190 protein-coding genes, 21 pseudogenes and 1 CRISPR repeat array (1 of these 212 cut by a window edge) are annotated in these 230,686 nt (G+C 54.9%); of the genes and pseudogenes, 92 read left to right on the forward strand and 119 right to left on the reverse strand.

Features of this window, described 5'->3' with window-relative positions; genetic code table 11:
- Window positions 1–86 precede the first annotated feature (86 nt).
- Together MW046_RS15225 and MW046_RS15230 are read left to right on the forward strand one after the other, a co-directional pair.
- Window positions 87–923, forward strand: a complete 837-nt coding sequence (locus MW046_RS15225; protein ID WP_247995405.1) for a ParA family protein — start codon at window positions 87–89, stop codon at window positions 921–923.
- Window positions 920–1,360, forward strand: a complete 441-nt coding sequence (locus MW046_RS15230) for a DUF8115 family protein (protein ID WP_247995406.1) — start codon at window positions 920–922, stop codon at window positions 1,358–1,360. Before MW046_RS15225 ends, MW046_RS15230 begins: the two co-directional genes overlap by 4 nt.
- 667 nt (window positions 1,361–2,027) lie before the next feature.
- Here the strand turns inward: MW046_RS15230 and MW046_RS19755 are convergent.
- The 8 genes and pseudogenes from MW046_RS19755 to MW046_RS15260 form a co-directional block, all read right to left on the reverse strand.
- Complete coding sequence (locus MW046_RS19755) at window positions 2,028–2,747, reverse strand: DUF2264 C-terminal domain-containing protein (protein ID WP_438268215.1); 720 nt, start codon at window positions 2,745–2,747, stop codon at window positions 2,028–2,030.
- Window positions 2,748–2,825: 78 nt separating this feature from the next.
- Window positions 2,826–3,691 (reverse strand): annotated as a pseudogene (locus tag MW046_RS19760) (DUF2264 domain-containing protein); the annotation flags it as partial.
- 356 nt (window positions 3,692–4,047) lie between these two features.
- A complete protein-coding gene (locus MW046_RS15240) occupies window positions 4,048–4,371 on the reverse strand; it encodes a hypothetical protein (protein WP_247995408.1) in 324 nt (107 codons plus the stop codon).
- A gap of 397 nt (window positions 4,372–4,768) precedes the next feature.
- On the reverse strand, window positions 4,769–5,188 hold the full coding sequence (locus tag MW046_RS15245; RefSeq protein WP_247995409.1) for a pyridoxamine 5'-phosphate oxidase family protein: 420 nt from the start codon (window positions 5,186–5,188) through the stop codon (window positions 4,769–4,771).
- Between the two features lie 118 nt (window positions 5,189–5,306).
- The gene (locus tag MW046_RS19840; RefSeq protein ID WP_497007309.1) at window positions 5,307–5,456 is read right to left on the reverse strand and encodes a DUF8143 family protein; all 150 of its coding nucleotides are present in this window, start codon (window positions 5,454–5,456) and stop codon (window positions 5,307–5,309) included.
- Window positions 5,456–5,674, reverse strand: coding sequence for a zinc ribbon domain-containing protein (locus tag MW046_RS15250; protein ID WP_247995410.1), 219 nt, complete (start codon window positions 5,672–5,674; stop codon window positions 5,456–5,458). The genes MW046_RS19840 and MW046_RS15250 overlap by 1 nt, the downstream gene beginning before the upstream one ends.
- Window positions 5,675–5,803: 129 nt before the next feature.
- Window positions 5,804–6,271, reverse strand: coding sequence for a DUF5518 domain-containing protein (locus MW046_RS15255; RefSeq protein WP_247995411.1), 468 nt, complete (start codon window positions 6,269–6,271; stop codon window positions 5,804–5,806).
- A 635-nt stretch (window positions 6,272–6,906) separates the two neighbouring features.
- The gene (locus MW046_RS15260; protein ID WP_247995412.1) at window positions 6,907–7,206 is read right to left on the reverse strand and encodes a DUF3784 domain-containing protein; all 300 of its coding nucleotides are present in this window, start codon (window positions 7,204–7,206) and stop codon (window positions 6,907–6,909) included.
- Between the two features lie 132 nt (window positions 7,207–7,338).
- On the opposite strand from MW046_RS15260, the gene MW046_RS15265 reads away from it, so the two are divergent.
- The 3 genes from MW046_RS15265 to MW046_RS15275 all read left to right on the forward strand — a co-directional run bounded on the left by MW046_RS15265 (window position 7,339) and on the right by MW046_RS15275 (window position 12,340).
- Complete coding sequence (locus MW046_RS15265) at window positions 7,339–7,872, forward strand: hypothetical protein (protein WP_247995413.1); 534 nt, start codon at window positions 7,339–7,341, stop codon at window positions 7,870–7,872.
- Window positions 7,873–7,890: 18 nt separating this feature from the next.
- Window positions 7,891–8,940, forward strand: coding sequence for a radical SAM protein (locus MW046_RS15270; RefSeq protein WP_247995414.1), 1,050 nt, complete (start codon window positions 7,891–7,893; stop codon window positions 8,938–8,940).
- 151 nt (window positions 8,941–9,091) lie between these two features.
- Entirely contained in the window at window positions 9,092–12,340 is a 3,249-nt protein-coding gene (locus tag MW046_RS15275; protein ID WP_247995415.1) for a tetratricopeptide repeat protein, read from the forward strand.
- A gap of 406 nt (window positions 12,341–12,746) precedes the next feature.
- Here MW046_RS15275 and MW046_RS15280 read toward each other — a convergent pair whose 3' ends face one another.
- Together MW046_RS15280 and MW046_RS15285 are read right to left on the reverse strand one after the other, a co-directional pair.
- Complete coding sequence (locus MW046_RS15280) at window positions 12,747–13,574, reverse strand: hypothetical protein (RefSeq protein WP_247995416.1); 828 nt, start codon at window positions 13,572–13,574, stop codon at window positions 12,747–12,749.
- 706 nt (window positions 13,575–14,280) lie between these two features.
- Window positions 14,281–15,507, reverse strand: coding sequence for an orc1/cdc6 family replication initiation protein (locus MW046_RS15285; protein WP_247995417.1), 1,227 nt, complete (start codon window positions 15,505–15,507; stop codon window positions 14,281–14,283).
- Between the two features lie 1,167 nt (window positions 15,508–16,674).
- Between MW046_RS15285 and MW046_RS15290 the strand changes: the two genes are divergently transcribed.
- A complete protein-coding gene (locus MW046_RS15290) occupies window positions 16,675–17,928 on the forward strand; it encodes a Cdc6/Cdc18 family protein (RefSeq protein WP_247995418.1) in 1,254 nt (417 codons plus the stop codon).
- 734 nt (window positions 17,929–18,662) lie between these two features.
- Here MW046_RS15290 and MW046_RS15295 read toward each other — a convergent pair.
- Window positions 18,663–19,994, reverse strand: coding sequence for a serine hydrolase domain-containing protein (locus tag MW046_RS15295; RefSeq protein WP_247995419.1), 1,332 nt, complete (start codon window positions 19,992–19,994; stop codon window positions 18,663–18,665).
- Window positions 19,995–20,232: 238 nt separating this feature from the next.
- Window positions 20,233–20,580, reverse strand: a pseudogene (locus tag MW046_RS15300) (Lrp/AsnC family transcriptional regulator); the annotation flags it as partial.
- Between the two features lie 127 nt (window positions 20,581–20,707).
- On the opposite strand from MW046_RS15300, the gene MW046_RS15305 reads away from it, so the two are divergent.
- The 6 genes from MW046_RS15305 (at window position 20,708) to MW046_RS15330 (ending at window position 30,985) form a co-directional block, all read left to right on the forward strand.
- Window positions 20,708–22,078: a glutamine synthetase family protein gene (locus tag MW046_RS15305; protein ID WP_247995420.1), complete on the forward strand. Its 1,371-nt coding sequence runs from the start codon at window positions 20,708–20,710 to the stop codon at window positions 22,076–22,078.
- 837 nt (window positions 22,079–22,915) lie between these two features.
- A complete protein-coding gene (nasA, locus tag MW046_RS15310) occupies window positions 22,916–24,958 on the forward strand; it encodes an assimilatory nitrate reductase NasA (RefSeq protein ID WP_282190245.1) in 2,043 nt (680 codons plus the stop codon).
- Window positions 24,959–25,324: 366 nt separating this feature from the next.
- Entirely contained in the window at window positions 25,325–26,653 is a 1,329-nt protein-coding gene (locus tag MW046_RS15315; protein WP_247995421.1) for an MFS transporter, read from the forward strand.
- A gap of 551 nt (window positions 26,654–27,204) precedes the next feature.
- Window positions 27,205–28,971: a nitrite/sulfite reductase gene (locus MW046_RS15320; protein WP_247995422.1), complete on the forward strand. Its 1,767-nt coding sequence runs from the start codon at window positions 27,205–27,207 to the stop codon at window positions 28,969–28,971.
- Between the two features lie 447 nt (window positions 28,972–29,418).
- On the forward strand, window positions 29,419–30,606 hold the full coding sequence (locus tag MW046_RS15325; protein ID WP_247995423.1) for an ABC transporter substrate-binding protein: 1,188 nt from the start codon (window positions 29,419–29,421) through the stop codon (window positions 30,604–30,606).
- 142 nt (window positions 30,607–30,748) lie between these two features.
- The gene (locus tag MW046_RS15330; protein ID WP_247995424.1) at window positions 30,749–30,985 is read left to right on the forward strand and encodes a hypothetical protein; all 237 of its coding nucleotides are present in this window, start codon (window positions 30,749–30,751) and stop codon (window positions 30,983–30,985) included.
- A 66-nt stretch (window positions 30,986–31,051) separates the two neighbouring features.
- Here MW046_RS15330 and MW046_RS15335 read toward each other — a convergent pair whose 3' ends face one another.
- The 11 genes from MW046_RS15335 to MW046_RS15385 form a co-directional block, all read right to left on the reverse strand.
- Window positions 31,052–31,414: a DoxX family protein gene (locus tag MW046_RS15335; protein WP_247995425.1), complete on the reverse strand. Its 363-nt coding sequence runs from the start codon at window positions 31,412–31,414 to the stop codon at window positions 31,052–31,054.
- Between the two features lie 4 nt (window positions 31,415–31,418).
- Window positions 31,419–32,015, reverse strand: coding sequence for a carboxymuconolactone decarboxylase family protein (locus MW046_RS15340; protein ID WP_247995426.1), 597 nt, complete (start codon window positions 32,013–32,015; stop codon window positions 31,419–31,421).
- A 113-nt stretch (window positions 32,016–32,128) separates the two neighbouring features.
- Complete coding sequence (locus MW046_RS15345; protein WP_247995427.1) at window positions 32,129–32,752, reverse strand: helix-turn-helix domain-containing protein; 624 nt, start codon at window positions 32,750–32,752, stop codon at window positions 32,129–32,131.
- A gap of 866 nt (window positions 32,753–33,618) precedes the next feature.
- Window positions 33,619–34,626: a M48 family metalloprotease gene (locus MW046_RS15350; RefSeq protein ID WP_247995428.1), complete on the reverse strand. Its 1,008-nt coding sequence runs from the start codon at window positions 34,624–34,626 to the stop codon at window positions 33,619–33,621.
- A gap of 557 nt (window positions 34,627–35,183) precedes the next feature.
- Complete coding sequence (locus tag MW046_RS15355; RefSeq protein ID WP_247995429.1) at window positions 35,184–35,423, reverse strand: hypothetical protein; 240 nt, start codon at window positions 35,421–35,423, stop codon at window positions 35,184–35,186.
- A 108-nt stretch (window positions 35,424–35,531) separates the two neighbouring features.
- Entirely contained in the window at window positions 35,532–35,738 is a 207-nt protein-coding gene (locus tag MW046_RS15360) for a hypothetical protein (RefSeq protein WP_247995430.1), read from the reverse strand.
- A 310-nt stretch (window positions 35,739–36,048) separates the two neighbouring features.
- A complete protein-coding gene (locus tag MW046_RS15365; RefSeq protein WP_247995431.1) occupies window positions 36,049–37,587 on the reverse strand; it encodes an ABC transporter permease in 1,539 nt (512 codons plus the stop codon).
- Between the two features lie 299 nt (window positions 37,588–37,886).
- Window positions 37,887–38,855: an aldo/keto reductase gene (locus tag MW046_RS15370; RefSeq protein ID WP_247995432.1), complete on the reverse strand. Its 969-nt coding sequence runs from the start codon at window positions 38,853–38,855 to the stop codon at window positions 37,887–37,889.
- 578 nt (window positions 38,856–39,433) lie between these two features.
- Complete coding sequence (locus tag MW046_RS15375) at window positions 39,434–39,937, reverse strand: hypothetical protein (RefSeq protein WP_247995433.1); 504 nt, start codon at window positions 39,935–39,937, stop codon at window positions 39,434–39,436.
- Window positions 39,934–40,713, reverse strand: a complete 780-nt coding sequence (locus tag MW046_RS15380; protein WP_247995434.1) for an ABC transporter permease subunit — start codon at window positions 40,711–40,713, stop codon at window positions 39,934–39,936. The genes MW046_RS15375 and MW046_RS15380 overlap by 4 nt, the downstream gene beginning before the upstream one ends.
- Window positions 40,710–41,663, reverse strand: a complete 954-nt coding sequence (locus MW046_RS15385; RefSeq protein ID WP_247995435.1) for an ABC transporter ATP-binding protein — start codon at window positions 41,661–41,663, stop codon at window positions 40,710–40,712. The genes MW046_RS15380 and MW046_RS15385 overlap by 4 nt, the downstream gene beginning before the upstream one ends.
- A gap of 278 nt (window positions 41,664–41,941) precedes the next feature.
- Between MW046_RS15385 and MW046_RS15390 the strand changes: the two genes are divergently transcribed.
- Window positions 41,942–42,670: a hypothetical protein gene (locus MW046_RS15390; RefSeq protein ID WP_247995436.1), complete on the forward strand. Its 729-nt coding sequence runs from the start codon at window positions 41,942–41,944 to the stop codon at window positions 42,668–42,670.
- A gap of 146 nt (window positions 42,671–42,816) precedes the next feature.
- Here the strand turns inward: MW046_RS15390 and MW046_RS15395 are convergent, their stop codons facing one another.
- The 3 genes from MW046_RS15395 to MW046_RS15405 all read right to left on the reverse strand — a co-directional run bounded on the left by MW046_RS15395 (window position 42,817) and on the right by MW046_RS15405 (window position 44,501).
- A complete protein-coding gene (locus MW046_RS15395) occupies window positions 42,817–43,152 on the reverse strand; it encodes a hypothetical protein (protein ID WP_247995437.1) in 336 nt (111 codons plus the stop codon).
- A 143-nt stretch (window positions 43,153–43,295) separates the two neighbouring features.
- On the reverse strand, window positions 43,296–43,511 hold the full coding sequence (locus tag MW046_RS15400; RefSeq protein ID WP_247995438.1) for a hypothetical protein: 216 nt from the start codon (window positions 43,509–43,511) through the stop codon (window positions 43,296–43,298).
- 168 nt (window positions 43,512–43,679) lie between these two features.
- Entirely contained in the window at window positions 43,680–44,501 is an 822-nt protein-coding gene (locus tag MW046_RS15405; protein ID WP_247995439.1) for a twin-arginine translocation signal domain-containing protein, read from the reverse strand.
- 401 nt (window positions 44,502–44,902) lie between these two features.
- Between MW046_RS15405 and MW046_RS15410 the strand changes: the two genes are divergently transcribed.
- Genes MW046_RS15410 through MW046_RS15420 form a run of 3 tightly spaced genes read left to right on the forward strand, consistent with a single transcriptional unit; the run spans window position 44,903 to window position 46,748 of the window.
- Complete coding sequence (locus MW046_RS15410) at window positions 44,903–45,091, forward strand: hypothetical protein (protein ID WP_247995440.1); 189 nt, start codon at window positions 44,903–44,905, stop codon at window positions 45,089–45,091.
- A complete protein-coding gene (locus tag MW046_RS15415; protein ID WP_247995441.1) occupies window positions 45,088–45,513 on the forward strand; it encodes a luciferase domain-containing protein in 426 nt (141 codons plus the stop codon). The genes MW046_RS15410 and MW046_RS15415 overlap by 4 nt, the downstream gene beginning before the upstream one ends.
- The gene (locus MW046_RS15420) at window positions 45,510–46,748 is read left to right on the forward strand and encodes an MFS transporter (RefSeq protein ID WP_247995442.1); all 1,239 of its coding nucleotides are present in this window, start codon (window positions 45,510–45,512) and stop codon (window positions 46,746–46,748) included. Before MW046_RS15415 ends, MW046_RS15420 begins: the two co-directional genes overlap by 4 nt.
- 66 nt (window positions 46,749–46,814) lie before the next feature.
- On the opposite strand, the pseudogene MW046_RS15425 reads toward MW046_RS15420, so the two are convergent.
- The 3 genes and pseudogenes from MW046_RS15425 to MW046_RS15435 form a co-directional block, all read right to left on the reverse strand.
- A pseudogene (locus MW046_RS15425) lies at window positions 46,815–47,986 on the reverse strand (IS701 family transposase).
- Window positions 47,987–48,239: 253 nt separating this feature from the next.
- Window positions 48,240–48,815 carry a dihydrofolate reductase family protein gene (locus MW046_RS15430; protein ID WP_247995443.1) on the reverse strand — a complete coding sequence of 192 codons (576 nt, stop codon included), beginning with the start codon at window positions 48,813–48,815 and terminating at the stop codon, window positions 48,240–48,242.
- A gap of 14 nt (window positions 48,816–48,829) precedes the next feature.
- On the reverse strand, window positions 48,830–49,264 hold the full coding sequence (locus MW046_RS15435) for a class I SAM-dependent methyltransferase (RefSeq protein WP_247995444.1): 435 nt from the start codon (window positions 49,262–49,264) through the stop codon (window positions 48,830–48,832).
- A 282-nt stretch (window positions 49,265–49,546) separates the two neighbouring features.
- Here MW046_RS15435 and MW046_RS15440 point away from each other — a divergent pair, with 282 nt between their 5' ends.
- Window positions 49,547–49,771, forward strand: a complete 225-nt coding sequence (locus MW046_RS15440) for an alpha/beta fold hydrolase (RefSeq protein ID WP_247995445.1) — start codon at window positions 49,547–49,549, stop codon at window positions 49,769–49,771.
- Window positions 49,768–50,049, forward strand: a complete 282-nt coding sequence (locus MW046_RS15445) for an alpha/beta hydrolase (RefSeq protein WP_247995446.1) — start codon at window positions 49,768–49,770, stop codon at window positions 50,047–50,049. The genes MW046_RS15440 and MW046_RS15445 overlap by 4 nt, the downstream gene beginning before the upstream one ends.
- A 146-nt stretch (window positions 50,050–50,195) precedes the next feature.
- Here the strand turns inward: MW046_RS15445 and MW046_RS15450 are convergent.
- A pseudogene (locus tag MW046_RS15450) lies at window positions 50,196–50,828 on the reverse strand (FAD-dependent oxidoreductase); the annotation flags it as partial.
- A 119-nt stretch (window positions 50,829–50,947) separates the two neighbouring features.
- On the opposite strand from MW046_RS15450, the gene MW046_RS15455 reads away from it, so the two are divergent.
- Window positions 50,948–51,352 (forward strand): ArsR/SmtB family transcription factor, encoded by a 405-nt coding sequence (locus MW046_RS15455; protein ID WP_247995447.1) that lies wholly within the window; start codon window positions 50,948–50,950, stop codon window positions 51,350–51,352.
- Window positions 51,353–51,486: 134 nt separating this feature from the next.
- On the opposite strand, the pseudogene MW046_RS15460 reads toward MW046_RS15455, so the two are convergent.
- From MW046_RS15460 to MW046_RS15480, 5 genes and pseudogenes are all read right to left on the reverse strand, one after another.
- Window positions 51,487–51,792, reverse strand: a pseudogene (locus tag MW046_RS15460) (TrkH family potassium uptake protein); the annotation flags it as partial.
- A 60-nt stretch (window positions 51,793–51,852) separates the two neighbouring features.
- Window positions 51,853–52,539 (reverse strand): annotated as a pseudogene (locus tag MW046_RS15465) (potassium channel family protein).
- Between the two features lie 5 nt (window positions 52,540–52,544).
- Entirely contained in the window at window positions 52,545–54,821 is a 2,277-nt protein-coding gene (locus tag MW046_RS15470) for an amino acid permease (RefSeq protein ID WP_247995448.1), read from the reverse strand.
- 62 nt (window positions 54,822–54,883) lie between these two features.
- Window positions 54,884–55,303: a universal stress protein gene (locus MW046_RS15475; protein WP_247995449.1), complete on the reverse strand. Its 420-nt coding sequence runs from the start codon at window positions 55,301–55,303 to the stop codon at window positions 54,884–54,886.
- A gap of 3 nt (window positions 55,304–55,306) precedes the next feature.
- Window positions 55,307–55,762 (reverse strand): zinc ribbon domain-containing protein, encoded by a 456-nt coding sequence (locus MW046_RS15480; RefSeq protein ID WP_247995450.1) that lies wholly within the window; start codon window positions 55,760–55,762, stop codon window positions 55,307–55,309.
- Between the two features lie 419 nt (window positions 55,763–56,181).
- Between MW046_RS15480 and MW046_RS15485 the strand changes: the two genes are divergently transcribed.
- The gene (locus tag MW046_RS15485; RefSeq protein ID WP_247995451.1) at window positions 56,182–56,925 is read left to right on the forward strand and encodes an Lrp/AsnC family transcriptional regulator; all 744 of its coding nucleotides are present in this window, start codon (window positions 56,182–56,184) and stop codon (window positions 56,923–56,925) included.
- A gap of 255 nt (window positions 56,926–57,180) precedes the next feature.
- Here MW046_RS15485 and MW046_RS15490 read toward each other — a convergent pair whose 3' ends face one another.
- Entirely contained in the window at window positions 57,181–57,813 is a 633-nt protein-coding gene (locus tag MW046_RS15490) for a hydrolase (protein WP_247995452.1), read from the reverse strand.
- A gap of 715 nt (window positions 57,814–58,528) precedes the next feature.
- Between MW046_RS15490 and MW046_RS15495 the strand changes: the two genes are divergently transcribed.
- Window positions 58,529–58,927 (forward strand): hypothetical protein, encoded by a 399-nt coding sequence (locus MW046_RS15495; RefSeq protein ID WP_247995453.1) that lies wholly within the window; start codon window positions 58,529–58,531, stop codon window positions 58,925–58,927.
- Here MW046_RS15495 and MW046_RS15500 read toward each other — a convergent pair.
- Together MW046_RS15500 and MW046_RS15505 are read right to left on the reverse strand one after the other, a co-directional pair.
- Window positions 58,905–59,552: an alpha/beta hydrolase gene (locus MW046_RS15500; protein WP_247995581.1), complete on the reverse strand. Its 648-nt coding sequence runs from the start codon at window positions 59,550–59,552 to the stop codon at window positions 58,905–58,907. The genes MW046_RS15495 and MW046_RS15500 overlap by 23 nt on opposite strands.
- Window positions 59,553–59,581: 29 nt before the next feature.
- Window positions 59,582–60,196 (reverse strand): VOC family protein, encoded by a 615-nt coding sequence (locus tag MW046_RS15505; RefSeq protein WP_247995454.1) that lies wholly within the window; start codon window positions 60,194–60,196, stop codon window positions 59,582–59,584.
- A 235-nt stretch (window positions 60,197–60,431) separates the two neighbouring features.
- Between MW046_RS15505 and MW046_RS15510 the strand changes: the two genes are divergently transcribed.
- The 3 genes and pseudogenes from MW046_RS15510 to MW046_RS15520 all read left to right on the forward strand — a co-directional run bounded on the left by MW046_RS15510 (window position 60,432) and on the right by MW046_RS15520 (window position 61,731).
- Window positions 60,432–60,722, forward strand: coding sequence for an aldehyde dehydrogenase family protein (locus MW046_RS15510; protein WP_438268210.1), 291 nt, complete (start codon window positions 60,432–60,434; stop codon window positions 60,720–60,722).
- Between the two features lie 53 nt (window positions 60,723–60,775).
- Window positions 60,776–61,147, forward strand: a pseudogene (locus MW046_RS15515) (FAD-dependent oxidoreductase); the annotation flags it as partial.
- 410 nt (window positions 61,148–61,557) lie between these two features.
- A complete protein-coding gene (locus tag MW046_RS15520; RefSeq protein ID WP_247995582.1) occupies window positions 61,558–61,731 on the forward strand; it encodes an oxidoreductase dimerization domain-containing protein in 174 nt (57 codons plus the stop codon).
- Between the two features lie 376 nt (window positions 61,732–62,107).
- Here MW046_RS15520 and MW046_RS15525 read toward each other — a convergent pair whose 3' ends face one another.
- A complete protein-coding gene (locus MW046_RS15525; protein WP_247995456.1) occupies window positions 62,108–63,265 on the reverse strand; it encodes a low temperature requirement protein A in 1,158 nt (385 codons plus the stop codon).
- A 209-nt stretch (window positions 63,266–63,474) separates the two neighbouring features.
- A complete protein-coding gene (locus MW046_RS19490) occupies window positions 63,475–63,609 on the reverse strand; it encodes a hypothetical protein (protein WP_282190246.1) in 135 nt (44 codons plus the stop codon).
- A gap of 826 nt (window positions 63,610–64,435) precedes the next feature.
- Between MW046_RS19490 and MW046_RS15530 the strand changes: the two genes are divergently transcribed.
- The 5 genes from MW046_RS15530 to MW046_RS15550 all read left to right on the forward strand — a co-directional run bounded on the left by MW046_RS15530 (window position 64,436) and on the right by MW046_RS15550 (window position 68,926).
- Entirely contained in the window at window positions 64,436–66,283 is a 1,848-nt protein-coding gene (locus MW046_RS15530) for a glucosamine inositolphosphorylceramide transferase family protein (protein WP_247995457.1), read from the forward strand.
- Between the two features lie 354 nt (window positions 66,284–66,637).
- A complete protein-coding gene (locus MW046_RS15535) occupies window positions 66,638–66,871 on the forward strand; it encodes a hypothetical protein (protein ID WP_247995458.1) in 234 nt (77 codons plus the stop codon).
- Window positions 66,868–67,344: a hypothetical protein gene (locus tag MW046_RS15540; protein ID WP_247995459.1), complete on the forward strand. Its 477-nt coding sequence runs from the start codon at window positions 66,868–66,870 to the stop codon at window positions 67,342–67,344. Before MW046_RS15535 ends, MW046_RS15540 begins: the two co-directional genes overlap by 4 nt.
- 30 nt (window positions 67,345–67,374) lie before the next feature.
- The gene (locus MW046_RS15545) at window positions 67,375–67,686 is read left to right on the forward strand and encodes a hypothetical protein (RefSeq protein WP_247995460.1); all 312 of its coding nucleotides are present in this window, start codon (window positions 67,375–67,377) and stop codon (window positions 67,684–67,686) included.
- A 712-nt stretch (window positions 67,687–68,398) separates the two neighbouring features.
- Window positions 68,399–68,926 carry a hypothetical protein gene (locus MW046_RS15550; protein ID WP_247995461.1) on the forward strand — a complete coding sequence of 176 codons (528 nt, stop codon included), beginning with the start codon at window positions 68,399–68,401 and terminating at the stop codon, window positions 68,924–68,926.
- A gap of 239 nt (window positions 68,927–69,165) precedes the next feature.
- Here the strand turns inward: MW046_RS15550 and MW046_RS15555 are convergent, their stop codons facing one another.
- Entirely contained in the window at window positions 69,166–70,707 is a 1,542-nt protein-coding gene (locus tag MW046_RS15555) for a family 43 glycosylhydrolase (RefSeq protein ID WP_247995462.1), read from the reverse strand.
- Between the two features lie 149 nt (window positions 70,708–70,856).
- On the opposite strand from MW046_RS15555, the gene MW046_RS15560 reads away from it, so the two are divergent.
- The gene (locus MW046_RS15560) at window positions 70,857–71,030 is read left to right on the forward strand and encodes a hypothetical protein (RefSeq protein WP_247995585.1); all 174 of its coding nucleotides are present in this window, start codon (window positions 70,857–70,859) and stop codon (window positions 71,028–71,030) included.
- A 246-nt stretch (window positions 71,031–71,276) separates the two neighbouring features.
- Here MW046_RS15560 and MW046_RS15565 read toward each other — a convergent pair whose 3' ends face one another.
- Window positions 71,277–72,068 carry a hypothetical protein gene (locus MW046_RS15565; RefSeq protein ID WP_247995463.1) on the reverse strand — a complete coding sequence of 264 codons (792 nt, stop codon included), beginning with the start codon at window positions 72,066–72,068 and terminating at the stop codon, window positions 71,277–71,279.
- Window positions 72,065–73,276, reverse strand: coding sequence for an outer membrane protein assembly factor BamB family protein (locus MW046_RS15570; protein ID WP_247995464.1), 1,212 nt, complete (start codon window positions 73,274–73,276; stop codon window positions 72,065–72,067). The genes MW046_RS15565 and MW046_RS15570 overlap by 4 nt, the downstream gene beginning before the upstream one ends.
- A gap of 1,299 nt (window positions 73,277–74,575) precedes the next feature.
- Here MW046_RS15570 and dhaK point away from each other — a divergent pair.
- The 3 genes from dhaK to MW046_RS15585 are packed head-to-tail and all read left to right on the forward strand — an operon-like array spanning window position 74,576 to window position 76,680.
- On the forward strand, window positions 74,576–75,571 hold the full coding sequence (gene dhaK / locus MW046_RS15575; protein ID WP_247995465.1) for a dihydroxyacetone kinase subunit DhaK: 996 nt from the start codon (window positions 74,576–74,578) through the stop codon (window positions 75,569–75,571).
- A 60-nt stretch (window positions 75,572–75,631) separates the two neighbouring features.
- A complete protein-coding gene (dhaL, locus tag MW046_RS15580; protein ID WP_247995466.1) occupies window positions 75,632–76,300 on the forward strand; it encodes a dihydroxyacetone kinase subunit DhaL in 669 nt (222 codons plus the stop codon).
- Entirely contained in the window at window positions 76,300–76,680 is a 381-nt protein-coding gene (locus tag MW046_RS15585) for a PTS-dependent dihydroxyacetone kinase phosphotransferase subunit DhaM (RefSeq protein WP_247995467.1), read from the forward strand. Before dhaL ends, MW046_RS15585 begins: the two co-directional genes overlap by 1 nt.
- On the opposite strand, the gene ptsP is transcribed toward MW046_RS15585, so the two are convergent.
- From ptsP to MW046_RS15600, 3 genes and pseudogenes are all read right to left on the reverse strand, one after another.
- Window positions 76,666–78,345: a phosphoenolpyruvate--protein phosphotransferase gene (gene ptsP / locus MW046_RS15590; protein ID WP_247995468.1), complete on the reverse strand. Its 1,680-nt coding sequence runs from the start codon at window positions 78,343–78,345 to the stop codon at window positions 76,666–76,668. The two genes, MW046_RS15585 and ptsP, sit on opposite strands and share 15 nt — an antisense overlap.
- Before the next feature lies 1 nt (window position 78,346).
- Window positions 78,347–78,613 (reverse strand): phosphocarrier protein HPr, encoded by a 267-nt coding sequence (gene ptsH1 / locus MW046_RS15595; protein ID WP_247995583.1) that lies wholly within the window; start codon window positions 78,611–78,613, stop codon window positions 78,347–78,349.
- A gap of 770 nt (window positions 78,614–79,383) precedes the next feature.
- A pseudogene (locus tag MW046_RS15600) lies at window positions 79,384–80,028 on the reverse strand (MFS transporter); the annotation flags it as partial.
- A gap of 277 nt (window positions 80,029–80,305) precedes the next feature.
- Between MW046_RS15600 and MW046_RS19765 the strand changes: the two are divergent.
- Both MW046_RS19765 and MW046_RS19770 read left to right on the forward strand, forming a co-directional pair.
- Window positions 80,306–80,506 (forward strand): annotated as a pseudogene (locus MW046_RS19765) (DUF7347 domain-containing protein); the annotation flags it as partial.
- 203 nt (window positions 80,507–80,709) lie between these two features.
- Complete coding sequence (locus MW046_RS19770; protein WP_438268211.1) at window positions 80,710–81,174, forward strand: DUF7351 domain-containing protein; 465 nt, start codon at window positions 80,710–80,712, stop codon at window positions 81,172–81,174.
- Window positions 81,175–81,427: 253 nt separating this feature from the next.
- Here the strand turns inward: MW046_RS19770 and MW046_RS15605 are convergent, their stop codons facing one another.
- The 5 genes and pseudogenes from MW046_RS15605 to MW046_RS15625 form a co-directional block, all read right to left on the reverse strand.
- Entirely contained in the window at window positions 81,428–82,855 is a 1,428-nt protein-coding gene (locus MW046_RS15605; RefSeq protein WP_247995469.1) for a S8 family peptidase, read from the reverse strand.
- Between the two features lie 96 nt (window positions 82,856–82,951).
- The gene (locus MW046_RS15610; RefSeq protein WP_247995470.1) at window positions 82,952–83,146 is read right to left on the reverse strand and encodes a hypothetical protein; all 195 of its coding nucleotides are present in this window, start codon (window positions 83,144–83,146) and stop codon (window positions 82,952–82,954) included.
- A gap of 62 nt (window positions 83,147–83,208) precedes the next feature.
- A complete protein-coding gene (locus MW046_RS15615) occupies window positions 83,209–83,943 on the reverse strand; it encodes an MBL fold metallo-hydrolase (RefSeq protein WP_247995471.1) in 735 nt (244 codons plus the stop codon).
- Between the two features lie 81 nt (window positions 83,944–84,024).
- A pseudogene (locus tag MW046_RS15620) lies at window positions 84,025–84,369 on the reverse strand (helix-turn-helix domain-containing protein); the annotation flags it as partial.
- Window positions 84,370–84,836: 467 nt separating this feature from the next.
- Window positions 84,837–84,974 (reverse strand): annotated as a pseudogene (locus MW046_RS15625) (SHOCT domain-containing protein); the annotation flags it as partial.
- A gap of 1,011 nt (window positions 84,975–85,985) precedes the next feature.
- On the opposite strand from MW046_RS15625, the gene MW046_RS15630 reads away from it, so the two are divergent.
- From MW046_RS15630 to MW046_RS15645, 4 genes are all read left to right on the forward strand, one after another.
- Window positions 85,986–86,351 carry a hypothetical protein gene (locus MW046_RS15630; RefSeq protein ID WP_247995473.1) on the forward strand — a complete coding sequence of 122 codons (366 nt, stop codon included), beginning with the start codon at window positions 85,986–85,988 and terminating at the stop codon, window positions 86,349–86,351.
- The gene (locus tag MW046_RS15635; RefSeq protein ID WP_247995474.1) at window positions 86,348–87,145 is read left to right on the forward strand and encodes an ABC transporter permease; all 798 of its coding nucleotides are present in this window, start codon (window positions 86,348–86,350) and stop codon (window positions 87,143–87,145) included. Before MW046_RS15630 ends, MW046_RS15635 begins: the two co-directional genes overlap by 4 nt.
- Window positions 87,142–87,618: a hypothetical protein gene (locus tag MW046_RS15640; RefSeq protein ID WP_247995475.1), complete on the forward strand. Its 477-nt coding sequence runs from the start codon at window positions 87,142–87,144 to the stop codon at window positions 87,616–87,618. The genes MW046_RS15635 and MW046_RS15640 overlap by 4 nt, the downstream gene beginning before the upstream one ends.
- A 244-nt stretch (window positions 87,619–87,862) precedes the next feature.
- Window positions 87,863–88,237: a cupin domain-containing protein gene (locus MW046_RS15645; RefSeq protein ID WP_247995476.1), complete on the forward strand. Its 375-nt coding sequence runs from the start codon at window positions 87,863–87,865 to the stop codon at window positions 88,235–88,237.
- Window positions 88,238–88,879: 642 nt separating this feature from the next.
- Here the strand turns inward: MW046_RS15645 and MW046_RS15650 are convergent.
- Window positions 88,880–89,662 carry a hypothetical protein gene (locus tag MW046_RS15650; protein ID WP_247995477.1) on the reverse strand — a complete coding sequence of 261 codons (783 nt, stop codon included), beginning with the start codon at window positions 89,660–89,662 and terminating at the stop codon, window positions 88,880–88,882.
- 150 nt (window positions 89,663–89,812) lie between these two features.
- Here MW046_RS15650 and MW046_RS15655 point away from each other — a divergent pair, with 150 nt between their 5' ends.
- Window positions 89,813–90,073, forward strand: a complete 261-nt coding sequence (locus MW046_RS15655; RefSeq protein ID WP_247995478.1) for a hypothetical protein — start codon at window positions 89,813–89,815, stop codon at window positions 90,071–90,073.
- 444 nt (window positions 90,074–90,517) lie between these two features.
- Here MW046_RS15655 and MW046_RS15660 read toward each other — a convergent pair whose 3' ends face one another.
- The 5 genes from MW046_RS15660 to MW046_RS15680 all read right to left on the reverse strand — a co-directional run bounded on the left by MW046_RS15660 (window position 90,518) and on the right by MW046_RS15680 (window position 96,038).
- A complete protein-coding gene (locus MW046_RS15660) occupies window positions 90,518–90,760 on the reverse strand; it encodes a HalOD1 output domain-containing protein (RefSeq protein ID WP_247995479.1) in 243 nt (80 codons plus the stop codon).
- Between the two features lie 61 nt (window positions 90,761–90,821).
- Window positions 90,822–91,115, reverse strand: coding sequence for a DUF7344 domain-containing protein (locus MW046_RS15665; RefSeq protein WP_247995480.1), 294 nt, complete (start codon window positions 91,113–91,115; stop codon window positions 90,822–90,824).
- Window positions 91,116–91,332: 217 nt separating this feature from the next.
- Window positions 91,333–91,854 (reverse strand): Lrp/AsnC family transcriptional regulator, encoded by a 522-nt coding sequence (locus MW046_RS15670; RefSeq protein ID WP_247995481.1) that lies wholly within the window; start codon window positions 91,852–91,854, stop codon window positions 91,333–91,335.
- A 692-nt stretch (window positions 91,855–92,546) separates the two neighbouring features.
- Complete coding sequence (locus MW046_RS15675; RefSeq protein WP_247995482.1) at window positions 92,547–95,327, reverse strand: S8 family serine peptidase; 2,781 nt, start codon at window positions 95,325–95,327, stop codon at window positions 92,547–92,549.
- 546 nt (window positions 95,328–95,873) lie between these two features.
- Window positions 95,874–96,038 carry a hypothetical protein gene (locus MW046_RS15680; protein ID WP_247995483.1) on the reverse strand — a complete coding sequence of 55 codons (165 nt, stop codon included), beginning with the start codon at window positions 96,036–96,038 and terminating at the stop codon, window positions 95,874–95,876.
- Between the two features lie 429 nt (window positions 96,039–96,467).
- Between MW046_RS15680 and MW046_RS15685 the strand changes: the two genes are divergently transcribed.
- Window positions 96,468–97,754, forward strand: coding sequence for a beta propeller repeat protein (locus tag MW046_RS15685; RefSeq protein ID WP_247995484.1), 1,287 nt, complete (start codon window positions 96,468–96,470; stop codon window positions 97,752–97,754).
- A gap of 958 nt (window positions 97,755–98,712) precedes the next feature.
- Here the strand turns inward: MW046_RS15685 and MW046_RS15690 are convergent.
- The 4 genes from MW046_RS15690 to MW046_RS15705 form a co-directional block, all read right to left on the reverse strand.
- Window positions 98,713–99,750 carry a pre-peptidase C-terminal domain-containing protein gene (locus MW046_RS15690; RefSeq protein WP_247995485.1) on the reverse strand — a complete coding sequence of 346 codons (1,038 nt, stop codon included), beginning with the start codon at window positions 99,748–99,750 and terminating at the stop codon, window positions 98,713–98,715.
- A 385-nt stretch (window positions 99,751–100,135) separates the two neighbouring features.
- Entirely contained in the window at window positions 100,136–100,345 is a 210-nt protein-coding gene (locus tag MW046_RS15695; protein ID WP_247995486.1) for a hypothetical protein, read from the reverse strand.
- 109 nt (window positions 100,346–100,454) lie between these two features.
- The gene (locus MW046_RS15700) at window positions 100,455–100,832 is read right to left on the reverse strand and encodes a hypothetical protein (protein ID WP_247995487.1); all 378 of its coding nucleotides are present in this window, start codon (window positions 100,830–100,832) and stop codon (window positions 100,455–100,457) included.
- A gap of 526 nt (window positions 100,833–101,358) precedes the next feature.
- Entirely contained in the window at window positions 101,359–103,434 is a 2,076-nt protein-coding gene (locus MW046_RS15705; protein WP_247995488.1) for a transposase, read from the reverse strand.
- Between the two features lie 216 nt (window positions 103,435–103,650).
- Here MW046_RS15705 and MW046_RS15710 point away from each other — a divergent pair, with 216 nt between their 5' ends.
- Complete coding sequence (locus MW046_RS15710) at window positions 103,651–104,085, forward strand: winged helix-turn-helix domain-containing protein (RefSeq protein WP_247995489.1); 435 nt, start codon at window positions 103,651–103,653, stop codon at window positions 104,083–104,085.
- Between the two features lie 128 nt (window positions 104,086–104,213).
- On the opposite strand, the gene MW046_RS15715 is transcribed toward MW046_RS15710, so the two are convergent.
- The 4 genes and pseudogenes from MW046_RS15715 to MW046_RS15730 all read right to left on the reverse strand — a co-directional run bounded on the left by MW046_RS15715 (window position 104,214) and on the right by MW046_RS15730 (window position 108,344).
- Complete coding sequence (locus MW046_RS15715) at window positions 104,214–105,482, reverse strand: hydroxymethylglutaryl-CoA reductase, degradative (protein WP_247995490.1); 1,269 nt, start codon at window positions 105,480–105,482, stop codon at window positions 104,214–104,216.
- Between the two features lie 512 nt (window positions 105,483–105,994).
- Window positions 105,995–107,062, reverse strand: a complete 1,068-nt coding sequence (locus tag MW046_RS15720; protein WP_247995491.1) for a hemolysin family protein — start codon at window positions 107,060–107,062, stop codon at window positions 105,995–105,997.
- Window positions 107,063–107,131: 69 nt separating this feature from the next.
- Window positions 107,132–107,997, reverse strand: a pseudogene (locus tag MW046_RS15725) (universal stress protein).
- A 107-nt stretch (window positions 107,998–108,104) separates the two neighbouring features.
- Window positions 108,105–108,344 (reverse strand): hypothetical protein, encoded by a 240-nt coding sequence (locus tag MW046_RS15730; protein WP_247995492.1) that lies wholly within the window; start codon window positions 108,342–108,344, stop codon window positions 108,105–108,107.
- A 255-nt stretch (window positions 108,345–108,599) separates the two neighbouring features.
- Here MW046_RS15730 and MW046_RS15735 point away from each other — a divergent pair, with 255 nt between their 5' ends.
- From MW046_RS15735 to MW046_RS15750, 4 genes and pseudogenes are all read left to right on the forward strand, one after another.
- Entirely contained in the window at window positions 108,600–109,493 is an 894-nt protein-coding gene (locus tag MW046_RS15735) for a universal stress protein (RefSeq protein ID WP_247995493.1), read from the forward strand.
- 107 nt (window positions 109,494–109,600) lie between these two features.
- Window positions 109,601–109,887, forward strand: a pseudogene (locus MW046_RS15740) (DUF211 domain-containing protein).
- A gap of 634 nt (window positions 109,888–110,521) precedes the next feature.
- Window positions 110,522–111,229, forward strand: coding sequence for a hypothetical protein (locus MW046_RS15745; RefSeq protein ID WP_247995494.1), 708 nt, complete (start codon window positions 110,522–110,524; stop codon window positions 111,227–111,229).
- 258 nt (window positions 111,230–111,487) lie between these two features.
- Window positions 111,488–112,462 carry a hypothetical protein gene (locus MW046_RS15750; protein WP_247995495.1) on the forward strand — a complete coding sequence of 325 codons (975 nt, stop codon included), beginning with the start codon at window positions 111,488–111,490 and terminating at the stop codon, window positions 112,460–112,462.
- A gap of 519 nt (window positions 112,463–112,981) precedes the next feature.
- Here the strand turns inward: MW046_RS15750 and MW046_RS15755 are convergent.
- The 3 genes from MW046_RS15755 to MW046_RS15765 are packed head-to-tail and all read right to left on the reverse strand — an operon-like array spanning window position 112,982 to window position 114,635.
- Entirely contained in the window at window positions 112,982–113,377 is a 396-nt protein-coding gene (locus tag MW046_RS15755; protein WP_247995496.1) for a DUF8115 family protein, read from the reverse strand.
- Between the two features lie 2 nt (window positions 113,378–113,379).
- The gene (locus tag MW046_RS15760; protein ID WP_247995497.1) at window positions 113,380–114,234 is read right to left on the reverse strand and encodes a ParA family protein; all 855 of its coding nucleotides are present in this window, start codon (window positions 114,232–114,234) and stop codon (window positions 113,380–113,382) included.
- Window positions 114,235–114,236: 2 nt separating this feature from the next.
- Window positions 114,237–114,635 (reverse strand): hypothetical protein, encoded by a 399-nt coding sequence (locus MW046_RS15765; protein ID WP_247995498.1) that lies wholly within the window; start codon window positions 114,633–114,635, stop codon window positions 114,237–114,239.
- 358 nt (window positions 114,636–114,993) lie between these two features.
- On the opposite strand from MW046_RS15765, the gene tcmP reads away from it, so the two are divergent.
- Window positions 114,994–116,028 (forward strand): three-Cys-motif partner protein TcmP, encoded by a 1,035-nt coding sequence (gene tcmP / locus MW046_RS15770; RefSeq protein ID WP_247995499.1) that lies wholly within the window; start codon window positions 114,994–114,996, stop codon window positions 116,026–116,028.
- A 48-nt stretch (window positions 116,029–116,076) separates the two neighbouring features.
- Here tcmP and MW046_RS15775 read toward each other — a convergent pair whose 3' ends face one another.
- Together MW046_RS15775 and MW046_RS15780 are read right to left on the reverse strand one after the other, a co-directional pair.
- Window positions 116,077–117,132: an SPL family radical SAM protein gene (locus MW046_RS15775; RefSeq protein ID WP_247995500.1), complete on the reverse strand. Its 1,056-nt coding sequence runs from the start codon at window positions 117,130–117,132 to the stop codon at window positions 116,077–116,079.
- 148 nt (window positions 117,133–117,280) lie between these two features.
- Window positions 117,281–117,418, reverse strand: coding sequence for a hypothetical protein (locus MW046_RS15780; RefSeq protein ID WP_247995501.1), 138 nt, complete (start codon window positions 117,416–117,418; stop codon window positions 117,281–117,283).
- Between the two features lie 448 nt (window positions 117,419–117,866).
- Between MW046_RS15780 and MW046_RS15785 the strand changes: the two genes are divergently transcribed.
- Window positions 117,867–118,559 carry an HAD family hydrolase gene (locus tag MW046_RS15785; protein ID WP_282190247.1) on the forward strand — a complete coding sequence of 231 codons (693 nt, stop codon included), beginning with the start codon at window positions 117,867–117,869 and terminating at the stop codon, window positions 118,557–118,559.
- 123 nt (window positions 118,560–118,682) lie between these two features.
- Here the strand turns inward: MW046_RS15785 and MW046_RS15790 are convergent, their stop codons facing one another.
- A complete protein-coding gene (locus tag MW046_RS15790; protein ID WP_247995503.1) occupies window positions 118,683–119,501 on the reverse strand; it encodes an IS630 family transposase in 819 nt (272 codons plus the stop codon).
- Window positions 119,482–119,733 (reverse strand): helix-turn-helix domain-containing protein, encoded by a 252-nt coding sequence (locus MW046_RS15795; RefSeq protein WP_247995504.1) that lies wholly within the window; start codon window positions 119,731–119,733, stop codon window positions 119,482–119,484. Before MW046_RS15795 ends, MW046_RS15790 begins: the two co-directional genes overlap by 20 nt.
- A gap of 259 nt (window positions 119,734–119,992) precedes the next feature.
- Here MW046_RS15795 and MW046_RS15800 point away from each other — a divergent pair, with 259 nt between their 5' ends.
- Together MW046_RS15800 and MW046_RS15805 are read left to right on the forward strand one after the other, a co-directional pair.
- Window positions 119,993–120,190: a DUF7557 family protein gene (locus MW046_RS15800; protein ID WP_247995505.1), complete on the forward strand. Its 198-nt coding sequence runs from the start codon at window positions 119,993–119,995 to the stop codon at window positions 120,188–120,190.
- On the forward strand, window positions 120,187–120,474 hold the full coding sequence (locus MW046_RS15805) for a type II toxin-antitoxin system RelE family toxin (RefSeq protein ID WP_247995506.1): 288 nt from the start codon (window positions 120,187–120,189) through the stop codon (window positions 120,472–120,474). Before MW046_RS15800 ends, MW046_RS15805 begins: the two co-directional genes overlap by 4 nt.
- Window positions 120,475–120,540: 66 nt before the next feature.
- Here the strand turns inward: MW046_RS15805 and MW046_RS15810 are convergent, their stop codons facing one another.
- From MW046_RS15810 to MW046_RS15825, 4 genes and pseudogenes are all read right to left on the reverse strand, one after another.
- The gene (locus MW046_RS15810; RefSeq protein ID WP_247995507.1) at window positions 120,541–121,032 is read right to left on the reverse strand and encodes a hypothetical protein; all 492 of its coding nucleotides are present in this window, start codon (window positions 121,030–121,032) and stop codon (window positions 120,541–120,543) included.
- A 586-nt stretch (window positions 121,033–121,618) separates the two neighbouring features.
- Window positions 121,619–124,540: a CRISPR direct-repeat array (repeat unit 30 nt; unit sequence TCTTCAACCCCACAAGGGTCCGTCTGAAAC).
- Window positions 124,541–124,643: 103 nt separating this feature from the next.
- Window positions 124,644–124,907, reverse strand: coding sequence for a CRISPR-associated endonuclease Cas2 (cas2, locus tag MW046_RS15815; protein WP_247995571.1), 264 nt, complete (start codon window positions 124,905–124,907; stop codon window positions 124,644–124,646).
- Between the two features lie 3 nt (window positions 124,908–124,910).
- Window positions 124,911–125,657 (reverse strand): annotated as a pseudogene (gene cas1b, locus MW046_RS15820) (type I-B CRISPR-associated endonuclease Cas1b); the annotation flags it as partial.
- A gap of 8 nt (window positions 125,658–125,665) precedes the next feature.
- On the reverse strand, window positions 125,666–128,371 hold the full coding sequence (locus tag MW046_RS15825) for a CRISPR-associated endonuclease Cas3'' (RefSeq protein ID WP_247995508.1): 2,706 nt from the start codon (window positions 128,369–128,371) through the stop codon (window positions 125,666–125,668).
- A 540-nt stretch (window positions 128,372–128,911) separates the two neighbouring features.
- On the opposite strand from MW046_RS15825, the gene cas6 reads away from it, so the two are divergent.
- Genes cas6 through cas5b form a run of 4 tightly spaced genes read left to right on the forward strand, consistent with a single transcriptional unit; the run spans window position 128,912 to window position 133,834 of the window.
- The gene (gene cas6, locus MW046_RS15830; RefSeq protein WP_247995509.1) at window positions 128,912–129,688 is read left to right on the forward strand and encodes a CRISPR-associated endoribonuclease Cas6; all 777 of its coding nucleotides are present in this window, start codon (window positions 128,912–128,914) and stop codon (window positions 129,686–129,688) included.
- Window positions 129,678–131,948: a TM1802 family CRISPR-associated protein gene (locus tag MW046_RS15835; protein ID WP_247995510.1), complete on the forward strand. Its 2,271-nt coding sequence runs from the start codon at window positions 129,678–129,680 to the stop codon at window positions 131,946–131,948. The genes cas6 and MW046_RS15835 overlap by 11 nt, the downstream gene beginning before the upstream one ends.
- A gap of 30 nt (window positions 131,949–131,978) precedes the next feature.
- The gene (gene cas7b / locus MW046_RS15840; RefSeq protein WP_247995511.1) at window positions 131,979–133,019 is read left to right on the forward strand and encodes a type I-B CRISPR-associated protein Cas7/Csh2; all 1,041 of its coding nucleotides are present in this window, start codon (window positions 131,979–131,981) and stop codon (window positions 133,017–133,019) included.
- A 26-nt stretch (window positions 133,020–133,045) separates the two neighbouring features.
- Window positions 133,046–133,834 carry a type I-B CRISPR-associated protein Cas5b gene (cas5b, locus tag MW046_RS15845; protein ID WP_247995512.1) on the forward strand — a complete coding sequence of 263 codons (789 nt, stop codon included), beginning with the start codon at window positions 133,046–133,048 and terminating at the stop codon, window positions 133,832–133,834.
- A 1,168-nt stretch (window positions 133,835–135,002) separates the two neighbouring features.
- Here the strand turns inward: cas5b and MW046_RS15850 are convergent.
- Both MW046_RS15850 and MW046_RS15855 read right to left on the reverse strand, forming a co-directional pair.
- Window positions 135,003–135,197, reverse strand: coding sequence for a hypothetical protein (locus MW046_RS15850; protein WP_247995513.1), 195 nt, complete (start codon window positions 135,195–135,197; stop codon window positions 135,003–135,005).
- Window positions 135,198–135,309: 112 nt separating this feature from the next.
- Entirely contained in the window at window positions 135,310–136,899 is a 1,590-nt protein-coding gene (locus MW046_RS15855; protein WP_247995514.1) for an asparagine synthetase B family protein, read from the reverse strand.
- A 108-nt stretch (window positions 136,900–137,007) separates the two neighbouring features.
- On the opposite strand from MW046_RS15855, the gene MW046_RS15860 reads away from it, so the two are divergent.
- Window positions 137,008–138,033 carry a phosphotransferase family protein gene (locus MW046_RS15860; protein ID WP_247995515.1) on the forward strand — a complete coding sequence of 342 codons (1,026 nt, stop codon included), beginning with the start codon at window positions 137,008–137,010 and terminating at the stop codon, window positions 138,031–138,033.
- 393 nt (window positions 138,034–138,426) lie between these two features.
- Here MW046_RS15860 and MW046_RS15865 read toward each other — a convergent pair whose 3' ends face one another.
- A complete protein-coding gene (locus MW046_RS15865) occupies window positions 138,427–138,645 on the reverse strand; it encodes a hypothetical protein (protein WP_247995516.1) in 219 nt (72 codons plus the stop codon).
- Between the two features lie 444 nt (window positions 138,646–139,089).
- Here MW046_RS15865 and MW046_RS15870 point away from each other — a divergent pair, with 444 nt between their 5' ends.
- Window positions 139,090–139,752: a recombinase family protein gene (locus MW046_RS15870; RefSeq protein ID WP_247995517.1), complete on the forward strand. Its 663-nt coding sequence runs from the start codon at window positions 139,090–139,092 to the stop codon at window positions 139,750–139,752.
- A 219-nt stretch (window positions 139,753–139,971) separates the two neighbouring features.
- Here the strand turns inward: MW046_RS15870 and MW046_RS15875 are convergent, their stop codons facing one another.
- The 7 genes and pseudogenes from MW046_RS15875 to MW046_RS15900 form a co-directional block, all read right to left on the reverse strand.
- On the reverse strand, window positions 139,972–140,406 hold the full coding sequence (locus MW046_RS15875; protein WP_247995518.1) for an OsmC family protein: 435 nt from the start codon (window positions 140,404–140,406) through the stop codon (window positions 139,972–139,974).
- 142 nt (window positions 140,407–140,548) lie between these two features.
- A complete protein-coding gene (locus tag MW046_RS19495) occupies window positions 140,549–140,683 on the reverse strand; it encodes a hypothetical protein (protein ID WP_282190248.1) in 135 nt (44 codons plus the stop codon).
- A gap of 161 nt (window positions 140,684–140,844) precedes the next feature.
- Window positions 140,845–141,189, reverse strand: coding sequence for a hypothetical protein (locus tag MW046_RS15880; protein WP_247995519.1), 345 nt, complete (start codon window positions 141,187–141,189; stop codon window positions 140,845–140,847).
- Window positions 141,182–141,577, reverse strand: coding sequence for a PadR family transcriptional regulator (locus MW046_RS15885; RefSeq protein WP_247995520.1), 396 nt, complete (start codon window positions 141,575–141,577; stop codon window positions 141,182–141,184). The genes MW046_RS15880 and MW046_RS15885 overlap by 8 nt, the downstream gene beginning before the upstream one ends.
- Window positions 141,578–142,088: 511 nt before the next feature.
- Window positions 142,089–142,280 carry a hypothetical protein gene (locus MW046_RS15890; protein WP_247995521.1) on the reverse strand — a complete coding sequence of 64 codons (192 nt, stop codon included), beginning with the start codon at window positions 142,278–142,280 and terminating at the stop codon, window positions 142,089–142,091.
- Between the two features lie 580 nt (window positions 142,281–142,860).
- Window positions 142,861–144,576 carry a transposase gene (locus MW046_RS15895; RefSeq protein WP_247995522.1) on the reverse strand — a complete coding sequence of 572 codons (1,716 nt, stop codon included), beginning with the start codon at window positions 144,574–144,576 and terminating at the stop codon, window positions 142,861–142,863.
- Window positions 144,577–144,795: 219 nt separating this feature from the next.
- Window positions 144,796–144,998, reverse strand: a pseudogene (locus MW046_RS15900) (transposase); the annotation flags it as partial.
- 12 nt (window positions 144,999–145,010) lie between these two features.
- Here MW046_RS15900 and MW046_RS15905 point away from each other — a divergent pair.
- Both MW046_RS15905 and MW046_RS15910 read left to right on the forward strand, forming a co-directional pair.
- Window positions 145,011–145,239, forward strand: a pseudogene (locus tag MW046_RS15905) (DMT family transporter); the annotation flags it as partial.
- A 137-nt stretch (window positions 145,240–145,376) separates the two neighbouring features.
- Window positions 145,377–145,718, forward strand: coding sequence for a hypothetical protein (locus MW046_RS15910; protein WP_247995586.1), 342 nt, complete (start codon window positions 145,377–145,379; stop codon window positions 145,716–145,718).
- A gap of 45 nt (window positions 145,719–145,763) precedes the next feature.
- Here the strand turns inward: MW046_RS15910 and MW046_RS15920 are convergent, their stop codons facing one another.
- Entirely contained in the window at window positions 145,764–145,919 is a 156-nt protein-coding gene (locus tag MW046_RS15920) for a hypothetical protein (RefSeq protein WP_247995523.1), read from the reverse strand.
- Between the two features lie 281 nt (window positions 145,920–146,200).
- On the opposite strand from MW046_RS15920, the gene MW046_RS15925 reads away from it, so the two are divergent.
- Both MW046_RS15925 and MW046_RS15930 read left to right on the forward strand, forming a co-directional pair.
- Window positions 146,201–147,514 carry an outer membrane protein assembly factor BamB gene (locus MW046_RS15925; protein WP_247995524.1) on the forward strand — a complete coding sequence of 438 codons (1,314 nt, stop codon included), beginning with the start codon at window positions 146,201–146,203 and terminating at the stop codon, window positions 147,512–147,514.
- Window positions 147,515–148,394: 880 nt separating this feature from the next.
- A pseudogene (locus MW046_RS15930) lies at window positions 148,395–148,777 on the forward strand (class I tRNA ligase family protein); the annotation flags it as partial.
- Between the two features lie 56 nt (window positions 148,778–148,833).
- Here the strand turns inward: MW046_RS15930 and MW046_RS15935 are convergent.
- Window positions 148,834–149,328: a hypothetical protein gene (locus MW046_RS15935; RefSeq protein ID WP_247995525.1), complete on the reverse strand. Its 495-nt coding sequence runs from the start codon at window positions 149,326–149,328 to the stop codon at window positions 148,834–148,836.
- On the reverse strand, window positions 149,247–149,630 hold the full coding sequence (locus MW046_RS15940; protein WP_247995526.1) for a putative sulfate/molybdate transporter: 384 nt from the start codon (window positions 149,628–149,630) through the stop codon (window positions 149,247–149,249). The genes MW046_RS15935 and MW046_RS15940 overlap by 82 nt, the downstream gene beginning before the upstream one ends.
- A gap of 447 nt (window positions 149,631–150,077) precedes the next feature.
- On the opposite strand from MW046_RS15940, the gene MW046_RS15945 reads away from it, so the two are divergent.
- The 3 genes from MW046_RS15945 to MW046_RS15955 are packed head-to-tail and all read left to right on the forward strand — an operon-like array spanning window position 150,078 to window position 154,462.
- Window positions 150,078–152,000 (forward strand): glycoside hydrolase family 15 protein, encoded by a 1,923-nt coding sequence (locus tag MW046_RS15945; RefSeq protein ID WP_247995527.1) that lies wholly within the window; start codon window positions 150,078–150,080, stop codon window positions 151,998–152,000.
- On the forward strand, window positions 151,997–153,379 hold the full coding sequence (locus MW046_RS15950; protein WP_247995528.1) for a vitamin K epoxide reductase family protein: 1,383 nt from the start codon (window positions 151,997–151,999) through the stop codon (window positions 153,377–153,379). The genes MW046_RS15945 and MW046_RS15950 overlap by 4 nt, the downstream gene beginning before the upstream one ends.
- 18 nt (window positions 153,380–153,397) lie before the next feature.
- The gene (locus MW046_RS15955; RefSeq protein ID WP_247995529.1) at window positions 153,398–154,462 is read left to right on the forward strand and encodes an SDR family oxidoreductase; all 1,065 of its coding nucleotides are present in this window, start codon (window positions 153,398–153,400) and stop codon (window positions 154,460–154,462) included.
- On the opposite strand, the pseudogene MW046_RS19775 reads toward MW046_RS15955, so the two are convergent.
- Window positions 154,393–155,739, reverse strand: a pseudogene (locus MW046_RS19775) (transposase); the annotation flags it as partial. The gene MW046_RS15955 and the pseudogene MW046_RS19775 overlap by 70 nt on opposite strands.
- Before the next feature lie 515 nt (window positions 155,740–156,254).
- The gene (locus MW046_RS15965) at window positions 156,255–156,938 is read right to left on the reverse strand and encodes a helix-turn-helix domain-containing protein (protein WP_247995530.1); all 684 of its coding nucleotides are present in this window, start codon (window positions 156,936–156,938) and stop codon (window positions 156,255–156,257) included.
- 262 nt (window positions 156,939–157,200) lie between these two features.
- Between MW046_RS15965 and MW046_RS15970 the strand changes: the two genes are divergently transcribed.
- Genes MW046_RS15970 through MW046_RS15980 form a run of 3 tightly spaced genes read left to right on the forward strand, consistent with a single transcriptional unit; the run spans window position 157,201 to window position 160,834 of the window.
- Window positions 157,201–158,244 carry an ABC transporter ATP-binding protein gene (locus tag MW046_RS15970; RefSeq protein ID WP_247995531.1) on the forward strand — a complete coding sequence of 348 codons (1,044 nt, stop codon included), beginning with the start codon at window positions 157,201–157,203 and terminating at the stop codon, window positions 158,242–158,244.
- Window positions 158,241–159,143: an ABC transporter permease gene (locus tag MW046_RS15975; protein WP_247995532.1), complete on the forward strand. Its 903-nt coding sequence runs from the start codon at window positions 158,241–158,243 to the stop codon at window positions 159,141–159,143. The genes MW046_RS15970 and MW046_RS15975 overlap by 4 nt, the downstream gene beginning before the upstream one ends.
- A 35-nt stretch (window positions 159,144–159,178) precedes the next feature.
- Window positions 159,179–160,834, forward strand: a complete 1,656-nt coding sequence (locus MW046_RS15980) for a transposase (RefSeq protein ID WP_247995533.1) — start codon at window positions 159,179–159,181, stop codon at window positions 160,832–160,834.
- Window positions 160,835–161,591: 757 nt separating this feature from the next.
- Here the strand turns inward: MW046_RS15980 and MW046_RS15985 are convergent.
- Window positions 161,592–162,098, reverse strand: a complete 507-nt coding sequence (locus MW046_RS15985) for a hypothetical protein (RefSeq protein ID WP_247995534.1) — start codon at window positions 162,096–162,098, stop codon at window positions 161,592–161,594.
- A gap of 452 nt (window positions 162,099–162,550) precedes the next feature.
- Here MW046_RS15985 and MW046_RS15990 point away from each other — a divergent pair, with 452 nt between their 5' ends.
- The gene (locus MW046_RS15990; RefSeq protein WP_247995535.1) at window positions 162,551–163,255 is read left to right on the forward strand and encodes a VOC family protein; all 705 of its coding nucleotides are present in this window, start codon (window positions 162,551–162,553) and stop codon (window positions 163,253–163,255) included.
- Between the two features lie 304 nt (window positions 163,256–163,559).
- On the opposite strand, the gene MW046_RS15995 is transcribed toward MW046_RS15990, so the two are convergent.
- The 5 genes from MW046_RS15995 to MW046_RS16010 all read right to left on the reverse strand — a co-directional run bounded on the left by MW046_RS15995 (window position 163,560) and on the right by MW046_RS16010 (window position 167,557).
- Window positions 163,560–163,946 (reverse strand): hypothetical protein, encoded by a 387-nt coding sequence (locus MW046_RS15995; RefSeq protein ID WP_247995536.1) that lies wholly within the window; start codon window positions 163,944–163,946, stop codon window positions 163,560–163,562.
- 794 nt (window positions 163,947–164,740) lie between these two features.
- A complete protein-coding gene (locus MW046_RS16000) occupies window positions 164,741–165,295 on the reverse strand; it encodes a hypothetical protein (RefSeq protein WP_247995537.1) in 555 nt (184 codons plus the stop codon).
- Complete coding sequence (locus tag MW046_RS16005) at window positions 165,292–166,617, reverse strand: NRAMP family divalent metal transporter (protein WP_247995538.1); 1,326 nt, start codon at window positions 166,615–166,617, stop codon at window positions 165,292–165,294. Before MW046_RS16005 ends, MW046_RS16000 begins: the two co-directional genes overlap by 4 nt.
- A 253-nt stretch (window positions 166,618–166,870) precedes the next feature.
- Window positions 166,871–166,996 carry a hypothetical protein gene (locus tag MW046_RS19500; RefSeq protein ID WP_282190249.1) on the reverse strand — a complete coding sequence of 42 codons (126 nt, stop codon included), beginning with the start codon at window positions 166,994–166,996 and terminating at the stop codon, window positions 166,871–166,873.
- Between the two features lie 126 nt (window positions 166,997–167,122).
- The gene (locus MW046_RS16010) at window positions 167,123–167,557 is read right to left on the reverse strand and encodes a hypothetical protein (protein ID WP_247995539.1); all 435 of its coding nucleotides are present in this window, start codon (window positions 167,555–167,557) and stop codon (window positions 167,123–167,125) included.
- Between the two features lie 1,253 nt (window positions 167,558–168,810).
- Here MW046_RS16010 and MW046_RS16015 point away from each other — a divergent pair.
- Genes MW046_RS16015 through MW046_RS16025 form a run of 3 tightly spaced genes read left to right on the forward strand, consistent with a single transcriptional unit; the run spans window position 168,811 to window position 169,976 of the window.
- Window positions 168,811–168,957, forward strand: a complete 147-nt coding sequence (locus tag MW046_RS16015; RefSeq protein WP_247995540.1) for a hypothetical protein — start codon at window positions 168,811–168,813, stop codon at window positions 168,955–168,957.
- Window positions 168,958–169,569, forward strand: a complete 612-nt coding sequence (locus MW046_RS16020) for a hypothetical protein (protein WP_247995541.1) — start codon at window positions 168,958–168,960, stop codon at window positions 169,567–169,569.
- On the forward strand, window positions 169,569–169,976 hold the full coding sequence (locus MW046_RS16025; protein ID WP_247995542.1) for a hypothetical protein: 408 nt from the start codon (window positions 169,569–169,571) through the stop codon (window positions 169,974–169,976). Before MW046_RS16020 ends, MW046_RS16025 begins: the two co-directional genes overlap by 1 nt.
- 61 nt (window positions 169,977–170,037) lie before the next feature.
- On the opposite strand, the gene ddfA is transcribed toward MW046_RS16025, so the two are convergent.
- Together ddfA and MW046_RS16035 are read right to left on the reverse strand one after the other, a co-directional pair.
- On the reverse strand, window positions 170,038–170,358 hold the full coding sequence (ddfA, locus tag MW046_RS16030; protein WP_368411439.1) for a DdfA family disk-determining factor: 321 nt from the start codon (window positions 170,356–170,358) through the stop codon (window positions 170,038–170,040).
- A gap of 362 nt (window positions 170,359–170,720) precedes the next feature.
- Window positions 170,721–171,380, reverse strand: a complete 660-nt coding sequence (locus tag MW046_RS16035) for a helix-turn-helix domain-containing protein (RefSeq protein ID WP_247995544.1) — start codon at window positions 171,378–171,380, stop codon at window positions 170,721–170,723.
- 644 nt (window positions 171,381–172,024) lie between these two features.
- On the opposite strand from MW046_RS16035, the gene rdfA reads away from it, so the two are divergent.
- Together rdfA and MW046_RS16045 are read left to right on the forward strand one after the other, a co-directional pair.
- Complete coding sequence (gene rdfA, locus MW046_RS16040) at window positions 172,025–172,624, forward strand: rod-determining factor RdfA (RefSeq protein WP_247995545.1); 600 nt, start codon at window positions 172,025–172,027, stop codon at window positions 172,622–172,624.
- Between the two features lie 111 nt (window positions 172,625–172,735).
- The gene (locus MW046_RS16045; RefSeq protein ID WP_247995546.1) at window positions 172,736–174,661 is read left to right on the forward strand and encodes an archaea-specific SMC-related protein; all 1,926 of its coding nucleotides are present in this window, start codon (window positions 172,736–172,738) and stop codon (window positions 174,659–174,661) included.
- A gap of 135 nt (window positions 174,662–174,796) precedes the next feature.
- Here the strand turns inward: MW046_RS16045 and folP are convergent, their stop codons facing one another.
- Window positions 174,797–177,193, reverse strand: a complete 2,397-nt coding sequence (folP, locus tag MW046_RS16050; protein WP_247995547.1) for a dihydropteroate synthase — start codon at window positions 177,191–177,193, stop codon at window positions 174,797–174,799.
- Between the two features lie 100 nt (window positions 177,194–177,293).
- On the opposite strand from folP, the gene MW046_RS16055 reads away from it, so the two are divergent.
- The gene (locus MW046_RS16055) at window positions 177,294–178,499 is read left to right on the forward strand and encodes an alanyl-tRNA editing protein (protein WP_247995548.1); all 1,206 of its coding nucleotides are present in this window, start codon (window positions 177,294–177,296) and stop codon (window positions 178,497–178,499) included.
- A 332-nt stretch (window positions 178,500–178,831) separates the two neighbouring features.
- On the opposite strand, the gene MW046_RS16060 is transcribed toward MW046_RS16055, so the two are convergent.
- On the reverse strand, window positions 178,832–179,809 hold the full coding sequence (locus tag MW046_RS16060) for a formyltetrahydrofolate deformylase (protein WP_247995549.1): 978 nt from the start codon (window positions 179,807–179,809) through the stop codon (window positions 178,832–178,834).
- A 352-nt stretch (window positions 179,810–180,161) separates the two neighbouring features.
- The gene (locus MW046_RS16065) at window positions 180,162–180,542 is read right to left on the reverse strand and encodes a Rid family detoxifying hydrolase (RefSeq protein ID WP_247995550.1); all 381 of its coding nucleotides are present in this window, start codon (window positions 180,540–180,542) and stop codon (window positions 180,162–180,164) included.
- 136 nt (window positions 180,543–180,678) lie between these two features.
- Here MW046_RS16065 and glyA point away from each other — a divergent pair, with 136 nt between their 5' ends.
- Complete coding sequence (gene glyA, locus MW046_RS16070) at window positions 180,679–181,929, forward strand: serine hydroxymethyltransferase (protein WP_247995551.1); 1,251 nt, start codon at window positions 180,679–180,681, stop codon at window positions 181,927–181,929.
- Window positions 181,930–182,163: 234 nt separating this feature from the next.
- Here the strand turns inward: glyA and MW046_RS16075 are convergent, their stop codons facing one another.
- From MW046_RS16075 to MW046_RS16095, 5 genes are all read right to left on the reverse strand, one after another.
- The gene (locus MW046_RS16075; protein ID WP_247995552.1) at window positions 182,164–183,777 is read right to left on the reverse strand and encodes a BCCT family transporter; all 1,614 of its coding nucleotides are present in this window, start codon (window positions 183,775–183,777) and stop codon (window positions 182,164–182,166) included.
- Between the two features lie 292 nt (window positions 183,778–184,069).
- A complete protein-coding gene (gene ilvA / locus MW046_RS16080; RefSeq protein ID WP_247995553.1) occupies window positions 184,070–185,311 on the reverse strand; it encodes a threonine ammonia-lyase in 1,242 nt (413 codons plus the stop codon).
- 78 nt (window positions 185,312–185,389) lie between these two features.
- Complete coding sequence (locus tag MW046_RS16085) at window positions 185,390–187,942, reverse strand: GcvT family protein (RefSeq protein WP_247995554.1); 2,553 nt, start codon at window positions 187,940–187,942, stop codon at window positions 185,390–185,392.
- Window positions 187,943–188,124: 182 nt separating this feature from the next.
- On the reverse strand, window positions 188,125–189,018 hold the full coding sequence (locus tag MW046_RS16090; RefSeq protein WP_247995555.1) for a tetrahydrofolate dehydrogenase/cyclohydrolase catalytic domain-containing protein: 894 nt from the start codon (window positions 189,016–189,018) through the stop codon (window positions 188,125–188,127).
- Window positions 189,019–189,317: 299 nt separating this feature from the next.
- Window positions 189,318–191,891 carry a GcvT family protein gene (locus MW046_RS16095; RefSeq protein ID WP_247995556.1) on the reverse strand — a complete coding sequence of 858 codons (2,574 nt, stop codon included), beginning with the start codon at window positions 191,889–191,891 and terminating at the stop codon, window positions 189,318–189,320.
- Window positions 191,892–192,355: 464 nt separating this feature from the next.
- Between MW046_RS16095 and MW046_RS16100 the strand changes: the two genes are divergently transcribed.
- Window positions 192,356–192,799: a GlcG/HbpS family heme-binding protein gene (locus tag MW046_RS16100; protein WP_247995557.1), complete on the forward strand. Its 444-nt coding sequence runs from the start codon at window positions 192,356–192,358 to the stop codon at window positions 192,797–192,799.
- 295 nt (window positions 192,800–193,094) lie between these two features.
- On the opposite strand, the gene MW046_RS16105 is transcribed toward MW046_RS16100, so the two are convergent.
- The 3 genes from MW046_RS16105 to MW046_RS16115 form a co-directional block, all read right to left on the reverse strand.
- Window positions 193,095–193,832: a creatininase family protein gene (locus MW046_RS16105; RefSeq protein ID WP_247995558.1), complete on the reverse strand. Its 738-nt coding sequence runs from the start codon at window positions 193,830–193,832 to the stop codon at window positions 193,095–193,097.
- Window positions 193,833–194,006: 174 nt separating this feature from the next.
- A complete protein-coding gene (locus MW046_RS16110) occupies window positions 194,007–194,579 on the reverse strand; it encodes an anthranilate synthase component II (RefSeq protein WP_247995559.1) in 573 nt (190 codons plus the stop codon).
- Window positions 194,576–196,081 (reverse strand): anthranilate synthase component I family protein, encoded by a 1,506-nt coding sequence (locus tag MW046_RS16115; protein ID WP_247995560.1) that lies wholly within the window; start codon window positions 196,079–196,081, stop codon window positions 194,576–194,578. The genes MW046_RS16110 and MW046_RS16115 overlap by 4 nt, the downstream gene beginning before the upstream one ends.
- Before the next feature lie 437 nt (window positions 196,082–196,518).
- On the opposite strand from MW046_RS16115, the gene MW046_RS16120 reads away from it, so the two are divergent.
- The 6 genes from MW046_RS16120 to MW046_RS16145 all read left to right on the forward strand — a co-directional run bounded on the left by MW046_RS16120 (window position 196,519) and on the right by MW046_RS16145 (window position 203,149).
- Entirely contained in the window at window positions 196,519–197,745 is a 1,227-nt protein-coding gene (locus MW046_RS16120) for a DUF8073 domain-containing protein (RefSeq protein WP_247995561.1), read from the forward strand.
- A 310-nt stretch (window positions 197,746–198,055) separates the two neighbouring features.
- Complete coding sequence (locus MW046_RS16125) at window positions 198,056–199,189, forward strand: aromatic ring-hydroxylating oxygenase subunit alpha (RefSeq protein WP_247995562.1); 1,134 nt, start codon at window positions 198,056–198,058, stop codon at window positions 199,187–199,189.
- An 88-nt stretch (window positions 199,190–199,277) separates the two neighbouring features.
- Window positions 199,278–199,637: a hypothetical protein gene (locus tag MW046_RS16130; RefSeq protein WP_247995563.1), complete on the forward strand. Its 360-nt coding sequence runs from the start codon at window positions 199,278–199,280 to the stop codon at window positions 199,635–199,637.
- Between the two features lie 347 nt (window positions 199,638–199,984).
- Window positions 199,985–200,995: an aromatic ring-hydroxylating oxygenase subunit alpha gene (locus MW046_RS16135; protein WP_247995564.1), complete on the forward strand. Its 1,011-nt coding sequence runs from the start codon at window positions 199,985–199,987 to the stop codon at window positions 200,993–200,995.
- A gap of 766 nt (window positions 200,996–201,761) precedes the next feature.
- Window positions 201,762–202,919 carry a glutathione-independent formaldehyde dehydrogenase gene (locus MW046_RS16140; RefSeq protein WP_247995565.1) on the forward strand — a complete coding sequence of 386 codons (1,158 nt, stop codon included), beginning with the start codon at window positions 201,762–201,764 and terminating at the stop codon, window positions 202,917–202,919.
- 68 nt (window positions 202,920–202,987) lie between these two features.
- Entirely contained in the window at window positions 202,988–203,149 is a 162-nt protein-coding gene (locus MW046_RS16145; RefSeq protein ID WP_247995566.1) for a hypothetical protein, read from the forward strand.
- Here the strand turns inward: MW046_RS16145 and MW046_RS16150 are convergent, their stop codons facing one another.
- On the reverse strand, window positions 203,150–204,271 hold the full coding sequence (locus tag MW046_RS16150) for a CobW family GTP-binding protein (protein ID WP_247995567.1): 1,122 nt from the start codon (window positions 204,269–204,271) through the stop codon (window positions 203,150–203,152).
- Window positions 204,272–204,576: 305 nt separating this feature from the next.
- On the opposite strand from MW046_RS16150, the gene MW046_RS16155 reads away from it, so the two are divergent.
- From MW046_RS16155 to MW046_RS19845, 10 genes and pseudogenes are all read left to right on the forward strand, one after another.
- Window positions 204,577–206,076, forward strand: a complete 1,500-nt coding sequence (locus tag MW046_RS16155) for an NADH-ubiquinone oxidoreductase-F iron-sulfur binding region domain-containing protein (protein WP_247995568.1) — start codon at window positions 204,577–204,579, stop codon at window positions 206,074–206,076.
- Window positions 206,073–207,011, forward strand: coding sequence for a 2Fe-2S iron-sulfur cluster-binding protein (locus MW046_RS16160; RefSeq protein WP_247995569.1), 939 nt, complete (start codon window positions 206,073–206,075; stop codon window positions 207,009–207,011). Before MW046_RS16155 ends, MW046_RS16160 begins: the two co-directional genes overlap by 4 nt.
- A complete protein-coding gene (gene fdhF, locus MW046_RS16165; protein WP_247995570.1) occupies window positions 207,008–209,278 on the forward strand; it encodes a formate dehydrogenase subunit alpha in 2,271 nt (756 codons plus the stop codon). Before MW046_RS16160 ends, fdhF begins: the two co-directional genes overlap by 4 nt.
- Before the next feature lies 1 nt (window position 209,279).
- Window positions 209,280–210,014: a helical membrane plugin domain-containing protein gene (locus tag MW046_RS16170; RefSeq protein WP_247995242.1), complete on the forward strand. Its 735-nt coding sequence runs from the start codon at window positions 209,280–209,282 to the stop codon at window positions 210,012–210,014.
- 7 nt (window positions 210,015–210,021) lie between these two features.
- On the forward strand, window positions 210,022–211,968 hold the full coding sequence (locus MW046_RS16175) for a molybdopterin oxidoreductase family protein (protein ID WP_247995243.1): 1,947 nt from the start codon (window positions 210,022–210,024) through the stop codon (window positions 211,966–211,968).
- A 73-nt stretch (window positions 211,969–212,041) separates the two neighbouring features.
- Window positions 212,042–212,675: pseudogene (locus MW046_RS16180) on the forward strand (IS6 family transposase).
- 33 nt (window positions 212,676–212,708) lie between these two features.
- Window positions 212,709–212,834: a hypothetical protein gene (locus MW046_RS19505; RefSeq protein ID WP_282190243.1), complete on the forward strand. Its 126-nt coding sequence runs from the start codon at window positions 212,709–212,711 to the stop codon at window positions 212,832–212,834.
- A 283-nt stretch (window positions 212,835–213,117) separates the two neighbouring features.
- Window positions 213,118–213,665 (forward strand): annotated as a pseudogene (locus MW046_RS16185) (cell division control protein Cdc6); the annotation flags it as partial.
- Window positions 213,646–213,798, forward strand: coding sequence for a hypothetical protein (locus MW046_RS16190; protein WP_247995584.1), 153 nt, complete (start codon window positions 213,646–213,648; stop codon window positions 213,796–213,798). The pseudogene MW046_RS16185 and the gene MW046_RS16190, both read left to right, overlap by 20 nt.
- A gap of 296 nt (window positions 213,799–214,094) precedes the next feature.
- Window positions 214,095–214,163: pseudogene (locus tag MW046_RS19845) on the forward strand (P-type ATPase actuator domain-containing protein); the annotation flags it as partial.
- Between the two features lie 68 nt (window positions 214,164–214,231).
- Here MW046_RS19845 and MW046_RS16195 read toward each other — a convergent pair.
- From MW046_RS16195 to MW046_RS16205, 3 genes are all read right to left on the reverse strand, one after another.
- Window positions 214,232–218,392 (reverse strand): beta-galactosidase small subunit-related protein, encoded by a 4,161-nt coding sequence (locus MW046_RS16195; protein ID WP_282190244.1) that lies wholly within the window; start codon window positions 218,390–218,392, stop codon window positions 214,232–214,234.
- Window positions 218,393–218,635: 243 nt separating this feature from the next.
- Entirely contained in the window at window positions 218,636–218,776 is a 141-nt protein-coding gene (locus MW046_RS16200; protein WP_247995245.1) for a hypothetical protein, read from the reverse strand.
- A gap of 126 nt (window positions 218,777–218,902) precedes the next feature.
- A complete protein-coding gene (locus MW046_RS16205) occupies window positions 218,903–219,154 on the reverse strand; it encodes a hypothetical protein (protein WP_247995246.1) in 252 nt (83 codons plus the stop codon).
- A gap of 516 nt (window positions 219,155–219,670) precedes the next feature.
- On the opposite strand from MW046_RS16205, the gene MW046_RS16210 reads away from it, so the two are divergent.
- Window positions 219,671–220,234, forward strand: a complete 564-nt coding sequence (locus MW046_RS16210; protein ID WP_438268207.1) for an IclR family transcriptional regulator — start codon at window positions 219,671–219,673, stop codon at window positions 220,232–220,234.
- A 177-nt stretch (window positions 220,235–220,411) separates the two neighbouring features.
- Here the strand turns inward: MW046_RS16210 and MW046_RS16215 are convergent, their stop codons facing one another.
- From MW046_RS16215 to MW046_RS16235, 5 genes are all read right to left on the reverse strand, one after another.
- Window positions 220,412–220,810 (reverse strand): hypothetical protein, encoded by a 399-nt coding sequence (locus MW046_RS16215; RefSeq protein WP_247995248.1) that lies wholly within the window; start codon window positions 220,808–220,810, stop codon window positions 220,412–220,414.
- A complete protein-coding gene (locus MW046_RS16220) occupies window positions 220,807–222,693 on the reverse strand; it encodes a BNR repeat-containing protein (RefSeq protein ID WP_247995249.1) in 1,887 nt (628 codons plus the stop codon). Before MW046_RS16220 ends, MW046_RS16215 begins: the two co-directional genes overlap by 4 nt.
- Window positions 222,694–222,841: 148 nt before the next feature.
- A complete protein-coding gene (locus MW046_RS16225; protein ID WP_247995250.1) occupies window positions 222,842–228,043 on the reverse strand; it encodes a beta-galactosidase small subunit-related protein in 5,202 nt (1,733 codons plus the stop codon).
- Between the two features lie 249 nt (window positions 228,044–228,292).
- Window positions 228,293–229,981, reverse strand: coding sequence for a glycoside hydrolase family 2 protein (locus MW046_RS16230; protein ID WP_247995251.1), 1,689 nt, complete (start codon window positions 229,979–229,981; stop codon window positions 228,293–228,295).
- 2 nt (window positions 229,982–229,983) lie between these two features.
- Window positions 229,984–230,686, reverse strand: partial view of an ABC transporter ATP-binding protein gene (locus tag MW046_RS16235; protein ID WP_247995252.1) — the 3' portion only. It continues 422 nt past the right edge of the window; 703 of the gene's 1,125 nt are visible here — the last part of the coding sequence; its start codon lies beyond the right edge, outside the window — the gene reads right to left on this strand; it ends in the stop codon at window positions 229,984–229,986.

The following is a 230,686-nucleotide window of genomic DNA, read 5'->3' on the forward strand; positions in this document are numbered from 1 at the left end:
CGATTTCAGATTGCGTAATCAGTATCCGACTACAGCAATCGATCACCAAAAGCATTTAGTAGATTCGATTGCCGATTACATACGTCATGCCTGCAAAACGAGTGGCCGTCGACATAGGCAAAGGCGGCGTTGGGAAGACGACAACGATCGCCCACATTGCCGCACAGGCCGAGAACGCTATCGCGATCGATCTCTCAGCAAAGCAAAACGATCTTGCAACTCATTTCGGTGTCGACGTGTCAGACCCCGATGTGCCGCTCTCAGCAGTCTTTAGCGATAAATGGGACATCATCACAGACAGTATCGATAACGTCGTTGAACGCATGATCTACGAGACGAACGAAGGCGTCGACATTATCCCGTCGGACCCTGGTCTGTCCGGAGCGGATAACAATCTCGGGTCAGTCCCTGTCGAAGAACGGTACCTGAAGATGGATGGTTTTGTGGACAAGTACCTAGCCGAACAGTACGACGTCGTGCTGTTCGATCTCGCCGGAAAAGAAGATAATATCACGCTTAATGGTGTCGTCGCAGCAACCAATCTCATTTCCCCTGCCTGTCCTGGGCAGTTCGAAGAAAACCAACTGAAACAAGAGGTCTTGGACACCGACGAATTCAGAAACGATTACGGAAAGGTGCTTGACAAGCATTCAATTCCACATCCCCAACTCCGTATGGTCGTTCCTACAATGATCGACCAGCGAGAAAACGAGTCACAACGATTCCTCGATTATCTCAACGAGACGTTTGATGGACTCGTGACTGAACCAGTCGTAAACTCGGCCAACGTCGGAACGGCTCAAAAAATCGGCTGCACGCTTTACGCAATGGACGACGACGAGCTATACAAGACGGGAAAACGGGCCAAGGAGGCGTATCGAAATATTTCGAACGAACTTCTCTCTACAATTGAATCACGATGACTGACGATGATGAAATAGAAGCAATCCTAGAGGAAGCAAAAGAGAATAAGCGGCACACATCCCAACCGGAGAATGAAGAAGAAAATCAGGATGATTCTCCGGAGGGAAGCCAAAACGAGATTCAGGGTCCAGATCGGACGACAGCGATCAAAGATGCATTGCTCGCCATCGAACGTGGCGACCGACGCACGAATGTGACCATCCGTGACGAACAAATCAGAGCGTTTTTGGACGGAATCGAATCATCAGGGGACCTAGAAACAGCAGTTACTCGACTCGCCAACCGGCTCGACGACGATCCAGAAGAGAATCCGACACGAAGTGACATCGGTCGGCTTGCAATCCGCGTTGGGTTGCACGAGTGTCTTCCCGAAATGCTCGAAGACGCCCGTACCGCCCACAAAGAAGCCCTCCTTGAACAAGCAGACGAATTCTGAACTCGCTCTCTGTCTTTAAAAGCCAACTTCAAAATAAGATTACGAAAATCGCTTTCGAATATCGACTCCAAAATCAGAATTCGATTACTGATTTCGAAATCGGTCATCACATACCAGTATTGTACTGGTGGAAGACCATCTACTACAGGTGATTTCGAATCAGAAACCATATTCCGATGGTGTAATCAGTAGGCGAATTTCGATTTCGGAATCTACAATCGAATTTCGACATCGAAATTCGCCTACGTATGTAGAAGATGCGACTGAGAACAGTATACGATACCTAATTTCGGAAGCAAAATCCATATTCTGGTGGCATAGGCTATATTCGGATTTCAATTATGGAATCAGTAATCGAATACTGATTCCGAATGCAGAACACAGATACGCTATCATGATCACTGTATGATGCATCGACAGACGATTATTAGACGCACTATCTACAGGACTGATTCTCTGGGCTGTGTCGGCCGTCTTCCAAACGAACCCTAGTCGGGTTGAAACAAGAGCTGGATAGCTACTCGACGTTCCATTTCACGTTCTTCCGTAACATTAATACTCGATACATTAATCCAAGCAGGCAGTCCTCTCTCATCACCGACGTGGAGAGTGAGTGTGACTCTGTTTTCACGGATAATATCTAAATCGAAGGTCAGTAGAAGACAACCTACAACCGATCTTGGTGAATCTGATCACCCGTGGCGTCTGTGACAGTGAATGCAGACCCATCAATGGAAACCTCCGGGCGGGCTTGCAGCGGAATATCCGTCTGGGGGTCTGGTGTTGCAAGCACACCAGTAGTCAGCCATGTCTCGCCAGGACGGAGTTTACCAGTCAGAGTCGGAACGATCGTACGCTGATAGGCGAGATTGACATTCGAGTCCTGAAGGGCCATCGAACTGTTCCGCATTCCAGATAGATCTTCAAGGACGCTGATTCCAGCAGGGTACCGGGCAATGGCAGTCGCGTCGTCGGTCAGGTGCTCGTACGTAGAAGAGACGTTGGCTCCAGACCGGTCAAGAGCAAACCCACCTTCAGCACTGTGTAGTTCGTGAGTTGTCTCCACCCGGTGTACACGAACATGCCAGGGAAGCACCGGAACGAGCCATGTATCTACACAGACGTCGTCAAATGGCTTCCATCGGGAGTACACAGCGTCGTCAGTAACTGACTGGTCCGCTATATCCTCACGCATTCGGAAGTGCCGTCCATCCCTACAGAGTACCAACATACTGTCGTGGCCAGCCCCGAGTAACCCGGGTTGTCTGCTTGCGACACTGACCCCGAATGCTGTGGAGTAGGCGAGTTTATTGTATTTCTCTTGATCAGTACTGAATCCTTCCACAATGTTACATTGTCCAGCGACCAGACTGTAATGATGCTGCATGGATTCGTCTCGGCAGATAATCGTATTCGGAACACTCTGGACGCTGGTTGTGGGAAGGTCCGGAAGTGGTTGCCCGTCGGCCTGCCAGAAGGGGTGGTCGGAGGAAAGGGCCAGTGGCAGAGCGGCCTTCAGGGCCCAGTACGGGCTACTGGGAGAGTTGTAGATTTCGGCCATCTTGAGGTTCGGATACTGATAGCCAATGGAGAGCACGCCGCCGTCGGTGAAGATCGGTTGCGTGAGCCACCAGCGGATGTTCCGCGCCCAGAGACCCTTGATAACACCCCAAGAAAGATCTTCGGGCCGCGTATTCGAGAATGCAAGTGTTCCCCAGAAAGATGCCTGAGCGAAGCGATAGGTGAGACTACGCCCGTACGGAAGTGTGCGCCCAGTTTCGTCGAACCAATGGATGTATTCGCTGGCGAAGGTGCGAGCACGCTCTCGGAATGTGACCGTGTATTCTGCTCTTCATTGAGAACTTCGGCATACACCAGCCCGTCTACGTGTATCTCCCAAGCGATGTAATGGTCCCTGGGTCCGAGAGAGTCATCCGTTCCGTCACTGTACCAACCATCAGTCAGATAGTATGTATCGAGACGATCTAGATCTGCCCGTGCTTGCTCCCAGTCGTGATCGGCCCCAACGTATCGAAGTCCGAAGTTCGTCAGGACGCGAAAGAACAACCAGTTGCAATCGTGAAGCTCTGCCTTGTTGATCTGGGTGAGCCACGATGCGACGAGGGCGAGAGCAGTTTCGATCGCTGCCATCTCAACGTGTTTTTGGGAGTAGTCATCCGCGTCCCCCCAGTACTCATCGTGTTCAGGGGTACAGCCGTTGAAAATCGTTGCGTGTCTTGAGTGAGTTACCGACAGCGGGAGATTGCATAGTATCACCACGGAGCAACTACAAATTATCTCTTTGATAGTAATGATTGAAACCTCGATCATAACAATCACGAACCCAAACGAGAAGACGGCTCCAAGCCGCGATGATCTGATCGAAGTTCTCGTATCCAGCCAACGAGGACCATGGCCAGCGGCTCCTCACTAGACATCATATACGATCAAGTCACGATCGACATTCTCTTAGAGCAAGTTGCTCGGAAGTCGAAACCCCTCGTTGTGAACGGTAAGTGCTGACCTATTCGTTCAGTGTTTCCTCCGAACGTCTGGGGTTCGAACCGTTCAGAAAGCGTAGTGGTGCTCTATATCCGGTAGTGTAGGTTGTATAGACACCAACCGTCACTTCGGATCCCTGTAGTTTCGACCCGTGACTAGTAGGGGAGTTCACCCCCGAGAACGCATCACTTGGTAGTGTCAGCCACCACGAGGACGTTCACCTGTCCCGCGAACACATCGTCAGGGCCAGGGTGCCCCTCCTTCCAGGCAAAATCAGCGGTCGCTCTGACTGTGGCTGATTGGTGCTTCGTGTCATCGATCGACGTATCGGCCATCACTTTGTTGATAGTATATGTATCCCCTCCGTCGTAGTGGAGATCGAACCCCGCGATCGAGCTGAAAACAGCATCATGTTCGATGTAGCCATCGAATTCGACCTGTCTGGTGTCTTCATACTTCTCTTTTTTCGAATTGATGTCGAATTTTACTTCTTTTACCTCTAAGGTCATAGTGTAATGCAAGTACAGATTAGATGTATGAGTATAAAATAATTTTGGTAACTACTAGATTGTATATTATTGCAAGATATATAAAGATAATATTCATATAATTCTAAATGTATAGAAATACGACATCGAGTGACAAACACTATCGAGCCACTCCTTGGACGCGAGAGTGTACCCTACTTGTCGGATTCTCCCGATATGCAAACCGACGGCTAGTTGTGAAAATTAGGAATCCCCCCGCGCTCCGTACCGATCAGGGTGCGTCCCCCTACGTGTGTACAGAAGAAATCCTTCTACTCATCCTGTGCAAAGGACCGATTCCATGGTACACCACTCAGTCCGATCACGACCGTTCTACTCTGTTAGTAGAGGAGCGTCTACTGACGGACCAAGATGAGTCCTAGAGTTGCGTCGCAGTCGCAGATGCGATTTCGATGTCGACCAGCGATTCCGGTGGGGTATCGGTGAGCGCTTGCCGCAGGTAGTCGGGCCATGTTTCCTCATCAGGACCAAGATACTTCGGAAATATCTCCCGTGCCGCTTCGTTGACATGCGTAGCCTCATCAGACACTGTGGCCGTACCTAACAGGGTCGCCATCCACTCTGCATTGCCATCAGTGTGTTTCTCGATTGAAACAGCGACCCGCGGATTCTGCTGAATATTTGTGAGTTTCTTTCCGGTGGTGAGGACGGAGAGTACGCCATCGTCGTAGGCATACCAGACCGGAGCAACGTGTGGCCGACCGTTAACTGCGGTTGCAAGGTGGGCCATGAGCTTTGCATCCTCGATTAGTTCTTCAACAGCAGCTGGAACTCCCATACACCGACTTCAGTCGCTACCAGTAAAGCTTGATGGGAGGGGACGACTGACCGCTCCGTACCGATTACGACCGCGTTCTCCTCCATACGGACTGATTAGTACACAGGCATCGAAACTTCTATCGCTCGTGTGTGTCCTGTCGGACAGTGTATTCCGCGTCTTCGCGGCTCATCTCTTCTCGTTGCTCATGTTCTGCTTGTAGGAGGACGTAGAGGACGACTGGAATAATCAATATGACTAGAACAATGACGACGGCTTTACCTGCCATTACCCAAGAAAGATATCAACAATGTCGCTTGTCCCCGAAGAGGGGTCACGATATAGTTCGGAATACCCGCAGTTTGTACATGAGACCACCTTGAAACTGTTTGTTTGAATATCAAATAGCTTGCTCAATCCGCCTCCAGTCGTTGAGATCGTCCCAACCTCTGCTTCTGTGTGACTACATTTGGGGCATCCACGGTCAGAACCTGTATGAGGGACCATACTCAATGTTTTAGAACAAGCAATATTAATAGTTCTGAATAGACATCTTATACCCCGTCGTTTATTATTTTCTTTCTAACATATATAAACCTGAGAATTGTGAGACTCATACCACTCATTTCTGGGATGCTACCGACCGATCCCAACAATTCCCCCGAGTCCACCTGTATCGCGAACAGCCGCCCCAACCCCTCCGGCAATGGTGCTTGGAATAGCGGTGAGAAGGCAGTACATGGCGGTCAAAAGGAAATACACACCAATACCAATGAGACCGATCCTACTCCAGAGGTCACCCCCGAACAGGCTTGATATCACCACAGTGATCACAATGGTACTGATACCGATACAGAGGCCGCCAATCGTGCCCGCAAGGAGGCCGTGCCAGCCGCCGGTCTTGACACCGCCGGTGGAGAAATAGCCAGCGACGAATCCCCCGACGAGTCCGGCGACGATGGGCCAGTGCATGGAAGCGAAATGGAAGAGGAAGTAGAACCCATCAATGTTGAGTGCTGTTCCACCGAAAAAGAGGATCTTCACGATAGTGTCGATACCCAATCCAACGAGGGCGCCGATACCGACGGTTCGCCACCGTGTCATTTCTTCTATTACTATCTCCGATAGCAAATATGTATCGGCCCTGTCAGTGGACACGGATGATGGTGCTCAGCCGATGTCTGGCTCGTATCCGGTGCCGCTAGTCATAAGCATAGCCACGACTGAAGGCGACAATGTCCCAATCCTCGCGTTCTCGTCTGGGAGTGAGAGCTCATCGAATACTCATCGATCAGCAGCTCTAGGTCGTTCGGGTCGGTCGATGGAGAATGCTCTCGATGGACGCGCGTACCTGCGATGTTAGATGAAGATTTGATATTTAGAAGATACAGGTTGGATCTACCGATAAAACAAAATGATCGATCTGATCGCCACACAACACCAGTTTGATGCTGATCAACCGGCGCTTGCCACGACAGAGTTGTATTTTTATGTATCGAGCTTGTAATAGAAAGATACATATATCATTAGGTAAAAAACAACATTGACTATAAGATGGCTGAAAACAATCAACTCAAGATCAAGCGTCGAAGACTACTGAAAACGAGCGCTATCATCGGTATTGGAAGCTTTATTCCGAGAAAGACGGATAAATCGATCGACACAGAGGCATCTCCGAGTTGTTGTGAAACACCTAGCAATGATAATGGAATCCTCGTTGCCTCAATGGAGATCCCAGCCTAGTGGGTGTATTGACCCGAGTGACGAGACATCCATACAACACTACCAAATAATATAATTACATATATTATCCATATTTGTTCAAACCCATAATAATCAAAAACACCTACGCAAAAAGTGAGAGCCGCAATTGCATAAAGATTTCTTCCAATAAAATTTGCGAGTCCCACATCATCGCTAACTTCACTAGAATCGTATCCAGCAATAAGATTCATCATTCCTTTATTCTTTATCAAATATCCCAAGACAGCTATAAACACACCACTTGCCGATACGATTGCTAATCGTTCGATGGTCATGTTATAATGTCATCGTTATCTAACTTATATCTTTCTATGGTTTTCCAGAGATCACCTACTATGGTATAGTGAAAAAGATAAGTATAAGATACATTAAAATAGATTTAAATGATATAACAAGAACGTATGGATATGATGAATGCAGTCAAAGCTGCACAACAAATAGACCACAGTGCTAGTGCTGCGTACGATTCGAAGTTATCCGTAGACCACTCCCCAGAAGATGTAATGCTGGCAAATACTGCTGTTCACATGGATGGTGTACTTACTCCTAAATTGATCGATGAGATGGATCTCGACCATGTCGATGATTCCGATATTCAAGTTCTTAAAGAAGAAGTTCGTCATGGTTTGCTTACCAAAGAAAATCTTCCCTACTTGGATGAAGATCAGCTTGCGAAATTACAGGAAGCTTCTCAGCAGCACTCCCTAACTGAAAACCAGATGAAGACTCTACTTTACGTAGATTCACGAATTCGGCAAGTGCAGAATGAAACGAATACCGACCTTGTGGATACCATAAACGATGACTATCCAGGTCCAGCAGCCTGTTCTGTCGCTGCCGCTTGCGTTGCTGTCGTCGCAGTAGCAGTATATAATACTGCTGGCGCAGCCGTCAATGTTGTTGCTGCAGTAGCCGTTGAAACTTATGTTGGTGTTACATAGATATAGAGGTGATTAAATATGGAAGTGACAACACTCTCGATGTTCTTAGACTACAAGTGTAACTTCGCCTGTGATCACTGCAGTGTAGGGAGCAGTCCACAGACAGAATACGAACTCCAAGATCAATATATTAATAAAGTATTAGATCAAACTGAAGATTTAAACAGTCTGCAGCTTGTTGTCTTTACTGGCGGTGAGGTTACGCTTCGGGAAGAAAAGCTACTTAATGCGATCTCTGCGGCCAGTGAGCGTGGTTATCGGACTCGAATTGTGACAAACGCATGGTGGGCAAAAGATAAGCAGAGCGCAACGGAAATGATTAACAAACTCGTTGATGCTGGCCTTAACGAGATTAACACGAGCTATGATGACTTCCATACGGAGTATATGTCACCTGAGAATATTGCCACAATGGTGGAAGCATCTCTTGATAGCGAGATTGAACAAACATCGATCGCAATGATTATCGGTGATACCGATCCAAAGTACGACGCCGAGGCGATGATCAAGATTCTCGAAGAGCGGCTTGGAACTCACCCCAATGAATTCTCTGATCGATTGACTATCCTTGAAGACACAGTCTCACCACTAGGTCGCGGAGCACAACTTGACGTAGCTAGTCTCACTCCCCGGAACGCTATTGATTCTGGCTGTACCGATACGATATCCACCATCTCGCTTCATCCTGATGGGTCGATCAAGGCGTGCTGTGGTCATGCTCAGTGGTATGTCCCAGATCTCACTCTTGGCAACATCGAAGAAGAATCTCTTATGAGTATCGTTGAGCGGAGTCAACAAAACGTACTTTACTGGCTGATTCACAACGTTGGCCCAAAGCAACTGCTAGAACGGCTCAACGTTGATGGTAACTACAGTGGTATCTGTCATGCCTGTCATGATCTTCTCGGAAACCATCGTGAAGAGCTTCTTGAATATATTGAAGCGAATAAGGAGGAAATCGTTCAGGAGGATATCTTCCTCAGTGACAATATTGAACGCGATGCCCAACAACTCGTGGAACACAGAGAGGCTGTTCTCGATCGGATTGAATATATGATCAACGCATAGGACAGCGGTTCACAGTCTTCAGATATTCCCTCCAACTGTCCTTGCATATATTACTCAGACAACTGCTCTGCCCACATATAGAATAAAATAATAAATACCACTGTATTCATTATTTATCTATCCATCTATGGATCCAATCACAACAGGTATCTTGACTAATTTGCTCGCGTCGGGATTGTTGTACGGTCACTCAACCGCCCAGCAGAAGTGGCGGGGGATGATACGAGAGTCAGAATTCCATACGGAGCTGGACGACCTTGAGACGGAATTCTATCGCAGCCTTCGCGATGCCATTGCGGAGTGTGAGATCGAGCGAGAGACGAACGAACTCACTGACATCGTTGCTGATTGGGATGGAGTCGTCGAACGACTTGAAGCGGAGTACAGTGAGGGGGCACTTGACAACACTGACCATCTTCTCTTCAAGAATGAAGCAGACGGAATCGATCAGCTTGCTCATTCGATCGCCGACGTTCAGGGTTTCGAGTTGGAGAAGACGCCGCAACTTCAACAGGCACTCACCGAGGCGGTGGCTGAGGCATACGATAGAGCCTGTCAGCGGTTCAGTGACCGGGTAGCCGGCACTGAGATTGCAGAGGTGTTCAAGCTCGAAACAGGGATGGAGCTCCAATCGGCTGTCAATGAGCTCGATGCTCGGCTCACGGCGATTCAACGCGATCTCCGCCACGATACAGCTGCCCTGCGGGATGCAGGCTTCATCCGTCTCGATGCGCTGTATTTCGAGCGCCACGATCCCATCACTCCTGAAGTCGCCTGGCGGACAGGGTTTGATTTCGCGGAGATAGCAGCCGACTATCCCCTGCCTCGCGAGCGCCCAGCCACAACCACCGACGACCGCCGAGTGATCGCGCAAGAAGTGTACGAGCGCCTCGTTGGCGGTGAGGATCTGGTGGTGAAGGGTGAGGGAGGTACAGGCAAGAGTACGGTGTGCAAGCGGGTGGCCTACCGATGGTATGCGGCCACTGACCATGGGACGGTCCTCTATCGCGAGAGTGCCCGGACTACGGCGTTCGAGACACCAGGGACCCTCATTGAGGCGATTCGGGCCGCCGAAGAGGACCTGCTGGTAGTGGTCGAAGATGTCCCGAGTGGGGAAGCCACTGCGATCTTCGAAGTCCTCGCCGAATGCGAGGGAATGTCGGATGTGACCTTTCTGTTCGATGCGAGAGCTGGCGCGTGGGAGGACGCAACTGATGTGGGCGGCCACGCCAGCCTCGAACACCAGCGCCAGCAGCTGGGGATCGTCGAAATGCCAGCGCTTGACGAATGCGAGTGTGAGCGCGCAATCGTCCACTATGAAACATTAACAGGCGAAGAAAGTGGTCGGACGAGTGCGCAGCTCTACGAAGAGGTCCGAAGCGCCGAACTCGGTGGGCCACTCGTGCTGGCCTATCAGCTGACTGGCCCAGCGGTTGGGGCAGACCACCCAGTTTCGGCGTTGCATGCTGATGTCCACCGGGCCTACACAGCCGTCGAGGAGTGGGCAGATGACCCGGAGTTCTCACAACTCGTCGCGACGATGGTTAACGTCCTCAATGCAGCAGGGCTCCCCGTTAACGCTGCATTTGTACATGCGGTAGCCAATGAATCAGCAGAACACTCACTGGTTGAGCGGACGCTAGGCTTTCTGGAGGGCACCATGCTCGAACAGAGCGACGATGGCCTTCGGATGCCCCATCAACTGTGGTCAGCACTGTATCTTCAGCATATGCTCGATGTGGCTGGGGCGCGGCTGGCTCGGCACCGCTTCGAACAGTGTGTTGGGTCGCTCTTTCGACTCTTCGATGACGAGGAGGCTCGGTCGACTGTCCAGCATTGGATCCATCCTCTGCCCGAATCGTTTGTGGCCATCACTGAGACCCCCGAGGAGACGGCAGGCCGGTTCGTTCGCCATCTCGCCGATATCGGAACGATCCGGCCGAAACTGGGAGCGATATATGGCACGCCTAAGATGTGGTCTGTCACGCTTCCGGCCCCCTGTCCAATCGCTGCTCACAGTCAGTGGTGGATCATCCGAGGTCGAACGCACATTGAGAGAGGAGCCTTCGATGTGGCCGAGGCGGCGTTCGAGCAGGCCAATCGACTACTTGATACCGAGGAACGTGACAAGACCGAACGCCTGCAACAGCACGCTAGAGTACATTCCAATCTCGGTCTTGTTGCCTGGAAACAAGGCGAATTTGATACAGCAGAGTCGTACTTCGAGGAGTCGATAGCGCTCAAGCGTAAGCTCGGTGATCGGCACGGCGAAGCGAAAAGCCTCAACAATCTCGGACTCGTCGCTCGAAAGCGTGGGGAGATGGAGGCTGCAGAGTCATACTATAAGGAGTCGCTGGCACTCAAGCGTGAACTCGGTGATCGACACGGTGAAGCGAAAAGTCTCAACAATCTCGGACTCGTCGCTCGGAAGCGAGGTAAGTCGGAAGTGGCAGAAACGTACTATAGGGAATCGCTAGCGCTCAAGCGTGAACTCGGTGATCGACACGGTGAAGCAAAAAGTCTCAACAATCTTGGACTCGTCGCTCGGAAGCGAGGTAAGTCAGAGGTGGCAGAAACGTACTATAGGGAATCGCTAGCACTCAAGCGCGAGCTCGGTGATCGGCACGGCGAAGCGAAAAGTCTCAACAATCTCGGAGTCGTCGCCCGAAAGCATGGTGAATTGGAGGCTGCAGAGTCATACTATAGGGAATCGCTGGCACTCAAGCGTGAACTCGGCGATCGACACGGTGAAGCGAAAAGTCTCAACAATCTCGGAGTCGTCGCCCGAAAGCGTGGCGAGTTGGAGGCTGCAGAGTCGTACTTCAAGAAGTCGCTAGCGCTCAAGCGTGAGCTCGGTGATCGGCACGGCGAAGCGTACAGTCTCAACAATCTCGGAGTCGTCGCTCGAAGACGTGGTGAATTGGAGGCTGCAGAGACGTACTTCGAGGAGTCGCTGGCACTCAGGCGTGAACTCGGTGATCGGCACGGCGAAGCGTACAGTCTCAACAATCTCGGAGTCGTCGCCCGAAAGCGTGGTGAGTTGGAGGCTGCAGAGTCGTATCTGAAAAAATCACTAGTACTCTGTCGGGAAATTGATGATCGGTACGAGGAAGCGGAGTGCCTCACTAACCTCGGCGATGTGGCCGATGATCGTAACGATCTCAAGCGTGCTGAGGAATACTACGCAGGATCGCTGAGCATCCTTCGCGAACACGAGGTCATTGGTGATGCGCTCAATAGATTTGCCGACCTGATCGAGATCCGTGCTGAACGCGGGACCGACGACCAAGTGATCAAGTGGTGCGAGGAAGCGATCGACTTCGCCGAGCAAGCCGGCCAAGACACTGAGCGCGAGCAATTCCAAGACTGGTTGAGGGAACTCACCTCACCGGACGAGTGACACACCCATCCACGTAATTGCGACGAACAACGAAGCGTTGCGACGGTTCAACTGTGTGGGCTCATTGCTCGACACTCGTGGAACGTTCCGGTAGGCAAGATACTCATCGAGTGTGGTAGCATGATCTGTTAGGATGAAGATCATGGTAGTAACTATCCGTGTGACGAGGAGGGATGTGTCGATCCTTTAAGTGGCTCTGGCAATAGGGTGGAGATATAGACGAGATTCAGCGCACGTTCTCCGTCACACGTCCTGTTCGAACTAGCTGATTTGCTGCTGAGGAGCTACAGGGAGAGATAAGAGATCTTGTGCTATCCAGACGGATCGACCCACCCGATACGTGTACTCCGAACAGTAAGACACGGACGAGCCAATGTACAGGTTCACGTGTACAGGTGAGACTGCTTCATTTTTTGTGTTCCCCGCGAAGGAATCGGACGAATGCGCGAAGGTCGTCCGGTAGATTCTGTACAGTGTAGTATCCAATCATAATTAACCAAAGGACAATACCAGTATACAGCGGAAGATAATTTCCAACCCACGTCGCGACGGCGATGACCAACACAAACAAAGCGATAGCACCGTACTGTATCAACTGTTTGGCAAGCCACTGTCGATGGCCCTTAAATCCCTGATCCGTGATGAGAAGGGGGTTCTCGTTAGTTCCACGGAGTATAAACCCCCCCTCCTCGGCGTATCCCTCTCCGTAGACAGCGACAGTTGTCCCTTCAAGTAGTGGTTTCGCTTCGAGCAGAAATCGAGCGAGATTTCTACTGTCATGACACTCTACGTGTGCTTTGAATCGACCTAGCGAGCGGTGATAGCAGTGGTCTCTGAGAAAGACGTGCCACGAATCCCAGAGATCCACCGAGAACCGATCATCACTGACGGTTCGTCCGATGGATATCTCCGTGAGTGGGGTGGCATCATACGTCTCATGGAGCCACGTCGGATCGATACGAACGGACCGTCCGTCGGTGATTATACCAAAAGAGCCCCATTCGACGCCTGACTCGAACGTGTGCCATTCCTGATGCTCCCAGCCCCAGTTTTCGACTGTAATGTTGCTGTTAGTGTTGTCCGGAAAACGAGCACGCCAGACGTACATCCCGACCGGTGGATCATTCCCTTCGACCGCCGGCTCCCCGGTTGAAGCCGCTTTGTCGACGACCAGTTCACCTTCGATAGCGATCGGTTCTCCGTCGACGATGTGGGGGGTCTCATCTGGCTCCATCGACCACAATAATCGAAGTACGTGGACGGCAGTCGTGACACGATACCCATAGCAGATTGAGACGAACAAAGAGATACCAGATACAACGAGGACCCAATCGGCGACCATTCTATTTGATAATAGCTGTCGACACATATGTATGCGTAACGAATACATACGTTGCTGACCAGCCTCAACAGCCAACGAGCCATATCCACTGCCGCACTGCAACTTGAGAAGATCGGCAGTATCGTCTCGCCACCATCAAACCCCCCTTGCGGCACTCATCAAGGAGAACAGCACCGAATTAATGAACATCACCGTGTTGTGAACACTGCCCGACAGTTCCTTCGGGATAAGGGTTTTACACACGACCAAATCAATCTAATCTATATTAATTTACACTTTTTCACCAACACAACATCATACTTTTACTACCCGAATCCTCGACGTCTGATCTTTCTTCAATCCATACCCTTATATGTATTCATAAGTGAAGAGATGGGAGCTTCACATGAAACAGTGGTGTGTGACCAGAATCAATCGAACAGTTTGACGGGGCACTTGGAGAGAAAACCTCGTCAGTTACAAATACTGGGTTCTCGCAGCTAGGGGACACACCACTGTTACAAGTGAAACTGTTCAGGACACACCACCGTTGCAAGTGAAGCTACGCTGTTCACCTCGCTATCAATAGCTTCACTTGCAACGGTGGTGTGAGGAGTCATCAGGAAACATTATTCTTGACAGCGAGTCTCTGTATTCGATGAATTGCTTCATCCACTCGAAGGACATCAGCCATGGCGTCGATGGCACTGGTGAACGGCACATCTAGCTCATAGCTGTAATAGTTTCCCCGTGATCCGCTCCGATTTTCAGATGCTGAGAGGATTCCCAGCATACGTAGTTCGGAGAGATGGTTGTGCATCGATCGCTGCGCAAGCGAGTCAGTTCCTGCCCGTTCACAGAGGTCCGTGTAGTCGTCATACAGCTCACGGGACCGGCATGGTGTTTCGTCTTTTGCAGCCTTCGAGATGACCGCCAACAACGCAAGGCGACCATGGGTTGTGAGTTCTCGCATTCCTTCCTCAATGCGTTCTTGTTCTAACTTCGTCCGCGCCCGTTCGACATGGGGTTCTTCGATCTGGTCGGCGTCGTTGTTCTCAGCGATCTCTCCCGCTAGGCGTAGGAGATCCAGCGCCTGTCGAGCACTTCCACTATCCCTCGCAGCGAGTGCCGAACAATATTTCAACACTCCTTGACCAACGGCTCCCTCAGCGATAGCAATGTCAGCACGTGTTTGCAGAATACTTTCCAATTCAGTTGCGTCATAGGGTGAAAACTGGAGTTCCCGCTCACACAGGGTGTCCTGTGCCCGCGGATCTAACTGTTCTCGGAATTTGAAGTCATTGCTAATACCGATCATGCCGACCTTCGTTTGATCAAGATAGTCATTTGCTCGCGCTCGTGGGAGCTCATAGAGCAGATCATCACGGCTTCCGATCGAGTCGATTTCGTCAAGGACAATGAGGATAGTTCCGCCAAGAGTCTCAAGTTCGCGGTAGAGCTTCTTGAAAACGGTTTGTTGTGGATACCCAGTAGAACTGATCTCCCCGCCTGTCGGCCGCAGTTTATTGACAAGCTCAACGGCAACCTGATAGGAGGAATTGAGCGATTTACAGTTGAGCGAGATGACGGACAGATCAACGTCGTCGTATTCTTTGACATCCCTCTGAAGGAGGGTGAGAAGATATTCCGTGACGGCAGTTTTCCCGACCCCAGGGTGACCGTAGATGAAGATATTGTTTGGTTCCCATCCGTCAACGACGGGTTGAAGAGCGGTCATGTATTCTTCAATCTCGGCATCTCGTTCTTCGATCTGTTCAGGATGATAAGCTTCACCAAGAACATCTTTGTTTCGGAAGATATTTTGCTTCCGTGTAAAGCGGGGCATGCTTCAGTCATCATATCCATGCCTTATAAAACCGCCCATACATCTGTTTCAAGTGAATCGACAGTCACACACCACTGTTGCAAGTGAAGCAGCATCTAGGGGGCACTGGATAGAGCATATAAATATATTAGAAACAACCGCGGGAAGTGTCAATTCTTTAGTTGAAATAGTGGTGTGTTGCTCCACTAGCCTACTACACTAGCGTTCACTTGCAACAGTGGTGTGTGACTGTGGTGGACCTTTAAGCAGCACCTCTGTTTGTATACATTTACATGATAATTTTATCGTTCAAACGACTATTGTCGGGTAACTATTGACAAGTACGTGGGTACGTTAGATCGGATCCATTTACGTCGGTTGAGATACTTAGCAACTGTCCTGTTCGTGGACGAACTGAGCTGTTTATTTGATAGTTCCTCAATGTCGCTGAGTCCTTTCTTCCCCAATCGTCGATATCGTCTTCATAGTAGACCGCACGAAAGGACAGCCAACCGTCGTCTACCCGTACTTCTCCTGGCGTGGAAGCGGCCTTTTCAAAAGTTGCTGCCACCCAAGGATCGATTGGTAGCTGAAATTGACTTGAAAGGATTTGTCGTACGTAGCCACCGGTGGTAGGGGATGAGGGAAAGGAAAAGCGAAGAAGAGGAGGGAGGGGGAGGGGGGATCGGAGTGTAAATGAAAGAGAGGGGTGAATGAGAAAACCGCCACTCGGAAGAGAACATAAAAGAGGCCAAAATAGAGATTTTAGAGGATAGAGACGAAGGAGTAATTCGTCCGTTAAATACGTTTTTAGCCTGTCTTCTCCACTACTACGCTTCTTACTTACTTAACGTTAATAGAAAACATTATAATAACACGAATATCTCTACGTGACGTCCAGTGGAACCACCGCAACTGTTCTTTCAACAGATCTCTAGCGTAAGCGTAGTCTCACCCGATATTATGGTATCTACCCATCGCTGACGTGGAAGTAGGTGGGGGGTACAGCTGTGAAACATTACACTCTGATCCCCCCTCCCCCCCGGTAAACATAATCTTTTTATCTGTAATCTTATCTCTATATAATAATATGTCTGCAGTTACACTCGGTTCCCCCCTCCCGTCACTCTCTTCACTCTCTTCACTCCCATGGATTTATATGGATACGGTGTATGGAGTGGCTTACTCATGGAATCCTTCGGTGGCGAACAGGGAATTTATGAAAATGTCGATATCCTCGATCCGGAACCGGATACATACAAACCGACTGAACTTCCGGAGCGGGAAGACGAACTTTCAAGGATTCACTCGGCATTGCGACCTATTACCCTTGGTGGATCGCCGAGGAATATCCTCGTGTATGGACCAACTGGACAGGGGAAGACTGTCGGGGTGAATCTTAAAACAGAGCAACTCCTGCAGTGGGCGGCAGGCGAGGATGACATCACTCTCACAGTGTTGCGCGTCAGTTGTAAGGGAGCCGGTAAGTCATGGAATGTGCTCGCTGATCTCGTTAAAAAGGTGCGTGAAGTTCGGTACAATAAGACCGTTGAGAAGCCACGTGGTCCGACCAAAGTCGAACTATTTGAGATGCTCTCGAAGGACCTTCAGGCAATTGGGGGCATGGTGATTATAGTTCTCGACGAGATCGATGGCATTCAAGAAGACAGCTACGTTCTCTATGAACTCCCCCGAGCCTCGATCGAGAAAGTCTCAATCGGGGTGATCGGCATTACGAACGATTACCAGTTCCACGAGAATCTCGATGCTGATATTAGATCCTCACTCGGAAGTCGAGAGGTTGTGTTCAGTCCCTATGACGCGAATCAACTTCGAGATATTCTTGCTCGACGAGCTGCCCATGCTCTCCGAGATACGTATTTCGAAGACGGTATCAAGGATTCGCAGCATCTTCAGAGTGAAGTCCTCTCCGGAGATGTCATTCCCCTCTGTGCTGCCCTTGCTGGGCAAGATACGGGTGACGCCCGGCAAGCTATTCATCTCCTGTCGACGGCGTGCGATCTCGCACTGGACGATGGGCGTGAGGCTGTTGAGGAGGTCCACGTACGGAACGCTCGTGAAGAGATTCAGGAGGAGACGATCGGCAAAGGGATCCGTGGTGAAACCACGCAACGGAAGATCGCGTTGCTAACGGTTCTTGAAGCAGATCTGGCTGGAGAGACCCCCGAAGGAACAACACAACTCTACCGTCGGTACAAGCGATTAACGAAGCTAGTTGGAACAGATACGTACCAACAAGGGACGTTTCGCGAGAAGCTGAATGATTTAGTGCATGGAAACATTCTCGAAGGTGACCGTCATGGACGTGGCCGAGGACGTGGAATGACGAATCTGTATAGTCTCGCTGTTGATCCGACCCTCGTGATCGATAAGGTTGGTGAGGATGCTCGACTGAGCGAGATCACTGAACAACTCGAATAGGACGGCTACTTACACTCCGATACCCCCTCCCTACAAACCATATTTGTCAGATGTTACACTCCGATACCCCTCCCTCTCCCAGAAGTAGCGTAAGCTCGTTCCTGTACTCGGTGACCAGCCAGCAAAGCATGAATCCTTCGTACGTGACTGAGCACAATGCGGTGCTTGAATGAGTGTGACCCACTATTGTTCGTTCGATCTACTTACGATCTGGCCGATGGTTTCCGCTTCCCATTGCTGTCCATACCTCGTTTTGGCAGTGTTTGCATCACTACCTCCCTATCGGGTAGTGCATACGCCCTGGGTTGCAAGTGAACAATCGGGCGACGAGACAAGGATCATACTCTCTACAACGGAGTTGAGAGTAGAGTTTCCTCTTAGCATCGTCCAAGCTGTCGAGGCTCAGCTCGCATTCAGTCTGCTTACATGTCGTATATCATTTATGAATCGCCAAATCACCGAGGTCCTTGTCGTGGTTCTCTTTAATGAGAAAGTGTACAGCAGTCGTGATGACTTCCCGCGTCGCATCACCGAACCGGTTTCCGCTACGTCCGAAAGGGCACTGACTCACCGGGAATCGAATCGAGATCAAGCTACTCAGCAAGCTCAGGATACCGAGCAAGGCCACGGTAACTCTGTTTAGTGCTCTCCCGATACAGGAAGTGTTTGAGTATCATCCCCGTTTCGATATACGGGATCAACTGCTAGACGTCAGCTACGCTGCATCACACTATTCATGGGAACTGATCGAACAGATCTCTATCGGGCCACGTGGAGACGTTCCTCAGTGTCTCGAGCAACATCTCCTGAGCTTGAACGGTGAACGTCTGAAGCTGGCGGCCCGGGGCTCGTCTGTTGAACAGCGCCGCAATCGTGAGATCGTTGTTCCCGGAGTGCGACAGAAACCCGTAGCTTCCTGGGAGTGATCCGTCATGCCACAGGGTGGGTGCCGTGTCACCGTTCGGTATCACCCCCCACCCCATTCCATAGAACTGCTGAGCGCCGTCCCAGTTCGGGACGTTCGGCCGGGCAGTCATCTGATCCAGTGTCTCGGCGGTAAGGAGGTTCCGGGGCCCCAGTCGACGATCGACGCCGCGTACGAACCGCAGTAGATCGATCGCTGATCCGACCCATCCGCCATTAGCGTCGTGCGCCGGGAGATGGCCTGCACCGTACGGACGCGGTACCTGTCCCTCTCCGGGGAACGGCGATTCTATTGTTTCGTGACCGTAGTAGCGCACCTCGTCCTCAAGGCGGTCGTCCAACCGGGTTGCACCGATCTCCATCCGGGAGATCCCGAGGGGACTGAGAATATTCTCACGGACGTGGGACTCGTAGGCCGTGTCGGTTACTGCCTCGATGACTCGGCCGAGAGTACAGTAGCCGATATTCGCATACTTGTAGCTCGTTCCGGGATCGTATCCGAGTCGCTGATCGGTCAGAAATCGAACCGTTGTGTCGGCACTGGCAGGCGGCTCGACGCCTTCGGTCTCGGCAACCTGGATCGGTGCGAACATCGGGTCGAACCCGATCTCGGCGTTATCCCAGCCTGCGGTATGCCGAAGGTGTTGTCGAACCGTCGTCTCAGTCAGTCGGTGATCTGTGGGTCCATCATCCGGCAGGAACTGGTCAAGGATCTCGAACACCGAGTCATCGAGGGCCAACTGCCCGCGTTCGATGAGATCGAGGGTTACAACTGCTGTAACTGGTTTCGAAATGCTTCCAATCCTGAACAGTGAGTCCGGCTGGACAGGCGCCCCGCATTGTTTGTCGGCGAGCCCATATCCGCGGGTGAACACGAGTTGGCCCTCCTTTGCGACGGCAACCGACGCACCTGGAATGTTCCACTGTCGGAGGAACGCTGGGACTGCGTCTTCGAAGGCTTCGACGCCCGCTGGCGGTGGGCCTGTCGTCGATATTTCAGCCGTCGTCGTGGATGTGGCCGTTTCAGGAGTGGTGGTCTTGGGGGAGGTCGTACTGGCGGAACTGCTGGCTGAGCAGCCGACAAATCCAACTGCGGATGCACCAAGAGTAGCAAGGACCTTGCGTCTTGACGGTCGTATCACGGCTTGTTGTAGGTTCAGTATTCACTTGGTAATTTTGGAATGGTATTTTCATACAAACTTATACCACTTGCTACGATTTCACGGCCTCGCATTCATGCTCCCATGGTAATTTCGCTCTCAGTGAATTTCACGTACTGTTTTAATATTAGAATTAGTAGGGTTGTCGATAGTATACCATCAGGGCGACAACAGAAATGTCAATCCATTATATTTTTTGTTATTTAATATTTGCAATCTAATCATTTATTATATAAATACCAGTGAACTTAGCGATCACGATAACGTCGTGGTTGCCCGTCACTTCATAGACAAACCATCGGTTCGTGTCGTGAAGAGTATCGGCGACGGTGGTGATGTCGCTCCCTTCGACTGTGAGTTGGGCGATTGCTGTCACGTCGTACTAGGGTACGTCGTAATCGACTTTCGGGGTGTAGCCCCTGATCACACTCTGTTCGTCAAGGTCGATCGGATGATTTGAAACGGTCGTGACCGAAACGACGAGTTCCTCCGCGAGGGTTCGAAGCCTTGCTCGACCGTCGTCGAGAAGTGCGTTCACCAATTTCTCGTCCAAGTTTTCATACATCATTACACTCCTCCACTCGACCGACGCATTGTAACTTTACGAATATCCAATTTTCTTCTCAAAATGTCGAATTTACATGAACCAGTACGGCTTTAACCGTGAAGATAATCAGGTAGAACGTCGAGAAACAATGAGAACTGAAAGTATTGCTGCCGATGGTGGTATCGATGCCGAAGCACAGAGTGTTCTCGATGCAATCGAAGAGAACGACGTGGATTTTCTCCGTATCCAGTTCACGGACATCCTCGGGACAGTGAAGAACGTCTCCATCCCAGCGAGCCAGGCTGAGAAAGCGTTTACCGAAGGGATCTATTTCGACGGCTCATCCATCGAAGGATTCGTCCGGATCCAGGAGAGCGACATGCGGCTCAAGCCAGATCCGAACACCTTCGCGATATTGCCGTGGAAGACCCGCGAGGACGGCACTGTGAGCGCCCGGTTGATTGCCGACGTGATGGATGCGTCCGGGAGCAACTTCGCCGGTGACCCCCGTCACGTACTCAAGCGCGCGCTGAAGAAGGCAGGGAACATGGGCTATACGCTCAACGCCGGGCCGGAGCCGGAGTTTTTCCTCTTCGAAGAGGAAGACGGTCGGGCAACGACGATCACTCATGACGCTGGTGGGTATTTCGATCTCGCACCGAAAGACCTCGCAAGTGACGTGCGCCGGGATATCATCTACGGGCTCGAGCAGATGGGGTTCGAGGTCGAGGCAAGCCATCACGAGGTTGCAGAGGGCCAACACGAAATCGACTTCAAATACGATGACGGACTCACCACGGCGGATAACATCGCTACGTTCCGGGCGGTCGTGCGTGCGATCGCCGCCGAGCACGAGTTACATTCGACGTTCATGCCAAAACCTATCGCGGGCATCAACGGTAGCGGGATGCATACACACCTCTCGCTGTTCACCGAGGATGGGGAGAACGCCTTCCACGATGCGGACGACGAGTTCAACCTTTCCGAAACAGCAGACCAGTTCCTCGCCGGGATTCTGGAGCACGCACCCGCTATCACCGCGGTCTGTAATCCCACGGTGAATTCCTACAAACGGCTCGTGTCCGGCTATGAGGCTCCCGTGTACGTCGCGTGGAGTGACGTGAACCGGTCTGCACTCATCCGCAAACCCGCCGCGCGCACCCCAGCCGCCTCGCGGATCGAACTTCGCTCACCGGATCCCTCGTGTAATCCGTATCTCGCGCTCGCGGTCATGCTTCAGGCCGGGATTGACGGGATCGAACGCGGTCTCACTGCCCCAGACCCGGTCCGGGAGAATATCTACGAGTTTGACGAGACTGCTCGCGAGGAGTACGGCATCGACACCCTGCCAGCCAATCTCGGTGAAGCGATCGATGTTCTCGAAACTGACGAGGTCATCCTTGACGCACTCGGTGACCACATCGCAGAGAAGTTCATCGAAGCCAAACGCGCCGAGTTCGACGACTACCGCGCGGCGGTCTCGGAGTGGGAACTCGACCAATATCTCGAAACCTTCTAACCCCATCTAATATATGGGATTTAATAGACTTGAGGGGGATCAGTACCTCACAAGACGTCCTCAGGCAACCGATACCGACGCCTATTCTGTACCGGAGCGGTCGGACTGCTAACCGGCTCTGTGTAGTACTGATACTGTATAACTGTAGACCGGCGGAAGATACCGAGTTCGACCGAACGGTTAGGAAGTATTGGTGCACGATCGAAAGTAAAGCGACACCTCTCAAAGCTCAATCTACACTGATATTCAAGGTCCTCCGGTTTCTCGATAGAATATGGCCGACAGAAGCACGTTCTCACTTTGCGAATGGAGGAAGAGACATCGGGAGTACTAGTTAGCGTATTGGGATTACAGTAGTATAGTCGTAAAGGCCATCTATAGACTTATTATTGATCGCTATTCCTAAAGGAACTACAACGAGTTCATTATTGATAAATTAATTTTGAAAAGGTAGTAGATATTCTATTTCTACCTTAATTCGTGTACAAGTCCTACTACTGAGACTACGACTACACACTGAATGGATACAGAATGAAGATGGCACATTCACTCGCATCCATCAACTACGGCTGTATGCCTGATTCTCATGAATCGGTAACGGTATTCGTGGCATTGACTCGCTAGATATCTGCCAGAAAAAGAGATGTCGGAGCCCGCCGGTAACCGCTGAATGAGGAATGGACAGATGCGATCTAAGCAACCATAGAAATGTATTTTATAAAGAGATATCATTTTATAATTCTCATTCTTACGTATAGATATGGGAATAGTGTTTGGATATACTCGAAAAATGCTTATAAGCAAACAAATGGGCGCTCAAATTGCGCGTGGTATCGTGTGAGTGAGTGGGTTCCGACGACGTGTATGCGGTGTGCTGTCGGCTGTGGTCATATGCACCAGGGAGCTGACATCGGCTACGGCATCGATATCGTCCGGGGGGATCCTGCCCACCCGGTCAATCAAGGGTTAGCGTGTGCACGAGGCATCCGAGAGAGCAAGAATCCCAACGGTGAGTGGCTCACTCGTCCCTTAGTCCGCAGCGACGGTAAGTTGCAGCAGACAACCTGGGACGTGGCGCTTGCCCGCACAGTTGCGGGGTTGCGCGAGGCCCAGAGCCAGGGCCCAGATAGCGTTGCCGTCCTTGGCAGCGGCCAGCAGACCAATGAAGCCGCCTACATGCTCGGAAAGGTTGCCCGTGGTGGCTTTGGGACCCGCAATTACGACGCGAACACCACGCTCTGTATGGCCAGCGCGGTGACAGCATACTACCAAGCCTTCGGCAGTGATGCTCCGCCTTGTACCTATGCCGATATCGATACGGCTGAAGGACACGTTATCTGGGGAGCAAATCCCGCGGTCGCTCACCCGGTGCTGTTCCGCTGGATTCGACAGGCCGCTAGCGAGAACGGTGAACTCGTCGTTGTGGATCCGGTGCGCTCTGAAACGGCAGAGAACGCTGAACATCATGTCGCGCCCGCACCCGGTAAAGATCTCGCGTTGGCACGAGCAGTACTAGCTCACATCGTTGAGACTGATCGTGTCGACACGGCATTCGTCGAGGCAGCGACCGACGGGTTCGATGCTCTTCTCTCTGCGCTTCCTGATGCGAAGACGGCCGCTAGCGACGCCGGAGTTACGATGGCTGACGTGGACCTCCTCGCCACTACACTTGATCACCGGACACTCATCTACTGGGGGATGGGCATCAACCAGCACGTTCAAGGAACTGAGACGTCGCGGGCACTCATCGACCTGACGATGGCGACAGGGAACCTCCGGCCCGGTAGCGGGCCATTCTCGCTGACAGGACAAGCTAACTCGATGGGGACTCGAATATGCTCCTCGAAGGGAACCTGGCCCGGCCAGCGAGCGTTTGAAGCCCCGTATCACCGGCGGATTATCGCCGACTGCTGGGGAATTCCAGTCGATCGTCTCCCCGACGACTCCGGACCGGGCCCTGTCGGTATTCTCGAGACGAACCCTGACGCCATCTGGACGGTCGCGACAAATCCCGTCGCCGGAATGCCTGACACCGACGCCGCCCGTACAGCGCTTGAAGACGCGTTCGTCGTCGCGCAGGACGCGTTCCACACGGAGACGACCGCTGTCGCCGACGTAGTTCTCCCAGCGGCAACGTGGGGTGAGTCCGAGGGCACGACGACGAACATGGAGCGGACAATCTCACGGGTGCGGGCGGCTACCGACCTTCCAACTGGTGTGCGCACGGACCTTGACCTTATTGCGACGATCGGGACTCGGCTGTTTCCCGAGTTCATTAAGGATCCCTCACCGGACCCGTCGGCAGTCTTCGACGAGTTCACCGCGCTGACTGAGGGAACTGTCGCTGACTGCTCAGGGATCACCTACGAGCGTCTGGAGGAGGAGCATGCCGTCCGCTGGCCTGCTCCTGACGAAGAGAGTACCGGTGGCTACCGCTACTACGACGACGCGTCGTGGTCGTTCCCGACCGCCTCTGGCAACGCCCAATTCTCGATCGGTCAACAGGAACCACTTCCAGAACCAACTAACGACGAGTACTCGCTGGTACTGACGACGGCCCGTGAGGCTGACGGGTACAATACTGGTGTCCGTTCTCGCGGCGGTACGAGTAGCGAACTGGTCGCCCGTATCCACCCGGACACCGTCACACTCGACAACGACCGGGCCATCGTTGCCTCCCGGCGCGGATCGGTGACAGTCCGTGTCGATCGTGACGAGAGCATTCCCCGAGGAATGGTTTGGCTCCCTATCCACCACCCGGCCACCAATCGACTGACGCTCTCCGATCGAGACCCCCAATCCAACGAACCGCACTTCAAACAGTGTGCTGTCCGGCTGGCCGCACCAGAGGCAGAGGTATCGCCGGTGACAGCTGACTGACGACATCGACCACTCTTTTACATGACGTGAACGCTGAGACTCTGATGTGCGGTACGCATGTCCTCTTACAAGCTACTATCACACTAGCGTCACATTACACACGGAGTGTTCAAATGCATCCAGTTATCACTTCGCTAGCTGGACGGTCGATAATCGTGCAGAGATGACCCACGATTTGAAGATGGTCGTATATTCAGTTAGTATGGGCATCTAGTCTATTTTGTCAACAAGTATCGTTATTATGTGCCCGTACAACCGTATTACTATGGTAAAGTTATGGGAAATCTATATTAATACAGGATCAATAGACGAACGGTCGATACATACCGATTATGTGATTGATATGGATGAAATGGAGACGATCTCATGAGTCTGGTTAAGATGACCAAACACCGGACGTTAGTGCTGGCAACCGTCGGATTCAACTTCTCGTTTCTCATCTGGTTCTCGTTTGCCCCGTTTACCGGTCCGATTGCTGATGCGTTCGGACTGTCGCTGGCGGACATCGGCATTCTTTCGAGTGCGGCCATCTGGTTGGCCCCGCTTGGACGTGTTCTGACCGGGTGGCTCTCGGACAAATTTGGCGCGCCCACGGTGTTCGCCATCGTGCTGGCCTACGTCGGGCTGTTCTCGATGGCGAGCGCGTTCGCCCAGTCGTACACTGTCTTTTTCGTTGAACGGCTTATCGTGGCGACGGCCGGTATCACCTTCGTTATCGGGATTCAGCACGTCTCCGAGTGGTTCGAAGAAGAACAGCTGGGGACTGTTGAAGGAATCTACGCCGGTATCGGGAACGCCGGAGCCGCTGCGGGGGCGCTCATCCTGCCGCGTGTCTTCCCGGCGAGCTGGAGCGGGCCGTTGTTCCAGACCAACTGGCGGGCCGCTTTCTTCTATACCGGTGTCATCTCCACCATCCTCGCCGTCGCGTATTATGCGTTCGGCGAGGCCGCAAAGAGCGAGGAGAAGCGTCAGGCGACGAAAGAGAGTGCGAGCTTTGGGGGCTGGGTCTACACTGCCACACGATACGGGACCGTCGTCCTCGCGCTGGCCTATGTGATGAGTTTCGGGCTGGAGCTGTCGATGAACGGGTGGCTGGCTACCTACTACCGCGAGGGATTTAACACCAACAATCTCGTGCTGGCGAGCACCTTCGCGGCGATGTTCTCCATCGCAGCGGGACTGCTTCGTCCCCTTGGAGGCTACGTCAGCGACCATCTCGCTCGTGAGCAGAGAAATATCCTCCCGGTCTTCACCGGCCGCTATCGCGAGCAGTGGACGTTCGTCTCGCTGTGTTTTATCGTCCTAATGATGGTTGGGATGACGCTAGCAGGTCTCTCCGGTAATGTATTGCTCGCGGTAGGTGCTGGCTTTCTCGTCGGCATGGGGTGCGCTATGGCCGAGGGGTCCATCTTTGCGCAGGTACCGGCACTGTTCCCCAATAGCTCTGGTGCTGTCGCGGGCGTCGTTGGTGGCGTTGGGTCTGTCGGTGGTATCATCTATCCGCTGGTGTATTCGGCATCGATCCTTCCGAACTTACACGTGGGCTACTCCATCGTTGCTGTTTCGATGATACCCATCGTGTTGCTGACAGCGTGGGTGTTCCAGCCGACGGTCGCACGCGTCGCGACCGAAGCTGGCTTTGTCGGCGAAGGCGAGCAGCCAAAGACGGAACCAGTATCTAGCAGGAACGACTGACAGAGGCCCGGCGATTATCCTCAAGAGCGAGTGTTAGCCAGCGAGCACGACCCGGTAACGCAGAACTGAACAGCGGCGCAGTACCTACAGCAACGGATGGCGGCGACTGTTAGTAACGGTCTCTAGGGTAATGTCATTGTATATCACGGTGTTCCATTGGATCCAAACCATCATCCAACTTTGCTGTATCAACTCTTGATCATCGCTATCCTTGATCCAGTGCTAACACGGGATAGGAAACATCGACATCCCTGCACAGCGTTACGCAGTCCAGACGTGGGCAACAGAACATCTTCCCAGCGAATTGATGTCAACCGATCCCGTCTCGTCTTGTGGTTTATTTGATTGACTTCGGCTCGATTAAACACATAATACGCCTACTAGCCGGTATTATTTTGGACAGACGTGTGGCCTACCACCAGTATTGTTTATTCATTCAATGGGTAGCGTTATGATCATACAAACAGAGGATATAAACGTAGAATAGGTGGTGTTCAATCATATATGACTAAGATAAGACTACGATCGTCCGTATCTACGGTGATCTAACCATGGTACACAAGAAAGAGGACATCAAAGACGAGCTGTACGGTGACGCTGTCCGGGAGAAACTCGAGGAGTTTGCTGAGCGAGGGTGGACGTCTATTCCCGAAGACGAACGTGAAGAGTGGTTTTCCCGGTTCAAGTTCTGGGGCGTGTTTCACCACCGCGGTGGCCAGGAATCATATTTCATGCTGCGATTGACCAACTGCGGAGGGATACTGGAGCCGGGGCAACTACAAGCCATTGGTGAGGTTGCTCGCGACTACGGGCAAGGTCCAGCTGCAAACCCTGAATTCGGCAATGGATGGATCGACCTCACGACCCGGCAGTCGATCCAGCTGCACTGGATCAAGTTAGAAGACATCCCCGAGATATGGGACAAGTTGGAGGCAGTTGGTGTATCTTCCCGATCAGCGGGGGGAGACACGATGCGAAATATCTCCGGTTGTCCGGTCGCGGGGAAGGCTGACGAGTACATCGAATCTCGTCCCCTTCTCGACGCCATTCAAGAATCCATCCGCAACGATGACGAGCTCTGTAATATGCCTCGGAAGTTCAACATCTCCGTAACCGGCTGTCGGGAGGGATGTGCTCAAGACAGCATCAACGATATCGGTCTCGAACCCGCCCACAAATTCATTGGTGACGATGATACGAAAGGATTTAACGTCCGTGTTGGCGGCGGACTCGGTGGTCGTAACCCCCGTAAAGCACGCTCACTGGATCTGTTCATTCGGCCAGAACACGCTGTCGAGACAGTTCGAGCCTTCGTTGAGCTGTATCACGAGGAGGGAGACCGGCAAAACCGCTCGAAAAACCGAGCCCGCTTTTTCGTTGATGAGTGGGGCCCCGAGAAGATTCGCGACGCACTGGATGAGCGACTGGACTTCGATTTCGAGGCTGCAGGCACGGACTTCCGTGGCGAATACACGTACAATGCAGGTAGGTCCAGCGAACAGAGCGCTCACGATCACGTTGGCGTCTACGATCAGACGGATGGAAACAACTACGTTGGCCTCTCAGTCCCAGTCGGACGACTTCCGGCCAAGGGCGCAATCGAACTTGCCGGCCTCGCTGACGAATACGGCTCCGGCGAGATACGGCTGACTCGGCGGCAGAATCCGCTTATCATGGACGTTCCCGATGGGAAGCTGGACGCCCTGCTTGACGAGCCTCTCCTAGAAACGTATTCCCCGACACCGAATCCATTCACTCAGGGCGCGATGGCCTGCACCGGAACGGAGTTTTGCTCATTGGCGCTCACCGAAACCAAGGCGCGGATGGCTCGGCTGTTGCGGTGGCTTGGTGAGAACGTTGAGGTACCGGAGGATGTCGACCGCATCAAGCTCCACTTCTCGGGCTGTACGGCTGACTGTGGGCAGGCGATGACCGCCGACATCGGACTTCAGGGGATGCGTGCCCGAAAGGACGGTCAGATGGTAGAGGCGATGGATGTCGGGGTCGGCGGTGGTATCGGTAAGGATCCCAGCTTTATCGAGTGGGTCCGGCAACGCGTGCCCGCTGACGAGGTGCCAGGGATGCTCCGAAATCTCATCGAGGCGTTTGCAGCGCTCCGCACTGAAGGGCAGCCATTCCGCGAGTGGATCGACGCGACTGGGCACGAGACTATCGTCGAATTGGCCAAACCGGAGGAAGTAGAAGGATACGAGGATCCATGCCTGACCGATGGTAAGCAGTCGTGGTACCCGTTCGCCGATGGTGAAAGTCCCGCACCGACCGACGCCGACGGCCAGCCGATCTCGGCGGATGACTGATCACAATCAGTGGGATCGCGATCGAACTCCCTATCAGCTGGGTGGAATGGATACCGACTCTCGAAATTGTCAGTCACTGGGATACAGTGGTTGAGTGTCTCGACGCCACGGCTGCTCAGAACGGTACCGCTCGGCAAAAATCGGGATTCTAAATCTTCGCTACCTGTCGGATACAACAAAGTGAACGCTGCGTTAGCTTTGAGAAATCATCCGTCCAATTCGATTTCTTCGGCTGTTGTCGACATGCATTAAATAGCTCACCGAAGCGAGTGACTGGGTGTCGCGGAGTTCACGGTACCCGACAGTGAATGCCTTCTTCGTGGGATTACACTTCCCGAAGGTGACCTATCTATCCATCTATCAGGATGTTATATCTGATCACCCCGTCGGGTTTTGGCTAGCCAAAAAACCGAAACGGCTATGTTGTTTTAGGCAGACCTAATCCTCATGGAACACGAGGTCGCGGCACGCAAGGCACCGACACGGCGAGAGACGATCAAAGGCGGTGGCGCGCTCATCAGCGGAGGCCTACTCGCCGGGTGTGCTAGCGAGAGCGATCCTAGTGGTGGAACGAACGGCTCAAACAGTTCCGGTGGTGCAAACACGATGGCCAGCGATAGCGGGAACCCGTACTCGGTCACGATGGCACCGATGGGTGACGTCGAATTCGAGAACGTCCCAAAGGGATGGGTCGCGAACAACGGGAGCTGGGCGGACATGGGGATCGCGCTCGGACAGGATCCACCGAAGGGTCTCTGGCGACCCAACCGGTATCATACCCATATTTATGACGATATTTCGGGAGTCGATGTGGATTGGCGAGATCTCGATGAGTTGTGGGGAGAATCACTCAGCAAGGAACTGTTCTATGGGATCGGGGCCGATGTTCACGTGTTCGATCCAGAATTCGTCTTGAGTCGATCGAAGTGGGAACAGGCTGACATCGATGAAATTCGCGAGAATGTCGGGCCGATTTTCGGGAATAGCATTTACTCTCGCGCATTCCAGTGGCACGATCATCAGTATTACTCCCTCTATGAGGCGTTCGAGAAACTCGCACAGGTCTTCGGACAGGAGCAACGGTATCGTGCGTTCAAACGACTGCACGATGAGTTTATCGGCCGGGTGCAAGATCGACTTCCACCGAAATCTGAACGCCCATCCGTTGCAATACTCCTCGCCACCTCGAATGAGCCTGAGAAGTTCTATCCGTACCCGATTAACAAGGGAACGTCGTACAAACAATGGCGCGATCTCGGCGTCACGAGTGCTCTCAGGGAAGCTGGAATCAAGGATTATTACGTGTCCGGCGGGACGATCGACTACGAGACGATCCTCGAAATCGATCCGGATGTACTCCTCATGTGGGACGGTCGCGGTCGGTTCGAGCGCATGTCTCTCCAAAAATTCCAGAATACCCTAGTTTCGTTCATGAAGGGTCACGAGGTGGCGAGCCAGTTGACCGCTGTCAAAAACGATGATGTGTACCGTGGTGCCGGAATATATCAAGGACCGATCATCAATCTCGCGTGGACCGAACGCGGTGCATGGCAGTTGTATCCCGACGAATTCGACCGCGATGAACAGTTGTTCGACCGAAAACGTGTCGCGGATATTATCAACGGGAATGTCTAATCATGACCGACAGTGAAACGATTCGACAGCGGCTCCAACACGGAACTTGTATCAGGAGAGGCAGCGCACTCATCGACACCGGAATAGATGAACAGTTCGTCAGACAGATCGGCGACATCGGCACGATTCGGCTGAGGCTTGGATGGTTGGATGGCACGCCCGAACATCGATCAGGGCCTTGGAGGCTGCACAGACGGTTTTCGAGCACACTGACCGACAGATAGAGATACAAGGGAACGAGATCGCTCGATCCGACCGGCAACTGCCTGTCGATGACGATATCTCCCTTGGTGAGGTACCCAGCAGACCGGCGACGGGCAGCGTGACGTACCCTCGTGTCGTGCAGTCCGTCCGGAGCCATTGGTTTTGCCGGGAATAACGACTGTACCGCACTGAAGTTATTTACCCTGTGTCTACGTCACTGATGGCCTTTCCCAGTAGCGATTCACGAGACTACGTTTAACACCAATGTGACCACGGCCAGCAGAAGGTACACGTGCTGCCCACTGAATGAGTAATCGCCAGCGAGCAGGTGAACGATGGAGGCACCAACAAAGTACACAACGAGGCCGACTGCAGCGGCCGTTCCGATCGCTGGCACTGGCGCGCCGATGCCGATCAGTAGTCCGAGTGCGCCTGCCGCTTTCAGGGTACCCAGCATGGGCAGCCACGATTTCTTCACGTTTACCTCGTCCATGGATTCGAGAATGGCCTCTGGGGGGCGAAAGAAGGCTGCCGCCGAGATGCCAACGGCAATGATAGTTAGAATATTGACGTATGTGGTGGCTGTGGATATACTGAGTGACATGATTTTATTCTCGTACGTTTTGCACGGGAGTTCGTTCATCATGTTCCATCTGTGTCTCCGACTTAGCGATCGCGCACAGACCGTCAGATTCGATTTCGAGCGGAATATTAACGAGATTAGTGTAGTTTTGGAACGCATTCAGCCACGTGATTTCGACGATCTCCCGATCGTTGAAATGATTGTGGAGTTCTTCGAACGTGGCGTCGGAGACGTTCTTGTGGCGCGTGACTTCCTCTACATACGCCAGCGCCGCGCATTCCCGATCAGAGAAGAGGGGGTTCGTCTCATACTCCGCGAGCGCGTTGAATTTCTCCATCCTGAAGTTCTCGCGGATTGCCTCCGACTGCACGAGGTCCACACAAAAGCCACACCCGTTGATCTCCGAGGTAAGCATTCCCACCATGAGCTTGAGTTCAGACTCAAGCTGAATCCTCTTGTGGAATTTCTGGAGCTCGCGGTTGAGTCTTAGAGATCCCGGCATACGTGCGGTCACGACTTTCACCGGGGTCGTTACTGTGCCGAACTTCCGCCGCATCATCCAATAGCTGAACCGCATTTTGAGACTATCGGGCGTCTCGATCGGCTCTAGTCTCGCACCCATAGATCTACGTACGGAAGCGTGGGAGATGGATGTTCACTGCAACATGTTCCACCCAGCAGTTAATCACAGAAGTCCCGAGCGAACAACCCAGTGTTCCCTACACAACCGTCGATCTACTCGATCGGCTCTGCGAAGAACTTCTTGATAACCTTCCCTTCGGCATTGTGGAGAACCCTGCTCGCCGTCGATTTGCCAACATCAAGTACGGCCGCAAGATCGGTCAGCGAACACTTGCGGGGGCTGTCGTAGTAGCCGTGCTGGAGGGCCTCGATCATGAATCGCCGTTGGCGGTCGGTCAACAGATCCATCGGATCTGTCGTTTGTGTGACTAAGACGACTTCATACGTGAACCTAGCGTTCTCGAACTCGTTTTTGAGTTGTGACAGCCGCTCGTGTGAGGTCGTCAGGTCAAACGTTATCCATCCATCTCGAAGGGTGAGCGGAAATTGCACGAGGGTTCCGGAGGCCAAGACTGCGCGAAGTGGTGGTGGAATGGACGGCATCTCATACTGGATCAGAACGGACTGTTCGTCGGTATGGAGCACTTCATAGGTAATCGGAGCCTCATCGAAATCCCGAAGGACAGCCTGATGATTCTCAGTTGGTGTCTCAAACGCGACGAAGAGTCCATCATCCATGGGAAAGGCAGCGAGTATCCGGAATACCTCGTCAGGATGGTCGGTTGAAAACTCGAACGCGCCCTCCGGGAGTTTGAACTTCAATCGGGTGTGGGGCATCTACCTCCCCGTTCGATTCCCGGCCACTTCTATTTGACACAAACATGCTCTTCCTAATGCCAATGAGTACTGTCTAGCTGAGCCAGTTTGAGGAACGAGCAGATCGTTGAGTATCTTGTTTAGAGATGCTCGCAGACCTGCTCAACGAAAGCGACTTCACGAACGGATGGAGGTTACAACACGTCGTGTACCAGCTCCAACGGTGGCTACACTAACACCAATTCCGAAGGCAAATATGACGAGTATGGGTATGAAACTAAGCCCAGCGGGCTCATAACTAGGAACAAGATTAAAATAAAGCCAGATGCCAAGTGAGAGTTCCAGTCCGAGCACGGCCATAACTGGCATCAGTGCACTCACGATGAGACCATCATTGAGATAGGCACTGACTAGTGCCAACGTGCCTGCTATGATCGGAACAGAAGGCACGATCACCAAAAACGTAAACGGGAGACCTTCATACACTGGAAAGCTTGTGTACACTACGAAACTAGCGAAGAAAATCACTGCAGCAAGGATGAGATACTGTCGTGTGCGGTGCCTGTCCCGACCGAAGAGGATGGAAGAGTTCACATAACTCATGATAGACTTATTTGTATTTCATCTATAAATAATTTGGTATCGTCCGTCCAGAAGGAATTCCCTTTCCACGGTTTGGCGATCTGAGCACTTACTCAGACGATCGATTTCACACTGATGTACTGACAGACGATGTATCTGCTCCGCTCACAGCAACGCTGACAGCGCTTCGTCCTAGCACGTGCTGGACTCCTCAGAGAATACACTCCCTGTGAGCGTGCTATCGCTTGGAGGTAAGGAAGAGATCGTTATTGACGTATTATACGATAAACAATGTTTTAACCCGTCTACGTCCCGTGTTCGCGTTCGAGGGACTTGAGACGATCGATGCGCTCATCAGTCGCCGGGTGGGTGGCCCGTGTCGGGCGGAAGTATCGTTCGTTCAGCCGACGACAGACACGCCGGACCGGGAGCCGAAAGCTCCAGAAGATAGGCCAGCCGTCCTGGTAGGTGAGTTTCGGCCATGGCGTCCCCCGCTCGTCGGGAATGATCGACAACGAAGCGAGCGCCGCTTCACGAGCATCCCGGTCTGGTGCTGAGGGAACGTCACCGTCAAGCGTCTTGAGGGCGCTTGCCAGCGCCGCAGGATCACCAACCAACGCACTCGCGCCACGATCGGCGGCGAGTTCTCGCGAGCGAGACAGCGCGGCGACCAACAGGCGGCCGATTCCCCAGAAGGCATACGAGGCGAGCGCAACCGCGACCAAGGCGATGTGGACCCCGCCGCTGTGCTGGAGCGTCCGTCCGAGGGTCCGTGCACTCGCCAGGGGGAGTTCAGCGAGCGTCATCACGGTCGCATCGCGGTTTTTGATGTGTGCGAGTTCGTGAGCGAGGACAGCCTCCAACTCGTCGGCGTCAAGTACGTCGAGTAACCCCGTCGAGACGACGAGCTTGGTATCGTCGGTCGAGAGGCCAGTCGTCATCGCCAATGGGCGCTTGCGGTCGGTAACATGAACCGACGGCACCGGGAGATCGGCGGCCTGTGCGAGTCGCGTAACCGTCGCGTGGAGGTCGGGATACGTCTCTGGGCCAACGGCCGCAGCGTCGAACGTCTCTACGGCGTCCTTGTCCAGTGCCCGCCACAAAATGACGACGCTGGCGAGGAGTGTCGCCATGCCACCGAGAGCGAGCCAGAGTTCGAAGGAGCCTCCGAGGCCGAACAGTCCGCTGAGCCACTCCAACCCCCACGCCAGCACGGCAGCGACACCAGTGGCGAACGCGATAGTGAGTGCTGCGAGTGCGAACAGGGTTAGTGCCATCCGTCGACGAAGATGTCGATCAAGGGACCAGTCCATACTTTGCTTTCGTAACAGTACAATATAAAGATTCACATCATCCTCGTAGACGAGGGCATCGGGGTCGTACGGGCTCTGATATCAACGACGGTGGACCGAACATCGTGATAGCGCCACTGGCTCTTTAAGTAGTTCTGGCGATAAGGTGAAGATATAGACGGATTCCGTGGCTTTCTCAGTGACGTGTTCTGTTCGAGTTAGCTGAGTGACTGCTAGTGAGGAGACGATGCGCTATCCAGCCGGGGTGTCTCATCCAGCTCCATCCATTTCGAAGAGTGTTGCCTCAACTGGCCTATCGAGACGGGTCCGATCGTCCGTGGAACTCGTCGTTGCCCCTCGAATATGGGCGCCCCAGAGCAGACACAAGATCGACGCTCTATGACGGATCCCTCTCAGTCGAGGGCTCTCTGCTGGCGTGTCCATCGGGACCGAGTGCTCACACTGCTCGTGTCCGTTGAGAGATCTACCACCCACCAGTTTTCGTGAGAAAACAGGCCGTACAGACTGTCTCTCCGTGCAATTAAGGGGGTAGTGGGTCTGGCAGACGATCCCGACCGTTATCCTTCTCCTCCCAATTCTGCGAGTGTAAGAAGAAGGCCTGGAATAAGCAGTAAAATGAGACCCCCAACGATCAGGACGAGAGGGAGCACGAGGAGCCCCATGTCCGTTCCCAACCAGAGTCCGAACCCACCAAGGATAGCGAGAAGGCCGATAAGACGGAGGAGCCAGACGAAAACACCTTCGAGTTCCGAATCTTCGACCGTGTCCATGACATCGAGGATATCGTCCATTGACATGTATTCTTCATGGCTGTAGCCTCATATATCCCAGCGCCTGCGCTGTCGCCAACAACTGTACCTATACCGTAACGACTGGTGTATCAACGGAGCGTCTACCGGCGTGTCTCATTTTATCCCGTTCTCTCGTTGGGACGGTAACCGGTGATCTGTGAGGCCGTTCGACGTGCTGGGAGAGTAGTCGCTCGATGATGCTTGTGGTTCAGTCACGACCGTCCAACCGAAGGGCAACTGCCCGGTTCGACGCACAGCCCCCGATCCGTCAGCGAGATCGTTGACGATCTCAACGTTCCAGAGCGCACCGCCTACGTCCACACTAGAAGACGCTGCTTGAAGCTTCGGTCCCTCGGAGCAGGGACGTCACGTCCGAGGCATGTGAACCCGTCGGTCGCGTCTATGCTCGACGAGTTGATCACTAGGCTGGATCTTCTCAGAGTAGAATCTACAGCGGAATTGATTCTGGTATCCCTGGACTTGATAACACGATATTTTGTTGAATCATTGAACAGATCCGTCGAACAATGAAGATGGTTGGAAAGCGGCTAACGGCATCGGACGTAATCTGTACATCCTGATGGATGAACTATTCGGCCACACGTGGCGTCAGTCGCTTGTCGTCAGCCGATCAGTTCGAGGTCGTATTGTTTTGGATGATTTGAACGGATTCGTTGTCATGGATAGTCATGGTTCCGATGACCGTCCCATTTGGTGCAACACGCTTTACGATCATCGATGGAGAAGCGGTTGACTCAGAGGTGTTCTGTCCTCTCGTTTGGTTAGTTGGGACATCGGTGTTTTCGAGGAAGTTCGTCACTGCAGCAGTTGATTCGACCTCCTGTACGTCACTCGTTTGGGCATTGACGAACGCAATGTAGGAGAGTCCGCTGTTATCAGTCGGGACGACCCGCACCTGCCAGTAGAGTTGTTCGTCGATGACGACGGGGAGAGGTTCAGATGGCGTAAATCGGTCCCAGTCCGTCGTTCGGGCGGCTTGGCGGACATAATCGGTCGCCTTCCGTGGTCCAAACATCGATCCGTTCGGCGTATATCGATGATACTGGCCCGTGCGGGCATCGACGAGCCAAATCTCGGTGAGTCCTTGGGCATCGCCGTAGGGTTCAGCAGCCACTGCGTAGGTCGGTCCGTCGGTCGTTGACATGAGGAACGGCTGATCATTTCCATCCCCAGGGACAGGAGCGAGTTCGATCTCCTCATCATGAGAGGTGTAGGTGTTGAGGATGCCGTTGCGGTACTTTGTCGCGGTGACCCGTTCGCGAGTTAGCTCGAACGGATAGAGTTTTTGATCTTTCAGTGCTGGATGGTTACGGGCCTCCTCAGGCGAGAGATCAGTCGTCTCACCTGTCTCATCGACGAGCATCACGCCACCCCATTTGGGTGTCGTGTGCGGTAGGGGTGTCCAGTGGAACTGGGGTTTCGTATAAGGGACAGCGATGTATTGGTTGTCCTCGTGAAGGACCATGAACGGATCTGCATAATCAGCGAGGTATTGCTCGTGTTTGAGGAGTTGCCATCGATAATTGTTGTAAAAAGCCGTCCCGATGCCTTTCTTGAGATCTCCCGTGGTCGTCGATACTGCTGCGTTCTGGCTGCTCATATCGATCATGACCGTCCCGTGTTGCTGTCTCGTCAGCTGATTCCAGGTCCCATCCGGTGAAAGTGCATACGACCAGTGGGGTGTCCCGTTGTGGATGGTAATGTCTCCATCAGAGGTCTGGTATTTGGGAAAGTCCAGCGTGTTCGAAGCATAGCGATCGGCGACACTTTCGGGAAGGATACGGGGCTGGGTTGGATCCGTGTTGTGGAGTTGATCGATCGATTGGCTGTCGGCCATCGTCGCTTGCCCGAGGGTATTGGCGGCGAACGTGCCGGAAACGGTGGACAAAGCGAAGAGGCCAATGATACAGATGACAGTTATCGATGATGTCGACCCGCTTCCGACCTTGGCTCTGATGGTCACTCCGAACCCGAGACAGAGGGGGATCCCGATCCAGAGGAGGGGCGTTGTATACACCCAGTACACGATCCCATGGAGCCAGGGACGGATGAACCAGATACCTCCACTAAGGAGCAACACAAACCCCATGCCAATGAACAGTGCTATGCTAGATGCACTGCCTGAACCATCAGTTTGATCGGAAGACATCTAGGAACACCTCCTCATAGTATGTGATTGGACGACCTGTCTTTCGGTAACCGAACGAACGAATATTGTTTCCATAGTTCCGCACGTATGTGAATACCAAATGAATCGAGCGCTACATCCGTTTCGATTGATGCGTCACTCGGCTTCTCTACTAGTTCCGACGAAGACTGCTCACTCAACAAGTGAGTGCAAACGTCAAACATCACTACCGTTTTCGACAGTAATGTGTTCACTAACAGCTGTTCGATCGAACGATGATGAACCTAGCATTGCTAACAAATTATGAATTTTGTGGTGTGCTATTCGTGTCCGAGGACGGCTATCGGCTCGTACGGTTCTTCGAGGTATTCGACATCGCTGTCGGAGAGATCAATCTCGATAGCTTCGACCGCTTCCTCCAAGTGCTCGACGCTCGATGTTCCATAAATGGGCGCGGTCACACCGTCTTTGTGGAGCAGCCATGCCAGGCTGATCTGGCTCATCGTGGCATCCATTTCGTCGGCAATCTCTCGAACGCGCTCGTTGATCTCCCTGCTTTGTGGGGAGCCGTACCGATCTGAGGTCATCTCACGCATTTTATCGCTCTCTTCGTGTGGGCGGGCGAGGTAGCCACCAGCGAGCGGACTCCACGGAATGACGCCAACGTTCTCTTGCTTGCAGTACGGCAACATCTCGCGCTCTTCCTCGCGGTAGACGAGATTATAGTGGTTTTGCATTGTCACAAAGCGGCCGAGATTCATCTGACAGCTCGTGTGGAGCGCCGTTGCAAACTGGTATGTCCACATCGAACTCGCACCGAGGTAGCGGACCTGATTGCGACGAACAGCATCGTCGAGGACCCCCATTGTCGTCTCGATCGGCGTATCGTCATCCCAGCGGTGGATCTGGTAGAGATCGATGGTGTCCATGCCGAGCCGATTCAGGCTGTTCTCCAACTCCTGCTCGATAGTCTTTCGGGAGAGTCCTCCCGAATTCGGGTCATTCTCGCGCATCTGGCCCCAGACCTTCGTAGCGACCACCTGCTCGTCACGGTCGTATTCAGCGAGTGCCTCGCCAAGGATGCGTTCAGAGTCGCCGTAGGAGTAGATGTTTGCCGTATCGAAGAAGTTGATCCCGAGCTCGATCGCGCGATCGATGACTTTCGTCGATTGCTCTTTCCCGACAGTCCAATCGAACATGTCACCTCTCCCCGGACCACCAAAACTCATACAGCCGAGACATATCTTGCTTACCGTCATCCCAGTGTTACCGAGTGTTGTGTATTCCACTTGAAAAGAAAGGTCGACCAACGTAATAACTCCTTTCCTGACTTATACTCACGGACGTGGGTCCGTAAAGACATCTGGCATTTTGACGATGTTGAGCGCAGCAAGCGCAGTATCACTAGTTTCTCCCAATTTCACAGAATAAAGAGGCAGTGGGAGGGAGTAAGAGAGACATTGTAAATGAGAGAAGCGACAGCAGCTCCAGAGAAAAAAGGGGATGATACCATCCTCTAGTTCGAATGCGCTCTTCGAAGCCCGCTAGAAGTTCAATGGCAGCGCTTTCCATCGCCCTGAGCGCAGTCGCCACCCGATCGTCGCTAGTTCGACGTCGACATTGAGCGCGAGGCGGGCATCGTCCGCGAGAGTACGTGAGAGGGGCTGAGAGCTGCTGTCGAGCGTCTGTATGACCCGGCACGTACGTTCACCATTACAGATACGATTCCGGAACCAATCGATTCGGTACAGTAAGTGGGCGGAGGCCAGTGGGCTACACCGTGGTTCGGCGGGCTAGGGGGAGTGATGTGGGTATACTCTTTTGTATCGCCCGAAAACGCTGTTGTCTCTTTAGCTCGGGCTAGCCGTCAGTCTTCGGCAGTGAGGCCGAAGTATCCAGCGAGTGTCCCAAAGCCAATGGCCCCAAGGAGTGATCCCAGCCGCAGTCCGAACGCCTGCAAGGATGGCTTCGGTGTGAATCGATGAAGCTTCGTTTCATAGTAGTGCCCGTCTTTGTGGACGTAAACGGTTGTTGCGTCGCCCTTTGATCTAGTAGGAATGAGCGTGGCCCACGGCTCGGGCGCTTCGTCCAAGGGAACGGTTGGGCCGTTCTCTATCAGGATACCGTTCCAGGTGGCGTTGTAGCCACTCTCGAACAAGCGCTGGGCAGGTACCGAGAGGTTCTGGTAATGCACTGTTGGTACGTCTCCGACCTGTTTTTTCTCCGTCTCAATAGCGGACTGGTTAACAGGTTCCTGATGGACACCCATCTCTATGTGAGCGTCGTAGTTCGGGACCGGAGAGACGAGCGGGGCCCCAAACAGTGGGACAGCGATGAGTACCGCAATAACGGCGCGGTGGCGACGGTTCATGCCAGATCACCTCGCTGGAACCGGAGATATGCCACCCCGAGTGGCACAAGGAGCCAGCCAGCCAGAATCACGCCCCCAAACCATCCCTTCAGATAGAACGGGATCGTGTCAAGCGCAGTCGCGTCGATGTGAACGAACGCGAATTTCGGATTGAACCGCGTGATGAGATAGTACCAGGGTGGAAGGGTTTGAGACGTGAACAGGAACGTTTTGATCACCGCGAGCACCGAATCCCAGACGAACGCAAACAGGAATGCAAGCCACACTGCGCCCCACGTCGCCATGGTCGTAGAGCGAACCGCCGCTGAAAACGCGATCGCGACCGCAACGAAGACCACCCCGAGCACCAGTATTTTGCCGCCGAGGCGCGCATAGGCCATGACCGACGGCGACGTCTCAACCAGCACGGCGTAGTGGGCACCGACAACGGCGAACGCGATGCCCACTGTTACCGCGACGACGGCTGCTCGACCGAGTAGTTTGCCGATGACGACATCGCGGCGCGTGTGGGGCTGTGCGAGCAGGAACTGCAAACTGCCTGACTCGCGCTCACCCACGATCACATTGTACCCTAGGAGCGTTCCCACGACCGCGACGACGCTGGCTACGGCCCGGTACAGGTCAGCCACCACAGCGGGCTCGGCTGGAGTGACCATCGCAAATTTGTAATACGTATAGAAGGCCAGAAACGCCGTGAACAGGCTCGTCACGAGCAACAGCAGCCGTGATCTGATGGCGTCTTGGAACTCTTTTTTCGCGACTAGTAGCGTACTCATTGGATAGCTTCCTCGCTAGACCGATCGTGGGTGGTCGTCGATGGGGTACCGTCCTCGGTGTAGGCTATGAAGAGGTCTTCGAGTGAGGTTTTCGTCAGGTCGAAATCCTGAACCGATGCACCGGCTGCTTCGAGTTCGTTCAGGACGGTCGTTTTCGCTGCATCCACACAGTGTACCGTCACGGTCGTGCCGGTGGCACTAGCTGTCGAGACAGCATCCAGTGCACGGAGAGCCGGAAGTGCTGACTCACGCACCTGATCAACTTCGACGGTGAGAGTCGTCTCGGCTTCGACGGTCTCGCGTAAGCCGGCAATAGTGTCCTTAGCGATAAGTGCTCCATCCTGAAGGATGCCTACGCGGTCACAGACGGCCTCGACTTGTCCGAGGATGTGACTCGAAAAGAAGATTGTCGCGCCCCGGTCGGCTTCGTCCCGGACGATTTCGCGCATCGTGTGGACGCCCTCTGGATCGAGTCCCGACGACGGCTCGTCGAGAATCAACAGGTCGGGCTGACCGACGAGGGCGGTCCCCAACATGAGCCGTTGGGCCATTCCTTTCGAGTACCTACCAGCCCTTCGGTCGACCGCGTCCTGGATGCCGACGCGCTCGGCAATCGCCTCCGGATCGTCGTTCGCTCCAGTCGAGTCGATGACGAACTGGAGGTGCTGGCGACCAGTCAGGCGATCGTACACATCGAATCCCTCGGGCAGGACGCCTGTGCGCTGACAGATAGCCTGTGATTCGGTTTGGGCGTCGTAGCCGAACACAGATATCTGTCCTTCGGTGGGTCGGATATAATCGAGCAAACAATTAATGACAGTCGATTTGCCCGCGCCGTTCGGACCGAGAAAGCCGAACACGGTGCCGTCCTCAACGACGAGATCGAGATCGTCGACGGCAGTCACACCGCCGTACTGCTTCGTCACTCCTTTCAGTTCGATTGCAGTCATCCAACCGGTTGTGCCGATGGCACTGTATTAAAGGGATAAGACTGTTTCCACCATATATCGTCAATATACTGCCGTACACCACCGATTTGGCCTAATCTGCGTAGTGGGATTGGCAGTATAGCGTTGCAGACCGCTGAGTTCCGGTATACGGGCTTGTGGATCGAGAGATACGCATCGGTATAGCGCGGTATACTGCGGATGTAGAGTGGTATACCACAGTATACCGTCTTCCGACGAGTAGACAGAGGTATATATCCTATCATGAATAGAATTGCTGTATGGATGAGAGATCGGCCTCGCTGCTCACAAAAACACAGCGACAACGGCTTCAAAATGAGTTCGAGAATGTTGACACCGACGCGAAACAGCGTGATCAACGGCTGATTCGACAACGAATTCAGGCAGGGGTGTTCGATTTCCGACTGCTCGCCAGCTATCCCGACAGGCAATACGACTTGGCATTTAATGACGTCACTGAAGAGGAGTTGCGGTTGGCGTTGGCAGACACCTACTTGGCTGTCGAACGGCTTCGTGTGTTGCAGCAGTATGATCGGGACCAACTGCTACGGGAGGCACGGAACCGTGCTGAGACAGTCTCCGCACAAACAGATGATGTGCGGTCCCTCGACCGACTCGCTCTGCAGACGGAGTCCGAAATACGCCAGCAAACTGAGGAACGACTCGGCGTGAGTCGCTGGGTGCGACGGGCGAGAACCGGCATCATCCTTGGCGGCTGCGGGCTGTTCGTTTCTGCCGTATCATATACTCTTCTCGGTGGGTTCGTCGGAAGACTCTCAGCAGTTCCCGGGCTTATGTTTGGTGGAGGCGCAGTGGTGGCTGGATTGCTCGTTGGTCTCAGCGCGATGATGATTGTTGGTCACGAGTTGCTCGCGATTCTCACTGCTGGCAAGGCGCTTGTAAACCAAATCCGGGCGTGGTGGCAGACGATCCAGCAGCGGGTGCGAACGGTTCGGATCTGGCTTGTGAACGACGATCGGTCGGCGTGAGAAGCGTTGGGGATCCATTGAGGAGCGACGGCAGCCTGCACGGACGACACGGCTTCCCTGCCACTCGATAAATCGAAAAATCGCATCGACACTTCGGCTCGCAGTAGGGCCGGAGCTACCGCTATAGTTGCTCGTATTATCAGACATCATAATGGACTGTCATCATCTCTCTGGAAGATCGCTAGTTTCGACGTCGACATCGAGCGCGAGGCGGGCATCGTCCGCGAGAGTACGTGAGAGGTTCCGAGAGTTGATGCCAGCAGTCCAGACAACGCTGTACAGACATCGATGAACTCGGCGGCGACCGTCGTTCGGCGAGCCAACCGAGAGAGTTCTCGCTCATACATGTAATCGTACTGCCGTCTTTCACGGCTGCAAGCAACGCTTGGCAGTCTTCCCGATCCCATCGGAGCCTGAGCCGAACTCAGAGTAGACATCGAGATCGTCCACACCTGCGTCTTCGAGGCGTTCCCGACAGTCATACCACTGGTGAGAGACGGATCTTAGAGCGCGTCCGCTTGTCTTCCCATACTAGTTCAGTCACAGTGAGCTCATCGGACGAAGTGGACATGCCGTACACTGTGGATCGGTAATCGTATTGAGAACAGTGATGTAAACTGTATTATCAATCTGGTATTCCCGCGAAGTAAAAGACAAGCGCGACCCCAGTCGCACTCCCTGCAGCGGTCAGTGCTGCGTTGAGGAAGGTGTTTCTCGGGAGCACGAGGCCGATGAGAACGCCAGCGCTGAATGCAATGACCCACGCCAAAAGCGCGTACTGAAGCGATGAGAGTTTCCGAACCCAGTTATCAATTCTGTTGTAGATTGGTTTGATCTGCATAATGCCTAGTAACTGTTGTGAGGTTCACTCGAATATATAGTCGTGATATCTATCAGTTGTTTCTCCTGCCGCATTCGCTGGAAATGAACCCGTTCGAAAACTTCTGGTGGCAGCAGAGAGATGATCGGCTTTTTATTACCCTATCGAATCTTCCTATCTGGATTAAGTTCACCAGAAACAATTATAACACATACCGCATGACCCGATGCCAAGATTGGTGAAAAAGGCACACGCAATACAGCCACCTAATCCAACGCCGGTCATCGCTGCTGCACATGTCGAAACACAAAATCCTTTACTCACAACGGCTCCGGCACAGCTCGTACACGTATACACACAAGATCCCTCAGTTGATGCCACCGGTTCAACAGAGGCTGCTGAAAGGTCGCCACCAGTTGCATCAACATGGTATCGTTGGACATTGGCCGTGTCCTCGTTCACCGTTCCGGCAGCTACTTTGAATCCGCTACTGTTATGCGTATAAACCGCGGAGATGACGTCCTCTTCGACAGCGTGTTCTAACTGCTCTAGTTCGGTATCGGTTGCCATTCGAGCAATCGTAATCGACGATTCATCACTAACAAGAAACGTGGTGCTTTCAGCTGGAATAGGTCTGAATTCGGCTGGAAGCTTCTGTCGGAGTTCCGGTGTCTGTGCGAGATTCAGTTCGAGTTTCGCTTCAACAGAATTCCCGATTTCGGTATTGGTCAGTGTCCCGAGGTTAGTCTGGAACTCGGTGTGGGTGATCGTTCTTCCATCAAGTTCTCGTTGTTTCACGACAGCCTCCTCGACCGACAATGTGCCGACCACATCCTCAATTTGTTGGATATGTGTCTTATCGAGGATTTTCTCGATGTGAACATCGGATGGGTTCGGCTCCGCTGATACGCCTGCCGGAAGTCCAACCGCACCGACAACCCCTGCAGCACCGAGTTTCTTGAGCACGTTTCGTCTGTTTACAGTTCTATTATTATGTTCTGCACTCCTCATACATCAATATAAAAATTATTTTCTTATTAATGTATCGGTTTTAAATACATTATTATTGATGATTAATGGTCGGCTGCTGTAGCGGCTCTCGCGATCTAACCTGCGGCAAGGAGTTGTCCCAGACGGTGTAATCGTCGATGAGACTGTCAAGCTCGACAATCTACCGCTTCAGCTTCTTTGAACTACCGCCTGAATTCAACACCGCTAGTGATTCACTAGGATTCATCAATTCGTTATGGCTCAACAGTATCGGAGGTGAATATATTCACGCGAATTTCCACGGTGCATTCTCCCCTTTGCTCGCTCATGGTGCGATCAATCCACAGGCGAACCAGCGGCTCCCACGAACAGACGGAGAGCCACCAGTATGGAACGTTGATGCAAAGCGGAGCTGAACGCCGATGAACGCTCCCTCGCTGAACGTTCTCATCGTACAAGTGACGATCTGGGAGGGACGGAGTTCGATCCACCCTGCCCGGTATGTCATCGAACGATTCAACGAGAATGGCACCCTCATCGACGGCACGTACGAGGACTGGCTCGAGCAGTTCGTTCCGTCTGCTGTCGGTACTCCGGAGGCTGGCGTATGAATCCGATCGAATCTACCGTCAGCGCGTGGTCCGGGGTGGAAGTCGACTCGCACGACCGTGGCGTCGGGCGCGAGTTTACCCTCGATGGACGGCAGATCAGCCACGTCCACCATGGCAAACTCCTCGACATTCCATTCGACAAATGTGTCCGTGACGTCTTCATTGAGGAGAAACGAGCTGAAAAACATCACGTCACGCCCGATTTCTCCGATTCTTGGTGGATGTCCTATCGCACCCAATCGGACGAAGACGTTGGGGGAGTATTCTGGCTTCTCCGTGTCGCGTGTCTCTATCATGTGATCACGATGCAAAAACGTGAGGAACACTCTCCGGGAGACAGAGTCGATATCGATGCCGCACTCGCTGAGTCGGATATGAGCGACACGTTAGAAGACGTGTTCAACGAGGTGAGTGCCGCATGAGCGGCGAGATCACACTCTCACGCCCGAGACTTGCACAGGGAACGCTGCTGCTTGCAAGCATGCTCACCATCATGGCGGGTGCGACGATCTCTCCGGCGCTGCCCGCAATTCAGAGAGCGTTTGTGAATGCGCCGAACGCGGGAGTCCTCGTCGGGCTCGTTCTCACAATGCACGGGTTGTTCATCGCAGTTGGTTCACCCGTCATTGGCGCGCTCGCTGACCGGTACGGCCGCCGACGGTTGCTGCTTGGCTCGACAGTCGTCTACGCGCTCGCGGGTGGTTCAGGATTCGTGCTCGATTCACTGGTGGCAATTCTCGTCGGTCGAGCGGTGCTAGGGCTGGCCGTTGCGGGCGTGATGGTGACTGTGACTGCGCTGATTACCGACTACTACGAGGAGAACCACCGGGATACGATCCTCGGGCGACAGGGTGCCTTCATGTCCATTGGCGGCGTCGTCCTGTTGCCGCTCGCAGGCGTGCTCGCAGATATCGGCTGGCGGGTTCCGTTCCTCGTCTATACAGTGGCGCTGGTGCTCCTGCCGGCGATGGCGTTCGGATTGCCAGAGCCGAGCCGCCGTGAACCCACCGGGGACCGTCCAACGAGTATCAGCGACCTCCGCCAAACGCTCGCTCAGTTCCCGCTCGGAACGCTCGGTCTTATCGCTGCACTCGGGTTAGTCGGTCAGATCATCTTCTACATGACTCCTGTCCAGATTCCGTTCTATCTCGAAACGCGGACTGGGGCAAGTGGCACGGTGATCGGTGCTGCGCTGGCGGCGTCGACAGGAGCCGGTGGAGTCGCCTCGCTGCTGTATGGCCGCGTCCGTCGATCCTTGAGTGTAATCGATATCGTTGCACTCACATTTGGATTCATGAGTATCGGGTATGCCGTGATCGGCGTGAGTGGGACGGTTCCCGGTGTTGTCATTGGTCTGGCGGTCGCGGGTGCTGGCAGTGGGTTCCTCCTGACGAACCTCAACGCGTGGATTGCAGCGGTCACGCCGGAGTCCGTTCGTGGACGGGCGCTCAGTGCCCTGACGAGTGCGTTTTTCCTCGGGCAGTTTCTCTCACCGCTCGTGACCCAGCCAGTAAGCGATACTCTGGGCCTTGGAACGACGTTTGTCGGAGTCGGGGTATTGTTGGCGGGCGGAGCGATCGCGTTCGCGCTCGCAAGCGTCTCTGTCACGCCCCTTCCAACTCAGAACCCGAACCCGCCACGCAGCAACAGTCGGTAACTGACCAGCTCGACTTCTGATAGCACCATCGATCACAATCTGAGGTTTCTACTCGGCTCTGCACGTTCATAAACTCCCCTCAGAATGGGAGAAGAGGTGGTCGATCTCCTCCATCAGTCCGTCGAGATCATGGTCTGTCTGGTCGCGCACCCACGAAAACATGTTGTAGATCGTCTCTTTGAGGCCGTGTTAGAGCTGCGCTCGATTCGGGACCAAGGCGAAGGAGGCTGTAGGTCAGCATCTGACGGTGCCAGTGGCGACTGGCACCGTCAGAATCACGCACCTCGAAGCCTCCAAGGCCGAGATCCTGCTTTGAGTCCTCGAAGAACGTCTCGATTCGCCACCTGTACGAATAGCTCCGAATGAGATGGCCAGAGGGAGCGTCGATCTTGTTCGTTGCGAGGTACTTGACCGGGTTGTCTTCGTCCTCGTCAGTGACTTTCTCGGCGATTACCAGTCGTACCTCACCTAACTTCGAGATCGGTAGCGTCTTCGTCCAAATCTTGTACGTTTCTTCGTTGATCTCTCGCTCTACTTTGTCGATGCGCTGGAAGAGCGCATCGACGCGCATCTCCTCGTTATCGAAGGTCACCTGCCGGTTGCTCCGTAGTGTCCGATCCAATCCTTGCCGTAGGATTCGACGTGCTTGATCAGGTCCGAGTCGTGGGCGAACCACGAGTCGAAGAGGTAGGTGTACCTGCGGACACCTACCTCTTCTTCCAGTTCTGTGACGATCTCTCGGGAGAGATCGTACTTCGTCTCCTCGTCGTCCAGGTCTTCGTCGTCAGCTTTCTCGTACTGGCGAAATGTGAGTGGATAGGAGGTTTTGTCGTCGGTGTAGAATGCGTAGACGAGGTCCTGTCCCCAGACGGGTTCTCCTTCGGTGTGATCGTAGAACTCTCCAGCACCGGGAAGTTCCTCCCGGTTTGCTGGAACACCGAGTCGTCGATGACGATGTAACCGTCCTGTGACCAGCGTGTCTCGCCGTGTTTTTGCAACTCCTCTAATCGTTCGTGGTTGAGTTGATCTTTGTCCCAGTCGTACTCAGTGAGGAACTTGTTGAATGCTCGGTCGCCTTGGGCCGGAAGGACTTCACGTGCGATCCCGGTCACGGTCTTGCTGCTGGCCGCAGCAAGACCTATCACGTACGTTTTGGCGTGATGAGTCTGGTGATACGACAGCGAGTCGAACTCGTCCAGTGGATCGGTGCAGGACAGGAAATCCGTAATCGGAAGCATCGGCCGTCATTGCCGTCTACATCGCGTTCCGACTTAAACGTGCAGAGCCGAGTACTCATACAAATTGCTGCGTGAACACTAGGCGAAAATAAAATCTTCTTTTGAGAACATGACAAGATCGCTATACAGTGGACGATCCGACCGACCGATATAGCAATATCTGATGATGGCTAGGTAATATTGTTCATTCACTGTTTGGCGCGAAATTTGGGCCGTTGGGATAAATTTCGCGGGTGACTATGCATGACGAGACCTACCCATCCGACTTCAAATTCTCTTGAAGCGGCACTTCATAGGTCAGCACAGCAAAGACATCGCTATGCTGTTGTACATCGATCAGCTTTAGAGGTGATGATGTAATTTCGCGCGGGAAGAGCTGCGCACCCGAATCGAGCATGACGGGAGCAACGCTGAGGATAATCTCATCGAGCAGCCCCTGATCGTGGAACTGCCCGGCCAGATCGCCGCCGCCGACGAGCCAGACGTTCTTGTCACCTGCGGCTTCCGCCATTTCAGCGTGAACGGGTGCGACGTCTCCCTGCACGAAGCGAATATCTGCCCTCTTCACAACCGATAGTTCTCGGCTACTGAACACCCAGGTCGGTGTCTCATACGGCCACTTTTCGGGCTCCTCCAGCAGATTTTCGTGTTCGATGATCCACTCGTAGGTCGTCGAGCCCATGGCTATAGCGCCGACCTGCTTGATGAATCGGGGGTAATCGTCCTCCATACTCTCGATCTCTCCGAACTGGAAGAGCCAGTCGAGTGAGTTATCCTCATCGGCGAGATACCCGTTGATGCTCGTTGCCGTGTAGTATTGGGTCTTCATATTCCTAGTACAGTTCAACGATAAGACTCAAGCGAGATTTCCCGTAATGGATCTCCACCGTCTATGAACAACTGCCCATTCGGGGTCAACGCCTTTGCGATCCGTGGCAATGCACGCTCACCATCCAGCGCACCAACTCGTACAGCGAATGCGATGTCGTAACGTTGTTCGCCCGGCTCCAATTCGAGGTCTTCAGCTGAAACTTGACGCATACTCAAATGGCCAGATGCGATTTGGTCTTGTGACACATCTCTCGCCTTTCTTATCGCTTTAGGTGATAGATCAATGGCGAGCACGTGTCCATCACCAATATGACTAACAACCGCACGCGCTGCTGCGCCCGATCCACAGCCAATTTCCAGCACGCGAAGTCCCAGACGTAATGGGAGCGATTCGACGATAGCTTCAAGTCGGGGTGAGAATTTGCTTTTCTTGTTCGTGTTTGGCATGATTTTCACCTGCTATAGTATTGATAAGCTGTAAACAGTTTTATAACTGCGCCAAGTTCGGTGAAAGTGAATAGCGCCATTCTCGGTTACCTTTCCTCACTTACTAATCTCGGCAGTCTAAATTTCGGATGGAACTATGCATGACAAATCAACCTAGCCGACCTCTGCTATACTGAGTTTGTAATTTCCTGCTCGTCACGTTCTCACCGGATTCTGTATCACCTATCGTTGTAGGTAGCAACAGTTTGTGGTTAGAACCAGTATCTCCAACGGAGGTGACTGATGATGGAATACAAGGAGTGGACCGCGGCACAGGATTCGACGACCGTCTCAGTCGACGGCCACGATCTTGCGGTCGCGTACTACGACGAAGGATCGGGACACCCCGTCGTATTTCTCCATGGGATTTCGACAAACTCGTTTCTGTGGCGGGACGTGATCCCACCGATTGCAAAACATCGGCGGGTCATCGTTCCTGATATGCTCGGGTATGGATTTCGACGTTGAGTGTCGAAACAGCTTCATTTGTCGGTCATGACCTCGGGGGAGGTGTTTTCCTACGGTACGCCACTCACAATCCGAATTCAGCCGAGCAACTGGTGTTGTCGAATTCCATCGCGTACGACTCGTGGCCGATCCAGCTCATCACTGACCTCGGACTTCCAGAGATGGCTCGAGAAACCAGTGTCGAGGAACTACAGGGGACGCTCGACGACCTTTTCCGTGAGACGCTTTATGAAGACACTCCCAACGAGGCGTTTCTGACAGGGATGAAGTCACCATAGGAATCAGAGGAAGGTGTTACGTCGATCGTCCGCAACGCCGCCGCAACCAACACGAATCATACGACGGAGATCGATCCCGAGGCGGTCACTGCGGAGACACTCCTGTTATGGGGCGCCGAGGACGAATTCCAGCCGATCGGGTGGGCCGAACGCTGGAGGATCGTTACGTCGACCCCCATCCGATGAAGGATCTGGCCCCATTCGAGAGAGATATAGCCACCACCGATGATGAGAACACTCTCGGGGAGCGCACGACGCTCCAGGATCGTCTCGCTCGTCTCATAAGGGACCTCTTCAAAACCGTCAATCGGTGCGATCGATGGCGAACTCCCTGTCGCGATGAGAACGTTCCGGCCAGTGAGACACGTGCCCTCGGCTGCACCAGCAACGACTTCGAGGGTTGTCGCATCAACGAACTGCCCGTAGCCCTCGTAGACATCTGTCCCAAAATGATCGGCCACATCGACGTAATTCTCCTGTCGGAGCTGATCCACAAGACGATCTTTCTCATCGAGGGCAGCGGCCCAATCAATCGTCGGCTCATCCTCACTGTACTGGACCGCATCGAACTCCGTTCGGGTCGGTTCGAACGCAGCGTGTCCGACTGCAAGGAGGTGTTTACTCGGGACACAGCCGACGTTGACACAGGTCCCACCGAGCGGCAGCCCGGTGTTCACGATCGCCGTCGAGAGGCCGCGCTGACTCGCCCCAGTCAGTGCAGCGAAGGCGGCTGCCCCGCCGCCCAGAATCACGAGATCGTACTCCATTGTAGCAGTTATTTCAATATCTGTTTTGATATTAGAACATATGTCCCTTCCGGCTCGTTAGAGATCCGAAAGAATAGCATGAAGGGACCAAAACTCCTTTACAAAATACTACAATAGATGTTGTAATAAGTATGCGCCTCCTCCAATCAAATGAAGATGTCAACGACGCACGCGCAACCATCTTTCGTGCACTCGGTGATCCAAACCGTTTGCGTATCTTCCAGACGCTCGCTGAGGCAGACGAGCCGTTGAATGTGACCGCGATCTGTGATCGGACGGACCTCGAAGCGAATCTCGTTTCCCATCACCTCCAATGTTTGAAAAACTGCCAGCCCGTCGATTCCGAACGCGACGGTCGCCAGAAATTCTACGAAGTGAGCCGGTCTGAGGCCGTTGAGATGGTCGCACTCGCCGATGAGTGTATCCGGCAGAACATCGAAAGCATCCTCGGCTGTGATATCGTGACGCAGACCGACGACAGAGTCGAACAACGTTCGACAAGCAGCCGGATGCAGTCCGGCGACGATGACGACTAACACTGACGAGCACGAACGGACATCGCTGTTAACTGCCGCCGGGGCTGGCGGCGCAGGTCGCCTGTTGTCTGGCACTCGAACGCCTCGGCGGTGCCGCAGTACTTGGTGGATTCACAGCCACGATCTGTGAACCCCGGCAGGCCAAGTTGGACACTCCACGCAATCAGCAGGAACGGGAGTGAGCCGAAGAATCCGACCGAAAACCACCCGGACGCGGCGATGATCATCCCGTGGAACCGACCCGGGGCTTCGGCGTCCTTGAATCGTCGATGGAGCAGCCAGCCAATTCCCAACGGAATGACTGCAGAGACCAGTAGTGCCGGAAGCGCATAGTACTCACCCCAGACGATCGGCACGGCAATCGAGACCAGCATTAGTCCGCCAAGCGCCTCTAGGATGCGACCGATGTCTCGGCCGACTGTTGCAACGGATCCGTTCATACGCTCTCTGTGTTGTCAATTAAAGCTACCACGATTGTCACGAAATTCAACGTTATCATCTCATTCAACTCGATCTTCATAATGCCCAAAGATATCAGTAATTTCCGGGTCTGCACCGACACCAGAGTACACTGTCAGTAGATCACCTTTCTTGATGGTTGTATTACCGCGCGGAGTGATTGGATGATCGTGTCCGTCACGTTCGGTTGCAACAACGAGCATCTCATCAGTGATTAGTCCCGCCTGTGTGGCTTGTTGGAGCGTTTTCCCTACGATAGGTGCCTCTTCGGTGACTGTGATCTCGAAGACCTCCGCGTCCTTACCAATACACATATAGTCTACAATCGCTGGCCGTGTCATGGCCCGAGACAGATACTCGGCGATCAGCTGTTGTGGGTTCTCTATCGTGTTGACACCGATCTGCTCGAAAAGCCCCATGTGCTCTGGGTTGTGGACGACCGAAAGAATCGCAGGAATCTCGAATTCCTTCGCAAGCAGGCACGTCATCACGTTCGTTGCGTCCTGATCCGTTGTCGAGATGAGCGCATGGGCCTGTTCGGCATCGGCATCCTCTAACGTGTCTTTCGTTGTAGCGTCGACGTTCAACATCGGACAGTAAACCGGTCAGCGGCCCGATTCGCGCGTTTTTTTGTCACGCTCAATGACGACGACCTCATTGCCTGACTGCGTCGCAATATCGATAAGCGGTGTTCCGATATCGCTTGCGCCGATAGTGATAATGTACATAGTGATCATACCTCCAGTCTCTGCATGAGCGCTTCACGAACTGACATAGGCGATTCCTCCGGACCGCGTGCCATTACAACAGTTTGAGGGACTTCTGCGCCGATTTTCTCAGGGAGCGACCCAAAGACAGCCTGTGAAATCGTCCCTGACCGTGTTGCACCGACACACACCGTGTCGTATTCCTGAACTGCCTCGATAATCGCCTGTTCAGTATCCGCAGCGACCGCCACCTTAGCATCGTACGACATGTATTCGATTTCAGCACGTTCGACTAACTCGGCAATCACTGCTTCACCACGCTCGGTGGGTGAGAGCCCCTCGTCACTCTCGGACTCTGATGACTGAACGTTGAGAAGCATCAACGACGCTTCGTCGGATGCGGCAACGAACTCAGCAGCACGCCGGGCCGCAACCGGCGCGTGTGGCCCTTCACCAGCAAGCACCATAACGTCCCCTTCACCGCGTCCGCCTTCGGGCCCGAGTTTCACTAGCGTCGCGTCACACGGTGCACGCCCAATCACGGGATCGATCGTTGACCCGAGAACGTGTTCACGTCTACTCCGGGTACCTTGCCAACCAAGCAGGACGTGCTCTGCGTTTTCCTCTTCAATCACGTCCAAGATGACAGATCCAGCATCACGACCGACAATCGCGCGTGTCTGGAGGCCGATATCGAGGTCGGTGGCAATATCACGGGCGGATTCCAACAGTTCTTGCTGTCGTTCGACGCGCTCCTCTTCGAAGGTGAGATCCTGTGAGAGCGATGTCTGGCGGGGAACTTCGATGACGTTGACCGCGATTACCTCAGCGTGTTGGTCCTCGTGAGCGTATGCGCTGGCCGCAGCCATCCGGAGGAGATCCCGTTCAGTCTCCGGATTCGCAACCGGGACGACGACGCGATAGCGCCCTTCACCATCTGCCATCGCAGTGGGCTCGGGCGCGATTGCTTCACCGACGAGGCTAGTACTAGGTGCTCGATCACGGGCGAACCAAAAGTACCAGAGCACACCGAAGACAACGATACCGGTGCCGATGACCTGAACGAGGACGTTCATCTGCACGAGAATCGCCAGACAGGCCGCGAATCCCACGATCGGCACGAGAGGATACAGACCCGTCGGGATTTTGAAAGATGGATCATATGCGTCTGGATTTGCTCGACGCAACACGACAACAGCGACGTGAACGAGAGCGTACGTCACGAGATACATAAAGCTCGCCACCTCGGCGAGCGTCCCAACTCCAACGCCGACCGCGATCAGGACGAGAGTGATAATCCCCGTGACTGTGATCGCTCGATACGGCGTCCGGAACCGTTCATGGACCTCGTTGAGCCAGTTGACGAGGATCCGGTCACGACCCATCGCGAAGTTGACCCGAGCGGCCGAAAGGATGCTCGCGTTTGCACTCGATACCGTCGCAAGGACTGCACCGGCGATCATTACCAGTCCTCCGATCGCTCCCATGAATTCAGTAGCAACGTCGGCAACTGGAATCTGGGATGCTGAGAGGGCATCAATCGACAGCGTTCCCGTCGAGACGAACATCACGCCGACGTACATCAGCGTCGGCGTCACCACAGCCGCAATCATCGCGAGCGGGAGATTCCGACTCGGATTTTTGATCTCCTCAGCACTGGTCGCAATAACCTCGAACCCGATGAACGAGACGTAGACGGTCCCGATTGTCGCTGCAACCGCTGGCCACCCATTCGGGTTGAATTCTCCGAGAGCCGGCCCGCCGAAGATACCCAGAGCGAGAAACGCGAGAATAAGCCCGACGAGCGATAGGACAATGACGTTCTGGAGCGCGCCGGTTTCCTTGACTCCATAGTAGTTGACTGCCGTCAACACCGCAGCCATTACGAGTGCGGCGGCGGTGATCCCGATCTGGCCCCAACCAGCAAGAAAGCTGATGTACTGGCCGAGTCCCGGAAGGAGATACTGACCGAAGCCGATCATGTAGAACGCCGAGGCGAACGTCAGTCCGGCCCACATTCCCCAGCCGACGATACTGCCGAAGAACGGCCCGAGTGCTCGATTGACGTAGTAGTAACTACCGCCAGCCTTCGGCATTCCGGTTGCTAACTCCGAAAGGGAAAGCGCTGCTAACAACGAAACGAGACCCCCACCGAAAAACGAGATCATACTTGCGGGACCAGCTTGCTCGGCAGCGATGCTCGGTAGGACGAAAATCCCTGCTCCGATCATCGTTCCGAGACCGATCGTGTAAGCCTCAAGGAAGCCGAGATCGCGGGCAAGCTCTTGTTCGGTCTCACTCATGCGATGCTATCGTTCCGTCATGTACATTGCTATGTGTATGCATACTCGAATCAACTCAACTATCATTCGTTTTCGGCCTCTTCTGGGAGGGTGATAACCGGACGATCCACGTTCGTGATCAATTTCAGCGTCTTATCACCCGATATAAATTTGATGAAGCGATTCCCGCCTCGGGGATGGAACGCGATAGCGCTGGCATCTACGTCTACCGCGACTTCTATAATAGCAGCAACAACATCTCTTCGGTAGACAGTTGCTGTCTCTATCTCTGGAATGAATCCACGGAACGCACCGAATGCATCCGAAGCCCGTTGTTCAGCCTGTTCGAGCGGGAGCTTATCTGGCACTCCTTCCCCCTTTTCGATTACATGAACGACGGTTATTTGACCGTACTCATAGCAATCCAGCACCTGTGCCGTTTCACGAGCATCCTCTTCGTTCGCAACCGGGACAACGAGATGTTTTGTAAGCAATCTAGACATATCTTACCCCTCCGTCTCAGACTGGCTGACATTCTCACTGCCACAATGTGGACAGACAGATGCGTTTTTATCAAGATGACATCCGCAAGAATTACAGCGAATTTGTTCCGAGTTATGGACGTCTCCGAGATACGCCCAGTGCAGTGATTCTGTTCCATCCAGCTGCGGTTCCCGACGGACGTGATACAGTGAAACGATCTCTGTATTAGCACCAGGACCATCTGAGTCCGGCGGATGCTTTCGCACGAGCGCGTACGCGCCGTGGTTCTCGATCTGGAGGACGTCCCCAGCTGCGGTTGCTTCAATCTCCTCTTCGATCGGAGTACGAAGCGCCTCAATACGGCGCTCGACGTACGAAAGAATGGCTTTCAACTCAGGTAGCTGTAGCGAGTCGATACGCTGAATCAACGCATCCGAAAGGGTATCCGGTGGCTCCGGCTCCTTATTCGAGTTACTCATATCTCATTCTTCCTGCGAAAGGACCACGCTCATCCAGTTTCCGAAAAGAACCACGTGGGAACCGCCACACAGAGAGCTCAGTTGCGTCTAAGACGAGCGAACCAAATGGGCGGACGATAGTGTTCCCTGTACTGATCAGTTGAACTGCACTAGTTGACGAGGAAACGAGGGTGTACAGTGGGCCCATATACGAAGTTATACTATGGAACGGTAAAAATATACCGGATTCACAAACGATACCGAAATAAATAATAGAAATATTTTTTATTCGTTTATGCTGGTCGTCAAGGAGTCTACTGCTGGATTAGACGCAGTTCCAGGTAGTTTGAATGCGTTGGGTTTGGATAATAGACCAATTCCCAATCAGATGCCTAACGATAACTTAAAAGTCTTTGAGGAATCAATATGGAAGTATAAGTATGTCCTTTCAAATCGATACGGTCGATGAACAGATCTTATATTATCTCTCTCAAGAGGCCCGTCACACGTCTGCGCCCGATATCGCAGAGAAAGTCGACGTCTCAGCACCGACCGTTCGGAATCGAATCCGTCGACTCGAAGAAGCGGGTGTAATCCGAGGATATCATGTTGATATTAATTATCAGGAGGTAGACGGACGGCTCACGAACTACTACGTGTGCAGTACTGGCTCTCGTGACCGGGAAGAGATGGCCCAACGAGTCCTTGATATTTCGGGCGTGATAAACGTTCGAGAGATCATGTCCGGCAAAGGGGATCTCCGGATTACGGTCGTTGGGACGGACACCGACGATCTTACGCGAATCGCTCAGGGGATTACATCGCTTGGCATCGAAATCGACGACGAGGACCTGATTCATCGGGAGTATTTCCGCCCCTACGCGCCATTTGGTCCCCGTGATGAAGAGTTGGCCTCACCAGTCACCGGTGTCGCTGGACTCGCTGGCGATGCTGATGTCGTTGAAGTGATTGTCAGAGAGGACGCGCCAATCGCGGGGAAAACGCTTCAGGAAGCAAACGAGAAAGGACTTGTTCCCTCCGACGTGCTTGTCGTCCGAATTAATCGCGACGAAGGGACGATTACACCAACAGGAAAGACGCTGATCAAGGAGGATGATTTTGTTACCATCCACTCCCGATCTGGCGTTACTGAGGAGACGCTCCGAGTGTTTACCGGAAGTTAAATTCTACCTGATTCCGTTGTCGAGTTGAATACCCTTGCTCATTGATCGGCACGTCCTATCCTAGTTTTCCAGCGCTAGTGGTAGGTGCCAACGCACATACGCGGTGGTGATTGATGTCGGCATAAAGTCAGCTCCTTTCGAACGGATTTAGGCTTATAAGTGATTGTTGATATTGGAACAAATGACTTAAAGTATAAACGCTCTCAGAATCCCCGATCGAAGGTCCACTACGATACCCGATAGTGCTGATATGCGTTACTCCTCCAAGAAGTCCCCGTATTGAACAGCCATTCCGAAGTCGCCAGCGTGGTCGATGGAGATCTGGTGAGCCTCTCTGGCCCCGTCGTCAGCCCAATCACGCTGAATTTCATAGAGGACTTGGGCCCAGGTGACCGGCGTCGCGCCCGCGTTCACCATCCGCTCAAGCGCATGTTCATGATCGGCGGCCGTCCGACCCCCACAGGCGTCGGCTACCACATACACATCGTAACCTGCATCGAGCGCCGAGAGCGCGGCGAAGCAAACGCATACCTCCGTCCAGAGACCAGCCATGACTAACCTGTCACGTCCCGTCGCTTCGACGGCCTCGACGTACGCCTCATTCTCCCACGAGTTCATCGACGTGCGGTCGATCACCGTTTCGTCTGAGAGTACGTCGCGAATTTCCTCAAAAAGTGGCCCATTGTGTTCCCTGCCGATGGTCGAAAGCACGACCGGAATATCGTACACATCTGCCGTCTTTGCAAGACCACCGACGTTGTTTTGGAGTGCTCCTGTCTCGATCGTATTGACGCCAAGTACCATCTCTGGTTGGTGGTCGATGAATGTGATCGCGCAGTTCTCCCGTGTGAGTAACCGTTCGCTCGGCGTTGCTGTTGCGTTTGTCATAGATGCCCTCCATCTCGCCACTGTCGTACTCACCGGTTGTCTAGTCTACCAATTCCGCTCGCACGATCCCCCGAGAGTACGGCATTAGCGGGTATTCACGGTTCTCTGGCATGGAATATAAACATTAGGCTACCGCAACTCCCCGACGCCCTTTGTCAGTATCCCGGGATATAATTATCCGAATGCCCGATGATCATCGAAGTCGACACCGAGTGCACGGCATGGACAGTTACCAACGGCCAGGAAATCCAGTGGCCGAGGCTGCTCGGCAGCCAACAAAATACAAGCGGAGACACCCTGAGCGCTACGGACCGTGGTCCAGATACCTCGGCCATGGCGTCGCGGTGAGTGTCGCTGACTGCCTGAGACCGTCGACATTGAGTTACATATATGACAAGAGATGATAGTATGGCCACGACGTGATTGAAATCGTTCGCAAGCGGAGTCTTGTACATGCTGCTGGATTACTGTGAGTCAATGCAGACGCATTACATCCATACGTCTGTAATTGGCAGCGCCTCCTTTACCTTTGCCACCACTTCGGTGGGATCATACTGTCCTACAATTTTCGGGGCGGCCTCTAGATTGCGTCTAGGATGAAGACACGTCCGGTTCCACAACCACTCCGACCAATTGATATCCTTCCTGCGCTAAACAGTAGCCGAATCAAACCCGTTTCGCTGGGTGCTATCTTTTCTTGTTCCGAGACGTACTGGTGAGCGGGATTTCGATGAGCGAAGCGACCAGCGTACTATACGTGACAGTAGTGGGAAGCACCGGGAAAATCCTACACGACGACCGTGCCTCATCGGGATTCGTGTTTCACGTGGACGACGAGTCGCGGGGTGTGCTCGACACCGACGGCAGGATGGCAGTGCGACTCGGCGAAGCCGATATCGTCTGCAACGATCGACAGCGCACTGTTCTCGCACCTCCACGCCGATCATACGGGCGTCGAACCAACACGATGGAGGAACAGACGCCTACGAGTGGTTGTATCGACGGACGATTCCGTCAGTCGTTTCGATGTACGTTCCCGGAACCACCTCCGATGTACGTCGATACGATTTATACTAGTCGTCTTACGAACCTTACTCCGATCCATCTTTTGTGAGGCGATTGAGGAGATCGGTCACGACTCGAAGCTCGTCCTCGTTGACGGTATGACCCATGCCCTCGTAGATGCGTTCGGTTACGTCGCCCCCAAGATCTTTAAAAACATCTGTTGACTCGTGGACGCGCTCTTGTGGGACGTGTGGATCGTCATCACTACAGCCGAGAAAAACCGGCGTATCGGAAAGCGATCCCTCGTAGTCGCGCGACGTGTCCTCGGGACCGATCAATCCTCCCGAAAGAACGGCGACGCCACCATAGCGCTGAGTGTTGCGGGCAACGAACTCCGCGGTGAGACAGCCCCCCTGTGAAAACCCGAGTAGTAGCGTATGTTCGGGCCCGATGCCAGCATCCGCTATCTCGTCGAGGACGTCATTGATGGCCTGTAGTCCTGAAGAGAGTCCCGGTTCGTTCTGCTCGATCGGCGCAAGGAACGAGTTCGGGTACCACGTGTTTCGGGCAGCCTGCGGCGCTAGATAGACCACGCTGTCCGTGAACCTCTCAGCGAACTGTAACATGCTCTGTGCTGTCGCTCCTCGGCCGTGGAGAAGGAGTACTGCCGCTTTGGCATCCTCTGGTGTGGCACCAGCCGTTGCAAGTGGCTGGTGCTGGTGTGGTCCATCCATCATTTCGTTTGCCTCTGTATCTGCTGTCATCAGGAAGTGGGGAAGTCGTGACGTTCGACCGGCAGGCCGAGGTCTTCGATGGCTGCTTCGAGATGTTCTTCCTTGGCGTACTCCGCCCCCGCCTCGACGCGCTTTTGCTGGGCGAGCGCGAGCGCTTCGCCGCGCTGGTCGTCGGGAATCTCGAACTTATCGGCAGCGAGTTCGATGGTGAGTCCGTTATGGTCGTACGTGTATATCGACCGGAAGATACCACGATCGACCTCGCTGTATCGGTGATCGTGCGCTTCGAGTGCCTCACTGATCTCAGCGAGGCGTTCGGGCTCGTACCGGAATGCGAGGTGATGAACCGCACCGACGCCCGGTCGCTGTGGGCCTTGATGTGACTGACGGTCTTCTTCAACGAAAAATGTGAGAATGCGGCCATCGCCTGTATCGAAGAACAGGTGGGTCACGTCGGGCGCGTCAAGGTTCGGCTGGCGCAGCACCAGCGGCATTCCGAGAACGTCCCGATAAAATTCGACTGTGTCCTCGATATTGCTTCCGATAAGAGTGATGTGGTCTACCCCGGCGAGCTGAGTCGCACTATCGGGATGCTCAGCTGTTACAGGCACTTCGTCATTGGTCGTCGATTGATCATCCGTCATAGTGGTACTCCGGTAGTAGATTCGTTTCCGAACCGCTAAAACGCTTGGAGACACCACAGTTATCAGGTAACACCGATGTTAGTACCAGACTGCACGCAAGAACGTGACGATCAACATGTCCTACCACGTGTCTCATGGTCGCTGCATTCGAGCAACTCGGCTCTGGCGACTAACCGTCCGCGACGATCTCTAGGACAGTGAGAACAGTTTAACAAACAACAACGCTTGACGAGGCTTGCCCCGAGGTCCAGCGGGCGATCAATATCTTTTATTACCATGCGGAGAAGGCTCGCGACTACGGGGCACGCGGAAACCGGCGAGCAGCCGCGATATGCGGCTGTCCACTGTCGAAGAACCGTCCGGTGTGGCTGCGCCCATCACGCTGTGGAACTGCTCGATTGCGATCCCCCCGTGGAAGATGGCTGCCACGCTCGCATCCGGGAACACCGTTGTGTTCAAACCTGCTGCGTCAGACCGAACATCGCCCGTAAATTCGTCATCTGTCTCGATGACGCTGGATTACTGAATGGCGTCGTCAACTACGTGACCGGCCCCAGTAGCGAAGTCGGTGACGAGGTCATGCGCCACGGCGATGGCGACATCGAAGCATTAGATGATCTCGTCTCAGTCACACCTACGGAGTTCATCAACGAACGTGACATCGATCCCCGTCTTGAACACGAGGTCACCACTACCGATCTTGAAGCCCGAACTGTTAGCGTCGTCGGTCCTGATGGCGAGCAGTTTGAGCAAGCATACGACTCCCTCCTGATCGCGACCGGCGCGCACGCGTCTCGTCCTGATATGCTGGGCACCGATATCGACGGCGTGTTTACGCTCCATAGTATAACTGCCGGCCGAGACATTCGTGAGTACGTCACTCGTGCTCGGAACGAGCACACGCCAAGATTTCACGACGGCTCCAACACGGCAGCACAGCAGTATCTCGACGCACAGCCACCAGAGACGGTTGCACTCGTCAGTGGCGGCTACATCGGTATCGAACTTGGCCTGACCGGCGCGGTCGCTACTGACGAGTATGGACGAACGAGCGTCTCGAACGTCTTTGCCGCGGGTGACTGCGCCGAAGTGGATAGCGTCGTAAGCGAGGAACCGATCTATGCCCCGCTCGCACTAACTGCCAACCGGTACGGAAGGGCCATCGGACAAACGGTTGCGGGCAATCCGACGCCGGTCGGACCAGCCACAGGAACGGCCGCGGTCAAAGCGTTCGACCTCGAAGCAGCGACTACCGGGATCGTCGATCACGACGACGCGGAAGAATTGGGATTCGACCCGATCACGAACACTATCGAGGTCGGTTCGCGCGGGCTACTATCACTGGCGGCTCGCCGATCACGATCAGCCTTACCGCCGATCGTGAGTCTGGTCAGTTGCTGGGAGCCAGCATGGTCGGAAAGGAAGGTGTCGCCCATCGCATTGATTCAATCGTGACAGCACTTCATGCAGGCATGACGACTACTGACGTCGAGTATCTCGATCTCGCGTATGCGCCGCCGTTCAGTCCGACATAGGATCCGGTTCTCGTGGCCGCAAAAGTACTGAATGGACGATCTGATAACGAACCTATCGTCGAACCCGATACGGATGACATATTCGATTCGGCCGTGAACGAGTGAGGTATACGCGTCGTACTCCAGGTGAACTGCGTGATGTAGGCGATTGGGTGCAACTGATCGTCGGATTGCGCGTTGAGCCGCAATGCGGAGTACCCCGCACAGAATGCGATGACGTCCGACGCGACGAACACGAGCCACGCGGCGGGACCAGCTTCGACGGCCACGACCCTGAGCACCGCAAAAATCCCCCCACCGACCATTCCACCGATGGCCATCGCGAGTGCCTCCGTGAGCTCCTTCCGAGACTGGATCTCTTACAGTGACTCATCGTTCAGCCTGCACGGAGTCTGTTTCGATGTTCGGATCGCACCGTTTCGTAGGCCGCAAGCCCAACGAACAGCGCTGTGAGAACTGCGAGAGCGGCGATAGCGGGAACCCGAACCGCTAGGGGGGTCAACACGAGGGCGGCGGCGGCCACAACGAGCCGCAGGACGCTGATGTTACCGTGGTCGCGGTATCGGAAGGCGTTGTGTCCGATCAGATAGACTGCACCGCCACCGAACAGAGCGACGGCAGCGATTATCCCGAGCGGCTCGCCGGTGTGTGCGAGGGTTTGCTCGATACCGAGCGCGACGAAGATGATGCTCCCGACCATCAGGAGGTGGATATAGCTGTACGAATCACGCGCCATCTGTGTTTGTTCGTGGCCGCTGGCCGCAGCAAGGGTTTGTTCTGCGGCAAGTACGACGTAGTCGAAGTAGAGCCACCACAGTGCGATGACGAGTACAATCCCGAGGAGGGCAGCGAGGACGACACTGAAACCGAGTTCCAATCCCTCCGCCCCGACGCCGATCGCCACGAGCGATTCACCTAGCGCGATGATGAGAACGAGTCGGTGGCGTTCGACGAAGTGCTCAACATTGACGTGAAATCCCTTGACGCCGCGTACGAACACGATACCGTAATCGAGTGCGAGTGCCACAATCCAGAGTACCCCTTCGAACAGCCCATCGAAGAATCCGGCGATGACAATCAGTGCTGGTCCGCCAAAGAATCCCGGCGCGGCTCGGAGGACTGCATTGCGCGTTTCGGGCGGAGTGGCAACTGCATAAAGAAGGACATGCAGGACCCGAACGACGAAGTAGGCGACGCCGAAGAGCACCCCATCATCGCCGAACGCGCCGGGCACAGAAAGCGCGACGATAAGCATGGCCACCATCGCGGTGAGGATCACAGAGCGCGCAGGTAACATCTCCTCGGCGGGCACAGCACCAGTGAGCCACGAGTAAGTGACCCACGCCCACCACAGCATCGCGAACAGCGCCGCACCGCGCGCCATACCGGTCCACGTGAGGTTCTCGACGAGGAACCCGGTAACCTGAGTGAACGCGAAGACGAATACCAGATCGAAAAACAGCTCTAAGGGAGTGACATCCTGTTCTTGTTCGACGCCGTCTTGTTCTGCAACGACCGATCCGTTCGTGCTCATCAGTGTCTTCATGGAGCAACAGCGACTTCAAAATTTACGCCTCCGGGGAAGTTCGCCGTCCACCATGAAGATGTCTGACCATCGTGAAGTGGATGGGCCTGTATGAATCGCGCGCTAGTACCGTCTGTTCGTGGTCACTCTCGCTGACGAGACCCTGCTCTGCTCGATGACTGTTTATCTCGTTGTCAGTCCAACAATCGAACGTCGAGTCATTCCCCGCGGATCAAGTGGCGCAACTCGGAATATATCGTCTCGAAGATCGCGAGGCCGACGAACAGGACCACGAGCGCGGCAACGATCGCAGTAACGAGTCGAGGCGCGCTGACGCTGCCGATATCACGCAACTGTCAGGCTGTATCCCCGAATAGATAGAGCGCGCCGCCGCCACACGTTGTACATCCTTCGTCTGATGACACATATATGATGCTACCCGTATGAGCGCGATCTCCATGCTCGTGTGGCACGTTCCGTACGACACCTGCGACGGTGACAGATTCCTGTTCCAGTTTCTCGATGTCCTCGGTTTCGTCCGCGTACTTTCGCTTCGGGATCGAGTCCCATCTCGTCGTACGCAGTCTGTACCGTCCGGCGCTCATCCATACCTATCTTAGTGATCAATTCCACTTTAATTCATATAGAGAATATCTATATAATACACGACAGCGACACCGTGATGCTCGTCGGAGGCGTCTAGTATTTGCCGAAGATGTTCCTGAGGAGCCCCCGGTTCAATGGACCGCTGTAATCGGCTCGGTTGAATCACTAAATAGCAGGGGGATAGATCGCTACATCAGAGGAACTGAAGCGGGTGACTGTGAGTGTCCACAATACAAATCCTGCTCATTGGGACGTTGTGTCTGTTGCTCAAAGCGTTACTGGCGATTCACCACGACTCTCACTTGGGCGTGTGATCACACTCTCTCAGCCTTCCTCCTTCGCCATCAAGCCTATCGAGGATCAAAGAAATATGCACTCATAACCACTTGTACCTTTAATCGATAACGATATACAGCGTAGATGGGCTAAAAACGGCAGTTTAATATAATGTTACTACGAATACCAATTCTAAGAATGAAATTGGGTTATCATGATAAACGGTGTTTTGGTAGCTTTCAACGAGGGGTATGGTCGAATAGCAAATTATTGATATCTGAATATTGATTTAATATAATGACTAATCGATTCACCCAATCATCTGTTGGAAGACGATCCATCCTCAAAACCATCGGGACGACGGGAATACTGGCTGGAGTCGGTGGAGTTGAGGCAAGTACCAATGCTGCTAGCACCCAGCGCACCGACTCGTTGAGTGCAGTCAATGCTTCGGCACGGCCGCTCACGGTCGATGATCCGTGGCAGACCTATGAATTCGCAGGCCAGTACGATTCGCCGGTCGTCATCGCTATGCCGCCATCGTATACCGGTCCAGATCCATGTCATATTCGGCTACAGAACGTTTCCAGTGAACGCTTCGACGCTCGTATCGAAGAGTGGCGGTATCTAAACGGCGTTCATTACGAAGAAACTGCTGGCAGTTTAGTAATGGAGCCCGGAGAGTATGATCTCGACGGCGGGAGCGCTGTCGAGGTGGGGCGCACTGTCGCCGATCACACCTGGTCGACGGTGTCGTTCGATCAGACGTTTGAGACGCCACCACTCGTGTTCTGTCAGGCCGAAACAGTCCAAGGGCCTCAGCCAATGATCACCCGCATCTCTGACGTTTCGACCGATGGGTTTGCCGTGAGAGTGCAGGAAGAAGAAGCAATCGGGGGCTATCACCGCACCGAATCGCTCGGCTACGTCGCTATCGAACCCGGTAGTGGCACTCTCAACGGGATGACGTTCGAGGCAGGACGGATGGATCTCGAAGATCAGTGGAGCCGACTGTCCTTCGACAATACGTACACGAACCCTGTCTTCCTCGCCGGGATGCAGTCGTTCAATGGCTCGAATACTGCCAGTCTCCGCCACCGAAATCTCTCGACAACCAGTGTCGAGGTGATGGTGCAGGAAGAACAGAGTCAGGACGATGAGATGAGCCACGTGATCGAGCAGGTGGGCTATCTGGTGCTTGAAGCGAACCTCGATGAGGAGTCACCGCACCGGGGTGAGACGATCCCGAACGTTCCACACGCGCCGAGCGGAGTGACTCCTCCGACGGGAAGCAACTTCCGGCCGTCGGCTGCAACGCCCGTGTTGCGTGGAAGCGACGTGACCGACTACGGTGCGGTGGACTACGTGGCTGATCCGTTCCTGTTCGTTGAGGACGGCACGTGGCACATGTTCTTCGAAATCCTCAACGCGAGTCGGGATGATGACGCGCCGATCGGCCACGCCACCAGCCAGAACGGGCTGGACTGGACGTACGATCAGGTAGTGATGGCAAACCGGTACCACCAGTCGTTCCCGCTGACGTGGAAACACCGCGGGAGCTACTACATGACGATCTCGTATGGCAAGCGCGTAGAGCTGTACAAGTCTCGTCAATTCCCGACCAGTTGGCGCTACATCGGCAACGCGATCGACGTTGGGTACTACTGTCACGATCCGACGTTCATTCGGTACGATGGGCGGTGGTGGTTGTTTACCGACCGTGGCAGTCGAAACGTAATGGTGTATCACTCCACAGATCTCGAACGCGAGGGGTGGACGCCACACGAGCAGAATCCTGTCGTTACTGATCGATTACAGGCAGGCCGACAGGGTGGCCGACCGATCGTCGTTGACGGTCAGTTGTTCCTGTACTTCCAGGACTGCGTCGAAAACTACGGCGACGCCATCCGGTGTTATGAGGTAACCGAGCTGTCTCCGTCTACGTACGCCGACCAGGAGGTGGCCGGATCACCTGTGCTCCACGAATTCGGTACCGGGTGGGCGAACAACGGGATGCACACGTTCGATCCATGGTGGCGCGGCCCAGAGAAGGGCTGGCGTTGTGCGGTCGATGGCGTCCGTGCACAGGAATCGACCGAGGATCTGTGGACAATCGGTATCGTCGATATCCCTCCTACTGGATAGTCTCATAGAGTAGCTCGGGACGCCATACGCGGGGATCATTCGTGTACTGGTGACCACATCGATATCTTCCGCTTCGATGGACCGAAGTATCGCTTTCGTGGAGACAGTGGACGTAGCAGACGTCTCTATCTAGCGCAGTGAGTGAAAACGCTGCTGGAGATTGAAATCGGGGTCATTCAATACGTGATGTCCTAACTGCTGATGATGGGCATGCATGATTCCCGATGCACGGTTTATCTCGAAATCCACCTGACAACCAAATTTTATATCTATTTATCATAAGCATTTTTATATCACTAATATGGTACAATTATTGATAAAAGTATGAACTGTTCGAACAGGATCATCTGTCCTGTGACTGGTAATCTTCGCTGTCACATATCAGAGGGATTTCGCAGCGATACGATCGACGGCAGCGAGGTGACTGGCTCGGTGGTGAGCGGGCGCGACAGCTATGTTTACACTGGTGAAATCCAAGCCAGCGACATCCCGTCCAGCATTCAGGTGCTCAAAAACGGGACGGAGGCCACCCCCGGCTCGTTGCTGCCCGAGGCGCAGTTCAATCCGGAAACCCTCCTAACAAGATGACGATCAGCATCGATCGACAAGAGCGGGTGGATTATGGATTTAGTGTCACTGGCAATCTCGAAGTTGGCCCGCTGGGCAATTCGAGCAGTGGCGATCGGGCTGCTAACGGGTATGGGCGCGGTTACGGTGCCAACACCGGTGCGGACGAGTATCTGTACTGTGGTGGACTGGAGAGTCTCAGTGACTTCACCTGTATCCAACTGGATGTCGACTATGACTACCAGCAGCTCATCGTCCGTGATCTTACTGACAGCGCTGATCCACCGTATGGCTATGAAATCACCGTGAGTGGATCGCTTTCGAAAGCAGACGCGAACAATGACGCAACGATCAATGGAAACACGGTCTCCGGCAAGGTCACTGGCAAGACGGATGTCTTCGATTTTACCGGCGATCTCCTCGAAGTGATCTTCCCAACCTCGATCAAGGTCACATTCGAGACGCCGTATCCTCGGCTGACCGACGAGAACTAACACCCCGATACATCCGTGGAAAAGCTCGCCATGGAATCGCTCGTGGATCCAAACAACGACCGCATCGTGTTCACCTCGACCGCCGTCGAGGATCGGTTCGAACTGTACCTCGCCCACGGCGTCACTGCTGTCGATGAGGTGCCATCGGTGATCCAACGTATCAGCGAAGAGATCGTGGTCGGCGTCAGCAATCTCGCGTGGGCTGAGCCCAACGTGCTCCAGTTCTGGCGGGACGGCTATGACTGTACTCAGGAAATGAATCTCAACAACCTCATCTACAAACCAGTCGTATCGGCAGAAACACCATATCCAGATTCAGCATCGAATGGAGGTGGAGCATAATGGGAGGAATAAAATATGACTATTGTAAAGATATTTCTCCTTTCGTTTCCCACTTCTGGTTTGGGACACCATGGGTGGATGCGCTTGGTGGGGGGGAGCCGGGACGATTTGTTCGATTGTAAGAACTGGAAAAACCCATGGTGTATGGACGGAAGGCAGAAAACAGTGCAATGGCTATAAAACACCGGAGCTAAAATGGCTTCCATTTAAGGTCACCACGAAGGGTCTAAACCATCTTTCTTACTCGGATCTATGGAAACGGGAAGGTCCATCAGACAATCCATACTATGCTTTAGATGTGTGGATTGGTATTGAGGAGAGAAATAGCGGCAAGAAATGTGTTTGGTTTGGTGTTGATGCAGGCCCAGGCGTCGATTGAGGGCCTGATGTAGGCTATGCGCTCAAGAACCTCACTGCGAGCAAGGTGGGATCAGGTACGGCGACATCTACACCATAGTAGAAGAAGTCCTAGAAGCGATTGCTGGTGCAGTAGATAGGGACTCTGCGATTGATCTCATTATCAAAGCGGCAAAGTTCATCATCGTGGCTGCTATTGCTGTCGTAATAGCTTTTATAATAGTCAAATTAAGCCCAGTGGTTCTTCTGGGGCATTAGCAGCAGGGGCAATAGTAGGGACAACTGGATAATATCGTTTTAATTATAAACACCACTTTTCTATTTTACGATCAATAAGTATATAATCGGCAGAAATGTGGTAGATAAAGAGAGACAAATGAGATCTGTCAAAGTCGGCGTTGGACAGGTGACTATCACAGATGAAACTATACAGATCGACCAGGGGCCAATTAGGGTTTTGAAACGGCTTTATGAACAAAGCAAGCTACTCATTGCTTTTATAATTATCGGTTCTTTGTGTACAATTATTATGGCTATTTTTGAGTCCTCACCACTTCGCGAATTTGCACAAATCACAATTATATTTGTTATTATTGGTATTCCTCTTGCAACTCTATACCCAAAGATTAGGAATAATATTGAGAATGCTTCAGAAATCTGCCGTGTAGATATCCGTCATATCAAGTATACGACCGGGTCACGACTGTCTGCTCCGAAGCTCCGCATCATCGTTGATGACGGCGTGGCAACTGGAGTCCGTACCGTCCCGTTGTCTCATCGACGACTGGGTGGCGACCAACAGTTAGAGGCAGCGATTCAAGCGTTTGAAGACGCTGGCATCGAGATTGTTCCGACCGATGAAACACCTGACGAAGACGGGTGATCTCATCCACGGCGAATCGAGCTATCAAATTCTCAAAAGCACACGACACCGAGCCAGCCCGGACGAAACCCCAAGCGACCGTTTCACCGGGAGTTCTCGATCACTTCGTTTCAGCGACGACCGTGTCACCGAGCAGACCGACGCGACGATGGCGACGGTACAGATACCCGAGCTCAACGACGGTTTTCGGCCCGAGATACGACAGAAGAATATTCATATAGTAAATTATTTCATTGTCTCTACGAGATAAATCGCCAGCGCTGATGATCTCCAGCGTTCCACGTCCATTGCTGAACGTTTGCGGCGTCCGACGTCGACTGGCTCGCGACGTCAGCGGCCTTGCCGCTATTTGCGTTCACTAGTTGGTAGGTGCCGTCGCCATTGTCCACGATGTCCCACTCCTGGCACGAGTGGCCCGTGTCCGTATACTGCCGGACGTTCGCGCCGTCTTCGGTAGACGCATTCGCCACTTCGAGGAACTGCCCGCTGTTGACGTTCGTGATGTCGTACGTCCCGCTGCTGTTCTGGGTAACGTTCCACTGCTGGCACGTACACCCTGTATCCGAGTACTGCCGGACGTTCGCGCCCGCGCTCGTCGATCCGTTTGCAACCTCCAGATGCAACCCGCTGTTGGCGTTCGTGATGTAATAAGTACCATCGGCGACCGGACCGCCGCCCTCGCAGTAGCCGCCTAGGCCGGGATTGGTCATCTGTGCGGATGGCGTCCCATCGCAGCCGATCACCGGCCAGCCATTCTCCCACTGGATCGGATCCAGGAAAAACTGTCGCGCGGGTGGCCAGCCGTTGTTTCCTGCGTACTCCGGGCCCTCGGTGTCGTAGGCATGATAGACGAACCACCAGGAGCCGTCGTCGGCGACCGTTACGTCGCCGTGGCCCGGTCCTACGAACCGAGCGTTGTCTCCGAGGTGGGTTGGACCTGCGTTCCACTCGTCGCGGTCGAGCATCGCGGTCCCGTTCATGTCGTAGTACGGTCCGAGGAAGTTCTCCGACCGCCCGACTTCGATCTCGTACGTACTGTCGAATCCGGCACAGCAGTCGCCGGTCGAGCCGAAGAAGTACCAGTAGCCGTCCCGTTGAAAGATGGTCGCACCCTCGTAGGCGCTCCCGACAATCTGGTCGAACGTCCCAGACCGGACGTCCTGAAGGTCGGCAGTGAGTTCTACCACGTACACGCCGGCGAAGTTGCCCCAGAAGAGGTACGGCGTCCCATTGTGGGAGACGAAGTACGGGTCGATGGTGTTGCCGGGGTAAGGATGATCCGGGTTGGAGAGGATCTCCCCGTGGTCTGTGAAGGGACCGTCGGGCGTGTCGGAGGTGGCGAGGCCGATGCCGGGCACGAGACTGTCGTCGTCCTCCCGTGGCCAGAGCGAGTAGAACAGTACCCACTGGCCGTTGTGGTAATGAATGTCCGGCGCCCAGACCGAGCCGTACAGCCAGCCGGGTCGCGAGTCGAACGCCTCGCCCTCGTACGTCCAGTTGACGAGATCCGGCGAGGAGAGGATCGGCACCAACATCTCGTCGGCGTCGTTGTTGTAGCTCATGTTCGAGGCGTACGTCCACCAGGTTCCATCGTCGGCGCGATGAATCGTCGGATCCGCGAAGTCCGGGCCGTACAGCGGGTTGTGATAGTGTGTAGCGCTAGGATCTGCCGTCACCGAACCGCTCGAGACGGCCATCCCCGCTGCTCCGAGTGCCCCCGTGCCGAGTATTTTCAAAATACTACGTCGATCTATTCCACAGTTGTCATGACTGTCTGTCATGCAATTCTAAATAAGATAGTAGTTTATAAATAATTTACCTTGGTAATTAACAATCTTTTATGAAAAATAAAATGGAACTACGCGTAGAAGGTGCTAGGTTGCGCTAAAGGATACCTCTGGTCTCAGTAGACCCACTGTTGGACGTTCGTGTGGTCGCTCCTGTCGGCGTTGGCGAGTTACATCACGAGGCCGCTGTTGACATTCTCGATGAAATAGCGACCCTGCGCGGTGGGGGCTTACACGCTGTAGGCAAGACTACCCAGCGGGTGGTTGCCAGCGATATCGAGGTCAGAGAGACGGCCGAAACCCAAGGAAGCGACTGAATTTATCGAACTCCATTGTCTCATGGTTGACGAGGATGCTCGTATCTCCGATGATGGGTCCCCTCCACCGTTTGGACTAAAGTGGTAGGTAGACACCACTCACCATCTCCTATTGATCGAAGGACATCAACTCCCGTTTTATATGAATCATTGGCGATCACCATCCAGCATACAAAGAGTTTCAGTTCGAGCTGTTGAGGGTACTCATTGATCTATGGCATGTGTGATGGAGTTAGAGCCGGGCCCTCAACGTTCGAGTGATCGGGGAGTAAGGAAGACGGCGATCGTTCCAGCGTGGAGACCGGCAACGAGCGCGGAGCCCAAGGGACCAACCAGTGGCACACTCATCCCGAGATGAGACAGCAGCCCTAAGAGTCCAATCACGGCGACCAGCGTCCAGCCGTGGCCGGTGGTACGCTGCCAGCTGTGCTGGCAGGCAGTGCGAACCGACGCCCCGGTAATCAGGAGACCTGGAAGCGCAAACAGGCGAACGAGTACGAATACCCAGATGACGAAGACCGGGAGTGCTACCAGGAGTCCAGCGCCCTCGATGTGGACATCTGGGCCGAATTGAAAGAGACCGACGAGTGCTGCGTAGCGCACGACGGCGGCCGTCGTAAGCGGCGTTCGGAGCAGTTGAGCGAGAGCGTAGGCACCTGCACTCACAACAACGACGAAGTTCAGTAACTCCAACCCGATCGCCCACACCAACCACTGCGGTTTCAGGTCCACGAACGCTGAGAGTGGAACACTGGCGCGGGAGAAGACCGTGACAGGGAGACTGAGCAACACAGCCACACGCCCATCTTGGATCCCAGCGTATCCGGTTGTCGGGATCAAATCGTGGAGCCGGAGCCAATCGATGCCTGCTACAACGAGTCCAGCGAAGACCATGACAAGGACGACACGGGGGGTCGTACGAAGGCGACGATACGCCCCGGTCACAAGAGCAACGGTCGAGAGCGACGCGTTACTCTCTCGTACATCCTCCGACTCGTGGCCGGTCGCATCGGACTCCCCCTGATCGGCGGCCGTCATCGTTCCTCCAGGGCATAGAGTGTTCCATTTCCGAGGACGTAGATCGTCTTCCCAGCAAGCGCTACCGGTGACCACGTCGTGTGTTCGGATTCCAGTGTAAATCGCCATCGAACATGGCCATCTGTGATATCAACAGCAGCAAGCCCACGGCGATTTGCAGGTACATAAATACAACCATCCGCGACCGCCAATGAAGACGACCGTGAGGACGCCATCTGGACCGCTTCACTCCGCCAGAGTTCGGTTCCATCTGTCGCATTGATTGCGAGGAGTCCGTCGCTGGAGCAGATGTATGCGACACCGTCAGCGACGGCGAGCGCTCTCGTCGTGATGGACCACTTCTCAGGAGTGTGTGCCCAGCGGACTGTTCCGTCGTAGTTCAAACCGTACAAACTGCCACTCCAGATACCAATAAGGCCATCGGTGGTGGCAGTCACTGAGACCGCTCCTGCCTTTCCGATTGAACGCGTATGTTCACCGGTGGTGGTGTCATACTCGATGATCCCCTTTTGATAGTCAGCAACGTATACGGTCCCCTCATGGATCACCGGCCGATTCGAGTTATTAGCAGTTTGCCAGCGGATTCGACCACTGCTCCCGTCGATTGCACGGAGGTAACCACCGCCTGTAACGAACACTGTTCCATCAACCGCAATGGGAATCTTCCGATTTTCTCCGGTAAAGATTGGAGTGTCGCCGCTACCACGAGTCTGCCATCGAGTGCGGCCAATCCGGTTGCCACCAATGGCGATCCCGCCTCGTGGGTGGAGTCCAACAGCGCCTGACACGGTACTGAACACGAGTGTCGGTGACTGGTACGCACGGGCGTGGGTGATCGCTGGTGGGGAGTTGAATTCTCGATCGATCCGGAAGACGACATCCCCGCTCGCAGCGTCGACACAAACTAGTTCTCTGCCGGTACAGTACACCAGTCCGTTGGCGACGATCGGCGATGGAAAGAAGGAGAGCGACCGCTGTATCTGATGCTTCCACCGGACGCGGACCCCATCTTTCGGCGGACGAGCGTCAGGAGCGTAACCGGTGCCTCCCGGATCGTGCTGTTCCATCGGCCAATCTGATGCATCGTTACTCTTATGTGAGGCAGTGATCTTGATCGCTCCATCGATGACGTTCTGACTTATAGGGATCGAGCCCACAAGCGCACCACAACCCGCAAGCACACGTCGTCGTGAGAGTTGCGAAACCACATGTCACAAGTATGTCCTCCTTATCCAAATAGATTCTAATTGGTTATCGGGAATGAATCCTATCACAGTCCCCCGATTCGTGATGTCGATAAAGGCCGCGAAAAGTCAGCATCCGCTGTTTACTGATCAAAGGAGCCAAGTCTCTGAGAGAAATTGAGCTGGGGGTTCTGGATCGAGTCACATACCGAACCAAGCCTTCTATCGACGCTACACGGTGAATTCCGGGTTATCTCTTGTGAGAAAAGTCCATTTATAGAGCCCCACCCCAAAATAGGGATATCACGTTTTCGGGATATAGAGTGTCTACAAACGAATATCGACAGAATCAAACGCAATCTGAAGAATCGTCGAGGACGATCTCTGCATCAATCACTGACTGATGGGAAAGGACGGCTCGATTGGAGGACAGCAGTCGAACGCACGCACAGAATGGGAGTCCTGCGGCTTGCCGCAGGCGAGCGTGAGTCAGGGCACTCGCTACAGGTGTACTCGAACTCTGCGCGGACGTGTTGGCGACAGAACTGTGGGTCACCGCCTTCGTCGAAACTCGTTACCTCGTTCCAGTCGCCCAACTGATCTTCGAATTGAATATGCACTGACGTGACGTACTGTCGACGTACGCTACTCGGCACGAAGACCACTATACGGAATTGCTCGTGCAGTCTTTGAGTGCACAGAGCGGGAAGATCTCCTCGGGGAGGCGGGACCGATAAAGCAGGAGTTCATCGACTAATTGGAGTCCGGGAGCGTTGAGCGGGATTTCAGAGAACTGTTTTGGTCAGTCGCGGAGTTCTACGACCGACTGACCGACCTCTCGGACGTGGTTACTTCGCTCAAGGCCGAGTTCCTCGGCGAGGGAATCCACTGTCTCTTCGAGGCTCATACGTGAAGGAAACCCTCCAAGCAGTAAGGCCCTCACTGGAATAGCTGATATATAGAAAATGAACATCTATCGGTCAGCTATTCCCAATCGAGTTCAGCAGGAATCTTACTGAATCCGGACCCAAAATATCGATATGCAGTCCACGCAGCGTTTTTAGCACCACTAATATCTGCGTCTGCATCTCCTATCATCGCATAAGCCTCGGCTGGAAGCCGTTGTTCGGTTTACCGGTGTGGCTGCCGCCGGACTAGTGACCATCATGATCGGAGCGACGGGCAAACCGCGATACGAAACGCCACCATTAGGCAATTCAATCACGGTCGACCGATAGTCTCGCTCGGAGCACACTATCGATACCTCGGCTCGGGGAACGTTAAATAGTAGCATGAGGTACCACATACCAGGGCTACAATTCCATGAAGAAGTTACTCAACGATCCGTCCGAAATGGTCGACGAGATGGTCGACGGCATCGTCGCCGCGTATCCGGACCATACCCGACGGTTGGACGATACGAACGTGATTGTACGAAACGATGCACCGGTCAGTGGAAAGGTCGGCGTCGTGAGTGGTGGTGGAAGCGGTCACGAGCCGACCCACGCAGGCTTCGTCGGCGAGGGAATGCTCGACGGTGCGGCTGCGGGTGAGGTGTTCACCTCTCCGACCGCCGACGAGCTGAGTGAGATGATTCAGGCCTGTGATGGTGGTGCGGGCGTGCTGTGCGTCGTGAAAAACTACGAAGGTGACGTGATGAACTTCGATACGGCCGCCGAAATGGCCGAGTTGTCGGGCGTCGACACGGTCGAGCAGGTCGTCGTCAACGACGATGTTGCGGTCGAAGATTCGACGTACACCTCGGGCCGTCGAGGCGTCCAGGGCACCATTTTCGTCCACAAATGTGCCGGTGCACTAGCAGAGCGTGGTGCGGACATCGAGGAGGTGGTCCGCGTTGCGGAGAAGGTCATCGACAACGTGGGATCGATGGGGATGGCACTCACCTCCTGTGTGACCCCGGAGAAGGGTGAACCGACGTTCGACATCGACGACGACGAGATCGAAATCGGCATCGGTATCCATGGAGAGCCAGGCGTCGAACGCACTGAACTCGTAGAAGCCGACGCGATCGCCGAGCGTCTCACCAACGAGGTACTCGATGATGTCCAGCCGTCTGGCGAGGTTGCGGTCATGGTCAACGGGATGGGCGGGACACCCCAATCCGAGCTGTTCGTCGTCAATCGCACCGTTCAGGAGCTACTCGTGGACAACGGACTCGCCCCCTGGAACACGTGGGTGGGCAACTACATGACCTCGCTCGATATGGCTGGGTGTTCGGTTACGATACTCGATTTGGACGAAGAACTGATGGAGTTGCTCGATTCACCAACCACCGCGCCCGCGTTCAAAACAAAATGATACCCGATCAGATGACGATTACAAGACACTACCACAGAGAGCTACGAGTTGGAGGACACCATGGATCGAGCTGATCGACAACATGATGCGGTGTTGGCAGCGATACGGAACGTCGCGGCCCGGCTGGCCGAAGAGAAGGACTACCTGACCGAACTCGATTCGGCGATCGGCGATGCGGATCACGGTACGAATATGAATCGTGGATTCGAGGCAGTCCTCGAGAACATCGAGACGAAACAGGACGACGACGTCGCCGACATCGTCAAGGATGTCGGTATGACGCTCATTTCCGAGGTCGGCGGGGCTGCGGGGCCTCTGTATGGGGGGTCGATGCTGCACGCGAGTGAACAACTAGAGGACGGCTTGACTCGAGAGTCGACGGTCGCGTTCGGAGAGGCGTACCTCGAAAAACTCAGAGACCGTGGTGGAGCGAGCCTCGGCGACAAGACCATGGTTGATGCTGTGACGCCCGCCGTCCACACGTATAAGAAATCGATCGAGGAGGACGACCTGCCGCCCCAAGAGGCACTAGCGAAAGCGGTCGACGCTGCCCGACGGGGGGTAGAGTTCACAGTTCCGATTCGGGCGAACAAAGGGCGTGCCTCCTACCTCGGCTGGCGATCGGTCGGACACCGGGATCCCGGAGCAACGAGTACGTTGTTTATGCTCGAAGCCCTCCTCGAGACGGCGGAGCATCATCTCGATGAGGAAGTCATGGAGGAGTCGTGATGGTCGGTATTCTCGTCGTCTCACACAGTTGGGATGCGGCCGTGGGGATCTGCGATATTGCTGCGGAGATGGGCAGTGAGGACACTGCTATCGTTCCGGTTGGAGGGGGACCGGATGATCGCATCGGGACCGTAGTCGATGACATCACGGCGGCACTCGGGACGATCGAGGACATGGAGGTCGTCGTCCTCGTTGACCTCGGCAGCGCGGTCATGAACGCCGAAGCCGCCATAGAGTCGTTCCAAGGGAAAGCAGTCATTGCCGATGCACCGCTTCTTGAGGGCGCACTCAACGCTACGGTCGAGGCCGCAAGCCCAAAGGCCACGCTCGATTCTGTCGTCAACGCAGCGGAAGAAGCGCGAGAGCTATCCAAGCTGTAGACGATCGCGGATGGCCGCTCGCGTCTCGGCGGTCAACACCGCTCTGGCGAGTGCTCGTGCCGCCTCCGAATCGATCCCAGCGACCGCCGCTTTCACCGACGGAATCGTCACAGCGCTCATGCTGAGTTCGTCGACACCGAGTCCAACGAGCAGTGTCATCAGCTCCGGCTCACCGGCCATCTCGCCACAGACGCCCACCCATGCATCGCTCCGGTGACCTTCACGAACCGTCCGGTCGATAGCCCGTAGCACCGCCGGATAAAGGGGATCGTGCAGATCGGTGACGGTCTCGGTCCCACGGCTCGCCGCCATCACGTACTGTGTGAGATCGTTCGTTCCGATACTCAGAAATTCCACGCGCTCGGCAAGTTCGTGGGCACAGAACACTGCTGCTGGCGTTTCCACCATGACTCCGAGCTCGGGAACGGCGTGTGTAACGTCCTCCCGTTCGAGATCGTTGTCGACCGATGCGACCAGTTCGAGCACCCGATCGAGCTCCGCTACTGTCGTCACCATCGGGAACATAACCCCAAGGTCACCAGCACCGTCCGCAGCCGCCCGCAACAAGGCTCGCAGTTGAGCCTCGAAGAGTGCGGTGTTCTCCTCTAGCGACAGCCTGATGCCGCGAGCACCCAAGAAGGGATTTTCCTCGTCAGGCAGGTCGAGGTAGGAAATCGGTTTATCGCCTCCAACGTCGAGCGTTCTGACGATGACCCGACTGTCTGGAAAAGCCTCGAGTGCTGCGCGATAGGTTTCGTACTGTTCGTCCTCGGTCGGTGGCGTCTCGCGATCAAGAAAAAGGAACTCGGTTCGAAACAACCCGATACCGTCCGCACCGCGCTCGACCGCGGGTGTTAGTTCCTCGATCGTTCCGACGTTCGCCGCAACCTCGATTGCCCGTCCGTCCACGGTCGATACTGGATCCGGTTTGATCTCGACCGTCGCTGTGGCTGCCTGATCGTGTCCTGTGTCCGGATCGATTACCACCGCACCCGCCTCGCCATCCACGAGGACAGTCGTGCCATCGTCGACATCGAACAACGCGTTACCGATGTCGACGACCGCAGGAATGGCGAGCGATCGGGCGAAGATGGCGGAATGAGAAGTGCGGCCCCCACCGACTGTGGCGAGACCCACGACGGCGTCGGGATCGAGCCGGGCAGTGTCGCTGGGTGTGAGATCTTCTGCCACCAGAACTGTTCCCTCGGGGAGCGTCGAGAGGTCAGTGTGCTCGCTGTCAGTCAGTATCCGAAGTAATCGATCGCGGAGATCGCGGAGATCAGCGGCGCGTTCGGCAAACCGTCCCTCCATCCCCTCGAACTGCTCGACGTAAGAATCGAACGTCTCGGCGACAGCCTGTGTCGCCGTCGATCCTTCGTCGACAGCTGCCGTGACGTCCTCGGTGATCTGTGGATCGTCGAGGAATTCCAAGTGGGCCTCGAACACTTCGGCCTCGGCCTCACCGATCCGCTTGGCCGTTCGCTCGCGCTCAGCTGTGAGTTCCTCACGGGCGACATCGCGAGCGTGCTCGAAGGCTGCTAGCTCCGATTCGGGACCGGCCGCCTCCGAGTCTGTAGTCTCAGGAAGCTCAACCGCCGGATCGTACCACTGTACGGTACCGACTCCCGATAGCGGCGTGACGCTGATGCCCGTGAGTGTTCTCATTTTACACCTCCTCGGTCGATAATACGCTCTCAAGAGCGTTGAGAGCTGCCTCAGCGTCGTCACCGTCGGCGACGATGCTCACCGTTTCCCCATGTTCGACGCCGAGTCCGGTAACCGCGAGCATGCTGCGAGCGTTCACGAGGGTTGCACTCTCATCGGCTGGCCCCACGCGAAGATCGCACTCGAACTCGTTCGCTGTCTGGACAAACCGGGATGCAGGGCGTGCGTGAAGTCCGGCCTCCGGAACGACGGTAACGGCTCGATCAATCGGCATTTACGAGTTCTCTTCTTGATACAAGAACTAAACTCTTTGTACCTCAATGCCAGCTTTGTGCTCCATGATATCTCATAGAACCGTTTGGTGTCGTCGACAGGAACGGCCAGTTCTCCCATCGGAGATCTCTGCATGGGACTCTTCGTGCTGTACCGTGCGTCGCACCAATTTCGCGTTCGAGTATGTTTTTCGTCCGGACATGGCTGGAGCTGTTCATCATTCGATTACCCATATTGATTGGTTATCCAACACATACAGCTACGGAACAGATGCTCCGAAAATACAGTGGTCTACAGCAGGATAGATGCGACATCGGTGTAGTAATTTATGTTTACTGCAGTTCATTGGAGATCCTCTGTTACTTCTTAGGATTGAACTCCTATATCAATATATAGATATCATCAGTCTGTGAGAGGTAATGAGTTCGAAGGCAGCTGATGCGAGTGGGATCAATCCGGCCTACGACGAGCAAGACGGGTATGAGAGTCGGTAGCCGCCGGATTAGGAGCCCGAAAAGAGGCGATCAAGCGGCGCGATCTAACGAACTCACTAGGGCCAGCGAACTGATTATGGTCGCCCGACCGGCGGAACCAATGCGGTGGTTGACATATCCACTAGCAAGCGAGCGTGTCGCGTCGAATGTCCCCGAGCAAACACGAACACTGGAAGGGCGAACAATGGAATAATCGTGAGTGACAACAAACCCCCAGCGATGAGCAACGGAACGGCGAAAAACCAGCGACGGTTCCCAACTCGGGTCGCAATCACAGCTGTGTTGTAGCTAATGATCGCAGCGAGGAAGCTGAATGCGGCGTACAGCTAACAAGGGACGTGACGGTACCAGATGCTACGCCAACGTTCACAAGCACAGTCTTCGTGACCGGCTGGACTTGAAGAATGAGCATGTCAATGATGGGGACGAAAAGCATGAGATGGTAGACGATGAACCAGCGAAGCGATGGGTGAGAAAGCGACGTACTAATCATACGGAAGATATCTCCAACACCCAGCGATTGTGACCCGCTCGATCTAGTCGGTTCCGGTAACGGGACGAGGGCGAGAAGACCAAGAGCACTCACAGCAGCCGCGACGAAAAACGGAAACGAGAGATCAATCTGACCCAAATATCCGCCGAGAATCGACTCAACACTTCCGACGAACGATCCGGCTGCTGTTCGTCCCTTGACCGTTGTGAATGCCATGCTGGACGATCGATCGGCGAGCGTATCGTATAACCACGCGTCGTCGCTTCCGGATCGGAAGTTGTACCCCATTGACCAGATAACGTAGAAACCGATCAAGACGGTAAATGTCTCCGTGAGTCCGATACCAATCAGAGCGACTGTGATGAGAGCCGTACCGACCAGCAAACTATTACGACGACCAAGCCGATCTCCAAGATATCCCGTCGGGACTTCACCGAGTACCGTCGTTAGCGCATAGAGTCCTTCGGGGAGTGCGACCTGTGTATGTCAACCCTTGTGCAAGCAGATAGAGAATGAGGATCGGTCGGTAGAACCCGACTGCTTTCGTTGCCTTATAGCAGTAATAGAGCGTAACTGGTCGGTGGGACGGTCGCATACGCTCCCCCTATGAACCCATCAAATGAATGAATTCTGGGTGTATTATTACAAGCATATATCTGACATGAATTCTCAGTAGCGTCTATATCTCTCCACGATAACAGTGTGTATAGATGATAGTTCTGGGATTGGAGATATCTTAGCAGCAGTCGGGAACGAGCGCCGGATCGCAATTCTCTATGAGCTCCAGCAAGCGTATCGCCATGACGAATCTAGTCTTCCATACGCGACTCTCAAGCGACGTGTTGGCATCCGAGATAGTGGGAACTTTAACTATTATCTCCAGAAGCTCGTTGGACGGTTCGTATTCCAGGCAGACGACGGATATGCGCTCACATATGCCGGTTGCAAGATCGTCAGTGCTCTCTCTGCGGGGATCTTCGCTGAACAGGCTGACAAGCGGCGCTTCGATGCTCCGGGAACCTGTTACGTCTGTGGTGAAGCAGCCCTCGTTGCGCGGTACGAACGGAACGTTTGTACATCACCTGTCGAGCGTGCGGTGAGGAAGTGTTCCACGGTCCGTTTCCACCGGCACCCGTTGCTCACCGTGACGATCGCCTCGACGCGTTCGAGGTGGGGTCACGGCGATGGAACGCACTTGTGGCTATGGGTACGTGCCCGGAATGTGGCTCAGAAATGAACACGGCGTTGACGGCTCAGACTCCAATGACGAGTATCGGGAATGTGAGCCATCGATTCTTGTCCACTTGTACGAGCTGCTGGGCACGTGTGTATCTTCCCGTCGGTTGTGCGGTTCGCGATCATCCGTCCGTTATCGGGTTCCACACCTCTCATGGTGTCGAACTCGATACCCAACCGCTGTGGAATCTCTCTTGGGCGCTGAGTCGTGAATACACCACCTTCGATAGCGCTCAGTCCTGTGTTCATCTCCGAATACCAATCGAGACCGATGAACTTCACCTATCAGTCAACGATGGTGGTACTATCGTCTCGATAGCTGAAACTGGGTAGGTCGATTCGTCATGTGTGGTTCCCTGTGAAGTCTGAGCTGTAGATACATATTCAGTGTATACTGTGCATGAGAAAAGCAGCTGCTGGCTTCAGATACCGTGACAGGCGAACGTACCTCATCCGTTCTCGTTCTGAGACTGCGTAACCAGATACGCACTCAACCAGCCTCGATAGCACTCACCAATCGGAACGACTGCACGGGTAACCGCCATGTCACGATCGCATTAGCGGGCCGTATCGACGGTCAGGACGTTCAGGCGCGCTTGACGAGCTGTTTGAGGTTGAGATGACCAGCACCGTGGTAGGCTTTATCGCCGGGAGCGTCGCTAGCAGTCGCTTGGATGAGTGATTCGACTTCCTCGACGCTGGCAGTGGGTCGAAGCGACCGCACCAGCGCGACTGCGCCTGTGACCTGTGGTGCAGCCATTGAGGTACCCGCCTTCCAGCCATAGCCCGAGACAGTGGTGCCGTTCTCGGTGGTTTTGTAGACGGACGAGTAAACGAGATCTCGTTTTGCCCACTCGACACTGTCGAGCGCTTCGAGGTCAGCGTTTCCGCCAGCGGCGCTGACATCGACTGCACTACCGTAGTTGGTGTAAAAGGCCGGTTCGGTCGTCGGCTCCTCTAGTCGGTTGCCTGTGAGCCACTTCGCTTCGTTGGCGCTGTGCTTGCCACCCCACCCACAGCCGATGGGACCGGTCGCCGCCACGCCGAAAATCCCCTCAACCTCGGTCGGGAGCGATAGAACGTTCGTCTTGTCCATATCGAGCGAACTATTGCCCGCGGAATTCACGAAGACCATGCCCTTCTTTCGGACGTACTTCGACAGTCGCTGGTACATCGACTTGATCTCGCGGAGTTCTGGATGCTTCTCGGGATTATGATTCACGTAGCCGACGCTGAAGTTCGCGGCGTCACAGCCCTTGTCCGCAGCATCTGCGAGTGCCGCAATCGTATCCCCGGTCGATGCCTCTTCTCCCTTGACACCGGAGAATACCCGGTGAGCAACAATCTCGGTTTCAGGCGCGGTACCGAGAACACCGCCAGCCGGACCGTCGTTGCTGTTCGTTGCGGCGATGGTGCCAGCGACGTGGGTCCCGTGACTGCCAGCACCATGTGGCCGCCAGTCGTAGCGGTCCGTGGTGAAGTTCTTCGATAGCTCATCGTTGACAACGCCCTGAAGGTCGGGGTGGGCGTCATAGACGCCGGAATCCACGACTGCGACGCGAGTGCCTTCCCCCTTCGTCGTGTCATGAATAAACGTTCCGCCGCCCGGTTTGTCAGTTAGATCACCAACATTTTGAACGCGCTTGTCCCATTGGAGTTCGGTATTGGTGGGCGCTCCGTCGTGGTTATGGCTTCGACTCTTCTCGCTAACCGTTGGGCCGTCGTATTCGACTACTGGACCGGCATCGTGCTGATTGACTTTGATGTCAGGTGTCGTCGCCGCTTTTCCCCCGACAGAATTCGGATCCCCACGGGCAGCCAACAGATCGATTTGGGAGATGTCGTGTATGATGTTGACGTCGCTCGGAATTGCAGACCGCGATACCTCGCGTAGATCGATGAGGAACCGTGAGTTCTCCCCCGTTGCTCCCGCCGTGGTTCCCACACCCGCCGTTGCAGCACCGAGCGTCACACCGGTCAACCGTAGAAACGTCCGTCTATTGTATCGTGCCATTGACAACCAATATGGTGGTAAGTGGCTATTAAGACTTATTATGTGTGTGATCAGTGAACACACATGACGGCTCTGTTGAATCCACGGATGTAGGGATCAGTTGCCGATGGTTTGTTCGAGGTTGTAGACAGCGGCGGTAAGCACCGGTTCGCGAAACTCACGGTACCATGCACGCCCTGACAACGGACCCGTATCGGCGCTTGATGGCCGAGACGGCATTGTCGGCCATCCAACGCTGTCCGTAGAGTCGGTGTCCAACCGTGCCTTGTGAGCGTGATCGTAGTCGCTCAACAGGTTACGGTGCTTTTTGGAATCGTATTAGATGGTTGGGTTTTATTCGTCTGTAGATGAATTTACAAAGTGATTTGTTCTCCGTCATCGGGAACGTGAACACTCTCTGTCGCCGCCCGCAGTTCCTCGCGGGTGAGCAGGCAGTGGTTGATGGCTTCCATGTGCACAACGACAACTTCGGCGTCGGTAGCGTCACGGACGGCAGAGATATCCTCGACGCCCATTGTGATGGGTTCGCCCCGTTCGAACTGCGCTTCCCCACCGTTGAGGACGACCATATCGGGCTCGAACTGGTCGAGCGTCCGTTCGACCGGCTCGTACCAGATCGTATCACCAGCGAGGTACAACGTCTCGTCGCCTTCAAAGACAAACCCAGAAACTGGTCCCATCTCCTCAGCTAACTCTCCGTGGCCGTGGTGGCCGGGCGTCCGGTGGATAGTGATGTCGTCGAAAGATTCTTCATCGTCAACGGGCCGAACGTCAGTGAACCCCTCGTCGGCGAAGGCGTCCGCCTCCTCAGGCTGACAGAACAACGGAACGTCCGCCTCGAGTTCCTCTTTTGCCGCTTCGTCCCAGTGGTCGGGGTGACGGTGGGTGACGACCACGGCGTCGTGGGACAGGTCGACGTCGGGCATTGAGACGAGTGGATTCCTCCGGTCATTCGGCGAATTTGGTGCGGGCGGATTCTCACCCGGTGATGTAAATATTGGGTCGACGAGGAACGTCGTATCACGAATGGTCACGAGGACGGTGGCGTTCCGGACGAGACGAACCGAGATGTCGGAATCGGGTGTCATACGAGCAAGCCTTCGGCCTGCGGAGGGTTGAGAATTACTTCGAAATATTTCAAATGCACCGTGTTCGGATGCAGTAGGTACTCACCGTATGAACTCGATGTCTTCGGGATCGACGTCGGGATCGACGTCCATCGAATCCGCCGCGAACTGTCGTGCCAGCCATGCCTCGGCTCGGTTTAGTCGGTACTGAAACGTCGAGCTCGAGACACCGATGTCGTCTGCGATCTCGGTGACCGACCGCTGCCGTGGAACTTCGTAGTACCCGTGTTCGATAGCGGCTTCGAGCGTCGACTTTTGTTCAGGTGTGAGGTTCTGTCGTACGCGACCGTCTTCGAGTAGACACGGGGGCGTCCCGAGTCGCTCGACGGTAAGAGACAACCCATCTCGAAGATTTCCACGGATGCCATCGTGAATCGCCGCCACTGTGTCGTACTCAGGCAGTCACCACTAGCTCCATCCCAAGAGGCAGTGCTCCCTCGCTCGGTGAACAGGCTTCTCGGTTGAAAAGTCAGGGAGTGACGAGCAACGGACCTACGAATAGCCACGATATCGACCGCCTTCGGGTGGGCAGAAGGATTTCCTTTTCACATACCGTGTAAAACCGGTCACTCTCACAACTGACTCGATCACTACCAGCCCTAGAGCCGTCTCAGAAACCCTCTTTTTGAGACACCGCTATTAACATTCTGCATCATGCTACCTATAGGACTATCTACCGATGCCAACAACGGCCCCGTCAAATCCGGTGATCGACACTACAAAACAACCGTTCTGTTGGATTTCGAGGGCTTCGAAACGGATCGTCCGGAGTAGCCTGCAGCCCTCACTCACATCGAAAACGTGGACCCTCGACACGGTCATCGCCCCGGTGTTCCGACTCGTCTACTTTCTTATTATCGTGCTGTGATGCGATCTTCTGCGTCTTCGAGGGATTCCGTGTCGAGTAACCGTTCGAGTTTCCGTTCGAACTGTTCGTCGGTGAGGTCGCCCGCTGCGTAGCGCTCGCGCAGTCTCTCGAGAGGCGGTTTATCCACATCACCCGTGGTGGATCCTGATGCATTCTTCCTGGTTAATCCCTCATCCCCACACACTGTATAGTCGTCGCGCCTACGCCGGTTCCGTTGCTGCTCCCACCGGTTCTGGGCTGTCTGGCCCATCTTCCGGAATTGGCTCGTTAGTGTCTGGAGTGCTGGCGCGAGATCATATCGCAGTGCGTGGACAGCAATGATGACGGTACTCACGACGCCAAGCACGAGCGTCACAACGAGGAGTGACCCCAGTACGACACCGAGATTCCCCACATTCACGGGCCGAAAAGCAAACGAATAGATGGACAGAAATAGCGTGCTAAAGAGCCCTGCACCCGCGAGTTTCACCAACCCAATCATCCGTTTCTCCCAGCGGCTCGCCCTGAATCGGTCTTCGGTCTGCTGACGTACCTCTGCCGTCGTGCGCAGATCAAGCCGGGTGAGACTACTGACATCGGCTGTGTCCGCGGCGACATCCTGGGCGCGTCCTCGTGCCTCCTGGAGCACCTGATCACGATCGTAGCGATGGAGGTCACAAATCCGCTCTACGATCAGATAGGTGTCTGCCAGTGCCGCTCGCAACTCCTCGTCGACGTCGTCCTCAAAGGCCAGTTCGAGCTGACGATCCGGGTAGTCAGTCAGCAACCGAAAATCATGCATACCCGTCTGCACTCGCTCTCGGATCAGCTGTTGATCGCGGCGTTTTGCGTCCTCATCAAGCTCCTCGAAATCAGATCGAAGACGGCGGCGTTGCGTTTTCGTGAGCAGCGACGCGGATTTGCCTGCCATATATCGCGCATTGTCAGTACAGGCCTTATACTCCGCGATTGTTGCAGATACGAAGCGAGGGGTGTATCGTGATATACCGCGTTGACCGGTGTCTGCTGTCCGGATATACTACTAAGAGGCAGCGGACGAACACCGGGAAATTAGTGGTATACAGCCATATACTAACGAGGTTAGATACGAACTATCTCGTCATTTTAATAGAGTGGTGTGAAAGGAAACAAATGGATGCCAGCGATCGAAACGACAGGATTGACGGAACAGTACGGCGGCGTGACCGCCGTCGCGGATCTCGACCTCGCAGTTGAAGTCGACCGCGTACCGGAGGGGCCGTGCTCGGTTGGTGGCGTGGCTGGCGCGAGCGTCACCGACACGACGGTCATCGTGCAGTGTGGGGATGAGGCGAAGACGGGGGTCCTGACCGTGCTCGATGAGGCGGGAGCATCGGTCCGTGATTTCGAGCTGACGGAGATCTCGCTCGAAGAGCCGTTCATGACGTATACGACAGATCATCCATCAAGCACTGGTGATACTCATCTCGATGACTCACCCACGACCACTGACACGTCTGCCACTGTTGGAGGCCGCCAATGAGCACGCTGACGATCGCCAAGAAAGACTTTCGGGACGGGATTCGTTCACGGGCCCTGTTCGTCGTGACGGGGCTGTTCACGATGTTTACCGCGGTCCTGACGTACTTCTACATCGAATACGGAGCAACAGCCGATGGGAGCTCGCAAGCGACGGCAGTCATCAATTCGCTGAGCGATCCAGTGAGTATCTTCCTACCGCTCCTGGGAACGATGTTGGGCTACAAGGCGGTCGTGGGTGAGCGCGAGTCAGGGAGTCTAAAATTCCTTCTCGGACTTCCCTATACGCGCCGAGATGTGGTGTTCGGGAAACTTCTCGGCTGCGCGAGCATCGTCGCGGTGACGGTGCTCGTTGGGATCATCATCGCCGGGATCATCATCGCTGTACGGGTCGGGACGCTTCCGATCGCTGCGTACACCCGCTTCACGGGCACGATGATCGTGCTCGGGATCGTATTCGTGGCGGTTGCGATCGCGTTTTCAGCAGTGACGTCCTCGACGACGGTAGCGACGTGGGGGGCGGTTGGATTGGTGATCCTATTCACGTTTCTGTGGGACACGGTTCTCCTGGTCGTGAAAGGCTTCGTTGTCACCGACATCGACCGCTCCCCACCTGAGTGGTTTTTCCTCTTCAAGCGCCTCAACCCACGGAATGCTTTCGATGCGGCGTTGGGTGGGGCCAGTGGCCCGACTCCATTCTATCTCGAGCTATGGTTTGGGATCGTAATTTTCGGAGTCTGGCTGGTGGTGCCGCTTGGGCTTGCGTATCTGCGGTTTCAGCGGGAGGATCTTGCATGAACCGACGCATTCTCGCCGGCATTGCCATGCTCGTTGCTGTCTCACTGTTTGTCGCCCCGCTCGTCTCCCCCATTCCGAACCCAGAGACAGATGTGGTGGTGAGTATCGGCCCACCCGAGCCAGATCCTGTCCCAGCAGAGTACGGAAGCGTAGCGAAGACCACGTATCGATATCAGAACCTCCCGGCTGCCGCCCAGGAATTTTTCGATGACCAGGTCTCAACTGACTCCAGGGAATTGATCGTCCCGACTGAGGTTCCAGCACCATGGGCTCCGCCTAGCAAGGCCACTGCGGCTTCCATTGCGAATAATAGCGGACAAGTGCTGAAAAAGGGACAGTACTATCCTATGTATATCGGTACCTACACTCCACAACCACCGCTCTTGGCGGCCATACCGCGGTTTGGGGCCCTAGTTGGAGCGATCGGGTCGGGAACTATCAGTGGCTATTTCATCCTCACAGCCGAGGATTGAGAGACGGCCCCCAGACGTACAGGTAGGTACCTGAGATCAGGCAGGCGGATCGAGACCGTCGGAATGCTTCGCCACGGTCAGGATCTTCTGCTGTACGCGACCCTCGAAGACGAGTGGGAAGGGGAAGAAACTGAAAGATTCTGATGAATGGATTATAGTATAAATATGTGGAAATAAACCATTCATTACGGGTTGGGACTCACCTGCTCCGAATCTATTTGTCTGATCGACCTGTACCCCGTTCATGGAGAAAGTCAACCTCGCAGAGGCGTTTGCCTCATTCAACGAGCAGTGGGCCCCGAAGCTGGTAGGCGAACTCAATGGTCAAGCGGTCAAACTCGCCAAGGTCGAAGGGGAGTTCGACTGGCACTATCATGACGATGCTGATGAACTGTTTCTCGTGACAGCAGGTGAGGTTCAGATCGAGCTTCGAGATGAGCCGGATGTGACACTCCAGGAGGGTGAGTTCGCGATCGTCCCATCTGGGGTTGAACATCGTCCAACGGCTGACAGTGAGGCCGAAATCATGCTGTTCGAACCGATCGAAACCCGTAACACGGGCAACGTCGAAACCGAGCGAACACGAACGGAGCTCGAACAAATCGAGGACTCTCTCTGAAAAGCTACCTATCTCGGTAGCTTCGCTGATCGTTCTGCACGAGACGGACGACATGACTGCGTGAATACCGAGGAGAACGACGAAGGGAGCCTTAGCCTCACTGTCGATGAGCGTTCGCAGAGTAGCCAGCAGAACAGACCACGCGCAGAAATCCCGTCTATATCTTCACCTTGTTGCGAGAACGACTTAAATGGTCAACGGTTGCGTCCACGTGATCGATCACTGCGCATCCTGAATGGTCTCGGAAACGCATCTTTCTGATCCGGATCATCTCGCTTTCCCCTGTCAGCAATCCCGCGTCTTTATATAGTCGATCCAATCGGAGCGAGTATCACCGCCATCCTGTGATGCGATCAACCGCGACGCCCGCCACCACCGTCGCGCGTACGGATTGTGGCCACCAGAGCAAGGCTGCTGCAAACGCAGCCGTCAATATCGCTACCCGCTGACTACCGAACTCTCATCCCAGTGTGGGATATTGCACCACCCGAAAGTAGTGGGGTATGAAGACAGTCGTCCTCCAGCCAGACAGGCAGAGTGAACCGCACGCGGACGATCAGCGAATTCATACGGTTGGTCGGCGGCATTTCGCCACCATGAGATCACGACGACAACAGTAGAAACGACGTACAACCGAACGTCTCAGTCCTGAGTGAGTCTGTATAGGTATACAAATAAGATGCCAGCGATGAAAACCATACACAGCGCAGCGATGAGGGTGCGATACATACTACTCCAGACATCGTTCAGTTCAGCCATCAGCGTGGCGTCATTCGAGTCCGACTGAGGAGATTGGTCGTCGATAAACGTGACACGTGTCGAGCGGTCGATGTGCTCGGTGGTTCTGTTGCCGTGCCACCGGACGGCGGCGTCGGATCCCGTCGCTGACGCGTAGTCGCCCGTGACCGTATAGCCGTTCGGGGCGCGAAGCACAACCGTGTCTGCACCGGGATACGGCGTCCCTTCGCCGCCCATAACGAACGGGGACTGAGGCTCGGTAGCATGGAACCGAGTAAAAACGATAGTATCATCATGTGTCTCAGCAGCACCGGGATCACGATACGAGACGGTAAGGGTCTGGCCCGAGAGATGACTGGTCACATGAGTTGGTTCAGCAACCATTCGAGCGCGATCGAAGACGTTCGAAACGACGGCTCTCCGCAGTGAATCGTTCCGAAGGGCGCTGGCACCATCTGAGAGTTGCACGGTCGCCGTCCACCGGGTGGAGGTGTTCTCATAGACCTGAATCACTAGCTTTGACTGTCCTCGAGTAAGCGTCACTCCCTGATCAGCAGCAGCCTGATCGAGAGCGTCAGTACAGATCCCACACGCCGCTTGGGGGGGAGCACGTGCTAACCCGGGAGCAGTACATCCGACGGTAAGGATCAAGAGAATCCCCACGAGGACAGCTTTTTGTCGAGACATAGTACTTTCTCGTTCCTCTATCAATAAAAATATACAGTACATGCCATATCGCCTCGCACTGGCGAGTGGCCCCAGTATGCTCCACGTCGGCAGCTCCGCTGTCCAGTACCACTTACGCATCGGGACTGTCCTTGCAGAGCTGTGGATCGTTTGGCAGGTGACATCGGTACCGAAGATCTCACTGGCAAGTGTGGCGATCTCGCCGTAGTTCAGTCCCTTTTCGCGCCATTCATAGACATGGTCCAGCTCGTCCGCATCGGGTTTCTTGGGCCGACCGATCGGTTTGCCTTCCTCCTTGCACCGTTGGACCATCTCGGTCGCGCGCTCAATACCCGCGAGCGCGCTGATACCATGTCCTACCGGCGCAAAAACCACTCGACCACGAACAGACAGGGTAAGGGGTGGGCTTGACTCTCCCTCCCGTGCCCGCCAGACGACAGGTGGTGGGGAGTGTTCAGCGTCCAGATCGATTGCAACCACGCCCGAGAGTTCAGTGTTGTCGTGCGCAGTCGTGCGGCGATCCACGCCAATGTATCGGGTTCGATCGGCAATTACCCAGTCCCCCTCAAGTGGGAAGTACTTCCTGATCGGTGTGCGTGCCAGAAGATATCGCTGTCGAACACCTCCCTGACGCTGCCCAGGGGGTCGTTGGCGACATCCTTGAGAAGTATGCGAGCGTCTCAGCCGACACTGACGGAGCGCTCATAATTCGTCAGGTCTTAATTCGAACGAAAGGTATGCAGCAGTTCTATCCTCCGGGATTGTGGTATATGGTCTCTGGAAAGTCAACAAGCTAATTCATCAGATAGGTAATACATAGATATATTACTGTCGGACATCTTTTTGTGGATTCATCTATGCTTCGACTGAAACATCGCCTTCGGCAGTCACGGTTATGGAGTAGCCACAGTAGTTAAACGTCACCTTCCCGTCCGTCCCGTCTCTGTCTACGAACAGAACATCCAGAGCGTCAGGGTTGAGGACCTCGTACAATGGCTCTGAAAGTTCTGTCGGGTGAATATTCATCTCTGTGGCGACTGCCTCGATAACGTTCCTGCTGAGCGATTCATCGACGGAACGTGGTGGCGATGGACTCATGTATTGATTTAGAAGGACAACTGTATACCACTACTGGTCGCCTAGACAGTATTGAAGGTACTCAACACTCACCGGAGTCGTTCACCCATTTAAGTAGTGGGCGAAGCTCCCTAAACTGTGGTCCCTTGATGATCTCGTTCCTATTCTCATCCCATTGAATAAATCCGTAGTCTTCGAGTTTTGGAAGATGGGTATGGTACATCGCTATCTGCAACTGCCGGTCAGCGTCCGCTTGCTCTGTCTGCCCATCTGCGGTGCTCTGGTTCGTGACGCTCTGTGGGTTGTGTTCGAGCAGGTCAAGTAGCAGTTCTCGACGGTGTTCGTCTCTGAGCGCGTCAAAGATGTTGTCATTCATTGTGGCCCCAAGAAGTGTACCCTGAAGGCTAACCATCCATCAGGATCTCTTCACACTAGTGAGAGGACCGGCACGCAGATAAGATTGTTGTAAACGTAGACGATCAAATGCGGATTTTCGCAGAATACGCGTGATGAAATTGTGATTTCCATATTAGGTGATGTGAGAACACGAAAATTTGCGCCCTATTCTGTGGAATCTCGAACTCAGCCATAGCTCACTCAGTCGGTAGCTCTTCGTCTGCTATGTTGTCTGTGCGTGCATCTGTCTCCTCAGTACCTTGCAGGAAGAAGTGGTTAAACGGTTGGACGTGGCGCTGTCGCATCATCTCTGACGACTCGATTTCTACCCCAAGGTCGTGGATCGTGTCGGTGACTGTGGTAATGTCGTCTGTACTGGTACCGACCACATCGACATGGATATTTCGTCGGCCAGTCAACATCTCACGAACATCTATCACGCCCTGAATTTCGCGGATTTTCTCGGAGAACTCAACGAGGTTGGTTGGTGTCGCGGAGATGACGAACGTCACTTGCAACGGCAGATTCGCCGCTTCGTAATCGATCTCAGGATGATAGCCTTTGATGATCCCATCGTCTTCGAGTCGATCGATTCGATTGCGAATCGTGCTGGCCGACACGCCGACCTTGTCAGCCATCTCTTCGGCTGTCGTCCGACGGGCGTTCCGCTGAAGCAGGTAGAGGATACTGCGGTCCACGTCGTCCAAATCGCGTCCCATAGGGAAACTTCGGGGGTGAAGCCACTGAAAGGTTTCTCTGCTGTGGAGGGTGATCACCTGCTTCCATCCCAACAGGCAGGGTTTCCTCATCCGGTGAACGCGCCCCCAGTCGGAACAGTCACTGAGTGACGAGCAACGAGCGATCTACAATCACGAGGTCAATATCCGGACGAGATCCGTCACAGACTCGGGTAGAGTGTCGACAAACTCAGTACGTGAGGAGCCTCACTCGACCGGCACGGAGTCCAGAAGTAACGGAACAGATGGGGGTGAATCACCATACTGTGGTTGAATCATGCATTCATAGCTCGTTTGATGTTGTGAACAGTATACCTTGGCATTCCCACTCGAGTTCGATGACGCCGACGTAGAAACTCAGGAAACGAGGGTGTGGAGAGCAGACCAACTGAACCGGTCCGTAAGCGTATCGAATCTCTCACCGATCGGTCGGCGGTTTCCTGGTAGACGAGCACCGATTCGGGATGTCGACGGTCTGCGAGAAGGCGACAGAGAGACAACTGTTGTAATTGGACCCAAGTGGAACTGTTTGCCGCGGGATCAACTATTTATATCACAGTATATTAAATAATTTCTAGATACTATAAATAGCGTATTATATTATTTATATAATATTTCATATCATTTCATTTTACAAGATAACGCAGGGTTCCGTTCCAACGGCTGAGTCGTCACTATTCATCTACGACTGTTACTAACCGCATCCTCGTCTGGTTCGATCTGGGGTGGCTGTCTCGAGGTGAGCACACCGGTGGGCATCGGCTCGCGTACTCGACGGCGTTCGCCAGAATCTGGTCGGCTGGCTCATAGAAATGCTCGTTCTCGATGCCCTGTGCCCGACCGAGCGTGGCCGCAAGCACTGTTCTGGTCTGTGGATCGACGGCTACCGCCGGGCCGCTCTGGCCCGCGATCGGCGCACCGACAGTAGCGATCACCTGCCCGCTGTAGTTGGTGAACCAGCTTCGAGCGCTCCAGAACATGTTGTGAACAGCAACCGTTTCGCCGGGCTCCGCCACGTCCTCGAAGATCGGGTGACTTTTGGTGACATTGTAGATAGCTGTCGCGGAGCCGGTGTTACTCTGATTCCTGCGTGCTGGATCCCCCGTTGCGTTCGAGAGCTCCCGAATGGCGTTGCTGTCCGAGCCCCAGTTGTCGAGCCAGACGACACCGGTCGCTGGGCTGTCGGTAGCCGCGACGAACGCCTGTACGTTGAGGTCGGCCGGGTCGACGTCCTGCATGACGAACGTGTCGTACGCACCGACCCCCTCCATCGCGTTTTGGTCCTCGAGGAGCGTAATACGGTACTGAGCGGGCAGTTCCTCTTCGAGCACCGTGACGACTTGATCACCGAAATTCTGATCAGAGTCGACGACCGCGATGTCCGTGACCTCCGCGAACACCTCAGTTGGACCGGTTGTCCGTTCAATGGTATCACCCTCACCGTGGAAGGTGTGGGTTACGGAGAGTTCGCCGGCCGTTCCGGACGTCGTCTCGACGGCGACGTTGAGATCGCCGGAGTATCCACCAAGGAAAATCGGTTCGCCGAACGGCTGTTGGATTCCGTTGACGTACAGTGTCGCATCCGTGGGACTGTAGTTGCCGGTCAGCTCCGCGGTGTACGTATCGAGATTCGCCACCTCGGCAGTTACTGACGCGCTCTCGCCGCCCTCGACTACGGGGGGCTGGCCGCTGACGATCCGCACGCCGAGCGCATCGACGAGCGTGAAGTTCTGTGTGGTGAAGGTGCCGTTTTCGACGGTAACCGACGCCGTTGCGTTCTCATAGCCGAACGCGGTGGCGCTCACGTCGTAGGTGCCAGGGCGGGCGCGTAGGATGTACTGACCGCTCGCGTTCGTTTCGACTGTGAACGATGGAGTTGAAACGGCCGCATCCTCGATGGGTGCACCGCTCGCATCCGTGACTGTGCCGGTGATGCCGCTTTGGGCCGCCACCCGATCGGTCGCGGCCGTGGCGTTGATGATACCCGCACCGTATCGGGTGTCATTGCCATCGCGTGGGTCACAGCTCGGCGAGCACTCCTCGGGTTTAAAGGCGGTCTCGAAGAGCGTTGATTTGATCTCACCTGTCGGCAGGTCGCCGCCAGCCGCCGAGAGCATCAGCGCGACCGTCCCCGCGGTATGGGGCGTGGCCATCGACGTCCCGGAGAGTTCCGCATAGTCGTCACCGGGAATCGCACTCTTCACGTCCACCCCCGGCGCGGCAACGTCGGGCACGACGTAGGAGTCAGGCCAGTCGTCGGGGGCGTCCTCACCCCAGTCTTCGGGGGTATTCACAACCTCTCCGCTTGAAAACGATGCGATACCGCGGGTTTCGTTTGATGCACCGACGGCGACTGCATCATACACGTTGCCAGGCGAATCGCTGTTCCCGCCCCCAAAGTTGCCAGTAGCGGCCACGGGAATTGCTCCGGCAGCCTCGATGTTTTGCGTCGGTTCGATCAGCGCCGAGTGGTAGCCCCACGAACCAAAACTCATGCTGACGACGTCGGCATCGTTGGCAACCGCCCACTGCATCCCGGCAGCGATCTGCGTAAACGTGCCCTCACCGTCGGGGAGGACCAACCCGTGCATCAGACTGACGTCGGGCGCAACGCCGATGTATTCTCCGCTGGTATTGCCTCCCGAGACAGTTCCGCTCGTGTGAGTCCCGTGCTGGTCAGTGTCGTGCGGAACTGACCCTTTGACGCGGGTACCATTACTATCGAACTCGGCCCACCCGCCGGGATAGGTCTCGTTCGACTCGTTCGTGGTGTAGAGATCGATATCGGGGTGATCGATGTCGACGCCGGTGTCGAGCACTGCCACTTTCACGCCCTGGCCCATGGTGTCGTACTCGTTCCAGACCTCGGTCGCGTGGATCTGATCGAGACCGTAAGTCGTGTTGTAGGTGGCGGTAGCTCCAGCCCGGTTGGTGTTCAGTGTGCCGACATTTCCATCATCCGTCTCCGATGTCATAGGCTGTGGCAGACCGAGTTCGAAGTTGGCGTGCAGGCGCTTGACGCCCTCGATCTGGGCGATGCTCTGCAGACTGACGTCGTTCTTATCGACCTCTAAGAGAACTGCGTTGGCGATCCACAGTCGACTGAGGACGGTCACCCCGTCTCCGTTCTGGTTGGCGACTCTGAGAACGGGCCGTTGAGTCTGCTGGGCGTGGCGTTTAAGCGACTGGATCGCCGCTTGCCGACTGGCCGTCATCGGGACATCAGCCGTCTCAAGCCGGACGACGACCGTGACTGTGCCCTCAGATTTTGTTAGAGCTGGATCGATTGTAGCCCCAGGTTGGTCCGGGCGAGTGGACTGCTCTATAGGTCCGTTCAGGTTGGAATGGTCCTGTCCATCATCGATGTTCTGGTATGCACTACTAGGTGTACTGCTGATACTACCGTCTCCCGCTTGCTGTCCCGCTCCCAGCATACCGATAAACGGTGCTGTCATAGAAAACGTGACGACACAAACGAGAACAATCGCTAGACGTTGGTTGCTTCGTTCGTATGTCATGGGTTCGTTGATAATTTTCGCTTATCTCCGCATTGGGGTATCGTCACTACGAATTATTCCGTAATTCGGATGTATATATCCATATTATATGGGGATAAAAATATTACTTAAAGTTATACAATATATTGATTATAGGGAAGAATATATGTAAATATGTATCTTCATGTCTCCATTTGGAAATCATCCAGTATCACTGTATCTAGTCAAATAATATATTATTTGTAAACGCTTGTGAGAGGTAGGCATTCGAGGTAGATCTCGATACTATCTATGTATGCAGATCGCCAGCGTGTAATCGCCACACAGTAGCAGTTCGGATCGTAGAATCTGAGGCGTTGCACGATATTAGTGACGTTGCCGCGATTGACGCCGCCTACTTCGACTGCTCTCTAGCCACCTACCACTCCTGTCGCGGACGAACTACCGCAGTCAGACACTTGAAGCACCGAAACGCCTCGATACAGATCCCAAGCCATCGTCAGTCTATAGGGCGGTTCGGTCGCAGCTTTCGAACGTCTTCATTTCGTCGAGGAAGGCGGATCGGTTCGAGTGTTTCTTTTTCGGGTTGGTGACGATCCCCTCGAACTCCTCGTCGAAGCCCCGTTCGCGCATCTCTTCGAGGTACATAACTACTGACTTATATGTCATCTATGATAGAGTGTCGGATAGAGCCGAGCAGGGATACAAATTTGCGACGCTCTCAGTTGTCGGGTGGAATATCCAGGTGGTGATCGCTGTCGAACCAGTACGACATTCGTTCCTCCCACGTGGGAGAATGCGTACGAACGATCTGTTCGCGCCCGAACGACCTCAGTATTGTTGATGCATTTATCACATACATGACCGTTCGTGCCTGCTCATACTCCGCCAAACGCTTACCCGCTCGACTCGCCGAGGTGCTCTATTTTCTGTGAAATTCAGTAAATAAAATCATCATCCCAAATAAGTTTGGCACATATAATTATATTGATTATATTTAGATAGTTAAAATAGGGTTTATTACAGCTAATACCGATCCAACTCAACCATCTGTAGTCAATGAGAAAGCACTTTTCGCTGAAAGTTGAATATTTATCAATGGATCGAAGACGATTCCTTGAGCGAACAGCCACGACAGTAGGAACGGGAGTCGCACTTGCAGGATGTTCGATGGATGACGAATCCGGGAACACGAGGAGCACAGATCCTAAAGAGAACGGATCAGAAACAGAACCGGAACCGGAACCGGAACCGGAACCGGAAGGGGGTGATGGCCGGCCGTACACCCACTACGATCTCAACGTTCGTACCGAGCGGGAGGCGGGCCAACCGGTCTGGATCGATCAGAACGGACGTATGTACGGGCGCGACGGTCCCGACGTGGTAGTCAGCGACGACTGGTGGGAAACGACCGAGACGCTCTACTCGTTCGAAGGTGATCCGAAGCTTGGGGATGAGCGTGTCGAGACAGTTATCGTTCCCGATAGTGGACGGATACTCGTCGGGATCGGTGGCCATTTCGACGAGACGACGGGACGTCTAGAGCTACTCAACGAAGATCTCAGCGGATCGGAAACCCTCTATGAGTTTGACTGGGGTCGGACTTCCAACAGCATGGGCCATGCCGTCCATGAGAATATCGTGGTAATCTCTTGCTATGAGGGATCGGACTTCGATAACGGGAACCATGCAAATGAGGTGTTGCTCTCAACCGACGGCGGGGAAAGCTTCGAACTGGTGCTTGAGCCCGAAACAGTCGACATGGATGCCGCTAATAACCATATCCACGACGTGGAGTACGATCCGTATGCCGAGCGGGTTTGGGTCGCTGTCGGCGATCACGGAAACTCACAGATCTACTGGAGCAACGACCATGGTAGCTCATGGAAGGAGCTCACCGAGCGCGGTGGAGTGACGATGATCACCCAGGTGGCGGCATTCAAAGACTGTGTCGTCTTCGGTACGGATGGAGCCCCAGAGGGTATCATTCGCTGGGAACGCGAAGGACCTGACGACGAGCCAAACGGAGCGGGCGATCTGGTCCGTCCACACGTACAGATAGAGACGGACCCTAACGATGACACGATGGAAATGTACGCCCGACGCCGATGGCACATTCGTGAAGACCTCGAGTCGGGCCGTGAACTCTGTCTCATGCCGTTTGGCTACTCGCCCATGCACGACACCGCAGAGGATTCAGTCGTTCTCGCGAGCGTCGACGGGGATGAATGGTACGAACTCTACCGAACCGAAACCCGGGAGATCTTGCTCACGAACGTCATGGGCCCACTGTCGATGGACGGTGATCGGCGAACGCTCATCTCTGACAGTAACCAGGGGGACGGATATCAGGTTGATGCAACAGTGCCGAAGTTTTGGGACTAAAAATTCTCTCTGCTCACTAATGTGCCCGTTTCGTCAATGAAGATCACTTTTCCGGATATTATTCGATCGTATAGTTATCGAATCGACGGACTGCATCTCGATAGAGAAGGTAGCTGGATCCAACAGTAATAACGATCCAGCCAATGAGACCGCCTACTCGAATTCCATAAGAAGACAGTACGACGCTCCCAGCACTAAGGATCACGAGTACGTCTTGAATCGATGAAGAGATAAGCAACACCAGAATCCCGATTCCCCCCAATACAGAGATGGATATCAAGTAAAGTCCAATAGCTATCAGACGTGGCCGAACAGCCTCGTGGCTCTGTCCAATTGTGGGTGCGTCAAAACGGGGAAAGCGAATCCCGATCGCTGGAGCACTTACAACCGTTGCGATAGTCAGGACAGCACCTATTATAACAAAGCCAATAGCACGATCCAACTGATACGGACTGAAAAGCCCGCAAGTGCTGTTGTTATGATCGTGAGAGGAAGTCCATACAAGAGACCTGGAAGCATCACACCACGAATATACTGTACCCCTGAAACTGATGACGTTAGTGTTGCTGGCAGTGCAGCACCTTCGTCACCGAGAGGATTGAGTCCAAACACTGCTCCAACAAGTATGGGAAGACAAAATGAACAGAGCACTAGAACAACTGCCATTAGATTGTCCATCCGGACTGAGATCATCCCCGCATAAACACTAATAGAAATAAATATAATAATAAATGATGCCTTCCTGGGTGTGCGACGAAGACGCAACACAACTAACTGTGCAACACGTCTTGTTGGGACGTTTACGATGTATGGTATGGTGATCGGAGCGATGGCTGCTGCAAGCGTGTTAGTACCACGGTGCTGAAACTGGGAGGGTTCTGATTCCTGACGAGCAGCACCACGATCAGTTGCCCAGTAAGCAGTGGCGAGGCGAACGGAGAGAACTCCACCAACGAGACTACCAGTCGCACTCCGACCGTTCGGAGGCGTCAGCATCGGTATCATCTATCGTCTCTTCGAAATCTGACTGGTCGGTCCCATCCGTGTTCATGGATGACTCGTCTGTGGTATCGTCGACAGTAATGTCACCATCATCCACCGATTCGTCCGAGTCAGTCTGTTCGGTCTCGTCGGGTGTCTCGGTCGGTCCATCATCAGTCACCGAATCGTCTTCGTTTGGCGATTCGTTGTCATTATCACCGGAGACGCTGACAGACAGCTCGTAGGGATCTTCCATGTTATACGATCCGATCCCTTCCTCGTAGGGATACGTGTGAATGAAATACGTCCCGCTCGCGTTTGCAGTGTGGTTGAGCTGGGTGGCCCAGGGCGGCTTATCAGTGACAACGTACTCGTTATGGTGTCCAGTGATCGTCGCATCACTCGCATTCGGTCCAAGGAGTTGAGCGTTCATACTCGCCGTCACGCTGATCGTCTCACCTTTGTCGAGATCGATCGCGTACGTATCTCGGTCGGGACCACTCATCACTGCCGAGATCGTCTCACCCGACTCGATTGGGGTTGCCGACGCTGGCTGCTCGTTCGGATCGTACTGATCGAGTCGCTGGGTCTCAACCGTGAGGTCGTACTGGGTGATATTTTCCCCTTTCACCCGAACGTAGTACGTCCCGGACTGTTGAGCCATCGTCCCACCCAATGCCTGCATGGTAGCACCAGCATTTGGCCGATAGACTGGACCCATCACATCGCTCGGGTATTCGTTCACCTCGTCGCCGGACGGCCCGAAGATGTCGAACCGTGCAGACTTGTTCTCGTTGATGATCGAATCGTTGGAACCAAGTTTGAGATGCACCCAAATCCGTTCACCCGCTTCCACATCGAACGCGTACCAGTCGACATCATCTGAGTCGAGCGCTCCGGTCTCGGTACTGTTGGCGGCCATCCCCATGGCGGTCTCGCGGCTGTCGCCGTCGTCCGACTCCTCGGCCAACACGCCTGTCGTCACCGCACCGCCGCCGCCGACGGAGAGGACCACCACTACTACTACTATACTGATCGTTAATCGTTTCCTAGTCATCGTGTCATGATCCGTGGACGCTACCGCCACTCAAGCGTTGACACCAGCGCTGTCGGATCATATATGTGTGTATTCATATTAATAATAAGTCTTATGGCCAACAGACATGTTATTAAATAGTATGTCTTGTGGTTCCGATTCCGCTTACACCCGACGAACGGGATCGACAGACAGCGACAATTGGCATGGAGATGCGGATATAATGGTTGCCCGCCGCGACTTCACCGAGCCGGCAGATCCGTCTGTGAAGTGGCTTGCATACCGCGTACACCCTGTTATCGCCAACTGTTTTCCAGACACCGTATTCGACCGTACCATCGTCAATGATAATATAGCTTAAACTTTAGACATCATCCATCAGCGTTGTATCGCCGTCATCGGTAGGACGTGTCCATTCTTTTTCCCCGGTTGGGACATTGATCGCTGCGAGGGGTGATGGATCACTGTCACCGGCTAGTCCGACGATGAATCCGTCTGCGTACGCGTATGGGAGCACGCCGGTGGCAGTGGACGTTTTCCAGCGTTCGAGTCCCGACCGGAGATCGAGGGCCACGGCAGTGTCTCCGTTATTGATGTACACCGTTTGCCGACACGCAAGACTGCACTGGTGCCGCTCGTTCGACGTCCCCACTGCGCACTCCCGTCAGTCAGATCGACGGCAGCTAGGTGGTTGCGAGACCCGACGAATAACTGCTTGTTGCCGAGCGTGGGACCGTTTCTGACTCGAAGCGAGGGTTCGGTCCAGCGGAACGAGCTTTCGGTCCAGGGAAGGGTTCCGAGTTGGCTCGTTTGCCATCGTTGTCTGTGATTGTGGCTTGCCAAGAGACGTTCGGTGTCCCTGTCAGTCCGTTCGCCACCGGAGTGTGGCCCGTTCGTGCCGGGTCATGTCGCTCCATCGGCCACGCTCCGGTTGTGATCTGCGGGGTACGTTCGGGAGGGCTGAGAAACCACCCTCGCGGGAGCATGAAACTCCCGATCGTCGCACCGACGCCGACCGCAAGTGCCTGCCGACGAGTGACGGGAGATCCGTTTTGAGTCATTAAGAGCTACTTCCATCATAATGTGATATTACTATATATTTATGTGTTGGGTATCCAGTCTACGAGGGATCGTCGACCTGATCCGAGCGCTCAGGGAGTGGTGCTGGCTCGTTGCTTACGATTGTGCTGTTGTTTCCCAGAAGAAGCCGGTGTGCTGTGGTTCGGGGTGAATCTGAGTCAGTTATGTTCGGTTAGTAGCGGGATACAGACAGCTTGCGTATACTTGTTGTGTGTTTCCAGACGCTGACAGTCTGGAAAACCAACGGTCGATATCACAAGGATATGCATGGTGTGTATAAACTTCATGTCGCTATAGCAAATCCTGTATGCTAGTGATCACTAGTTTCACGAGAAACGAGCTTCAGAATTATCTCTGCCGATTTATTACGTAGTAACACTTCGTGCAATTATGTTCGTTGTAGAATCACTTGGGTCGAACTCGGTGAATAACCGGTGAGAAGGGTAGGTACTGCGGGGTTCAGAAAGTGTTGCCACTCACGAGAAAGCAAACCCGGAGACGAACTCGTCAGTCAGGCGGGTCCAACCCTACGTAGTCCTTCGCAATCGTCAGGAACAGGTCAGCTGTCACGAGTGGCTTGTGCCGGAATTCGGACTCGGCTAACAACTCCAACTTCACCAGCAAATCGACCAACCGCCACACATTGTACAATGTGCAGGCGAAGAGGAAGTTGAAAAACCGGTACTCATGATCCATCGACGTGGTGCGAACACGGAAGCTCTTGATCTTCTTGAACCCGTTCTCAATCCCCCACCTGTGCTTGTACTTCCGAAGGATTCGGCTCACCATGTGGGCCTTCTCGACCTCCGACCTCCCCTCATCGCCATCGTCTCCTTCTTCCGGGATTTCGAGGTCCGGGTGATTCGTCTCGAACAACATATACAGCCGCGTGTCTTCCTCATTCCCTGGCAACTCGCGGTCTTCTTCCTCTTCACGGACCTCGTCGATCACGTCACCAAACATCCGCCCAACATTCTCCACCTCCTCATCAGTCACCTCCGCAAACTCCTCAAGCAATTCCTGGCGAGTCTCATCGTCCTCATCTTCCTCAGGGTCTTCCGACTCGTCATCATCATCGTCGTCTGCGTCATCACTCGTCCGCTCAGCGTTCATCGCCGGAACGTACACACACTTCCGAACAGGGCCATCATCCTCCGTCTCCTCGGGCTCTTCATCTTCGTCTACGAAGTCCGTAAGCTTCGTTCGACCAGTATCTTCGTCGGTAGGCGATTCATCACGCTTGATATGGACGAGCTTGCCCTGGCGACGAAGGCGAGTACACTTCGCGCGTTCGCTCGACTGCATCTTCCCCGGGTTCAGATACCAGACATCGTGCTCTTCGCACACGTCTTTCACCGCGTCGTGAGCAAATTCACGGTCCATCATCAGCAACTCAATATCAACCATATCAGTGGCCGACTCTAACAGGAGATCGACAATTGCAGCCCGCGAAAGGCCCCGAGGCACCGGAAGTGCATCCAAGACGAGCGGGACATCTAACCCGACGATTTGGATGCTTGCCCACTGGAAGTACAGGTCTGGCAGGGCGTCTTCATCGTCACCGTCTTCTTTGTACCCGAGCAACCACCGATTCGCCAGATTCCCGTTCTCATCGAATTCGAGTTTCGTATTTTCCCGGTACGGGTTCGACTCCGTAATGTCAATACTGGCGAGCACCCCGCTAACAAGTTCCGAGTCTCGCCGCGCTCGTTCGATCAACGCTTCGGTTGTATCGCGGTGCATTTGCCGTGCGGCATCCGGACCGATTTTCTGCAAGTGATACCGGTGCGTGCTGCCGGTCTGGACGCGGTCGCGCGTGGTTTCGGCTGCGAAATTCCACGTCCCGTCTTCCGCGTACATCTCTTCGCGCGACCCGATGAATGTGTGTCCCTCGAAAAACGTGTTTTCGTGGATTTCAGTATTCACCCCACGTGGAAGAGAGTAGTTCTTGGTCAACATCGGCTTCCCGTGCTTCCACACCTTCCGCGTGTTCGCTATCGTGCGATCCCGAACCGTGGAGTCATCCTGCGTCACGTCTTCGGGAGCATCGACACTCGGGTCCGGGTGGAACACCTCGTCAGGTGCAGGCACGTCATGCTCACGTACGACGTTCACGAGCACCTGCCCGATGGTCCGAATGACTTGCTTGTGGGTGTCTGTGAGTCTGCCGTCGTTCCAGACACGCCACAGCGTTGATTTCGACGCCCTTCCATTGTCGAATCCAAGGGACTTCACCAGCTCTGGATTGTCGTTGAGGTAGTCGATAAGCGCGGTCTCACCGCCCCACCCTTTGACAATACGGAGCAGGTGTGCCCTGAGTAATGCTTGGGGCTCTCGCTTATCGTGCCACTCAGTAATGTCGTATCCGAACTTCCAAGGGTCCAACGGGAGGTGGCAGAGTGCTTCTTCTAGGTTGTTGTGAGCGAGGTGGGTGAACCATTCTTCGATGAATGCAGCGGCATCCCATGCGAGCGGCCACGGCTCACTGCTCACTGTGTCGTGAGAATCTGCGTACGGCCACTGTGGATGTGACTCTCGGACAGAGCTGAGCACCGCTTGCGTCGTGTCCGGGGTGGCTGTCATGCGTTGAGAGGGATGTACTTTGATTCGAAGTGTAAGTACGGGGGCGGTGGTTCCGGAATTTCCGGATAGGACTACGTAGAGTGTGTATAAAATCAACAACCGCTTGAGCCGGATTCGCTCTGTCGAGTGATTGTATTCGAAGTGAGATATGAATCATAGCTAGCTTCGTTCGTCCAGAAGTTTCACTACGGCCGGCGTTGATACAGCGGGTAGTGCATGGCTGACACGGTGAGGGAGTACTGTACCTCTCGCGGCGCTCTCGGTGTTCTCATCCTGCTGTATAGCGACCCGCAGCGGTTCACAGACCTCGCGGAGATGCTGCACATCAGCGACTCAACGCTCACGTATCGCCTCGCAGAAGCACGCGATCTCGGCCTCGTCACTCCCGAAATTGACGAGCAGGAAACGTCGGTCGGTGATCAGTACCGGCTGAGCGAACGGGGTGCGCTCATTGTGAAGAAACTGGACCAGTTGGGTGTTACTCACGCGTATCGAACGATGCTGGACATGCACCAGCAGGTCGAAGACGGTCGCAGCGACCTTGACGAGTGGTTAGACGACGATGAAACAAAGAGGAAGTTAGCGCGGTGTAGTGACCAGGACCCGTACGTAGACCCGTTCGGTGATGACGTAACAGGGTACTCAGGGTAACTAGGCTCCGGTACATTTTCTCATAGAGTCTGTCAGAGGAACACTTCGCGCAGCGACAGTTTCACTCGGAGCCGCTCTAGACCAACCGATGAGTCACGTTGTGTAATTACCAGGGATTACGGCCAGTCTCACTGGCTCAGTTCTTCGGCCAATTCACGGGCTCGTCCAGCCCGAATATCATCTTCGGCAACCATCCGGGCCGCAATTTCCTCAATTAGTTCATCGGGTGCGTCGGTCTCACGAGCAATATTTTTCGCATGAAGTTTCATGTGTCCAGTTTGGATTCCTTCATCAGCCAGTGCACGCATACTGGCGATGTTTTCTGCGAGCCCAACGGCTCCGAAGATGGCCACTAACTCGTCACTCGATTCAACATCAAGGATCTTCATCGCTGCACTAGCAGTTGGATGGGCACGAGTAGCGCCGCCAACAGTGCCCACTTGGACTGGTACCTCAATACTGCACGACAGATTGCCTTCTGTATCGATCTCGTAGGTCGAAAGCGGGCCGTATCCATCATTGGCTGCAAAGGCGTGAGCGCCGGCCTCAATGGCTCGCCAGTCGTTCATTGTTGCAACAGCAAGCGCGTCCATCCCGTTCAGGATGCCCTTGTTGTGCGTTGCTGCCCGGTACGGATCACCGGCGGCGAAGGCCCACGCATCGACAATTCGGTCCCTGACCTCTTCTCCTGACAGCGAACTCTGCTCGCGCTCAAGCATCTCTGGCGTGATGGTACACCGAACACGCGCAACTCGGTGATCCGCTAAGTTTGATAACACACGGAGAACGGCTTCCCCACTGGTCTCTTCTTCAACGAGCGGGGCCACTGCCTCTGCCATTGTGTTGACTGCATTCGCTCCCATGGCGTCCTGCACATTCACAAGGAGGTGAACGACAACCATGGGGCCACGAGGGGTGTCTACGACACGAGCAGTAACGTCCTCACACCCGCCACCGTGAGAGACGAGGACACCCTGATCATTAGCCATAGATCTAATCTCGTCAGCTCGTTCGAGAACTCGCATTTTCGCACTGAATGGGTCACTGATGTCTCGAATTTGGATTTGTCCGAGCATATACGGTCCCGAGACAGAGGTTGAGAATCCGCCCGTATCACGCGTAAGTTTCGCCCCGTACGAAGCGGCTGCCACGACGGAGCTTTCTTCAACCGCCATTGGCACAAGTACGTCTTCGCCATCGATAACGAAGTTCGTCGCAACACTCAACGGGAGGGAAATACTGCCAATCACGTTTTCACTCAAACTATCCATGAGTTCGCTATTAGGCCCCTCCCGCAGAGCGTCAGAATCTTCTTCAGAGAGGAGGCAGCGACTCGTAATGATTTCACGTCGTCGCTGCGGAGTTTCTTCGTAGAAGTCCGGAATACGTGAGTCCATAGAAGTTAGTCAAATTCCATCCAGTTAGTTGATAGGGTTAGTGGAATGATTCTGTGGACCGTAGTCTCTATCCGACGATATCTCCATAGACTGCACAGAGTATTAGAGGGCGTAGTTGAACCTCCTCACATTAAGAACCATTTAGAACTACTGAAACGAGGGGTAGCTAGTGAACTCGTCCAGACCAATCCGTTGAGCCCTACTTCAGAGGATGGATTTCTGTAAACGGCTTTTACTCACGCAGGTTGAAATGGAATTTGCAATATCGTATCACAAAAAGGCTTCTATCAGTATGCTATTCGATCTGCGATACTGTGGCAAGACTCCCTGAAAACCCTGACGAGCGTGCGATCACCTCTGTTTGCCAGAAGTTGGCCCAGTAGATTTGTCATGCATAGCTACCTGCGAAATGTAGATATCGAGTATAGATTTCGAGCCCAACTGTGCATGAGCAATCTACCACACCGACCTCAGATCTGTCGGAACCAGACCCTCGCTGTACATATTGTCGATTACTCGATATACGCTGTATCGATTGGATCCTCGATATCGCCCATAACCGACTCGAGAAGGTCCGTCACGGTGACCATCCCGAGCACCTCCCCATCCTCGATGACGAGTGCGAGTTCCTGGTTTTCGGTTTGGAACTGATCGATAGCGTCGCTCACGTCGACATCCGGTGAAAGAGTCATCGGAGGGGCTGCTAGCTTCGTGAAGTCGATATCGCCCTCAGCCATCCCGTCACGATATCTAACCAAGATCGGGAAGTACACGATTCCATGAAAATCTATCAACTCATCTCCGACCAACGGATAGCGTGTATGCGGATTCTCCTCCATCCGATGAAAATTCTCTTCGATATCATCCTTTGTCGAGAGGACGACGATATCGTCTGCGGGTATCATAACCTCACGAACAGGTTGTTCGCCGACATCGAGTGCATTCATCACTTCGTCGCGGCGTTCCTCGGAGAGATCACCCCTATCGAGAAGCGACCCGAGTCGGTTCCGCAGGTCGGCCCGGGACTCGATAACGTCTTTTTCCGTTTCGAGCCACGCGCCGGTCATCTCGATGCCGAACAGTCTGAGTGTCCACTTCGCGATCCAGTCACCGAGTGTGATGAGTGGGGAGATCGCCCAGTTGAACCAATACAGTGGTGTCGCGCCGTATCGACACACCATTCGGGACCGTTCGACACCGAGGTAGGTCGGTGTCTGTTCGCCGTGCGTCAGATGGACGAGATTGATGATGAGAAACGCGATAATACCACCCGAGCCGATAGCGGCCAGCACCGTGTTTTCGAATAGCGGCTCGAAAATGGCTGCTAACGCGGGTTCAGCGACGATCCCAACCGCGATACTCGACGCCGTGATGCCAACCTGGCATGTCGTCAGATAGATCTCCAGATTCTGCGTCATCTCCCACGCCCGCTCGAGCGCCCGATAACCATCACCCACGAACTCCTCCTCACTGAACTGTCGGGCCCGGGTGAGCGCGAACTCGATCGCGACGAAGAATCCGTTCGCCAAGATAAGAAACACCCCCGCACCGAGACGGAGCCCAAGCTCTATCGAGTTCATTAGCTGTATGTACTGACACAGCGGCTAAATAAGTACAGGAATCGCTAACCCTTTCAGAAGACCTCGGCGCTACTCTGGCTCTGCGAGGGTAATGACCGGGACCGGTGCAGAGTGGACCGTTTTTTCAGCAACGCTTCCCAGCAGTATGCGATCGGTCCCGCGCCTTTCTGTTGTGCCCATCACGACAGCGTGGATGTCGTTCAATTCGCTATAGTCAAGAATCGCCTCAACAGGCGACCCACGTTCGATATGCCGAACGGTATTCGTATCCTCGTCTCTCTCTGCCTTCGAGATGATGTCCTCGACAGCGTCAATCGCGACTTGTTACGTCCCTGTTCAGAAATGGCTGACCGAACCATCCAGCCCGAGTGCGGTGTCGTCTATGACAGACAGAACGTGGACGGTGGCACCGAGGGACGCCGCGAGTAGGAGACCATGACAGCGTGGGTCGCTGCAGTACTTCCGTCCGTTGGAAGGAGGATATTCTTGTAGGGAAACTCCAACTGCTCGTCGGGTTGCATCCGTACTGTGAGGACAGGGACGGAAGAGAGTCGGACGACCTTCTCAGAAACACTTCCAATGAGGTACCGTGAGAACCCCCCGCGGGCGTGCGTCGACATCACGATCAGATCGTACCCGTAGTTCTCGGCATACTCGATGATCGTCGGGGCCGGATTGCCCTGTACGACATCGGTATCGTACGCGACTCCAAGTGTGTCCAATGTTTTCGCGGCCTCGTCAACGATCTCCCCACCCTGTTGAACGAGTCCGTCGACCATCTGGTCTTCAACGATGGTGACACTGTCGCGAGTCGTATCAGCAACATAGGGACATGAATGGTGGCATTAGTCCAGTGTAAAATTTCTCTGATATGATGGGAGCACCGCCGCTGCTCCGTCCCTACCGTCGAATGGGAGAAGGAGGTTCTCGTACATTGTTCAGTGCGAAATGCTACGATGGCCAAACCCTAATGGTTTTCACCAACTTCTTGAAGTGATAGTCTCTGATCGCGAAATAGCTAGGTAGTAGTTCATAGTCATAGTCATCCCTCGCCACCCAATTCCGCGAGTGTAAGGAGAAGTCCCGGAACAATCAGCAAAATGAGGCCGCCAACGATCAGGACAAGCGGTAGCACGAGGAGTCCCATGTCCGTCAGCAACCAGAGCCCGAGACCACCAAGGAGAGCAAGCAGGCCGATGAGACGGAGGAGCCAAACGAGAGCACCTTCGAGTTCCGAATCTGCGACTACGTCTGCGAGTTCAAGGATGTCGTCCATTGACATGCAGTCCTCATAGCTGTAGCATCATATATTCCGGTGCCTCCGCTGTAGCCACGACCGTACCTGTGCTCTTTGTGTCGGGTGGCTCAACGGAAGCGTTCACCGGCGTGGCCCGTTTTGTCAGTAATTTGTTGTCGGGACGACAAACGGTGATGAGTATAGGGTTCCTTTTCGTTGCCAAACCATAATCGTGGAAGAGAGACCTGCAGGTGACGGGACAGCAATTTTTCCTCCCCAGAGCGTCGATTCGAATAGTGTATGTACGATACGATACTGATTCCGTGTGACGGGAGCGAGGCAAGCACCGCTGCCCTTGATCATGGCCTCGCCATTGCGGACACACACGACGCAACAGTCCATCTCTTGCATGTTGTAAACGTTGGCACAGAGATCGCCGCTACGGGGATGGCTGTCGGAGAGGTGATGGATACGCTGACAGATGCAGGCCAAGAGATATTGTCCGAGGCAGCAACTCGTGCAGAGGACGCTGGCATTGCCTACGAGCAGGAGTTGCTCGAAGGGATTCCCTATGAAGCGATTGGCGAGTACGCCACCGACCGACCGATCGATCTCACTGTCATGGGAACAACAGGGCGTTCGGGGGTAACAGAACGTCTCTTAGGGAGTACGACCGACCGGGTGCTCCGTCGCACTGACACGCCCATTCTGATTGCCCCGGACGCCGATGCAGCTAGCACCGACAGTGGATCGTATGCGCATGTCCTTGCCCCAACGGACGGGAGCAACAACGCCGAACGCGCAGCGCCATACGGCGCCGATATCGCACAGCACGCCAACGCGACGCTTCACATCGTCTCTGTCGTGGATGTACAGGCTGAGGGGGGCGTATTCAGCATCGGTGGGGTCTCCGAGGAGTTCATCGACCAACTCGAAGAGCAAGGCCATGAGGCCGTCTCTCACTTTGCTGACCGTGTCAGCGAAACCGACGCAGATGTGGATCTCAGTAAAACAGTTACGCAAGGAACGCCACACGAGGCCCTCCGTGAGTACGTCGCCGATAACGGGATCGACATTGTAGTGATCGCCTCGCAAGGTACCTCAAATCTTGCTAGCCAGCATCTCGGGAGTGTCGCGGATCAGGTCTTACGCACGGTTGATAAACCGATACTGGTCGTACCACCAGCAGACTGATGGGAACAACGTGACGACAATGAATCAGGAGACGGAGTTTCGTTAAATCACTCTGTGTCTCCGAGCGGTACTGGAGGTTTTTCCATCCAATTGCGTCTAGAATAGCAATGGCCCCGCTACAGCGCTTAGTTATTGCTGTTCTGAAGCCCTATGAACCGACAACACACGCGTTTACTCAGCAGGTTGCAACCGCCGTCACCGTCACCAGTGTCAATGCGACGTTCGTCGAACTCGATAAAGACGTTCTGAATCTAAGACTCACCAGCGAGGGAACACGATTGAGTACGACAAGGTCGAGGCGAGTATCGAAGGTGCGAGCGGGACGATCCATTCAGTCGATCAGGTCGTTCGTGGAGAGTACATCGTCGAAGATACGCCGACACCACAGGACTGATGGGACGAAACCCGATTCCAACTCTGACTTCGGATCATCGTATCAAGTTAATTGTCCCATTTCAGAGACGATCTTAGATGACGAGTCGGCTGATGAATCCGTAAGGCCAGGACAACGAAAGAGATCAGCTTCCCTCTCGTCTATTCGGCCGCTGGAACTGTCGGCTACATTCACACCGGCTATCTGACCATCGCCGTCTGTCTGGCTCCGATCATCTTCGTGAACGCATGGAGGGCTGACCGGTCCGGGCGACACAGACACACATCGACGGCGTGGTCTCAATCACCTCGGCGAACACGTCCGATCACGACTATCACATCGAAGACGATACGACTCACAGCACCGACTGAGTTCAAATCAACGAGTAGGTACCCACTCGTGATTTTTTGACCAATGACTTATGCTGAAGCATAGGGTGGCTTCAGGAATCGTATCGGAGGGGTTTAACGCAACGAGTCGAAACGTCGACAGTAACAACGGTACAATCATAGCTCGTGGAGAAGGAAGCGATCCGACATGCTATTAAGTATATAAATATAGCAACCTTAATAAATAAGAAATAATATATAAAATATATTATTATATATGTATTGAATTGTGATAGAATATCATATGTCGGTGATATATATTCTCGATGAGTTCTATGGATCCTTCTCAGTGGCTGCTTGATGATGTCCGCGATCGGCTCGAAACAGCCCCAACGCTTGCCGATTTCGTTCGACAAATAAATGTGATACTGGTTCTCCAAGACTCGGACTGCAAGGATTTTGAGACACGAAAATACGACGCTGGGCCACTCGTTCGTGCGTTGTTCTGCCGTGAGCTTGCCGGTCTCTCGTGGAACGGGCTCTACGAGTTCCTCTCGACGGAGCACCGAGCCGAACGGCTCGGATTCGATCCAACGAAATTCGGGAAGTACAACACGGCCCCAACCCGCCAAACACTCACGACTGCGTGGGATGTGGGCCTCTCAGATGAGATCAAGCGTGCTATTCTCTCGTTGAGCGAGCGCCTCGTCGCTGCTGCCTACGAGAACGATGCTGCACTGGATCTCCGGCTCCCACGGCACGTCGACGAGTCCGAGTCTGCCCTCCGTGACCGCCATGTTGGCGACTTCTCGAACGAGCAGATTCGAACACACGTCCGGTACGCTCGGGAGATGGTCTTCGGAGCGTTCGACTCTGGACGGGCAGCGAACGCGACATATCTGGATAGCCGGTTTGACGAACTCCAAGCACTGATGGCGCTGGGCGGATGGTCGAGCTATGACGCGATCGAACCGTACCTTGCTGCCCCGACCGAGGAGAACATCATCGACTCGATGACTACCGTCGCGTTGTGAGGGTCGATACGAAGAACGTGCATCTCATGGACTCGGGCGATTTCACGAAGATTGGGTATTCCACCGACCCCCAAGCGCCTTTGGCTCGTTGTTGTTCTCATATGAGGAAATTACTAGGGCTGGAGTGCTAGCAGTATGAGGAACTTCTATATCCATTCTACTTCACCTAATGAATATATACCACCAAGAAAAATATATTATATTAATGATTTATAAATAGAATATTTTAAGTGCCACCATTTTGTAAATGGGCAGTGGATGGAAATGACAGAGGAAAATCCAAAGCCAGAAACCATTACACACAGTCGTAGAACGCTTCTTAAAAGTGCCGGGGCTGCTACTACTGTTTTAGCTTTTGGCCCAAAATCGGTGAGTGCTCTTAGTGAAGATCACGTTCCGGTGCCAGCAGGTGTGGAAGTCCCTAAGTCTAATATCACTGTAGAGCCCACTGCTGAACCACCAGTTGATATGGATATTAAAAAACGACGGGCACACAACCGTAGCCCAGTCGTAGACCCAAATGGCAAGGAAACTAGGGATAAGGAGCAAGAGTCAGATGAGGTTGACCCAATGCCCGGCTCTAACAGTAATAGGTATCTTTCCTATGCGCGTGATGAGTATATCACGGGAAAATACCATGTGATGGAAGCAACCTTCAATGTTCCAAGTGAGCCTGCGGCGGGAAATTCAGCCGACGACACAATCATGTACTATTTCCCGGCGTTAATCAATTGTGATTCAATTTGTACTACTACTCAGTCTATTATCCAGCCAGTTCTTCAGTGGAATCAGGAGGATACAGATTTTGCATACGATTGGTCTATAGCCTCATGGTATGGTAGTGGAAGTAATGCAGACAATTATCATCGAAGTCCAGCATTAGCAGCAAACGCGGGAGATACCATATATGGTTCGATGGAATATCATTCTGACAGAAACCAATGGTATATATACACAGAAAATGTGACAGATGGCCGTTATACCGCTATTTGGGCGCCTGAATCGTTTAGTGACTATGCATGGGATCGAGCATACTGTACCTTAGAGAGTTTTTACTGGGAACAAAACTGTGATGAGCTACCCGGAAGTTCGACATTTAGGAATGTATATTTAGAAAATGCTAGTGGAAACCGTGTAAAACCAGATTGGGGAGAGAATACAGATAATGTATCATGCCTCCTAAGTTGTTTTGTGAGCAACCATGATAAAATATACCTTAGAACTCCTTATTAGGTAATGTGACATAAAGAATCTTTTTTGACATCTATACCAGAAGGCATATGTAATAACAGATATTGAATATCAACCATATGACTGAACCAACAGGATATCTCACCGCTTTGGGCCTCTATCTGAATTTTATAGAACGTATGGGTGGCATTGGACTAATAATCACATCACTTGGTAGTTTCATAGTATATCGTTCTAATGTTGTCCAAATAGTGGAAAACAGGAATGATGAACAACTAACAACAAGAACAGTCATCCAGATTATAACCGGGGGGATAATAATGATATTTGGGATCTATATGATATATAGATCATTAACTTTGCAACTGCCCGGACCTAGCTGAATTATTATCTGAGAATGAACATATAAAAGTTTCAATTTTCCCAAAGGTACAAGGGTTCGCGAGCGTGCCATACACGGTGGGTCTGGGAACAAGCGACCTCTGAGTGACAATCGCCCTGAAGACATTAGCGAGTTTTCTCCGTAGGAGTTCCTTCGAGGAGTCTGAAAAGAAGAACAGACTATAGCCCTTCTAAGGCACGGTCACGAACCGCTTCTCCCACTAACGCAAACTTGTCCGAGTCAGCTTGGCGAAGCCCCAACCGGAGCGCGAGCCGGACGAACTCGCTCTGCTCGATCGAGCCCTCAGCGTCGACGTCGAGCTGCCGGCGGAGCGACTCCCCGATCTTATCGCGCTGCTCGGGGTGCTCGGCAAGCGCACGGATGTACGCCGCTGCCGGGGCGTCCCAGATCGAGACGGTCTTCTGTTCTTCGCCCTCATCGATCCGCTCCAGTTCGTCGACGATCGCCTCTTTGAGTTCCTGCTGAGCGTCGTTATCCGCGTCCGAATCGATCCGATCTCCGTGCGACGTTTGGCGTTTGAGCTCGTCGAGATCGATGTCGTCTTCGTCGGGCATGATTAGTCCTCCAGTCGATCCAAGAGTGTTGACGCAGCACTCAGGTACGCCGACTGTGCTCTGTCGGCGGTCGTGGACGGTTCATCGATTGCGAAGGCTGTTTGACCGCTCTCAGTCGCGTTTCTGATATCCTGCGAGTATGGCACGTGCTCAGGCGCGATGCTCTCCGGGAATTTCTCTTCAAAGATCTCTAAGTAGTCCCGATCGAGCGTCCGACGGGTATCAATTTTATTCGGCAACACCAGCGACAACGAAATCTCAACACCAAAGTTGTTCCCAATCTTCTCCAAATCGCGTTCGAGTTGCTCCGCCTGCCCATCCTCGAACGATCCGGGTTCGATCGGGACAACGACGTTTTTCGCCGCCCACAAGCCATTGTAACAGATGTTGTTACTCAGACCTGGGAGATCAATGAGTACTGCATCGTACCCGAGCGGATCCACGTCTGAGTCCAGAAACCCATCAAGGCGGCTGTACCGGTCTCTCGCGTTGTCGATGTTGCCAAGATCGCCATCAAGCGAGTCTAAGCCCGGGTGAGCTGGAATGATATCTGGCCCTTCACCGGTGGCGAGGATCAAATCCTTCGTCGCCTGGTCACCGAGCTTTTTCTTGATCGTCCCCCACGACTCATCGAAAACCGTAGCGATATTCGGCCAGGCGTCGTCGTCTGCAATCCGATCCTGATACTCCGACCAGACGCCAAAATGCTTGCTCAGATCGCCTTGTTTTCCGGCCAAATCCAGCAGCAAAACGTCCTTACCTTGCTCTTCGAGAGCCACCGCGAGGTGTGCTGTACTAGTTGTCTTTCCCACGCCACCTTTATCCAGAAATGACGCGGCTCGGAGTGTCTTGCTCATGATTAGTATCCTATAGCGTTCGCTATAGTGATTCCTATAGCCATAAAGCTATCGAATAGTTGCTGAATCCTCCGGTCGAACAAACAACCAGCGACGTCCGATCCCGCGATGGCTAGCCAGACGAGATACAACCCGGGGAGAACACCTGCTACTAGCGAAGTCATCGAGTCAGTCATTGATCCAGTGGCATTGCGAGCAGCGCGGAACACGGCCCGGACGACGATCATCGCCGAGAGGATTGCCAGTCCAAGCGCGAGCGCACGGATCAACTCGCCATTGCCACCACACAAAACAGCCGTCGCTTCCGGGATGCCGACCGGACCGATCGGCAGGGCAGCCACAACACCCAGCTGCCGATCAATTGATTGTGCGATTCGTCCGCTTCCGTCGTTCTGGCGCATCATTACAACCCTATAGTATATACTATAGTGAATACTATAGTAGCTGCTACAGTTATTCCTATAGCCCGAAATCATCGATTATCGCCAGCGAAATCGAAAGGTGAAGCGAACGAACGTGCCGGGGCCTTAGTCAACAATCGGAGGAATATGGAGGAACAATGTTGACTAAGGCAAAGAGAACAACTGGACACTAACGCGTGTAACCCCGCCATAGGAATAACAACAGCCCGGAAAGATATCCCAGGCAATGGGAGATCTAGTCCATATACCTTATCCGATTCGTACTGGCATCAATCATCGACCAATATAATATTCCTCCGTGAGGTTCTTTACTTCTTATGATTATACATAAATGAATATGTCCAAAGGGCTGCTTGATAAAAATTGGATTAGCGACCAACTCGAGCGGTTTACAGCACATTCCGAGGCACTCATCGATCTCGCGCCCGATTCCGACACTGATCCCGACTACGGGCCGTTGACTGCACTCAAATTGTTTCTTATTGCCGCACAAGTCGATGTCTACACCAAAATCATCCCTAAACGGTTTGACCACACCTACTACATTGATGCTCTCGCTGGAAGCGGGCTCACTCACGTACGTGACTACGACGTTGCGATCGCCGGGTCACCACTCATCGCTGCGACTGTCTCCCATAAACCACTGGAACGCTACTACTTCGTCGAGAAAGACCATAACCGGGCTAACGCCCTTGCAGCTCGGCTCGATTACTTGCATGACAACACCACTCTGTCTATCCCCCGTGATCGGTGCGAGATCCGGATCGGCGATGCGAATGACGAAATCCCGGCTATCATGGATGAGATTAAAGAACAGGGAGACGAATACGGGTTCGGTGGTGTAAACCGATGCGCTGTCGTCGATAACGAAGCCCTTGACTTCGAGTGGGATGCGCTCAAACAATTGCTCCAACCATGGGGCGATACCCTCATCAACTTCCCCGCGACTCGGATCAGCCGCGATCAAGGAAAACAAAAGCTCAAAGAAATCACCCGCTTCTTTGGATCCCCCGAGTGGGAACAGTGCAACTCGGAAAAGGCCTATCGAGAGCTGTATACCAATCGGATCAAAGAGACGACATCGTATAACGTTAAACAACGTTCGATCAGAGTCGATAGCCGACCTGAAGCAAAACGTTACTATTACGAACTCTTGTACACGACGCGTATTACTGGTAACGAAAGTCCCTACATCAAGGCTATAGACACAGAGAAACAGCGTCTCGAGCGACTTAGTGGGGCTGACGTGGCAGCTATCCTTGATGTTCAGCACGGGGCTGAGCAAACGAATTTTCACTTCTTCGAAGAAGACACAGACACCGACACGGATGGGGCACAGCAGACTCTCACTCGATATTCAGAAGAGCTATAGCAACCTCTATAGCAGTTCCTATAGGATTAGATAGAAGGCGCTTAGCGCTTATGCCCACGTTCGAAGGTTCGGCTGCTCTAGCGACGGAGGCGATGTCGTCGGTGTCTCACGGTCGGCGAACCCTTCAGGGGATTGTCTGTTTCTCCATCCGCGTAACCAGTCTGCCACGTCCGTCGGGACGTGTTTTAGCAGCGATTTATCTGGCCACAGATGCACTGGCAGATCAAGTCCCTCACCGAGCTCCTGAACCCAGCGTAGCTGTGTGACGGCATACTCGGCCCACTGATCGCGATCTCGTAACCGCTCCAATTCCATCGCCAATTCATTCTGACCAGCCGCTTTCGCGGCCTGGACAGTCATCTGGAAATTGCCCGATCGGGGATTGATCGGTTCGTGGAAGATCACGGAGGGCTCGCATTCCGCAATTCGCTCTAACTGCTCGTGGAGGTCTGAACGGGACTGCGTTGGATACGTCGGACTCAATGAAACGTAGGTGTTCACTCCCATCTCTGAGAACTCCTTTAGTCCTCTCAGACGGTGTTCTGGAGGAGGAGTGCGGGGTTCGATCGCATGAACATGCTCTGCGTTCATACAAGGAATCGACGACCCAATCGTCACGTTCTCCCCTGCCTCAACGAAAACATCGGCATCTTGGAGTGCAAGAATCGGATTTCGAGTGAGTACCCGCGCATATCGATCGTGCTCAGCGAGTGACTGCACCACCTTACGCGTGATTTTTCCGGCGCGACCATCCATATAGCAGTCCGTCGCGAACGAGATCCCAACAATGCCACACCCCTGAGGCGTTCGCTTCCACGTTCGCTTCCGATTAAGGATACCATCAATCCGATCGATGATGCTGTCGCGGTAGAGAACGTACTGCCCCCATTCCCGTTGGGGCTGGTCAACGTCGGCATGCTCTTTGAGCATCTCGGGGCGAGCACGAATGTTCGGTGTACTTGGAACGTAGCAAAACTTACACCCGTGTTTGCAGCCGGTGGCGACGTTGATTACGTAGTCACAGAGGTGTTTACTGTGCAGCCCTGACTCACTCAACACCGCCTTCGTCGGGTCATCTCCTGTTGTGATTTCATTGCGTTTCATTGTGGGATATTACATATTAGAGCCATTAACTTCTCACTTGGATTGATGTGAAACGTATTGGTTATTACACTCTACTGCCAGCATCGTAATATTACCGCTAGTATCCCTATTTCGACTCTTAACAGAGGTCGAATGTTAGATATCGACATCACGAACACTCCAATTGAGCCTGTGTCGTTGCTGGCTCCGTCTCGAATGATGTCTGCCTCCTCGCTGGAGCAACCGGCGTCACCCCGATCACAGCCGTTCGCTGGTTCTCTTGCAGGGATGCAACTGGACCAGCCATCGTCTCCTCACCGCGTTCGTACCGATTAGCTCGCTCGGATCAGCGAATCCGAACTATACGGTGATAAATGACAGCCACGGAACCACTCCGACCGCTTACTCGAGCACCGACGCAACGTCGGGCGGTCCCACCACCCATCTGCCACCTATTTAATTATGCTATTCGTCCGTTTTCATTGTTCTGGTGTATCATTGCATCCCTATATCATATACTATAGTATTCACTATAGTAGCTGCTACAGTTATTCCTATAGCCCGAGTTATCGACAATCCACATCGAAATCAGGGCGCGAGGCGAACGGATCGTTAGGCCTTAGTCAACGATCAGGGAGAGAAAGAGGATATTGGACTCTCCCGATTCTAATGAAACACCTATACGAATAGTGAGTGCCAGACCCACAGGTGAGGGGTCACAAACGACTTAATAGGTGCCTGTGACAAACGACGTAATGACATTACGAGCGGTTCTGTTCGATCTTGATTCAACTCTCTATGTCCCTCGTCGTTCCCCCGATGCCATGGTTGCAGAAGCATTTGATCGAGCGAACGTCGAACCATACTGCACTGCCGCCGACCTCGGTACAGTTGAGAGTGAGAGTCTTGCAGCGGCCGCCAACAATGAACTCAACTACTATACGCTCTCTTTCGAAGCCGCTGCTGAACTGGCTGGAGTCCCCTCCGAAGACGCGCCAGCAGTTGCCCGTGCCTATTATGCAATCGGTGGGCACTCCGATGTCGAATGCTTACCCGGAGCGAAAGACGTTCTTCGTCATTGCAACGAAACATATACGCTCGGACTTATCACAAATGGGCTGAAAGAGATACAGCAAAAGAAAGTCGATACGCTCGGTATCAGAGAGTGGTTCGAGACGCTTGTGTTCGCCACCCCTGAACAAGGATATAAGCCCGACCCAGCCCCGTTCGAACAGGCACTTTCCGATCTCGATATAGCCTCGAACGAAACCGTTCACGTGGGGAATTCTCGAGTAGCGGACGTAGCAGGTGCTCACGCTGCCGGCATCCACTCAATATGGATCCCTTATGAAACACCTCACGAGGAAGCGACTGACAACGGCCCGGAACCGGAACAGACGCTTGATACACTACACGATCTAAAAGCAGTACTAAAAATGGATTCGTAGCTAACAGGTACTGAATCTTATTCCCTGGATTAGATCCTATCATGAAGCACGTCCTTGCTTACAGAGTGGAAGATATATTTTCTATCTGACATCCTTCTTGCCCACTCCTTCTATCGAAATACGTCATTTCAGCCCGAAGTCAAGCTCGGCTGCTTTGAGAAAGCCCTGCAGGAGTTCCGGTTGCTCATCCTTGGCCGCAATCGACTGGTCAACACGGGCTTCTAAGGTATCAATGTCTTCTGGGACGTAGTTCGACAGTTCTCCATATTTCGTGTGCCCCCAAACCTGCTCGACAGGATTCAATTCCGGGGCATATGGTGGCAGATATTCTATGTCAAGCGCCAGTGACGTATCATCGAATGCCTCCTCAAGGAGTCGTGCTGCCTTTTTGTGACCGGCCCAGTTGTCCAACACGAGAATACTGTCCTGCCACCGATACCGCAGGTCATCGCGGAGCAGTTCGTAAATGATCCAGCCGGTATAGTGTTTCTCTCTGATCCAGAAGAACAGTCCCACGTCCGGAGGCTGTTCATTGTCACGGAGCGTTACCAAGAGAGCGGTGAACACTGAGAGCCGCCCCTGCCGCGTCCAACTGTACTGGACTGGTGTCTCACCGCGTGGGGCCCAGGTACGGCGCACGACCGGATCTAAGTAGAATCCGCACTCGTCGACGAACACGAGAGTGTATCCCTCCGTTCGCGCTTTTTTTATCGCTGGCCAGGTTTCAGTCATCCAGCGGCGAATCTCCTCGTCGTCGCGCTCACGTGCGCGCTGTTCCGGTTTCTGGCAACTCCAGCCCATCTTCCGGAGATACCGCCACACCGAGGAACTGGAGACTGAGATATCGAACTCTCGTTCGATGATCTCCGCGATACGGTCAAGGGTCCAGAGATTGGTCTCAAACCCATGTGCTTGAGGGCCTTCACGAGAGGCGTTCCTCAAGGGTTGGATAGTGTTCTTCGGCCAGCTTTGGCTTGCGGCCGTTCGTTCGCGGTGCGGCGGCGAGTCCCTCCTCGCCCTCCTCTTCATACGCAACGTTCCACCGCGAGCCCGAGCCAGGATGGACGCCAACAACCTCGGCAACCTCTCGAACGCCGTGTCCGAGTTCGAGCAGATCGACCGCACGGCGTCTGCGCGCTTCGAGTTCAGCTTTGGTGCCGGTCGGTCGGGTCATAGTCGTTTGTTGGACCTGCAATTCTGTGTTTCTTTGTGCTCCGGGAAGTCAACAGCGGTTGTTATATAAGACCACGATACTGCTAATGCAACTAGTCTCATAGTGATACCATACTGATCTCGATCCAGCGTCAGTTGAGGGTTTGACCAGACGCCACAGATGTCTCATATGGTAGGTCACGAGCGACATGTTTATTGGCGACCTTCGAGAATATTTCACATGGCGTTGCACATGTGCCACATGTGCAACGCTATTCACCATGAGCGCAGACAAACGCATTCGAGTCTCGGAAGAACGGCGCGAACAACTACACGAACTGAAGGGCGTTGGGGAGTCCTACGACGAGGTGATCGAACAGCTCATTCAGGAGCACAATCGCAAGCGACTGGCCGAGAAGATGCGCGAGGTCGACGAGATGGATTCGGACGAATTTGTGCCACTCAATGATGACGAATGAGTTACGAGGTTTTGCTGCATCCCGACGTTGATGAATTCCTCCGGTCGCTGGACGAGAAGAGCGAACGGATCTGTCGGGACAATCTCGCGTACCTTGAAGAGAATCCCTACCCAGGTCGAGGACAGGGCGACAAAGAAGGGCTTGTAATCGACGGCGATGATCGGTACCGACAGCACATCAGCCATGAGTACACCGTGTTCTACGATATTTATGAGGAGAGGAACGAGGTGCGTGTGACCGAAATCCTTCCGATTGACGACGCACACAAGCGTTACGGGTATTGATAGGCGTTTGCGTTACCACCGTTCCGGGGGGTAGAATACGATGTTGACCGTTGAGAAGGCGTTGTATCACGAGGTCGGCATGACGGCGATCTCCAGCCCCCAATGCTTTGCACACTCAACGATGTCAAACCAGCCGTTGCGCTGGCTTTGCTCGGGGTCTGCTGTCTTCGAGACCGACTGAATTTCAGGATGATACACGTGTATTGAGAAGATAGCAGGCTCACCGTCTTCATCAAGCCAGAGGGAAGCGTGATCCGAGTGCGGGGGCTTGTGTGGTGGCCTCTCGCCCTTTCCCACCGTTTCGAGTTCCCGATCGATCCAGGAGCGGTCACACGAACACTCGTCTTCTCCCGTGATTAGCCGTCGGAAGCATGGTTTCTCTGCCTGTTCATCAACCTTCCAAGCGTTCTTGAATCGCTCTCTCAATTCGTCTTCGAGTGCATCAGCGATCGCTCGCCGGACACCCTCCCCCGGTTCCTGATCGTCGTCAGCGTACTCCTGCACGGTGGAAACGAATGCTTGGTATGCAGGACTCAGGGAGCGATTGAAGCGGCTCATGCGCCGTTTCGACGGTCTAGCTGACTATGGTTGTTGTGACAATCCAAAAACAACGGAAGTGAGGGGTGTGATCGTTGTGCTCTCGGGTGATTTTCTGTTTGCAGATGGGGTGTCGTCGGTGCGATCGGTTGGTACTCTCTCAGGCACCACTGGAACCGGTGGTGTGGTATCGTCGCGTAGTCCGTTGATTTTTCACTCGAAATTCGGTGTGTCCTCTCCTCGCGCTCGGGCAATGTGCCTCCAGCCCCCGAGTGAGAATCGGTCCCAGTGTGGGGTAACTCCCGGCCCTTACTCATCGACGAGTTCGCTTTCGCCACGATACTGCACCTCGTCGGTGTCCTGTTCCCACATCCAGAGGGAGAGACATTTACAGGAGTACTCGACGGCGATGGGGTCGCTGTCTCCGTCATGGATGACCGCCTGTCCGTGGAGTTGTCGTCCGCAGTTTGGGTAGTCATGCCAGTCCTTGGGGGATGCACCTCTAGGGAACGGTCGTGCCCCCGCCCACTGGGCTGATGGGGCGCTTCAACACCAGCTTGGTACTTCTGAAACGCCATGTCGATCCGCGAGGGCGATCGACTATCAGACCTCAACCCCACAAGAGTCCGTCTGAAACTCCGTGCATCACTCGGTTTTCGTCGAGTGGGATCGGCTTCAACCCCACAAGGGTCCGTCTGAAACAGGGATTGGGCAGATAAACGCTGTCCTGAAAATAACGCTTCAACCCCACAAGGGTCCGTCTGAAACCACTCGGCCCTCGAGTCGGCGACCTATTCCGAGGACGCTTCAACCCCACAAGGGTCCGTCTGAAACTGGCCGAGAACATGTGTTTCGCGGTGGGTTCGTAGTAGCTTCAACCCCACAAGGGTCCGTCTGAAACGAGGATCTCAACCGCCATCCAACCGATCGCAAAGCTTCAACCCCACAAGGGTCCGTCTGAAACCGGACTCCTCGACGCCGTCGCATAGCAACCGAGAACTGCTTCAACCCCACAAGGGTCCGTCTGAAACTGGGAAGTGTTTTCCGGACACCATCCAATAGCAGTTGCTTCAACCCCACAAGGGTCCGTCTGAAACATTGCGGGCCGTAGACATTGGTGTGACGAAGCATACGCTTCAACCCCACAAGGGTCCGTCTGAAACCGACGACGATCTCGATGACTGGGACGAGATCGAGGTGGCTTCAACCCCACAAGGGTCCGTCTGAAACTTGTTGTTCGGGGTCTAAGACCAATGCGAGCCAGAGTCTTCAACCCCACAAGGGTCCGTCTGAAACCGGCGAGTACGACGCCGGGGGGATTTCGTTCGAGACTCTTCAACCCCACAAGGGTCCGTCTGAAACTACGTGACCACACTCCGGGCACGTCCGATGTTCATTCTTCAACCCCACAAGGGTCCGTCTGAAACGCGCGAGACGTTCAAATCATCTGCCAAATTTGCGGTCTTCAACCCCACAAGGGTCCGTCTGAAACACGTGAACGCCCCCCATGCCCCCCGAGCCCAGTTCATTCTTCAACCCCACAAGGGTCCGTCTGAAACGCGCGCCTCTGTGTCGCTCTCCTGCTCGACGGAGATCTTCAACCCCACAAGGGTCCGTCTGAAACTCAAGATCATCCAGATCGTCTGCGTCCATGCTACCGTTCTTCAACCCCACAAGGGTCCGTCTGAAACCGACGGCGGAGATGTCCGCGAGTGCATCGTCTCGAATCTTCAACCCCACAAGGGTCCGTCTGAAACGCGTGCACGCAGTGGCGTCGAGTCGCCCAGATCTCTTCAACCCCACAAGGGTCCGTCTGAAACTCGATGAGGCGGCACTGGTCGAGGACGGCGTCTATGATCTTCAACCCCACAAGGGTCCGTCTGAAACGAGGCGACCAGCGATGAGTAGCGTCTCGTTCAGCTGTCTTCAACCCCACAAGGGTCCGTCTGAAACCGTTGTATGGTTCTTGGCTCCCGTCTCGATCCCGGCTCTTCAACCCCACAAGGGTCCGTCTGAAACTCGCAACCGGTATCGGACCGACAGGGGAGATCACCTCTTCAACCCCACAAGGGTCCGTCTGAAACTGAACGTTCCAGTTGTCTTCGGTGCAAACTCGTGAATCTTCAACCCCACAAGGGTCCGTCTGAAACGTGGCAGCGCGTTCTTCGTTCGCCGCGTAGACGCGTCTTCAACCCCACAAGGGTCCGTCTGAAACCGTGTTTCTCGCCGTAGCCGTCGCCAGCGTACAGCTCTTCAACCCCACAAGGGTCCGTCTGAAACCTCCGGAGGATGTTATCGATGGGAGGGACATTGAATTCTTCAACCCCACAAGGGTCCGTCTGAAACTTGCGGGCACCGATGCCTGCGCTGCCGATTCGTGCGATCTTCAACCCCACAAGGGTCCGTCTGAAACCCGTGGCTCGGCTATGCTCAGGACCGAGGGCGCATCACTTCAACCCCACAAGGGTCCGTCTGAAACGCGTTTCAAATGGACCTCCTTGCCGTTCTTGCACGACTTCAACCCCACAAGGGTCCGTCTGAAACCTGTTCGGCTGTGAGACTCACCGCGATTCTCTCGCTACTTCAACCCCACAAGGGTCCGTCTGAAACTTGGTCTGCATCGCAGTCCGGATCGCGGGGAGCATACTTCAACCCCACAAGGGTCCGTCTGAAACGAGGGAGGGAAGATGGGGAGGGTGTTCTGATGGCCACTTCAACCCCACAAGGGTCCGTCTGAAACAGCGCGCCCACGAGCATGGCTATTCGATCACGTCCCACTTCAACCCCACAAGGGTCCGTCTGAAACGTAGATGTTGATGTACTCGGCGACCGATTCGAGCGCACTTCAACCCCACAAGGGTCCGTCTGAAACTTGATCTTCTTGAGCGATTAGGGATGTCGCTTAGAACTTCAACCCCACAAGGGTCCGTCTGAAACCACGTGCTTCACGAGTCCACCCTTCACCCTGGGGGCGACTTCAACCCCACAAGGGTCCGTCTGAAACCAATGCCAGACGCCCTTGATGCTCTCATAGGAGTCACTTCAACCCCACAAGGGTCCGTCTGAAACTCGGTGTTGCCTCCCTCGTCGATATAGGCGCGCGACTTCAACCCCACAAGGGTCCGTCTGAAACCATGTCCATGCCTCCGGTAAGTCTTCGTCCTCTCACTTCAACCCCACAAGGGTCCGTCTGAAACTCGACGAAGGGGTACTTCCTCATCGAACAACAGACAACTTCAACCCCACAAGGGTCCGTCTGAAACAACGCATGGGGGTGCGCACGCGTCGACGACGGTCCCACTTCAACCCCACAAGGGTCCGTCTGAAACAAACGGCACTATGCGCTGCCGAGTCGAGGCAACCAAGGACTTCAACCCCACAAGGGTCCGTCTGAAACAAGATTTATGGGGTTGTGGAATAGTGTGTTTGTTGAGACTTCAACCCCACAAGGGTCCGTCTGAAACGCGATGCGGCAGGGGATGTCGCTGAGATGGGTGATACTTCAACCCCACAAGGGTCCGTCTGAAACCATAGCCAATTCACCGGCTATAGAGTCCCCTGTATCTGAATTCACATCAGAATTTCCATCGACCTTCGGTAGCCTCATTACCCCCGGGGGTCGATGGAATTGGCTACAAGAACTGCTGGTCGTCCATTGGATCCTCACCGAATACGAACCTCTCAACGTACTTCTCCGAGGCCATTCGGTATACCATCACGGATTCACTAGGGTCGAGCATTGATTCCAGAGTCGTCTTCATCTCCTCAAGCGTGCCTTCGGTCAGCTCTCCTTCGAACACGGAGTTCTGAACGTGGGTCAGATACCTGCGGAGATACTTGAGAAACTTGGATGTCCGGTTGGCCTGCACGTCGTAGACGACGATGACATATGGCAGGGGCTACCACCACCGTTCAAATGGGACGTACTCCTCGCCAGTGAGGAGATGTTTCTTCAGTTTGTATACTTCGATACGTAGTAGGTACTGGTAGCTCACCTTCCGATTCAACTGCGGATGTTCGATGGTTTCATCGAGCGTTTTCTCGAACGCCTTTGAGAACGTCTTTCGTCCAGTCTCGTCGAGCAGGCACGAGTTGAGGTCGTTCTCGAACTCGTTCAGACCCAACTGGTTCCGGTTCACGACGCGGAAGATGACGCGGTCGGAGAGCAGTGGTTTGAACAGGTCTGCGATATCGAGTGCAAGCGAGTATCGTCGTTCACCTGGTTCGTGGAGGAAGCTCACAGCCGGGTCCAGTGCGGTCGCACGGATTGCCGAAACGACGTTGGCGTACACGAGCGAGTTGCCAAACGAGATGAGACTGTTCACCTCGTTGCTCGGTGGATTGTACTGGCGGCCAGCGAACACGAAGCCCTCCGGAAGCACGTCGTCGAAGATTGAGTAGTACGCACGGCGTGCGGTCGCCTCGACACCCATCAACTCCGTTGTGTCCATCCCTTCCTCAAGGGCTGCCGACTGAGCCTCCAGTCGCGTGATGACGTCTTCGAACTCGTGGTCACGTCGATCGTAGTACTTCACGTTCGATCGCATGTTGTGGATACTCCCCTGGATGATTTTTCGCGCGATTGATTGCCGTCGCTCGGGGGTGTCGTAGGCACGGACCTGTTCGACGACCGTCCGTCCCGATGTCTATCCTTCTACTCCGACAGCACGGGCGGCATGACGCCACGCCCATGAACAAGGGAATAGTCCTCAACCGAGGTGAGCACAGAGAGTGGCTCTTCCGTGTTAATCGCAAGCTCATCAAGGGCTGGCTGTGTCGTTGTGGTCTTCGGTATCGACACGAGGGTCTGTTTGAGTGCGGAGAGCAGTGCGTCCGCCGCCTCAAACGCGCGAGCATTCTTCGACACGTGGAAGTTCTCAAGATACTCGGTTTCATGCGCGATAGGAATCAGGATTTCCTCTGTTTCGTAGTCCTGCCTGATAAGCGATGCCTGCCGTAGCTCCTCCCCACAGGCGCGATCGACGTACCGTGCGAGTTCGTCATCGCGCTCACTAGAGCGATCCTGAGCGTGGACAGCATCGTAATAGCATTTGACAGCACGACTAATCATCGTATGTTCGGGCAGCGACGCCCCAGCGGGAGCGTCATCTGGACACACTGCCCGCAGGGCCTTTCTCGTTGGGCCCAGTAAGTCCCGCTCAAATCCGTATACCGCTCGTGATGGTGGACAGTCACCATCTTCAGCCCCCAATCGCCAGAGAACCACCGTGCCATCAGCCCCATCGTATGACCGATTACACCGCCCAGCCGCCTGCACAAGCGACGGAAGAGGCGCAACATCACGATACAGCCGATCCACACTCATGTCAACACCCGCTTCGACAAGTTGCGTCGATGTTATCACGAGCGAGACATCATCGAACGGTGTTGTCTGCTCCGCTGCGAGCAGGCGTCGCACACAGGCAATAAGAATCGTGCGGTCAATCGGGCGCACTCGTGTTGTTAGTGTTGCCAGCAGGTAGTCAGTGGCAGTGTCGGCTGCAGCGAGATAGTTGAGGTACGCCGCCGCCGCTTGGTCGATGACATCTGACGATGGCTCAGCAGCCATCTTTTTTTCTTCGATGTCGGCCACCTCTCTGGCACGTCCAACATTCGTGGTGGTCTCGTAGACCCGAGCAAGCCAGTCCGTCTCCTCATAGAATGCAAGCAGGTGCTCACCGAGATGTGTTGTTGGCACCTCGCGTGTCTTAAAGCGCGCGTCAATCCGCTCGCTCAGCCCGCAGGCACTCCGAACAGTATTACAGATCGCAAGCACCGTCTCGCGCTCTTCTGTTGCAGTGATATCTTCCATGAGTCGATCGGTTGCACTCGCTGGTGAGCGAGGAGGAGCTGTCCCAGTTGTCAGGTACTCTATGAGTGAGTCGTCGAGGAGATAGTCGACACGAGGGTTGTCTTCGAGGAAAGAGAGATACGGTGAACGGTCCGGAATAAGGCGACTGGGGGAGAGATCGTCGCTAATCTGATCGATGATCCGTGGTTGTGTCGCGGTCATGAATATGACTGTCGCGTTGTACTGCTCGACGACGATCGAGATGAGGCGGCTGATAAGATGCCACCACTCCATCGAGAGCGCTTGGGGTTCATCAAGGACGATGATGCTGTCTTGCAAGGCTGGTAATTTGATCGATTGGGTGTTTGCTGGGCCAGCAACAGACTCAAACAACTGAACGAATGTAGTCAGGACGAGCGAGGCCAACCATGTTTCGCCGTAGAGTACCTCGTCACCCGTATTCGGATGGTCTTTGATTTCGATAGCATCAGTACGTGTCTGGAGTTGCTTAAGATGGTGATGGATAGTGTACTGGGGAGATCCACTCTGCACATTGAAGACGGTCTGAATGTCATTGTCAACCTGATCGATCACAGATGTGTATGGAAGGGCGTAGATGACGCGCCCATCTTTCTCTTCGGCGAGTGTGAGGGCAGCCTCAAGTCCCGTGAATGTCTTTCCGAAGCCAGTCGGGAGAGTAAGTGTACAGACGTCTTCACCAGCTCGATACTGCTTCAAGAGGCGCTCCCGAGCCGTCATCCGCGCCTGATCGCGAAGATCGTTAAGCTGGCCCTGAATCCCACTGCGGTCCGGAAACGAGTCGATCTGTTCCTGAATGGCACTAGGGTCGAATGCGACAGGTGATCCGCTTGGGGCGGTCATCCCAGACGCATTTAGTTTGTCCGCACACGTGAGGAGTGACCAGAGATTGAGTACAGTCGTATAGAAGTCATCGCTCGGACTAGTGTTGCTTGTCACCAAGAGATCGGAATACTGTTCAGGACAGTTGGATGGGATGTCCGACCAGGTGAGGAGACCATCGGTAGCCTCCGTTAGGAGTTCAGTGGCAAGGGATGCGGTATGTGTCTCGATATTCATCAGCTGTGTGCGAACGCGATCAAATCGCTGGGAGCGATACCCACTGACTCCATTCGGATCAACCTCTCCTAAGTGATCGTCCTCGTAATTCGGAATCGTCAGGTGGTGTTTTGCGACCGCATAGAAGGCGGCGGTTCGGAGGTTACCGGAGATCGCCGGGTAGTCAGGATGTGTATCCAGACAGTAGAGCGCATGCACCGTCACAAATGCACTACTGAGGCTATGATACCGATACCGATCCTGCGGTTCTCTCGAATCATCTTCGTGAATGTATTGTTGGAAGTACTGGGTTAGTTTTCCAATATCGTGGAGATAAGCGATTGTGCGTGCAGTCACGCGAAAAGCCGCGTCATCGCCAAGTGCGGTGGTAGAGAGGAGCGTATCAACATTCTCTTTAACGCCAGCAAGATGCTCGGAGAGTGGCTGGTCAGGGCGGGCAATAATCTCTGCGTTCGTGGTATATGTTGTCATTATGAGGGATCGCCTCGTTGCTGGTATATCGTTACGGCTGCTTCGGAAGGCATGAATGTGTCGTCTATCACAGTAGTTCACTGAGCTGTGTGAAGATGACACTACCAACGATACAAGTAATTTCTATTTGTAGGAAGCCAGAGCCACAAAGCTTATGCTACACTCCCGACCTGTTCTTGATGCGTACATCAAATGGATATGAAATACCTATGAACGCACCCAGCACGATGCAACTACGAAACCAACATGGTCTAGGAAGAGCGGTCCCAAAATGGTCACATCTCAGCGTTTCACAGCGAAAGCGGAGCTTTTTGGTAGGTTCCACCGATAGTAGGAGACACCCTACGACAGTCCTACATCGGACAGCAGACCTAGATTGGATTGAAGATATTTGTAGGACGCCACTGATAGGGGCTCTTTCAGCTGACCCACGATTGGGTCATTTCCAAGCACCCGATCGAACAGGCGACTGTCACGCTAAGGAGTGGCAGCGATGCTGAGTGATACGAGTAGCCTGTTACGGAGAGGTGACCGATAAGAATGCGCCTGCTCGTTGACTTGGTTGCCAAAGCAGACGCTGCCCCCGATCCGACGTACCACCACAAACTTCGAGGCCGGATCTGGCAGGCACTCCGGGGAACCCCCTTCGACGAAGAACACGGCAATGGTGAACCGATAGGATTCGTCTATTCGAATATCTTCCCGTGGGGAGCAATGGCTGCCGATGATGAACGGCAGGTGTTGATCGCCTCCCCCCGCGAGGAACTCCTCACAGCCATCGCCGAAGATTTCAAGGACAACCCTGCATTCAATATCGGCGATCGGCCATTCGAGATCAAGGATCTGCGGGTGCTTGATATCGACGTCGGCGAACCGACGACCAAGGGGACCCTCGAAACAGCAACTGGAGTTGTCGTTCGTCTCTTTGACGCCCACCGCGAGGAGTTTGGGATCGAGGACGACCACGACGCACCCACGTATTGGCGGCCAAAACACGCGATTCAGCCGTTCCGACAGGCCATTGCTGATAACCTCCAGTACAAACATGAGCGCTTTCTGCCGGACTATCTCCCGGGACCGACCGATGTTGAGGGGCACCTGTTCACCGACTATGAGCTGCTCAAAACATACTCGCTTCCGGTGACAGTGACAACCGATGTCGAGATTGACCTTGTGCTGAGTAAATGGCGCTTCGAGTATTGCGTACGCGATGACGATCATCGACGCCATCTCAATCTCGCACTCGACACAGGTATTGGCGGTCGCAATGGGCTCGGATTCGGGTTCCTCAACCGGAGGCAAGCCGATGCCCACTGATCGCACAGCCGCCACGTCCACAGACAACGAGGATCACGGGCACGCCCAGTCGCCGGAAGCACAGTTTCTCGCCCAACTGCCACAACGGCGGCCAGCAACGATGTACGACGTCGGTATGCAGTACGCCCTGTTGGACTGGTATGAGTCAGTCATGGCCGCAGACGGAGAGCTCCAGATCGACCCCGAGCACATGATGGCGATGACACCGACGGCAAAACGGGAACTATTCGGGGAACCAGACAGCCTCATCGTCGTCACGGTTGATCTCACCGATCCCGAGCAGCCCCATCTCGACACAGAGCAGCCCGTCACGATCGAGACAATGGCGTCTGACCTCCGGTATCGAGTGGGGCACTCGTATCCGACGAACAAGACGAGTAGCATGACCGATTACTCGATTACCACCCACAAGAGCGCGGATGCTCACCATCTGGCTGGACGCCGCGAGGATGCGTGGGGAACGAATAACGTCTGTGATCGGTTTACCAACTGGGCAACCAGCGACGCTGCCCAGCGTGTCCTTGCCGATGAAACGATCGGGGATCGCTGGATTCTGAAAGCACTCATCGAGATTGGCAAGGACAAGACAGAGATGGACCGTCTCAGTACCGCGTTCATCGACGCTGCAGGTGGAAATGAGGATACAGAGTACGAGGCACTCATCACCATTCGTGTGCGACTTCCTAATGAGGAGACCGAACGGTACCCCGGCGAGATTCCGGTATTAAACGAGGTGATGTTTGAACAGAAGGCTGACCGCCTGACAAGCATCAGTGTTGATGACGGGACCGGGGACGGTGTCGGGTTTCTTACCAACACTGACGGGACTGTCACAGGCGGCTCATCTGGCCTGTTTGGTGCCTACGGGAAAAAACAACGTGAGCACTTCCCGAACCTCTCTCCTTCGGGGACTGAAAGTTGGCGCACCCGCCCGCTCTCAATCGACAGCGCACTGGCGATCGCAACGGCAGATAGCGTTCTTGACGATTTCTATCGCCCGATGGGACAGAGTCGCCGGTTCTACGTGCTCCCCTATCTGGCACATCCGCCCGAAACCCTCTCACCAGCGGATGTCGAGTGGTTCTTCGAGACGGTCTTTACTCCTCTCCGCGAGGCGGACGGCCAAGCGTTCGAGGAAACCATCGAACAACTGTACCACCAGTCAGCGATGGCCGCACAGCGCGCTGAAAACGAGTCGGACCGACTGTTCGGGGATGTCGACACCGCACAGGAGACGAGGGCCTGGGATGCTGTTCGCTTCGCAACGGTCTTCGTCGTGACCGGGAATCCCGATCGCATCTTCTTCGAGACACTAGATGCAGACCTCTATCGACCCGCCGCGTTGCAGAATACACACAATCAGATCGTTGGGGCGGCGCCGTTCATGTCTCCAGGAATCTTCAATACGATCACGTCACATGACGATGCTTTGCTCAATCCGGAAGCGTCGCTCCATCGGTCGATCCTGTTCGGGACATATTTCGTCCAAACGACCGAGCCGACACGCACTAGTCGAGCGGCCACAGAGACACCAAAGGCGGGTGACATCGATGATACCCGGTTGCAACGACTTCGGCGATTCCTGACGGAAGAGCGTATTGCACCAGACAAATTGCTAGAAGGATACGTCCACAAGCTGGTGCAGGATCAGCGGCGGATGGTGGACGAGGAGTATCGTGGAGTTGCATTCCCCCACGTAAGCATCCTGAAACAGTACGCACAGTTGCGTGCATTGACGGACATCGACGCCCTCGAATCGACGCCCACAGCGGCAGATACCACACTTCTCACGACGCATATGAGTACAGACTCTACAGCAGACGCGACACCCGAATCGCGTGACGAACGACTCGAACAGTTTATTGAACAGCACGAGGTCATCAGGGAGAGTCCCGAGCGACAGGCTGTGTTCTTGCTCGGCGGCCTCGTCGGCCGTCTCAGTAGCTATCAGCGAAACAAGAACATCTCATCAACGCTGGTCCGTCGGTATCCGATCGACTATCTCACCAAACAGAGTATCAAGGAGGTGACTAAAGAAGTCCTGCAGATGAACACGACATATATCCAAGCAGACAACCGAAGTATGCGGATGAATGCGCGATATATCGATCCGCTCCCAGCCCTGATGCTGGATGCAGATCCCGAAACCTGGACCTTCACACAAAACGAGCTGCAGTGGCTCTATGGATTGGGTATTGGCTATGGTGTCGCCGACACGGACGAGTTCACTGAGGATGAGGCTGCTACACCGACTGAATAACACGACAATTACACATCACTATACAGACCAATGTCAGAGACAGATACTACTTCCGTTTCGAACCGATCCGAAATCATCTTTCTGTACGATGCAGAAGATTGCAATCCGAACGGCAATCCACTTTCAGCCAATAACAAGCCCCGCATCGACGAAACAACGGGCCAAGCGGTCGTCACCGATGTCCGTCTCAAACGCTATTTGCGAGATCAGCTTGATGACGACGATGAGGGTATCTATGTCCGCAATCCTTCGAAAGCTCCCTATGACAATGTTCCGACGCGGGACGAACTGTTCCAACACGTCACCGGACTCGACGAGGACGAGGTTGACGAGATGGATGGTGAGACGGTGACCGATGCGTTTCTCACAAACGCGACTGACGTTCGCTACTTTGGGGCCACATGCTCGTTCTCAGAGAACTTTCAAAAGGCCCTCGGCGAGGGATTTCCTGGCCAGTTCATCGGTCCGGTACAGTTTGAACATGCCCGCAGCCTCCACACAGTCGCAACAAAAACCGAATCGAAGCAGCTCTCGACTGTCGTTGCCTCCAGCGAGGGCGATCAGCAGGGAACGTTCGCGTCGGACAACCGGCTCGAATATGCGTTTATTCGCTTTCACGGGATCGTCAACGAGGTTGCCGCGGAGACAACCAACCTCAGTTCTACTGATGTCGAACGACTTGATTCACTGATGTGGCGTGCACTCAAAAATCAGACGCTCACTCGATCGAAAGCCGGGCATCACCCCCGGCTCTATCTTCGGGTCGAATATGGCACCGATGAATATCACAACGGGCGACTCGATGATGGCATCAGATTGGACGAGACGGCTTCAAAGACTGATACGGAATTACGCAATATCACAGATGCCGTATTGAACGTCGACGGGTTTCTTACGGAACTAGCCAACGACGCCGCCCACATCGAGACGGTGTATGTGAAGGCTGATCGTCATATCAAGGTCGCCGTGGATGGCGAGGTCACAGGGCCGGACACACTCATCATGGAGTTGAAGGCGGCTGTTGGCGAGGATGCCGTCACGGAGATTGACGTTTACGGAACTAGCGAGTGAGGACGACCCACCACACACAGGAATCTATGACACACACGTCGCTCAATCCCGTTGGTAGGCAGTGTCTTTCGTTCACCGTGAGCGGTCAGTGGGCACATTTCCGGCGCATCGACACGACGACTGACAAACAGACCTACAGCGTGATCCCCCGGACGACTGTTGCAGGCCTCATTGGGGCGATTCTGGGCAAGCCCCGCGATTCGTACTATCACCTGTTTGCCCCTGACACCTCGGCGATCGCCATCGAACCGCTGGAACCAGTCCGGACGATGCAGATCCCGATGTTGACGCTGCCGACAGAAAAAGGGGATATCAAGCAAGCCGAGCACGTAAGCGGCAAAGTCGTCATCGATCCCGCAGTGATTGAGGAGGAACGCAAGCGGCGGACGTTCGAATACCTGCTGGATCCAGCCTATCGGGTTGACGTCATCCTTGAGGATACGGAGACGTACGAGAACCTCAAGACGGCCCTCGAAACTGGCACGACCGTGTATACACCCGCGCTGGGAAAGACAGAATGTCTCGCGACCGTCGAATGTGGTAGCCCCGACAGTGAGACGGCTACCGCCGAATTCGACGTTCACCAGGTGACGGACGTTGAGCGGATCGACTCGATCGTCCCGGAATCAAAGCTGACCCCGCGACCGAACACGTCGTATGCGATGGAACGAACCCCAGCCTATATGGAGCAGGACGGGGCCCATCGACGGACGACTGGCTTTCTCTCGTATGGATACTCGCCGGCTGCCGAGCCACTCCCTGTCCAAAACGTGTCCGCTACCACGGTCGACGGTCGCACGGTCTGTTTCATGTGATTGAACGACGTTTCTGGAAGAGAGTGGACTGGTGCAGTCGGCACGTTGCGGTCATACCGCCAGATCGAAACACACCATACGGGGACTAGATCTCGATTCCTTCTCTGATATGGGATAGATGCTATATTGTGGGCTTCCTCACGAAACTTCGGCATAATCGAGTTTGCAGATCATTCCCATATTCATAGCTCTATCCATCGACCCCCCAGGGGATACTGCCCTACTGGAGGTCGACGGACAGAGGGCAATAAGATCGATATACACAAGGCTCAGCTACCACCAATTGAGTATGGTTACAGCAGAACCCTAGTGGGATTGAAGCGTACCGAGTTCCCCAACGGATCAAAAGCGCGCCGTTACAGCAGAACCCTAGTGGGATTGAAGCCGGCGATAAAGAACGTCATCCTCCCCGAGATGCGGTGTTACAGCAGAACCTAACAGAGTCGAAGCGACAATATCAACGAGTATCGCAGATGGGCAAGCAGAGCGAATGAATTCGTGGTGCGCTACCTGGACTTCCACCCACAGCACGAGCCCAATTATCTCGTTCATTGATGAATTCCATTATAGAATCGTTTTAGTACTTTTTATACAAATTTATTGTCCACATCCTACCCTGTCGACACGGAGCGGTGACGAATAAAGAACCGATTGTTTTTCTTAGGCGACTTTCTCAACTGATCGCTAACGTTATTAGAGAATATCCCAAGTTTTATGTATAAGAACATATACCTCTACACAGTCTGGACATCGAGTATTCACACCGATCGATACCTGCGTGCTCTCTAGGGCTGCTCAAAGTGGTGAATCGCCATCTATTCTAGGTTGAGCTGAGTGCCAAGCTGATTACCAGGGCGTCAACTGGCAGGAGTTGGAAAATTCAATGGACAGATGGACGAACCTTTCATCGGATACAGTAATCGAGGAACGACTGACTAAGGCGTTCCCAGATGCCTGACCGCCCCATCACACCAACAATCATCGACATACGAAGGGTGTGGAAAATGGTGCTCTCATCGTCCATAGATGCGTCGCACGGTATCTGTGCTTATGGTCGGTCTTTGTGGAGATCTCACGCCATGAGCGTCCGTTTTCCCCGAACTGGATGCAGTCGACCGCTGTCGAGAACTCATCGCTCCCTTGATCGGGCACCCAGTAGTTACCGTCCTCATCGGCCAGTCGAAATGGTGGTTTCCCGTGATCGCAGCCAATGTTCTAGTTGAATCAGCGGCCAAACGCTCGGAGCCTCAACATCATACCCGACCATATCTTCATCGCTGAGTTGGGAGTAGATCTGTTCGATCGTCTTCGTTACTGCGTTCTGATCAATGGGAAGATGCGCTTTTGCTTGTAGGTCATTCATCACAGCTCGGATGGTATCCTCGTCGTAGAGCAATCCCTCATGCCTCATTGGCCCAAACGAGATCGTTGATTCGGATGGTTGCTGTGAGAGGATTGTCGGCGGAAGAACGGTCTCAAGTACTCGATTGTATAAATGGTACGGCTCCCCCCCCTTGTAGCAGTTCTCCGGCGGGGACAGCGACAATGAATTCGACGATTCGAGCATCAGAAAATGGGTATCGAAGTTCCACTCCGTTCTTCAGTGCGACTCGTCGTGCTGCATATTTCGCATATCGATTGATATCTGTGTCGAATAACTCTGCAAACCGTGTGTTCTTGAGGGTTTCAAAGCTGAATCGATGAGTAGTCGGCGGACGAAGCTCCCTGAATAGGTTATACTCGTCACCGATTATTTTGGGAATCGGTGTCTGATCCGGGAAGGCTGGACTGTAGGTCGCATCAAGACAATCTGCGATGAGTGGATAACACCCCAAATTCAATAGATTTGTTGTGACAGCAGCGTCATCACTGACTATCTCCTTGATCAACTTGCGGATGGAGCCTCGGCGCAGTAAATCTGCGATTCGAAGATACGTTCCCCGTAAATATTCGGCATCGTGACCGGTGAGAAGTATTCGACACGAATCAGCAGCAGCTCGTTGAAACATGACATTGTTAACGGCCTGTGTCGTCGTGTGACAGGGGTTATCTGCAAACGTGAACTCATGGACCTCTTCATTACTAAATGGACAGATCCTGTTTCCTGTTATTTCCACAGTGTCGATCCCGAAGGTCTGGGCGGCTTTGTGAATCCGTTCTGTTTCCTCTGTCGCTACAGACGGGTTCTCGAACCCGATTCCTGCCGGATACTCATCGAACACCACGGAGTATCCACGGAGATCGTCACACATCGTTGTGGCAATACCAGCAACAGTTGTCGAATCGACGCCTCCACTGAGCATTACACCGGACGGATTCACTCCACGGAGCCGACATTTGATTGCTTCATGAATTAACTCATACAACATCTCCTCCAACGAATCAGTAGTGTGGAGTCTGTGCTCGTGGTGCTCTAACTCCCAATATCGATGAGTACTGATGTTGTCTGAGGAGATACTGACGTACTCGCCCGGCAACACGGCTTGAATATCCGTGTAGAACGTCTTACCTGGGATCTGACGCTGCAGAAGATAACTCAATGCAACATCGGAATTGACTGCTGCACGCACGTCAGGATGGACTGTAAGCGGATGCATATCCGAACAGATAACGGCACCGTGATCTGTTCGGGCATAGAATAGATGGCGAATCCCCGTTTTATCCCGAGCGAGTACCACTCTATTCTCTTTTTTATCCCAGATACAGATAGCAAACGGCCCAATAATCTTCGAGAAACATTCAACACCGTATTTAATATACAATTGTAGAAATATCTCAGTGTCAGTTAGCCCCTCTTTCTCTATTGATAGCATTGCCAGTAGGTCGGTTCGATTATCGATCCGCCCATCGAGCGCCACAGCGACACCGTCATCAATGAGTGGTTGATCCTCTTCACGCTCTTCTGGTGTCGTATACAGATGCTGATGACCGATGAGAATTGTATCACGTCGCAATACTCCTTCCCCATCGGTAGCCCGGTATGAGATCCGTTCCAACATTTCTTCAAACACATGCTGTGCCAGAGAATCTGAGTGATCTTCATAAACAGCTGCCAATCCTGACATCTTATTCTTCTTAATTAATTCAAACCGTATGAAGTTTATGTGGAGTTGTTCAGCATCTGATGACAGCTACTATGGTACTGGGAAGTTAGTAATTTTATAGAGTTGACAATGACTATTCCAACAGATTTCAGCTCTTATCTCCACCAACGATTTGATCATGATGATCCATCCTCATCCGGGTTAGGTGGCAAGGGAACTGTACATATCATCGATGACGACACCGATAGTGAGGGATTCGTTGTCAAATTCTGTAAACGAAATTCTCCGCATGTGCTAAAATACTTTGACGCCGCTTCATCTAACGACCTTGCAGTTGACGCTCTTGCTGTTGAGTCCCACGTGCTGACCGTAGTTGCTGAGCGAACGTCGATTCTAGTTCCAGAAGTTCTCGCAGTTGATTTATCCCCGTCTAAGTTACCGCCGTATTTCGTCATGGAGAAGTCCACGGGTGATAGTCTGCATGGGCAGTTTCACGATCTCGCCCTTGACAAACAGAAACGTCTCATGGCTGAGATCGGGACAACCCTGACTGTCGTCCACGAGTCGTTTCCGTTCAGCACGTGTGGGCCACTCCGAGTCGTTGACGATACCCTCAAGCCAGTCGATGAATATCAATGGACAGAGTGGTGTGACACTCAATGGACCACCTGTCTCGAACGACTTCGGGAGACACGCTTTGCCGATCTTGTTCCTGAATTGAAGTCGTGGTATGCGACGCACCGACAGTACCTTCCTGAGACTTCACAGGCAGTGTTGGTTCACGATGATTTCCGCCCGGCGAACCTCCTTGTTGACGACGCAATGGAATCTGTGACAGCGATCATCGATTGGGAAGACGTTCTAGCCGCTCCCCCCGAGTACCAGCTTGCGCGCCTCGAATTTCTGTTCATCGATGTGTATGAATTTCCAACGGAGACACAGTCCCAGTTACGAACCGCTCTCTACGACAGCTACGGACGGTTTCAGCTGACTGATGCGTATCAAAAACGACGTAAACTCTATCAACTCCTCTCCATTCTCTGGAAAACGGGGAATTTCAGAGCTACTCATCAGGACACGGATGAAGAACTTCGAACGTCACTTGTTCAGCAGCGCCGTCACCGAATCCAGCAGATGATGTCAACTAGTAGTTGAATCGCGTTTGTGACCAAGAACTGAGCTAGCCCGCCTGACCACAGCTCGTTTCAACACGTAGAAATCGACTGCTTCAGCTGCTTTCGAATTATCCGAATCAGCACTGGTCATCTCTATCGAATCAGGTGGCGTCGACATTTTCTGCCCCATTTTACTTCATTGATTTGTTTTGGTAATAATAGTATTAAAAATTGTTGATTGTATGGTATTACATGCCGTGATTGTGTAGACGGTGTATGTCTTTATTCTATAAGGATTCGTCTATAACTATCTTAGAGAAGGTCCGCTTCGTCTTCCCCTGCAGTTCAGTCCCGGTGAGCTCATTGGACGAAGTGGACATGCGACGTACACTGTGGATCGACAACCGTATTGAGAACAGTGATGTCAGCGGTATCACCCATCTGGCCTCTCCGCGAAGTAAAAGACAAGCGCGACCCCAGTCGCACTCCCTGCAGCGGTCAGTGCTGCGTTGAGGAAGGTGTTTCCCGGGAACATGAGGCCGGTGGGAACACCGACGCTGAATGCAGCGCCCCACGCCAAAAGCGCGTACTGAAGCGATGAGAGGTTCCGCACCCAGTTATCAATTATGTTGTAGATTGGTTTGATTTGCATAATACCTAGTAGCTGTATTTGGCTTACTCGAATATATAGTCGATATCTATCAGTTGGTGAATTGTTTTCTGATATCATCCCCTGATCACAACTACTCGTCGTTCACCAGCTGTCGGCTCAACAGCGTGCAATTTTTACCGTGATATATGCTGATGGACCTGATGCCCTCCGACTGACGCCCTCTCTGAGCAGTTCCCCTCAAAATGCTCAAACGACAAGCTATTGCCCACCCCGTTGATCAGCCTCGGAGCTAACTCTCACGATGAACAACACTGTTGTCCTTCCCATGTTAGACTGCTGTCCAGAGTGAGGTTACGTCATGTCCCTTCCGTCATCGGCTATTATGTGAATTTCTGACATGGCGAGAAGGAATAGTTTTTCGCCAGACTGGTGAGAAGTGGGATGTCTTTAAGTTAATGACGGGGGTGGTACAAAGTGGAACGAATGAGCGAAACAACTGCACTCTATTGTCGGGTATCGACGGCTGACCAGGACCTCAGCCGTCAGCGGCAGATCACCAGCGAGTACGCGACCGATCGCCTCGGTGTCGAGCCAGCCGAGATCGAATTATATCTCGACAAACAGACTGGGACGAATACCGACCGTGACGGATACCGGGATCTTATGAACGACATCGAGAACGGCGAGATCCGGCAGGTGATCGCGTCGGAGGTCTCTCGGATCTCCCGGTCGGTACGGGATTTCAGCGCTACTGTCGAGCGCATTGTGGACGAGAACAGCGTTGGGCTGCACATCCTGGATATGGGGATCGATCTTGATCCGAACGACTCCGATCCCTACACGCGCGCGTTTCTGACTGTCGCTGCGACGTTTGCGGAACTCGAAGCCGAGATCAAACGCGAGAACGTCCGGGAAGGGATCGCTGCGGCGCAAGAGCAGGGCAAATGGCACGGTCGTCCACCGTTCGGCTTCGACGTTGGGTCCGAAGGGTATCTCACACCGAACGACGACTACGAGAAAGCGGTCGTGGCGCTCGATGAACTCGATAAAGGCGCGAGCAAGCGCAAGTTAGCATGTTCACTCGGAATTTCCCGATCGACTGTACGGAAGATCGCGGACAACCGCGAGCGGTACACAGCCGATTAATTCGTGTTTCTCATAGACATTCACGCAACGCTCTTATGAAGGAGATTGTTGGTGGCGATCACGTAGTCTGTGCCAGGTCAGTAAAACCACGAATTCAGCCAGCGACAACTACGTTCTTCTCTTCCCTCGACCGACTCGTCTCGACAGCAAAATCACTGGAGGGCTCTCCACCAACAATGGTCTACCCAAGAGCGCTGATGAATTACTCATGAGTAGCGATCACAGTCTCGTTACTGACACATCCATGGGCGTTGAGTGCTGCATATTATCGGTGACTGGACACCGATCTTCGGTCTGCTCGGCCCATTGTTGGAGGGTCTCGTCATCTGCATCGGTGTCCGCTTCGATTGTGACTGTGACATCCTGAAACCCGGCCCGTTCATCAGTCGCTTCCCCCATGAATTTCGCCGGATCGAACTCGCCTGTAATGTCAATTTCAATTCCATCGAGGTCGAGGCCCATATCATCCGCGACCTGATGGCCGGTCGCGTTGAGACAGCCTGCTTGTCCGCTAATCAGGTATTCGAGGGGATTTGGTCCCTCATTCGTCCCGCCCGCGTTCTCGGGTTCGTCAACCGTCATCTCGAACTCACGCGCCTCGACGCTTGTTTTCGTCGGATTCTCACTCTGAGCGGTCACACTGAACTGTGGCATACTGTTGTCTTCGGCGTCTTCTCCCAAGCATCTAGGCCTTGTAATCAAAAGGCAGCAGGGACAGTCTTCGTTGGGGATCGATAGAACAACAACAGAGACAGATCGATAACCGGGAGTAAGCCGTCTTATTTGTGTCCTCTCATCAGGTCTTGATCGCGTCGATCATATCGTCGACGATGTAGATGGAGATCTCCTGATCCTCAATCCAGCCATATGAGTCTTGGAGATCATCGGCTTCGTCGGTACTCACGCGGGCATAGATCGCTCCAGTAGCCATACTATTGCATACCCCTGGCTGTTTTATAAAGAATAGAGCTTTTGCACGGTATGTGTAGAAGAAATTCCTTCCGCACACTCACACTGCCCGCGAACCCCCCGGTTACCCCACGAAATCGAATCGATCCAAATTTGTGAGGTAACTGTGGTGAGTACTGTTGATCACACTTCAAACAGCATGAGGAGTGACTTTTTGACGAGTCGTTCGCCCGTCTCAGTGAGTTCACCGTGTGCTTTCTCCGTTAGCAGCGTCCCCGGCGGAATGGTGTAAAGCGCCCACGGCATCAGGAATGTTCGGGTGCTGAACGAGATCTCCGAGAGATGATCGTCGGTCAGCTCAGGCGCGTAGTGGTCATAGTCGTTCGCACCCGTGCCGAGGCACATCACGGTACACTCGACCGACCCGAACGGACGTGATTCGTGGGAGAGAACGATGACAGGGCGGTTGTCGTGTGCTTTAGTTGGGTCAACTGCCCACATGACGGCCCCGACAGGATAGTCACTCATCCTGTATCTCGTTTTCTAGTGCGTCAAGCTCGTCCTCGACCGCAGCGATGTCGATGTCCTCGGCGGGTGCGTCTCCCATGTCGGTCTCGTCGGTTGGCCGGTTGAACATCCGCTGGAGCTGGTCGAGAGAGGCGACGTAGCGGCGGAGGTCTTCGCGGTTGTCGAGGGCGTGGTAGTAGCTGTCGTCGGTCTTACCGATATAGCCCTCTTCGTGAAGACGTTTGAGGGTCGTCGTCGCGGTCCCGTGTGGGATGTCAAGGTGATTCCTGATTTCGATGGGTTTGTACCCATACTCGGGATTGTCGTAGAGAAACGCCACGATGTCGGATTTCGTGGTTCCCGGCGTAAGATCCGCCTCGGGCGTGTGCGTATCAAGATGGACTGGCATTGTACTTCATTGTAATTCTTTGTAGTACAAGGGAGTTTCGGTCGCGGTATGCAGTCCAGAAAGAGGCGCGCACAGAGGATGTAACAGGTAACGGGTTTCAGCGTGACCGGCGCGGGACACACCTGATTTCGAGTGAAATCTGTCGTCGGTGAGAAACCTCGGAAAGCGTCCCTTTGGCTGTACCCAACACTCACCGTTTCCGATGTTTCCGCTGGTGGTATTGTGCTACCATCTCGCTGACAGGGGTGTTCTGCATTAAATCGCGCGGGGCTACTAACAGACTGGCAGCAGTCAATCCCTGCTGACAGGGGGTGAACCACGAGTACAACATAATCGAGTAACATCAGTCACTCAGTATGGCGGCCAGTTCTTCCGGAGTGTAAACTATCTTTACAACGACCTGTGTTGCAAGATAGAAGGGAGGATCAAGAGCAGTTGGAAGTCGATACATCAGGACAGCTGTACACCACTACAGCCGTCGGCGGAGCTTACGCAGTTCCTGTTCGGCCTCTCACTCGGCCTTACGCATTTCACGCTTGACATCGTGTTCGGCCTTGCGCTGAGCCTTACGGAGTTCGCGTTTCATTTGTCGCTCTGCCTTGCGCTGTGCTCGTCGCATTTCGCGCCTGATTTTACTTCTTGATACCATCTCGTCACCTCCCGCTCCGAGAGCTACGACCGCACCCTTGGTGTGGCACGTCATACGGAGACTCGTTCATACAAGAGGATCGTCGCGAGGTACAATAACGGTTCTTAGACCAAAGTGAAAGTGAACGTTACGCCCACGAATCGATGAATGAAACGGCGATTAGAGTGGAAACGAGAGGGGGTTATTCCTGGCTATTGGTGAGTGAATCAAACAGTCCTCCACTATCATATTACTCGATTGGTTATATCGTATGCGGTGGTTTAATAATGTCTCAGAAGGGTGAGTTTCTGAGACACACTAGGGACGCGCCCCGATCGGCACGGAGCACAGGTCGGTTCAACGGGTTCGGAGCTCTAGTCAACAAGATGCCCTTGCTCCACCGATTGTTGACTAAAGCCGAAGCCCCTGCTCTCACCTCGTCGACGGCGAACATCTCACTCCTCGGATTGATTTTCATTAGTTGAGAATCGCCGTCTTATTTTCCCAATCAATGCGTAATCTCTTCGCAATTATGGCCAATTTAGTAGTGGTTCACTCAGGGATTGGCCCTATTATTCTACAATAGTAATATTTCTGATTTCAAGAGATAGACCTGTAGCTCTTTGAGCGCGCGAATATGGAGTGAACAACGTAGCTACCCAATCCCGGTTCGCTTCTTCAGCGACGTCAGCACATCGTGCATCGTCACCCATGGATCATCGCCGTAGGTGTCCGTGAAGAACACCTGTACCAGATGGTCGATTAGCCGCCAGAGCGAGTATAGCAAGCAGGCGAACGCAAAGTAGAAAAATCGGAGCACGAAGTCCTTTGAGGTCGTCTTCGCCATGAACCGCTTAACATGCTTGTAGCCGATCTCGATCTCCCAACGGTCACTATAGAAGCTAACTCGACCTTCAACCGTTCCCGTCACCGGTTCTGACGACATGAACACAACGTATCGTTCGTGACCCTCCTCAATCTGGCCTGAAAATTCTCGCTTGGGGAGATATAGCAGATGGGTCTGGTGCCACTCGTTCTTTCCAAGGTGAAGCATACGCTCGTTGATCGCCGTCTCCACCCCGTGTTTTTCCATTCGGCTTGCAACGGCTTTCTCGCTCGTCTGCTTGCGCTTCGGGACAAGGTACTCGTAACCACGCTCGACGATCCTCTCTAAGACGTGCTGGCTGTCGAATTCTCGGTCCATCAGCACCCGCTCGATCTGAATCAGATCTTCGGCTGAATCAAGCAGGTCTGTGACGATTTCAACGAGCGTATCGCCTCTCCGGACTGGCCGAGCGTCAAGCATGATCCGTGGCCCACGGCCAACTGTCTGAATCGAGGCCCACTGATACGCGTACTCGTTATTATCCTCCTTTGTCTCGAGGATTTCGTCCTCGTGGCCCGTCCGATCGCCAGTAAACGGACTCCCCTCCGTCGTATCGATCGCGACGGATGCAGCTCCAAGAAAGTGTGACCGACTCGTTGTTTCAGCCAAAAGCCGCTGCATCGCCTCATGGTACATTTCCCGAATCGATTCAATCGAAAATTGGCGGATATGATGACGATGATTGTGGCCGAGTGGGGTCTGCTTGCGCGTCGATTCGGTGAGAAAACTCCGGGCTCCCTCGTTTGCACACAGGTTCTCGCCCAGTCCAAGGTACGTCTGTAACTCCCAGAACGCATCCTCCGGAATCGACGCTTGTTCCGTATGGTCAAGCGAAAACGCTGGAAAAATACGACGCTGAGCCTCCGCTGTGAGTTCGTCTGCTCGCCGAAGGATCTCTCGTTGGGTGGGACCATCGTCTGATTCCTCCAACGGTGGGAGATCGGTCTTAAGCGAACTGGAGTTGCTCACCGGAACGGACACACCGTTCTCTGTCGCAAGTAGACAGAGTGAGGTCACACACTCCTCGATCGAGCGGAGCAACTCGTCGCTAAATCGCTCGTGGCGAGCCCGCCAAATCGTCGACTGGTCAGGTGTCGTTTCAAAACCGAGTGCGTCGACCAGGTCAGGGTGATTGGCGAGATACCCTATAAGAGCTGTCTCGTGCTCCCAGTCGTGTAGCTCCATCACCATCAGTGCACGAATCATTGGGACTGCCGGCTTCGTCTTCGCGTGCCACGATGGGTGTGCGTCATGCGGACTAAAATCGAGGTGGTACAGCGGACACCAACTGATGAATGCTTCTACGTCATCATGGGCGTCGTGTTTGAACCACTCGCAAGCAAGTCGGTGAACGTCGTGTTCGAACGCTTCGAGGTCGCTACTCGTGAGCTCGGTCTCTGGATCACGGTAGTGTGGCCAGTAAAAATCGGAGTTATCTGCTATTGTTTTAAACACAGTCTGATTGGAGGCGATCGTCGTTGGCATAGTCACCCTTTCGACAAAAATGTGTAGATTGTGTCTATTTTAACATCATAGAATTAATCAGAAGAAAATAAATCACAGTCGTACGGACGGTCGGCTTCTAGCATTAGAGACGAATCCATAGTTGCCCACCTTGGGCTGGCAGGATAGCGGTAACTAAAGTAGTGATAGCGCTGGTTTAATTAGGGACTCGGCAAGAAGGGAGTCTCCTCGCACGTCTCATGGCACTCGGCTAAACCCGAGATCGTGGCCACTTCCGGTTGCCGGATGAGTCCTCGTGCGAACTCGGCGTACGAATCGTCCGTGATCTCCATAAAGATGAACGCGAGGACCATCGCGCGAAAAGAGAGCGGATCAGGATGCTACGTCGGATATCCATCCTCGATCTCGTCAATCGAGTGATTGAGGTTCTCGAACGCCTGGACGTGGCCAGGCTCTCGAAACCGATTCCGACGACGGTGACAGTCGCTGCGCTCATCATTAGTAAGTTCTGCTCGCGAGAGCAGTCCAGGATCTACCGATCGGGACCGCGTATGCTGTCTGGACGGGAATCGGCGCCGTAGGCATCGTATTATTCGATGAGTCAGCGACTGGTCTCTGCACCCAGTTTATCTCCGTGATCGTCTTCGGATTGTCGGTCTCCATTTCGTCTCCGGTGGCCACTAATGACGATTCATTATATCGACGCTCGGGGATATCTGTCCTTTTCGTAGGTGGAGATATCGTTGTTTTCGGATATTCGAATCGAAGTAGCGCCACAGTTGTTCACGCCGTTCCATACTCGTACGCAACACTCTTTAATCGTGGAACTCCACCCTCATAAACAAGCGATAGATCAACGAGTGATCTGGGCGAGCGGTCACGGCATCGTCCTTCTCACCGTACTCGCCGGAATCGCGATCACCTCTGGCTTCTGGGGCATCCTTGTCGCTCTTTCGCCCGCAGCCTATATTCTCGTCTTCTCCCCACATGACTCGGAGAACTCGCCGAAGACAGTAGCGGTCAGCTATCTGACTGCGCTCGTAGCGGGGTGGCTCACGTATACTGCTCTCGCCCAGGGGATTGCGCCGACGAGTATTGAGCCGATCTCGGAACCGGGACTCAGCGCCAATACGTTCACCAGATCCGCTCTGTACGCTGGATAGTCACGCCACGACAGCACATATGCTACATCCAACAGTCCCGGCTGATCAATCCCGGAGAGCGGTGTCTTCTTCGACAAGCAGGTCACTCGACAACTCGTTGAGGAACGACATCGCGTGTTGTTTATCGCCCCAAGCGGGGTCGTCACGATTCAGGTCTACATCATTGCCGCGCGCGTACGCTTTCGCAAGAGTCGTAGACATTAGTGCCGAATGCCTTCCCAATACCATCACCGACATCTTTGAAGGCGTCCTCACGCATCAATGAATGCGGTGAGTGGCCGACCGGGTCCTTCGGTGTCGGCACCGTGATCAGCAACTCTATCTGCTCGGTCTCATCGACGGTGCCTGTTCAGGACAGTGTCCCACGCTTCGATTTCGACCGGGAGTTCTTTGAGGAACGTAGTTTGGTCCTCTCCCTTGAAAGGACTGCTAGAAGAGTGGCCAGAAAGCCTATACAACATACTCGGCACTATCTATCAGTAATGGTAGAGCAACTGTCTGAAATTGGTCGCCGATCGGTTCTTACGAGCATCGGTGGGCTTGCAGGGATTGGACTACTGTCTGATCTCTCATCAGGAGCTGCGGATGAAGCCCCCAAGACGGCACAGGCACACTCAGCCTCGCCAATGAGCAACTGGCCCCAGTACCGGGCTGATGCGGGCCATTCTGGACGAGTTGAGGGGGGAGTCGGTCCTACTGGCGATATCAGTGAAGTGTCGCCCGACGCATTTGACGACGTCTCCGATTACATCTATGACGGCGTAGCAGTCGATGGGAAGTCCATCTACGTCGGCAGTCAAGACCTCGTCGCTGTCAACGCTGCAACTGGCCAGCCTCGCTGGCGGTTTGAGCCAACCGTTCCGGACCACGACTATCCAAAAGGTGACGCAGAGCCCGATGTTGGTCACCCCGCCGTGGTGGATGGGACGGTGTATGCGAGCGTCGCGTTCGTCGGCCCCGGTGGTCGTCCATCGCGATACAACGGTGCGCTCATTGCCGTCGATGCGACCACGGGTAAGCAACGCTGGCGGCACGACACCCCGGGGGGCGTGACATACGACGAGTTCAGCACTGTCACTGTCGCTGAGGACACCGTCGTGACGAGTGTGGCTGCGAGCGACGGCTCTGCAACGCGAACCGTGATTGGGTTTGCTACCGATGGCACGGAGCGCTGGCGGACGCAGGTCGATGAGATGTTCCCTGGAGCACTCCCTGTCGCGGACGGGCGGGTGTACATCCCGAGTGCGACAGGCATCCGTGCGCTCGATCTGGCGACTGGGGAGCCAGTGTGGACTGCCCTCCCGAGGGTCCGGTTTGCGCCTGCGGCCACCCCAATGGTTGCCGACGGCACGCTGTTCGTCGCAGAGGAAGGCGAACCAGGCGTGACGCTCATCGCCCTCGATGCAACCACCGGCGAGGAGCACTGGCGGACCGCCTATGCGCCGGAGACCGCAACGCCAGATATGACTATCGGAACGGCAGATGAGACGACGGTGTATATCACCGTGGATGGCATCGATCGAACAGTCATGGCCCTCGACCGTGCCGATGGGAGCGAGCTCTGGCGCACGACGATCGACCGACCGGCTGAGGGAACAATTCCACTCGACAGCTTCGCATTGGTCGGAGGCGTGTTATACAGCGGCGCGGCGGCCATCGATCCGGCGGATGGAGCAGTCATCTGGACACACCCTCTGTCCGTAACCGGCCCTGGGTGGCGACTTGACGCCGTAGCTGACGGACGGGTCTATCTCAGTGGCATCCGACCGGTAGTGCTGACTGGTACGACAGAGTAGGTCCCGAATCGACGGGGCAGACGGTGACTTTCCTCGGAGGACCGCTGCCAGCCCTCAGAGATTGCGTTGATTGTGCCGCGTTCATAGAGAGTCATGCAATCGATAGAATAACGGGTTCGAGTGTGGTCGGCATGAAGTCTTCGTCAACGAAATGCCGTGATTGTCCACTGATTGGTTACGACAGAACACTCGCTTTGTCTGTATCGTTGACAGCGCTAAACATCGTCGTTAACAGACTGATCTGCAAACGTTAAAGCTAGTGTTCTCAATGCATAGGCTGCATTCGGATAGCTCGTAAGCACGTACCGGCCTGCAAACGTCACTGGTTGCTCAGAAATTATCCCCAATGCATGTTAACCCTGCTCGGCTTTCATCGTGCGCACGAAGTTCGTCATAATCATAGAGCACTATCACAGATGGCTATTCCAGACATTGTGTCTGTTGATGGCATGAACTGCAAACGATCACCTCCCTCTCGCTCCACCCCGAGTCGGAAAGAGATTGGGAGAGCGTGCTGACTACAGAAGTTGTATGGAGCAGTATCCTCATGTTGTATTCGTGTGTGCTCCCGTGAGCCAGAAGAGCTCGTCCGGAAGAAGGAATCGACGTTTCGTGGAGCCGGTGAGAGCGTTTCTCTAGTGTCGCATACCTCACACAGTCTTATACTCGCCGGTGCGCAACCTCGCGGTATGAGCGGCGGGTCGGACGTGGATACTGAACGCCTCAGATTGTTTCTCACAGAACAGTTCGATGAACGCGTTATTGATACGGTAGTCCTAGAGGAGGGGTTGAATCGCGTGATCCGGGTTGCGACTGCCGACGACCCGCAGACGTACGTGGTGCGGCAGTCAAATTTGACGACCTTCGCAATGGGGAGTATCTGGATGATCGACGGTCGATTACGCACCCTGTTCAGGTGCACGAATGCTGTGGGACCGATATCGAGTTTCTCGTCACCGACCAGTGGTACATCAAGCTTCTCGATTGGACCGACGAATATCTCGCCCTCGGCGGGGAGATGGACTGGTTCCCGGAGACCATGTTCACGCGGTATAAGCACTGGATTGAGGGGAATGGGGCTGGTGTATCTCTCGACAACGTGACTCGGGTATTCCGTTTCCCGTCTGGTATTGTGGAAGCTGTGGTGAGCCAATCCTCGCGGAGAAGACCGCACTCCCGATTGATCTGCTCGCTGACGATCCACCAATCGAGGCCTGCCCGGAATGTGGTCACGAGGTGTTCGAGCCAGAAGAGGACATGTTCTCGGGATCTCGTTCGATCCTGGTGAGGAGATAGGTGACACCGAGGTCGTCCAGCGTTTAGTAGACCTGCAATGATTCAAAGCCCCAATCTGCAAGGACAAGATCGATCGTCACGAATTCCTTGGCCCGTCGCACCAGCCGTCGGATCGTTCGATGATACTGGTGAGAGAAATTCTCCTCCCAGACAGAACTTTCAATCACCGGCTTGACGGCAAGCACGATCGGCATGCTCTTCCCGACCAGTGACAGTGGGGAGAATTTGTAGGCCATTTCTCTCGGTTCATCGGTCCCGCTGACCTCACTGGGTAGCCTATCCTCGTCTGTGAGCATGACACCGATACAGAGGACGACGAGGGCACTCACCCGCTGGTAGCCTGCTTCGACCACGATCCCGGCAACAGCCGTTGCCCCGAGTGCGAGTGGGAGGCCGTCGAGACCTAGGTGGACACCTGTTTCGAGGAGGATGAGTGCTACCGCGATCTGGACGCCGCGAATGACTGGCTGACCGACGTACCGCTCGATGCGCTCGAGTGTGCCCGTCCATCCAACCACGAGCAACGCTCCACCGGCGAGCAGCCCCGTGACGGCCAGCTCATCAGCGGTGAGGGTGCCACCGATACGAGTGCGGCGAGCGCCTTTATCGGTTCGACCGGCATCGGAAGCCCGTAATAGGGTCTCCAGACGATTTGAAACGCTACAAACCCGAGGAGCAGATGCGGTAACGAGAGCTCTGTGAGGGTGGCACTGGCAACGACGATCGGGATGACCGTGACCGAATCCCCGATCGCACCGGTGAACCCACCACCTGAGAACCTGACTGTGGGTATCCGCCAGTTCTCACGTAAGAATGTCACTACGGAGGACTATACGCGCCAGCGGTATCAAAGTAGCCAGAAACGAGATCAGCGTCGACCGGCATTGGTTCGGTTTCAAAACCATCGAACGTGCAGATTAGTTTTAACAGTACCTTATCCATGATCCAATTCGGGTGAGGCAGACGATGCACGCTGTTCTGCCGGCTTTCACGAGGGTATCGGATTCAGTAGATCTGCACTTGCAGTCGTAGCCACAACTCAGTAAAGTGAGCCCACCGATAGTAGTGGGTGCAATGGCAACCTCAGAGACGCTGTCCGAGATTGATCACTTGGAGGACGATGAGCGTGAATGCATCAATATGATCGTATAACGCAGATCGTTCACGGAGCAAAAATGATCTCCTCTCAGGGTTCACGCTTGCCGACGGCGAAGACCCTGAGAATGAGACCAAAATTGAACGCGCTGGCGTGACAATCATTGGATAGATGAGCTACACTCCTCTCGAGGACTACGGGATTATCGGGAACCAGGAGACCGTCGCACTCGTCGGTCGTGACGGTGCCATTGACTGGTGTTGTCTGCCCTCGATTGATTCGCCGAGTGTGTTCGCCGCCATTCTCGACGATCAGCGAGGTGGACGGTTCACCGTCCAGCCGACGGCGTCCTTCGAGTCGCTTCAGGAGTATGTCGACCGAACGAACGTCCTCAAGACGCGCTTTCGAACGGCTTCGGGGCGAGCGACGGTCACCGATTTCATGCCTGTCCCACCGCTCGCTCGAGACTGCCAAACGCCCATGGAGACGGTATTCCGACGCCTTACGTGCGAGCGCGGGCAAGTTGAACTCCGAGTCGATTTTGCGCCTCGCTTCGAGTACGCCCGGACGATGCCGACCGTTGAGCCTACCAAAGACGGAGTCGTCACCCAGGGAGCCAACGAACAGATGTTCCTCTCAAGTTCGATCCCGTTGTCCGTCTCGACGCACAGCGCGGGGACGACGACCACCCTCGAAGAGGGAGACACCCACTGGCTCGTCTTGGGGTATGGTCACGAATCGACCCTCGAATCGGACTACTACCGGGAAATCCTCGACGATGTCGTCGACTACTGGCGAGACTGGGTTCACACCTGTCCGGACACCGGAGCGTGTCCCGTTGGTGGGCCGTGGCATCGAACCGTTGTCCGGTCAGCTCTCGTCCTCAAATTGTTGATTAACCACGAGACGGGAGCAATTTGTGCGGCCCCTACGATGTCGCTTCCAGAGGATATCGGTGGTGTGCGAAACTGGGACTATCGGTACAACTGGATCCGCGACTCCGCGTTCACCGTCCGAGCACTCACAGAACTCGGGCACAGCGCTGAGGCGAGAGACTACTTCAATCTCTGTCTAGACCACTGCTCGCGTGGACCACCGTCAGACATCAATCCAATCTACGGTGTGCACGGTAATCCCGTCCCGGACGAACGGACGCTCGATCACCTTTCGGGATACCGGGGGTCGGCCCCCGTCCGTGTCGGTAATGCAGCGACGGACCAGCACCAGGTCGATGTCTACGGCGAACTGATTCACGGCATCTACGAGACGACGCGCTACGGGGCGACTATCGAGGAGGACGACTGGACGGCGATGTGCGACCTCATCGACTATATGTGTGAGGCGTGGGAGGAGCCCGACGCAGGTATCTGGGAGATGCGAACGGACTGCCAACAGTTCGTTTACTCGAAGGTGATGTGCTGGGTCGCCCTAGATCGCGGACTCAGAATTGTCGCGGAGACCGGGTTCGACGCGCCCACCGAGCGCTGGGAGGCGTGCCGGCGCGAGATCAAGGAGACCGTCCTCGAGAAGGGCTACAGCGAGATGGCCGACAGCTTCGTCAGTACGTTCGGCGATGATGACAGGCTCGACGCGACGAGCCTCCTGATTCCACTCGTTGGCTTCCTCCCGGCCGACGACAGTCGCGTCCAGTCTACGATCGACGCAACCCTCGACCGACTGCTCGTCGACGACGGACTGGTCATGCGCTACGAGGGTGATGACGGACTCCCGGGTGAGGAGGGGGCGTTCCTCCTCTGTTCGTTCTGGCTGGTCTCCGCGCTGGCTCAGTCCGGGCGTGTGGACGAGGCGGAGGCCATATTCGAGGACGCAAGACAACATGCGAGCCCGCTCGGTCTCCTTTCTGAGGAGGTCGACCCCGAAGAGGGGCTCCAACTTGGCAACGTCCCGCAGGCGTTCAGTCATCTCGGCCTCATAAACGGTGCACTCGCTCTGTCAGATGGACCCGACATCGGACACCCACCGGACGAAGCAGACGTGAATCCATCCGCTGAGACCGATGTGGCGAAGAACCTGCAGTGCAGTGCAACGCCCGATTATACGACCCAATCCCGATCCGAGAGTGAGAACCAATGACCAAAAACAATTCCACGCAATCGTCGGGGACGGACGAACAGGACCACCAGGACGACTCGTCGGACGGTGGGATGCAAGAGCCGGGCGAGATGATGCTCAATCATCCGCTCAAGGAACCGTGGATACAGTACGGCGTCATCTCGCTGGGCCTCTGGCTGTTGTTCAGTCCGTTCACGCTCGGCTACGAGAGCACGCTATTGTCGTGGAGCGACGTGATCACCGGTTTCGTTCTTATCGGTTTGAGCACCGTAACGCTCGTACGGGAGAACCCCTGGGCCTCGTACGCCAATGCCTTTGTCGGGCTCTGGCTACTGATGGCACCGCTCGTCTTCCACGCGCCGACGGCCGCCGGGTACCTGAACGACACCCTCGTCGGCGTCCTGGTGATCATGTTCTCTGTCATCATCATGATGCGCATGGAGATGGACGGCGCGACCATTCCCGAGGGTTGGTCGTACAACCCTTCGACGGCAGCCCAGCGCGCGCCACTCATCGCGCTCGGACTGTTCGGCTTTTTCGTCTCGCGCTACATGGCGGCTTACCAGCTCGGCCACATTAACGCCGTCTGGGATCCCGTCTTCGGGACTGGGACCGTCCAGATCCTCGACTCGAGTGTCTCTAAAGCGTTCCCCGTGTCGGACGCCGGCCTCGGTGCGGTCGCCTACGCCATCGAGGCGCTGATGGGCTTCATGGGCGACAAGAGCCGCTGGCGGACGATGCCGTGGATGGTGTCGTTCTTCGGCATCGTCGTCATCCCGCTCGGGTTCGTCCAGGTGCTGCTTGTCATCTCTCAACCACTGCTCGTAGGCACGTGGTGCACGCTGTGTCTGCTGTCGGCGTTCGGGATGCTCTGGATGATTTCGCTCACCGTCGACGAGGTCGTCGCGATGGGCCAGCTCCTCAAGCGCCGAGTGAGTGAGGGCGTATCACTCTGGCACGCGTTCTGGATGGGTGGGCATCTCTCCGAGGAGGACGCAGGCCTGGACGGAGAGACGCGGTCGGACCGCGATCGGCCCGCGGGGATGTTCTGGGGCGTCTCGATTCCCTGGTATCTCCTCGGCGCAATGGCGCTCGGCTTCTGGCTGATGCTCTCGCCGGCGGTCTTCGGGACGCAGGGGCCACTCGCGGATAGTAGCCACCTCGTTGGCGCGCTCATCGTCTCGTTCACTGTCATTGCGACAGGCGAGCCAGCGCGAGCCATCCGGTTCCTCAACGTCCCACTTGGGGCGTGGGTAGCCATCGCCCCCTGGGTGTTCGGTGCGCCGACGCTCGTCACGGCGAACGGCGTTGCTGTCGGTGTCTTGGTTGTGCTCGCGAGTATTCCCCAGGGGACCATTCGTGACGAGTACGGCCACTGGTGGCCCCAGTACATCGTCTAATCGATAACATCACACACCATGAGTACGACAACACAACGTGAGGTAGTGGTCATAACGGGTGCATCGGCTGGCGTCGGACGCGCGGCGGCACGTGCATTCGCCGAACAGGGCGCGCAGGTCGGACTCCTCGCTCGCGGCGAGGCCGGACTGGAGGGCGTGCGCCAGGATGTCGAAGCCGCTGGTGGAGAGGCGCTTGTCGTTCCAACGGATGTTGCCGATGCAGACCAGGTCGAGGCGGCCGCAGACGCCGTTGAAGAGGAGTTCGGGCCGATCGATATTTGGGTGAACAACGCGATGACGTCAGTATTCTCTCCGGCACGGGAGATGGAGGCAGACGAGTACCGGCGCGTCACCGAGGTCACCTATCTCGGCTGCGTGTACGGAACGCAAACCGCCCTTGACCGCATGCTTCCCCGGGATGAAGGAATGATCATTCAGGTTGGATCCGCCCTTGCGTATCGCGGTATTCCACTTCAGTCGGCATATTGCGGGTCAAAGCATGCGATTCAGGGCTTCACCGAGTCCGTTCGGACCGAGCTCATCCATGAGGACAGCGATGTCCAGCTGTCAATGGTGCAGATGCCCGCGCTCAACACACCACAGTTCGAATGGGTCCGGAGTCGCCTCCCGAACAAACCGCAGCCCGTACCTCCAATATATCAACCCGAAGTCGCGGCTGACGCTATCGTCTGGGCAGCACACCACGATCGCGATGAACTATGGGTTGGACGCTCGACCGTGAAGGCAATAGTCGGCAATCGGATCATTCCTCGACGTCTCGACCGTATGTTAGCCCAGTCCGGGTGGGACTCACAGATGACCGACGAATCCGAGGACCCCGACAGAGAACATAACCTCTGGAAGCCAGTCGACGAGGAGACCGATCACAGTGCCCATGGGCAGTTCGACGAGCGCGCGCGAAGTCGAAGTTACCTGCTCTGGGCGATTACACATCCGAAGCAGTTGCTCTCTGTTGGACTTATACTGGTCGCACTCGTCGGTGCTGTCCTCTTTCGATGGCGAAACTCAGAACAGGCGCATTCTGAGGCGCAGCCGTCGTCCTCTTCAGGGCCGACATTCTGATTCGTTGCGAAGACTGCTGTTCCGTTCCTCTTCGTTGAGGGAACGTATAGGAACCGCATCGCGTGTGATCCATGCTCGACGTGGACAGACGCGAATTCACGGCGACAGCCACCTCATCTTGGTCCACCGCCTCGATAGCTTCTCGCTCTGTGCTGTACGTTCGCTTTGGGATGAGGTAGTTCACGCCGAGATTCGAGAGCGTCTGGTAGACCGCCTTTGAGTCGAACTCTCGATCGCACAATACCATCTCGATGGGGATGTGCTCTTTCGCCTTGAGGAGCAGCCGACGAACGACACGATCGATCCGGTTCGGCGGGTTTTGATCCCACGAGGAACTCTCACGGACTGGTTCGACGGCGAGAATCAGCGGGATGTTCCACCCGACAATCGAGAGTGTAGCGAATTTGAATGCCCTTCCCTCACCGTCTTTCGTCCCGCTGACCATCGGCATTCCCTCCACGTTACCGAAGTGGCGAATAGTCGTGATGTCAATCGCTACGGTGACTGGACGGCGAAACGATGACTCCAACTGTATCACCGAGAGGAGTTGTTTTGTCGCCTGATGGAACCCGTCGATGAGATATTCTGGGTCAAATTGCTTGACTGCCCGGAGGTGGGTGTCTCCGTGGGGACCGTATTCTTTTCCTTGACGGAATTTGAATCGTGCTGCGCCTTGCGGTGTACCACAGCCGACCCTCCCGATGAACGTCTGAAGCTCAAAGAATCGCGTGTCCTCGTATGTCACGTTCTGAGCTCTCCTGAAGTTAAATGGACCGAACCCATGCTCACGAGCAAGGCGGGTTGTTCGGTAGGTTTCTTCATCGGAGAACTTGGTAGTATCCGAAGACGCTTCTGGAGTTCCTTCGGACGGCTGATTTACCTCTTCCAGAGGCTGAATTTCGGGAGCACGAAGATCTTCGTTGTGGGCCTCCTTGACTAAGCAGTGTGCGCTAGCGATGATATACCTCCGAACATCGTCATTGAAGCGGTTGCGCCATGTACGAGAGAGAACTTACTCATCGGGAATCCGATCAAGACCGAATACATCGGCAAGTTCTGGATGGCGTGTGAGAGACCGATAGCTGTCCCCAGTGACCTCCAGATAAACGAAGAGTTTGAGCATTCCGTGGACATGGGTACGACGCGGGATGCCACTCTGGATAGCTATCCTCAAGCATCTCGGTTTGAAGTTTGAGATCGGTGAGTGCAGCACAGAAGTCTGTTCCTTCACGGAGGTGTTTGCGGAGTTCAAGAGCAGCGACGAATGCATCGGTCAGTCGGCGGCCACCTTATTGGTAGCCCCTGTCTCAGCTGTTGGCTGAAGAGACCGGCTACTGTTACTTTTATTGGCTTTCTAAACGTATATCTGCTATCACGCCTAATTTTCTATTTTTCTTACCATTCTAGATATTAAAATAGCATTTATTGAAATATTGGGTATTTTGTTTCGAGGAGAGATGAGCGATGAATACGTAGCGACGGTATCTGGTCTAAGCAGAATACCGGTCTCAGCCTAGTTTTTCCACGTCCAAGCGTTCTCAGCTAAGTACTAAGGAAAGTCCGTGAATGCATCCAGAACTCTTCGTGAAGCAATTGGATACTCTACCGTCGCCGACATTGAGTATACAAAGAGCCGCGATTTGGATGCAGAAACGACTGTTTTCGCGGTGATCGAGATCCATATCACCTGATGTCGGCTAGGTCGATTTCTAATGCACGAACAGTCTTGGAATATACCTTGAACGCCACAATCTTCATGAGACTGTGCAGTGAAAACTTCATCTATCCAACATCATTCGACCACGGACTGGACAATCTTCGCTTCTGCTCGCCGAAGATGCTCTCCGATCGTCCGTTGTGACAATCCAAGATCGGTCGCTAAGTTACGCTGTGTTGTCTGCCGTGGGATTTCATAGTATCCCGCCGCGATCGCTGCCCGCACGATCTCATGTTGACGGTCGGTGAGTTGCTCCGCTGGGTCATTCAGGTGTGGCTGATACTCGCCTGCCCGTTCAAGACGCAGGTTCATTTCATCAGGGATACTAGCAATCATTTGCTGGAGGGCCGCGTCCTCACCGAAGAGCGTGACTTGCACCCCGTCAGCAGTCTCTCTCACTGGCCAGTCGATACTGATCGCTTCGGTATCGATCAGTTCGTAAAGGGTTCTTTCAACCTCGTCAGGCTCATAGCGCATATATGCCAGCCACGTCTCACCACCCGTCACGGTGCACGAGATCATCTCCGGAACTTCGTTTTCTATCGTAGCGAGCCGATCAGCATCACCTCTGAACTGGGCGACCCCGACAACGGTCCCATCATCGAGAAGATTGACGTAGTGTATCGCTTCTTGGGTCGCGACGAGCGTATCATCGATCCATATCTCGCTCGGATCGTCGGCGCTTTCCAGCATCTGTTGATGGCCCGTCGACCGAAGGTATTCCTCGGTTGGGGCAATAACGATGGTTATGTATCTCATTATCTTCGTGTTTCACAGATCTATCGTACTATTCATTCTCTCTTGAATTGTATCTCTGAATGAAGTGCTACTGACCGTCTCATGCAAGTGAGTAAGAGTGCAATCGAGTATAAATCTCCCGCTCATGAGCGGGGTAATTCCCGAGGGAACACAGACCCTCCTCCCTACGTGATGGAGAAGCGAGAAACCCACAAAGGATGCAACGACTCTCCGAAAGGAGCCACTGCACGACCGATTCTGAACGAAACGGAGGACTGTAATCATGTCTATCGAAACGACTGAAATACCGAATGTTTCCACGACGGCGATCACAGCGAGAAACGTCGAACTCACGTATTCGGACGGCACTCGAGCAGTGCGCGGCATCGACCTTGAAGTACCCACAGGCGAGTTCTTCGGATTTTTAGGGCCGAACGGGGCGGGCAAGACTACCGCTATCAAGACGTTCGTGACACTGTTACAGCCCACTGCCGGGTCAGTGACAATCAACGGGTCTTATGTCGTTGACGACCCCCGCGCTGTCCGGTCGTCTATCGGCTATATGGCCCAAGAGACAAGCGTGGACGAGGAGCTTACCGCTCGCGAGAATATCCGCTTCGCCTGCGAGACATACGGCGTTCCTCGGAGCGAGCGCGCTAGCCGGATTGACGACCTGTTAGCCCTCGTCGATCTCGCGGATGTTGCCGACAAGCAGGCCCAAGAATTCTCTGGTGGGATGAAAAAGCGCCTCGACGTGGCGACCGCCTTAGTGCATGAGCCACCGCTCGTCTTCCTCGACGAACCCACGACAGGACTGGACCCTCGGGCACGCAATCGCCTGTGGGAATACTTCCAGAAAATCAACCAGCAGGGGACGACGGTGTTTCTGACGACCCAGTACTTGGAGGAGGCCGACGAACTCTGCGACCGCCTGTCGGTGATTCAGGATGGCAAACTCGTCGCTACCAATTCGCCAGACGCGCTCAAATCACAGGTCGGCGGCGACATACTCGAAATCACGCTTGCAGATCCGACTGACGAGCAGCGAGCGCACGCCCGAGAGGCCGCCCGTGAGTCGGGACTGTTCGAGGGAGATACGATCGAATCCACCAACGAGGGCATCGCTATCGCGTCCGAGCACGCGCGCCGGGCTGGTACTGACCTCTTGGTAGCGCTGCGGGAAGCGGGCTTCACTGTGACGGGGTTCGACGTTCACTCGCCGACGCTCGATGACGTCTTCCTCGCTATCACCGGCGAGACAGCGAGCGACGAGACACCGAACGAACAACAGCCGGACGATCCCGTTCAACCGGAGGTGAATCGATGAGTACAACTGAAACTGAGAGGGCAGTCGAGCAGAGGGCGACTGGCAACAGCTTCTCCGTCGATGTGTGGATCACGCTCAAGCGCTGGCTGCGGAAAACTCGCCGGAATCCGTTTGTGATATTCGGTGCGCTGATAACACCCATTATCCTCCTCGTGTTGTTCTCTCAGCTGTTCGGGCAGATCACCGGAGACGCTCTCAGGGGAGCGATTGGCGCGGATGTCTCGTATGTCACCTACCTCACGCCAGCCGTCGTCATCCTGATGGCCATGGAGGCGGCGGGCAACTCTGGGATAGGTCTGGTCGATGACATGGAAAGCGGCATGTTCGAGAAAGTGCTGGCCTCACCGACCCATCGTGGAGCGATTTTCCTCGGGAAGGCTCTCTCGGATATGGTACTGATCATCGTCCAGACGGTGATGACGCTCGGGCTCGGGTACGTGGTGTTGTGGATCGATTCCGGTGGTTCGTTCGGGACGTACATCCAGACGGGATTGCTGGGCGTGCTCGGGATCATCGCCATCGTCATCGTGTTTTCACTGGCGTTTACGGCCTTTTCGAACATCGCTGCGCTCGTGACACAGGACTCCGAATCGACCAGCGTCTTGGTGAATCTGCTGCCGTATCCCTTAGTGTTCATGTCGAATGCCTTCTTGCCGATCAGTGTCTTGCCGGAGTGGATGCAAGCGGTGGCAACGGTCAATCCGGTCACGTACGGCGTCGGTGCCGCGCGGGCACTGATATTCGGCCAAGACATGCTCACTGTGCTCGACGTGACGGCATTCGCTGGCATCTGGAACACTATCGTGCCAGCGGTGGTGGTGCTCGGTGTGCTTGATCTCGTGGTCGGTGGGATCGCTGTCGCCTTGTTACGACGTGTGTCAAGTTCACAAGCCAGCTGACTTACCAAATGGGGGCCGTCAGACTGTCTCACCGTTTGTTCGCCTCCAACTCTGACAGAGCAAGCGATACCCTCGGCGAATTCGTCTCTGCTGTCACGACTATCGCGCGGTCGTGGTCTAAACGCGCTACGGACTATATTGACATCGAGACGCTGGTCTGTGACCTACCGATTGACCATCTCACGTTCATCGCGCACGATTCATCTGCGCCCTATTCAGGGCTGTATCCGATGTCGATACTGGTCCGGGCATTCCTTGTCGAAGAGATCAACGGCTGGGACGAGACCGCGCTCCACGACTACCTGCGAGCGAACCCCGCACTCCGTCGTAGGCTTGGCTTCGAAACGCTCCCGAACCAATCGACATTCTGGCGCGCGTGGAACCATCGATGCAGTGAGGCACTGCGCGACGCCGTGCAGGAGTGTGCCTCCAGCATCGTCATGGCCGCGCGTGCCTGTGAGGTTTCGCTCCCAGACCGGATCGACACTCACGAAACCGACGAATCACAATCCGACGAGCCCCCGAAACACCAACTCGTCGCAGAGAAAACTGACGAGGTGTGGCAGCAGGCCAAGCCGTTCGTGACCGATGCGTTCGCGCTCAAGCGCGGACCCAACTGGCAGATTCACGAGAACGCCTTCTGGGAACAACACACCTACATGGGGATGCGCGAAGACATGTACGCTCAGAGCGGGCCAGCCTCGTTTGTCCTCGATACCACGCGGGAGCGCGTCCCGTCGGGATCAACTCACCGCTACCAGCTCGGCAAGCTTTCGGTCAACGACATTCGCTCAATGCTTCGCAATACGACGCGGATGCTGATTGCCCGCGCTCGTCAGCACGGTGAACTCACCGGCAAACTCTGGACGGCCATCGACGTGACCAAGGGCGTCCCATTCACCGGCGACGTGGACGACGACGATGACGACATCCTCGGGTACAAGGACGGCAACGAGTACTACCAGTGGGCGGTGCTCAAAATCGTCGGGCTGGATGTGCCACTCGTACTCGACGCCATCCCGCGCAAGCGGGGGCAGTCCAAAGACGAGATCGTTGAGAAGTTGCTGGAGCACGCGACCGAGATGGTCACTCTCGATCTCGTCATGATGGATCGGGAGTTCGACAGCGCGGGCGTCAAGGAGACCTGTGAGGAGTACGGCGTCCACTACCTGAACCCGACGCGCATCTTCGAACGTAGCGGGGAGGCTGACACCATCGCGTGGATGTACCGCAACGGCAAACGCTTCCACGTCGAGAAAGAAACTGACGACGACACGCCCACGCGCAAGCAGTTGTACCTCCCAAAGCAGTCGAATTCGGGCGACTATGATGAGGACGACGGTCACTCAGACGTGTGGAACGAGATGTGCGGCGAATGGGTGTTCGAAGACGTAGAGGGCGAACCTCTCTCAGTGTTTCATCGAGTATTTATTGCTGAGATGTTCGCTCCCGTCGCGTTAATCACCTGCCGATCGTTCGATAGAAAGCAGACGGAACGACGTCATGGAACACCAATCGCTGAACCGACTTATGGGTATCCGATCAGTCCCCGTAATCCAACCATCATGAGGGTGATAAGGAGAAACAACCCCGTCATCCCCATCAACCAGCGCATTGCCGTCTCATTGAGACGCTCAACTCGCTCGCCATTTGGGGCCGGGGAATCCAGCTCACGGAGCATTTCCAACTGATAGTGATGAAGCGGTCCAAAGGCAATACCGAGCATCACAGCAGCGATGCCGAGCGCTCCCCAGACCCACACTGGTGGGGTGACCAGGTAGCCGAATCGATGGGCGAGTCCAAGTCCCGAACCAATCGTCCCGACAGTTAATGACTCTCCGACGACCATAATCCGCGGCGAGAGGTTGGGAATGAGTGCCGCCGCCGTGTCGGGGCCAGACGCAGCGACCGCTGGGGCCAGGACATACCTGAAGAAAAAATCCATCCCAAACCAGAAGGCGGCCAGTCCGATATGAACGTAGAACATGGCGGCGACACTACCAGAGAGGTACGCGATGACTGGCACCCCTAAGATAAGCCCAGCCGCGACGGTTGCATAGCGGGAGCCAGCCGAACTGATGATAAATCTGTACTGTTCCCAGATAGGTACTTCCTGATGCTTCGTCGCCATAGTATCATATATTATTTTCATCACAGTAACCTGTTTCGGTGAATAGAGGAAAACAGCGTCGAAGTGATCGATCCACACCCATCATAACTGAAGTAGCTGCGAGTTTTCTACTGTACAGTCTGCCTTGTTGAATAGGGGTACAGCATCGATCTCATGGTGATGAGCAGTCCCACTCCGCTGACCACGGTCATACCGATCAGTCGCATGGACATGGAGATTACTCTCACGACGATGATCACCCACGATATCCATTCCAAACACGGGTTTGGCTCTGATGTCGATCGAGAAGGAAGAGCTGCTATCCCGATTTGCACGGGTTAACTGTCTTTGTTATCCGTTTCGTCGGCTGGAACGATCTCGATGCCAGCGTCTTCAAACGTTTGGATTCCTGCTTCTAGTTGTTCTTTTCCACCATATTGGTATGGGTATAATGTGATGGGGCGGACCCCCGTTGTATTATTGTCAGAAACAATAATACGTAGCACCGGAAGTCGAAACCGCGATCCAGTTGTATATTCGACATGGTCGACAGTTGAACGGGAAATTTCTGAGGCTGTCCGGATATTGTTCCTGATCCTAGGATATATAGTAGCAAGTGTGATTCCAATGATAGTGAATATGATGACAAATGTTCCTAATTCACAAAGGAGAGATGATCCAAAAACAGCAGTACCAGCTGTATACGATAGACCGACAGTGAAGAAAACCATGATAAGCTTGCTTTGTTCATAGAGCCGTCTCAATGCTCGAATTGGACCTAGATTAATCTGTATAATCTCATCTGTAATTAACAACTGACCACCACCAACTTTGAAAGATGTCATCGTGTTACAGATCTTACTCTAGTATCGGTTGTATATCTGATGATTTTGGATATAACTCGGCTCTGAAAGGATTCTATCCTAACCCTACTATTGCTCCTCCTACTGTCCCTGCAACGACAAGCCCTGGGCTGATCTGAAGCATCAGAAACACCACCACGGCATGGTATACAATCCCCCAGACAATCATTTCTCTCCACGTTGTTGTTCTCGTCTCCGATACTCATCTTCGACTGTTTTGTCGAAGTTTCGTTACGCTTCACGCAACCGATTGACTTCAGTTTGGTATCGACTAGGGTACATCTAGAACCAACGTCGGGCATCGTTTACGGCTGTTGTGTGGTCGCTTTAATCCGACTAGAGCATATCTGGAATCCATAGTATACGATATGACAGAAAAGCCACCAAAGTATAGTTCACGAAACATATACATATAACCACACGGTAACACTACTATGAAGATTGATAATATCCATCTCAAGACGGCCCACCTCACCGATCTCAAGACATTCTATACTGACACCGTTGAGTGTTCACTCACGAATCTCTCCGCCAACGAATTCACCGTCCATATCGGAGCAACGGATGTGATATTTTCAGAAGTGCGTGATGGAACTGACCCATCTTATCACTTCGCGATTAACGTCCCCCAGAATCAGTTCGCTGACGCCGTCACATGGCTCTCTGACCGAGTTGAACTACTTGCAGACCCAGAAACCGGTAACCAGGAAATCTTTTTCGAGGAGTGGAACGCTCATGCAGTCTACGGACTCGATCCTGCGAACAATTTGCTCGAACTCATTGCGCGACACGATCTTTCCAACGATGTAGACCGCCCGTTTGGGAGCGACAGCTTCCAGCGGGTAAGCGAGATCGGGCTGACAGTCCCGAATGTGAGACGCGCTGTCGAGGCGATCAGCAATAACGTTGGTGTGACCCTCCGAAAGAACCATCCCGCACCGATCACTGACGATACGTCATTCGCGGCTGTTGGAGATGATCACGGATTGATTATTGTCGTAGAGGAAGGGCGAGGGTGGTTCCCTGTTCCGACCTCCAGAAACCAAGCAGCAACGGCCTATCCTGTGAGCATTGGAACCACCGAGACAACTAATGAGTATGTGTTCTCAAAGCTTCCCTACCAAATCGTTCCCTCATGATGTAAGTATCCGTTTCCCCGGGAGCAACTTCAGATATATGGACACGCCACCGCGATCACCCAAACATAGTCTGTGCTCAAAAACCTCACTGATGCTTGCGTATTTGTATACAAACATGCAACTTACCGCCGAATATCTTGTGAAACCACCGAATTCGATACACTCAGGGAATCGTTCTAGGATCCGACGGAACCAAGTTTCATAAAATCCCTATGAAAAACATGAATCAATGAGAACCGAGCGCAACAAAGACGGCTCATTCAACGTCTAGATGTCGCGTGTGGGGGCTCTACCCGCCACAAGCTCAACTGTAGAGATCGCCTGTTTTGAACCAGTGTACCAATCGTTGATATCCGCCACCATAGACGAGTGTATAAGCGCCACCATAGCACACATCGATCAGAAGCAGCGCCCAAAGTGCAGACAGTACGATATTGTGCGTACCGATCGCGGAGTAGTGTATAATCACGTCATACAGCATATCAATTGGCAAGCAGACGATGAACATACCGTATTGTGCGACATCGAATCGTCCGAGTTGACGGAGGGATCCCGAGCGAGAGATGAACAGGAGCGTTCCAACGACCCCTCCGAGGATTGTCCCGACCATCGGCAAGATCGTCAGGAGTGCGTCTGGACCCAGGAGATATCCCCCAAGCAACGCAAAGGCTGGGTACACGGCCCAACTCACCAGAAAGAACGTCACGATCACACGGATTGCTGATCGAAATCGAGACACAGTATATTGGCATGGATATTTGAGTAAGTATTCCTCGTTCTGCTTACAGTCACTCCGCTCTTGCGAGTTGCTAGCCTGCATCTCCGCACTGTAGTGCCAAAGCAGTACTTGCGAAACATCTCCCAGTCGTCCCAAACCACTGGCTCCGTCAGGTGGTGGTACCGACTTGTATGATCAACCACCACTGAATCGGCCTGATCTGCCCGCTCACTCTCTCCATACGACATGAGTGGGGAAATTGCGTGAATATTCTTGAGAAGCACGAACTAGTCTCAGAAGCCCCTTTTCTGAGCTAGATCCACTCGGCTGTGTAGTACTTGTGGTTTCCTATCTTGTTAGTAGTGAGGTCCCTGTCGGCAAGAGCAGTCGTTTTCTGATTGACGACATATTTCACTCGAAATACGGTATGTTGCTGTACCGATCACGTCAGGATTCGTTACCTCTTGAGTGTGTGTCTCTCTATAACTACGCAACCCTAATACTGTCGAGTTATGGGGGAAGTCAGCACACTTCCTTTCCGAGAAAACAGACTCTGCGTTGATTTTACCCTGTCAGCACGTCCCTGCTGACAAGGGGATGAACCACGAGTACCACGCAACTGAGGTGAGTACCGATGAGTGACCACCGAAATCTTTACCGGACAGTACAGTCGAGAAGTTCCTCCGGAAGGGCAGAAAAGATCCACCCCGAGCGTGGGAATCCCGTACTGCAGTCGTGGGAGGACGTCGATCAGATACGATTCATCTCTACCCGAGCGAGACCGTCCGGTCGGCCCAGCCCTTTAGTATTGATAGGGCCTCCCGTTCCTGCCGCGAAACCGGGTCGTCCGTCCCCAGCTCATCGCTCTCTAAGGCGTTCAAGATGACGTACTCCGCGCGATCGCAGTAAGCCATGAGGCGTTTCGGTTCACTAGCTTCGTGCTGATAGGGGATGGTCGTGTCGTTGACAAACACTGCCCGCGGGTCCGCGGGCGCGGCATCTATAAGCTCCTGCGCTCGCTCTGCGTTGTTCCTCGCGAGCGCCACCGACTCATCTGTCGTCTTGCCCTCAGATCGGGGCGCATGGGCGTCAAGGACGCCGAGCCACGCGCCGTCGGGGACGTCCATAAATCGATCCAGACGCCCTCCCAGAATCTCACCGCCGCGCTCGACCTCGGGCGCAAACTCCAGGACGACCATACCCTCTGGCTCGTTGTGTTCGACCCAGGTTTCAAGCGCACGGGCAGTAAGACGGGTCTTTCCCGCCTGCGAAGGACCGACGATCAGCGTCGATCCCGCGAGTGGGAATGAAACGTCCGTCACGCGAGGACCGCCTCCTCGCGGACAAACTTCGCGAACAACCCGGCCGTTGCGATGCCGAGCGCGGCTGCGAACACAAGGATCGCACCCGAGAGGAGATCGAGACCGCCCGCAACCTGTTCCCAGACGAAGTTCGCGGCTAGACCTCCCGAGACCAACAGGAGGGTCAGGCCGCCGAGGTTCGAAAACGTCGAATTGGACTCCGGGACCACCTCGGAGTTCAGGAGGTAGAGCACGGCCGCGATGGCGAACGGCGTCCCGACAGTGCCGATCGCGAGGACAAGCGCGAGCTGGCTCAACACGGGCCCGCCGATGAACGCGCCCGGCGCGGAGAGCAGCGCGGTGGCGACCAGCAGCCAGCGATATCGGTCGTCCTCGACGGTTGTCCCCCAGCCGAGCTTGTCCGCGACCAGAAATGGGAGGACAATGGTGTTTCCCCCGAGGGTTGAGACGGCGGCGCCCGCGAGTCCGAGGAGGAACAGCCACTTCGCGCTCTCACCGACCAGGGGACCAAGCGCGTTCGCCGCCTCAACCGTCGAAAGATCACCCGACGCGAGGACACTCGCCACCACGAGGAAGATCGAGACGCTGTAGATCCCGAAGGCAACGAGCATGGAGGCAATGACGTCGAACGTCGCCAAGCTGTACTCCTCGCGGAGCCAGCCCCTCGTCCCCATCGTGTAGGAGTGCATCGTGATTAGCGTGATGTGCACGGCGCCGCCCAGGATACCCGCTGCGACGAGGGCACTTCCCCGCGGAAGGGAAGGTACGAGACCGGACACAGCGGCGCCCATGTCGAACGGCACGACGAACAGTGAAGCGACGAACGTAATTACGACGCCCGTCACGAGTACCTTCGCCACAGCTTCGAGGAAGCGATAGCCCTGGGTGGCGAGCCCGGCGGCAAGGACAAGGGCCCACACGACGCCCCAAACGCGGGCATCGATTCCCGTGAGGGTCGCTGAGACAGCAGCGACGGTCTTCATAATCAGCAGCTGTGCGCTGCCAGCGGCCAGCACCACGTCGAGAACGAGCAGCCAGGCCCACGTGTCGCCGAGGTGGTCCTCGATAACGCCGACAATCCCGCGTTCTGTGAGTAAGCCCAGGCGCATCGCGAGGTACTGCGCCAGTGCGCCAGCAATCGCCGAAAGAACGACGACCCAGAAAAGCGCGTAATCGTACGAACCGCCCGCGGTGATTAGCGACCCCATCGTCGCAGGACCGGCGGCAATCGCGCCAGCCACCCACGAAGGCCCCATCTCGCGCAGGTAGGATCGGACGCTGCTCCGGTCAAGTGCCGTCACGTCGGTTCGTGTCTCGCTCATCGTTGTCCGGATTGATCCTCCCACCAATAAACGTGCTACGTTCATGAGTAGTACATTGTTGATGGAGTACTGTCTTGCAATTCACGTCGATTGGAGCAACTCCGTATTCGATGCTGTGGGTAGCCAACACGGACGGTCATCACTGCCCGATCCCTACTGATGCCCATATCAACAATTACCTATAGATGAGCGTTTTCCGGATTGCGAGCGCGATACGGAACAAGCAGTGCGGTTCCTTGTTGCGAACAGTGTCTCAACCGCGGCAGTGGCTTTCGTCACTCTCTAACTGTTCCCCGATTCCGCTCACATCGATCTCCTGGCGCAGGTCGTTCTTGTTACAGATGGCGCACTCAATCATGTCGTCCAAGTCGTTGGACATAGGGAGACGTGATGTCAGCAGCAGCAAAATGGTTTGGTGCACAACCGCAGCAATGATATTTTCCCAACATTATCCGCCGGTGGACCGGAAGGATACGACTGTACGGACTTCTACAGGACTGATAGGCTACTCGTCGCGGTGATCAGTGATCCACTCGCGCTTTTGCTCTCCCGCTGCGCTGATCATCGAATCGATGAGAGCGACAAGGTCGCTGTCTTCATTGATCGAGTACAACGGAGAGTTTCCAATATTCCCGACGTGGTCGATTACGCCGTACTTATCGACCAGCGTCTCTTTGTATTTATGCCACGTGTCGTGGCTGATTCTCGCTCGGTCATAGATATCGGTTGGTCGAAACGTGCCCTCGGGGACGCGCAGGAGCGCCAAAATGATCCGTACCTTCGACTCCGGCGTCAGGACTTCGATCAGTGGGTGACCTTCAAACAGGGTGTCGATCTCTTCGAGGTCGTCAGCATCGAACCCCTCAATTGCCACTGTTGGGACATCTTCGTCGCTCAGTTCCTCAGATTCGCCCGGCTCGTCTTTTGGTACACTACTCATCTCTACCACTTCATACGAGCCTGATCGCCATATTCCTTCTGTAATCACTGAATTTACCTTCAGATTAGACTGAAGAGCTTATATTGAGATGGTACGTAGTATGACTGTAGAGAAGTGAAATGGTAAGCACAGAGACGTCTCGATTAGGGAGCTTCGACACCTCCAGCGATTTTGTTGTTTTCGTCGTCGGTGCGGGATAAGTCTAGAACACGAACGACATTCTGTCGAGTGATTCTTCCATCAATAATATTTCTAGCTATTGGATCAGATAAACAGCCGTATGTCTTCGGCCATGGCGCCCTCCTGTTCGGACGGGACAGACGAAGACCACTCAATTGATTCGTATCGACTTTGGTTGACTTTCGACTGCGATAACTCTCCGCTCGCGATATTTACCTCATAAATAACGTTGTACATCGAAATTTGTTCCTCAGTCCCCTTAACAGAGAACATAATTCGCCGAACGTTCGTTTCAGAGAGATCGTATTCAGGAGCATCAAAGATTTCTTCGACAATGTTCTTCGCCGAATCGTTCCATTATCCGCGAGACGAGTTATCGGTCGCTGGATTCGTTTGTCAAATCAGTCATCCTCCGAAAGTCTGTAGATCCCTACTTCGGAGGATGGATTTCTGTAAATGGCCTTTTCTCACTAGAATGAGTCTAGAATTTGCCCTGTGATATCGATAGCGGGCTTCGTTCGGTATGCTATTCAGTCCACGACTCTCGGTTCAGTTTCTCTCAGCGTACTCACTAGAGCTGAAGACTTGATCTGAAGTCGGCTAGCTCGATTTGTCATGCACATCCCCGCTATTCATTCTAAACTATTTCCTCGTGTATTAAACGAACGGCACTCTTCCTCACTCTCTCATCTCAATATCCCTTCACCAATCTGAAATAAAGTGGCTTCACCCTTCCGTGCGCGTACAGTTTGTCGTAGACGAATCAGTCAGGTAAATGTGGCTCGCTGTTCAAGCGGTGGTAATGGCACCGGAGCAGCGTCAACGACAGGAGTCAGACACCCGTGGGCGATCGGACCGGCACGGGTATAGTAGGCCACTCTCTGTATTCCTCGTCTCTTTTCTCGACTCATCGAGGGAATTACCTATGTCCGATCGGACGAGGGCCGTCACGTCGACTTCGGGATGCAGAAGGTCCGTGACCTCATCCAAAACGGCGAGGTGGACCCGGATGTCGTTCAAGCGACGCTTCAGGAATTGATGGGCCGCGTGCGGGCGCGGTCCAGGCGGACGGCATGACCATCGATGCCGCTCCGCTCGTCGAGTACGCACAGGACAAAATTCCCCGACGCATCGAGATCCTCACCGAAGCTGAGGCCGAACTCCCGCCGGTAGAGGAACTCGTGAAAATTGAGGGAACCGAGGACGCGACTGCCGATTGAGTGGGCGAGATCACCGAACCTCTTCACAGGATCTGGCTCACAAAAAAGCGACTCGACGAGGTTTCGTCCGTTGAGGTTGATCAAACTCCGAGTGACGTCGTCTATTCTGAAGACTTGCTGGAGTTGCACCACTACAAGCCACAGACAGACGAGCAAGACGACGTGCCGATTCTCGTGGTCGCTGCAATTGTCAATAAATCGTATATCTTCGATCTCCAGCCTGACCGAAGCGTTATTCGACATCCGTTAGAGGATGGTCACGACGTATACCTTCTCAAGTGGAACGAACCATCGCAGCGTGATGCAGGACTAACGTTCGGTGAGTACGTCAATCGCTACATCGACAACTGCGTCGATGAGGTGTGCGAGCGTTCGGGACTGAGGTCGATCAACCTCCTTGGCTACTGTACGGATAGGACGATGACAGCAATGTACGCTGCACTCCACTCCGAGAAGGTGACCGCACTCGGATTGATAGCCACTCCCCCTATGTCAACGATACTGGCGATCTACTCGAACTGTGTAATGATAGGAGATGCTACGATTCCGAACATGTCTATTACATGTTCGGAAATATGCCCTCAGAACTGCTCTATATCATTTTCACGCTGATGGACCCTGTCGATAACACAATCGGGAAATACATTCGGCTGTATCAGAATCTGGACGATCAAGAGTTCGTAGAGAACTTTATTCGGATGGAGCGATGGTTCTCAGAGGGTATCGACGTGGCAGGTAAAACCTATATCCAACTAGTGGAAGATATATGCCAAGAAAACAAGTTGTTCACGAATGATTTCTCTCTCGAGGGTGAACACGTCGATATCACGGAGATCAATATGCCTGTGCTTCAGATCACCGGTGAGGATGACCAACTGGTTCCCCCTGAAGCGTCACACCCATTTAGTGACGTAATCGGTAGCGACGACGTGAGCACTATCGAACACTCGACCGGTCACATCGGATTGTTGTTTTCAAGTGGTTCACACGAAGAGGTCTGGCCAGATGTAACAGAGTAGTTTTATACACAATAACCAAGGTGAATATAACGCTATTAGATATACTAAAAATAGATGTCAACTATCGCTTTTTGATTATAATTTGACCCATACTCTGTACGAGTACGGTGTAACCGTAGTATGAGAACGTGATACAGCCAGCTTTGCACGCATCGTCGCTGGTAGACCCAAACACAGTATCTAGCGCCGCCGGATTGATGGAGTTCTCGAGTGGGGGCAGAGTGTCTGTATCCTCATCCTCGTATTCTGCGATAGCGTCAACGATCTTCTCGCTGACTGATTCCTCCCTAGTCCATTCGTGATGTAGGTGATGGGTGTCCCGATCTGCTGTCTGGCTTATGACCGTGCCCATACAAGCAGTATCGGAGTGTCCATTAATCATTTTACATGGGTAGTAGTACCCATGTTTATAACCCGCACAGAAGAAACAGACAGTATATATCAGAGTATCGGTACCTCTGACAATGGTATGTTAAGAGCAGGGTGGGAAGGGATCTAGTGGCTCATGCTGGATGCTGGCCGGCTCAGAGGAAATACCGACTAGGTTAACTCGCGATTTGTTGAGTGCGAGCGAATCTCCGCCAGCTGGTTCAAGTAGCTATTCAGCTATATTTGATGGAAATATCGATTCTGGATACAAAATAGTATTTTGAGTGGTTAGGTGTCAAACGGATCCAGGCCGTACACAAGTGGGTACAAAGTACCATCTCGCTGGCTTTCAATGCTATCGTTTCCTCGGCGGTATCAGTTCTCGTCTCGCTCGTCTATCAGTGCTGCGGAAACGAGGTTTCGCATGCCCCGACGCAAGCGACCGCTCATTGCGGTTGACGAGAGATCGACGCTATCGGCGATTTCATTGAGCGTCTTTTCTCGTGGTTCGCTGAAGTAACCGCTCTCGAGTGCGACGATCAACGCCTTTTCTTGCTCTGGAGTGAGACCGTACGACACCTCGGCGTCGCTCCGCTGACTATCGTATATGCTGATTATTTTCATCTGTATGCCCTGTTGCTCCGCATACCTCCAAATATTGTTGAGGGCATCTCTGTCGGGGAGTTGTAATTGTACGAGCCATCCCCTGTCTTTCGTCTTCGCTTCCGTCGTGAATCCGTTGACAGCCGTGACGATCTCGCTGATCAATTTCGACTCAGTCGAGTATTCTATATAATAGATGCCCACGCTATCGTCCTTGCTCATGGGCTCGTAGTTATCGACCGTGGGATCCTCATCAAGTGCATTTTCGAGCTCTTGAAAGTCTTTGTATTTGATAAGATAGGGGAATATATTGGAATTCGGATCTGTATTCACTTGGGGTATAACTCGCAATTTAACACCATCGACTTCATTGAATGTTGGTGTCAGAGCGAGTTTCTCGTGTTCCATATGTAGTTTAGTTGTGATTGGCATTGAATATATGGATTATTTAGGGCATTTCTTTTCTCTCATTACATCTCGCATATTTCTTTGACACATCTGGTTCCCTCGTGTGCCACAATTCATATCGCATTATATTTCGTGGAGGACTATAACTGTACGCTCCAGTTATTTTCGGTTAAACTGGAGAACTATCGGATAGCTTGGTGTTCGCCTCCTCAAGCAGTGTAAGTCTGACTGCTGGTTGTCTGGCTTCCCGATATGGACGTGTTTCCAGATTCGGCAGTGAATAGCCGTCTAGCGGCGATTTCTATCAGAATAAACTGAGAAAGCAGCTGAAAAGTCGCCGCCCCAGCGTTCCATCGGGAATACGCACTCCTCATCTTGCTTTTCAACATAATCGAGGAAGGGCCAAAGGATAACTCTGTTAACGCTGATGGTCAGCGGAGCAGCCACCGTCTGAATCCTACGATCGGGCCTTTTCGTCTCAAACTCAGTTAGCGAGCACCGCGACTTCAGCTCCTTGACCAACAACTCTACCACTTAACGCGTGAATCCAGTTTGAAGATGAACATCGTGGTGATCTGCACTCCACCTCCAAACGAGGTGTGGTGTCGAATCGAGTATCGGGTAGAGGGCAAAGTAGATAAAGCGTCGAAGAAACCATATCACAAACGATGCCCGATGAAAGTGGAGGTGGGTGCAAGGTCGATAGGGTCTCACGGAAGTACGGTCTCGACACTATCGACGAGGTTTTGAAAGACCTTCAGAATGAGGGAACCAGCCTCAGGGATCTGGAAGCGCAGTACAACCAGCGGGTGCTCGAATCCGCGCTCCGAGAGGCAGGTGTTGATGTCCTAAGCGGCGAGGTCGAGAACCTCTATCGACTGTTTATCGGGGATGACGTAAGCGCTGGCATGCGAGTCGAGGCACGGTCTCGACTCAAACAACACGGCACCGATCCAGAGTCGATACGCAACGACTTCGTGAGTTACCAGACCATCCGGACGCATTTGCGAGAGTGTCTGTCAGTCGACACAGAACGGACGTCGACGGTGACCACCACTGGGGCAAAAAACACGGTTTTCAAACTCCTCTCCCGAACTGAATCTGTCACTAAACGAACCATCGAGCGACTCCGCTCAAATGGATATCTGCACATTGGTGCGGTAGACGTAACGCTGAGTTTGCGAATCGCCTGTACCGATTGCGGTGAAGAATACACGTTTTCCCGGTTAGTCGAACGGGGACAGTGTTCGTGTACTGTTGAAAAATAAGCAACCAAAACGTTATCTCGAATGATTGCACGAATCACACTCTGTCTTGTATCTACCGAGCCAGTTCGTAAGTACCAAAAAGGCATACATTAATAGATGAGATTAGATAGTATGGACGACGAGACAGGACTTGACGATCTCACAGTTACCGTTCAAAATATCGGTGGGATCTCGGAGAGTCGGGTGACCCTTTCGCCACGTGTAACACTCCTCGTCGGGGAGAACGCCTCGAACAAATCGTCGTTCCTTCGGTCGTTGTCGGCCGTTCTGGGCGGACCCACACCGCCGCTGAAGAGCGACGCCACCAGTGGGCGGGTCGATCTTGAGATGGGGACGGATGAGTACTATATCGAATTAGCAAAGCAAAACGGCACCCAAGTTGTCGCCGAAGAGAAACGACTCACAGAACTCGAAGACCTCTGTGAGCTTTTCGTAACGCTTGATGAGACGAATCCAATTCGCCAGGCCGTCGTCAACGATGGTGACCTCTATGACCATTTGATGCGGCCGATAGACACGGAAAGTATCGAATACGAGATAGAACAGCTGAAGGCCACAAAAGATGACCTCAGCGACCAACTTTCTGAACTCGATCGGAAGGAGGACCGCCTCCCAGGGCTCGAGACGCGTGCGACGAGCCTACGCCAGGAGATCGAGAATGTCGAGTCGACACTTCGTAAAAAACGATCGACTATCGAGGAATTGGAAGGAGAGCAGATGGTTGAGACCGATGCTGGAGCCCTCAAGGAGCTCAAAGAGAAACGCTCTGAACGAGAAACGGTTCGAAATCGGATTCGCACACAGAAAGCGGCCATCGAGTCGCTCGAAAAGGAATCCGACTCCATCGAGACGGAGTTGAACGACCTCGATTTGGCGGAGCTGCCGAACGACGCCGACGCAATTGTGGACGAAATCGAACAACTGCACCACCAGAAACAGCAGCTGACGACGACGATCAACTCGTTGAGTCCGATCGTCGAGATGAACAGTCAACTGCTGGACGACGACGACGAGATTCCAGCTGAGATGAAATCAGACGATATCGTCGCAGAACTCGATCCGGATTCACGGACCATCACCTGCTGGACCTGTGGGAGCAGCGTCGAGCAGTCTGAAATCGCAGAGCAGGTTCGAGTCGTCCAGGAGATTCTGGAGGAGAAACGAGACCAGCGTGAGACGATTACCGACCACATCCAGACCCTCGACGAGCAACGTCGGCAATTCGAACAGCAGCGGCAAAAACACGAACAACTGCAAGAGCAGAAACGCTCAACCGAAGCCGAGATAGAACGGCGAACGGAGCAACTGTCCGAACTTGAGTCCCGTCAGCAGGAGCTCAAAGCTGAAGTCGAGACCCTCCTGGACGAAATCGAAGAATCCGGTGAGCAATCCGACGAACTTGGCGAGCTGTACGACGAAGTCAGTGACCTCGAATACGAACGTGGGCAACTTGAAAACGAACTAACAGACATTGAAGCCGAGATCGAGGGTATCGAAACGGAACTCTCAAACCGGGAAAGCATCGAGGCGCAGCGAGAATCGGTGGTCACCCAGTTACAGGACCAGCGTGACCGAATCGAGACGCTCGAGCGTGACTTTGTCACCACGTTCAACGAGATGATGCAACAGGTACTCGACAGACTCGACTACGAGAAAGTCGAACGGATCTGGACCGAGCGCATCACGTCCGAATCTGATTCCCTGTCGGGGACCGAATTCGAACTCCACATTGTTCGCTCGACCGAAAAAGGGACCGTATTCGAGGACGTGATAGAGAACTTGAGCAAGAGCGAACGGGAGGTAATCGGTCTCGTCGTCGCACTCGCGGGCTACCTGGCCCACGACGTTGTGGACGAACTCCCGTTCATCATCGTCGACGCGGTAGAGATGCTCGATGCGATGCGAATTCACAGCCTGCTCGAGTATTTCAATCAGTATACTGACTACGTCATCATGGCGGTGCTCCCAGAGGAGGGAAAGGAACTCGAAGACGCATATTCCACGATATCGACCTCGTCGTTCGGTGTCGAAACGTAGACGCGCTGTCCTGGGTTTCATTCTCGACGTAAACCTCGAACTCGAACGCCGCCGTCTCCGACAGCACCCGGGCTCCGTGGTCGCGCCGTTCACTCTTCGTCGGCGTCTCTGCTGCCAGTCGTCTATGTCTTCTACTCAGTCGTGTGCTCTCGTTGCTTCGACTGTCCGAATCGTGGCCGCGTTCTCCGGAACGTCGTGGACACGAATGATATCTGCACCGCGCTCTGCAGCGAGTGTCGTCATCGCAAGCGTCGGGGATAGTCGATCACCATGCTGGCAGCCGACATGTTCGAACATGGATTTCTGTGAGTGCCCAACCATAACCGGACAGCCGAGTGACTGGAATTCTTTAAGTCTGCCGATGAGTTCGAAACACTCCGCAGGGTCCTTTCCGAACCCACAGCCCGGATCGACGATAATCTGCTCCCGGTCGAGACCGGCTCGTTCCGCGAGCAGTACCTGTTCGGCGAGTTCGTCGATGACGTCCTCGACTACATCATCGTAGAGTGCGGTCTGACCCGGTTCAACCGGCGTCGACAGACTGTGCATGATGACGAGCGAAGCGTCGTGGTCTGCGGCGACGAAGCGCATCTCCGGATCCTCAAGGCCCGACACATCATTGACGATGTCCGCACCTGCTTCGAGCGCTACGTCTGCGACAGTGGCTTTGCGGGTATCGATTGAGAGTGTGGCGTTCAGATCGGCTAGCTCCTCGATTACTGGGACGACCCGTTCGATTTCCTCCTGAGCTGACACTGGGTCAGCCCCCGGCCGCGTGCTTTCACCACCGATATCGATGATATCTGCGCCAGCGCCAACCATCGACCGCGCTCGGCGAACAGCGGCTTCGACATCGGTGTATTCGCCGCCATCGTGGAAGCTGTCTGGTGTGACATTCAGTATGCCGATGAGCGCCGTCTCGTCGCCCCACGGATACTGGTCAGTATGTGGGTTTGTATCGAAGGCACGTTCGAGTTGTTCTGAGAGGTGCGACAGACCGAGCCCAGCACCGTCGATTCGGCTGATGAGTTCGTGAAACTGCGGGACCAGCCCTGAGAGCAAGATCGAGACGCGCTTGTCCGATGCCTCTTCGTTAAGTGTCTGTGCGCTCCCGCCGGCCGACCGCAGCGCTTCGGTCACGAAATCCGCCTGCTCTGTACGGAGTTGTGTTTTGAACGTCCGATGGTCCGTGGACGCTTGGATTCTCGTGACTGTGTGTGCCTCGGAATCGACCGGGACAGCCATTGGTTCGTCCGTCCGCTTTGGCGTCAGCAGACTCGTCCACCGGTCTCGGGCTTCGGCAACTACGTAGAGGGAGCCAGTGACGAGTACGCAGTCGTTCTCTCCCGCTGCCGAAAGTGCTCGGTCGGTCGCTTCCAGCACGGAGCCTGAACAGTTGATGTCCTCGGCGTGGCCGATGAACGTACTCGCGAGCGTCTCGACCGCTTCGGCACGGTCGACGGCTGGTTCGCACAGGTAGACTGAGTCGGCAGCTGGGAGTTCGCTTCGCATCGTTGCATAGTCCTTGTCTGCCATCGCGCCGAAGACGAGATGCAAGTCGTCGAACTCGTACCGTTCGACGAGGGTAGCGAGTTTCGAACAGGCGTCGGGGTTGTGTGATCCATCGAGAACCGTGAGTGGAGCGGTCGACATGATTTCGAAGCGACCGGGCCAATGTGCCCCTCGAAGCCCCGACGCGATCGTGTCCGCGTCGACCGACGCGAGTTGCCGGGCAAGCGTCGCTGCAATCCCAGCGTTCGTCGCCTGGTGTTGGCCAAGGAGAGGCAGGTTCGTTTCGACCGACCAATCGACTGCTCTAATCGAGACCGAACTTTCGACCATCGAGGCCATACCAGTCTCCTCGGCGTAGATGTCCCCGGCTTCAGCCCCAACAGTGATGACGTCCGTCTCCTCTCGAATCGCACGTAGTGCCGACCCGTCCGCACCAGTTACGAGTGGAGCGCCTGCTGGCGCGACCTGTGCTTTGTCCCGGGCGATTGCTTCGACCGTGTCCCCCAGCAAATCAGTGTGCTCGAGACTGACGCTGGTCACCGCACTCGCAACCGGATCAACGGCACTGGTCGCGTCGTACCGGCCACCAATGCCGACTTCAAGGATTGCGACGTCGACATCTTCCACGTCGAAATGGTGAATCGCTAGCGTCGTGAGGACCTCGAAGTAGGTTGGTATGTCGTCTTCCGCCCGCAACCGTTCGATACACGGGTCTATATCGTTGACAAACGACTGGACGCGTTCTTTTGGAATCTTTCGACCGTTAACTCGAATCTGATCACGCAAGTCAGTCAGGGCTGGTGATGTATAGACGCCAACATCGAGTCCTGCTTCCCTGAGGATTTGTTCGAGCATCCGCGCAGTGCTTCCCTTCCCATTCGATCCCGCGATCTGCACGCAGTCGATTCCCGTGTGTGGCCGGCCGAGAGCGGAGAGCATCCTGCGGGTCGTCTCCGTCCCAAGTTTTGGACGGAGTCGCTGTAGTGACTCCAGATACACTACCGATTCTTGATACCCCATACCAGTTGGGATTCTGGGCGGCACTATTAATTTGTCGCCGGGTGGCTAATTATCCCGTGTTCCGTGCAGTTTATAATAGCGTGTCCCGACAACTGGGACGATGCTCGCCGAGTTGGGAGAGAACCTAGCGGCAGCAGAGCCGTACGTAACGGATTTCAAAGCAACTGTCGAGGCAATCGACGGACACGAGGTCCGTCTCGACCAGACGTACTTCTATGCCGAAGGCGGCGGTCAACCGGCCGACCGGGGCACGCTTGCTGGCATCGACGTTGTTGACGTCCAGACGCGTGATGGCAAGACGGTCCACACGTTGGACACGAGCCCCACATTCGAGATCGGTGATACCGTCGACGGAAACGTCAGCGACGACTTCCGGACGTACTGTATGCGCGCTCACACCGCAAGCCATCTCGTTTACGGTGTGGGCCGAACGCTGTTCGACGACCACGGATACGGTGGCTTCGACATCGGGGAGAAGAAGGTCCGCCTCGACTTCAAGACCAGTCGAGATTCGACCGACGTGAACGAACTCACCTTCGAGCGCATGATCAACGAAGTGGTCTGGGAATCGAAGGATGTCACCTGGGAGGAGATGAACACCGAGGCGGCGTGTAACCGTTCGGACATCGTCTTCAACCTCTCAGACGACGCTGCCGAAGCCGAAACAGTTCGGATTGTCGAGATTATCGGTTGGGATATCGCTGCCTGCGGCGGCACCCATGTTCGTAACACCCGGGAAATCGGCCCCGTCAAAGTAGTTGACGTGTCGAATCCCGGATCAGGACTCGTCCGTGTCGAGTTTGCGGTCGGTCCACACGCTATCGACGCACAGATCGACGAAACGCGAAACGCAAACCGCACTGCGGACGTACTAGATACGAGCGTCGATAACCTGCCCAAACGCGCCCGCAGCCTCCTCGAAGAGAAGACGTCCCTCGAAGACGAGCTGGCGGAGCTGAGTGAACGGCTGCTCGAAACACAACTCGACACGCTGCAGGACGATGTCGTCTCGAAGGACGGGAACCGTTGGCTGGTGGGCGAAGTCGACGCAGTTGGCGCGAATGCGGTCTCGGAACGCATCGACGATCTCGTGGGTGATACCGCCGACATCGTCGTTCTCACTGGTTCAGATGGATCGACGTTCGTCGTCGTCGGGACGACCGGTGAACTGGATGCAAACGAAATTATCCAGGACGTGACGGACGAATTCGGCGGCGGGGGCGGTGGCAGGCCGTCTCTCGCACAGGGAGGCGGCCTCTCTGCTGATCCCAAGACTGTCGTCGAATATCTCAGTGACACCGCTTGAGTGGGTCAATTGCAGGTAACCGGAAATGCATCTGAGCTCCTGCGTTCAAATCCGGCGTGGCTGTTTCTGGACGCACTGATTCGGATTTTCCAATCGCTGGCAAACACGATCTGGCAGATTTATATCAATCGTTGGAATCGGCGTCAGTGATAGATTTGTATCGGACACCGTCGCCATACCCAACGGCAGAGAAGTACTCCGAGTGTCTCGACGCTTACCTACTGGAGGTTCGAAAAGGTCGAGAGATGCGAATCCGAGGCGAGAACAACAGCAAACGGTCCTTACGGGATTACGATCCGCGACCCGCGACCAGCACGGTGTGGTCGAAGCTGTCAGTCGTCGGCACTGGCCACTTCGTCGGTCTCGCGGATGGCGTACCCTTCGTATCCGTCGACCGGCGCGTCGGGATTGATCCGATTGAGCTCCTCAGGCGCACCGAGTTGTGCGTCGGTCTTATCCGGATTCTGAAGCTTTGTACGGCCACGTTGGACGGTGATTTCATCGTTCAGGTGGAGCTTGATGGCCTCGATGAACGCCTCGGCTTCGAGCGGTTGGCCGAGTTGTTCGAGTTCCTTCTCGGTGGCGTCGTCAGGAACGTTAAACGTCCGCTGGGAGATTATTGGACCTTGATCGAGATCGGTGGTCACATAATGGGCCGTGACACCTGCGATACGGACGCCTTCTTTGATCGCCTGCATGTACGCAGAGGCACCGGGAAACGCCGGAAGCAGGCTCGGATGAACATTGATGATACGGTTGTCGTATCGAAAGACGACCTCCGGCGAGAGGATGCGAATGTAGCGAGCAAGCGCAAGGAGGTCGATATTGTAGTCTGCCAATAAGTCTAGTAGCTCGTCTTCGTCCGGGACGCCCGTTTCGTCACCGATGTCGTGGAAGGGGACACCGTACTCGGTCGCAAGCGGTTCGAGATCACTGTGGTTCCCGATGACGACATCAATATCGGCACCAAGATCGCCGCATTCCCACTCCTTGAGGAGCGCTTCGAGACAATGGCTCTCCTTTGTGACGAGAACGGCGAGCGATTGTGTCTCGCTGGTTATGGGGAATCGAACCTGGATGTCGACATTGAAGTCTTCGCCAAGGGCTTCGAGATCCTCACGAAGGGTCTCTTGTGTGGTGACCATCTCTGATGTGTCGACGTGGATGGTCATCCGGAAGGTCCCCTCCCGAACGGCCTGGTCGAGGGCTTCGATGTTGACATTGCGTTCGAAGAGGAACGACGTTACCTCAGCGACAATGCCAGTATCGTCCTCGCCTACGATCGTGATTTCGGTCAGTCCGTCTGTCATGCTATCAGCCCCGCGTTGACGCTTTCAGTTATCATTTGTCTCGTTACATCGTGCGCCACTGTATTGCAAAAGAATTCATGTGTATATGTGGCGACCTTTAGTACATACATCGGTCTCACTATTCACTGGACGAAAGCTGACAGTGACGATACGGCGCGTGAGTGGGCTGTAGAACGGAAGAATGTGATGTTCACAAAGGCAGCACAATGAAATTCTGAGGGTGATGACGAGGCAGTCTGTCCGAGTGTCGAAGGTCCGAGTCTCCGGCCTTGCCGCCTCGTGCTATCCTTGGTGAACGTTTCGAACATCTCCGGGCGAAACCGGTTCGATAGCCTCTAGAAACAACTCGACCCTAGTCGGTCATCGCGATCGCTTCGATCTCTATCGCTGCCCCTTTCGGCACATTCCCGACTTCGACCGCACTACGCGCGGGCGGCTCTTCGCCGAAGAACTCGCTGTAGACCTCGTTAAACTCCTCGAAGTCGTCGATGTCATTGAGGAAGACGGTCGTTTTGAGGACATCGTCTAGGGAGCCATCTTCCGAGACAAGAATCGCCTCCACGTTTTCGAGACACTGTTTCGTCTGCTCGGCAACCGGGGCATCGTCGAGTAGCTCACCGTCCGGTGTGAGTGGGAGTTGTCCTGCGGTGACGATGAGGTCGCCGTTGATCGTTGCCTGACTGTACGCGCCAACCGCTGCTGGCGCATCCGAAGTACTGATCGTGCGCTTCATAGCCAGCCGTTCTGGACGATCTGTATTAAATCCATCCCGGGATGGAACTCATTACACATCATGTAAATAATCATAACTATTGTGCTGAAATCGGCTTGCACATAAGATACTTACTACCATTGCACCTGGTTGGGATATGACGTTTCGACAGTCACTCGATCAGATAGCTCCCGGCGTAGCCGAAGCCACCGAACTCGAACGCGAACGGCAGGAATCCACGCTCGGAATGATCGCATCGGAGAACCACGTCTCCCAGGCCGTTCTCGAATCCCAGGGCAGCGTCCTGACGAACAAGTACGCGGAAGGATATCCCGGCAGTCGGTACTACGGTGGCTGCCAGCACGTCGACACCGTTGAGCAACTCACCATTGACTATGCCAAGGAACTCTTCGGCGCCGACCACGTGAACGTCCAGCCACACAGCGGGACGCAGGCCAACATGGCCGTCTACTTTGCCGCCCTCGAACCGGGTGATAAGATACTCTCGCTGTCGCTCTCACACGGTGGACACCTCTCGCACGGCCACAGCGTCAATTTCTCCGGCCAGCTCTACAACGTCAGGCAGTACGAGGTAGACCCCGAAACGGGGTATATCGACTACGACGACCTGGCGGCGATGGCAAATGAGTTTGATCCGGACATGGTCGTCAGTGGGTCCTCGGCGTACCCCCGCGAGTTCGACTACGCACGCATCGGTGAGGTTGCTGACAAAAATGACGCCGATCACCTCGCTGATATCGCGCACGTGACGGGACTCATCGCCGCTGGCGTTCATTCCTCACCAGTCGAATACGCAAACTTCGTGACTGGGAGTACGCACAAGACGATTCGCGCTGGCCGCGGTGGCATCATCATGTGCGACGAGGAGCACGCGGACGAGATCGATTCCGCTGTGTTCCCCGGCGCACAGGGTGGTCCACTGATGCACAACATCGCTGGCAAAGCTGCTGGCTTCTCAGAAGCCCTGACCGACGGGTTCCAGGTCCACGCCGAGCAGGTCGTGGCGAACGCAAAGACGCTCGCGGACGTCTTCCAGCGACAGGGGCTTTCCCTCGTCAGTGGTGGCACCGACAAACACCTTCTGCTCGTCGACCTCCGCGAATCACACCCCGATCTCACCGGAAAGGAGGCCGAGGAACTGCTCAGTGACGTCGGCATCATCGTCAACAAGAACACGGTTCCTGGCGAGACCCGGTCACCGATGGTTACGAGCGGGATTCGCGTCGGCACACCAGCGCTCACGACCCGTGGCTTCGAGGCAGACGAGATGAAGACCGTCGGGCAACTCATCGTCGAAGTACTCGACAATCCCGAAAGCGACATCGTGCGGGATCGTGTCAGTACGACCGTCGACGAACTCTGTGAGGAATTCCCGATTTACGAATAACGGGGGAGTCGGTCACCCTCGTTGTGGCTTCTTTTCTTCAATCGACGTTCACATTGGCCGCGTCGTATCGTCATCGTTCGTGGTGAACGGAACACAGGCTAAGAACGCCTCGAGAATCTAGACCGGGTCATCCCACTGGAGTCTCCGGATCGTAATGGGTTCGGCAAACGCAAGTAACGAGGCCGGAACGATTAGAAAAAGAGGCAATCCAGGTGGTAGCAGCCGTGTGAGAAGTTAATCGTCGTTCGCTTCGACTGGGGTTTCGGTACGAGTCGAGGAGTTGGACACCGTCTCAGTCCCGGAAATGTCGAAGAACACCGGATGTATCTCCCGACACGAGAGACACAGACCAACGATAGCGACGATCGTAATCACCGCAAACGGAACGCCAGTGATTATCGAAGCGGCTCGCAAGGCGTCGACACCACCGACGACCATCAGCAGTGAGGCGAGCGCGCCAACGAGCGCACCCCAGATGACACGGTTGATGGTCGACGGGCTCAGTTCGCCACCGGTCGTCAACATCCCCAAGGCCATCGTCGAGGAGTCGGCCGAGGTGATAAAGAACGTCAGTATCAATACGAGGAACAGCACGTTTAGGATCGCCCCAAACGGCAGCGCTCCGAACAACGGATAGCCAGACCCGGCCACGCCGTACTCCGTAATAACGCCCAAGATGTCGGCTTGTCCGGTGCTCTGTAGGTTAATCGCGGTCGCGCCAAGGGAACCGAACCACGGAATCGTCACCGCAGTCGATGCCATGACGCCTGTTCCGACGACTTGTCGGATCGTTCGGCCACGGGAGACACGAGCAATGAACAGTCCAACAAACGGCGTCCACGAGAACCACCAGGCCCAATAGAAGACGGTCCAGTTACCTACCCAACTAGATCCGTTTCCGGTATTCATGTAGAGGCTCATCGAGATGAACTGGTTTACGTACGAGCCGAACGCCTCAGCAGTTGCCATCATGATGTACACGGTCGGCCCGAGAACGAACACCAGAACCATGAACGCCCCAAACAGAGCCAGATTCAACTGAGAGACCCGACGAATCCCTTTCTTGATGCCCAGTGCGACGGACAGCGTGAAGGCGATGGTGAGTCCAGTAATGATCGCAACCGTCCCGATATCACCGACCACGACACCGGTCGTGTACTCGATGCCGGTCAGAAACTGATCGCCGACGAAGCCGAGCGTGGTTGCGATACCACCGAGCGTGGCGAAGACGGCGAGGATGTCGATCAACTTCGCCCAGACTCCATCGAGGTTGTCCATGCCGATGAGCGGCACAAGAACCGTGGAAACACGCATTGGCGCGTTACGACGATACGTGTAGAACGCGATGGGAAGTGCCACGATGGAGTACGCCGCCCACGCAGAGATACCCCAGTGAAAGAAACTGTACTGTATCGCGCTGACTGCAGCTTCGGCCGACTGCGGTTGAGCGCTGATAAACGGCGGCACTGTATCGTAGTGGAAAATCGCCTCCGCGGGCCCCCAGAAAACGATTCCGGCTGCGATACCAGCGGAGTACAGCATCGAGAAGTACGACAAGAAACCGTACTCCGGCTCTTCGTCCTCATCTCCGAGTTTGATGGTTCCCCACGGCCCGAAGACGAGAAACAGAGCGAACAACACGACAATGAACATCGCAATGAGGTACAGCCATCCCAGGTTCTGCTGCAGGAATTTGTTCGTGTCCGACACCGCTGTCCCGGCGACATCCGGGACAGTGATGAACAGCGTGACGGCCGTCAATGCAACGAGGAATCCGACGACGAACACCGGCACATCTAGTTCGTTAATGAATCGATTCACCAATCCGTCGGAGTCTGCGTTACTCATTCGAGGTCACCAATCCAACCGGCTGTGTCCACCAGTCGTAGATATAGACCGCGTTTTGGTGGTCTTGGTTCATTGGACGGGATTTCGGAAGTCCGTCCTGAGCAGTACTATTGTCGTACCACGCGTCACGAGAAAGCGACGCTCTATGGCGGCTCATGCGGGAGTATGCCACACACCACTCAATTGGATATGTCCATAATAAAGATTCGGTAGGATCGCATTTCATTTTAAAAATTTGTCATGATGAGTTGACGGACTTCTAGGCTGTGCGCGCTCGGTGACGGGACTTCCCTCACTGACGGTTCATCTCTTCGACGGCGTACCCATCTGCCTCGATGGACTCAACGATAGAGCGTGCGTGTTCGGCACCGCTGGTTTCGACTTCAAACATGAGATACGCTTCGCCGATGGTCAAGTCCTCGACGGACCGGTCGTGACGAACGGTGCGGATGTTCGCTCCGTGTTCAGCGATGGTACCGGATATCTCCGACATCTTTCCGTCCGTGTCGTTGATTCGCACGCGCAGTTGTAGCAACTGTTCGCGTTCGGTGAGCGCGTGAATCAGCACCGTCTGAAGCATCGTCATGTCCAGATTCCCGCCACTGAGGAGTGGCATGACCGTCTCACCCTCGACATCGAGAGAATCACTCAAGATTGCCGCGACGGAGGCCGCTGCGGCCCCCTCGACGACTTGTTTCGCGCGCTCCAGCAATAGGAGTATCGCCCGCGAGATCTCCGAGTCCGTCACGGTCACAACCTCGTCGACGTGTTCTTTGATGAGGTCGAGCGTCAGTTCGGAGATACCACCAGTGGCGATGCCGTCGGCTATCGTATCAACCTCGCTGAGTGTCATGGGAACACCCTTGTCGAGGCTCTCATGGACGGTTTCGGCACCGACCGCCTGGACGCCGACGACGCGGGTGTCAGGCGATAGTTCCTTGAGCGCTGTCGAGATGCCGCTGATAAGTCCCCCGCCGCCGATTGGGACGACGACGGTGTCGAGGTTCGAGCAATCCTCGTACATCTCGACGCCGAGGGTACCCTGTCCGGCGACGATATCCCTGTCGTCGTACGCGTGGACAAATTCCATGTCGTCTTGCTGGGCAGCCTTGTCCTGGGCGTACTCCATCGCATCCTGGAAATCCTGGCCAACGAGTTCGACCGTCGCACCATAGCCACGGGTCGCGTCGACCTTCGCCTGTGGCGCGGTCTTCGGCATCACGATAACCGAGTCTGCACCGCATTTTGTGGCTGCAAGGGCCACACCCTGGGCGTGATTGCCTGCACTGGCCGCCACAAACTCGTCGATACCAGCCTCAACATCTTGACTGATCTTGTTGTAGGCCCCTCTGGTCTTGAACGATCCCGTCCACTGGAGATGTTCCATCTTCAGGTAGACGTCTGCGCTGACGAACTCACCAAGTGACGTGCTTCGTTCGATCGGGGTTCGTTTGACAACCAGTTCGTCGTCTAATCGTTCGTTTGCTCGTTCAATCTCCTCGTAGGTAATCGGTATCTCTCGGGATTTGCTCATACTATGATCGTCCTGAATCGGAATCGTTGATTGGTCGGTTCGGCTATGGAGCGGTCGCCCGCAAACTGACTGCCGTTATCATCTAATGATCTTGTTACGTTCGGGGTCGAACAGCGGCTCGTCGCGAACTGTCGCGTCGTATCGTTCCCCTTCGCACGTGACTGTCACTGACGTGCCAGCCTTGGCGTACGTTGACGGCAGATACGTGTAGACGATGGATTCGTCGATGCTGTAGCCGTAGCCACCAGCCTGTACGTGGCCGATCGTGTCGCCGTCCTTCTTGACTGGGCGGCCACTCAGCATGATGTCCGTCGAGTCATCGAGAGTTAGACAGGCAATCTGTTTGTCAAGTCCGTCTTCTTTCGATTCGACTAGTGCCTCCTTTCCGATGAAGTCAGTTTCAAGATCGACTGCAAAGGGAAGTCCGGCTACGAGTGGGTTCACGTCGGTGCCGATGTCGGTACCCCACAGTCGGAAACCCTTCTCGAGACGCATCGACTCGAGGGCACCACCACCCATCGGTCTGATGTCGAGGTCCTGTCCGGCTTCCCACAGAGTGGTCCACAGTTTCTGCCCGTACTCGGACGGTGCCCAGAGTTCCCAGCCTAGCTCGCCGACGTACGAGACGCGGAGCGCGATGACAGGGACATCACCGACGTACATCTGCTTACTACTGAAGTACGGAAAGCCCTCGTTGGAAACATCGGCGTCGGTGACCCGCTGCAGTAGGAGCCGGGAGTCAGGGCCCCAAAGACCCAGTGTACACTTCGAAGATTCCTCGACTGTGACCGAAACTGTGTCCGGTGCGTGCTCTTCTATCCAGGAACCGTGAATGCCCGGTGAGTTGCCGCCACCGGTTGTTACCATGTATTCGTTTTCGCCAAGGCGAACAACAGTGAGATCAGCAATGATAGTCCCGCCCTTGTTTAACATCGTCGTATACCGAACCTGCCCCGGTTCGATATCCATGTCGTTGCTGCAGATGTGCTGTAGGAACTCGCCGGCGTTCTCCCCTTCGACCATGATTGAACTGAACGTCGTCATATCGAACATGGAGACGTTCTCACGGGTATGCAGGTGCTCGACAGCTTCGATGGGGGACCGATTAACGCCCTGCCAGCCGACTTGTTCGGGTATCTGGTCCTCGTACTTCGAGACGAGCTCCTCGTTGTATTCGTACCACTGTGGGGTCTCCCACCCGCCACTCTGGTAGCACTCCGCGCCGAGATCCAGTTGTTGCTGATAGAACGGACTGACCCGAAGGCCACGGTGCTCCTCCGGTTGCCACCTCGGTTCGACGATGCTGTAGACCTGCTCGTACCGCTTGGCACCCCGGTCCGTGAAGTAGTCCTTCCCCCCGGCATGTGGCTCGAACCGTCGGACGTGGATGCCACTCGTATCGACCGGTCCCGATGGGAGACGCGGGACGCCGGTTTCCATCCACTCCGCAAGAATCCTCCCGTAGCCACTCGAGTGGGTCCACCAGATAGCCAATCCGGTCCAGAGTCCCTCAACAGAGGCCGTTTCACCGATGACCGGCATCCCGTCAGGCGTGTAGACGAAGATACCGTTCTCGGTGACGCGGAACTCTTTGTCCACCGTAGCAGGGAGGAGTTCGCTGAACGCCTGTTCGGGCGATTTATCTCGATTAGGATGGGTCGCCTTCGTCCAGTGTTCCTCCGTGAAACTGTGGACCGACGCTTGGCTCTCGTCGGAGTTCTTGCCCATCTCGTCGGGATCGACGACCAGCGACTCGTGGTTGTACGACCCGAGCCCGTAACCGTCACCGTGGGTTCGGAAGTACAGTGAGTTGTCCTGGTCGCGACCGACCGGCCGGTCCGGTGGCTGAGACATCGATTCGGTAATCGCCTTGTCACTAGGGATATCTAGGCCAGCAGTTGCGTCACCGCGTGGCGTGCGATCCCTAGGGAGTTCCTCGAGCGCTTCAGTGACCACGTACTGGTGTTCGACGGGCGTTATCGGGAGGTCGAGACCAGCCATCTGCCCGGTCTGGTACGCCCAGTTGTTTGTCGCGAGGACACACCGTTCGCACTCGATCCGTCCCTTGTCGGTGACGACGCTCTGCACTTCGCCGCCTGAGATCTCGATGTCGGTTACCTCGGTATTGCCGAAGAAATCCGCATCGGAGGCCTGCATATACCAGGTGAGTGCCTCCGTGCTGTCTACTCGTCCGTCGGTCGGCGAGTAGTAGCCACCCAGGATTTCGTCTTCATTGATAAGCGGAAGATGCTCCGTGACTTCCTCGGGTTCGAGGAGTTGTGGCTTGGGTAGTCCATACGACTCAGCCCATTCAACACGTCGTCTGAGGAAGTCCATTCGCTCCTCGGACCGCGCGAGTTCGATACCACCGACCTCCGTGTAGGCGCCAGCGTCCTTCAGGAGACGGCTCGTGTAATGAGCGGTTTTCGTCTGTATCTTCGACGGCGATGTTTGGAACATGATGCCCGGTGCGTGGGTGGACGACCCACCGGTGATGGGAAGCGGTCCCTGATCGACGACGGCGATGTCTTCCGCACCGAGTTCGGTTAGATGGTAGGCGACGCTACAACCGACCGCACCAGCACCGATGATAACTGTCTCGGCCTGAGTGAGGGAATCTTCTGTGCTCATATATCTCACACTCCACTCCCACTGTCGCTTTCATAAGTGCAACGGTAACTTAAATACACCCCGGGTAAATCGGGGAGTTTCATCCAGATATGACGCAAACACATCCGAAAAACACGGAACCACAGAATGTCGATTTCGTTACTAAATATTTCCTGTCGAGATTCGGACTCCCTTACAGGATGTCAGGGCAGATCGACGGCCACGTCCTCTTGGAGGGCGGCCGCCTTGATCGTGTTGTGAAGTAGCATAGAGATTGTGAGCGGGCCGACACCACCCGGAACCGGTGTAATCGCCGCTGCTTTCTTCTTGGCACTCTCGAACTCAACGTCACCGACAAGTTCGTATCCTTTCTCAGTGTCCGTGTCGACGCGATTGACGCCGACGTCAATGACGACTGCCTCCTCAGAAAGCATCGACTCGTCGATCAGTTCCGGGACGCCAGCAGCCGCGATGACGATGTCCGCCTGACGAGTTTTGGCCGCGAGATCTTCCGTCCGAGAGTGACAGACAGTCACCGTTGCGTTGCCGTTCTCGGCCTTCTGGACCAGGAGATTCATCATCGGTTTGCCGACGATGTTGGATCGGCCGACGATAACCACGTTCTTGCCCTCAGTGTCTACGTCTGCCGCTTCGAGGAGTTTTTGCACGCCGTGTGGCGTACATGGTTTGAATCGTGGATTTCCAGTAGTGAGTCGGCCGACGTTCTCGGGATGGAACCCGTCAACGTCGTGCAGCGGGTCGACCTGCTCCAGGACGGCACTCTCGTCGACGTGGTCCGGAACCGGCATCTGGACGAGAATCCCGTGGACTGTCGGATCGGCGTTCAGTTCCTCAATGCGCTGCAAGAGCCGTTTCTCGGGCGCGTCGGCGGGAATTTCGATGTGAAACCCTTCGATACCGATATCGTCACAGGCCTGCTGTTTCATCGAGACATAGGTCTCGCTTGCGCCGTCGTCGCTCATCAGGACCGTCGCCAATCCCGGCGTGACATCGTTTTGCTCTAGCGTTTCGATACACGAGTGTAGTTCTGCTTTGATTCTGTCTGCAACCTTGTTCCCGTCGATATGGTTTGTCATAGTCGAATGGAGCCACTGCGAGCTGAATTCGCCAGGCACTCGAAGAGGACGTATGGCTTACTCTTGGTATACCTGTCGAGACGGCTTGCTCACAGCGTCCTCGTATACCGCCACATCTGGCAGGCTCATTAATTTAGGTACTGGCGGAGAGAATTACTTCGTGTGGTTAGAAGCGATCCTTCCTCCGATTCTGATAGAAGCCGAGAAAAGCACGTTTCAAAGTCGAACTATCTGCAGACCCAGGCTAGTGAGGCGGGTCAACAGCGGGAAAAGACGGGAGTACAAGCCGTACGAATGTCTCAGTTGAGCAGCGGTTCCTCGCGAACCGTTGCGTCATAGCAGTCACCCTCATAGAGGATCTCGAGGTCCGTTCCAGGCTCTGCGTACTCCGGTGGGAGATACGTGTAGATGACGCAGGCCTCGACTGTATAGCCGTATTCGGCGCTGTGGATGTAGCTAATCGTTTCATCACCATCGAGCACTGGACGGTGGGGGAGAACAGTAGCGTCCTCGTCGTCGAGGGTCAGACAGGCGACCTTGTGGTCGATGTTATCGTCCTCGGCTGCGGCCACAACCGCGTCCTTCCCGATGAAGTCGGTCTCAAGATCGACTGCCCAGCTGAGGTTCGTCTCATAGGGGTTGTGTTCGGTGTGCAGGTCCTCACCCCACAGTCGGAAGCCCTTCTCGATGCGCAGCGCATTTAGTGCGCCGTTGCCGTACGGTCGAATGTCGAACTCTTCGCCGGCATCCATGAGGTGTTCCCAGAGTCGTTCGCCGTACTCGGAGGGTGTGTACAGCTCCCAGCCGAGTTCGCCAGCATAGGACACCCGAAGCGCGGTGACAGGCACGTTCTTAATGAAGAACTGCTGGCTCGTGAAAAACGGGAAGGAGTCATCGGAGAGGTCCACGTCGGTCACCTTCGACAGCACGTCGCGGGCGTGTGGACCGGTACAGACCATCGCTGCTAGACTGGAGGTGATGTCATTGACGATAACGTCGTCCGGAGACTGTTCGCGGACCCAGGCGACGTGGTTGTTTCCGACCTCACGACCGGTTGTCAAGAGTAGATAGCGATCATCGTCAACGCGGGTCACGGTGATATCCGCACGGACGCCGCCAGCCTCGTTACATATGAGCGTGTACCGGACATCTCCAACGTCGAGGTCCATGTCGTTCGTACAGAGCCGTTGGATGAACCCTCCGGCGTTCGCCCCGACGACCTCCATTTTGTTGAAGGAAGTCATGTCGTGGAGGCCGACCTTGTTGCGGACGTGGAGCGCCTCGGCGCCTTCGATGGGAGACCAATACTTGCTCTCCCACCCGTCCCGGTCCGGGATCTGGTCGCCATACTCGGCGAGCAGGTCGGCGTTGGATTCGAACCAATGGGGTTCTTCCCAGCCGGCCTCGGCCCACAGTTCGGCGTCGAGTTCTTTGTGCGAGTGGTACATCGGGGTCCGGCGGATGTCACGCTGGTGGTCCGTCCACACCCACTTCGGGTGCATGATGTTGTAGACGATGCGGTACTCCTCGCCGCCGGTATCTCGGGCGAAGTCCCAGCTACCTTCGTGTTCGTCGAACCGGTTGACGTTGCAGTTCCGAAGGTCGATCGGTCCGTCGGATAGGCGCGGGACACCGTTTTCCATCCACTCGGCGAGCGCTTTCCCGGCACCGCCCGCGTGGGTGACCCAGATGGCGGCAGCGGTCCAGAGGCCGTCGTACTGCTGAACGGGACCCATCACCGGCAGACCGTTGGGTGACTCCGAAAACATCCCGTTATACTTATGTTCGAGTTCCTTCTCCGCCGTGGCAGGCAGCAACTCGTCGCTCGCCTGTCGTGGTGCCTTGTCCGGACGGTCTGGGTGGGTGGCATTGTTCATGTGGTACTCGGTAAACTCGTGGACCGAGCCCTGTTCGCTATCCTCTTCGTTGCCGCCAAGTTCCTGTGGATCCGGCACGATCGGCTCATGGTTGTACGAGCCGATACCATAGGAGTCACCGTGTGTCCGGAAGTACATCGCGTTGTCCTGATCGCGGAGGATTGGCCGATCTGGCCCCGCAAGCAAGCGGTCTGTCTTGTCACCGGAGACGCTCTTGTAGTTCTCGTACAGCGGGTGGTCGTTGACTTCGATTCGGTTGTCGGCGAGTTCCTCGAGCGGCTCGGTCATCGTATACTGATGCTCGACAGGGGTCACCGGTAGATGGACGTCGAGTTTCTCACCGAGTTGGCGCGCCCAGATGTTCGTTGCGATGACGACGTCGTTGCATTCGACGGTCCCGTTCTCGGTGACGACCGCTTGTACCTGCCCGCCCTCAATATCGACATCGTGCGTCCGAGTGTGCGGAATGAACTTCACACCACGGTCCATTGCCTCACGAGCGAGCGCGGCACAGGCGACGACACCCGATACCTGTCCGTCGGTCGGCGAGTAGTACCCACCCTGGATTACGTCAGTATCGACATGTGGCAGTTTCTCTCCGACTTTTTCGGGCGAGAGGATCTCTGGATCCGGAATGCCCCAAGACTTAGCCCACTCGACGCGGCGTTGGAGATACTCCATACGTTCGTCGCTCCGTGCAACCTCGATGCCACCGACCTCGTTGTAGGCTTGGGTGCCGTCCGAATCTTCGAGAGCTGAATACAGTTGACGGCTGTAGCTGGCGAACTTCGAGAGGATCTTCGACTCCGAGGTCTGGAACATGATACCTGGCGCGTGGCTGGAGGACCCACCAGTGGTTGGAAGCGGTCCCTGGTCGATGACAACCACGTCGTCTCGCCCGAGTTCGGTGAGCTGGTACGCTACATTGCATCCAACGATACCAGCACCAACGATAACGGTATCTGCCTGGGCTGGCAGGCTATCGTCTGCGTTCATAATTGTACACTACCGGTTGTCATACGAGCACAAATATAACTATCGCTCACCCTGATTCCGACATAACTTGACGGATCCACGACGGATAGAGTTTTTACAGCGGACGTGCTTCACACCGATATCATTGTTAAATAGTCAAATATCAGTTATATCCCCTCCTACGTTCGCTTCAGGCGACGCTCCATCAGGATCGTTCCGAACTGCCTCTTCATCGCCAGAGAATCCCTACTCCCTGAAACACAAAGTAGCAATTCTAAATAATGTAGTGTCGATGTCCGGCACGGGTTGAGGCCATCGATATTACACGACGCTCAGCCACATCTGAACTGAGCACAAATTTTCAGATTCCCATATAGAGACGCTTTACGGCTGGTTTTTCGCACCATGAAAAACGTCAGCGACGGTTATCCATTCATCGATAACGATAACCTATTTGAGGAGGACCTTACTTCTCCCACCTGGAGATGGTAGATTCCATTCCACTGCAGACGGCGAAAGAGCTGATAGAAGCGGCAGAGCAGAAAGCCGACGAGATCGACAATCCGATGGTGATTACGGTGGCGAACAGTGAGGGGAACCTCATCGCACAACACCGCATGGACGGTGGCTGGCTCGCCTCCGTGAGCATCTCGAAGAACAAGGCGTACACATCGGCAGCCCTCGAAATGGCGACCCACGAACTAGCAGAGCCCTCCGAACCAGGGAACTCCCTGTATGGCCTACAGACGACTGATGACAATCAGATCGTCATCTTCGGTGGCGGCTACCCGCTCGAAGAGGACGGTGAAGTTGTCGGTGCGGTCGGTGTCTCCGGCGGTGCCGTCGAGCAGGACCGTGAGGTCGCCGAAGCCGCTGTCGAGCAGTGGCACGAACTTGTCGAGGCTGACGCGATCGCTGTGGACGACTAATCGGTAACTGCTGGTGGCGAAGACGTGGTGTCTCCTAGACGGTGAATGACGAAGCTCCAACTCGGATTTCCTCAACCCTTTCGGTATACTCGACCGTTTTCTTTCAGAGCTCACTCCGGTGTCAGTTCCAATGGCGAATTCGACCGGCCAGCGACTCGGTGCTCGGTCGAAGAATACCAGCGATGACAGAATCGACCGCACAGACGAAACGGTCCGATCACACAGTGATTGGTCACCAGAGTTCACGAACAGTCATCGACGCCGAGATTACTGTTCGTCGTGAACTGCTGGAGGTCTACCACTGTGAGAGCGCCTCCATATTACGCTCCGAGACAGTCTCCAACAGGCTCACCAGCGCGTCGCTCGCAGCGTCGAGGAGTTCCTCACCGAGGGCAGCGCTCGCCTCCCGTGGATCGCCGACGACGCCATTCTCGGTGAATTCGGCCGACTCGAACGCTAGGTTGACTCCGTGCTCCCAATCTCCCCACTGGTCGCCCCCTTTGGCCGCTGCGTCGTCGAGGCGATGCTCGTGGACGGTTCCCGGGGTCGCGTGCTGGAGCAACGAGGTTTCTAGCGGCCCACCGTGACCCATGCGAGACGAATGCTCACCGACTGCCTCGAACCACGTGAAGGGAACGGCGTACGCGTCGTCGTTTCGAGTAATCGTCGCTGCGACCTCCCGGAGGGAAGCGATGTTACCACCGTGACCGTTCACCAGAACGATACGATCGAAGCCGTGGAACGCAAGACTCCCAACGATATCACGGACGTACGCCCTGAAGGTCGATTCGGAAGTCCAAAGCGTCCCCGAAAACTGCCGGTGTTCTTCAGCAACACCTACGGGCACCGCGGGGGACACGATGATAGGGCCGTCGAATCGTTCCGCGGCCGACTCTGCGACCGTCTCCGCATTGAGGGTATCCGTCCCTAGCGGAGCGTGTGGGCCATGCTGCTCCGTACTGCCGACCGGTACCATCGCGAGGGCAGTCTCTACGTCGTCTACATCAGTCCAGGATACGCTCTCGAGGTGCATACACCCGCCTCTGTTCGGGGATATGCATAAATCGCTTTCTTCCTGCAGACGTACAATGCTCGGCATGTGAGTGATACAGTGTGGCAATCGAAACCATTACACACGTCCGACTGGTGTCGTCTCGTTGATATCTTTCCAGTTCCGACGTCACGGGGATCGTCCAGTGATATCCACTCACGCGGAGACAATAGTGGTACAAAAATTCTCGACGATTCGCTCTCCAGCGTCCGTGAGAATACTTTCGGGGTGGAACTGTACGCCAAAGTGCGGGCGGTTAGTGTGTTCGACGCTCATCACGATGCTCCGGTCGTCGTCGGTGTAAGCTGTTTCGACCAGTACGTCCGGAAGGTCAGTGCGGTCGACCGCCAGCGAGTGGTACCGTCCCACCTTGAACGGGTCGGCGACGCCGTTGTAGAGGTCGGTGCCTTCGTGGGTCACGGCTGACGGTTTGCCGTGCACCACTTCGGGAGCGTAGCCAACCGAAGCGCCATGTGCAGCACAGAGTGCCTGATGCCCAAGGCATACACCGAGCGCCGGGTACGTCGGCTCGGCGAACACGTCTACTGAGACACCAGCGTCTCGTGGACTCCCAGGACCGGGAGAGACGATGATTCCATCGGGGTCGAGGGTACGGATTCCCTCAACGTCGATCTCGTCGTTTCGCCGAACCTCGACAGTGTCGAACTGGCCAACGTACTGGACCAGGTTGTACGCGAACGAATCGTAGTTGTCAATAATGAGAATCATTCGACATCCTCCACTGCGTCGGTCGCCGTCTCGACTGCGATCGACGCTCGTTCACCGAGCGCTTTATCGACAGCGGTCACCAGGGCCCGCGCCTTATCGAGCGTTTCATCGTATTCCCGTTCAGGAACCGAATCGTGAACGACACCACCGCCGACGCGGAGGCGATACTCGTCCTCGTGGTGAACGAGTGTCCGGATAGTCATGTTTAGCGTCGCTCGGCCGTTGAACCCGAAGATCCCGATGCTGCCGGTGTACGGCCCACGATATCCTGTTTCGGCTTCGTCGATTATCTTCATCGTCCGAGGTTTCGGCGCGCCAGTGATAGTGCCGCCAGGAAACACCGCTGCGACGGCATCGGCCAGACTCGCGTCCGCCAGTTTGCGCCCTTCGACACGTGAAACGAGATGCATGACCTCGGAATACCGGTCGACGCGACGATACTCGGTCACGTCGACTGATCCGTAGGTGCTTACTTTCCCGAGGTCGTTTCGTTCCAGATCCACGAGCATCGCGTGCTCTGCTCGCTCTTTCTCGTCGTTTAGGAGATCGGCTTCGAGCTCCCGGTCCTCCTTGGGCGTGCATCCTCGTGGGCGAGTGCCTGCAATCGGTTCCGTGATGAGGTGATCGCCGTCGACCTCGAGCAGGAGTTCGGGGCTGGCACTGACGAGGTCAACTCCCGGAAACTCGAGTAATCCGGAGTAGGGTGCCGGGTTCACATTCCTGACCGCCTCGAAAACGTGGATGGGGTGCACTGCTGCTGGAGCGACGAGTCGGTGCGAGATGTTTGCCTGGAACGTGTCTCCATCGCGAATGTACTCCTGTACGTTCTGCACCCGATCGGCGTACTCGCGCAGACCGATCTCGCTTTCGAAGGTGGCGTGGTCAGCATTTGCTGGCCGGTCACTCACTTCCTTACTTCCGTGGAGTGTGGCCCGTGCCAGCGAGCATGCGCTCTCGCGCCCCTCGAGGTACGCCGTCGTCGGGTCATCGACGATGGGACAGGCCACCACACGAAGGATGACCTCGTCATCTCTCGGTTCTTTCCAGGCCGCGACACGATCGAAAACGCCCAATTGCAGGCGCGGTAGGCGTTCGTCCGCGGTCGGCTCCGGTAGGTCTTCCAGTTCTCGAGCGACGTCGTATGAGAGCCAGCCGAAGGCGCCGCACGGATACGACACGTCACACTCGCCGCGGACCGACTGTTCGCGGCCGAGAACTGTCTCAATGGCGTCTAGCGTTGGGGAAGCATCAGTCCGTGACACCGCGTCTGCAGATACCTGGATGCGTTCGACGGGATCGACGCCGAAGTACCCCCATCCGGACTGACCACCTGTCGTCTCCAGATAGAACCCATCAGTCGCACAGTCACGACAGCGACGATAGGCGGTAAACGGATCGGTGACAGTGACACGTACCTCGACAGGTATCCGAGCACCAACTGGTGCCTCCGTAGCAGTTTCGACAAACGATTCCTCCGTGGTAACGATCTCTATGTCGCTCATTTTACGTACGTACCTCCATGGAGTCGGCAGTGCTCGATTCCAGTTGCGTCTTCTGACAGGGAGAGCGAGGGTAAAAACTTGTGTGTGGCTCACTCGAAGGGGATACCATTGGAGGAGTACATTGTGGATCGCGGCGAAGGCTGTGAGTCAGCTATCGGCTGATTCGAACGAACAGTAGTGGAAGAATCGGTGTCTGAAGAGCATGGTTCGGTATTTCAGCAGACAACACTACGCTTCGATAAGTGACTGCTCTCTCTGCCATAAACAGCGACGTGCGAATGCTCAATCATATTCCTCACGCGAGAGGAACATCCTCCACTCACTCGAATCTAGTACTTTGGGTACTAGTCGGGAGTCCAACCCTCAACCAATATAAAGAGGTTCTATATTCCTCAGTTATGATTATGCACACAACTCAGTAATTGTGATTGAGTGTCATGGGAGCCACCACCTCGTTTCAGAAACTTACCCGGCTGATTCAGCAGTATGAATCAGACGGTGGATGCGTCAAACGTGTCGAAGCGGAGGCTACCGAGATGCAGACCGAGGCCGGGATGAACGTCACACTCGACGTTCCTGTGTCCCTGTGTTCGGTCGACGAATCGGAAACCACGACGGCGCCGACAGCAGCGACGATTACCGAGGATGGTGGTCTGCAGGTCGAATTCTCGTCCTCGGTCCTTCCGACATTAGACGACTACATCTCCGGAGACACGACGGTCAACACGGAGGCCGTTCGGATAGCTGATGACGGAACCGTCGTCACGACGTTCGCAGTTGTCTTCGGGACGGAGATGGAAGCGGGGCACGCCGACGCAGGATCCACGGATTCAGACTCGCAGGCACGTACGGTGGATAGAACCGACCAGGAGAACAGAACAACGGATAGTGCGTCGTACGAATCGACTCCCACTTCGGAGACTAGTGACAATGTGGCAGCCAAATCGAACGAAGTCGATCATCACGATCACGATCTCATCGCCGCTGGAACGGAAGACTCAGAGAACGACCAGACGGAAATCGAGCGCAAACTCAAGGCTGCCCGAAACGAGAATCTCCAGCCGTACGACGACACGGAGTATCTCCAGTGTCTGTACGATTCCTTCGACACGTTCACCGAGATGACCGAGAACATCGAGATGGATGTCGCCTCGGAGACGGTGCGGCGATACATGACCGAAGCCGGAGTCCACAAACCGTCATCATACAATATTATTGATGAGACTGATGAGGATGACGAAGAAGCGACCAACGTCGCATCAACGGATAGCCACGGTGGCTCAGACAAAACCGACGCTCAAACAGCCGCTAAGGGCGTAAATGACGATAATGGAACTGCAGGAGAATCGACAGCTGGAGAGGAATCCGACGTGGAGCCAGAGGACCCGATCGAGAGCGTCTTCAATAAACCGCTTGTCGCTGATGGCATCGGTCTGCCGGATGACATCGAAATCGAGGAGCTGGTGGACGCAATAGAGTCATCAATGACGGTACACCAGATGCAGCGCCAACTTGGACTCAGCCGAGAGCGGACGCAGAACGTACTAAGTGAACTGAACCTCCTCGATCTCGTCGTACGACGGATTGCACATGACCCAGACCGGGAAGTCTCACGCGTAGAAATCGCCGACCGGATTCGAAGTAGCGCGAGTAGCGCCTGCTGACTGTGGTCAGCCCCTGTAACCGCTTCTTCACAGCGATATCGATGTGAACTTCTTTTAGTAGTACCCAATGGGGTTGTGTGCTCGCGCTGGGAAATCGGCTGGAAGAATGGTTTTCAGCCCCATGTGAGCCAGCGTGGTCACGAAATTTCTCTTGACCACCCACAGCACGCCATCGTACTCACTTCTCTCGGATTCGTGTCCACGCGAGCTATCGCGGTTCAGCCGCTTACACGACTGAATCTTCACCGGTTTATATTGATGTTCAGTATCACGGGTCAACTGTTTTTTATAACTGGTACCTAGGTAGTTTATGACTCAGTGGGACGATTCCAAAGCGCAAGCAGTGAGTTCGGACATCACTGACGAATCAAACGCGTTGCCAGCGCGGTACTTCACCGGCCAGGACATCTTCGAGATGGAGAAAGAGACGGTGTTCGGTCAGTACTGGGTGTACGCCGGACACGCCAACTGCATCAAAGAGGCTGGCGAATACTTCACTCGGACTATCGGTGAGCGACAACTGATAATCGTTCGTGGTCACGATGGTAACATCAAAGCCTTCGACAACGTCTGTGCCCATCGCGGGTCGAAGATGGTCACGGACACACCAATGACCGACTCTGGCAACGCACGCCGAATCAAGTGCCCGTACCACCTCTGGACCTACGATCTGGAGGGAGATCTCAAGAGTACGCCCAAGAGTTTCGAGGAGGCCAGCTTAAACCCAGACCTCGAGGACGAGGAGGTCCAGGAGTTCGATAGCAAGGAGAACGCCCTGAACGATGTGCACGTAGACAGCATCGGGCCGCTGATCTTCGTCAATCTGAGTGCCGATCCGATGTCACTCGACGAGCAGGCCGGCGTGATGAAAGACCGACTCGAGGCACTGCCACTCGGTGAGTACGAACACGCCAGTCGCATCGTCTCGGAGGTCGAGTGTAACTGGAAGGTCTTCAGCAGCAACTACTCCGAATGTGACCACTGTCAGGCCAACCACCAAGACTGGATCAAAGGAATCTCACTCAACGAGTCCGAACTCGAGGTCAACGACTACCACTGGGTCCTTCACTACACCCACGACGAAGATGTCGACGATGAACTGCGTATCCACGACGAGCACGAAGCCCAGTTCCATTACTTCTGGCCGAACTTCACGGTCAACATGTACGGAACCGCCGACGGCTACGGCACCTACATCATCGACCCGATCGATACCAACCGCTTCCAGCTCATTGCGGACTACTACTTCGAAGATCCCGAGCTCTCGGAGGAAGAAGAGGCGTTCATCCGGACGAGCCGCCAACTCCAAGAAGAAGACTTTGAACTGGTCGAGCGACAGTGGGAAGGGCTCAAAACCGGCGCACTCTCACAGGCCCAACTCGGGCCGAACGAGCACACGGTCCACAGGTTCCACCAACTCGCACAGCAAGCATACAACTCGTAAACAGTGCCTCGCATCCAGCGTCCATTCCCACGATAGGGAGGCCAAGAAGACGCTGGTGCCCACCACATAATCACAACATACCACCACCATGAGTTCACAAGATCAAGAGCCGTACGTTGCTGCCTGCCCGAACTGTGACGTGACACGACAGACCGACGACCCAAACGAAGTCATCAACTTCTACCGGCGACATTACCGGGTCACCGGTCACGACATCGAAATCGAGCACGCGGAGCCGGACCTCGACAACGCGGTCACGGCTAACGACCTCAAGGACGTTATCAGGGAACTTGAAGGCCAACACCGAAACGGCGTTCCAATGGGTGTTATCGCAGCGGTGATGAAAGAGCGCGGTCTGTCGGTGAAACAAACGCTGGACGAGATTCACGAACTACGAATGGGAGGCGGACTGTACGAGCCACAGGACGACCATCTAGCTGCATTCTGAAGAGATACTGCCACTCCCTCAACGGTGTCAGTGACCAACCGCGAGTAGCATGCCCGTCACTCGATCATCGCTGTTTTTCGAGTCTTCGCGCAACAACGTCTCGTCTACGTCGACCGATTCGATGGCGCGGACCAACCCTTCTTCCGGTACTTGCAGTCTTTGAGTTTCATGTTCGGGAGTCGCCGCTGATGGCCCAACTCCGGTTCGGCCTCATCGTGCGCTTCGACCCGCTCTGCTGAGACAGCGCCGAAATTAGTCGTTAGCGTGTGTGGGCCGATGGAGATCTTATAAAGATACTCTATATCACTGGTTAATTCTTTTTAGCAATTCGCTCAATCACCGAATGTATGACTCAGTGGGATGCGTCCCAGACGAAAGCAGTGAGCTCAGATATCACGGAGAAATCGAATGCATTGCCAGCGCGGTACTTCACCGGCCAGGACATCTTCGAGATGGAGAAAGAGACGGTGTTCGGTCAGTACTGGGTGTACGCCGGACACGCCAACTGCATCAAAGAGGCTGGCGAATACTTCACTCGGACTATCGGTGGTCACGACCTGATCGTCGTCCGAGACGATGATGGGGGGATTAAGGCATTCAATAACTTCTCCCCGAATGATAACTCGGAGCTCGTGTCCGAAACGACGATGACCGACACAGAGAATCTTGACACCACTGAACTCACTGAACTAGACGACGTACACGTAGACAGCATCGGGCCGCTGATCTTCGTCAATCTGAGTGCCGATCCGATGTCACTCGATGAGCAGGCCGGCGTGATGAAAGACCGACTCAAGGCACTGCCACTCGGTGAGTACGAACACGCCAGTCGCATCGTCTCGGAGGTCGAGTGTAACTGGAAGGTCTTCAGCAGCAACTACTCCGAGTGTGACCACTGTCAGGCCAACCACCAAGACTGGATCAAAGGAATCTCGCTCAACGAGTCCGAACTCGAGGTCAACGACTACCATTGGGTCCTTCACTACACCCACGCACAGGACGTCGACGATGAACTGCGTATCCACGACGAGCACGAAGCCCAGTTCCATTACTTCTGGCCGAACTTCACGGTCAACATGTACGGAACCGCCGATGGCTACGGCACCTACATCATTGACCCGATCGATACCAACCGCTTCCAGCTCATTGCGGACTACTACTTCGAAGATCCCGAGCTCTCGGAGGAAGAAGAGGCGTTCATCCGGACGAGCCGCCAACTCCAAGAAGAGGACTTCGAACTGGTCGAGCGACAGTGGGAAGGGCTCAAAACCGGCGCACTCTCACAGGCCCAACTCGGACCGAACGAGCACACGGTCCACAGGTTCCACCAACTCGCACAGCAAGCGTACAACTCGTAAATCCTAGAGTGTGCTGCGCCTATAACACAGCTCCAACCGCTGTTTCTCCTTAGTGAGGTCGCTTTTCCTCGGTTGCTTTTTCGCGTTGTGAACGTGCGTTCCACAATTTCCGGCTGGATTTCATGTCGTTACGGATCCGATACCAGTCAATAGAGAAGTCGCCAGGTCGGTGCGTGCCGCTTCCACCTATGGTTCCAACTGCATGTTCGAAAAGTACGTGGTCCCCTCGAAGGACGACGGGAGCTCAGTTAGTAACAGTTCGTCGGCCCGCAGGAGGAACCGATGATCCCGTTCTCGGCGACTGCGGCAATGAGTCGATCTTCATGTAGTTGATAGAGCAGGTGGCTGCTTCCCCGTTTCTTTCAATACGACTGGGTGTATTCGACCAACTCACGTTGGTTTTGCGGGACAGAGAGTCGTACCTGGATCTTTCGGAACTGATAGCTCAATCAGTGTCGACTGACTTGACTGCTCACAAAAACGAGTATCCTGGTGACGAGTTTGACCACAGTGGTACTGTCGTTCGACATGTTGTGTGATTCGATAGGCGGCACTCACCCACCCGTTCGAATTTGGGATGCAGTAGGGGTGTGCAGTCCGTAATCGCCTTTTCAGTAGAAACATGAATACTAAAATATCCAATATTTTGAAAGCGTATTGTTGAATTTATCTATCACTTCGAAATATGAGTTCTTTTGAAAGCCAACGAGACCCGGGATATAAATAGCGGCCATCCACAGAACTGAGTGGAGTACGAACAATGTCCATGAATGCAGTTGTCTACAAAGGCAAACAAGAGGTAGCTGTGGAAGAAGTCGAAACGCCCCAGATCGAACATCCAAACGATGTCGTCATCGATATCACGACGACATGTATCTGTGGATCCGATCTGCACATGTACGAGGGTCGGACGGCCGCGGAGCCAGGAATCGTATTCGGCCACGAGAACATGGGTACCGTAGAGGAGGTCGGCGAGGCCGTCAGCGACCTCGAAATCGGTGACCGCGTCGTCGCACCGTTCAACGTCGCCTGCGGTTTCTGTGAGAACTGTGAGAACGGATACACGGGCTTCTGTACGAACGTCAATCCCGGGTTTGCCGGTGGTGCCTACGGATACGTCGCTATGGGCCCATATCAGGGTGGGCAGGCTGAGAAACTCCGCATCCCGTACGCTGATTTCAACGCGCTCAAACTGCCGGACGGGCGGGAACACGAAGACTCGTTCGCACTGCTCGCGGATATCTTCCCGACAGGCTGGCACGGCACGGAACTCGCCAATCTCGAATCCGGTGACTCGGTCGCTATCTACGGCGCTGGTCCGGTCGGTCTGATGGCTGCCTACAGCGCCAAGCTCAAGGGTGCTGCCGAGATTTATGTCGTCGATCGCGTCCCCAGCCGTCTCACACTTGCCGAGGAACACTGTGACGCCACCCCGATCAACTTTGAGGAAGGTGACCCGGTTGAGCAGATCAAAGAGATTCACGGCAGCGGTGTCGACAAGGGTGTCGATGCAGTCGGTTACCAGGCAATCGATCCGGACAAGGAAGCTGACGACGCGTACGACCCTGCCCGCGAAAATCCAGCTGTCGTCATCAATAACCTCATTCGGACAGTCCGGCCGACTGGTGAACTCGGCATACCCGGTCTCTACGTCCCTGACGACCCCGGTGCCCCCGACGAGATGGCCGCACAGGGCCGTCTCGGCATCGATTTCGGTCTCCTCTTTGAGAAAGGCCAGGCCCTCGGCACTGGCCAATGTAACGTTAAGGAGTACAACCGCAAACTCCGCGATATGATAATCGAAGGTCGTGCCGACCCGAGTTGGGTTGTCTCCCACCGTGTCGACCTCGAAGACGCGCCCGGGATGTACGAAAAGTTCGACAACCGCGAAGCGGGCGTCACGAAGGTGCTACTGGAACCTTAACGGCAGTCGAGTCTCGAAACTCAGTTTCAGCCGATACTCCTTTGCTGGTTAGCCGAGTATCGTTTTCTATGTGCCAATACTGTAGTTACCGATACCACGACGGCTGGACCCAGTTGTTGGAGTACGACGAGGTTTACCAGACAGGCGTCAGTGGCGAATCGGAAGCCACCTATGGCTTCCACGAATCGTGGGACAAACTCAGAGAAGAGGTTGGCTTCGGTGCGACCTGATCAGGTGGACTCGCGGGGAAACGGATCGTCAGAATACTCCTCCGCTCGTTCGTCCATTGTTATCAGGCATTCATCAAGTTCTTCGGTCAACGTGGCCTCATCGAGGTCGCGGCCGATGAACACGAGTCGCGTCTCTGGTTTCTCATCCCCCCACTGACCGATGGGACCTGCCTGCACCGATGGTCCTGCCTGACTGACGCCGAGAACCGTCTCGGGACGACTCGCGACCCACGCGAACCCCTTCGCACGAACGACGTTCCCTTGCCAGACATCAAGCCAAGCGTCGAGTCGGTTCGGATGGAACGGACGGGCTCGACGATAGACGAAGGACTCGACGTTGTGAGCTGTCGCTGACGAGACGGTATCGTCGTGGGTATGGCTGTGGACGTGGTCCTCCTTGGCCCCATCGCCTGCGAGGGTCCGTTTCCAGCCCTGGTGGTATTTCGCCGCTTGGAAATTAAAGCGCCCCGTATCGAGAACCTGACTCGGATCGATCTCGCTGTAGGTCGTCCGATGGAGGCGAGCACGTGGCTGTAATTCTCGAATCGCGGCTTCGACGGCATTCAGCGCCTCATCGGGAACCATATCGCACTTGTTCAGCAACAGCACGTCACAGAACTCGACCTGTTCTACGAGTACCTCCGTTAATGGCCGTTCAGGATCGGGAGCAGCATCTGGAAGCGATTCCTCAGGGTCGAACGATTTCCAGAATCCGTAGGCATCGATGACCGAAACGGTGGTATCCAGTCGGAGTCGGTCTGGTAGACGGTCCCCGTCCGACTCCTCAGTCAATGCTCTCGCGATTGGGAGAGGTTCGCTGATTCCCGAGGCCTCGACGACGAGGTAGTCGAACGAACGTTCCTCCGCCAACCGTGTCACCTCGGTCACCAGATCGTCTTGCAGCTGACAGCAGATGCACCCATTCGAGAGGTCGATAACGCTATCGTCCGTCTCAGACGCGAGTAACTCCGCGTCGACGTTCACTTCACCCATGTCGTTGACAAGGACGGCAATCTTTCTCCCACCCGGGTCGTCAAGGAGTCGATTGACTAATGTCGTTTTCCCTGCCCCAAGTGGGCCACTGATGACTGTGATCGGTATTTCCACCGTGGACGTATCCATGATGTGTGATGCTTCGTGAGAAACAGTAATGAATGCTGGGCTCAGTCCACTCGAAACGAGTACAGAAATGTAGAGACGGTCATTTCACGAATTCCTGTTTTTGAGAACTCGAGAAATGGATATATTGACATATTGTGCCCGACTCGATTGGACGAATGATAGTTCCCTTTACCCAGTTCCCCCGGCTCATTCCTCGAATACGAAGGCGGTCCCACCAAGCGCAACAGGTAATGTGACACACCGATACAATTTGGAAACCATTTTGCTACTCTGGAAAAATACATCACGTATGCAAGGTACGGAGGATGACTGAACACGTCCTTGAGGCATCGCCAGTCCTGCGGGTTGCGGGGCGTAATTCGAGGGATGAGGTGCTGAATGTCGCCACGTCAGCGGCGTCACTCCCTGTCGTAGCAGTCGGGTCAACCGGGCTCTCTGCTCTCGAGCCGCTCGTACTCGCAACACAGAACAGGCAGACAGCGTTCTATGAGTCGTGCACTCCCCAACGTGCGGCCGATCTTGCTGACACGCTCGATAACGGCGAACTCGACATTGAGGATGCCGACGCTGTCATCGAACACGCTTCAACGCCCACCCGTCTCCCAATCCCCGACCGATCACCGCTTGGGGTCGGCACACGGACCGTGTTGGGTCGGTGTGGTTGGCTTCGACCGACATGCCCGAATGACTACCGGGCATCTGGTGGCTTCGAGACGCTTACCGCGGATGGCGAGACCGTGGTCGGCGCGGCACGCAGGGTCACTGGACGTGGCTGGGGTGACGCTATGGCAGATACCTCTGTCGGTGACTCGTGGAAGCGCGTTATCGATGCAGATGGCGATCCAGCAGTCGTCGTCAACGCTCACGGGACGCCCAGTGACAGACTCTTATTGGAGTCACTCCCGTTCCTTCCGCTCGAAGGGGCGCTCGCCGCGGCGCAGATCGTCGACGCGAGCGATGTCATCATCTATCTCTCGGAGGCCGACAACCAGGCGCACGAGCGCGTCACTGCGGCCATCGAAAACCTACCGCAGACGAACGCGGCGGTGCACGCCGTGACAGGACCGGATGAGTATCGCGCTGCCGAGCCAACGATGGCACTCGAAGCCATCGAGGGAAGCCAGCGGCTGGAAGCGCGTCTTCGACCACCCCAACCAGATATCGAGGGGATATACGGTCGACCCACGCTCGTTCATACACCACGGACGCTCGCACAGATCGTCCACGCAACATCGGGGGCTGCCCCCACGCGCATCGTGACGATCCGCGGTGATGTCCAGCATGAAGCGACGGTCGAACTCCCTGCGGATGGATCGCTCGCAACTGCACGCGAGGCCGTCACCGTTGATGGTACATTTAAGTGTGCATGTGTCGGTGGCCAGTTCGGCGGCCTGACACCGGATCTGGATATTGCCCCGACACCGGACGCGCTCGGTGCTGCCGGTGTCGGAACGGAGGGCGTTATCGATGTGCTCAACGAAGATCAATGTCTCGTCGCCTATATCGGCGAGCAATCGCGGTTTGCACAGGACGAAAACTGCGGGCGCTGTGTCCCCTGCCGTGAGGGAACGGTGCAACTAACAGATCTCCTCCGTGAGGTGTACGATGGCTCGTTCCGACCAGACGCCATCGAAGAACTGCTCCGTGTCATAGAGTCTTCGAGCATTTGCGCATTCGGCCGTGATGCGACGCGACCTGTCGCAACGGGGCTTGACCACTTTGAAGACGAGTTCGCAGTCCATGCCGGCGGACAGTGTCCAACAGGAACCTGCACCACTGAACTACAACACGAGGTATCCCAATGAGCTCCGAATTCACACGTACCGACGTACCACCACTAACTGAAGCAATACAACCGGGAACGGCGACTGATCCCACAATCGGGAGCACTGACACAGCGACCGTGACCGTTGACGGCCATGAGGTAACGCTGGAAGAAGGAGCTACCGTACTTGATGCCGTTACAGCTGTCGATACCAACGAGGATGTTCCAGCCCTCTGTTCATACGACCGAGAGGACAACATCGGTCCACGAAGTGAGTGTCGCACTTGTATGGTCGAGACGGATGACCACGGTCTTGTCCCGTCGTGTAGCTTCCCCGCTGAGGACGGACTGAACGTCAAAACCGATGCTACGGCGGCGACTGAGGCCCGTGACGTCAACCTTGATCTTGTTCTGTCGAACCATAATCTGCGATGTACGACTTGTGGGAAGAATGGTCGCTGTGAACTGCAAGACGCTGCCATTGCCACTGACGTTGAGGAACCCCGCTATGGCGTCCTCGATGACCGCGACGCCTACGAACCGATCGACGATTCCTCCTCGTTCATCCAGATCGACCGCAACAAGTGTATTCTCTGTAATCGGTGTGTTGAAGCCTGTAACGATGTCCAGGTTGAAGGCGTCCTCCACATGGAAGGCAGCGGTCAGGACACCCGTATCGGCTTCCAGAACGGGGCGGAAACAATGGCGGACTCGACGTGTGTCTCCTGTGGCCATTGCGTGACCGTCTGTCCGACTGGCTCACTGGTCGAGAAAGGGATTGAAGATGCGGCGACACTCCCAATCCCCGGATTCACCCAGAAGAACAGTATCGGACAATCGTTCGAATCGACAGATGAGAATAAGGAACCGATGACGCCAATGAAACAAGATGACCGGTCAGAAACGAATGGGCCGACGAGCACAAATACCGCTGGCGAGTCGGAGTCAGAGTCGGAGTTGGAGGACTGGCCATGAGTGACGAGACGAATGGCGTCGCCAGCTACATGCAGCAGGCAAAAGAGCAGGCACTCAAGAACGTCGAACACATCGCCGAGGATGTTGCCGCCGGCACCATGCCAGAGGGCAAACTGTTCGACATCGCGCGGTCAATCAGCGACAAACGTCTTGAGGAACTGACCGTCGACACGACCACCTGTGGGTACTGTGCAGTCGGCTGTCGGTTTGACGTGTACTCAGATGGGAACGAAGTCCTCGCCACACGACCCGCTAACCCTGAAAAGACTCCCGTGAACGGTATCTCAACCTGCGTGAAGGGAAAGTTTAGTTACGGCTTTGTGAACGCCAATGATCGCCTTACGAAACCGCTTGTCCGCAATGAGAACGGCGAGTTCCGAACGGCGTCCTGGGACGAAGCCTACGAGCGTGTCGTGGAGGGATTCGAGGACATTACGGACAACTATGGTGGTGAGGCGCTGTCAGTCATCGCTTCCTCGAAAGCGACGAACGAGGAGAACTACCTCATGGGGAAGTTCGCTCGGCAGGTTCTGGGGACGAACACTGTCGACAACTGTAATCGGCTCTGTCACTCATCGACGGTCACAGGACTCGCAAAGACGTTCGGTTACGGAGCAGCGTCTGTGAGCATCGAGGATCTTGAAACGACCGATTGCTATCTTATCACGGGATCAAATACGACCGAGGCACACCCTGTCATCGGTACTCGCATCAAGCAAAACGTCCGTGACGGCAGCGACCTCATCGTGTTCGACCCGCGTGAAGTCCCGATCGCCGAATACGCCACGCAATACACGCAGGTTAATCCTGGGTATGACGCCGTCTGGATCAACGGTCTCATTCGGCATATCATCGAGAATGACCTCCACGACGAGGCGTTCATTGAGGAACGGGCAACGGGGTTCGAAGACATGAAAGAGGCGGTGCAGGAGTTTACGCCCGAACGTGTCGAAGAGATTACAGGCGCCCCCGCAGCGGAGATCAAGGCTGCCGCAGAAACGATCGCGACTGCCGACACATGCGTGTTCGGCTGGGCGCTCGGCATCACCGAACACTCCCACGGCACGGAGAATGTCACAGCATTGGCGAACCTTGCCGCGATCACGGGTAACGTCGGCAAACGAGGGGCGGGCGTCTCTCCGTTCCGGGGCCAGAACAACGTGCAAGGTGGCGGCGGTGACATGGGACCGCTTCCCGACAACCTTCCTGGCTACCAGAAAATCGAGAATGACGATGTCCGCGAGACGTTCGAAGACGCCTGGAATTGTGATATCTCGGCCGATCGCGGTTACTACACGACGGAGATGTTCCACGCGGCAGATGCCGGAGAGCTCCGCGGAATGTACTGCATCGGTGAGAACCCCGCACTCTCCGAGCCCGGAAAAGGACATGGCGAGACAGTCTTAGAGAACATAGACTTCCTCGTCGTACAGGATCTTTTCTTGAATGAAACCGCAAAGTACGCGGATGTTGTCCTACCGGCGTGTTCGTTCCTCGAGAAAGAAGGAACGTTCACGAACACGGACCGGACCGTCCAGAAGGTGAACCCAGTCATCGAGTCGCGTGGCGACTCGAAGCCGGACTGGGTGATCTTACAGGACCTCGCGAATCGACTGGGTCGCGAATGGGACTACGAAAACACCGCCGAAATCATGGAGGAGATACGCCAGCTGACTCCGATCTATGGCGGCATCACCCAGGAACGCGTCGAGCGTGAGGGGGGTATCCAGTGGCCGTGTTTCAATCTCGACCACCCCGGTACGCAACGCCTCTATACGGAGGCGTTCAACACCGAAGATGGGAACGCTCACCTCAAGCCGATTGGCTACAGTGAGCCGATGGAGACACCAGATGACACCTATCCGCTGACGCTCACAACCGGTCGCGTCCTCTATCAGTACCACACAGGCACGATGACGCACCGAGATGAGGGTATCATGACGTACAACTCACAGAACTTCGTCGAGATCAACCCAGAGACCGCGGCGAACTACGACATTGCGGATGGGGATCCGGTCTGCATCGAGTCGCGCCGCGGCGAAATTACTGTACCAGCACAGGTGACCGATCGCGTCGGGACGGACACCGTATTCGTGCCGATGCATTTCGCGGAAAACGCAGTGAACGAGTTAACAGATGCTGAACGTCTCGATCCAGAGGCTAAGACGCCGGAGTTCAAGGTATCAGCAGTCTGCATCAGGCCCGTAGAGAGCAGTGCAGAAGAGTCTCACAAAACGAATATTGAGCCAGCTTCGGGGGATGATTGAGATGGCAGATCCTACAACGACCGTTCCAGAGGCGGCGATGAACCGATCGTCAGACCGGCCCAAAGAAGGAGAACAAGCGCTTCGTGCAGTCATCGAAGAATACGGCGACGACTACGCGGCCGCTGCCGAGTACACGGACGAACTAGAGAATATTCTCGAGACGGCACTACTCGTGCTCGCGAGCGCCGACGATGAGGAAGTCGAATATTTGACAGATTCAATGATAACGCTCGTTGAAGCAGCGGACGCCGTCTCAACCGATGGCACCGTGGCACTCGCGGAAGGGATCGGCGAGAACACCGGTGAACTTTCGGAACTCCTCGACGCGGTTTGTCGCCTCCAGCACCACGGTCATGTCAATATGTTCGTTCGTATTGCAGAGACGCTCTCGGCGTCGCTCGACGAGGAAGAAGCAGAAGAACTTGCTGTCGCGCTCGGTGACAACGGATCGGAGGCCGCAGCGGCTATCGACTCCATGATGGAACTCCAGCGTGAGGGCCATCTCGATAATCTCGTGGAGTTGTCGAGGACACTGTCTGCCCTCGAGGTCGACGAATCGACAGTGACCGGCCTGAACAGGGTGCTGAACGCCGTCGGGGAGGCCGAACAGGAACCGAAACCGGTTGGCCTGTTCGGGCTCATTCGCTCACTCGGCCGGCGCGATGTGCGCACAGGTCTCGGCTACATTGTGACCGTGCTGAAGGCGCAGGGACGCCGACTCAGGAAAGACGTCTGAAAAAGAGATGACTGACCAACCCGATCGATCAATCAACGAGACCGAAACGGTGTGCCCACTCTGTGCGGTGGGTTGTCGCCTTACACACGGCGATGGCGACCGTGCGGAGGGCTGTGAGGGACCAGCAAATCCGAACGGCCGCCTCTGTGCGAAGGGAGCGACAGCGTTCGAAGCTGTTCGTGATGACGACCGACTCACGACGCCACTCGTGCGCCGCGACGATGGCCTCGTCCCGACCGATTGGTCGACAGCACTTGATCGGGTGGTCAACGATTTCGAGACCGTGTGCGACGCCAGCGGATCGGATGCACTCGCGTTCTTCGGCGCACCACGTTGTACAAACGAAGAGAATTACCTCCTTCAGAAACTCGCCCGATCACTCGGAACGAACAACGTTGATAACCGTGCACGGCTCTGTCACGCCTCAGCGGCGACCGCACTCGAAAGCCGCTTTGGCTGGCCGGCTTCGACAAATTGCCTCACCGATCTGACGGACGCCGACCTTCTTCTTGTCGTCGGTGCGAACCCAGCTATTCAACAACCCGTAGCGTTCGACGCGTTCGTCCGCCCGGCCGTTGCCGATGGGACGACACTCGTTGATATCGATCCTCGGCAGAACGAGACGACACGCATTGCCGATCAGCATATCACTCCTCGGCCTGGCACCGACGCGCTGTGTTTCCACCTTGTCTGTGCGCTTCTTGTCGAACACGAATATGTCGACACGTCATTTGTCAATAATCGTACGAGTGACTACGAGACGTTCAAGGCAGCTCTCGCTAACATCGATATCGACGAAGGCCAGCAGACAACTGGTGTTGACAGTGAGACGCTTATTGCTCTTGTCGATCGCATCGGGACGGCTGACCGGATTACTGTTATCGGGGGAACGGGCATCGAAGACGGTGGTGATGAAACCACGACGACGGACGCGCTGCTTAACATGCTGTTGCTCACTGGCAATGTCGGACGGCCGGGAACGGGATTCATGCTCCTTCGTGGACTAAACAACGAACAGGGGGCTGTTGACATGGGCTGTCGGCCCGACATACTTCCTGGTCACCAGTCGGTTACGGACGATGCCGCACGGCGCCGGGTTGCGGACGTATGGAATACTGAACCTCCGTCTCACCCTGGACGTAACGAGTATGAGGCGCTCGATGCGTTCGGTACTACTGTTCATGGAGCGCTCGTGGTTGGTGAGAATCCGGCGATCGAAAAACGCGATGCCGACTGGGTGGCACACCAGCTAGATGCGCTGGAGACACTCGTCCTTCTCGATGTATTCCCAAGCGAGACGATGCAACACGCCGACGTTGTCCTCCCAGCAGCGGTCGGTCTGGAGAAGGCAGGAACAATAACGAATCTCGATCGACGGGTGCAGCGGCTATCGGTCACTGCGTCACCGCCTGGCATGGCCCGGACAGACTATGCAATTTTGGCGGCACTGGGCGAACAGCTCGTCGGAGACGGATTCGCACCCGTCGATCCGGAGACGGCCTTTGACGAACTCCAGGCGGTGAATCCGTTGTACGATGGGTTCTCTGATACGGTTGGCGAGTGCTGGCCGGTGGGCAACGATGATGGTCTTTACACCGACGGGTTCGCGACCCACGATAGCAAGGCACCATTTGTACCCCTCGATCCGGCGGTTACGTCACCAGCTGACGACGAACTCGTACTCATCGTTGGTAGTCGAGCCGGTGGCTTCGACACCGAGTACACGGTTGACAATCGGGTACGGCTGAACGTGAATGATGCGACGATGCGAGAAATCGAAGAGGGCGACCATGTCGTTGTCGCCACTGGTGACATCACGGTTACCACAACGGCCGCTGTCGGTGATGCTGTCCGCGAAGGAACAGCGTACCTCCACGCGGACGTGGCCGATCCACTCGTTCGGTCAGCGTCGGGATCTCCCACCGTCACCGTTACACTCGCTAAGGATGTTTAAGCACGTTCTCTTCCGATTGGGGCGGTGTTCAGATAAGGATGAAGTGTGAGGCGGTTCGTTTTCTGAGTGATCTATGCCCGAAAACGACCGCCTCAACAGTTGTTTGGACGACATCGCCTTGGATTTTATGGAGCGAGAAGCAACACCGCAACTTCTGATGAAACTCGGTATTCAGCTCCATCTCACAGGATTATCGCTTTCGAATACCGTGTCTATTCCTGATGTATTTGGTGTTGAACGGGCTCGTTCGACCGTTCACATTGGGTTCATAAGGCCGATCTACAGCCCGAGGGTGGGCAAAGCCCGGATCACGTTGCGGTTGACGAGACTGTGATCCAACTCAATGACGAGCAGTATTGGCTGTACGCAGCGGTTGATCCAGACACAAATGAATTGCTCCATACAACCCTTGAACCGACCACAAACACGGTTATTGCTCATTCATTTCTCACTGAACTCAGCGAGAAACATGATGTTGATACTGCTGTGTTCTCGTTGATGGGTCTCACCCATTACAAAATGCATATCAGCGACACGGCTTCGATTTCAGATACGAACGCCATGGAAACCGGAACAGTGTCGGAAGTGTCTTTTATGATGTAAAACAACATACCTACTCGTTCTCAAACTGCTTCAGCGATGCCAACGCAGACACTGCTGACAAGTGGCTCAGATCGTTCACTTTCGCATGGAATCAGCTTATCTGAACGCTACGCCGTGAAGGCGATCAATACTATTACATGGTGCTCTCACAGCACACACAACAGCCATCTTTCTTGGCGTTCATGCTGCGGGTGGGCCCATTTCTTGGTGCCGTTGGTCTCGGGACGCTCGCTGGATATCTCACCCTCACCACTGAAGACTAATGGCCGCCAGCACTGACAGTTACGGTGACGACATATTCGGGTAGTGTCAGATAGTTCACTCGTGAGCGGGACAGTCTCCCGCCGATGTACCAATGTGCACCCATCACTCGCCCAGTCACGCGGCAGATCGATCTGTGGTCACCCTGCCGACACCGCCTCGCCGATCGATTCGGCTCTTCCGGCCTCACACGCTTACTAGCTTTTTGCGTAGAACGTATGCTCATCCGGCCCACTGCTCAGTCTCCAGCACATCGTCAACGGGTTCCTGTTTCACTGAGTGGGAAAAACCTCCGCAAATAACTAGTCGACATCCTACCAGCTCACAGCACGCCTTATCAAGAAGATTCGTGGCGGAGCCAAGAAACCGAGCGGCATCGATCAACAATCGATGTTTGATCTCCTGTACGATGAACTCTGTGACCTCAACGAGACAATCATCATCGTTATCGACGAGATTGATTCTATTAGGAGAATGACGACCTTCTGTACGAGCTTCCACGCGCACGGAAAAACGGGCACTTTGAGGACCAGTGGATCTCTGTCATCGGTATCAGCAACGATCTGGAATTTCGGGATAATCTTTCTCCGAAAGTCAAGGATTCGCTGTACGATTCAGAGATAAAGTTCGCACCATACAACGCCAACCAGCTCACGAGTATTTTGGAACGACGAGCTGAACGAGCATTCATCGGCGATGTCCTCGACAATGACGTCATCCCACTCTGTTCGGCTTTTGCAGCCCAGGACGAAGGCAGTGCTCGGCAGGCAATCCGACTGCTGTACAAAGCCGGAGAATTAGCGCTAAACAACAATGACGAAAAAGGAGCTGCTGCGACGCTACACAGTCCCACCGGACGCGATCAACTACGGTGGTGGAAACGTGATCGCAGCCCGCGTCTACGACGGCAACAGCGGCGTCGGTCTCCACGACGATCCACTGGGACCGATCGTCGCCACGGAGTGAGAACCGATCCTCCCTCTTTTCGAAGGTGAACAACGGCGATCGATTCGACCAAGCGACCAAATCACCATCGGACTTATCAAGCACTGGAGAACCTGCCGCCAGTTCAAGCGCTCAAACAGGTAGGCTTGATCTAGCAGTGCCTCTATTTCAATACTTGCTTATTTTATGGAGTGTTCGATAGGATTAGAAGACGAAACCTTCGACAGGGTGAGAAGAGTGGTAAAACTATTCGAGTACCTGGGCTGTGGCCCAGTCGGCGTGATCGTAGTAATTGGCCCGTCGGTAGTTACGAGTAAGGTGAGAAGATCCCGACTGATGGAACCGTCATCGACGGACAGTCAGCGGTCGACGAATCGATGGTCACCGCCTTTGTCGTGAAGCGGGAGATTTTCGACATGGAACATCGGCAATTCCCCGCTTCAACTCCTTTGAGTTAGCGACTCGAATCGACGCCGTCTAGCGATTCACCAGAACCATCTTGTTGGAAATTCACCCAGTTGCGGGGGAGCCGTCGTTTGCTCAGCTCCATCGGCGATTCTGCGTCGTCATTCGCATGGTCTGGCGGCCCATCTCGTTTCTCTCCATCATCGTTCGCGTGTTCAGGTGGACCAGTACGCTTGCCCGCAAACGGCCTGAATCCAATAAGAAAGGTCATCGGATCGACATCTACTTGGTACTGTGACAGTGTTTGTGCTGGTGTGCCACCAACGCCCGCGACCGCGTGGTCAAGATGGACAGTGGTAACGTCTTCTTTTTCTTTCAGTTCGTAGACGTGGTCCGCTTCGGCAAGATTCTTGTACTGGTCGAGATTGACGTTCATCTCCGGCTGGCCGAAAGAGACTAGCCCGACTCCGTCATCGTTTGTGAGTGCCGTCCAGCGAGTATCCGTTTTGTTGCCGTTGTCTGATGGTGGCTGGTAGGGAACGAACTGATCGGCGACGCTCCCTGTATAAACACCGATCTCGGCCCCCCACTTCCGGTCGGGGTACGTCTCGTGCGGGCCACGACCATACCACTCAAACTGATCGAGGGTGTTCGGGACATCCATCGTTACGCCAATCCGAGGAAGCCAATGACTAATGGCATCCACGAGCGCTTGGTTCGGCTCCACATCGACGCCAAGAAGGATATCTCCACTTCCGAAGATCTTGTAACGGTACTGGGTGTTGAAGCCAGCATCGCTTGTGTTCCCCGAAACAAAGCTTTCGACCGCAACGTGGGCTACTGAGTCTTCGGCCTGCACAGCTTCAACGGACTCTACCTCGTGTTGAAGATTGTCGAGTCCGATATCGTACCACTCATTCGATTCCGCAGCACCCCATTCTTGGATTTCGTTCTGGATGGGTGCTCGGAAGAAATCGAGGAGCGGGCCAGCACTCACCACCTCCGTCCCGTTGTAAGTCCCCGACGAAAGCGTCCCCTGGTCCTTACTGAGGACGTATTCGAAGTCATCGCCAGCGACAGTGATCTGCCTGCCGTCGTCGCTGACCGAAAGCCCTGGGAGTTCATCGATTTGTATCGTCGATGGCTCGGGAACGTCAAAGGGCACCTTCAGCTGATCGAACGCGAGCTGGTGGCCAGCATCCGCCCACTTCGTGTCCTCTGTCGTCTTGAAGCGGAGCGTGAGCCAGTACTCAACCCCCGGTTCCAGTTCCGGTTTACTGAATGGAATACTCACTACTGCGCTTTCATCAGGTGCGATATCAGTCGATAGGTTTCCGTTTTGGAGGATCTCATCGTCCGCTCGAAGCTCCCACGTCGTATCAAGCGTATTCAGATTAGCGAAGTGGAGGTGGTTGGTGATTCTAACCTCACCGTTGATGAGATCCACAGCGGTGACGCCAACCGGTTGGTGGGCCTTTTTCAACTGTTCGAGACTCGGTTGCGGGACTCGATCCGCTGAAATAACACCGTTCAAACAGAACGGGTTGTCGTCATAGAATCTATACTCGGTTGTTTCACCGTCAGCTTGTGTTGTTCGGTGGACGGCTTGGTTAACCCAATCCCAAACGAACCCACCTTGGAAGCGGTCATATTCGTCGTATTGCCGGAGTACCGGATCTTGCGTGTACTGCTTGAAATCCATCCAGAGAACCGCGCTGTTCGGCGGTGAACTATCACTTACCGCGCTTTTGACCTCCGAGTTCGATAACGCTCGATTATACACTCTGATCTGACTGATCGACGCGTCCGTGTACCGGTTCTCCTGAGCGTTGTAGCCGATCGTAGCCGGATAGTCATAGTTCTCTGGCTTTAACGTCGAGGCATCGTGGGATTCTTCGGCAAGAAGCTCACCGTCGACCAAGAGTTTCAGGGTGGAATTCGTTGCAACACCGACAACATCATGATAGCTGTCCGTCCAGTCATCAGGCACCGGCACATTAAGGGTCTGCCAACTGTTGTTTCGGTCATAGATGAAGAACTGGAGTTTCGGCACTGTGTCACCCGGTATGATCTTTAGGGCGTACTGCTGATCACCACGTGCAATGTATGGATCGTCGTTTTGGATATCTTTGTCCTTAACGCGGGCCCATACCGTGAATCCCGGTTCGCTGAAATCGAGACTCGAGTCTTCACCCACATTAATATAACCGTCGTTATCAAGGATTACCGCCCCGTTGTCCTCCTCAACGATCTGCAGGTCACCGACCAATGTCCCGTCGTTACTGGCACTAGATTGATCCGTGAAGATCGTCTCCGTGACGGTTCTGTGATCGGGCTGTATCCATTTCCAAAAATCATGGAATAAACCGCCACTATTGCCCATTGCGTGAGCGTACTCGCCCATAATGATCGGTTTGCCCTCCGAATTTGCTTCTATCGCCGCTTTCATACCATCTGGCGAAGGGTAGCGCGGTCCGATGATTGGCGCATATGGGGCATCTCCGCCGAAACCGCTTCCAAAGCCGCCACTGTTGTCTTGATGGTAGAGGAACCGAGTGGGATCGATACCAGTGCCTGCGTCGCCGTCGTTGTCCTCATCCTCGCCTGTTATATACTCAGCCATCTCGTAGTGTACATTATGGAGACCGGCTTCGTTGCCGGTGCTCCACGTGAAGATACAGGGCCGGTTTTTGTCACACTGGATCATCCGCCGGAACCGCTCAAGCGCCTGTGCATCCCAGTTGTCGGTCTGCCCGAGCAGGTTTGTGTTCCAGTGGGTCTCTACGTTCAGTTCGTCCTGGACGTAGAGGCCGTACTCATCGGCGAGGTAGTACACTGACGGATCCCGCGGGTAGTGCGAACACCGGAGGGCGTTCACATTGTGCCTCTTCATCAGGCTGAAATCTTTTTTGACCGTCTCTATGGGCACGTATCGTCCATGGTCTGGGTGGTGCTCATGGCTGTTTACTCCACGGATGTTGACCGGTTGCCCGTTGACGTGGATCTTGTTATCCTTGATTGTGAACTCGCGGAAGCCAACAGGTTCAAACATCGCCTCGGCGGTTGATCCGCCAGTCACATGCTCGAGTACGAGCGTATAGAGCGTGGGATCTTCGGCTGACCATTTCTCCAGTTCGGTGACGGTAGTCTCCGCCGAGAGAGTCACACCCTCAGGACCGACCAGCCCCGATGTCTCAAAGCTTGACACTTTCGCGTTATCTGTGCCGAAGAGATGCCCTCGAAGCGTATGATGACCCTGATTTGTTCCAGTGTAGTTAGCCAGTTCAGCGTCCACCCGAAGCGTGGCGTCCTCGAAGTCGTCATCAAGATTAGTCCGAACGAAAAAATCACGAAGATGAACCTGTGGTGTTGAATAGAGGTAGACTGATCGGTAGATCCCCGAAAACCGGAACATATCCTGCGTCTCGAGCGCTTCACCATCAGAGAACCGATACACTTGAACTGTGAGGGTGTGTTCGGACCCGGACGAAATATTGTCTGTGATGTCGAATTCGGTGGCCGTCATCGAGCCCTGGTTATAGCCGATGTAGGTGTCATCAATCCATACGAAGAATGCTTGCTTCACACCCTCGAAATGGAGGAATGTTTCTCGACCATCCCAGCCATTTGGGACGCTGAATTCCCGGCGGTACGTCCCGACTGGGTTGTAGTCATTAGGGACTTCTGGTGGAGTCGTGTTCGTTGCTTCGTCGATCCCTGTCCACGTCAGTGGGGTATTTAAATAGACGAACTGGTCGTAGCCCTGCGTCTGCCAACAACTTGGAACGGTGATCGTGTCCCAATCGATATCCGCGTACGAATCAGGCACATCTGCAGGTTTCTTATACCAAACAAAATCCCAGTTTCCATTCAGTAACCGAAAGTTAGAGGATTCGTTTAAACGGGATTCGAGTTCGGTGAAAGGTGTATTAGCGTCACGCGCGGCCGACACCGAGTTGAAGGGAATAGCCGTGTGGACGTGTGGCGGTTCTTGGTTTTCCTTGAACACGCTGGGGGCCTCGATATATTCTGAGAGATTCGAGATCGTGCCGGGATTGCTGGATGATGATGGTACTGCAGTTGCTGTCGTGAAGACAGTCGACGTGATTCCGGTGAGTCCCGTGAAGCCAGCAGCTTGAAGAAACCGACGTCGATTCGTCTGGAGCGTACTATTCGCCTGATCTGTGTAACTGGATATTTCTTGACCCATTGGTTAGATCTTGTACGTTATCCGCATTCCACTTATTTTCTGTAAACTAATTACACGGTTGCACTTCTAGGCCATATACTTTACTATTTGAAAATTATATGATATATCTAGATCGCAATCACATATTTATAAATTGATTATTTCGGGTGTTGGGTGAATTGCTGTTCCCCCCTCTGGCTCGGTGTGCCCGTCTGTGTCGGGCTCGGAGTGACTATCAGAGTACAGGTCAGGAGGGGGTCGGCATCATCGGTAATCGACATCTGCATCGTTGGACTCCTCCTTTTGTCCACCGTTTCCGGTACGTTCGCCGCCAGTACTCTCGGGCAAGCGACGATGGCCGACAGCCAATCGATCGACCAACTCCGAGACACGGATCCAACCCATCCCCGTATCCTTCCCGAAAGTGTCGCCGATCGCTACGCTTCGAACACGCTGGACTTCCCCAAATACCAGACCTCTGATGGAGACAGTACCATCCACAACGGCACTCCTCTCTGGTCGTATGCGCTCTCACCGGATGGGACCTGGAATCAGCTGACGAAACAGCAACAGTACCGTTATGTTCGACATGACGAGCCAGAACGCGGCAGTGTCGACGACCACAGGAGATCTCAAGAAAGGCATCAGTAGGCCTTCTACAACGATTATCAATGGCATCTTCTCAAACACGGCAAGTACCTTGCCAACTACGAGGATCCGTTCATGGTCGTTCACGAGGGCCACCAATACGTCGCAGTGCCCTACACCGAATCCCAGTTCCACTGGCTCCCTCCCTCCACACGACGCCCACATGGAGTGGCGTGATGCTCATCAACGATACAGGAGAGATCACCGATCTCACACCGAAAGAAGTCCGCCAACACCCGGTATTAGACGACCCACACCTCGCATGACGAGGAAATAAACTCGCTTCTGTTCCAGGAGACGGAAACAAGCAACCGTTTTTGACCCGTAGGATGTTTTGTGGATCATAGTTTTGATTCACGTGTCCTGTCAAGACCGCAGGCGTCCCTCCGAACCGACGAGCAGCACATTGGTCGGCGTCCTTTGCCATGTCCAGGGAACGACCGTTCGAACGATAACTATGCCACACCGTTCGGTGATGACGGACGCACCCGAACAGGGCGTCCGTTAGCCACGCCGTAGCAGGATCTCGCTTGCATTACAGTTGTAATCCTGTAATTAGAATGCTGTCGATCCGCTCGAACCGGAGAGCTGGCTCGTGCTGAGCGTTCGTCGGCTATCGGTGCAGTGTATTCTACGTCGGTTGGGACTCGTGTGAGATACGGGACTCGTCGTCAAGGACGGGACCGAATACAGGATGTCGCTCCGATTTTTGGAGTTCGGGGACAGACTCAGGAACGTGATCACAGCCGTTGGAGAGGGACTGGCGAGATGACGAACATGGCCGTGCGGGAGGGCAACGAACTGGTCGTCGTCCATATGTCGGAAAGGGACAACGCGATCGAAAAACAGACACCTGTCGGAAAGCGCAACCATCTCCACTGCACGGGATTGGGCAAGGCAGTACTGGCCGAACCCTCCAAAGAGCAGGTCCACAGAATCGTCGGCAACGTTGGTCTCCCAGCATCGACCTCGAACACGATCACCGGTAGGGAGGGGTTATTTGATGCTCTCAAAAACATACGGCAACAGGGGTACGCGCGGGACGCAGAGGAGTTGTACGAGGGAGTCTACTGCATTGTGACATCAGTCAAGAAGGGTGACGATCTTGCCGGCGCAATCAGTGTGACTGGACACCGGTGCGTCGGTTCAGTAACGAACAGTATCAAGCAGATCTCAGGCGCTCCCTGCTCGAAGCGGCGAGCGTCATCGAGCTGAATCTGAAATTCCATAGCTAGGTTCGAGTTGCTTGTTCTTCCGTTGATTACAATAGTGCGATCGTACTTCCCGACGAGGCAGCGTTTCATCTACGCTCGATCGAATTCACTATAATCAAAAATCTGACCACCAGTGTTCGACCCCGACCGGAAACGCACTGCGGAAAAAGAACTGGCCTCAGACGTCGTTGCGAATCGCCAGTTCGAGCGTTATGGCGGTGACTCGGGCGTTGGAAACACAAAGCCGGGCGGTCCCACCGTTACAATCAGCAGGGACTTTCGACCACCCGGTCGTGCGGATGCCGGTTCCTTCCTCGACAGTCGCGCTGTCGCTGTACTGGATCGAATCGCCCGACGGATCCGAGAGGGCGATCCGAACCGCGCCGTCTCCAGCATCGCTCGCGGGTTCCAACTGCGCAGTGACCCTGACGTACAGCGGCGTTGCCGGCGTCGCGCGCGTGATTTCAAGCGCGGTCGGCGTGGTGGTGAAGTCGTCGCTCTCGCGTGTCACTGGTGGAACCTCTTGGAGTCCGGTGGCGTCGACCGTAACCATGTGGGCGAGCGGTTCGTCCATCATTCCGATGCACCTCGCGTAGGAGCGACCGTGTTCTCGTACGGCGTTGGATCGTGGTATCCTAGTTGTAGGTTCACAGCAGACACCTGTACTGACGACTTGTTCGGACTCGCCACTTGTGCGGTGATGACTCCCGCCCGGAAAGCCTGTGTTACTTTGGTCCACTCGGTTGTACCGGTCTGGTGTTCCCCGGTGACCTCGGTGGACTCGCCGTGCGTCGTGCCGTGTTTCCCATCGATTTTTACCCGGACAGCAGCCAATCCGTCTGCAGACTCGATCGTAGCGATCGCCCTTGCGTAGACCGGTGTCGCTGGAACGGTCGTCTCAGTGATCGCGAGCGCAACGCTCGTATCCTCGAACGACGTGCCATCCGCGATTACCGGACCATTAGCTAGTCCGGTCGAGACGTACGTGGTCAGTTCGTCCGGTTTCTCACTCGAAAGGGAGATCGATCGGTGCGTACGGTCGAGCGTATCGACGTCGACGTCAGTGATTCCGAGCAGAGAGTGCGTACTCCACGGAACGTCTCCGACGTTCTGTTGGTGGTCGACGAAGCTCAGGACGCGATCTGTTCGCCAACGATGGGGATCGATGTGAACGTCGCTCCACGCCACATTGCGCTTGTAGAGGACGGACGTCTGCCACTCGCCGTCGAGTTTCTCGACCAGTAGCGGCCAGCTTCCGTTCTCGAAATCCCGCGTGAGGATGTGTACGTCGCCGTCGTCACCGACGACGATCCCCATTCGACCGATCGGCGAGGCGACCACGCCAGGTCCGCCGAGGCGGACGTTGGTCGTCCGATCCGTCGCGGCTTCGGTGACCCACTCACCGTCGTCCAGAGAGGCGTGAAACACTTGGGTGAAGTCGTTCTCGTCGTCACGGTAGTATGCAACGTGTGGCGCGTTGTTTCGCGGATCGTAGCTCGCCCACCCCTGATTGATGAGATTGCTGTTTTCGGGGATCGGATCGACGATTTCAGCCGAACCGTACGTGATCGGGAGATCATACCGCGATCCGTCGCTTTTCTCCCACGTCTCACTACCGTCGGTGCTGCGGGCGTACGATAGATCTCCGTTCGTCTGGACGTTCCCCGTCTCCCGCCAACAGAAGAAGTAGTGGAGCATCCCGTCGTCGGACTGAACGAGGTTCCACATGTAGGAGTTATACTCGTTTCCGTTCCACGCGCCGTCGATCAGCGGGTGGTGCACCGGTTCCCACGCTTCTGCACGAGGATTCCACCGATTCAGTATCCAGTTCCCAGCGCCGGACTGTCCATCGCGGTAGCCCGCGAGAAGAGTTCCGTCGAGCAGCCGCGTGAACTCAAGGTAGGTGACGCTCGACTCGTTCTGTCCGGTCATCCCTTCCCGCTCGGCACCGAACAAACCGATATCTTCGGGATGCGTGCTCCGCCGCCAGCGGATCGTCGAATCACGAGTGTTGTAGCTGAGGAAGACGTGCCCGTCGGGACCGATTCCAACGCTCGGCGTCCAGTGACCGTTGCGCGCGTCGATCTCGATACCAGTTCGGTTCCGTTCCCACTCCCCGTCAGGAAGATCGCGTGCAGTGACGACCAGTTGGCCAGCGTGCGTCCAGTACGCGTAGTACTGTCGCCCCTCGTGCGTTTTCAGCCGTGGCATAAACGGGGGGGTGTCGGTCTGGGCGTTACCCAAGCCATGGTTGGTGAGGTCGTACCTAGTGAGTGCACTCGCGAAACCGGCGTTCGTCACCTCTCCGGTTGCACCCGCCATCACGCTGTCAGTTCCGACCAGCCCGGATACTCCAAGTGCTCCGATCGCCTTGAGGTACTCGCGTCGATCGACGTTGCGGAATTCCTGACGTGGTTCGTCTTCGCTGCTGTGTTCGTCTAAATTCGAGTTAGCTGTCATCGTACCATATGGTAGGTGACTACCATCATCTGATTTCGGATCGTCTGCATTAACAGTATTGATTATTATTGACAAATATATTGGAAGCGATAGCCGATCCTTCCGACTGGTGTCGTTCCCGACGATCACCATCCCCTTCTGACGGGCGTCAGAGGGGGTTGAATCGCCACTCCTGATGGTCGCCGGATGTCCATTCGGTCTGGACGACGCTGGCACCGTTTTCCGTCGATCCATCGCTCACGGCGAGAACGTAGCCGCTGTTGATATTCTCGATGCGATAGGTATCATCGTCGGTTTCGACCACCCGCCAGCGCTGTTCGTCGCCGCCGTCCCAGTCCCCCTGGACGACGTTCGCGCCGTCGTCGGTCGAGGCGCTATCGACGGCCAGCACCTTGCGGCTTTGAACGTTGACGAAGCGGTACGTGTCGTCGTCGGCCTGTGGCCGGTTGCCCGAGGAACGTTGTTCTTCGCTGTCGCCAGAAGCCGAATGCTTCTGGCTGCTAACCGAGCTTCGCTCGGTGATGTCGTCGTTCCGGACGGCAGCCCACTGTTGGTTACCGTTCGTCTGGTACCGCCACTGGAGAACGTTCGCGCCGTTCTGGTCGATGCTGTCTGCGGTCACATCCATCGCTTTGTGGCTGTTGACGTTCTCGATCCAGTAGGACCTTTCCTGGATCGGTCCCGATTCGCCCGGATCCGGTGGTCCCGAAAACGGTAAACTGCGTTTGCTCAACTGGAGCGGATCCTCGCTCGCGTCGAACGGCCGGAACGCGTAGACGAACGCGTGCTCGGTCGGATCAATGCGGTATGGGGGTCGCGTGCCGTTCGGGATTCCACCAACGCCGCTGACGGCGTAATCGACATTGAAGACGACGCCGTCAGCTGGCTGGAGCTGGTAGTGGTGATCGGCTTCCCGCATATTCGTGAACGCTTGGACGCTGACGTTCATCAGCTCCGTTCCTGGCAGATCGTGAACCAACAAGCCGACGCCGCTGCCGTCCGTGAGGGCGGCGTACCGGGTGTCACACTTGTTGCCGTAGTCGCCAGGCGGTAGGTACGGCTCGAACTGGTCGGCGACGGACCCGGTGTAGCGACCAACGCGCTGGTGTCGCTTCTTGTCCGGATAACTTTCGCCCGGCCCGCGGCCGTACCACTCGAACTGGTCAAACTCCTCGGGCATCAGTACCTGAAGACCGAGCCGCGGCACGTACGAGGTGAGGGCTACCATCAGGTCAACGTTCGGCTCGACCGCCAGGCGGACGACGACGTCGCCGCTCCCGAGCACGTGGTACCGGTAGGTCGTCGTGAACGCCGCGCCGTTGCCATCGGCGGAGTCGACGGTTTTGACGTCGATCCGGATCGCCGAATCGTCCGGTTGGCTCACTTCGGTCGACTGTACGGACGCCGTCATCTCGTCTAACCCCGCAGCGACGAAATCATCGGCCTCCGTGTGGCCCCAGCTCGAGGTCTCGTTCGGCCGCACTGGCTCACGCCAGGCGTTGAGCTGTGGCCCCCTCTCAAGGAGTTCGTTGCCGTTGCGCTGGAAGGACGTGAAGCGACCGGCGCTCGTGTCGAAGACGTAGGTAAAGCCCGATCCCGCGACGACCACTTCCGACTCGTTGCTCGTGTAGGAGACCGATTCCATCTCCGAGAGCGCGACCGCTGGATCGTCGGGAACGTCCCACGGGATCTCGAACTGCTCGAAGGCGACCTCGTGTCCGGCAGGGGCCCAGTCCGTCTCCGAAGTGCGCTTGACGCTCACGTCTAAGAAGTAGTCTGCTCCGGCCTGAAGCTCCGGCCGATCGAACCCCACGTCGATCGGCCGCGTCTCGCCGGGCGGGACGTCGAGATCAAGCGTTCCGTGCTGGATGACAGTGTCGTCCTCCGTAAGCTCCCACTCGACATCGAACGCGTCGAGGTTCGTGAAGTGATACTGGTTGCTAATCTCAAGCGTTCCCTCCGCAAGTTCGTTCGCCGAGAACCTGACGAACTGGTAGCTCTTTTTCATCACGTCGATCGTCGGGAGCGTGTACCGGTCGTCGTGGATCGTCCCGGACGGCGCATGGTGTGTCGTCCCGTATGGAGCGCTCCAGAAATGCTCCACCACCTCGAAGTCGAGCCACAGCCGCGTCGAATCGTCGGGGGACTCGGCGTCTATCTCGTCGGGTGATAAGGCCCGCTCGAAGATGCGCACCGAATCGATAGTGAGGGCGGCGTAGCGATCGGGACGCTCCGTGTTGTGGCCGACGGCGACCCGGTAGCGGTTGCTGTGGATCCTCCCGGCGTAGGACGTCGCGGCGAGTTCGGTGCCATCGACGTACAGTCGGAGCGCGGCCCCGTCGTAGACACCCGTCACCGCGTGCCAACTCTCCGACCAGCCGCTTGGAAGCGCCGCCGTGACGCTGTGGTGGGTCGAGCCATCGTGGACCACGAATTCGAGATCGCCGCCGTTGAACCGCAGCGCGTACTGTGATTCGCCCTTCGTTACGATGGGATCATAGCCCTCCGAGGGTGTGGTTCCGTACACGACCGCCTCGACCGTGATCTCGCCGGTGATGTCGATCCGATCGTCGTCGTTCGCGTCGATCCAATCGTCGCTCCCGTCGAGATCGAGCGCGGTACCGCTCGGACCCGACGTGGTCGAGGGCCCGCCCCTGATCATCGCGGTCTGTCCGGCGATGGACTGGTCGTTGACAGCGCCACGTCGGTGGGGTTCGGTCAGCACGCCGTCGTCCGTCGGTGGCGTCGTCGAGTTGAGCGAGTGGTGGTTCCACATCCAGACGTAGCCGCCTGCGATCTGGTCGTGCTCGTGGATCACGTCGCCAAAGTCCGGGAGCAGCCCGCCCGCGTTCCCTTCCACGGGAGCGTACTCACCCATCGCGATCGGCTCCACGAGATCGCCGTCCTCGGCCATCTCCGCGACGTCTTCGGGAGTCGACCAGCGGATACCGTTCAGATCGGCGAACGGCGCGGTCCCGCCGAAGCCGGCGCCGTAGCCGCCCCCGTTGTCCTGGTGGGTGAGGTGTCGCGTCCCGTCGCGTTCCCGAACGTACTCCGCCATGAATTCGTGCGCCGGTCCCTCACCAGCCTCGTTTCCGGTCGACCAGACGTCGATCGAGGTGAAGTTCTTATCGCGTTCGACCATACGATAGAACCGATCGAAGAAGGACGGATCGAACCGGTAATCGTCCTCGACGAGCGACTGATTCCCGTGAACCTCAGCGTTGACCTCATCCTGAATGTAGATACCGTACTCGTCTGCGAGCCGATAGAAGTCGGGTCGGTGGGGGTAGTGTGACGTACGGAGAGCGTTGACGTTGTGTTGCTTTGCGAGTTCGATTTCCTTGCGTACTCGCTCCAACGGGGCGTGGCGACCGTGGTCGAGACTTAGCGAGTGACAGTTCGTTCCCGCCAGCGTCACTCGTTTGCCGTTGACGTGAATCGCATCGCCGGTACCGTCCGCGGCGGGCTGGATCTCGAATTTCCTGAACCCCACCTTCTCGACCAGCGCTTCGACAGTCTTCGAACCGTTCGGGAGGAGTTCAAGCCCCAGCGTGTAAAGCGATGGCTCTTCGGCCGACCACGTCTCTACGTCCCGGAGGTCCATCGTGATCGGCGAGGCGGATCCGGACTGGATCTCCTCGAAGTCGAGCCACAGCCGCGTCGAGTGGCTCGGCACAGTTCGTTCGCTTGCGATCTCGCCAGCGGAGAGCGCGCGGTCGTAGATCCGGACGGAGTCGATGGTGACGTCGCCGTACTTGGATTGGGTGTCGTGGGCGATACCGACGCTAGCGTCCGTGCTCCGAATCCCTCCGGAGTGCGACGCCGTCCCGACCTCGTTGCCGTCGATGTACAGACGGAGCGTGGATCCGTCATAGACGCCAGCAATCCGGTGCCAACCGGTCCAGTGATCGGATGCTGCCGTGACGCTGTGGCGGGTCGAGCCGTCGTGGACCGCGAACTGTGGGGTACCCTTCTCCAACCGCAGCGCGTACTGGGAGTCACCCTTGGCGACGATCGGGACGGTATCCGCGGAGCGCTCGGAGAGTTTGACGACGGCTTCGACAGTGATAGAACCGGTTACGTCGAGGCTAGCGTCGTTTCCAGCGTCGACCCAGTCTTCGCTTCCGTCGAAATCGAGCGCGGTGCCGTAGAAGCCGTTCACGCGCTTCGGATCGCCCTCGATCGTCGCGTCGTTGGCTTCGCGGGACAGGTCGTGGACGCCGTCAGTGGAATCGCTGTCGAGCGAGACGACACTTCCGGAGCGAACTGTGATGCGCTGCTCGGCGGTTCGAATCTCGGTGTCGGACGGATCGTACAGATGCGCACGAAGCATCACGTTCCGTCGTGTTCGACTGTTCCCGCTGTCTCCCTTTTCTTCCGGCGGGCCACGGCTAGGGCGGCGCTCGTCCGAGTAGTTGGCGATGGCGACGTCGATCTCCAGCGTCCCATCGGTGTACGTCGAATCGAGGTCGGAGTCGATGTTGACGTCCCGGATACACACGTCGGGCTTTGAGTACACCAGAACATCTCGGAATATTCCGGCAAAGCGCCACATGTCTTGCTGTTCGAGGTACGTCCCGTCGGTCCAGCGGACGACTTGGATCGTAACCGTGTTCGTCCCGGATTGTACCGCGTCGGTAACGTTGAACTCGCCGGGAGTCATCGAACCCTGCTTATATCCGACGTAGTCGTCGTTCACCCACACGAAATAGCCCGCCTTCGCGGCGCCGATCTCGAGAAACGTCTGCCGGTCGGCGGTCCACCCATCGGGGATGGGGAACTCCCGCTTGTAGGTGCCGACCCGGTTGTTACTGGTGGGAACGTTCGGCGGATCGTTGGGTTCGAATCCAGTCCCTGAAGCGTGATACTCCAGATCGCCGTAACCGTCCATCTGCCAGGTGTGGGGGACGTACACCGACTCCCACTCGTGGGAGTTCGACGTATCGGTGGCAGCCCCATCGAGGCTGTCGCCGATATGGAACTTCCACGCCCCGTTGAGCGATTGTACGTATTTGGATTCGAGCCACTGTTCGGTGAGAAACGCTCGGCGGCGCTCGGCGTCACGCGCGGCCGACAGCGACGCGTACGGCATCGTCGGCGCGTGGGGCGGCTCGACGTTTTCACCGACCACCTGTGGATCTTCGATGTACTCGCTCCAGTTGACGCTGCCGGGCGACGGAGTGGAACCGTCGGCGAGCGCAGCCTGCGAGACGTCGGTGGCGTTCCCCAGTACGGCACTGCCCAGCAGCGAACCACCCACCACCTGCATCAGCTGCCGGCGCGTGAGACCGGCGTCGCTGACGGACGGAGCTGACCCCTCCCCACCGCTCTCAGGTTCCCCGTCCATCATCGTTTCCCAGCCTGCGCCTCATTCTTGCTTTCCTGTCCAGTACAAACGACATCATTGCTGCTATACTTCCACATTGTCATAACTCCATCTACCATTGATTTATTAGAACAATATAAATATTTTGTATAGTGAAATTATTGGACGTTTCGTTGAGATCATCGTCGATAGACGTTGCTCGAACTGCCGTCGTCGGTCTGGTCGCCGTTTCTGTCTTTACAGGGGTACAGCTCCGCAACGTCGGTTGGGTCAGTCTGACGATCCCTCGTCCAGTAGCTCCTGGACGCGCCAATAGGCGTCCTTCGGCCGCCGGAACTCGCTGACGATCCCCTTATTGTTCTTCGTTTTCGGGCGTTCCATCGCTTTTCTCGGGTCGGTTCGCGTATCGCAGTACTGCCAAACGGTCCAGCCCGTGACGTACTCGGCGTCACGGAACGTAGCGATGGCCTCCGAGAGGAGGTCCGCTTGATACCGCTCGCTCCACTTTTGGGCGTTCCAGGTTCGTTCGCCTTCGATCGCACCGGCTCCGAACTCCGAGACGAGAATCGGTTTGTCCGGGTGTCGGTCCCGGACGTCCGCGAGGAACTCTTTCCAGTTCCGGTCGTCGGCGTACCAGCCCCAGTAGGCGTTGAGGCACACAAAGTCGACGTGTTGGAGACAGCGGTCCTCGTGGCCGCGCCAATTCGTATTCGAGGCCAGCGTCACCGGTCTGGAGTCGTCGCGCTCGCGTGCGACCTCGGCAAGACGCTGCGTGGCGTCGACGACGCCGTCCTGGTGGTTGTAACACTCGTTGTGGAGGCTCCAAGCCACGACCGCTGGGTGATGACGGTCGCGCTCGATCATCTCAGTGAGCATCCGCTCGCCCCGTTCGAGGACTGAATCGCGGGCGAACGCCTCTTCGTCGTACTGCCAGTACGGAATCTCTTCGACGACGAGGACACCGCGCTCGTCACAGTAATCGAGAAACCGGGGATGGTTCGGATAATGAGCGGTTCGGACAGCGTTGCACCCAGCCCGTTCGATGCGGTCGAGGTCCGATTCCATTACCGTCGGCGGGACGGCGTGTCCCCAGTCCGGGTGGTCCTCGTGTCGGTTGACGCCCGCCACGTCGACCGGTTCGCCGTTGCATCGGATCGAGGTTTCGGTAACCGAGACGGTACGGAACCCGATACGATCCCTGTGGTCGTCCTCGACGCCGTCCTCGTCGGTGAGCGTCACCGCCACGTCGTAGAGCTTCGGACGGTCGAGCGTCCAGCGCTCGATGTCTAACCCCAACTGGAGGGTATGGACCGATTCGCCAGTCGGCGCGACGGCGGTCGCTTCGGCCCTCGCGTCTCCCACGCTCACCGACAGGTCGATGTCGGACTCGGCTTCGCTGTTCCGGACAGCAACAGCCGCCGAGACGCTTGCTTCGGTGCCGTCGAGATCGTACCGGATCGTCACGTCATCGACGGAGACGGAGGGGATCGTTTCGAGGAACGCTTCACGGGTTATCCCGCCGTAGGGAAACCAATCCGCCCCGGGAAGCGGAATGCTGGTCGCCGTGCGCGAGTTATCGACGCGCACGACAATCTCGTGGTTGCCAGCGGCCATACCCGCGAGGTGGGTCTCGAACGGCGTGTATCCGCCGTAGTGGGCGGCGACCCTGTCCCCGTCCACCCAGACGGTCGCCTCGTGGGCGACGCCGGCGAAGTGAAGGCGGACAGCGGCATCTGCGGGGAGGCGGAACGTTCGTCGATACCACGCAGGACCCTCGTAATCGTAGTATTCGGGCGTCGTGTTCCAGGTGCCGGGTACCTGCTGGGTGTCGGCGTCGTCCGGAAACGCCTCGAAGTACGCTCGCTGCTCGCCCACATCGTTCGGGTCGGGAACGAACTCCCACCGCCCACCTAGCGACTGTTGTCGACGATTGACGGACGTTTCAAACGCTCGGTGCATGACTAGAACTGTGTTTGGGTCGCGCTGACGTCGTCAGTTTTCGTCTCGAGAGACCGACCGGACTGGGCGTCGAAGAGGTACAGGGCCTCGTTCGCAAAGCTCAGTCCGACCGTCTCACCGGGATCGGGACGAACGGACGTGTCCGTCCGAGCTACGATCTCCCTGTCCCCGAGGTGGCCGTAGATAAAGTTCTCGTTACCCATCTTCTCGACGACGGACACGGTCAGCACGTCGCCGCGCTCGTCGATAGCAAGATCCTCGGGACGGATGCCCAACCGCACGCGCGAGCGGTCACCGATCTCGTGGCCGGTGTATTCGTGCGTGAACCCGCCCGGACCAGTGAGCCGCTTCCCGTCGACAGCCACGTCGAGAAGATTGATGCTCGGACTCCCGATGAAATCCGCGACGAACTCGTTGACTGGATTTCGGTAGAGCTGTTCGGGAACGTCGACCTGCTGGAGCACGCCGCCGTCGAGAACCGCGATGCGGTCGCCCATGGCCATGGCTTCGGTCTGGTCGTGGGTGACGTAGATCGTCGTGACGCCGAGATCGTTCTGGAGTTCCTGGATCTCGGTTCTCATCTCGGCTCGCAGTTTGGCATCGAGGTTCGACAGCGGTTCGTCCATGAGGAACACCCCCGGCTCGCGGACGATCGACCGTCCGAGAGCAACGCGTTGTTGCTGGCCTCCAGAAAGCTCTCCGGGC

The organism is Halocatena salina (genome assembly GCF_023115355.1).
Classification (GTDB): domain Archaea; phylum Halobacteriota; class Halobacteria; order Halobacteriales; family Haloarculaceae; genus Halocatena; species Halocatena salina.

What these genes read in the sequence shown, in the direction of transcription:
- MW046_RS15225 (WP_247995405.1), top strand. Translation starts at nt 87, where the DNA reads ATGCCTGCAAAACGAGTGGCCGTCGACATAGGCAAAGGCGGCGTTGGG.
- MW046_RS15230 (WP_247995406.1), top strand. Translation starts at nt 920, where the DNA reads ATGACTGACGATGATGAAATAGAAGCAATCCTAGAGGAAGCAAAAGAG.
- MW046_RS19755 (WP_438268215.1), bottom strand. Translation starts at nt 2,747, where the DNA reads ATGCAGCATCATTACAGTCTGGTCGCTGGACAATGTAACATTGTGGAA.
- MW046_RS15240 (WP_247995408.1), bottom strand. Translation starts at nt 4,371, where the DNA reads ATGACCTTAGAGGTAAAAGAAGTAAAATTCGACATCAATTCGAAAAAA.
- MW046_RS15245 (WP_247995409.1), bottom strand. Translation starts at nt 5,188, where the DNA reads ATGGGAGTTCCAGCTGCTGTTGAAGAACTAATCGAGGATGCAAAGCTC.
- MW046_RS19840 (WP_497007309.1), bottom strand. Translation starts at nt 5,456, where the DNA reads ATGGCAGGTAAAGCCGTCGTCATTGTTCTAGTCATATTGATTATTCCA.
- MW046_RS15250 (WP_247995410.1), bottom strand. Translation starts at nt 5,674, where the DNA reads ATGGTCCCTCATACAGGTTCTGACCGTGGATGCCCCAAATGTAGTCAC.
- MW046_RS15255 (WP_247995411.1), bottom strand. Translation starts at nt 6,271, where the DNA reads ATGACACGGTGGCGAACCGTCGGTATCGGCGCCCTCGTTGGATTGGGT.
- MW046_RS15260 (WP_247995412.1), bottom strand. Translation starts at nt 7,206, where the DNA reads ATGACCATCGAACGATTAGCAATCGTATCGGCAAGTGGTGTGTTTATA.
- MW046_RS15265 (WP_247995413.1), top strand. Translation starts at nt 7,339, where the DNA reads ATGATGAATGCAGTCAAAGCTGCACAACAAATAGACCACAGTGCTAGT.
- MW046_RS15270 (WP_247995414.1), top strand. Translation starts at nt 7,891, where the DNA reads ATGGAAGTGACAACACTCTCGATGTTCTTAGACTACAAGTGTAACTTC.
- MW046_RS15280 (WP_247995416.1), bottom strand. Translation starts at nt 13,574, where the DNA reads ATGGAGCCAGATGAGACCCCCCACATCGTCGACGGAGAACCGATCGCT.
- MW046_RS15285 (WP_247995417.1), bottom strand. Translation starts at nt 15,507, where the DNA reads ATGCCCCGCTTTACACGGAAGCAAAATATCTTCCGAAACAAAGATGTT.
- MW046_RS15290 (WP_247995418.1), top strand. Translation starts at nt 16,675, where the DNA reads ATGGAATCCTTCGGTGGCGAACAGGGAATTTATGAAAATGTCGATATC.
- MW046_RS15305 (WP_247995420.1), top strand. Translation starts at nt 20,708, where the DNA reads ATGAGAACTGAAAGTATTGCTGCCGATGGTGGTATCGATGCCGAAGCA.
- MW046_RS15315 (WP_247995421.1), top strand. Translation starts at nt 25,325, where the DNA reads ATGAGTCTGGTTAAGATGACCAAACACCGGACGTTAGTGCTGGCAACC.
- MW046_RS15320 (WP_247995422.1), top strand. Translation starts at nt 27,205, where the DNA reads ATGGTACACAAGAAAGAGGACATCAAAGACGAGCTGTACGGTGACGCT.
- MW046_RS15325 (WP_247995423.1), top strand. Translation starts at nt 29,419, where the DNA reads ATGGAACACGAGGTCGCGGCACGCAAGGCACCGACACGGCGAGAGACG.
- MW046_RS15330 (WP_247995424.1), top strand. Translation starts at nt 30,749, where the DNA reads ATGGTTGGATGGCACGCCCGAACATCGATCAGGGCCTTGGAGGCTGCA.
- MW046_RS15335 (WP_247995425.1), bottom strand. Translation starts at nt 31,414, where the DNA reads ATGTCACTCAGTATATCCACAGCCACCACATACGTCAATATTCTAACT.
- MW046_RS15340 (WP_247995426.1), bottom strand. Translation starts at nt 32,015, where the DNA reads ATGGGTGCGAGACTAGAGCCGATCGAGACGCCCGATAGTCTCAAAATG.
- MW046_RS15345 (WP_247995427.1), bottom strand. Translation starts at nt 32,752, where the DNA reads ATGCCCCACACCCGATTGAAGTTCAAACTCCCGGAGGGCGCGTTCGAG.
- MW046_RS15350 (WP_247995428.1), bottom strand. Translation starts at nt 34,626, where the DNA reads ATGGACTGGTCCCTTGATCGACATCTTCGTCGACGGATGGCACTAACC.
- MW046_RS15355 (WP_247995429.1), bottom strand. Translation starts at nt 35,423, where the DNA reads ATGTCAATGGACGATATCCTCGATGTCATGGACACGGTCGAAGATTCG.
- MW046_RS15365 (WP_247995431.1), bottom strand. Translation starts at nt 37,587, where the DNA reads ATGTCTTCCGATCAAACTGATGGTTCAGGCAGTGCATCTAGCATAGCA.
- MW046_RS15375 (WP_247995433.1), bottom strand. Translation starts at nt 39,937, where the DNA reads ATGAACCGTCGCCACCGCGCCGTTATTGCGGTACTCATCGCTGTCCCA.
- MW046_RS15380 (WP_247995434.1), bottom strand. Translation starts at nt 40,713, where the DNA reads ATGAGTACGCTACTAGTCGCGAAAAAAGAGTTCCAAGACGCCATCAGA.
- MW046_RS15385 (WP_247995435.1), bottom strand. Translation starts at nt 41,663, where the DNA reads ATGACTGCAATCGAACTGAAAGGAGTGACGAAGCAGTACGGCGGTGTG.
- MW046_RS15390 (WP_247995436.1), top strand. Translation starts at nt 41,942, where the DNA reads ATGGATGAGAGATCGGCCTCGCTGCTCACAAAAACACAGCGACAACGG.
- MW046_RS15395 (WP_247995437.1), bottom strand. Translation starts at nt 43,152, where the DNA reads ATGACTGTCGGGAACGCCTCGAAGACGCAGGTGTGGACGATCTCGATG.
- MW046_RS15400 (WP_247995438.1), bottom strand. Translation starts at nt 43,511, where the DNA reads ATGCAGATCAAACCAATCTACAACAGAATTGATAACTGGGTTCGGAAA.
- MW046_RS15405 (WP_247995439.1), bottom strand. Translation starts at nt 44,501, where the DNA reads ATGAGGAGTGCAGAACATAATAATAGAACTGTAAACAGACGAAACGTG.
- MW046_RS15410 (WP_247995440.1), top strand. Translation starts at nt 44,903, where the DNA reads ATGAACGCTCCCTCGCTGAACGTTCTCATCGTACAAGTGACGATCTGG.
- MW046_RS15415 (WP_247995441.1), top strand. Translation starts at nt 45,088, where the DNA reads ATGAATCCGATCGAATCTACCGTCAGCGCGTGGTCCGGGGTGGAAGTC.
- MW046_RS15420 (WP_247995442.1), top strand. Translation starts at nt 45,510, where the DNA reads ATGAGCGGCGAGATCACACTCTCACGCCCGAGACTTGCACAGGGAACG.
- MW046_RS15430 (WP_247995443.1), bottom strand. Translation starts at nt 48,815, where the DNA reads ATGAAGACCCAATACTACACGGCAACGAGCATCAACGGGTATCTCGCC.
- MW046_RS15435 (WP_247995444.1), bottom strand. Translation starts at nt 49,264, where the DNA reads ATGCCAAACACGAACAAGAAAAGCAAATTCTCACCCCGACTTGAAGCT.
- MW046_RS15440 (WP_247995445.1), top strand. Translation starts at nt 49,547, where the DNA reads ATGATGGAATACAAGGAGTGGACCGCGGCACAGGATTCGACGACCGTC.
- MW046_RS15455 (WP_247995447.1), top strand. Translation starts at nt 50,948, where the DNA reads ATGCGCCTCCTCCAATCAAATGAAGATGTCAACGACGCACGCGCAACC.
- MW046_RS15470 (WP_247995448.1), bottom strand. Translation starts at nt 54,821, where the DNA reads ATGAGTGAGACCGAACAAGAGCTTGCCCGCGATCTCGGCTTCCTTGAG.
- MW046_RS15475 (WP_247995449.1), bottom strand. Translation starts at nt 55,303, where the DNA reads ATGTCTAGATTGCTTACAAAACATCTCGTTGTCCCGGTTGCGAACGAA.
- MW046_RS15480 (WP_247995450.1), bottom strand. Translation starts at nt 55,762, where the DNA reads ATGAGTAACTCGAATAAGGAGCCGGAGCCACCGGATACCCTTTCGGAT.
- MW046_RS15485 (WP_247995451.1), top strand. Translation starts at nt 56,182, where the DNA reads ATGTCCTTTCAAATCGATACGGTCGATGAACAGATCTTATATTATCTC.
- MW046_RS15490 (WP_247995452.1), bottom strand. Translation starts at nt 57,813, where the DNA reads ATGACAAACGCAACAGCAACGCCGAGCGAACGGTTACTCACACGGGAG.
- MW046_RS15500 (WP_247995581.1), bottom strand. Translation starts at nt 59,552, where the DNA reads ATGGATGGACCACACCAGCACCAGCCACTTGCAACGGCTGGTGCCACA.
- MW046_RS15505 (WP_247995454.1), bottom strand. Translation starts at nt 60,196, where the DNA reads ATGACGGATGATCAATCGACGACCAATGACGAAGTGCCTGTAACAGCT.
- MW046_RS15525 (WP_247995456.1), bottom strand. Translation starts at nt 63,265, where the DNA reads ATGAGCACGAACGGATCGGTCGTTGCAGAACAAGACGGCGTCGAACAA.
- MW046_RS15530 (WP_247995457.1), top strand. Translation starts at nt 64,436, where the DNA reads ATGACTAATCGATTCACCCAATCATCTGTTGGAAGACGATCCATCCTC.
- MW046_RS15540 (WP_247995459.1), top strand. Translation starts at nt 66,868, where the DNA reads ATGACGATCAGCATCGATCGACAAGAGCGGGTGGATTATGGATTTAGT.
- MW046_RS15545 (WP_247995460.1), top strand. Translation starts at nt 67,375, where the DNA reads ATGGAATCGCTCGTGGATCCAAACAACGACCGCATCGTGTTCACCTCG.
- MW046_RS15555 (WP_247995462.1), bottom strand. Translation starts at nt 70,707, where the DNA reads ATGACAGACAGTCATGACAACTGTGGAATAGATCGACGTAGTATTTTG.
- MW046_RS15565 (WP_247995463.1), bottom strand. Translation starts at nt 72,068, where the DNA reads ATGACGGCCGCCGATCAGGGGGAGTCCGATGCGACCGGCCACGAGTCG.
- dhaK (WP_247995465.1), top strand. Translation starts at nt 74,576, where the DNA reads ATGAAGAAGTTACTCAACGATCCGTCCGAAATGGTCGACGAGATGGTC.
- dhaL (WP_247995466.1), top strand. Translation starts at nt 75,632, where the DNA reads ATGGATCGAGCTGATCGACAACATGATGCGGTGTTGGCAGCGATACGG.
- MW046_RS15585 (WP_247995467.1), top strand. Translation starts at nt 76,300, where the DNA reads ATGGTCGGTATTCTCGTCGTCTCACACAGTTGGGATGCGGCCGTGGGG.
- ptsP (WP_247995468.1), bottom strand. Translation starts at nt 78,345, where the DNA reads ATGAGAACACTCACGGGCATCAGCGTCACGCCGCTATCGGGAGTCGGT.
- MW046_RS15605 (WP_247995469.1), bottom strand. Translation starts at nt 82,855, where the DNA reads ATGGCACGATACAATAGACGGACGTTTCTACGGTTGACCGGTGTGACG.
- MW046_RS15615 (WP_247995471.1), bottom strand. Translation starts at nt 83,943, where the DNA reads ATGACACCCGATTCCGACATCTCGGTTCGTCTCGTCCGGAACGCCACC.
- MW046_RS15630 (WP_247995473.1), top strand. Translation starts at nt 85,986, where the DNA reads ATGCCAGCGATCGAAACGACAGGATTGACGGAACAGTACGGCGGCGTG.
- MW046_RS15635 (WP_247995474.1), top strand. Translation starts at nt 86,348, where the DNA reads ATGAGCACGCTGACGATCGCCAAGAAAGACTTTCGGGACGGGATTCGT.
- MW046_RS15640 (WP_247995475.1), top strand. Translation starts at nt 87,142, where the DNA reads ATGAACCGACGCATTCTCGCCGGCATTGCCATGCTCGTTGCTGTCTCA.
- MW046_RS15645 (WP_247995476.1), top strand. Translation starts at nt 87,863, where the DNA reads ATGGAGAAAGTCAACCTCGCAGAGGCGTTTGCCTCATTCAACGAGCAG.
- MW046_RS15650 (WP_247995477.1), bottom strand. Translation starts at nt 89,662, where the DNA reads ATGTCTCGACAAAAAGCTGTCCTCGTGGGGATTCTCTTGATCCTTACC.
- MW046_RS15660 (WP_247995479.1), bottom strand. Translation starts at nt 90,760, where the DNA reads ATGAGTCCATCGCCACCACGTTCCGTCGATGAATCGCTCAGCAGGAAC.
- MW046_RS15665 (WP_247995480.1), bottom strand. Translation starts at nt 91,115, where the DNA reads ATGAATGACAACATCTTTGACGCGCTCAGAGACGAACACCGTCGAGAA.
- MW046_RS15670 (WP_247995481.1), bottom strand. Translation starts at nt 91,854, where the DNA reads ATGGGACGCGATTTGGACGACGTGGACCGCAGTATCCTCTACCTGCTT.
- MW046_RS15675 (WP_247995482.1), bottom strand. Translation starts at nt 95,327, where the DNA reads ATGACAGCACCGTTTATCGGTATGCTGGGAGCGGGACAGCAAGCGGGA.
- MW046_RS15680 (WP_247995483.1), bottom strand. Translation starts at nt 96,038, where the DNA reads ATGACATATAAGTCAGTAGTTATGTACCTCGAAGAGATGCGCGAACGG.
- MW046_RS15685 (WP_247995484.1), top strand. Translation starts at nt 96,468, where the DNA reads ATGGATCGAAGACGATTCCTTGAGCGAACAGCCACGACAGTAGGAACG.
- MW046_RS15700 (WP_247995487.1), bottom strand. Translation starts at nt 100,832, where the DNA reads ATGACTCAAAACGGATCTCCCGTCACTCGTCGGCAGGCACTTGCGGTC.
- MW046_RS15705 (WP_247995488.1), bottom strand. Translation starts at nt 103,434, where the DNA reads ATGACAGCCACCCCGGACACGACGCAAGCGGTGCTCAGCTCTGTCCGA.
- MW046_RS15710 (WP_247995489.1), top strand. Translation starts at nt 103,651, where the DNA reads ATGGCTGACACGGTGAGGGAGTACTGTACCTCTCGCGGCGCTCTCGGT.
- MW046_RS15715 (WP_247995490.1), bottom strand. Translation starts at nt 105,482, where the DNA reads ATGGACTCACGTATTCCGGACTTCTACGAAGAAACTCCGCAGCGACGA.
- MW046_RS15720 (WP_247995491.1), bottom strand. Translation starts at nt 107,062, where the DNA reads ATGAACTCGATAGAGCTTGGGCTCCGTCTCGGTGCGGGGGTGTTTCTT.
- MW046_RS15730 (WP_247995492.1), bottom strand. Translation starts at nt 108,344, where the DNA reads ATGTCAATGGACGACATCCTTGAACTCGCAGACGTAGTCGCAGATTCG.
- MW046_RS15735 (WP_247995493.1), top strand. Translation starts at nt 108,600, where the DNA reads ATGTACGATACGATACTGATTCCGTGTGACGGGAGCGAGGCAAGCACC.
- MW046_RS15745 (WP_247995494.1), top strand. Translation starts at nt 110,522, where the DNA reads ATGAGTTCTATGGATCCTTCTCAGTGGCTGCTTGATGATGTCCGCGAT.
- MW046_RS15750 (WP_247995495.1), top strand. Translation starts at nt 111,488, where the DNA reads ATGGAAATGACAGAGGAAAATCCAAAGCCAGAAACCATTACACACAGT.
- MW046_RS15755 (WP_247995496.1), bottom strand. Translation starts at nt 113,377, where the DNA reads ATGCCCGACGAAGACGACATCGATCTCGACGAGCTCAAACGCCAAACG.
- MW046_RS15760 (WP_247995497.1), bottom strand. Translation starts at nt 114,234, where the DNA reads ATGAGCAAGACACTCCGAGCCGCGTCATTTCTGGATAAAGGTGGCGTG.
- MW046_RS15765 (WP_247995498.1), bottom strand. Translation starts at nt 114,635, where the DNA reads ATGCGCCAGAACGACGGAAGCGGACGAATCGCACAATCAATTGATCGG.
- tcmP (WP_247995499.1), top strand. Translation starts at nt 114,994, where the DNA reads ATGTCCAAAGGGCTGCTTGATAAAAATTGGATTAGCGACCAACTCGAG.
- MW046_RS15775 (WP_247995500.1), bottom strand. Translation starts at nt 117,132, where the DNA reads ATGAAACGCAATGAAATCACAACAGGAGATGACCCGACGAAGGCGGTG.
- MW046_RS15780 (WP_247995501.1), bottom strand. Translation starts at nt 117,418, where the DNA reads ATGGCTGGTCCAGTTGCATCCCTGCAAGAGAACCAGCGAACGGCTGTG.
- MW046_RS15785 (WP_282190247.1), top strand. Translation starts at nt 117,867, where the DNA reads ATGACATTACGAGCGGTTCTGTTCGATCTTGATTCAACTCTCTATGTC.
- MW046_RS15795 (WP_247995504.1), bottom strand. Translation starts at nt 119,733, where the DNA reads ATGACCCGACCGACCGGCACCAAAGCTGAACTCGAAGCGCGCAGACGC.
- MW046_RS15800 (WP_247995505.1), top strand. Translation starts at nt 119,993, where the DNA reads ATGAGCGCAGACAAACGCATTCGAGTCTCGGAAGAACGGCGCGAACAA.
- MW046_RS15805 (WP_247995506.1), top strand. Translation starts at nt 120,187, where the DNA reads ATGAGTTACGAGGTTTTGCTGCATCCCGACGTTGATGAATTCCTCCGG.
- MW046_RS15810 (WP_247995507.1), bottom strand. Translation starts at nt 121,032, where the DNA reads ATGAGCCGCTTCAATCGCTCCCTGAGTCCTGCATACCAAGCATTCGTT.
- MW046_RS15825 (WP_247995508.1), bottom strand. Translation starts at nt 128,371, where the DNA reads ATGACAACATATACCACGAACGCAGAGATTATTGCCCGCCCTGACCAG.
- cas6 (WP_247995509.1), top strand. Translation starts at nt 128,912, where the DNA reads ATGCGCCTGCTCGTTGACTTGGTTGCCAAAGCAGACGCTGCCCCCGAT.
- MW046_RS15835 (WP_247995510.1), top strand. Translation starts at nt 129,678, where the DNA reads ATGCCCACTGATCGCACAGCCGCCACGTCCACAGACAACGAGGATCAC.
- cas7b (WP_247995511.1), top strand. Translation starts at nt 131,979, where the DNA reads ATGTCAGAGACAGATACTACTTCCGTTTCGAACCGATCCGAAATCATC.
- cas5b (WP_247995512.1), top strand. Translation starts at nt 133,046, where the DNA reads ATGACACACACGTCGCTCAATCCCGTTGGTAGGCAGTGTCTTTCGTTC.
- MW046_RS15850 (WP_247995513.1), bottom strand. Translation starts at nt 135,197, where the DNA reads ATGAATGACCTACAAGCAAAAGCGCATCTTCCCATTGATCAGAACGCA.
- MW046_RS15855 (WP_247995514.1), bottom strand. Translation starts at nt 136,899, where the DNA reads ATGTCAGGATTGGCAGCTGTTTATGAAGATCACTCAGATTCTCTGGCA.
- MW046_RS15860 (WP_247995515.1), top strand. Translation starts at nt 137,008, where the DNA reads ATGACTATTCCAACAGATTTCAGCTCTTATCTCCACCAACGATTTGAT.
- MW046_RS15865 (WP_247995516.1), bottom strand. Translation starts at nt 138,645, where the DNA reads ATGCAAATCAAACCAATCTACAACATAATTGATAACTGGGTGCGGAAC.
- MW046_RS15870 (WP_247995517.1), top strand. Translation starts at nt 139,090, where the DNA reads ATGAGCGAAACAACTGCACTCTATTGTCGGGTATCGACGGCTGACCAG.
- MW046_RS15875 (WP_247995518.1), bottom strand. Translation starts at nt 140,406, where the DNA reads ATGCCACAGTTCAGTGTGACCGCTCAGAGTGAGAATCCGACGAAAACA.
- MW046_RS19495 (WP_282190248.1), bottom strand. Translation starts at nt 140,683, where the DNA reads ATGGCTACTGGAGCGATCTATGCCCGCGTGAGTACCGACGAAGCCGAT.
- MW046_RS15880 (WP_247995519.1), bottom strand. Translation starts at nt 141,189, where the DNA reads ATGAGTGACTATCCTGTCGGGGCCGTCATGTGGGCAGTTGACCCAACT.
- MW046_RS15885 (WP_247995520.1), bottom strand. Translation starts at nt 141,577, where the DNA reads ATGCCAGTCCATCTTGATACGCACACGCCCGAGGCGGATCTTACGCCG.
- MW046_RS15890 (WP_247995521.1), bottom strand. Translation starts at nt 142,280, where the DNA reads ATGACGTGCCACACCAAGGGTGCGGTCGTAGCTCTCGGAGCGGGAGGT.
- MW046_RS15895 (WP_247995522.1), bottom strand. Translation starts at nt 144,576, where the DNA reads ATGCCAACGACGATCGCCTCCAATCAGACTGTGTTTAAAACAATAGCA.
- MW046_RS15920 (WP_247995523.1), bottom strand. Translation starts at nt 145,919, where the DNA reads ATGTCTACGACTCTTGCGAAAGCGTACGCGCGCGGCAATGATGTAGAC.
- MW046_RS15925 (WP_247995524.1), top strand. Translation starts at nt 146,201, where the DNA reads ATGGTAGAGCAACTGTCTGAAATTGGTCGCCGATCGGTTCTTACGAGC.
- MW046_RS15945 (WP_247995527.1), top strand. Translation starts at nt 150,078, where the DNA reads ATGAGCTACACTCCTCTCGAGGACTACGGGATTATCGGGAACCAGGAG.
- MW046_RS15950 (WP_247995528.1), top strand. Translation starts at nt 151,997, where the DNA reads ATGACCAAAAACAATTCCACGCAATCGTCGGGGACGGACGAACAGGAC.
- MW046_RS15955 (WP_247995529.1), top strand. Translation starts at nt 153,398, where the DNA reads ATGAGTACGACAACACAACGTGAGGTAGTGGTCATAACGGGTGCATCG.
- MW046_RS15965 (WP_247995530.1), bottom strand. Translation starts at nt 156,938, where the DNA reads ATGAGATACATAACCATCGTTATTGCCCCAACCGAGGAATACCTTCGG.
- MW046_RS15970 (WP_247995531.1), top strand. Translation starts at nt 157,201, where the DNA reads ATGTCTATCGAAACGACTGAAATACCGAATGTTTCCACGACGGCGATC.
- MW046_RS15975 (WP_247995532.1), top strand. Translation starts at nt 158,241, where the DNA reads ATGAGTACAACTGAAACTGAGAGGGCAGTCGAGCAGAGGGCGACTGGC.
- MW046_RS15985 (WP_247995534.1), bottom strand. Translation starts at nt 162,098, where the DNA reads ATGACATCTTTCAAAGTTGGTGGTGGTCAGTTGTTAATTACAGATGAG.
- MW046_RS15990 (WP_247995535.1), top strand. Translation starts at nt 162,551, where the DNA reads ATGAAGATTGATAATATCCATCTCAAGACGGCCCACCTCACCGATCTC.
- MW046_RS16005 (WP_247995538.1), bottom strand. Translation starts at nt 166,617, where the DNA reads ATGAGCGAGACACGAACCGACGTGACGGCACTTGACCGGAGCAGCGTC.
- MW046_RS19500 (WP_282190249.1), bottom strand. Translation starts at nt 166,996, where the DNA reads ATGTCCAACGACTTGGACGACATGATTGAGTGCGCCATCTGTAACAAG.
- MW046_RS16010 (WP_247995539.1), bottom strand. Translation starts at nt 167,557, where the DNA reads ATGAGTAGTGTACCAAAAGACGAGCCGGGCGAATCTGAGGAACTGAGC.
- MW046_RS16015 (WP_247995540.1), top strand. Translation starts at nt 168,811, where the DNA reads ATGACCATCGATGCCGCTCCGCTCGTCGAGTACGCACAGGACAAAATT.
- MW046_RS16025 (WP_247995542.1), top strand. Translation starts at nt 169,569, where the DNA reads ATGGACCCTGTCGATAACACAATCGGGAAATACATTCGGCTGTATCAG.
- ddfA (WP_368411439.1), bottom strand. Translation starts at nt 170,358, where the DNA reads ATGATTAATGGACACTCCGATACTGCTTGTATGGGCACGGTCATAAGC.
- MW046_RS16035 (WP_247995544.1), bottom strand. Translation starts at nt 171,380, where the DNA reads ATGCCAATCACAACTAAACTACATATGGAACACGAGAAACTCGCTCTG.
- rdfA (WP_247995545.1), top strand. Translation starts at nt 172,025, where the DNA reads ATGCCCGATGAAAGTGGAGGTGGGTGCAAGGTCGATAGGGTCTCACGG.
- MW046_RS16045 (WP_247995546.1), top strand. Translation starts at nt 172,736, where the DNA reads ATGGACGACGAGACAGGACTTGACGATCTCACAGTTACCGTTCAAAAT.
- folP (WP_247995547.1), bottom strand. Translation starts at nt 177,193, where the DNA reads ATGGGGTATCAAGAATCGGTAGTGTATCTGGAGTCACTACAGCGACTC.
- MW046_RS16055 (WP_247995548.1), top strand. Translation starts at nt 177,294, where the DNA reads ATGCTCGCCGAGTTGGGAGAGAACCTAGCGGCAGCAGAGCCGTACGTA.
- MW046_RS16060 (WP_247995549.1), bottom strand. Translation starts at nt 179,809, where the DNA reads ATGACAGACGGACTGACCGAAATCACGATCGTAGGCGAGGACGATACT.
- MW046_RS16065 (WP_247995550.1), bottom strand. Translation starts at nt 180,542, where the DNA reads ATGAAGCGCACGATCAGTACTTCGGATGCGCCAGCAGCGGTTGGCGCG.
- glyA (WP_247995551.1), top strand. Translation starts at nt 180,679, where the DNA reads ATGACGTTTCGACAGTCACTCGATCAGATAGCTCCCGGCGTAGCCGAA.
- MW046_RS16075 (WP_247995552.1), bottom strand. Translation starts at nt 183,777, where the DNA reads ATGAGTAACGCAGACTCCGACGGATTGGTGAATCGATTCATTAACGAA.
- ilvA (WP_247995553.1), bottom strand. Translation starts at nt 185,311, where the DNA reads ATGAGCAAATCCCGAGAGATACCGATTACCTACGAGGAGATTGAACGA.
- MW046_RS16085 (WP_247995554.1), bottom strand. Translation starts at nt 187,942, where the DNA reads ATGAGCACAGAAGATTCCCTCACTCAGGCCGAGACAGTTATCATCGGT.
- MW046_RS16090 (WP_247995555.1), bottom strand. Translation starts at nt 189,018, where the DNA reads ATGACAAACCATATCGACGGGAACAAGGTTGCAGACAGAATCAAAGCA.
- MW046_RS16095 (WP_247995556.1), bottom strand. Translation starts at nt 191,891, where the DNA reads ATGAACGCAGACGATAGCCTGCCAGCCCAGGCAGATACCGTTATCGTT.
- MW046_RS16100 (WP_247995557.1), top strand. Translation starts at nt 192,356, where the DNA reads ATGGTAGATTCCATTCCACTGCAGACGGCGAAAGAGCTGATAGAAGCG.
- MW046_RS16105 (WP_247995558.1), bottom strand. Translation starts at nt 193,832, where the DNA reads ATGCACCTCGAGAGCGTATCCTGGACTGATGTAGACGACGTAGAGACT.
- MW046_RS16110 (WP_247995559.1), bottom strand. Translation starts at nt 194,579, where the DNA reads ATGATTCTCATTATTGACAACTACGATTCGTTCGCGTACAACCTGGTC.
- MW046_RS16115 (WP_247995560.1), bottom strand. Translation starts at nt 196,081, where the DNA reads ATGAGCGACATAGAGATCGTTACCACGGAGGAATCGTTTGTCGAAACT.
- MW046_RS16120 (WP_247995561.1), top strand. Translation starts at nt 196,519, where the DNA reads ATGGGAGCCACCACCTCGTTTCAGAAACTTACCCGGCTGATTCAGCAG.
- MW046_RS16125 (WP_247995562.1), top strand. Translation starts at nt 198,056, where the DNA reads ATGACTCAGTGGGACGATTCCAAAGCGCAAGCAGTGAGTTCGGACATC.
- MW046_RS16130 (WP_247995563.1), top strand. Translation starts at nt 199,278, where the DNA reads ATGAGTTCACAAGATCAAGAGCCGTACGTTGCTGCCTGCCCGAACTGT.
- MW046_RS16135 (WP_247995564.1), top strand. Translation starts at nt 199,985, where the DNA reads ATGACTCAGTGGGATGCGTCCCAGACGAAAGCAGTGAGCTCAGATATC.
- MW046_RS16140 (WP_247995565.1), top strand. Translation starts at nt 201,762, where the DNA reads ATGAATGCAGTTGTCTACAAAGGCAAACAAGAGGTAGCTGTGGAAGAA.
- MW046_RS16145 (WP_247995566.1), top strand. Translation starts at nt 202,988, where the DNA reads ATGTGCCAATACTGTAGTTACCGATACCACGACGGCTGGACCCAGTTG.
- MW046_RS16150 (WP_247995567.1), bottom strand. Translation starts at nt 204,271, where the DNA reads ATGGATACGTCCACGGTGGAAATACCGATCACAGTCATCAGTGGCCCA.
- MW046_RS16155 (WP_247995568.1), top strand. Translation starts at nt 204,577, where the DNA reads ATGACTGAACACGTCCTTGAGGCATCGCCAGTCCTGCGGGTTGCGGGG.
- MW046_RS16160 (WP_247995569.1), top strand. Translation starts at nt 206,073, where the DNA reads ATGAGCTCCGAATTCACACGTACCGACGTACCACCACTAACTGAAGCA.
- fdhF (WP_247995570.1), top strand. Translation starts at nt 207,008, where the DNA reads ATGAGTGACGAGACGAATGGCGTCGCCAGCTACATGCAGCAGGCAAAA.
- MW046_RS16170 (WP_247995242.1), top strand. Translation starts at nt 209,280, where the DNA reads ATGGCAGATCCTACAACGACCGTTCCAGAGGCGGCGATGAACCGATCG.
- MW046_RS16175 (WP_247995243.1), top strand. Translation starts at nt 210,022, where the DNA reads ATGACTGACCAACCCGATCGATCAATCAACGAGACCGAAACGGTGTGC.
- MW046_RS19505 (WP_282190243.1), top strand. Translation starts at nt 212,709, where the DNA reads ATGGTGCTCTCACAGCACACACAACAGCCATCTTTCTTGGCGTTCATG.
- MW046_RS16190 (WP_247995584.1), top strand. Translation starts at nt 213,646, where the DNA reads ATGACGAAAAAGGAGCTGCTGCGACGCTACACAGTCCCACCGGACGCG.
- MW046_RS16195 (WP_282190244.1), bottom strand. Translation starts at nt 218,392, where the DNA reads ATGGGTCAAGAAATATCCAGTTACACAGATCAGGCGAATAGTACGCTC.
- MW046_RS16200 (WP_247995245.1), bottom strand. Translation starts at nt 218,776, where the DNA reads ATGGGTTGGATCCGTGTCTCGGAGTTGGTCGATCGATTGGCTGTCGGC.
- MW046_RS16215 (WP_247995248.1), bottom strand. Translation starts at nt 220,810, where the DNA reads ATGATGGACGAACCGCTCGCCCACATGGTTACGGTCGACGCCACCGGA.
- MW046_RS16220 (WP_247995249.1), bottom strand. Translation starts at nt 222,693, where the DNA reads ATGACAGCTAACTCGAATTTAGACGAACACAGCAGCGAAGACGAACCA.
- MW046_RS16225 (WP_247995250.1), bottom strand. Translation starts at nt 228,043, where the DNA reads ATGGACGGGGAACCTGAGAGCGGTGGGGAGGGGTCAGCTCCGTCCGTC.
- MW046_RS16230 (WP_247995251.1), bottom strand. Translation starts at nt 229,981, where the DNA reads ATGCACCGAGCGTTTGAAACGTCCGTCAATCGTCGACAACAGTCGCTA.